This window comes from Mobiluncus holmesii ATCC 35242 (assembly GCF_000185445.1).
Classification (GTDB): Bacteria; Actinomycetota; Actinomycetes; order Actinomycetales; family Actinomycetaceae; genus Mobiluncus; species Mobiluncus curtisii.
Map to the genome: position 1 here is coordinate 115,344 of NZ_GL622346.1, position 196,323 is coordinate 311,666.

The 196,323-nt window shown below is 53.6% G+C and carries 171 protein-coding genes and 1 CRISPR repeat array (1 of these 172 cut by a window edge); of the genes, 137 read left to right on the forward strand and 34 right to left on the reverse strand.

What is annotated here, in order from left to right; translation table 11 throughout:
* From HMPREF0576_RS00500 to HMPREF0576_RS00515, 4 genes are all read right to left on the reverse strand, one after another.
* A protein-coding gene (locus HMPREF0576_RS00500; RefSeq protein WP_004010298.1) for an ABC transporter ATP-binding protein crosses the window boundary here: on the reverse strand, positions 1-509 show its 5' portion. The gene continues 196 nt to the left of window position 1, outside the view; only the first 509 of its 705 coding nucleotides appear in the window; its start codon is at positions 507-509; the stop codon falls past the left edge of the window.
* A complete protein-coding gene (locus HMPREF0576_RS00505; protein WP_004010299.1) occupies positions 502-2,352 on the reverse strand; it encodes a branched-chain amino acid ABC transporter ATP-binding protein/permease in 1,851 nt (616 codons plus the stop codon). Before HMPREF0576_RS00505 ends, HMPREF0576_RS00500 begins: the two co-directional genes overlap by 8 nt.
* 3 nt (positions 2,353-2,355) lie before the next feature.
* A complete protein-coding gene (locus HMPREF0576_RS00510) occupies positions 2,356-3,240 on the reverse strand; it encodes a branched-chain amino acid ABC transporter permease (RefSeq protein WP_004008378.1) in 885 nt (294 codons plus the stop codon).
* A 94-nt stretch (positions 3,241-3,334) separates the two neighbouring features.
* Entirely contained in the window at positions 3,335-4,525 is a 1,191-nt protein-coding gene (locus HMPREF0576_RS00515; protein ID WP_004010300.1) for an ABC transporter substrate-binding protein, read from the reverse strand.
* Positions 4,526-4,866: 341 nt separating this feature from the next.
* Between HMPREF0576_RS00515 and rho the strand changes: the two genes are divergently transcribed.
* The 9 genes from rho (at position 4,867) to HMPREF0576_RS00560 (ending at position 16,123) form a co-directional block, all read left to right on the forward strand.
* Positions 4,867-6,636 (forward strand): transcription termination factor Rho, encoded by a 1,770-nt coding sequence (gene rho / locus HMPREF0576_RS00520; RefSeq protein ID WP_004010301.1) that lies wholly within the window; start codon positions 4,867-4,869, stop codon positions 6,634-6,636.
* A gap of 224 nt (positions 6,637-6,860) precedes the next feature.
* Positions 6,861-8,255, forward strand: a complete 1,395-nt coding sequence (locus tag HMPREF0576_RS00525; RefSeq protein ID WP_245527280.1) for a C40 family peptidase — start codon at positions 6,861-6,863, stop codon at positions 8,253-8,255.
* 14 nt (positions 8,256-8,269) lie between these two features.
* Positions 8,270-9,517 carry a tRNA lysidine(34) synthetase TilS gene (gene tilS / locus HMPREF0576_RS00530; RefSeq protein ID WP_004010303.1) on the forward strand — a complete coding sequence of 416 codons (1,248 nt, stop codon included), beginning with the start codon at positions 8,270-8,272 and terminating at the stop codon, positions 9,515-9,517.
* Between the two features lie 103 nt (positions 9,518-9,620).
* Positions 9,621-10,175: a hypoxanthine phosphoribosyltransferase gene (gene hpt, locus HMPREF0576_RS00535; protein ID WP_004008373.1), complete on the forward strand. Its 555-nt coding sequence runs from the start codon at positions 9,621-9,623 to the stop codon at positions 10,173-10,175.
* A 339-nt stretch (positions 10,176-10,514) separates the two neighbouring features.
* On the forward strand, positions 10,515-12,794 hold the full coding sequence (ftsH, locus tag HMPREF0576_RS00540; protein ID WP_004010304.1) for an ATP-dependent zinc metalloprotease FtsH: 2,280 nt from the start codon (positions 10,515-10,517) through the stop codon (positions 12,792-12,794).
* Positions 12,791-13,366, forward strand: a complete 576-nt coding sequence (gene folE / locus HMPREF0576_RS00545) for a GTP cyclohydrolase I FolE (protein WP_004008371.1) — start codon at positions 12,791-12,793, stop codon at positions 13,364-13,366. The genes ftsH and folE overlap by 4 nt, the downstream gene beginning before the upstream one ends.
* A 70-nt stretch (positions 13,367-13,436) precedes the next feature.
* On the forward strand, positions 13,437-14,327 hold the full coding sequence (folP, locus tag HMPREF0576_RS00550) for a dihydropteroate synthase (RefSeq protein ID WP_004008370.1): 891 nt from the start codon (positions 13,437-13,439) through the stop codon (positions 14,325-14,327).
* Positions 14,328-14,342: 15 nt separating this feature from the next.
* Positions 14,343-15,641, forward strand: coding sequence for a 2-amino-4-hydroxy-6-hydroxymethyldihydropteridine diphosphokinase (folK, locus tag HMPREF0576_RS00555; protein WP_004010305.1), 1,299 nt, complete (start codon positions 14,343-14,345; stop codon positions 15,639-15,641).
* Complete coding sequence (locus tag HMPREF0576_RS00560; RefSeq protein ID WP_004008368.1) at positions 15,641-16,123, forward strand: DUF3180 domain-containing protein; 483 nt, start codon at positions 15,641-15,643, stop codon at positions 16,121-16,123. Before folK ends, HMPREF0576_RS00560 begins: the two co-directional genes overlap by 1 nt.
* A gap of 38 nt (positions 16,124-16,161) precedes the next feature.
* Here the strand turns inward: HMPREF0576_RS00560 and HMPREF0576_RS00565 are convergent, their stop codons facing one another.
* Positions 16,162-16,671, reverse strand: a complete 510-nt coding sequence (locus HMPREF0576_RS00565; RefSeq protein ID WP_004010064.1) for a hypothetical protein — start codon at positions 16,669-16,671, stop codon at positions 16,162-16,164.
* A gap of 84 nt (positions 16,672-16,755) precedes the next feature.
* On the opposite strand from HMPREF0576_RS00565, the gene HMPREF0576_RS00570 reads away from it, so the two are divergent.
* Entirely contained in the window at positions 16,756-17,568 is an 813-nt protein-coding gene (locus HMPREF0576_RS00570; RefSeq protein WP_236589528.1) for a hypothetical protein, read from the forward strand.
* Between the two features lie 4 nt (positions 17,569-17,572).
* Positions 17,573-18,646: a DNA integrity scanning diadenylate cyclase DisA gene (disA, locus tag HMPREF0576_RS00575; RefSeq protein ID WP_004008365.1), complete on the forward strand. Its 1,074-nt coding sequence runs from the start codon at positions 17,573-17,575 to the stop codon at positions 18,644-18,646.
* Positions 18,647-18,679: 33 nt separating this feature from the next.
* Here the strand turns inward: disA and HMPREF0576_RS00580 are convergent, their stop codons facing one another.
* Positions 18,680-19,675, reverse strand: a complete 996-nt coding sequence (locus tag HMPREF0576_RS00580; RefSeq protein ID WP_004008364.1) for a CPBP family intramembrane glutamic endopeptidase — start codon at positions 19,673-19,675, stop codon at positions 18,680-18,682.
* A gap of 290 nt (positions 19,676-19,965) precedes the next feature.
* Here HMPREF0576_RS00580 and rpsL point away from each other — a divergent pair, with 290 nt between their 5' ends.
* The 21 genes from rpsL to HMPREF0576_RS00685 all read left to right on the forward strand — a co-directional run bounded on the left by rpsL (position 19,966) and on the right by HMPREF0576_RS00685 (position 38,277).
* Positions 19,966-20,340, forward strand: coding sequence for a 30S ribosomal protein S12 (rpsL, locus tag HMPREF0576_RS00585; RefSeq protein WP_004008363.1), 375 nt, complete (start codon positions 19,966-19,968; stop codon positions 20,338-20,340).
* Between the two features lie 2 nt (positions 20,341-20,342).
* On the forward strand, positions 20,343-20,813 hold the full coding sequence (rpsG, locus tag HMPREF0576_RS00590) for a 30S ribosomal protein S7 (RefSeq protein ID WP_004008362.1): 471 nt from the start codon (positions 20,343-20,345) through the stop codon (positions 20,811-20,813).
* 99 nt (positions 20,814-20,912) lie between these two features.
* On the forward strand, positions 20,913-23,045 hold the full coding sequence (fusA, locus tag HMPREF0576_RS00595) for an elongation factor G (RefSeq protein ID WP_036324454.1): 2,133 nt from the start codon (positions 20,913-20,915) through the stop codon (positions 23,043-23,045).
* Positions 23,046-23,254: 209 nt separating this feature from the next.
* A complete protein-coding gene (gene tuf, locus HMPREF0576_RS00600; protein ID WP_004008360.1) occupies positions 23,255-24,451 on the forward strand; it encodes an elongation factor Tu in 1,197 nt (398 codons plus the stop codon).
* A 179-nt stretch (positions 24,452-24,630) separates the two neighbouring features.
* On the forward strand, positions 24,631-26,238 hold the full coding sequence (locus HMPREF0576_RS00605) for an aldehyde dehydrogenase family protein (protein ID WP_004010307.1): 1,608 nt from the start codon (positions 24,631-24,633) through the stop codon (positions 26,236-26,238).
* Between the two features lie 91 nt (positions 26,239-26,329).
* Complete coding sequence (locus tag HMPREF0576_RS00610; protein ID WP_004010308.1) at positions 26,330-27,955, forward strand: aldehyde dehydrogenase family protein; 1,626 nt, start codon at positions 26,330-26,332, stop codon at positions 27,953-27,955.
* Positions 27,956-28,079: 124 nt separating this feature from the next.
* Entirely contained in the window at positions 28,080-29,063 is a 984-nt protein-coding gene (locus HMPREF0576_RS00615; protein WP_004010309.1) for an ABC transporter substrate-binding protein, read from the forward strand.
* A gap of 184 nt (positions 29,064-29,247) precedes the next feature.
* Complete coding sequence (locus HMPREF0576_RS00620; RefSeq protein WP_004010310.1) at positions 29,248-30,237, forward strand: ABC transporter permease; 990 nt, start codon at positions 29,248-29,250, stop codon at positions 30,235-30,237.
* 3 nt (positions 30,238-30,240) lie between these two features.
* The gene (locus tag HMPREF0576_RS00625; RefSeq protein ID WP_004010311.1) at positions 30,241-31,032 is read left to right on the forward strand and encodes an ABC transporter ATP-binding protein; all 792 of its coding nucleotides are present in this window, start codon (positions 30,241-30,243) and stop codon (positions 31,030-31,032) included.
* Positions 31,033-31,399: 367 nt separating this feature from the next.
* Positions 31,400-31,708 carry a 30S ribosomal protein S10 gene (gene rpsJ, locus HMPREF0576_RS00630; protein ID WP_004008351.1) on the forward strand — a complete coding sequence of 103 codons (309 nt, stop codon included), beginning with the start codon at positions 31,400-31,402 and terminating at the stop codon, positions 31,706-31,708.
* 11 nt (positions 31,709-31,719) lie between these two features.
* Positions 31,720-32,376 carry a 50S ribosomal protein L3 gene (gene rplC, locus HMPREF0576_RS00635; protein ID WP_004010051.1) on the forward strand — a complete coding sequence of 219 codons (657 nt, stop codon included), beginning with the start codon at positions 31,720-31,722 and terminating at the stop codon, positions 32,374-32,376.
* 2 nt (positions 32,377-32,378) lie between these two features.
* Positions 32,379-33,023 carry a 50S ribosomal protein L4 gene (gene rplD / locus HMPREF0576_RS00640; protein ID WP_004010312.1) on the forward strand — a complete coding sequence of 215 codons (645 nt, stop codon included), beginning with the start codon at positions 32,379-32,381 and terminating at the stop codon, positions 33,021-33,023.
* Positions 33,020-33,322, forward strand: coding sequence for a 50S ribosomal protein L23 (gene rplW, locus HMPREF0576_RS00645; RefSeq protein WP_004010049.1), 303 nt, complete (start codon positions 33,020-33,022; stop codon positions 33,320-33,322). The genes rplD and rplW overlap by 4 nt, the downstream gene beginning before the upstream one ends.
* Positions 33,323-33,334: 12 nt before the next feature.
* The gene (rplB, locus tag HMPREF0576_RS00650; RefSeq protein ID WP_004010048.1) at positions 33,335-34,171 is read left to right on the forward strand and encodes a 50S ribosomal protein L2; all 837 of its coding nucleotides are present in this window, start codon (positions 33,335-33,337) and stop codon (positions 34,169-34,171) included.
* Positions 34,172-34,186: 15 nt separating this feature from the next.
* Positions 34,187-34,465, forward strand: coding sequence for a 30S ribosomal protein S19 (gene rpsS / locus HMPREF0576_RS00655; RefSeq protein WP_004008346.1), 279 nt, complete (start codon positions 34,187-34,189; stop codon positions 34,463-34,465).
* A gap of 19 nt (positions 34,466-34,484) precedes the next feature.
* Positions 34,485-35,177: a 50S ribosomal protein L22 gene (rplV, locus tag HMPREF0576_RS00660; protein ID WP_036324089.1), complete on the forward strand. Its 693-nt coding sequence runs from the start codon at positions 34,485-34,487 to the stop codon at positions 35,175-35,177.
* A 3-nt stretch (positions 35,178-35,180) separates the two neighbouring features.
* On the forward strand, positions 35,181-36,002 hold the full coding sequence (gene rpsC / locus HMPREF0576_RS00665; protein ID WP_004008344.1) for a 30S ribosomal protein S3: 822 nt from the start codon (positions 35,181-35,183) through the stop codon (positions 36,000-36,002).
* A gap of 3 nt (positions 36,003-36,005) precedes the next feature.
* Positions 36,006-36,422, forward strand: coding sequence for a 50S ribosomal protein L16 (rplP, locus tag HMPREF0576_RS00670; RefSeq protein ID WP_004008343.1), 417 nt, complete (start codon positions 36,006-36,008; stop codon positions 36,420-36,422).
* Positions 36,419-36,661 (forward strand): 50S ribosomal protein L29, encoded by a 243-nt coding sequence (gene rpmC, locus HMPREF0576_RS00675; RefSeq protein ID WP_004008342.1) that lies wholly within the window; start codon positions 36,419-36,421, stop codon positions 36,659-36,661. Before rplP ends, rpmC begins: the two co-directional genes overlap by 4 nt.
* A 3-nt stretch (positions 36,662-36,664) precedes the next feature.
* Positions 36,665-36,949 (forward strand): 30S ribosomal protein S17, encoded by a 285-nt coding sequence (gene rpsQ, locus HMPREF0576_RS00680; RefSeq protein WP_004008341.1) that lies wholly within the window; start codon positions 36,665-36,667, stop codon positions 36,947-36,949.
* Positions 36,950-37,131: 182 nt separating this feature from the next.
* Positions 37,132-38,277 carry a MalY/PatB family protein gene (locus HMPREF0576_RS00685; RefSeq protein WP_245527282.1) on the forward strand — a complete coding sequence of 382 codons (1,146 nt, stop codon included), beginning with the start codon at positions 37,132-37,134 and terminating at the stop codon, positions 38,275-38,277.
* Between the two features lie 146 nt (positions 38,278-38,423).
* Here the strand turns inward: HMPREF0576_RS00685 and HMPREF0576_RS00690 are convergent, their stop codons facing one another.
* Complete coding sequence (locus tag HMPREF0576_RS00690; protein WP_245527283.1) at positions 38,424-38,870, reverse strand: hypothetical protein; 447 nt, start codon at positions 38,868-38,870, stop codon at positions 38,424-38,426.
* A gap of 300 nt (positions 38,871-39,170) precedes the next feature.
* Here HMPREF0576_RS00690 and HMPREF0576_RS00695 point away from each other — a divergent pair, with 300 nt between their 5' ends.
* Positions 39,171-40,313: a prolyl oligopeptidase family serine peptidase gene (locus tag HMPREF0576_RS00695; protein ID WP_004010044.1), complete on the forward strand. Its 1,143-nt coding sequence runs from the start codon at positions 39,171-39,173 to the stop codon at positions 40,311-40,313.
* Between the two features lie 13 nt (positions 40,314-40,326).
* On the opposite strand, the gene HMPREF0576_RS00700 is transcribed toward HMPREF0576_RS00695, so the two are convergent.
* Complete coding sequence (locus tag HMPREF0576_RS00700) at positions 40,327-41,088, reverse strand: methyltransferase domain-containing protein (protein ID WP_004010043.1); 762 nt, start codon at positions 41,086-41,088, stop codon at positions 40,327-40,329.
* Positions 41,089-41,189: 101 nt separating this feature from the next.
* On the opposite strand from HMPREF0576_RS00700, the gene HMPREF0576_RS00705 reads away from it, so the two are divergent.
* The 6 genes from HMPREF0576_RS00705 to HMPREF0576_RS00730 all read left to right on the forward strand — a co-directional run bounded on the left by HMPREF0576_RS00705 (position 41,190) and on the right by HMPREF0576_RS00730 (position 50,175).
* The gene (locus HMPREF0576_RS00705; protein ID WP_004008338.1) at positions 41,190-42,932 is read left to right on the forward strand and encodes an ABC transporter ATP-binding protein/permease; all 1,743 of its coding nucleotides are present in this window, start codon (positions 41,190-41,192) and stop codon (positions 42,930-42,932) included.
* Positions 42,929-44,761: an ABC transporter ATP-binding protein gene (locus HMPREF0576_RS00710; RefSeq protein ID WP_036324102.1), complete on the forward strand. Its 1,833-nt coding sequence runs from the start codon at positions 42,929-42,931 to the stop codon at positions 44,759-44,761. Before HMPREF0576_RS00705 ends, HMPREF0576_RS00710 begins: the two co-directional genes overlap by 4 nt.
* Positions 44,762-44,938: 177 nt before the next feature.
* Positions 44,939-47,113: a YcaO-like family protein gene (locus tag HMPREF0576_RS00715; RefSeq protein WP_004010317.1), complete on the forward strand. Its 2,175-nt coding sequence runs from the start codon at positions 44,939-44,941 to the stop codon at positions 47,111-47,113.
* A 236-nt stretch (positions 47,114-47,349) separates the two neighbouring features.
* Positions 47,350-48,363 (forward strand): FecCD family ABC transporter permease, encoded by a 1,014-nt coding sequence (locus HMPREF0576_RS00720; protein ID WP_004010318.1) that lies wholly within the window; start codon positions 47,350-47,352, stop codon positions 48,361-48,363.
* A 19-nt stretch (positions 48,364-48,382) separates the two neighbouring features.
* Complete coding sequence (locus tag HMPREF0576_RS00725) at positions 48,383-49,402, forward strand: ABC transporter substrate-binding protein (protein ID WP_245527284.1); 1,020 nt, start codon at positions 48,383-48,385, stop codon at positions 49,400-49,402.
* Entirely contained in the window at positions 49,399-50,175 is a 777-nt protein-coding gene (locus HMPREF0576_RS00730; RefSeq protein ID WP_004010320.1) for an ABC transporter ATP-binding protein, read from the forward strand. The genes HMPREF0576_RS00725 and HMPREF0576_RS00730 overlap by 4 nt, the downstream gene beginning before the upstream one ends.
* A gap of 138 nt (positions 50,176-50,313) precedes the next feature.
* Here HMPREF0576_RS00730 and HMPREF0576_RS00735 read toward each other — a convergent pair whose 3' ends face one another.
* Entirely contained in the window at positions 50,314-50,802 is a 489-nt protein-coding gene (locus HMPREF0576_RS00735; RefSeq protein WP_036324104.1) for a beta-class carbonic anhydrase, read from the reverse strand.
* A 235-nt stretch (positions 50,803-51,037) separates the two neighbouring features.
* Here HMPREF0576_RS00735 and rplN point away from each other — a divergent pair, with 235 nt between their 5' ends.
* From rplN to truA, 22 genes are all read left to right on the forward strand, one after another.
* Positions 51,038-51,406, forward strand: coding sequence for a 50S ribosomal protein L14 (gene rplN / locus HMPREF0576_RS00740; protein ID WP_004008332.1), 369 nt, complete (start codon positions 51,038-51,040; stop codon positions 51,404-51,406).
* Positions 51,406-51,780 carry a 50S ribosomal protein L24 gene (rplX, locus tag HMPREF0576_RS00745; protein ID WP_004008331.1) on the forward strand — a complete coding sequence of 125 codons (375 nt, stop codon included), beginning with the start codon at positions 51,406-51,408 and terminating at the stop codon, positions 51,778-51,780. Before rplN ends, rplX begins: the two co-directional genes overlap by 1 nt.
* The gene (gene rplE, locus HMPREF0576_RS00750) at positions 51,780-52,340 is read left to right on the forward strand and encodes a 50S ribosomal protein L5 (RefSeq protein WP_004008330.1); all 561 of its coding nucleotides are present in this window, start codon (positions 51,780-51,782) and stop codon (positions 52,338-52,340) included. Before rplX ends, rplE begins: the two co-directional genes overlap by 1 nt.
* A 2-nt stretch (positions 52,341-52,342) precedes the next feature.
* On the forward strand, positions 52,343-52,528 hold the full coding sequence (locus HMPREF0576_RS00755; RefSeq protein ID WP_004008329.1) for a type Z 30S ribosomal protein S14: 186 nt from the start codon (positions 52,343-52,345) through the stop codon (positions 52,526-52,528).
* 54 nt (positions 52,529-52,582) lie between these two features.
* Positions 52,583-52,981 (forward strand): 30S ribosomal protein S8, encoded by a 399-nt coding sequence (gene rpsH, locus HMPREF0576_RS00760; RefSeq protein ID WP_004008328.1) that lies wholly within the window; start codon positions 52,583-52,585, stop codon positions 52,979-52,981.
* A gap of 12 nt (positions 52,982-52,993) precedes the next feature.
* Complete coding sequence (rplF, locus tag HMPREF0576_RS00765; protein WP_004008327.1) at positions 52,994-53,527, forward strand: 50S ribosomal protein L6; 534 nt, start codon at positions 52,994-52,996, stop codon at positions 53,525-53,527.
* Between the two features lie 2 nt (positions 53,528-53,529).
* Positions 53,530-53,901 (forward strand): 50S ribosomal protein L18, encoded by a 372-nt coding sequence (rplR, locus tag HMPREF0576_RS00770; protein WP_004010322.1) that lies wholly within the window; start codon positions 53,530-53,532, stop codon positions 53,899-53,901.
* A gap of 14 nt (positions 53,902-53,915) precedes the next feature.
* Positions 53,916-54,656, forward strand: coding sequence for a 30S ribosomal protein S5 (rpsE, locus tag HMPREF0576_RS00775; protein ID WP_004008325.1), 741 nt, complete (start codon positions 53,916-53,918; stop codon positions 54,654-54,656).
* Positions 54,656-54,841: a 50S ribosomal protein L30 gene (rpmD, locus tag HMPREF0576_RS00780; protein WP_004008324.1), complete on the forward strand. Its 186-nt coding sequence runs from the start codon at positions 54,656-54,658 to the stop codon at positions 54,839-54,841. Before rpsE ends, rpmD begins: the two co-directional genes overlap by 1 nt.
* A complete protein-coding gene (rplO, locus tag HMPREF0576_RS00785) occupies positions 54,841-55,383 on the forward strand; it encodes a 50S ribosomal protein L15 (RefSeq protein ID WP_004008323.1) in 543 nt (180 codons plus the stop codon). The genes rpmD and rplO overlap by 1 nt, the downstream gene beginning before the upstream one ends.
* 120 nt (positions 55,384-55,503) lie before the next feature.
* On the forward strand, positions 55,504-56,799 hold the full coding sequence (secY, locus tag HMPREF0576_RS00790) for a preprotein translocase subunit SecY (protein WP_004008322.1): 1,296 nt from the start codon (positions 55,504-55,506) through the stop codon (positions 56,797-56,799).
* Positions 56,796-57,377, forward strand: coding sequence for an adenylate kinase (locus HMPREF0576_RS00795; protein ID WP_004010324.1), 582 nt, complete (start codon positions 56,796-56,798; stop codon positions 57,375-57,377). The genes secY and HMPREF0576_RS00795 overlap by 4 nt, the downstream gene beginning before the upstream one ends.
* A 4-nt stretch (positions 57,378-57,381) precedes the next feature.
* Complete coding sequence (gene map / locus HMPREF0576_RS00800; protein WP_004008320.1) at positions 57,382-58,251, forward strand: type I methionyl aminopeptidase; 870 nt, start codon at positions 57,382-57,384, stop codon at positions 58,249-58,251.
* A 167-nt stretch (positions 58,252-58,418) separates the two neighbouring features.
* Positions 58,419-60,746, forward strand: coding sequence for a hypothetical protein (locus tag HMPREF0576_RS09425; protein WP_245527285.1), 2,328 nt, complete (start codon positions 58,419-58,421; stop codon positions 60,744-60,746).
* A 65-nt stretch (positions 60,747-60,811) separates the two neighbouring features.
* Positions 60,812-61,480 (forward strand): S26 family signal peptidase, encoded by a 669-nt coding sequence (locus HMPREF0576_RS00810; protein ID WP_004010326.1) that lies wholly within the window; start codon positions 60,812-60,814, stop codon positions 61,478-61,480.
* Between the two features lie 190 nt (positions 61,481-61,670).
* On the forward strand, positions 61,671-61,892 hold the full coding sequence (gene infA, locus HMPREF0576_RS00815; RefSeq protein ID WP_036324108.1) for a translation initiation factor IF-1: 222 nt from the start codon (positions 61,671-61,673) through the stop codon (positions 61,890-61,892).
* A gap of 23 nt (positions 61,893-61,915) precedes the next feature.
* Positions 61,916-62,029, forward strand: a complete 114-nt coding sequence (gene rpmJ / locus HMPREF0576_RS00820; protein ID WP_004008316.1) for a 50S ribosomal protein L36 — start codon at positions 61,916-61,918, stop codon at positions 62,027-62,029.
* A 183-nt stretch (positions 62,030-62,212) separates the two neighbouring features.
* Positions 62,213-62,587, forward strand: a complete 375-nt coding sequence (rpsM, locus tag HMPREF0576_RS00825; protein WP_004008315.1) for a 30S ribosomal protein S13 — start codon at positions 62,213-62,215, stop codon at positions 62,585-62,587.
* A gap of 12 nt (positions 62,588-62,599) precedes the next feature.
* A complete protein-coding gene (rpsK, locus tag HMPREF0576_RS00830) occupies positions 62,600-62,995 on the forward strand; it encodes a 30S ribosomal protein S11 (protein WP_004008314.1) in 396 nt (131 codons plus the stop codon).
* 168 nt (positions 62,996-63,163) lie between these two features.
* The gene (locus HMPREF0576_RS00835; protein ID WP_036324112.1) at positions 63,164-64,150 is read left to right on the forward strand and encodes a DNA-directed RNA polymerase subunit alpha; all 987 of its coding nucleotides are present in this window, start codon (positions 63,164-63,166) and stop codon (positions 64,148-64,150) included.
* Between the two features lie 34 nt (positions 64,151-64,184).
* Positions 64,185-64,718 (forward strand): 50S ribosomal protein L17, encoded by a 534-nt coding sequence (gene rplQ, locus HMPREF0576_RS00840; RefSeq protein ID WP_004008311.1) that lies wholly within the window; start codon positions 64,185-64,187, stop codon positions 64,716-64,718.
* 186 nt (positions 64,719-64,904) lie between these two features.
* Positions 64,905-65,798 carry a tRNA pseudouridine(38-40) synthase TruA gene (truA, locus tag HMPREF0576_RS00845; protein WP_004010327.1) on the forward strand — a complete coding sequence of 298 codons (894 nt, stop codon included), beginning with the start codon at positions 64,905-64,907 and terminating at the stop codon, positions 65,796-65,798.
* A gap of 42 nt (positions 65,799-65,840) precedes the next feature.
* Here truA and HMPREF0576_RS00850 read toward each other — a convergent pair whose 3' ends face one another.
* Positions 65,841-66,464, reverse strand: coding sequence for a GtrA family protein (locus HMPREF0576_RS00850; RefSeq protein ID WP_004010328.1), 624 nt, complete (start codon positions 66,462-66,464; stop codon positions 65,841-65,843).
* 15 nt (positions 66,465-66,479) lie between these two features.
* Positions 66,480-68,087 (reverse strand): xylulokinase, encoded by a 1,608-nt coding sequence (locus HMPREF0576_RS00855; RefSeq protein ID WP_004010329.1) that lies wholly within the window; start codon positions 68,085-68,087, stop codon positions 66,480-66,482.
* A gap of 69 nt (positions 68,088-68,156) precedes the next feature.
* Here HMPREF0576_RS00855 and HMPREF0576_RS00860 point away from each other — a divergent pair, with 69 nt between their 5' ends.
* The 10 genes from HMPREF0576_RS00860 to HMPREF0576_RS00910 all read left to right on the forward strand — a co-directional run bounded on the left by HMPREF0576_RS00860 (position 68,157) and on the right by HMPREF0576_RS00910 (position 80,366).
* Entirely contained in the window at positions 68,157-69,629 is a 1,473-nt protein-coding gene (locus tag HMPREF0576_RS00860; RefSeq protein ID WP_004010330.1) for an aspartate aminotransferase family protein, read from the forward strand.
* Positions 69,630-69,671: 42 nt separating this feature from the next.
* Positions 69,672-70,679, forward strand: a complete 1,008-nt coding sequence (locus HMPREF0576_RS00865) for a class II aldolase/adducin family protein (RefSeq protein WP_004010331.1) — start codon at positions 69,672-69,674, stop codon at positions 70,677-70,679.
* Between the two features lie 574 nt (positions 70,680-71,253).
* A complete protein-coding gene (locus HMPREF0576_RS00870; RefSeq protein WP_004008303.1) occupies positions 71,254-73,356 on the forward strand; it encodes a pyruvate formate lyase family protein in 2,103 nt (700 codons plus the stop codon).
* Between the two features lie 46 nt (positions 73,357-73,402).
* Positions 73,403-73,654 carry an autonomous glycyl radical cofactor GrcA2 gene (gene grcA2, locus HMPREF0576_RS09605; RefSeq protein ID WP_004008302.1) on the forward strand — a complete coding sequence of 84 codons (252 nt, stop codon included), beginning with the start codon at positions 73,403-73,405 and terminating at the stop codon, positions 73,652-73,654.
* Between the two features lie 10 nt (positions 73,655-73,664).
* A complete protein-coding gene (pflA, locus tag HMPREF0576_RS00880; protein ID WP_004010332.1) occupies positions 73,665-74,573 on the forward strand; it encodes a pyruvate formate-lyase-activating protein in 909 nt (302 codons plus the stop codon).
* Positions 74,574-74,971: 398 nt separating this feature from the next.
* Positions 74,972-75,415, forward strand: coding sequence for a 50S ribosomal protein L13 (gene rplM, locus HMPREF0576_RS00890; RefSeq protein WP_036324458.1), 444 nt, complete (start codon positions 74,972-74,974; stop codon positions 75,413-75,415).
* A gap of 29 nt (positions 75,416-75,444) precedes the next feature.
* Positions 75,445-75,939 carry a 30S ribosomal protein S9 gene (rpsI, locus tag HMPREF0576_RS00895; RefSeq protein WP_004008298.1) on the forward strand — a complete coding sequence of 165 codons (495 nt, stop codon included), beginning with the start codon at positions 75,445-75,447 and terminating at the stop codon, positions 75,937-75,939.
* A gap of 146 nt (positions 75,940-76,085) precedes the next feature.
* Positions 76,086-77,573 carry a phosphoglucosamine mutase gene (gene glmM, locus HMPREF0576_RS00900; RefSeq protein WP_004010333.1) on the forward strand — a complete coding sequence of 496 codons (1,488 nt, stop codon included), beginning with the start codon at positions 76,086-76,088 and terminating at the stop codon, positions 77,571-77,573.
* Positions 77,574-77,597: 24 nt separating this feature from the next.
* Complete coding sequence (gene glmS, locus HMPREF0576_RS00905; protein ID WP_004008296.1) at positions 77,598-79,607, forward strand: glutamine--fructose-6-phosphate transaminase (isomerizing); 2,010 nt, start codon at positions 77,598-77,600, stop codon at positions 79,605-79,607.
* 15 nt (positions 79,608-79,622) lie between these two features.
* Complete coding sequence (locus HMPREF0576_RS00910) at positions 79,623-80,366, forward strand: DedA family protein (RefSeq protein ID WP_004008295.1); 744 nt, start codon at positions 79,623-79,625, stop codon at positions 80,364-80,366.
* Positions 80,367-80,397: 31 nt separating this feature from the next.
* Here the strand turns inward: HMPREF0576_RS00910 and coaA are convergent, their stop codons facing one another.
* Together coaA and HMPREF0576_RS00920 are read right to left on the reverse strand one after the other, a co-directional pair.
* A complete protein-coding gene (coaA, locus tag HMPREF0576_RS00915) occupies positions 80,398-81,492 on the reverse strand; it encodes a type I pantothenate kinase (protein ID WP_004008294.1) in 1,095 nt (364 codons plus the stop codon).
* Positions 81,489-82,610: a hypothetical protein gene (locus HMPREF0576_RS00920; protein WP_004010334.1), complete on the reverse strand. Its 1,122-nt coding sequence runs from the start codon at positions 82,608-82,610 to the stop codon at positions 81,489-81,491. The genes coaA and HMPREF0576_RS00920 overlap by 4 nt, the downstream gene beginning before the upstream one ends.
* A gap of 180 nt (positions 82,611-82,790) precedes the next feature.
* On the opposite strand from HMPREF0576_RS00920, the gene HMPREF0576_RS00925 reads away from it, so the two are divergent.
* From HMPREF0576_RS00925 to HMPREF0576_RS01005, 17 genes are all read left to right on the forward strand, one after another.
* Positions 82,791-84,320 (forward strand): bifunctional ADP-dependent NAD(P)H-hydrate dehydratase/NAD(P)H-hydrate epimerase, encoded by a 1,530-nt coding sequence (locus tag HMPREF0576_RS00925; RefSeq protein ID WP_245527286.1) that lies wholly within the window; start codon positions 82,791-82,793, stop codon positions 84,318-84,320.
* A gap of 66 nt (positions 84,321-84,386) precedes the next feature.
* Positions 84,387-85,715 carry an alanine racemase gene (gene alr, locus HMPREF0576_RS00930; protein WP_004010336.1) on the forward strand — a complete coding sequence of 443 codons (1,329 nt, stop codon included), beginning with the start codon at positions 84,387-84,389 and terminating at the stop codon, positions 85,713-85,715.
* 46 nt (positions 85,716-85,761) lie between these two features.
* Positions 85,762-86,373 carry a tRNA (adenosine(37)-N6)-threonylcarbamoyltransferase complex ATPase subunit type 1 TsaE gene (gene tsaE, locus HMPREF0576_RS00935; RefSeq protein WP_004008290.1) on the forward strand — a complete coding sequence of 204 codons (612 nt, stop codon included), beginning with the start codon at positions 85,762-85,764 and terminating at the stop codon, positions 86,371-86,373.
* Between the two features lie 19 nt (positions 86,374-86,392).
* Positions 86,393-87,523: a hypothetical protein gene (locus tag HMPREF0576_RS00940; protein WP_004010337.1), complete on the forward strand. Its 1,131-nt coding sequence runs from the start codon at positions 86,393-86,395 to the stop codon at positions 87,521-87,523.
* 10 nt (positions 87,524-87,533) lie between these two features.
* On the forward strand, positions 87,534-88,259 hold the full coding sequence (tsaB, locus tag HMPREF0576_RS00945; RefSeq protein ID WP_036324119.1) for a tRNA (adenosine(37)-N6)-threonylcarbamoyltransferase complex dimerization subunit type 1 TsaB: 726 nt from the start codon (positions 87,534-87,536) through the stop codon (positions 88,257-88,259).
* 25 nt (positions 88,260-88,284) lie between these two features.
* Positions 88,285-88,797, forward strand: coding sequence for a GNAT family N-acetyltransferase (locus HMPREF0576_RS00950; RefSeq protein WP_004010339.1), 513 nt, complete (start codon positions 88,285-88,287; stop codon positions 88,795-88,797).
* A gap of 188 nt (positions 88,798-88,985) precedes the next feature.
* Positions 88,986-89,768 (forward strand): succinate dehydrogenase cytochrome b subunit, encoded by a 783-nt coding sequence (locus HMPREF0576_RS00955; protein ID WP_004010006.1) that lies wholly within the window; start codon positions 88,986-88,988, stop codon positions 89,766-89,768.
* A gap of 18 nt (positions 89,769-89,786) precedes the next feature.
* A complete protein-coding gene (locus HMPREF0576_RS00960; protein ID WP_004010340.1) occupies positions 89,787-91,760 on the forward strand; it encodes a fumarate reductase/succinate dehydrogenase flavoprotein subunit in 1,974 nt (657 codons plus the stop codon).
* The gene (locus tag HMPREF0576_RS00965; protein WP_004010004.1) at positions 91,757-92,506 is read left to right on the forward strand and encodes a succinate dehydrogenase/fumarate reductase iron-sulfur subunit; all 750 of its coding nucleotides are present in this window, start codon (positions 91,757-91,759) and stop codon (positions 92,504-92,506) included. The genes HMPREF0576_RS00960 and HMPREF0576_RS00965 overlap by 4 nt, the downstream gene beginning before the upstream one ends.
* Before the next feature lie 370 nt (positions 92,507-92,876).
* Positions 92,877-94,004: a serine/threonine protein kinase gene (locus tag HMPREF0576_RS00970; protein ID WP_004010003.1), complete on the forward strand. Its 1,128-nt coding sequence runs from the start codon at positions 92,877-92,879 to the stop codon at positions 94,002-94,004.
* A 213-nt stretch (positions 94,005-94,217) separates the two neighbouring features.
* Complete coding sequence (locus HMPREF0576_RS00975; protein WP_245527287.1) at positions 94,218-95,282, forward strand: DMT family transporter; 1,065 nt, start codon at positions 94,218-94,220, stop codon at positions 95,280-95,282.
* A gap of 70 nt (positions 95,283-95,352) precedes the next feature.
* The gene (locus HMPREF0576_RS00980) at positions 95,353-96,639 is read left to right on the forward strand and encodes an MFS transporter (protein WP_236589541.1); all 1,287 of its coding nucleotides are present in this window, start codon (positions 95,353-95,355) and stop codon (positions 96,637-96,639) included.
* A gap of 118 nt (positions 96,640-96,757) precedes the next feature.
* Complete coding sequence (arc, locus tag HMPREF0576_RS00985) at positions 96,758-98,290, forward strand: proteasome ATPase (RefSeq protein WP_004010343.1); 1,533 nt, start codon at positions 96,758-96,760, stop codon at positions 98,288-98,290.
* 35 nt (positions 98,291-98,325) lie between these two features.
* Positions 98,326-100,152 carry a proteasome accessory factor PafA2 family protein gene (locus HMPREF0576_RS00990; protein ID WP_004010344.1) on the forward strand — a complete coding sequence of 609 codons (1,827 nt, stop codon included), beginning with the start codon at positions 98,326-98,328 and terminating at the stop codon, positions 100,150-100,152.
* Between the two features lies 1 nt (position 100,153).
* Positions 100,154-100,339, forward strand: coding sequence for a ubiquitin-like protein Pup (locus tag HMPREF0576_RS00995; RefSeq protein ID WP_004008278.1), 186 nt, complete (start codon positions 100,154-100,156; stop codon positions 100,337-100,339).
* Positions 100,336-101,694 (forward strand): proteasome accessory factor PafA2 family protein, encoded by a 1,359-nt coding sequence (locus HMPREF0576_RS01000; RefSeq protein ID WP_004010345.1) that lies wholly within the window; start codon positions 100,336-100,338, stop codon positions 101,692-101,694. Before HMPREF0576_RS00995 ends, HMPREF0576_RS01000 begins: the two co-directional genes overlap by 4 nt.
* 64 nt (positions 101,695-101,758) lie before the next feature.
* Positions 101,759-102,385 (forward strand): TetR/AcrR family transcriptional regulator, encoded by a 627-nt coding sequence (locus HMPREF0576_RS01005; protein ID WP_081456823.1) that lies wholly within the window; start codon positions 101,759-101,761, stop codon positions 102,383-102,385.
* Here the strand turns inward: HMPREF0576_RS01005 and amrB are convergent.
* Positions 102,352-103,818 carry an AmmeMemoRadiSam system protein B gene (gene amrB, locus HMPREF0576_RS01010; RefSeq protein WP_004010347.1) on the reverse strand — a complete coding sequence of 489 codons (1,467 nt, stop codon included), beginning with the start codon at positions 103,816-103,818 and terminating at the stop codon, positions 102,352-102,354. The genes HMPREF0576_RS01005 and amrB overlap by 34 nt on opposite strands.
* Before the next feature lie 221 nt (positions 103,819-104,039).
* Here amrB and HMPREF0576_RS01015 point away from each other — a divergent pair, with 221 nt between their 5' ends.
* From HMPREF0576_RS01015 to HMPREF0576_RS01025, 3 genes are all read left to right on the forward strand, one after another.
* Complete coding sequence (locus HMPREF0576_RS01015) at positions 104,040-106,370, forward strand: 6-phosphofructokinase (protein ID WP_004010349.1); 2,331 nt, start codon at positions 104,040-104,042, stop codon at positions 106,368-106,370.
* A gap of 101 nt (positions 106,371-106,471) precedes the next feature.
* Complete coding sequence (pgi, locus tag HMPREF0576_RS01020) at positions 106,472-108,145, forward strand: glucose-6-phosphate isomerase (protein ID WP_004010350.1); 1,674 nt, start codon at positions 106,472-106,474, stop codon at positions 108,143-108,145.
* A 124-nt stretch (positions 108,146-108,269) separates the two neighbouring features.
* Positions 108,270-109,256: a malate dehydrogenase gene (locus tag HMPREF0576_RS01025; RefSeq protein ID WP_004008272.1), complete on the forward strand. Its 987-nt coding sequence runs from the start codon at positions 108,270-108,272 to the stop codon at positions 109,254-109,256.
* 103 nt (positions 109,257-109,359) lie between these two features.
* On the opposite strand, the gene HMPREF0576_RS01030 is transcribed toward HMPREF0576_RS01025, so the two are convergent.
* Positions 109,360-110,946, reverse strand: a complete 1,587-nt coding sequence (locus HMPREF0576_RS01030) for an alpha-amylase family glycosyl hydrolase (RefSeq protein ID WP_036324124.1) — start codon at positions 110,944-110,946, stop codon at positions 109,360-109,362.
* A gap of 311 nt (positions 110,947-111,257) precedes the next feature.
* On the opposite strand from HMPREF0576_RS01030, the gene HMPREF0576_RS01035 reads away from it, so the two are divergent.
* The 7 genes from HMPREF0576_RS01035 (at position 111,258) to HMPREF0576_RS01065 (ending at position 119,295) form a co-directional block, all read left to right on the forward strand.
* Entirely contained in the window at positions 111,258-112,508 is a 1,251-nt protein-coding gene (locus HMPREF0576_RS01035; RefSeq protein ID WP_245527288.1) for an extracellular solute-binding protein, read from the forward strand.
* A 112-nt stretch (positions 112,509-112,620) separates the two neighbouring features.
* Positions 112,621-114,024: a carbohydrate ABC transporter permease gene (locus HMPREF0576_RS01040; protein WP_004010354.1), complete on the forward strand. Its 1,404-nt coding sequence runs from the start codon at positions 112,621-112,623 to the stop codon at positions 114,022-114,024.
* A complete protein-coding gene (locus tag HMPREF0576_RS01045; RefSeq protein ID WP_004008268.1) occupies positions 114,021-114,941 on the forward strand; it encodes a sugar ABC transporter permease in 921 nt (306 codons plus the stop codon). The genes HMPREF0576_RS01040 and HMPREF0576_RS01045 overlap by 4 nt, the downstream gene beginning before the upstream one ends.
* Positions 114,942-115,715, forward strand: a complete 774-nt coding sequence (locus HMPREF0576_RS01050) for a TraX family protein (protein WP_004010355.1) — start codon at positions 114,942-114,944, stop codon at positions 115,713-115,715.
* Between the two features lie 225 nt (positions 115,716-115,940).
* Entirely contained in the window at positions 115,941-117,230 is a 1,290-nt protein-coding gene (locus HMPREF0576_RS01055; RefSeq protein ID WP_004008265.1) for an ABC transporter substrate-binding protein, read from the forward strand.
* Between the two features lie 185 nt (positions 117,231-117,415).
* Positions 117,416-118,387 (forward strand): carbohydrate ABC transporter permease, encoded by a 972-nt coding sequence (locus HMPREF0576_RS01060; protein WP_004010357.1) that lies wholly within the window; start codon positions 117,416-117,418, stop codon positions 118,385-118,387.
* On the forward strand, positions 118,384-119,295 hold the full coding sequence (locus HMPREF0576_RS01065; RefSeq protein WP_004010358.1) for a carbohydrate ABC transporter permease: 912 nt from the start codon (positions 118,384-118,386) through the stop codon (positions 119,293-119,295). Before HMPREF0576_RS01060 ends, HMPREF0576_RS01065 begins: the two co-directional genes overlap by 4 nt.
* A gap of 421 nt (positions 119,296-119,716) precedes the next feature.
* Here HMPREF0576_RS01065 and HMPREF0576_RS01070 read toward each other — a convergent pair whose 3' ends face one another.
* On the reverse strand, positions 119,717-120,895 hold the full coding sequence (locus HMPREF0576_RS01070; protein ID WP_245527289.1) for an ROK family transcriptional regulator: 1,179 nt from the start codon (positions 120,893-120,895) through the stop codon (positions 119,717-119,719).
* 168 nt (positions 120,896-121,063) lie between these two features.
* On the opposite strand from HMPREF0576_RS01070, the gene HMPREF0576_RS01075 reads away from it, so the two are divergent.
* The 4 genes from HMPREF0576_RS01075 to HMPREF0576_RS01090 are packed head-to-tail and all read left to right on the forward strand — an operon-like array spanning position 121,064 to position 126,558.
* Positions 121,064-123,217, forward strand: coding sequence for an alpha-galactosidase (locus HMPREF0576_RS01075; RefSeq protein WP_004010360.1), 2,154 nt, complete (start codon positions 121,064-121,066; stop codon positions 123,215-123,217).
* Between the two features lie 23 nt (positions 123,218-123,240).
* A complete protein-coding gene (locus HMPREF0576_RS01080; protein ID WP_004008248.1) occupies positions 123,241-124,179 on the forward strand; it encodes a carbohydrate ABC transporter permease in 939 nt (312 codons plus the stop codon).
* Positions 124,169-125,149 (forward strand): carbohydrate ABC transporter permease, encoded by a 981-nt coding sequence (locus HMPREF0576_RS01085; RefSeq protein WP_004010361.1) that lies wholly within the window; start codon positions 124,169-124,171, stop codon positions 125,147-125,149. Before HMPREF0576_RS01080 ends, HMPREF0576_RS01085 begins: the two co-directional genes overlap by 11 nt.
* A gap of 8 nt (positions 125,150-125,157) precedes the next feature.
* The gene (locus tag HMPREF0576_RS01090; protein ID WP_245527291.1) at positions 125,158-126,558 is read left to right on the forward strand and encodes an ABC transporter substrate-binding protein; all 1,401 of its coding nucleotides are present in this window, start codon (positions 125,158-125,160) and stop codon (positions 126,556-126,558) included.
* Positions 126,559-126,724: 166 nt separating this feature from the next.
* Here HMPREF0576_RS01090 and HMPREF0576_RS01095 read toward each other — a convergent pair whose 3' ends face one another.
* On the reverse strand, positions 126,725-128,536 hold the full coding sequence (locus HMPREF0576_RS01095; protein ID WP_004010363.1) for a glycoside hydrolase family 2 protein: 1,812 nt from the start codon (positions 128,534-128,536) through the stop codon (positions 126,725-126,727).
* A 223-nt stretch (positions 128,537-128,759) separates the two neighbouring features.
* Between HMPREF0576_RS01095 and HMPREF0576_RS01100 the strand changes: the two genes are divergently transcribed.
* Positions 128,760-129,272 (forward strand): methyltransferase family protein, encoded by a 513-nt coding sequence (locus HMPREF0576_RS01100; RefSeq protein WP_245527292.1) that lies wholly within the window; start codon positions 128,760-128,762, stop codon positions 129,270-129,272.
* A 190-nt stretch (positions 129,273-129,462) separates the two neighbouring features.
* Here HMPREF0576_RS01100 and HMPREF0576_RS01105 read toward each other — a convergent pair whose 3' ends face one another.
* The 6 genes from HMPREF0576_RS01105 to HMPREF0576_RS01130 are packed head-to-tail and all read right to left on the reverse strand — an operon-like array spanning position 129,463 to position 135,099.
* Positions 129,463-130,149, reverse strand: a complete 687-nt coding sequence (locus HMPREF0576_RS01105; protein ID WP_004008243.1) for a VOC family protein — start codon at positions 130,147-130,149, stop codon at positions 129,463-129,465.
* A 34-nt stretch (positions 130,150-130,183) separates the two neighbouring features.
* Complete coding sequence (locus HMPREF0576_RS01110; RefSeq protein ID WP_004010365.1) at positions 130,184-131,113, reverse strand: hypothetical protein; 930 nt, start codon at positions 131,111-131,113, stop codon at positions 130,184-130,186.
* An 11-nt stretch (positions 131,114-131,124) separates the two neighbouring features.
* Positions 131,125-132,135 carry a transketolase family protein gene (locus HMPREF0576_RS01115; RefSeq protein WP_004008241.1) on the reverse strand — a complete coding sequence of 337 codons (1,011 nt, stop codon included), beginning with the start codon at positions 132,133-132,135 and terminating at the stop codon, positions 131,125-131,127.
* Positions 132,136-132,137: 2 nt separating this feature from the next.
* Positions 132,138-133,001 (reverse strand): transketolase, encoded by an 864-nt coding sequence (locus tag HMPREF0576_RS01120; protein WP_004008240.1) that lies wholly within the window; start codon positions 132,999-133,001, stop codon positions 132,138-132,140.
* 14 nt (positions 133,002-133,015) lie between these two features.
* Positions 133,016-134,299 (reverse strand): aminotransferase class III-fold pyridoxal phosphate-dependent enzyme, encoded by a 1,284-nt coding sequence (locus HMPREF0576_RS01125; protein ID WP_004010366.1) that lies wholly within the window; start codon positions 134,297-134,299, stop codon positions 133,016-133,018.
* Between the two features lie 29 nt (positions 134,300-134,328).
* Positions 134,329-135,099: a hypothetical protein gene (locus tag HMPREF0576_RS01130; RefSeq protein ID WP_004010367.1), complete on the reverse strand. Its 771-nt coding sequence runs from the start codon at positions 135,097-135,099 to the stop codon at positions 134,329-134,331.
* 256 nt (positions 135,100-135,355) lie between these two features.
* Between HMPREF0576_RS01130 and HMPREF0576_RS01135 the strand changes: the two genes are divergently transcribed.
* From HMPREF0576_RS01135 to dnaG, 4 genes are read left to right on the forward strand one after another with little or no spacing between them, the layout of a single operon-like run.
* Positions 135,356-136,741, forward strand: a complete 1,386-nt coding sequence (locus tag HMPREF0576_RS01135) for a glycine--tRNA ligase (protein ID WP_004008237.1) — start codon at positions 135,356-135,358, stop codon at positions 136,739-136,741.
* A 48-nt stretch (positions 136,742-136,789) separates the two neighbouring features.
* A complete protein-coding gene (gene dusB, locus HMPREF0576_RS01140; protein WP_004008236.1) occupies positions 136,790-138,106 on the forward strand; it encodes a tRNA dihydrouridine synthase DusB in 1,317 nt (438 codons plus the stop codon).
* Positions 138,103-139,404, forward strand: coding sequence for a deoxyguanosinetriphosphate triphosphohydrolase (locus tag HMPREF0576_RS01145; RefSeq protein ID WP_004008235.1), 1,302 nt, complete (start codon positions 138,103-138,105; stop codon positions 139,402-139,404). The genes dusB and HMPREF0576_RS01145 overlap by 4 nt, the downstream gene beginning before the upstream one ends.
* A 26-nt stretch (positions 139,405-139,430) precedes the next feature.
* The gene (gene dnaG / locus HMPREF0576_RS01150) at positions 139,431-141,509 is read left to right on the forward strand and encodes a DNA primase (RefSeq protein WP_004010368.1); all 2,079 of its coding nucleotides are present in this window, start codon (positions 139,431-139,433) and stop codon (positions 141,507-141,509) included.
* A 105-nt stretch (positions 141,510-141,614) separates the two neighbouring features.
* Here dnaG and HMPREF0576_RS01155 read toward each other — a convergent pair whose 3' ends face one another.
* On the reverse strand, positions 141,615-142,427 hold the full coding sequence (locus tag HMPREF0576_RS01155; RefSeq protein ID WP_004010369.1) for a type I 3-dehydroquinate dehydratase: 813 nt from the start codon (positions 142,425-142,427) through the stop codon (positions 141,615-141,617).
* 194 nt (positions 142,428-142,621) lie between these two features.
* Here HMPREF0576_RS01155 and HMPREF0576_RS01160 point away from each other — a divergent pair, with 194 nt between their 5' ends.
* From HMPREF0576_RS01160 to HMPREF0576_RS01175, 4 genes are all read left to right on the forward strand, one after another.
* Positions 142,622-144,289, forward strand: a complete 1,668-nt coding sequence (locus HMPREF0576_RS01160; RefSeq protein ID WP_004010370.1) for a fumarate hydratase — start codon at positions 142,622-142,624, stop codon at positions 144,287-144,289.
* 179 nt (positions 144,290-144,468) lie between these two features.
* A complete protein-coding gene (locus HMPREF0576_RS01165; RefSeq protein WP_245527293.1) occupies positions 144,469-145,707 on the forward strand; it encodes an NAD(P) transhydrogenase subunit alpha in 1,239 nt (412 codons plus the stop codon).
* 155 nt (positions 145,708-145,862) lie between these two features.
* A complete protein-coding gene (locus HMPREF0576_RS01170; RefSeq protein WP_004008230.1) occupies positions 145,863-146,189 on the forward strand; it encodes an NAD(P) transhydrogenase subunit alpha part 2 in 327 nt (108 codons plus the stop codon).
* A gap of 2 nt (positions 146,190-146,191) precedes the next feature.
* Positions 146,192-147,730, forward strand: coding sequence for an NAD(P)(+) transhydrogenase (Re/Si-specific) subunit beta (locus HMPREF0576_RS01175; protein WP_231294254.1), 1,539 nt, complete (start codon positions 146,192-146,194; stop codon positions 147,728-147,730).
* 87 nt (positions 147,731-147,817) lie between these two features.
* Here HMPREF0576_RS01175 and HMPREF0576_RS01180 read toward each other — a convergent pair whose 3' ends face one another.
* The 4 genes from HMPREF0576_RS01180 to pta form a co-directional block, all read right to left on the reverse strand.
* Positions 147,818-149,815: an MFS transporter gene (locus HMPREF0576_RS01180; protein WP_004010372.1), complete on the reverse strand. Its 1,998-nt coding sequence runs from the start codon at positions 149,813-149,815 to the stop codon at positions 147,818-147,820.
* Positions 149,816-149,905: 90 nt separating this feature from the next.
* On the reverse strand, positions 149,906-150,415 hold the full coding sequence (locus tag HMPREF0576_RS01185; protein WP_004010373.1) for a MarR family winged helix-turn-helix transcriptional regulator: 510 nt from the start codon (positions 150,413-150,415) through the stop codon (positions 149,906-149,908).
* A gap of 129 nt (positions 150,416-150,544) precedes the next feature.
* Positions 150,545-151,732 carry an acetate/propionate family kinase gene (locus HMPREF0576_RS01190; protein ID WP_004009955.1) on the reverse strand — a complete coding sequence of 396 codons (1,188 nt, stop codon included), beginning with the start codon at positions 151,730-151,732 and terminating at the stop codon, positions 150,545-150,547.
* 58 nt (positions 151,733-151,790) lie between these two features.
* Positions 151,791-152,780 (reverse strand): phosphate acetyltransferase, encoded by a 990-nt coding sequence (pta, locus tag HMPREF0576_RS01195; RefSeq protein ID WP_245527294.1) that lies wholly within the window; start codon positions 152,778-152,780, stop codon positions 151,791-151,793.
* A 203-nt stretch (positions 152,781-152,983) separates the two neighbouring features.
* Between pta and gnpA the strand changes: the two genes are divergently transcribed.
* The 5 genes from gnpA (at position 152,984) to HMPREF0576_RS01220 (ending at position 160,344) form a co-directional block, all read left to right on the forward strand.
* The gene (gnpA, locus tag HMPREF0576_RS01200; protein ID WP_004010375.1) at positions 152,984-155,236 is read left to right on the forward strand and encodes a 1,3-beta-galactosyl-N-acetylhexosamine phosphorylase; all 2,253 of its coding nucleotides are present in this window, start codon (positions 152,984-152,986) and stop codon (positions 155,234-155,236) included.
* A gap of 104 nt (positions 155,237-155,340) precedes the next feature.
* Positions 155,341-156,657 carry an ABC transporter substrate-binding protein gene (locus HMPREF0576_RS01205; protein ID WP_004008223.1) on the forward strand — a complete coding sequence of 439 codons (1,317 nt, stop codon included), beginning with the start codon at positions 155,341-155,343 and terminating at the stop codon, positions 156,655-156,657.
* 116 nt (positions 156,658-156,773) lie between these two features.
* Positions 156,774-157,793 carry a carbohydrate ABC transporter permease gene (locus HMPREF0576_RS01210; protein ID WP_004009952.1) on the forward strand — a complete coding sequence of 340 codons (1,020 nt, stop codon included), beginning with the start codon at positions 156,774-156,776 and terminating at the stop codon, positions 157,791-157,793.
* Positions 157,786-158,754, forward strand: coding sequence for a carbohydrate ABC transporter permease (locus tag HMPREF0576_RS01215; RefSeq protein ID WP_004009951.1), 969 nt, complete (start codon positions 157,786-157,788; stop codon positions 158,752-158,754). The genes HMPREF0576_RS01210 and HMPREF0576_RS01215 overlap by 8 nt, the downstream gene beginning before the upstream one ends.
* 72 nt (positions 158,755-158,826) lie before the next feature.
* Complete coding sequence (locus tag HMPREF0576_RS01220; RefSeq protein ID WP_004010376.1) at positions 158,827-160,344, forward strand: family 20 glycosylhydrolase; 1,518 nt, start codon at positions 158,827-158,829, stop codon at positions 160,342-160,344.
* Between the two features lie 29 nt (positions 160,345-160,373).
* Here the strand turns inward: HMPREF0576_RS01220 and HMPREF0576_RS01225 are convergent, their stop codons facing one another.
* Complete coding sequence (locus HMPREF0576_RS01225; protein WP_004009949.1) at positions 160,374-161,126, reverse strand: GntR family transcriptional regulator; 753 nt, start codon at positions 161,124-161,126, stop codon at positions 160,374-160,376.
* A gap of 176 nt (positions 161,127-161,302) precedes the next feature.
* On the opposite strand from HMPREF0576_RS01225, the gene guaA reads away from it, so the two are divergent.
* Positions 161,303-162,889 (forward strand): glutamine-hydrolyzing GMP synthase, encoded by a 1,587-nt coding sequence (gene guaA / locus HMPREF0576_RS01230; RefSeq protein ID WP_004010377.1) that lies wholly within the window; start codon positions 161,303-161,305, stop codon positions 162,887-162,889.
* A 177-nt stretch (positions 162,890-163,066) separates the two neighbouring features.
* Here the strand turns inward: guaA and HMPREF0576_RS01235 are convergent, their stop codons facing one another.
* Positions 163,067-163,624 carry a helix-turn-helix domain-containing protein gene (locus tag HMPREF0576_RS01235; protein WP_004010378.1) on the reverse strand — a complete coding sequence of 186 codons (558 nt, stop codon included), beginning with the start codon at positions 163,622-163,624 and terminating at the stop codon, positions 163,067-163,069.
* A gap of 157 nt (positions 163,625-163,781) precedes the next feature.
* Here HMPREF0576_RS01235 and HMPREF0576_RS01240 point away from each other — a divergent pair, with 157 nt between their 5' ends.
* The 9 genes from HMPREF0576_RS01240 (at position 163,782) to HMPREF0576_RS01280 (ending at position 173,396) form a co-directional block, all read left to right on the forward strand.
* Positions 163,782-163,979, forward strand: a complete 198-nt coding sequence (locus HMPREF0576_RS01240) for a hypothetical protein (protein WP_425357316.1) — start codon at positions 163,782-163,784, stop codon at positions 163,977-163,979.
* A gap of 13 nt (positions 163,980-163,992) precedes the next feature.
* Positions 163,993-165,069, forward strand: a complete 1,077-nt coding sequence (locus HMPREF0576_RS01245; protein WP_004010380.1) for a site-specific integrase — start codon at positions 163,993-163,995, stop codon at positions 165,067-165,069.
* 3 nt (positions 165,070-165,072) lie between these two features.
* Positions 165,073-165,393: a plasmid mobilization protein gene (locus HMPREF0576_RS01250; RefSeq protein WP_004010381.1), complete on the forward strand. Its 321-nt coding sequence runs from the start codon at positions 165,073-165,075 to the stop codon at positions 165,391-165,393.
* A 3-nt stretch (positions 165,394-165,396) separates the two neighbouring features.
* The gene (locus HMPREF0576_RS01255) at positions 165,397-166,551 is read left to right on the forward strand and encodes a helicase RepA family protein (protein ID WP_004010382.1); all 1,155 of its coding nucleotides are present in this window, start codon (positions 165,397-165,399) and stop codon (positions 166,549-166,551) included.
* A gap of 446 nt (positions 166,552-166,997) precedes the next feature.
* A complete protein-coding gene (locus HMPREF0576_RS01260; protein ID WP_228275371.1) occupies positions 166,998-168,185 on the forward strand; it encodes a plasmid recombination protein in 1,188 nt (395 codons plus the stop codon).
* A 372-nt stretch (positions 168,186-168,557) separates the two neighbouring features.
* The gene (tet(W), locus tag HMPREF0576_RS01265) at positions 168,558-170,477 is read left to right on the forward strand and encodes a tetracycline resistance ribosomal protection protein Tet(W) (RefSeq protein WP_004010384.1); all 1,920 of its coding nucleotides are present in this window, start codon (positions 168,558-168,560) and stop codon (positions 170,475-170,477) included.
* A gap of 50 nt (positions 170,478-170,527) precedes the next feature.
* Positions 170,528-171,295, forward strand: coding sequence for a class I SAM-dependent methyltransferase (locus HMPREF0576_RS01270; protein ID WP_004010385.1), 768 nt, complete (start codon positions 170,528-170,530; stop codon positions 171,293-171,295).
* 569 nt (positions 171,296-171,864) lie between these two features.
* A complete protein-coding gene (locus tag HMPREF0576_RS01275) occupies positions 171,865-172,512 on the forward strand; it encodes a type IV toxin-antitoxin system AbiEi family antitoxin domain-containing protein (RefSeq protein ID WP_004010386.1) in 648 nt (215 codons plus the stop codon).
* On the forward strand, positions 172,509-173,396 hold the full coding sequence (locus HMPREF0576_RS01280) for a nucleotidyl transferase AbiEii/AbiGii toxin family protein (RefSeq protein WP_004010388.1): 888 nt from the start codon (positions 172,509-172,511) through the stop codon (positions 173,394-173,396). The genes HMPREF0576_RS01275 and HMPREF0576_RS01280 overlap by 4 nt, the downstream gene beginning before the upstream one ends.
* A gap of 62 nt (positions 173,397-173,458) precedes the next feature.
* Here HMPREF0576_RS01280 and HMPREF0576_RS01285 read toward each other — a convergent pair whose 3' ends face one another.
* Positions 173,459-174,823 (reverse strand): hypothetical protein, encoded by a 1,365-nt coding sequence (locus HMPREF0576_RS01285; RefSeq protein ID WP_004009942.1) that lies wholly within the window; start codon positions 174,821-174,823, stop codon positions 173,459-173,461.
* Positions 174,824-175,145: 322 nt separating this feature from the next.
* Between HMPREF0576_RS01285 and HMPREF0576_RS01290 the strand changes: the two genes are divergently transcribed.
* The 8 genes from HMPREF0576_RS01290 to HMPREF0576_RS01325 all read left to right on the forward strand — a co-directional run bounded on the left by HMPREF0576_RS01290 (position 175,146) and on the right by HMPREF0576_RS01325 (position 186,508).
* Positions 175,146-176,033: a patatin-like phospholipase family protein gene (locus HMPREF0576_RS01290; protein ID WP_004009941.1), complete on the forward strand. Its 888-nt coding sequence runs from the start codon at positions 175,146-175,148 to the stop codon at positions 176,031-176,033.
* A gap of 58 nt (positions 176,034-176,091) precedes the next feature.
* On the forward strand, positions 176,092-178,920 hold the full coding sequence (locus HMPREF0576_RS01295; RefSeq protein WP_004010389.1) for a YhgE/Pip domain-containing protein: 2,829 nt from the start codon (positions 176,092-176,094) through the stop codon (positions 178,918-178,920).
* A complete protein-coding gene (locus HMPREF0576_RS01300; RefSeq protein WP_004010390.1) occupies positions 178,917-181,319 on the forward strand; it encodes a YhgE/Pip domain-containing protein in 2,403 nt (800 codons plus the stop codon). The genes HMPREF0576_RS01295 and HMPREF0576_RS01300 overlap by 4 nt, the downstream gene beginning before the upstream one ends.
* 196 nt (positions 181,320-181,515) lie before the next feature.
* The gene (locus tag HMPREF0576_RS01305; RefSeq protein ID WP_004010392.1) at positions 181,516-183,186 is read left to right on the forward strand and encodes an FAD-binding oxidoreductase; all 1,671 of its coding nucleotides are present in this window, start codon (positions 181,516-181,518) and stop codon (positions 183,184-183,186) included.
* Positions 183,187-183,188: 2 nt separating this feature from the next.
* Positions 183,189-184,112, forward strand: a complete 924-nt coding sequence (locus tag HMPREF0576_RS01310; protein WP_004010393.1) for a diacylglycerol kinase family protein — start codon at positions 183,189-183,191, stop codon at positions 184,110-184,112.
* Complete coding sequence (locus HMPREF0576_RS01315) at positions 184,109-184,723, forward strand: TetR/AcrR family transcriptional regulator (protein ID WP_004010394.1); 615 nt, start codon at positions 184,109-184,111, stop codon at positions 184,721-184,723. Before HMPREF0576_RS01310 ends, HMPREF0576_RS01315 begins: the two co-directional genes overlap by 4 nt.
* Positions 184,720-186,294 (forward strand): glycerol-3-phosphate dehydrogenase/oxidase, encoded by a 1,575-nt coding sequence (locus tag HMPREF0576_RS01320; RefSeq protein WP_004010395.1) that lies wholly within the window; start codon positions 184,720-184,722, stop codon positions 186,292-186,294. Before HMPREF0576_RS01315 ends, HMPREF0576_RS01320 begins: the two co-directional genes overlap by 4 nt.
* Complete coding sequence (locus HMPREF0576_RS01325) at positions 186,281-186,508, forward strand: LysR family transcriptional regulator (RefSeq protein ID WP_236585920.1); 228 nt, start codon at positions 186,281-186,283, stop codon at positions 186,506-186,508. Before HMPREF0576_RS01320 ends, HMPREF0576_RS01325 begins: the two co-directional genes overlap by 14 nt.
* Before the next feature lie 195 nt (positions 186,509-186,703).
* On the opposite strand, the gene HMPREF0576_RS01330 is transcribed toward HMPREF0576_RS01325, so the two are convergent.
* The 3 genes from HMPREF0576_RS01330 to HMPREF0576_RS01345 form a co-directional block, all read right to left on the reverse strand.
* Positions 186,704-187,777: a bile acid:sodium symporter family protein gene (locus HMPREF0576_RS01330; RefSeq protein WP_004010396.1), complete on the reverse strand. Its 1,074-nt coding sequence runs from the start codon at positions 187,775-187,777 to the stop codon at positions 186,704-186,706.
* Positions 187,778-187,964: 187 nt separating this feature from the next.
* Positions 187,965-189,395, reverse strand: a complete 1,431-nt coding sequence (locus HMPREF0576_RS01335) for a hypothetical protein (RefSeq protein ID WP_004010397.1) — start codon at positions 189,393-189,395, stop codon at positions 187,965-187,967.
* A 395-nt stretch (positions 189,396-189,790) separates the two neighbouring features.
* A complete protein-coding gene (locus HMPREF0576_RS01345; protein WP_004010399.1) occupies positions 189,791-190,723 on the reverse strand; it encodes an alpha/beta fold hydrolase in 933 nt (310 codons plus the stop codon).
* A gap of 362 nt (positions 190,724-191,085) precedes the next feature.
* Here HMPREF0576_RS01345 and cas9 point away from each other — a divergent pair, with 362 nt between their 5' ends.
* From cas9 to cas2, 3 genes are read left to right on the forward strand one after another with little or no spacing between them, the layout of a single operon-like run.
* A complete protein-coding gene (gene cas9, locus HMPREF0576_RS01350; RefSeq protein ID WP_004010401.1) occupies positions 191,086-194,457 on the forward strand; it encodes a type II CRISPR RNA-guided endonuclease Cas9 in 3,372 nt (1,123 codons plus the stop codon).
* A gap of 47 nt (positions 194,458-194,504) precedes the next feature.
* The gene (gene cas1, locus HMPREF0576_RS01355) at positions 194,505-195,374 is read left to right on the forward strand and encodes a type II CRISPR-associated endonuclease Cas1 (RefSeq protein ID WP_245527295.1); all 870 of its coding nucleotides are present in this window, start codon (positions 194,505-194,507) and stop codon (positions 195,372-195,374) included.
* Between the two features lie 27 nt (positions 195,375-195,401).
* Positions 195,402-195,698, forward strand: coding sequence for a CRISPR-associated endonuclease Cas2 (cas2, locus tag HMPREF0576_RS01360; protein WP_004010403.1), 297 nt, complete (start codon positions 195,402-195,404; stop codon positions 195,696-195,698).
* Between the two features lie 51 nt (positions 195,699-195,749).
* Positions 195,750-196,296: a CRISPR direct-repeat array (repeat unit 36 nt; unit sequence TAAGTATATCAAGGATTATGTGAACTGATTCCCAGC).
* Positions 196,297-196,323: the final 27 nt, after the last annotated feature.

A 196,323-nucleotide genomic window follows, 5' to 3' on the forward strand; every position in this document is an offset into this window, starting at 1 on the left:
ACAAACAGTGGAGCCAAGCCCATCGACGGCTCGTCCAACAGTAGGACGCGTGGTTTTGCCATCAGACCGCGCCCCATGGCGAGCATCTGCTGTTCGCCCCCGCTAAGCGTCCCCGCTAGCTGATTTTTCCGGTTAGCCAAGACCGGGAAACGGTCAAACACCATTTTTAAATCCGCGGCGGTACCGCTCCGGTCTTTGCGCATGTAGGCACCCAAATCAAGGTTTTCCATCACGGTCATGGTGGGGAACACCCGGCGACCTTCCGGAACGTGTACCAGACCGTGGCGTACCCGCGAGCGTGGGGAGGACTTGGTAATTTCCTCGCAGTCTAGCCACATCGAGCCTTCTAAAGGGCGTTCCAGACCGGAGGCGGTTCGTAACGTGGTGGTTTTGCCGGCTCCGTTAGCGCCAATCAGGGTGACGATTTCGCCTTCTTCCACGCGCAGGGAAATACCTTTCAGAGCTTGGATGCCACCGAAAGAAACTTTGAGGTCTTTAATCTCAAACATTTTCTACCTCCTGCCCCAGATAGGCTTCGATAACCTTCGGATTGTTACGAACTTCCTGTGGTGTACCCGAAGCGATGACCACGCCGTGATCGAGTACATAGAGACGCTCGCAGATGGTCATCACCAGTGACATATCGTGCTCAATGAGCAGGATGGTGAGGTGATAGCGCTGGCGCAATTTTGCAATCAACGCCGTGAGCTGGGCAGTCTCAGCTGGATTCATCCCCGCCGCCGGTTCGTCCAACAACAGCAGTTGTGGGTTAGTCGCCAGGGCACGAGCAATCTCGAGGTGACGCTGTTCCCCGTAGGAGAGGTTTCGAGCATGCTCACCAGCTTTTTCAGCGAGGTTCATCATTTCTAGCAGCTGCAGAGAGTCTTTGTGGACGCGTTGGCGCGACCGTGACCAGGACGGCAAATGTAAAAAGGACGCCAGGAGGGAATATTTTTCGCGCTGTTCCATAGCGAAAACCACGTTGTCCAGCACCGTCAGGTCCTTGAACAAGCGGATGTTTTGGAAGGTACGGGCGATGCCGCAGCGAGAAATCACAAAGGGCTTTTGACCGGCGATAGAGATCTCCCCACCCTTCGGGTCAGGGCGGAAAGTAACAGTGCCCGACGAGGGGGGATAAACTCCGGTCAGCAGGTTGAATACGGTGGTCTTGCCTGCCCCGTTGGGTCCAATCAGTCCAATTAGTTCTCCGGGCTGCAGATACATGTCAACGTCCGTGAGCGCAGCGAGACCGCCGAAGTGTCGCGTCAAACGGTGCACGTCCAAGATGGCATGAGCGCGTTGCGACGATTCTTCCTTCTCTTCCGAATTGGGCTCTAGGTGGGGTGTTTCTTTCTTCGCAGCAGAAGGGGCGGGCAGGGCGTTGCTACGTTTCGGTTCGCCCTCACCGGTAGGCTTACGCAACAACCGACCAAAAACCTTAAAGTTCAGTTCCTTGGTGCCCAACAGTCCTTGCGGGCGGAACACCATGAGGATGACCAAAACCAAGGCGTAGAGAATCATCCGAATCTCCGGGAAGGGCTGGAGCAGGGTGGAGACTACCGCCAGCAAGATTGCCGCAATTATCGAGCCGGTCAGTGAGCCCAAGCCACCCAAGACCACTATCACAAGGATGTTTATAGACATCATGAAGTTGAACAAATCCGGCTTGACAAAGAAAAAGTTCCCGATGTACAAACCGCCGCCGACAGCTCCAAAGAAGGAACCAACCACGAAAGCCAAGGTCTTAATTCTTGTAGAGTAAACCCCGATGGATTCAGCAGCAATTTCATCCTCGCGGATTGCGATACAGGAGTGCCCGTGACGGGAGTCTAGGAAGTTACGAATCAACACGATAGTTCCGGCAGTGAGGATAAAGAGAATGTTCCAGTCCGTGAACTGCAGCTGAATGAACAGCCCGGCAGCCCCTCCGGAAAACTCCAGATTTAGCAGCAGCACACGAATGATTTCCGCCATACCCAGAGTGGCGATAGCCAAGTAGTCGCCCTTTAAACGCAGTGTTGGCAGACCAATGAGGAAACCGATACTGGCGGCAAAGATTCCGCCGACGAACAATCCCCAGAAGAAACCGCCGTAGGTGGGAATTGCGGTGACAATGAGCCCGGTGGAATAGGCTCCCACCGCCATGAATCCCGCATGTCCCAGAGAGAATTGCCCGGTGAACCCGGTGACCAGGTTCAACGACACCGCCAGGATAATGTTCACGCAGATGGTGACCATAGTGTTAAAGATGTAAGAGTCGATGACTCCCACCGTGATGAGGGCGTAACCCAACCCCCAGAGGACCGCGAGTATGATGGCTTGCGCAATGATACTTTTTATTCCTGGTTTCATGGCTTAGACCTTCTCCTGTACGTTCTTGCCGAGGATGCCGGCGGGTTTAAAGATGAGCACGATGATCAGCACCAGGAACACCGCGGCGTCACGGAAGGTGGACAGCCCCAGAGAATTCACGATTGTCTCTAATAAGCCGACCAAGTAGCCGCCAACTAACGCGCCTGGAATCAACCCGATGCCACCTAACACAGCTGCCACAAAGGCTTTCAAGCCCGGCATAATGCCCATTAGCGGGGTGATGGAAGTGTAATACAGCCCCCACAGCACCCCGGCGGCACCAGCCAAAGCGGAACCGAGAGCAAAAGTGAAGGAAATCGTGTTATCGACGCTGATACCCATGAGTTTGGCGGCGTCTTGATCCTGACTGACCGCGCGCATGGCTTTCCCAATGCGAGTTTTCTTAATGATGAACTGCAGGACAACCATCAAAATCACGGAAACCACCACGATGATGATTTGAATCATGGACAGGTTCACCCCACCGAAGTGGTAGCTAGCTCCGAGCCAACCGGTTTGGGCGGGATAGGCGCGCGCCTCGGCTCCGACAAAGTACATGGTTACGTACTCAATCAACAGAGACATACCAATGGCGGTAATCAGTACGGCAATCCGGGTCGAGTGGCGCAGCGGCTTGTATGCCAGACGCTCAATCAGCATCCCCAAGATTGCGCAGATAATCATTGCTGCCAGCAGGGATGTGAACGGGTCGAGGTGCAGCAGGACCATTCCCGCGAAACCGGCGTACGCCCCGACCATCAGGACGTCGCCGTGGGCGAAGTTAATGAGCTGAATGATGCCGTAGACCATGGTGTATCCCAATGCGATAAGCGCATAGATACTCCCCAGCGACAGGCCGTTAATCAGCTGTTGCAGTATCAAATCCATGAGGAACGTTCTTTCTTAAGGTCCGCTGGGCGAGAGCCCCAAATCCGGTGAGGAGTCGGGCAAACAGGGCACCTCGCCCGGCGGACATACCCGACTACTTCAGGGCGTAGGCCTCAGCGGAGTCCTGGACACCGTCCTTTAGGGAAACCACAACCGCCGTCTTAATCGGGTCATGGGTCTGGGGATCCATGTCGAAAGAACCGGTCACTCCAGCGAAGCCTTTGGCATGAGCCATCGCTTCGGCAACAGCTGGACCGTTCAGCTCTTTTGCTTCACCAATCGCCTGGGCCACGAAGTAAGCCGTGTCGTAGCCCAAGGCGTTGAATGAGGAAGGTTCCTCGCCGAACTTATCCTGGTAGGTCTTGATAAAGTCCTGGAGTTTAGTGTTGGAAGTATCTAGCGCTGAGTAGTGCGAAGTAAAGAAGACGTTGTTCAATGCCGAGGCGCCTGCCAGTTCCAGTAGGGTAGGGGAATCAAAGCCGTCGCCTCCCAGAATCTTGGCGTTGATACCCAGTTCGCGTGCCTGCTTGATGATGAGTCCGACTTCCTGGTAGTAGCCGGGGATATAGAGCACATCGAAATTCTTGCCCTTGATGTTGGTCAAGGTCGCCTTGAAATCGGTGTCGCCGGCCACGTAGCCTTCTTCGGCGACGACGGAACCACCAGATTTGGTGAAGTTTTCCTGAAAGTTCTTTGCCAGGCCTTTTGCATAGTCTGAAGAGGTGTCCCCCATGATGACTGCGGTCTTGGCGCCTAACTTTTCGGCGGCATATTTTGCCATCACACCGCCCTGATAGGAATCGGAGAAACAGGTGCGGAACGCGAATTCTTGGAGTTTGCCGCCGGTGACGGTCACATCATCCGCGGTGGCAGAACCGGAAATTACCGGAACTTTATTTTGGTTACCGGCGGGGATGACCGCTTTGAAAGAACCGGAGGTTGCCGGACCAATCATGGTCAGGACCTTGTCCTGGCTCATCAGTTTGGTGGCCAAAGTGGTGGCTTCGGCTGGCTCTGACTTGGAATCGTATTTCACGATTTCAATCTTTTTGCCTTTGACGCCGCCCTTGGCGTTGATTTCAGCAAACGCCAGTTCGATGCCGTCCACATTTTGTTTACCGTAGGTGGCGACTGCGCCGGAAAGTTCGTAGTTAACACCGATTTTTATCGTGTCACCAGTAGCGGCGTTGCCCCCTGCCACGGGTCCAGAGCTGGGTGAGGTGCAGGCCGTCATGCCGGTCAAGGTGAGTGCTGAAATTGCAGCAGCCGCAATTATGCGTTTCATCAGAATGCCTTTCTTTGAAAAATGAAATCTTTCGGGTGAGATAGAGAATCCAAATCCGCAAAGCATTGAATGTTAAAATAAAACACAAAGCGGCGGAAACTACATCCCTAGTGCCCCGGAATTGCGTTGCTGCGGTAGCTTCCGATACTCGATAGACCATTGTGTGGTCCGGGTGATGACGGGGTCACGCTGACGAGGTTGATACTCGTTTTGTTGAAACCTTAGCGTGGAGGTATGATTTTATCAACACGGCTCAGCCGCGGGTCCGTAGAAATCTTCCGGACCAACCCCGATTCGTATTCTTGAGTCGGTCTGCTTGCGAACCTTCGTAATTTGGAACGTTGCGCGAGTTTTTACCCATTACCTTTGAGATAAGGATACTTGTGAACGACAATCAACTGGCTGCTATGAAGCTTTCGGAACTGCGCGAACTGGCAAAGTCGCTAGAAATCAAAGGCATTTCGCAGGCTCGGAAACCGCAACTCATTGAAGCGATTATTGAAAAACAGCAATCTGGAGGTTCTGCCGGTACCTCCGCACTTGCAGAGACTGCCGCGCCGGAACAGACTCGTGTCGCTGAACATGACGGTGAGAAAGATGCTGCCATCTCCGCGAGCCAGGCACGTGCGGCGCGTCGTCATCGTCGGGCTTCTGCTCCGGCAGGAGAACCCGCCGTGGATGAAGCTCCTGAAAAAGCTGCCACTCTTGACGTAAAGGCTGCGTTGGAACGTGATTTGGGAGCCACTCCCACGCGTCAACGCCGTAACCACGATGATGTCGATTCAGTCACCGAAAACAATCCTCAACTAGAGGCGGTAGCTCAGGGAGCTAGCGTGCGCCGTGAACAAACTCAAGAAGAGCGCAGCGAACACTATGATCGTCGTAATCGCAACGATCGTCGTGGTCGGAACCGTAACCGCAATCGCGGGCGCGATCGGGATGACAACGACAATACCAACAGCAGCGACGAGATTAGCCCTGAAGAATTGCTGCCCATTGCCGGTATCTTGGAAGTGAAAGAGAATCACGCCTTCGTGCGAACCTCCGGGTATCTGCCCGGTCCCAACGATGTTTACGTGACTTTGGGACAGGTGCGCCGGTGGGGGCTGCGTTCTGGCGACGCGATAGTGGGAGCCGTGCGCAAGCCTCGTGAAGGTGAAGAACGTCGCGTCAAGCACAACGCTTTGGTGCACCTGGAGTCCATTAACGGTCAGAGTCTCGAGGAAGCCTCGCAACGAATCGAGTTTTCCAAGCTCACCCCGCTGTATCCCGATGAGCAGTTACGTTTGGAAACGTCTTCGAAGGTGCTGGCTCCGCGGATTATTGACTTGATGGCTCCTATCGGGAAGGGTCAGCGCGGTTTGATTGTGTCCCCGCCAAAAGCTGGCAAGACCATCATCTTGCAACAGATTGCTAACGCGATTTCCATCAACAACCCTGAAGTTCACATCATGGTGGTCCTGGTGGACGAACGTCCGGAGGAAGTTACCGATATGCAACGCACGGTCAAGGGCGAGGTGATTGCCTCGACTTTCGACCGTCCGGCTTCGGAGCACACCACCGTGGCAGAGCTCGCCATTGAGCGGGCTAAGCGCCTGGTGGAGTTGGGTGGCGATGTCGTGGTATTGCTGGATTCCATCACCCGTTTGGGGCGTGCTTATAACCTTGCCGCACCGGCTTCGGGTCGGATTCTCTCCGGCGGTGTGGACGCGTCGGCGCTGTATCCGCCCAAGCGTTTCTTTGGGGCTGCCCGCAATGTTGAAAACGGCGGTTCCTTGACGATTATTGCTACAGCCTTGGTCGAAACCGGCTCCAAGATGGACGAAGTTATCTTTGAGGAATTCAAAGGTACCGGCAATATGGAGCTGCGTTTGTCTCGTGAACTGGCTGAAAAGCGTCTGTATCCGGCAGTGGATGTCAATGCTTCGGGCACTCGTCACGAAGAGGTGCTGTTCACGAAGGAGGAGCTGAGCGTGCTGTGGCGGTTGCGTCGTGTGCTGGCGTCTCTGGAACTGGAACAGGCCGCGGGAGTGGTACTCCAGAAGCTGAAGGATACCCAGAACAATGCCGAGTTCCTGATGGCAGTCGCCAAGACGACTCCCACGGAATAATTCTTTTATTTTTCACAAGGTTCCCCTCTTGCGTTTGTGCGGGAGGGGAACCTTTTTTGGTTGGGTAGTTGATAAAAGTAGCGATAATTGTGCGTACAAATGTTACTAAAGTGAATCCTGAGATTATTGTAAAATTCAGTGAATTTTGTTTAGAATAGTTAAATCTGATGTAAACTGCCGATGGATGTGGCTAGGGTTAAAGAAGCTGTTAAGGGAGGCAGACTTTGAGTAACGCAGACCATTTTGGACCATGGCGGCGTCGCTTGGCGGTAGTAAGTGTAGCTGCGGCTATGACTCTGGGGATGGGAACAATTCCCCTGGCGGTGGGAGCCCCTAGCGCCAAATCTGACCGTATCGCCCAACTGGAAAGCGCTATCGCCCGCAACCGTGTGAAAGTCGATGCAGCCCAGTTACACTATGCCCAAACGGCAGAGGATTTCGCCGAGGCTACGGATGCGCTGAATGCTGCTACTTCCGAGGCAAGCGAAAGCGCGAAAAAAGCCCAGGCAGCAAAACGAGACGCCGATGCAGCGAAAGCGAAATTGGGTCGTCTTGCCGTGGCGATGTATCGCCAAAACGGCAATGGATTGTCGGATTTTGCAGCGATTACTGAATCAGATGCCTTCCGTAAAGCCGCTTTGAAAGAAGCTGCCACTGACGCTTTAGGCAATCAGGCGGACAGCCAAACTCAGGGATTGATGGCGCTGCAAAATGTCGCCGAGGTCTTGCGTGACAAGGCCGATCGCGCTGCCAAAGCCAAGAAAGACGCCGCTGTTAGCTTGGCTACTACCGAGAAAACTGCCCGTAACCAGGCCCAAGATGCTCTGGATGACCTCAAGAAACTGGAAACCCAACGGGAAAAAATCATCGTGGAGCTCGCGCGGGAACGCGACGTGACGATCGCGGAAGAAAAAGCCCGTCAGGAAAAAGTCGAGCAGGAACGCCAAGCTGCCTTAGCGGCCGCGGCGCAGCGCAAACGTCAAGAACAAGAAGCCTTGGCAGCGCAGCAAGCTGCCGCCCGAGCAGCTCAACAAGCAGCCGAGCAAAAAGCCCGTGAACAGGCAGCGAAAGCGGAAGCTGACCGCCAGGCGCGGCAGCGCGCGGCTGCGCCGGCAGCGCCGGCAGCTCCGGCAACGCAACCTTCAAATCCGGCACCACCACCTGTTGCGGCTCCTCCGCAGCCAGCGCCACCGTCTCCTGCCGCCGCTCCGGCTCCGCGGGTCGTGAGCCCTCCCAGCCGGGCTGCCAGCGGAGGATACGGACCTGCCCTGTTGGAATGGGCCAAAACCAAGACTGGTCTACCTTACGTTTGGGGTGGAACCGGACCGAATGGTTATGACTGCTCTGGACTGGTCTATGCGGGAATGAGAGAACTGGGCAAAGGTGTGCAACGTTCCGCAGCGGCCCAATACAACGCCTACGCCAATGTACCCTTTAGTCAGAAACAGCCGGGAGATTTGGTGTTCTGGTCCAATAACGGGGCCGGCAGCGGGGTCTACCACGTAGCGATTTACTCTGGTGGCAATACCATCCTGATGGCGCCCAAGCCCGGTAGCTCCGTGGGCACTTTCAACTTCTATAATCAAAACAGGATTATGCCTTTCGTGGCGCGTCTCTAATATAGAATGCGCCCATGAGTTCTCTGCCCCCCTTTGTTAGCCCTGAGGGTGCCGAAACACGCCTGTGGGAGCGCGATGCCGGGGGAGCCTTGGGGGAAATCCAGCTCGCGGTGCGCCGGATGCTGCAATCACTAGGTTCCCCGGACGATACTCTGCTGTGCCTGGCGCTTTCGGGTGGTCCTGATTCGCTGAGTTTAGCGGCGGCGCTGGTTCGCGTCGCCCTGCATCACCCGCTTCCGTGGGACGTGAGTTGCTTCACGGTAGATCACGGCTGGCGACCAGAATCCGCCGCAGAATCGCAAGCTGCCGTCCAATGTGCCCACGAACTGGGGTTTACTGCGGCGACGGTATTGAGGGGAGAAGGTCGCGGGGGCGCCAATGGGCCGGAGGGTGAAGCGCGCCTCCTCCGCTGGGGATTGTTGGCGCAGGCAGCTATTTCTCACGCCAAAACCCAGGGTAAGGCGCGTGCGGTTATCCTCACCGGGCATACCCTTGATGACCAGGCAGAAACCGTCTTGTTGCGTATGGCACGAGGCTCTTCGCTACGTTCGATTTCAGCTATGAGGGAGTTTGAGTCCTTGGATTGCCAAACCGGCTTGCCCTTGCGCTTCGCCTGGGGAGAGGAAGATTCCGGTGCTGATGCCGTGGTGGACTTGAGTTTAGCGCGTCCGTTGCTGGGAATCCGACGAGTTGTCACCCACGCCGCTTGTGAACAGGCTGGGCTCGTAGCCGTCAACGATCCCAGCAACCGCATGGAAGGTCCCGTGAAAACCGCAGCTGACCAGCCGCTACCTCGTGCTGCCATTCGTGAACAGGTCATGCCCGCGCTCGCCTCCGCGCTAGGACAAGACCCCGCTCCCGCACTGGCACGACTAGCTGGTCAGGCTGCCGCGGACGACACCATACTGGAAGCGCTCGCGGGAGAAGTCTTTTGGGAAGTGCTTATTGATGAGTCCGGTGATCGGGACCGGGAGGACAGCGTGAAACTGAACCTGAAAGCGATTGAAGACTACAAGTATCACAACCTAATCCGTTATTCTGCCCCCGTCCTGCGGCGCGTGGTGCGTAAAGCAAGTTTACTAGCAGGGGCGAGGGTGGATTCCCTCACTGCAGCCCACCTGCGTGGCGTAGTGAATCTGATTCGTGACTGGCATGGACAAGGTCCGCTGACCCTGCCTGGAATTACGGTGACCCGGCGGGGAAACTTCCTGGAATTTAGTGCCAGCCAGAATCGCTCCGACTCAAAACACCAACCAGAGTGAGCTAAATTCTGACGCATTTAGGCATTGCGGAGGGAAGGTCTAAAATGGACGCAGTCCAGTGGAACACTTTTAGAATGGACCTGCGATTTGAGGGAGGCATGTGATGGACGCTGCAGACATGGGCGCAGACATGGAACGGGTCTTATTGACCGAGGAACAAATACAAAACAGGCTCACCCAAATGGCGGCGGTCATTGACAAAGACTACGAGGGTCACGAAATCCTGCTGGTGGGCGTGCTGCGTGGGGCGGTCATGGTGATGGCGGACTTGGCGCGGAAACTGCACTCTCCCATTCAAATGGACTGGATGGCGGTGTCTTCCTATGGCTCCGGGACGAAATCTTCCGGAGTGGTACGGATTTTGAAAGATTTGGACACGGACATCAAAGACCGCCACGTCCTGATTGTCGAGGACATTATTGATTCCGGTCTCACTCTGTCTTGGCTGGAGGCAAACCTGCGCACTCGCGGGTGTGCCTCTCTGAATATCGCGACGTTACTGCGTAAACCCGATGCTGCCAAAGCGGTGGTTAACCCGCGCTACGTTGGCTTCGACATTCCCAATGAATTCGTGGTTGGATACGGTCTGGATTATGCCGAGCACTATCGCAACTTGCCGTTTATCGGGCTGCTAGCGCCTCACGTTTACGAAAAGTAACGTTGCGGATACTCTGGTAATCGCCTAGTCAGTATTTACGACAATCCAGAATTGATGTGCTTCGTGTCTGCTCCCGGAACGGCGCGGGTCGGGGCTGCAGAGCTATCCAGAGTCTCTCGGTTCGGAGAGATTAGTTATCTTTACGTGTATTTCTTTGGTTTTTTAAGAAAGTAAGTTCTCCTTTTGAGCCGGTTCCTATCACGTCTGCGAGGTAAGAACCAAACGCGATAGCGACTTTCAGGCGCCTCCCCTTTGGCTGGTATAAAACTGCGGAAATGTAACCATTTTTGAGCTGTTTGGTAGGCTTAAGGGGTAGTACCGGATAACGGAAAAGTGAACATGGACAAGATAAATAAAACTCAAAAGAAAAAACAAATCTCCGGCGGCATTGCGGTCTTTGTAGTCATTGCCATCATCGTGGCTTTCATGATTTTTTCTGCCCAAGGCGGCCCCACTCGCATTACTACTGACGAAGGCTTGACGCTGCTGCGGGGTAACACAGTCGAGAAAGTCGTCATTAACGATGGCACTCAGACCGTCAGTATGGAGTTGACCAAGTCCTACCAACGTCCGCGGGTTTACCTGCCGAAAGACGGTCCTTTCGGGTTGAAACCGAATGCTGACGCGGGCAAAAAAGTCTCTTTTTCTTATGTTCGCCCCCAAGCCGAGACCGTTGCGAACGCGGTAGCCGACGCAAAACCAAAGAAGGGCTTCGATTCTATCTATCCGGTGTCCTCCTGGTGGGAGTCCATGCTCACCTTGATGGTGCCGATGATTATCCTCTTCGTGGTGTTTTTCTGGTTTGTCTCACGTATGGGTGGAGGTATGGGTCCCCTCGGAATGGGGCGAGCCAAGCCTCGAACGTTCAACAAAGAAGACAAAACGAAAGTGACTTTTGCCGATGTGGCGGGGGTCAATGAAGCTGTAGAGGAATTGCAAGAAATCAAAGAGTTCCTGGCGGAGCCGGAAAAGTTTCACAAGCTGGGGGCGAAAATTCCCAAGGGAGTGCTGCTCTATGGTCCTCCCGGTACCGGTAAAACCCTGTTGGCGCGAGCTGTTGCGGGCGAAGCCGGGGTGCCGTTCTTTTCTATGAGCGGTTCAGAATTCGTCGAGATGTTCGTAGGTATGGGTGCCTCGCGGGTGCGAGACTTGTTCGAGCAAGCACGGGCAGCCGCTCCAGCCATCATTTTTGTTGACGAGATTGATGCGGTAGGGCGTCACCGCGGTACCGGTTTGGGCGGGGGGCACGATGAACGTGAACAGACCTTGAACCAACTGCTGGTAGAGATGGACGGATTTGATGAACGCACTAATGTCATCATGATTGCCGCCACAAACCGTGCTGACGTGCTCGATCCGGCGTTGCTGCGACCCGGTCGTTTTGACCGTCAAGTGGCAGTTGAAGCGCCAGATTTAAAGGGTCGCGAAGCGATTTTGGCGGTTCACGCCAAGAACAAGCCCTTGGACCCCGAGACGGACATAAAATCACTGGCTAAACGTTCCCCCGGATTTACCGGCGCGGATTTGGCCAATGTGTTGAATGAAGCGGCTTTGCTGGCGGCACGTCACAGTCGGGAAACCATCACAGCTCAGGATCTTGATGAGGCGGTGGATCGGGTCATTGCCGGACCCCAGAAGCATTCCCGAATCATGAACGACCACGACAAACTGGTCACTGCTTATCACGAGGGTGGTCACGCCTTGTGCGCCGCGGCTTCCAACTATTCCGACCCCGTGACGAAAGTGACGATTCTGCCGCGCGGACATGCCTTGGGCTACACCATGGTTATGCCCACCGAGGATCGCTATTCCGAGACCCGTAATCAGCTGTTGGACCAACTGGTTTACGCTATGGGCGGGCGAGTCGTGGAGGAAATCGTGTTCCAAGATCCCTCTACCGGGGCGTCTAACGACATTGAAAATGCCACCGCTATCGCCCGCAAGATGGTGACCCGCTGGGGCTTGTCGGCTGGTCTGGGAGCGGTTCGTTACGGCAGCTCTCACGACGAACCTTTTGTGGGCATGGATTACGGTAAAGCGCAAGAGTATTCCGATTCCACTGCCCATGCTATCGACGCGGAAGTACAGGATTTGATGGAAGCTGCCACGCGAGAAGCCTGGTCCATCATTACTGAAAACCGTGACATTTTGGATACGCTGGCACGCCGGTTGCTGGAGGAAGAAACTCTGGACGAAAAAGCCCTGGACGTCATCTTTAAAGATGTTAAGAAGGCACCGCGTCGTAAAGTCTGGCAGTCTTACGAAGGATTGACTGCTAATGACCGGGGACCCATTGAAATTCCAGAAGCTGTGAGGATTCGTAACGCCAAAGCCAACGACGAGTCCGGAGAAGGCTTCGCTTTGGACGGTGCCGACCGTCCCCTGGCGGATTCCGGTATCGGGGGGACCGTGCCTTTTGAGCAGGGAGAAGTGAACACTGCAGATAGCCCGACAGCCTCGGAACCAAACACCACGACCCCGGCTGATTTGGGTCTGCCGGTTCCTCCCGTGAGGAATGAACAAGAAGTGCGTATTCTTGATGACACCGACCCGCTGCCCTCGGTCGAAAAGAGTGGGGAACCTTTGCCGACATCACCCAGTGAGGAAGAAAAACAATGAACGCGAGCTACAACCCTGATGGGGTGACCCAGGCTGTACGGGATTTGTTGGTAGCAGTAGGAGAGGACCCCGACCGGGAGGGTTTACGTGACACGCCGGAGCGGATGGCTCGCTCTTTTGCGGAGATGCTGCAGGGATACCGAGAGGATCCTAAAAAGCATTTAGAGCGAATGTTCCCGGTGGAGCATAATGACCTGGTCTTGGTCAAAGACATACCCTTTAACTCCATGTGTGAACATCACCTGTTGCCGTTCGTTGGTCTGGCGCATGTGGGTTATATTCCGCAGGGGAAACGAGTTACTGGGTTGTCCAAGTTGGCACGGCTGGTAGACGGTTACGCCCATCGGTTGCAGGTGCAAGAACGTCTGACTCAACAGATTGCCGATGCGTTATGGGATGTGCTGCAGCCGCAGGGAGTCATTGTGGTGCTGCAGGCTGAACACATGTGCATGACAATTCGCGGAGTGAAAAAGCCGGGAGCGCGCACCACGACATCCGCGGTTCGCGGGGTGATGGAACAATCCAGCACGACGCGGGCTGAGGCGATGAGTCTGATTTTGTCCGCAGACTAGCGCACTGTGGATTATTGGTTCGGGATTTCCCGAAGCTGTTTTAAATTACAAAACTAAGGAGTAATCGGTGATGACCGTTCCCATGGATACACATCCTGAGCCATCGGTATCGTCTCTGCCAGACTATCTGTGCCCGCCACGCACGTTGGTAATGGGGATTTTGAACGTAACCCCGAATTCCTTTTCTGATGGGGGAAAATGGTTTGATTCAAGCCAGGCAGTAGCGCATGGTTTGGAAATGGTGGCACAGGGAGCTGACCTGATTGATGTGGGGGGTGAATCCACCGCGCCCGGTCGCAAACCGGTGGAGGTTGAAGAAGAAATCGCCCGTGTCCTGCCGGTGATTTCGAAACTGTCAGAAGCGGGGGTGACTGTTTCCGTGGATACTCTGCATGCGGAAACTGCCCAGGCGGCCGCGGCGGCGGGAGCCAGCATCATTAACGATGTTTCGGGTGGCATCGTGGATGACACCATGTTTGCCACCATTGCCACGTTGCAGTCACGTTACCCGCAGCTGAGCTACATTTGCCAGCATTGGCGGGGCAGTCCTGAGGTAGCTAACCAGTTGGCAGTTTATGACAATGTTGCTGCGGAAACCTGGCGCGAGGTGGAGTCGCGCCTGGAGCTAATGCGCCACAGCGATATTGATATGCGGCGAGTCATCATTGATCCCGGTCTGGGGTTTTCCAAAGTTGGCGAACAGGATTGGGAAGTCCTGGCTAACCTCGAGGTGTTTTTACATCGGGGCTACCCGGTGCTTCTCGGACCATCGCGGAAACGATATTTGGCTGACTTGGAAACAGTCGCGAGTGACCGGCATGCCCGTGACGATGCCACCGCGGCAGTTTCTATGTTTTGTGCGCTGCACAAGGTTTGGGCAGTGCGGGTACACAACGTTGCCCCGGTGGCAGTAGCTGTCCAGGCGGCAGCTCGCCTGGACGCCCACCGCCATTCTTGTTGAGAGGCAGTTTTGAAAATGACTTTGCATAATGCTTCCAATTCGGATTTTTCCCAGGAAATCCGTGGACGTCAGGTTGACGTGCTTGACTCATTAGACGGGCTCGATTCCATTACCTTGCGCGGAATTTTCGCGCGGGGTATCCATGGAGTTTTGGAATCTGAGCATCACGCTCCGCAGGATTTTTCAGTCGACCTCACCTTGTGGTTTGATTCCCGTAGGGCTGCCAGCTCGGATGACGTCGCCGACACCGTTGACTACTCGGTCGTGGCAGAAAAGATTGTCGCGGTCATTGAGGGGAAAAGTGCCGCTCTGATTGAACGTCTGGCTACGCACATCGCCTTGTCTGTATTGGAGGACTCGCGCATTGCAGCAGTCCAAGTCACCTTGCATAAGCCACACGCGTGTCTCAACGTGCAATTTGAAGATGTGGCGATACGTATTTTGCGGACTCGGTCAGATTTTGAAGCACACCAGGCTGATTTTCCGGTCAATCTGACCCAGCGTCCGGATCAGATTCGCCCCGCAGTTTTAGCTTTGGGCGCGAACTTGGGCAATCCGCTGGCAACCCTGCGAGAGGTCGTGGCAGCCTTGCAGTCTGCCCCAGAGTTTGAGCGCGTGGAAGTCTCACCCCTGGCACGGACTCGTCCGGTGTTGCAACCCGGTGCTGCCCCGCAACCGGATTATTACAACGCAGTGGTGCGAGTATGGTCGCGGTTGTCTGCCGTAGAGCTGTTAAAGCTAGCGCATCATCTTGAGGATAGCCACGGGAGAGAACGCCCTTATCATTGGGCAGCACGCACTTTGGATGTTGACGTGATTGACGTGGAAGGGGTCGTTTCGGCAGATTCTCGTTTGGTCTTGCCCCACCCGCGAGCCGCCACGCGGGCGTTTGTCCTGGTGCCTTGGTCGCAGCTGGACCCGCAGGCAACTTTGGAAGGTCGCACTGTCGCCAAACTTGCAGCGTGGGCACAAGACGTCGACGGTATCGTGAACCTGTGGGCAGACTGGCTGGAAACCAATCTAGATACGGAATCGGCAAAACCTGCGTCAAACCTTTCTGCTGCTGGTTCTTCGAGTACCCCCGAAGTTTCTCCGCGGAGCGATTCTCCGGTAAGGGACCGTGACAGTTTTGGTCTGCCGTCTTGGCAAGCCGCCTTGCCCCAGACTGAAGCCCGGCCTCGCGTGGTCGACAATGACACTGAAATCGACATTATCCGTCAACAATCAGTCGCTCCTGCCGCGAGTTCTCTTTCCTCCGCATCGCCCGCGGTTCCGGTACCGGAGTGGAAACGGGTCAGGAGACGGCGGCACTGATGAGTCACACGAGACCCGTCGTCCTGGTGCTCCTGACAGTGGTGGTGGGAGCCCTAAGCGCCACGTTGCTGAACTTCCTGTACAACCAAGGCGCCTCGCTGCCGCGTGATGGGGTGGAGTTTGGCTTAGTGGTCCTGATTATTTCTCTCTTGAGCGCGTGGTTGGCAGCGCAGGTGCAGCGCCTCAAGAAGCGCCAGTCGACATGGATGAGTGCGGTGGGGGCTGCTCGGGTGGCGGCGTTGTCTCTCGCTCTGTCGCACACTGGTGCCATATTCTTGGGCTATTTTGGGGCGCAGACTCTTTTCATACTGGTAAACCTGGGAAATGATGCCTTAGCGGATATGTTATGGAAAAAGATAGTGGCGGTCATTGGTGCGGTACTGATGACCATCACGGGGCTGGTAGTAGAAAAAATCTGCACCATTGACCCGAAGGATCCGAAATCTCAGTCCTCGCCTGGGGCAACTCCGGAAGCTGCTTGAGATTCCGGGGCAGAGGTTTCTCGAACCGGCGCTGGGAATCAGTTCGTTTGTGCGTCGTCAATCAGATAGCCCGCTGCAAACAGCAAGGAAATGGGGATAGCTTGGCGAGTATGAGCCAATTTCACCCCGGACAGACGGCGGCGCTCACCCCGGCGGAACAACCAGAATTCAAACCAAATACTGCATCCCAGCAAGACCGTCCCGAAAGCTCCCAGAAGCATCAGTACGCGCCAATCCAGATTTTTCGGATCAAATTTCACATTGTCGCTGGTCATTTCCCAGGCCTCTTGATCGGGGCTCTCCGATGCGATGTCGTCTCGTACCGCGGTGACAGTATCCCGTGCTACCAAAGCGGTCAAAGCCGTTAGGGCGGGAATAATGCCTAATCGTACCCATGCTCGTGGTTTCTTCTCCGTGAAAAAATCAGGGGAGGCATACCAGGCAAAAGTCAGCAGGGAGCCGATACCGGTGATGGCGAGTTGGTGGGGGGTAACAATCTTGTGGCGGGTACCCCTGACAGAGGACTCGTGCCTTGTTGACGCGCTCATGAAAACTCCTTTGTTTTGACAAAATTCTAACAACTAACGGCGTGGACTTTCGGGTTTTGCGTCTCTAAGCCGTAACTTAGGAGCATGACTGGCACCGGGACAGATGAGAATCGCACAGCGCGACAACCGCGCACAACGGTGTCCCGAAACGGCAGAAACTCAGGAACTGTCCCAACACGTCAGACACCAGCGCAGGCCGCCGCTAAAAAAGCAAAAAAACGCGGGACATCGCGTCCTCCGAAGTACACTAAAGCCCAAATTCAGCGCAATCGTTTGATTGCCCTGGCGATTGTCATTCTGGCAATAGTGGGAATGGTGGTTGCGATTCGTGAAGTCGCTGCCGCATTTACCCGGTGGCAAGCGACGCAGGCCGCAGAGGCTAAGGCTTATCAAATGCGGATGGAAGAACGCACTTTTCCCGCGCCACAACCCTGCGCGGACAAATCCTTGGGAATCACCCTGACCCATCCCAGCGCGGTGCTTACCGTCGGAGCTGGAGATCAAGCCGAAATGGTCGTGCACAATACCGGTAAAACTGCCTGTACCGTGGTGATCGACCCCACTAAAGTGGGGATGCAGATTATTTCTGGCAACCAAATCGTCTTTAATTCGACCAGTTGCCAGCCTGCCGATGCCCCCCGCAAGCAACTGTTACTGGATCGCGGCATGACCTGGAAACAGACCCTGAAATGGGACGGTAAGATGCAAAATGCAGATTGCTCGCCCGCTAGCGACGCGGCAGCTGCCGGTACATACCGCCTCAATGCGGTGTGGAACGGAGCCGTTACCGGGACAGAAACGGTCTTTGCCATCCAAGATCCACCCCCTGCTCCCAGCTCAGCGCCGGAAAGCGCGCCGGAAACCAGTCACGAAAACACCACGAAAACAGTAGGATGAGATTATGAACGATGCGCAGAGATTCCGGGAAGTAATCACCATGCTGGCTCCTGGTACCGAGCTGCGCGACGGTCTGGATCGAGTCATCCGGGCACATGCTGGCGCCCTGGTAGTTCTGGGCTATGAAGACCACATCAAGCGAATCTGTTCAGACGGTTTTGAGTTCGATATTGATTTCTCGGCTACCCGGCTGCGGGAACTGTGCAAAATGGACGGTGCTGTCATCATCGATCCGAACAAATGGCGGATTCGTCGGGCTAACGTCCAACTGCTCCCTGACCCCTCCATCCCCACCACAGAATCCGGAATGCGCCACCGCACCGCGCATCGTGTCGCGGTGCAGAGCGGCAACCCGGTCATTGCCGTATCGCATTCTCTGCGGGCAATTTCGCTATATCTGGGCAATAAGCGCTATGTGCTGGAAGACCCGGAGACCCTGCTGACCCGCGCCTCTCTGGCGATTGATACCTTGGAAAAGTACCGGATTCGATTGAACGAAGTTTCAGACTCGCTGACCACCATGGAAATCGACGACATGGTCACCGCCCGTGACGTGGCACTGGTGGTGCAGCGTCAAGAAATGGTACGCCGAGTCGGGCATGAAGTCTCCGATATGCTCATTCAGCTAGGTGAGCACGGTCGTTTGCTGAAAATGCAGCAAGCTGAACTGATGCGTGGCTTTGCAGTGAACCGTTCCCTATTGATTCGTGACTACATGCCCGATGAATACTCAGAGGAAAAGATTGTCAATCGTCTGGGCGAACTGGATGATGCAGAATTGTTGGATTTGAGCCTGGTCGCCCGCATCATCGGAGTGAACGGGATGGGTTCAGAGATCTTAGAGATTCCTTTGAGTGCCCGCGGTTTGCGGATGCTGGCGCGGATTCCACGTCTCCCTGCTCATATTGTCGAGGCGATTACTCGCCGCTGGGGGACTTTGTCCGAGCTGCTGGAGGTTTCCACCGAGGAGCTGATGGAAATCGAAGGCGTGGGACCGGGGCGTGCCCAAATCATCCATGACAGTCTGGAACAGGTCGTCGAGAACTCTGCTCTGGAGCGTATCTCGTCACACAGTTAGGGGTTTAGTGGGGTTGCCGCATAAGTGTGGAGCTTAGGCTTCCGGTTGGACTGACGGGGTAGTTTGATTGTGTGACGGTGTCCCGGCGGAGTCTGCAGGGTGACGGCGCATTCGCAGCACGATTAGCGTTGTCGCGACCAAGCAAACGATGGCGGTTAAGAAAGACCCCTCCATTCCGACACTGCCGCCGGTAATCCACTCGGGACCGACAAAAGTGCCTTGCAACAGACCACGTTGTTCCCCGGTGCCTGATACGACTGATCCCCAAAAAGACCCCTGCACCGCGTTCCATCCAAAGTGCAGTCCGATGGGGAACCATAAGCGTCGTTTCCACAGGTAGGCGGCCCCCAGTAGCGGTCCACCACTGAGCGCTAAGGCAACTACGCCCATTCCCGTCATGCCGGGATTCATCAGGTGGAGTCCACCGAACACCACGGTGGACATGACCAGCGCCCACACCGGTCCCCACGCCCGATCAAACAGGCGCACCATCACCCCGCGGAACAGCAGTTCCTCCCACACGCAGGACACTAGACCCATAGCTATGCCCAGTCCCACGCCGGGTTCGACACTGACCTTTACCAACTGCCAGTGCCCGCTGACCCACAGCAGCAGCATCGGGAGACTCACCAGCCCTGCCCCTACGGCGATTCCCGCTAGGGTTTCGGGCAGGGCAAACTTGGCAGCCAGCTCTGACACGGGACGTTTCGCTAGTTGACCAACCAAAAAACGATAGACAGCAATCTCTGCAACACACAGAATCAGACCGCAAATCCCCAGGGCTACAGGGGTGTCAAAGACTTCCCGAGGAGAGCTGCCGGCGTGTGTACCAGCGCGGTAGATATGCAGTGTTAAACCCGTGACCAGCAAGTAGACCCCAATCAGAGCCAGGGGCAATAAAGTTGCCTGCATCCATACGCCTTTTTCTCCGGTGAGGCGTTCCGTGGCGGCGCTTGCAGCCAGAAGGGGACTCTTCGCGCCGGGTTCTAAAGGTTCGGGAAGTTCGGGTTTTGGCTGGTTGTCGCTCATGGGTTCATTTTAGTGCAGCCAGATTTTGCCCGCGTGTTGACTGGTTTTGTTGCAGTCAAGCTGTTTTGGTAAGATTTCTCTTTGGTGTCTGTTTTTAGCCACCCAGAGTCGTGCGAAGAAACTCGTGCGAACAGCGGGCTCGCTCCGTTCGAGCTCCGGACGCAACCTGAAATGCCGTTCTTGAATCAAGGACCCAAAGGAAGGCGGACCGGCCCCCGGACGGTACAGCTATGTCCGCGGGGCGGCTATAAAGCCTTAGATTCCAAACATATTCAAGAAACGGAGTTACTGTGCCTACTATTGAACAACTTGTCCACCAAGGACGTACCAGCAAGCGCACGAAGTCCAAGACCCCGGCCTTGGCAGGCTCTCCGCAGCGTCGTGGTGTGTGCACTCGTGTGTACACCACCACCCCGAAGAAGCCGAATTCGGCTCTGCGTAAGGTCGCACGTGTGCGTCTTTCTTCCGGCATCGAGGTCAGCGCCTACATTCCCGGCGTTGGTCACAACCTTCAGGAACACTCCATCGTGCTGGTGCGCGGTGGTCGTGTGAAGGACCTCCCCGGTGTGCGCTACCACATCGTGCGTGGCGCTCTCGACACTCAGGGTGTGCGCGACCGCAAACAGGGTCGCTCCAAGTACGGTGCGAAGAAGGAGAAGAAGTAAGAATGCCTCGTAAAGGACCGGCGCCTAAGCGCCCACTCATTGCTGACCCGGTGTACAACTCTCCGCTGGTCACTCAGCTCGTCAATCGCGTCCTGCTGGACGGGAAAAAGTCTGTGGCTCAGAACATCGTCTACGGTGCGCTGCAAGGCGTGGCTCACAAGACCGAGCAGGACCCCATCGTGGTGCTTAAGCGCGCGATGGAAAACATCCGTCCGCATCTGGAGGTCCGTTCCCGTCGTGTCGGTGGGGCGACGTACCAGGTTCCGGTGGAAGTTAAAGCTTCTCGTGCGACCACTCTGGCGCTGCGTTGGTTGGTGGATTTCTCCCGTCAGCGTCGCGAAAAGACCATGACTGAACGTCTCATGAACGAAATCTTGGATGCCTCCAACGGCTTGGGTGCCGCGGTGAAGCGCCGTGAGGACGTTCACAAGATGGCTGAAGCTAACCGCGCCTTTGCCCACTACCGCTGGTAGTCGCCGGGCAGTCGCTAACCGTAAGTTCCGGTTGCAAGTCAGCACCGAGGGACTTTTGGAATTACAAGAAACAACAAACACTAACGAAGGGACATGCCCGTGGCACTTGACGTGCTAACTGACCTTAAGAAGGTCCGCAACATTGGCATCATGGCACACATTGATGCCGGTAAGACGACCACGACGGAACGCATCCTGTTCTACACCGGAATTAACTACAAAATCGGTGAAACTCACGATGGCGCTTCGACTATGGACTGGATGGAACAGGAACAAGAGCGCGGTATCACCATTACCTCCGCGGCTACCACCTGTTTCTGGAACAAACATCAAATCAACATCATCGACACTCCCGGACACGTGGACTTCACCGTTGAGGTGGAACGTTCCCTGCGTGTTCTGGACGGCGCGGTAGCAGTGTTCGACGGTAAGGAAGGCGTGGAGCCGCAGTCCGAAACCGTGTGGCGCCAAGCTGACAAGTACAACGTGCCGCGTATCTGCTTCATCAACAAGATGGACAAGCTGGGCGCTGACTTTGATTTCTCGGTTCAGACCATCATTGACCGCTTGGGCGCTCGCCCGGTCGTGATGACTTTCCCGATGGGTGCCGAATCCGACTTTGTCGGTGTAGTCGACGTTTTGCGTCAGCAAGCCGTGTACTTCCCCGAGAAAGACGCTGATGGCAACGATACCAAGGGCGCCATTGTCGAATACAAAGACATTCCCGCAGAATACCAGGAAAAGGCCGCAAAGTATCTCGAAACCGCTACCGAAGAGGCTGCTGAAGCCAGCGATGAGCTGATGGAAACCTACCTTGAGAACGGTGAGCTGAGCGTTGACCAAATCAAGCAGGGAATCCGGGCGCGTACCATCCGTTCCGAAATTTACCCGGTCTACGGTGGCTCCGCTTTCAAGAACAAGGGCGTGCAGCCTTGCTTGGACGGGGTTATCGACTATCTGCCCTGCCCGTTGGACGTCGAGGAGGTTCGTGGTTTCCGTCCCGGTCACGAAGAGGACGGCGAAACCGAATCCCGCAAGCCTGACGAGAATGAGCCTTTTGCCGCCCTGGCTTTCAAGGTGGCGGTGCACCCGTTCTATGGCAAACTGACCTACGTGCGTGTTTACTCTGGTAAAGCCGAACAGGGCACCCAGATTTACAACTCCACTAAGGGCAAGAAAGAGCGTGTGGGCAAGCTGTTCCAGATGCACTCCAACCACGAGAATCCGGTGGAAGTTGCACACGCTGGTCACATCTACGCCTTTATCGGTCTGAAGGAAACCACCACCGGTGACACCCTGTGTGCCATTGATAAGCCGATTGTGCTGGAATCCATGACCTTCCCCGACCCCGTGATTCACGTGGCAGTGGAGCCGAAGTCAAAGGCTGACCAGGAAAAGATGGGTACTGCTATCCAGAAACTGGCAGAAGAAGATCCGACCTTCACCGTGCGTTTGGACGAGGAAACCGGTCAGACCGTTATTGGCGGTATGGGTGAGTTGCACTTGGACATCATCGTGGACCGGATGAAGCGCGAGTTTAAAGTCGAAGCTAACGTGGGCAAGCCCATGGTGGCTTACCGCGAGACCATCAAGAAGAAGGTCGAGAAGGTCGAATACACCCACAAGAAACAGACCGGTGGTTCCGGTCAGTTCGCTAAGGTGCTGGTGACATTCGAGCCGCTGAGCGAAGAAGAACGTGCCGAAGGCAAGACTTATGCCTTTGAAGACAAGGTCACCGGGGGTCGTGTTCCACGCGAATACATTCCTTCCGTTGACGCAGGCATCCAGGAAGCTATGGAATCCGGCGTGCTGGCTGGATACCCGATGGTGGACGTGAAGGCAACGCTGGAAGACGGCGCTTACCACGAAGTTGACTCGTCGGAAATGGCTTTCAAGATTGCCGGCAACATGGTGTTCAAGGAAGGCGCCAAGAAGGCGAACCCCGTCATCTTGGAACCCATCATGGATGTGGAAGTTCGCACCCCCGAGGAATACATGGGCGACGTCATCGGCGACCTGAATTCCCGCCGCGGCAACATTGCTTCCATGAACGACGGCCAGGGCGTGAAGGTTATTCGCGCCAAGGTGCCGCTGTCAGAAATGTTTGGTTACATCGGTGACCTGCGTTCCAAGACGCAGGGACGCGCGGTGTTCACCATGCAGTTCGATTCCTACGCCGAGGTTCCGCGTTCGGTTTCCGAAGAAATCATCGCCAATAACCGCGGTGCATAAGGGTTATTTTCCCTTTTCAGAGTGTCCCCGGAACGTTCGCCGGGTACGTCTCGACAAGAGCCGGGGACACTCTTGGGAAAACTCACAATATCCGCAAGAAGAAGAAATCAAGAAAAACTCAGGTAGGAAAATCCGTAAGATAGTGGTAATCTGACATCTGCTTATTTATTACGGAGCAAAACTACCTAAATCCAGGAGGAAAGAAAGAAGTGGCACAAGGCACTTATACTCATGACAAGCCGCACGTTAACGTCGGCACCATTGGTCACGTTGACCACGGCAAGACTACTCTGACTGCAGCTATCACCAAGGTGTTGGCTGATAAGTATCCGGATTTGCCCGCAAACAAGTTCACCCCCTTCGATCAGGTGGATAACGCTCCCGAGGAACGTCAGCGCGGCATCACCATCAACGTTTCTCACGTTGAATACGAAACCCCCAACCGTCACTACGCTCACGTGGACGCCCCCGGTCACGCCGACTACATCAAGAACATGATTACCGGCGCGGCGCAGATGGACGGCGCTATCCTCGTGGTGGCTGCTACTGACGGTCCGATGGCTCAGACCAAGGAACACATCCTGTTGGCTAAGCAGGTTGGCGTGCCCTCCATCCTGGTCGCTCTGAACAAGTGCGATTCTTCCGATGTGGACGAAGACATGCTCGAAATCGTCGAGGACGAAATCCGCGATGACCTGGAGAAGCAGGGCTTCGATCGTGACTGCCCGATTATCCACGTTTCCGCTCTGAAGGCCCTGGAAGGCGACCCCGAGTGGACCAAGAAGATTGAAGAGCTCATGGAAGCGGTCGATACCTACATTCCTGAGCCTGTTCGTGACCTCGACAAGCCGTTCTTGATGCCTATCGAAGACGTCTTCACCATTACTGGTCGCGGTACCGTAGTGACCGGTCGTGTGGAACGCGGCAAGCTACCGTTGAACGCCGAAGTGGAAATCGTAGGTATTCGTCCTACGCAAAAGACCACCGTTACCGGTATCGAAATGTTCCACAAGTCCATGGACGAAGCCTACGCCGGCGAGAACTGTGGTCTGTTGCTGCGTGGCACCAAGCGTGAGGACGTTGAGCGCGGTCAGGTTGTCTGCATTCCTGGCTCCGTGACCCCGCACACCAAGTTCGAGGGCAAGGTCTACATCTTGAAGAAGGACGAAGGTGGACGTCACAAGTCGTTCTACGACGGCTACCGCCCGCAGTTCTTCTTCCGCACCACCGACGTGACCGGTGTTATTCACCTGCCCGAAGGCACCGAAATGGTTATGCCTGGCGACACCACCGAAATTAGCGTTGAGCTGATTCAGCCTATCGCTATGGAGGAAGGTCTCGGCTTCGCTATTCGTGAAGGCGGTCGTACCGTTGGTTCCGGTAAGGTGACCAAGATTATTGCGTAATTACCTACGGTAGATTACACAGCGATGGGCAGGAAACGTAGTTTCCTGCCCATCCTGCTATTAACTTAAAGAATCCGTCAAAGCCCATAATAGCTTCCCACCTTAGCTATAATTGGTGGAGCTGTTTTTTGTAACTTTCCATCGACAGGCAGAGAGGGGTCGCGGTGCGTTCTGGTGTCTTGGACGACAGATTCTTTGCTACCTTGGCAGAATTTTTGTCCTGGATGCACGGCCCCCGCAAAGACGTGGTCGATGTGGAATCGGGACGACTGCTGACTAGGGTAGCTACGGCTTCTCCCGAAGATGCCCAAGAATCGCTGATGACAGTGCAGGCTGCCCAGGTGGTCTGGACGGAGATGGGGCCCTTTGGACGTGCCAAGGTCTTAGCTCGCTTTTCCCAGTTAGTGTGGAAGTTTCAAAATGAAATGGTCGCCCTGTCGCAAATGCTCAGCGGCAAATCATTGATTGACTCCCATGAGGAATTTCTAGATGTTTTGTCCACTGCGCGAAATATTAAATATAGCAGCCGCCGTTTAGGTAAACGGCGAGCTGGTAGGGGAGTGCTGCCAGGTTCGCGGTGGCGGGTCTACCAGCGGCCCTTGGGCACCGTGGGAATTTTTACGTCACCAGAGTGGTCGCTTTCTTCAGTTAACGATGTCCTCCAGGCGATTGCGGCAGGCAATGCTGTAGTCAATTTTGTGACTCCCCAAGCCGCTTTGGGTGCCGTATTGATGCACGCCATGCTGGTGGATGCAGGGATGCCTTATGGCTTGTGGAAAATCATTCCGGATACGACTTCCAAAGCAGGTCGTTCGGTAATTCCCGGTTTGGATATGGTGTCAGTTTTAGGCTCAGAAAAACTGGGACGCAGGATTTCACGAGTTTGTCAGGAATACAAGGTTCCTTTCAAAGGTTTCCTCCAAGTGCACAATGTCGGGGTGATTAGCGAAGACTGTCGTTTTGATCATGCGGTTCGGGCAATGGCACGTGCCGGTTTCCAATTCGCAGGGCAGTCCGTGAACGGAGCCGAAATCATCTGGGTACAGGAGTCTATTTTTGATTACTTTAAACTAGCTTTGAAAGATTTTGTGTCTGACCAGGTCACCATTGGTTCTCTGGATTCCGCTGACACTACTATGGGACCGATGTTGACCCCTCAGCGGATACAGAGAATGCAAGAGCTGGTGGACGATGCGGTCCAGCGAGGAGCCGAGCTGGTGCTCGGGGGCTATGCTGCCCCGGAATTGGGACCGTCTTTCTTTGAACCGACCATCCTCTCCAGAGTGCCACAAGATGCCGCGCTTTTTGAGAGCGAAGTGCACGGACCGATCATCTATCTGCAACCTTTCCAGGATCTCGCGGAAGTATCACGTTACTTAGGGACTTCACGACACAGTTACTGTACCTATCTGTTTACCGAATCCGAGTCTACGATGCGTGATTTTGTCCACGCGGTTGACGGCGCGGCGGTAGTCATTAACGATTCCTACATGAGTCTGTACTCGACATGGAACGCTCCGATTCAAGGTATCAAGAACACCGGTTCTGGAATCCGTCATGGGGCGGAGTCAATTTTGCAGTATTCCCGCGTGCAATCCGTGACCAGACAAGAAGGTCATCCCTGGATCTCAAACGACCTACAGCCCGGTAACAGGATGGAACGATGGAGCTTTTTCTCCAGTCGCGCCGCGGTGATTGCTTCGATTCTGTTCACCGACACAGCGATTGCCTATGCCTGGCGCAATATGTGGCACCACATTAAGAATCGAATTCACGGTCCAGTTTAGAACCGCTTTTGTCTCATCGTGCCCCGCATAGCAACGATTTGGGGACTAGCTCGACAAACGAGGCAGTAGACTACAACAGAAAGGAGGAGACATGGAATACCCCAAGGGCATTAATGACAAGTTCGTACAAGCCCTGCTGGATGCTGGGCGTAGTGAGAGTGGCGCTGAGACCCCGGTTTACAACGTCCAGACGTGGGAACCATTTGGAACTATCCATTGCTCCACCTTTTCCGAAGGGGAACAATCTGTACTCCGGGCTCATGCCGTGAGTGATCAGTGGTCACAAGAGGGGTTTTACGCGCGTTCGCGTATCCTATATCGTTTTTTGAAACAGGTGGTGCGTCATTACGGACCAATTATCGGTCTCAATCAGCTGTTGAGTGGCAAATCCTGGCTGGATGCCTCCGCGGAATATTTCTACATGATTACCCAGGTGCGAGGCATTAAACGAAATCTCAAGTATCTGTGGAAACCGCGTCGAGGTGCGGGTACTGTCCCCCGGTCCACCTACCGGGTTTGGTACAGGCCGGTAGGAGTAGTGGGGATGTTCACTTCTGCAGACAATCCAACCTCGATGGTCTGCGACATCCTGAATCCTCTCATGGCAGGTAACGCGGTTGTCAACTTTGTGACCCCCCAGGCAGCTCTGGGATCTCTGCTGATGAAAGCAATGTTGGTGGATGCCGGTATGCCCGAAGACGCGTGGCGTGTCGTGGTCTCGGATTCTTCACAGTTTGGGATGAAGTTCATCCCGGCTCTGGACTACGTTGCAGCTATCGGATCGAACCGGATGTGTCAACAGATTTCGATGGAGTGTGCGCGCCATTCGGTCCCTGTATCGTGCTTTGGCGGGATTAAGAATATTGCGTTGGTGATGGATGACGCGAAACTGTGGGATGCGGCGAAAGCCTGTGCCCGTTCGGCTTTCCTCAATGCCGGACAATCTATAAATTCTGTCGAGATTATTTTCGTACATGAATCAGTGCGAGAACCCTTCGAACAGATGATGCTCCAATACACCCAGGAACAGATTCGAGTGGGTCGATTCACGGACCGATACGCCACTATGGGCTCCCTGATGTATCCCAGTCGGGTTAAGAAATGCGAGAAAGTGGTGAAACTTGCTCTCGATAACGGTGCTCGGGTGCTGATGGGGTCTCACCCGCGTCCGGAGATTAGCCCGACTTTCTTTGAACCGACCATACTGTCGAATTTGCCTTACGATTTGGACCTCTTAGAGACGGAAGTGTACGGTCCCTTGGTGGCGCTGTTGCCATTTGAGGACATCACAGGTGTGGTTCGTTTGGTGACGGGGTCCCGGGTGATTGACTCTGCCTCTGTCTTTACCCGTGATATCGATTTCGTGCGGAACCTGATTAACAATGCTGAGTTTGCCACGGTTAGCGTCAATGACACGTATTTCTCGATGGATATGTCGTGGAGGGCACCGATTCAGGGTAAAGGCGAAAGTGGGCAGGGGATACGTCACGGTCTGGAAGCGATTTTGCAGTACACCCAGGTTTTTTCAGCTACGCGTTTAAAGAGCATCTCTTGGGTGCCCAAGGATTGGCGTTCTGGAAACTGGACTGAACGCCTGACTTTCTGGTTTATGGGTTTCTATTCTTGGCTGTCGCGTAACGTGACTGACACAGTGGTCGCAGACGGAATCAGGGCTATCCTCCGGTGGATTCGTGATCGGTTTGTCGGTCCGGTGTAATTTTCCGTATTTAGACCAGGTGCTGTCCATCGCATCTCCGTTCGCTATATGAGACAAGTTGTTTTCAAAACATGAATGGCGTTATGGTGAGTTTCAATATTCACCCAAACGAAGGATTTTCCTGATGCGTAGAATAATTGCCTCAATATTTGTCGGTGTAGCCGCGTTGGCGCTGGCGAGTTGTTCGTCTTCAGACGGTGCCAAGGGAGGTGCTGCCGGTAGTGATGGCGGATACAAGGTCGCCATAGCCCAGTACGCCAGTTTCCCGCCCTTGGACGAGGCAGTAGCCGGGTTTAAGGACGCGGTGCAACAGGCGGGACTGGATGTTTCCTATGACGTTTCTAACGCGCAAGGGGATCAGACCAACGTAAACTCCATTGCTTCCAAGTATGCCTCCGGCGATTACGATTTGGTGTTCGCTATTGCCACGCCTATGGCTCAGTCCATTGCTCAGAACGTGGTCGATGTTCCGGTGCTGTTTACCGCGGTGACAGACCCGGTGACAGCGGAGCTGGTCAAGTCTAACGAAGCGCCGGGTTACAACGTGACCGGCACTACGGATATGAATCCGGTGGCTCAACAGATTGACTTGGTCAAACAGGTGATTCCGGATGCTCACAAGATTGGCGTTATCTATTCCTCAGGAGAGGTAAACTCCCAAGTGCAAGTCAAAATGGCGAAAGCTGAAGCCAAGAAACAAGGGCTGGAAGTGGTGGAAAAAACCATCACCAACACTGCTGAAGTCCAACAGGCTGCGCAAACCCTCACCGGGGTAGACGCCATTTATATTCCTACCGATAATACTGTGATAGCTGCTTTGGATTCCGTGCTGCAAGTGGCAGAGGAAAAAGGCATTCTCACGGTGACGGGGGATACCAGCTCAGTTGAAAACGGGGCAGCTTTGACCCTGGGTCTGGATTACCGGGAACTGGGTCACCAGACCGGGGAAATGGCAGTAAAAATTCTGAAAGGTGAGGCCCAGCCGAAAACTATGCCGGTAGAGTCTCAAAAGAAACCACAGCTGGTGGTGAACCCCGAGGCTGCCAAAAAACAGGGACACCCTCTTTCTGACGAACTGTTGGCTAAAGCCGATAAAACTATCAAGTAACCAATATCTATAGACAAAAGCCCATCCAGCTAGAAAGCGGGGTGGGCTTTTGCGGCGTTGAAAGACGCGGTATGCTGAGGCGCTATTTTGGCTGGAGTGTCAGCCTCGTGTTTAATGAGTGGATAAGCGACCCCGAAAACGTAACCGGGGAACCTTTTGAATACATGTAAGGATTTGAGAAAACATGATTGGTGCGGTGGAACTCGGCCTGATTTATGGGCTGATGGCCTTGGGGGTGTACCTCACATTTAGAATCCTCGATTTCGCCGATTTGACGATTGACTCGAGTTTTACCACCGGAGCGGCTGCCTGTGCGGTAGTCATTCTGGGCGGGGGTAGCCCCTGGCTGGGAACTTTGGCAGGATTCGCGGTGGGACTCATCGCTGGGTTTATTACCGGTTTGCTGAACACGGCGGGGAAAATTCATCCGCTCCTGGCAGGGATTTTGACCCAGATTGGTTTGTATTCAGTGAACCTGCGTATTATGGGCAAATCCAACCTGCCGTTCCGACGTGAAGAATCACTGTTTACACCACTGCGCGAGGCGAATCTGGTGGGGACGTGGGTCAGCGTGGCGATTTTGCTGGCGGTCTTGCTGGTAGCCTGCGGGATAGTCGTGTGGTTCCTGTCCACCAATCTGGGGTTGGCTTTGCGTGCCACCGGCGATAACGAAGAAATGGCGCGTGCCCAAGGGGCGAACACAGATTTGGCTAAACTGGTCGGCTTGGCGCTGTCCAACGGCTTGGTGGCACTGTCCGGTTCCCTCATCGCCCAATATCAAGGCTTTGCGGATATTTCTATGGGTATCGGACTGATTATTGCCGGTCTAGCGTCAGTTATCATCGGCACCGCGCTCATCCCCACCGGACGTATTTGGATGGCAGTGTTGGCAGTGGTGGGCGGTTCGGTAGTGTATCGCGTCATTATTCAAGCTGCCTTGATGATTCCGGGATTCAACCCCAACGATATGAAACTGTTGAGCGCAGTCATCGTGGTGGTGTTCCTCATTGCCCCGCGGTGGAAGGGGTTTCTCTCATGGCAAAAGAACCATCCCATTGCGGAGTTCTCCGGGGTGCAGCCCTGGGATACAGCGGATGCAGAGGAACTTGACTCCGGCGATACCCGCCCGGCGGATAAACATGTTACCAAACGGACGCGACGGAAAGGACTGTGAGCCATGCTAGAACTTTCACATATTTCCAAGGCGTTTTTCCGTCACACTGTTAACGAAAAAATTGCCCTGCGTGACATCTCCCTGCAGTTGGATGAAGGCGACTTCGTGACCATCATCGGTTCTAACGGGGCGGGCAAATCGACCTTGCTGAACATCGTCTCGGGGCGCTACCGTCCGGACTTGGGACAGATACATATTGACGGCAACGATGTGACGCGCAAACCTGACTACAAAGTGGCGCGTTACGTGGGTCGCGTGTTCCAGGACCCGATGGCGGGAACCTGCCCGCACCTGACTATTGAAGAGAACTTGGCAATTGCCTGGGCACGCACGCATGGGCACGGGCTGGGACTGGGAGTAACTCCGGCACGCAAAGCACAGTTCCGCGAAGAGCTCAAGGTGCTGGAGCAAGGGTTGGAAAATCGCCTAACAGCCCGCGTAGGCTTGCTCTCTGGCGGGCAGCGTCAAGCACTGTCCTTGGTGATGGCAGTGTTCACTCAACCGAAGATTTTGCTGCTCGATGAACACACGGCGGCTTTAGATCCGGCGCGTGCCGAGCTGATTACCCGCTTGACCCAGGAGCTGGTGGCGCGCCACGGGCTGACCACCCTGATGGTGACCCACAATATGGAACAAGCTCTGCACCTGGGCAACCGCCTCATCATGATGCACGAGGGCGAAATCATTATGGAACTGAGCGGGAAAGACAAGGAAAACGCGACTGTGGACGACCTACTGTCCCAGTTCGCCAAGTTCAAAGGCGCGGCGCTATCTGACCGCACTATGCTGTCCTAGTCTTTGCCCCGAGTTTGCCGTTTACATAAGCTGTCACACTTATCTCCTGGAGCAGCGGCATCTCGGATTAGGTTTGTAGCAGAATTTAAAAGTTAGAAGCAACCTAAACCGTGCGGCATTTTTCGCGAACAGATTTCTGCAGTGGAGCTTGAACAACCGCAGAATTTGCATCAGACCGCGGTTTTAGCGTAGGCTTTATCCTCGGCGCATCTTGAGGCGGGTTCACGCCTCCCAGTGCGCACTTGCCTGGCAAAAGTCAGGTGAAATGGAAATCCAACGGTGCAAGATTTCTGCGTTGTTGCGTTTAGAAATGCGACACACCCGAAAGCGTGTACCGGTGAAGAACCAGTTAGAGAGAGGTTAGCCCATGGCGGGACAAAAAATCCGCATTCGGCTGAAGTCTTATGACCATGAGGTCATTGACTCCTCGGCAAAGAAAATTGTCGAGACGGTAACCAGTGCTGGCGCTACCGTAGTCGGACCTGTGCCCCTGCCGACCGAAAAGAACGTTTACGTTGTGATTCGGTCGCCGCACAAATACAAAGACAGCCGGGAGCAATTTGAAGTTCGCACCCACAAGCGTCTGATTGACATTATTGATCCCACGCCTTCCGCAGTTGATTCGCTGATGCGTTTGGAACTGCCGGCAGACGTGAACATCGAGATTAAGCTGTAAGGAGGACCACGATGACTAACGACACCATGGCCTCTGTAAAGGCATTGCTGGGGCGTAAGCTCGGCATGACCCAGGTCTGGGATGAAGACGGCAAGTTGATTCCCGTGACGGTGGTTCAGGTCGAAAAGAACGTCGTCACCCAGATTCGTACCAATGAAACCGACGGCTACGACGCTGTCCAGCTGGGCTTCGGCAAGATGGACGAACGCAAGGTCACCAAGCCGATGGCGGGTCACTTCGCCAAGGCCGGCGTGGAACCGCGCCGCCATCTCGCAGAAATCCGCACCGGTGACGCCAGCTCCTACGAGCTTGGTCAGGAACTCGGCGCGGAAGTATTCGAAGCGGGAACGCTGGTGGATGTTTCGGGAAACACCAAGGGCAAAGGCTTTGCCGGCGTGATGAAGCGTCACGGTTTCCAGGGCGTATCTGCTTCTCACGGTGCGCACCGTAACCACCGCAAGCCCGGCTCTATCGGTGCTTGTGCCACCCCCGGTCGCGTGTTCAAAGGTCTGAACATGGCTGGTCGCATGGGCGGTAACCGTCGCACCATCATGAACTTGAAGGTTCAGGCTGTGGACGCGGAAAAGGGCTTGGTCGTTTTGACCGGCGCGATTCCCGGCCCTAAAGGCGGCATCGTCATGATCCGCTCTGCTGTGAAGGGAGCCTAACAATGACTGAAAACCGCAGCGTAGACATTTTTGATGGTGTCGGCAAGAAAACCGGCACTGTCGAGCTGCCCGGAGAGGTTTTCGACCTCGACTTTAACAACCCCTTGGTACACCAGGTCGTAAACGCCCAGTTGGCGGCGGCTCGTCAGGGGACCCACGCCACCAAGACTCGTGGTGACGTTTCTGGCGGTGGCAAGAAGCCGTGGCGTCAAAAGGGCACCGGTCGGGCGCGTCAGGGCTCGATTCGCGCCCCGCAATTTACCGGTGGCGGCACCGTCCACGGTCCGCAGCCCCGTGACTACTCTCAGAACACCCCGAAAAAGATGAAAGCCGCCGCTTTGCGTCAGGCTTTATCCGATCGGGCTCGTGCTGGGCGTATCCACGTGCTGAGCGATTTCGGCGTCAAGGAAACCCCCTCCACCAAGGCTGCGAAGGCAGCTTTGCAGGGGGTAGTCGATAGTCGTCGCGCCCTGATTGTGTTGACCCCGGAAGTTGATGACGTCGTGGCATTGAGCGTGAATAACCTCAGTGAGCACCACGCACTGTTTGTCGGCGAGCTGAACACTTACGATGTGTTGGCTAACGACGATGTGGTGTTCTCGGCTACGGCGTTGGACTCCTTCCTCGGGAAAGGAGAAAACAAGTGAGCCTGGAAAAGTCTAAGAACCCGCACGACGTGATTATTAAACCCGTCGTCAGCGAAAAAGCCTACAACTTGATTGACCACGGTCAGTACACCTTCGTGGTGGCTCCCAACGCAAACAAGGTTGAAATCAAGCTGGCTATCGAAGAAATCTTTAAGGTAAAGGTTGCTTCTGTCAACACCCAGAACCGTGAGGGCAAGCGCGTGCGCACCCGTACTGGCTGGGGCAAGCGTAACGACACCAAGCGCGCCATCGTCACCCTCAAAGAGGGCTCGATTGACGTCTTTGGGATGCAGGCCTAAGGGGGATAACTCATGGGAATTCGTAAGTACAAGCCAACTACTCCGGGACGTCGCGGTTCTTCCGTGTCAGATTTCGCGGAAATCACACGCGATCATCCGGAAAAGTCCCTGGTTCGTCCGCTGCACAAGACCGGTGGGCGCAACAATAAAGGTCGGGTTACCTCTCGTCGTCGCGGTGGTGGTCACAAGCGCCAGTACCGTCTGATTGACTTCCGTCGTCACGACAAGGACGGTATTCCCGCCAAGGTGGCTCATATTGAATACGATCCGAACCGTTCGGCGCGCATCGCTCTGTTGCACTACGCCGATGGTGAGAAGCGTTACATCTTGGCTCCGTCCAAGTTGAAGCAGGGCGATGCTATTGAACAGGGACCCACCGCGGATATCAAGCCTGGCAACAATCTGCCGCTTAAGAACATTCCGCTGGGTACCACGATTCATGCGGTAGAGATGCGTCCGGGCGGCGGCGCCAAGATTGCCCGTTCCGCCGGCGTTTCTGTTCAGCTGGTCGCTAAAGAGGGTCGTTTTGCGCAGTTGCGGATGCCGTCTGGAGAAATCCGCAACGTGGATGCCCGTTGCCGCGCCACTATTGGTGAAGTCGGCAACTCCGATCATTCCAACATCGACTTGGGCAAGGCTGGTCGCTCCCGTTGGCTGGGACGCCGTCCGAAGGTCCGCGGTGTCGTAATGAACCCGGTTGATCACCCTCATGGTGGTGGCGAAGGTCGTACTTCCGGTGGTCGTCATCCGGTGAGCCCCTGGGGTAAGCCTGAGGGTCGTACTCGTAGCAAGAAGAAGGCGTCGAATCAGTACATTGTCCGTCGCCGTAAGACTGGCAAGAATCGCTGATAGGGGAGTTTGTTTATGCCACGCAGTTTGAAGAAAGGCCCCTTTGTTGATGCACACCTCCAAAAGAAGGTGGACGCACAAAACGAGGCCAACACGAAGAACGTCATTAAGACTTGGTCGCGTCGTTCGATGATTACCCCAGATTTTCTGGGTCACACCATCGCGGTGCACGACGGTCGCAAGCACGTGCCGGTGTTCATCACTGAGTCCATGGTCGGTCACAAGTTGGGCGAATTCGCTCCGACTCGTACTTTCCGTGGTCATGACAAGGATGACAAGAAAGGTCGCCGCTAAAGCGGGGGAGGGAAAGAACATGAAAGCAATTGCTCATACCCGCTATGTGCGCGTGACTCCGCAAAAGGCTCGTCGCATCATGAATGAAGTGCGCGGAATGGAAGCCGACAAGGCACTAGACCTGCTGAAGTTTGCTCCGCAAAAACCTGCCTTGCCGATTCGCAAGACCTTGGTTTCCGCCTTGGCTAATGCCGAACAAGCAGCCCGCAACGCCGGTACGTCTTTTAACTCTGATGAGATGTACATCGTCGAGGCCTACGTCAACGACGGTCCTACGATGAAGCGTTTTCGGGCACGGGCGCAAGGTCGCGGGGCGCGTATCTTGAAGCGTACTTCTCACCTCACCATCGTGGTGGGAGATGCCGAGGACAAGAAGGAACTTGCTGCTCCTTACTTGCCGTCCCAGCGTCGCCCGGAAGCTGATCGGATTTCAGCGTCTGCCGCAAAAAAGGCTGCCGCGGAAGCTGTCACGAAAAAGGCATCCAAGCCGGTAGAGACGCCGGAAGAATCGACGTCTAAGACCGATAGCGCTGCCAAGAAGGCTCCTGCTAAGAAGTCCGCCGCGACGAAGTCCACGACTAAGTCGAGCACGTCGAAGGCGGCGACTACCAAGTCTGCCAAAGCCAAGTCGAGCAGCAGCAAGTCCACGGCTACCAAGAGCGCAACGGCGAAAAAGCCCGCTGCAAAAAGCACTGAGAAGGGAGCGGAGTAAATAATGGGTCAGAAAGTACATCCCACTGGTTTCCGTCTGGGCGTAACCGCGGAACACCGTTCCCGTTGGTTTGCCGACTCCACCAAGTCCGGTCAGCGTTACCGTGACTTCGTGAAAGAAGACGTCGAGATTCGCCGTCTGATGCAAGACAAGCTGGAACGCGCTGGTATTTCTAAGGTCGAAATCGAACGGACTCGCGATCGTGTGTCTGTCGATTTGTACACGGCTCGTCCTGGTATCGTTATCGGACGCCGTGGCGCAGAAGCGGATCGCTTGCGCGCTCAGCTGGAAAAGCTGACTGGTAAACAGGTCCAGTTGAACATCCGCGAGGTGAAGAACCCCGACCTGGATGCACAGCTGGTCGCACAGTCTATTGCGGAACAGCTCAGCGCTCGTGTGTCTTTCCGTCGCGCTATGCGTAAAGGAATGCAGTCCGCGCAGCGCGGGGGTGCCAAGGGTATTCGTGTGCAGTGCTCCGGGCGCTTGGGCGGTGCTGAAATGTCCCGTTCCGAGTTCTACCGGGAAGGTCGCGTCCCTCTGCATACCCTGCGTGCCAACATCGATTACGGCTTCTACGAAGCCCGTACCACTTTTGGGCGTATCGGTGTAAAGGTCTGGATCTACAAGGGCGACATGACCGAAACGGAATGGAACCGGATGCAGGCTGAACAGGCTGGTCGCACCGGTCGCCGTAACGACCGTCACGCCGGAAACCGTCGTCCTCGCGCCGACCGTCCTGCTGACAACGCGCCCAGCGAAAACGTAAATGAAACCCCCGAAGCCGCGACCGTCGCCGCCGGGGCAACCACAGAAACGGAGGCATAAGCAATGCTGATTCCTCGTCGTACTAAGTGGCGTCGCCAGCACCGTCCGGGTCGCCGTGGCTACGCTAAGGGTGGCACCGAGATTGCTTTCGGCGATTTTGGTATTCAAGCCCTGGAGAGTGCCTATCTGACTAACCGTCAGATTGAAGCGGCTCGTATTGCCGTGACTCGTCACGTCAAGCGTGGTGGCAAGATTTGGATTAACATTTTCCCGGATCGTCCGCTTACCAAGAAACCTGCCGAAACTCGTATGGGTTCAGGTAAAGGTTCCCCAGAATGGTGGGTCGCTCCGGTGAAGCCCGGTCGAGTACTGTTCGAAATCGCCGGTGTAAGTGAGGAACTGGCCCGCGAAGCACTGTCTCGCGCCCAGCACAAACTGCCCATCAAGACCCGTTTTGTATCCCGAGAGGGTGGTGAATGAACATGATAGGTTCCAAAGGACTGGCTCCTAACGATTTGGATGCCATGGACAACGAGCAGCTCGCGATGAAGCTGAAGGACGCGAAGCAGGAGCTTTTCAACTTGCGCTTTGCCCAAGCTACCGGTCAGCTCGAAGACCACGGTCGCATCAAAGCGGTTCGCCGCGATGTCGCCCGCATCTACACCATTTACCGCGAGCGGGAACTCGGCATTCGTACCGAGCCCAGCGTTAAGGAGTAATCAATGGCAGACGAAACTATGACCACCGAAACGACCGAACGCAATCACCGTAAGGTGCGCCGCGGCTACGTCGTGTCCGATCGTATGGAAAAGACCATCGTGGTTCAGCTCGAAGACCGCGTGAAGCACCCGCTTTACGGCAAGGTCATGCGTAAGACCAAGAAGGTTACGGTTCATGATGAGCAAAATCTCGCCGGTATTGGCGATTTGGTCGTCATCATGGAAACGCGCCCGCTGTCCAAAACTAAGCATTGGCGCCTCGTGGAGATTGCCGAAAAGGCTAAGTAATTCTCCACAACTAAAACTCGGTTGAGGTCTTTAATGAGACCTTTCAATCTGGATAAAGGACGCGGCCCGGATACATTATGTGTCTGGGCTGCGTCCTTATTTACGCCGCAGTGGTCTGCCTAGGAGTTGAGATTGTGATGCAAGTCATCGTCTCGCAGGTCTCGTCCGCTTAGAATAAAGACGTGATAGCATTACCGTCTTTAACTGATTTGAAAAATTCGCGCAGCCTGAAATGGAGCGCCCATCCTGGAGCCTTAGGGATGTGGGTCGCGGAAATGGACTTTGGGATTGCCCCAGGAGTTCGAGCAACTTTGCAGTCTGCCCTAGATGACACGGTTACCGGTTATCCTCCGGTAGGTCTTTCTCAGCAGGTTGGTCAGGCATTGCGCGAGTTCTATGCGGATGAGTTTGGCTGGACTATTCAGCCCGATGCGGTCGGCGTGGCAGCCGATGTTTTGTCAGTGCTGCAAGCCGTGGTGAGCATCCTTCCTCCCCAGGCTCCGGTAGTCGTGCCTACCCCGGCATACATGCCATTTTTGACTTTGCCCCAGGATCAGGGTCACGAAGTCATCCAAGTTGCGTCTCTCTATGATGCGGCTACAGGTAAATACCAGCTGAATTTGGAGGGTATATCGCAGGCTTTCGCTACGGCGGAAAGCGGCGGGCTGCTGGTCCTGTGCAATCCGTGGAATCCCGTGGGGAAATGTGTCAACGCTGACGAAATGTCCGGGTTATGCACTATCTTGGAACAAAATCCCCACGTTTTAGTGTTCTCAGATGAGATTCATTCTCCGCTGGTCTTGGACGGGAAGCTTCATCCTTTTGCCAATTATTCCGATTTGGCAGCCTCCCGAACTGTGACTGCATCCGCCGCCTCAAAAGGGTGGAACATCCCTGGTTTGCACTGCGCACAATGGATCATTCCTGATGAATCGCTGCGGAAACGTTTACGTACCCCACTGCAGGTCTTTGCCTCGGGCGCGACCCCGTGGGGAATGCTGGCTACGATTAGCGCTTTCCGTGACTGTCGCAATTGGCTGGGGGAAGTCAAGGCTCAGATTGTTGAGAATCGGGAACTTGTCCGCAACTGGCTGACCAATCACGGCGAGCACTTCCGGGTGTTTCTCCCGGAGGCAACTTATCTGTCCTGGTGGGAAACCGATGGAATTCTCGGAGATTGTCCCGCCCGGACTCTGCAGGAGCGCGGTCTAATTGTTAACGACGGTGCGGATTTGGGTACGGGCTTTGAAAAAGCTTTCCGTTTGAACCTGGCGACTACCCCCGAAGTGCTGCACGCTGCTTTGAACCTTATCGGAGCGCGTGGTTAGACCAGGCGGAGCCAGTTCAGGTGAGTTCATTGTCACGATACGATACTGGCTGCATTAATATCGCGGAGGAAGGCTTTAAAAACTCTTGGTGGACCTCACCCGCGGGTAAGGTCCACCAAGAGGATTAGTTATGAAATTGGGCAGTTTTAGATTGCACTGAAGAGGGGCATTAGTCCCGCGCTCATATCGCTCATATCGTTCGTATCGTTAGCCATTTGCATGAACGCCATCCCTCCTACGATTATCATGGACATTGAGATAGCAAAGCTAACGATTCCTATAATTGTGAGCACCATCGCGACAAGTGTCCACACTTTTAGTCTAGAGGTTGGCTCCATATTCTGTTCTAACATCTCTTTTTTCGCCTTGCTGCCCAGATACCAAGCGATAGGCGAAGTAACCCAAAAGAATATGCCGATAATAGCCAGTACCATTACGGTCTGTTCCTGGGGATGCTCATAAGGGCGGGCGAATTGACCGGGCATGGGTTGACCCGGCATCTGCTGGCCCATCGGTTGACCCATCGGCTGACTGGGTTGAAAACCGGGAACCTGACTGGGATTGCCTGGTGGGGACTGATAAGGATTGGACATACTTCCTCCTACAAAATAAGTAAAAATACCAGGTCAAATTTATCAGGAACGGTTCGCAGAGCGCTACCGTTTAGGGGATGGCTTTTTAAGCTTTTGAGTCTGGCTGCAGTGGGGATACTGAACGTGAGAATTTATTCTGTTAGCATCTTCGTATGAACCAGCTGCAGAAGGCAAATGGGGGAGTTTAATCTGATAATGTGAAGTTGTTTTGTGAATTAACACGTAGTACCCCAGTCGCACCAGATTAGAGTGAACGGTACCAGGGATTTCTATGGTACATATTCCATTCGGAGGAAACAGATGGATACCGACTCTGAAAAAGTAGAAATAGATATAGCCGATGGAGGAGTAGTTGCGACTTTTGGCGACAAAACTGTATTTTTGTTACCCCCGACAGATACTGCTGTTGTTCGTAATATTCAGCTTGTAAAAGATTATTTAGTAGTGGTTCGTTGGGAGAGACTTGCAACCGTTTTGTACACCTTCTCTACGGTAGATTGGTCTAAGGCTCCAAGCATCACCCGTTTTATGCCAGCCCGTCCACTGGTAGTAAGGATATCTACCGACGGGCTCAGCATGACTATTGAAGATCCTGTAACAGAACCTAACAACTTTGATATCGACTTTGAGAACATGCCAGATGAGATAACCATACCCAGTCCTTTGCACATTGTCGAAATCCCCACGCCATCTGGCGGACTGTATATTCAGATTGCTACTCCGAGGGATTTGATCCCCAGCAGTACTGAACGATTTGGACAGATACTTGTGACCGCGTATGCGGGATTTGGAATTTGTTTACCGATGGGTTTCAACCAGCATGTGCGTTCGTGGCTGGATGCATCTGGTTCGTGGGCTCAAGTATTTGCTCGAGGAGGTGGAGAACTCGGACACAGGTGGCACCTTTCAGGTACTGGACCAGGTTCGCTGGCAGGCGCAGAAGATATCCTCTCCGCAGTTGAAATTCTGCGGTCAAAAACTATTTGTAACAAGGTGCTATGCTACGGCTTTTCACATGGGGGAACCCAGCTTCTTCGTGCTTTCCTACTCCGTCCTGAGTATTTCACTCGTCTTGTCTTCTGGTCTCCTGTAGTTGAGACGTGTGAGCCTCGCAATACATGGCCGGAACCTTGGTATCTGGAGTATGGCAATCCAAAGGACCCCGCGCAAAGAGAAGCTATGAGATTAGCATGTCCAACACATATGCTTCGCCATATGCATGACGAAATGTCGCACTCACTAGCTAAACATAGTGTTTTGTTTCTCTCGAGCGCTGATGACGACCGGGTATCCCCAAATCAAATTGCTAATTTTAGTTTGGAGCTTTCACACTTTGCCGATGTTAAATTTCAGCAGGCTAAATTAGCTGGTCATGCTGGGCTAAATGGCAATGAAGAAGCTACCGCTCAGCATTGCCTGCTCTGGAAGTTCCTGTGTGGTTGATTCATAGCCATAACTATTTTTTCTGGAAGATATGAATGCACATAGGACTGTCTTCTTTAGCTGGAGTTGCATCCCAGTCTTGCCATATTTCCACTAATTTTAGACCGGAATTTTGCCCGAACTGAATCAGTTGCGAGCGTTCATTCCAGCGCAAGGCTGCAGTATAAACGTCAGGTGCCTGCTGATCCTTCAGAAAAACGAAGGCTTGGGTGAATATCTTTTTATCAGGATAATAAACCTCGCACGACAACGTAACTTCTCCCGGAATTATTCGCATAATGTGTACGCGTTGACCGGATAGGGTGTAGCCTGCCGGGTTCATGCACTCTATGACCAAGAAACCGCCGGGCTTCAAATGCTCTGACGCCCTGTTAAAGAATTCTTGCTGTTTCTCGACTGAGAGCATGGTTTGAATCTCTAAAGCAAGGTTAAAAACCAAATCGAAAGTTTTTCCTAGCTGAACTTCAGCAGGGTCACCCAGATGCTTGACAACGTCACTGCCCGTGTCTTGTTCCTCAAGTTTGGCTAGCATTGCTTCGTGTCTCTCAATGACCTCCACACTCGAGCATTTTCCTACTAGCGGCAAGACGTGGCGTCCGGTGCCGACTGCTGTTCCTAGAATGTCTCCTCCGCCGGACAACCTCAACAGTTGCGCGATTGCAGATTTTGTTTCAGGTCGATATCCAAACTTTTCATGCCATCTATCAGCCCAACGTTGACTGTTGGCGTATTCATTTAGTTCATTGAAATCGACTCGATAATCTAGCATTTTCATCTCTCCCAAGATTTATCCCCGAACACTTTCCGGTTATGTTAGGCTAACCTAAGTAATGTTGTTAAGCCAAGTGCGTGCGACAACAGAGATGAGGGAGATGTATGCCTAACGGTGAGATTCTCAAATTGGGACGTGCAGGATGGATTCCTATGTGTGCCGCGTCTCTTTTCGGGTTACTTCACTCAGCAGTGACTCTTAGCCTTGCCTGGGTTATGTCAAGAATTTTTGCCACCCTTTATTCTGGTGAGTATTCACATCTGGTCGTGTTGCTGGGTGTTCTTGCAGTACTGCTACTGGTGCGCCCTGCGATTGCGCTGGGCAAGGAACTTCTTGTAAGTTTGATTGGCAAGACCGTCAAAATAGATGTCAGGCTCAAGCTGCTCCAACACTTGAATAACATTGGACCTTTTGGCTTATCATCCAAGCGCACTGGAGAAGCTGAAGCATTAGTCACGGACGGTGTTGAACTTCTCGAAGATTACTATGGCAGGTATATTCCCCAAATCGCTGTCACTGTGGTGACAGCGATTACAGTGCTCATTTTGCTGTTTCAGCTGGATTCACTTGTGGCATTCATCGGTGCAATTGTGGTAGTCCTGACACCGACTCTTCCAAAAGCGTGGAACAAGGTGCTTACCCGCCGGGGATACCGACATTGGGAACAATATTCCCAGATGAATGCGGAAGTAGTTGATGCCATGCAGGGCATGACGACGCTGCAACTTTTTAACGGGGTCGAAGAACGGCGTGAAAAAATCGTTTTCACCAGTCAGCAGCTTTTGTCAACAACTCTTTCGCAGATGCGTATCTCGCTGCTTGAGTCAGCGCTGTCGTCTTGGGTTGTGTATGGCGGTCCGGTGATGGTTCTCGCGCTCGGTGTCCGCCAAGCAGCACAAGGAAACATAGCTGTAGACTCTCTGTTCTGGTGCATGTTCTTAGGCGTAGAACTATTCCGTCCTTTCCAAGATCTCAGCGTCAATTGGCATGCCGGCTACCATGGCTATTCAACGGCGCAGAAGGCGCTTAGCTTACTAAAGGCTCCGACTCCTGATGACTCCAGTCTGCCCCAAGAGCACCGACCGCGCACTACAGAAATCCAATTTAATGACGTTTCCTATCGGTACTCTTCAGCGCTACAAGACGCAGTCAGCGACATTAACTTGGAAATACCGGAAGGCGAAACCCTCGGACTAGTAGGGCAATCTGGTTGTGGAAAATCCACAATGCTTGGTCTGTTGCTACGCTTTGGCGATCCCAACAGGGGGAACATTCGCATAGGAGGAGTTGATTTACGAGCACTTTCACGTGACGATAGGTGCTCTTTGATTACGCTTGTGCCACAAGAGCCTGTAATTTTTGATGGCACCATCGCAGACAATTTACGTGCCTGCGCGCCGAATGCCCCGGATGAGCTTCTTAAATCCTTGTGTCTGTCGCTAGGTTTGGAAGATATCGCCCCAATAGACACTTTGCTGGACTTCAGAGTGGATGAGCGTGGTAGCGGTGTTTCTGGTGGCCAGCGCCAACGGGTGGCAATTGCTCGTGCTTTGCTTAGAGAAACGCCTATTTTGTTGCTGGATGAAGCAACCTCGGCTCTCGATGCAGAGACAGAACGATTGACTTGGCGTGCCATTGATAATCATCGCAATAAATTAGCCTCTAAAGGTCGCTCGTTGACGATTATCTCGTCTGCTCATCGTTTGGAATCAGTTCGCGCTGCAGACAGAATCGTAGTTCTTTCTGCGGGAAAAATTGTGGAAATCGGTAATCATGACAGTCTCATGCACCAAGGAGGCACTTACGCAATGTTGGTTGCTACGTCCGAAGAATTGGTGCAATCATGAAACAAATCTTGTATAGAGACGCATTCGGACCAATTCTTCGACTGCTGCCAGGGCTATCACGTTACAAAAAACATGAAGCGCTTATTTTTGTTATGTTATTAATTCATCGCATTTGCGTTACGGCAATCAACGTTATGAGTGCTGCATTAGTGTCGCGCATTCTAATACTTAGAGAAGTCGATCAGCTGGCTTGCTGGATGTTGATTTCATTGGGGTTGCTGGTTCTCTCCGTGGGACTGAGTTGGTGGCTCGATATGTGGTTTGCTCATGTCTATAGCTACAAAATCATCGCAGATCTTCGCGTCGATTTGTTTGATGCAATCAACCGTATTAGTCCCGCAGGGCTACGTCACAGAAAAACTGGCGACGTTGCCGCCGCGGCTATGTCAGATGTAGAAATTACCGAGTGGTTCTATGCTCACACTGTGATTGATTTTCTGGCTACACATGTGGCTAATTTAATCTTTACCATTGCAATGATTATTCTCGTGGGACCGTCAGGTCTTATCTTGCTGGTTGTTACTACTTTGATTTTGCTGGTTCCGATTCTCACTTTAACATTGCAGACCAAGCAAGGAGACAACATTCGGCGTAGTCTTGCAAATCAAAAAGGGCGCTGCTTGGAGATGATTCAAGGTTCTCGCGAAATCATGAGTCTCGGTCTGGCTAATCTCCAGTTAGATGCTATTCGTGACTCTACTTTGGAAGTCCAACGTCATAAGCGCAGTTACTTGATTCGGTCTGGTATAGAAATCGCGGTATCCCAGCTAATGATTTCTGCTGCCACTATTGGTACCTTGGCATGGCTGCTGGGGTTGATGCATTCTGGGAAAGTTAACCTCGCCTCTATCCCTCCAGCCATGATGCTGCTAAGTGCGTCGTGTATTGCTGCTCTCAGCATCTCTTCGATGCTCCGCAAACTCGGCGAAGTTTCTGGGGCAACCAGCCGATATTTTGAGCTAATTGATAAACCTCGACAGGTCCATGATCATGGGAATACGGCAGAATTTACTGACGGCTTGCTGAGTTTGGAATTTAGAGATGTATGCTTTCAATACGATCAAGCTAGGGTAATAAATGATTTCAGCTTGCTCATTCCCGCAGGCTCGTCAGTGGCGCTGGTAGGGCGCACGGGTGCCGGAAAATCTACATTAGCTGCGTTGGTCGTTCGGTTATATGAACCACAATCCGGAGAAATTTATATTGACGGCAAGAGAATAGATTCAATTCCTCTGAAGCAGCTGAGACAGCTGGTAACGCTTGTTCCGCAGCACCCCTACATTTTCAGAGGTACTATTCGCGACAATTTGCTCATGGCTAAACCCAGCGCTTCTGAGGATGAACTATGGCAATCGCTTAAAATTGCCCAAATTATGGACACTATACGGAATCTGCCCAAACAATTAGACACTGTAATTGGAGAACGAGGCGCAACGCTTTCAGGGGGTCAGCGTCAACGCCTCAGTCTAGCTCAGGCGTTCCTGCGTAACTCGTCTATTGTTATTTTTGATGAATCTGTATCCAATCTTGATCCGAAACTCGAGCAAGAACTAATTGAGGCAAGCAGATTTATCTATGAAGGGCGCACCACGATAACCATAGCCCATCGTCTTTCCACGATTAAATCAGCTGACTGCGTGGCTTTTCTCCATGAAGGTAAGTTAGCTGCTTTTGGTCCCCATAGTGAATTAATTCAGCATTGTGAACCATATCGAGAGTTTGTAGCGCCTACTTCTGCGCTAACTGATTACTTGGCTTCTAGCCGAGACTCCAACAGATATATACGTGAGGAGGTGAAAAATGACGGATGTAGTAATCAAGAAGGTTGAAGAAGATGCGTCACAGCGTTTAGTTGCGCCGTGCTGCCACTCTACTTCAACGAATCAGGTTAAGTAATCTGAAAAAGTGATTACCCGGAAGGACGGGAGAGCTTCTACATACGTGCGTTTTGCGTGAAGCTCTCCCGATCTTTCCTTTCAGCTAAATCATAAGTCGAGGTTTAACTAATGGTACTAAACTTATTGAACGATTTGGGACTTTCCAAGGAGACCACTTTTGAGTTGCGTGAGTTACCTCACAACAGTACGTTGCTTACTGATGCGGTTTCTGATAACTATGTAATCGAATCGCCGATACTGCAAGTGCTTTCTTTTTACCACAATTGGTCAACTGGAGACGGGATTGTTCCGCCAGCATTATTGAAGCTCTTCGATAGTTCCCAACGCCTTTACCAATCTTTGAGTAGCAAGTATGGATTGCTCAACTTATCTAGCCTAGAGGTCGATGAGGGAGGAGTGCCACGTGAATCAAATTATCTGTTGGCTGGTAATTCGACACTCGTAAAGGTTCTGTTAAGCACCATAGATAGATCTGATGTTGCAGCATATGCTGGATCTGATGATGAGGTGATTAATGCTGCTTTCTACGTAGACGCGGTGCCAATTAGATTTGAGCCTCAGATGGATAATCTAGCTTTTGGACATTTTGAGCAAATTGCGCGCAATTACCGAATTCAATGGTGTCCCGTGTTCCTCCGGCAGAATACATTGTGGATTGGACCCGTATTATCGTCGTCTGTGGGACCTTCGTGGGATGATTTAGTGCGTCGCCGGGTTGCCGCCCATTTTAGCGAACCAATCGCTCGCGCTTTAGGGCAACCCTCTCTGAATGGGTCGATCATACTGTTGAGTCCTGATGCTATTACTAAGGCTTTTAATCTTTTGCCACAGTTAACACCAGGTGACATGCTGGAAATCGGTTTGGACGCTTCTGTTAAGGAGCACACAGTATTAGCTTGGTCCGCAAAATTAGACCCTAAACGCACTTGCATTACTCCAAAGCAGCTCATCTCAAATGAATGTGGAGTTATTCGTAGAATTCGTAAAATCTCTCACCGACCGGATTTGCCATCTCAAATGATTACGTACCAAGCCGATATGTCATTCACGCAACGCGTCACGGGCTGGAATTGTGCTTATACCTGCGAAGGTTCATCTTTCGGTGATGAGAACAAAGCTTACTTTGCCGCTATAGGTGAAGCTTGCGAACGGTATGCTGGAAATACTTTAGATACTTTGCCCGTAAAACATGGTTCCTACAATGAATTATGCGTGCAAGGATTTCAGGTACTCGAACCAAATTCCATCGTGCTATTCAGCGAGGAGCAATACAGTCGAAGCGATTTCCCATTTACTCCCTTTACAAGAGATTTGCGTCTCGGTTGGGTGCCTGGAAGTTACTTAGACACCCGCGATACGGTGATGATTCCCGCCGCACTAACTTACTCAAATTGGTATTCGTACCCCAACGGTGGAGAGCCTCCGTTACTAAAATGTCCGTTTGCCGGCATTGCGGCAGGTGAATGCCTTGAGAGCGCGATTCTTAGTGCCATAGAAGAGGTGATAGAACGGCATGCAACTATGACCTGGTGGCTTACAGGTGTAACCCTTCCACTTCTAGAGATGCCACCACAAGTTCTTGAACAGCTTGGTGAAATTCCAGATTATCAGGAACTGTTCCTCACCCGTCTACAAAATATATTCGATTTTCCAGTTGTATGTGCCACTGTGGTTAATCATAAACAACAAACTATAAATATGGGATTTGCCGCACGCGTCAACGAAACAGATGCTGCGCTGAAAGCACTGTTGGAAGCTTTTAGTCTCCAGGAGGGTAGTATTGATTTGCTCAATCCCGAAGGCTCGCATTGGAATGCCATTAAAGAAGGACTTCTACCTAGAAGCGGACTGCGACGCTACCGCCATGATCGGAAGTATTCGACAGAGTATAAAACAGACTTCTCCGACTGTACGGACCTTATGTCGCAGCAGCAATATTATCTAGATCCCAGCGTACACGATAGTATTTTGCGCATTATCAAATCGCATGAATCTGTACCGCTTGATACAGACCCCCGTCATACTCGCAGCATTGGAAGTTATATAAAGCTTCTCGCAAAACGAGGTTTTCGTCCGATTGTTGCTGACCTCACCCCGCCTGATATAGCGCAGACCGGAATGAAAGTTGTGCGGGTAATCGTCCCCGGTACAGTGATGAATTCTCCCGCAGCATTTCCACACTTGGGCAACGATGTCGTACGGCGTAATGCTGTTCAGCTGCGATGGCTGGCCGCTGGGGAGACTAAGGTTCATTGGAATTTACGTCCACTACCCCATGCCTAAATTCATCGATTATCTTGCTAATTGATGTCATCGTAGGGCGAAACGCACTTGGTGGCTAGCGAAGTCCCAAATCCTGCGACACCTCGGAGCTCTAACTATCCACAGTAGAAACAGCCGTAGGTTCGAAGATCTCGAGGAGCTGCAGATGGCAAGTGGATTCGGGCAATTGTTCAAGTAGGTGTCGGCATGGTAGTCTACACCCTAAGGGTAGGCTAACCTAACAGAAAGTTAAGTCATTGAATAGGCGTGCGAGAATTTGGACTGCGACTCTGGGAGCTCTGACTATTGTTTCTGTCGTTCTTGCCATAGGGGTAGGTCCGGCTTCTGTTAGCCCCGCGGCTACTCTCGACGTTATATTGTGTAAGCTCTCGGGAAACTATGCGGGTGTTCCTCAACGCGACCTGGTTATTGTCTGGGATATACGAGCACCACGGGTAGTTCTGGCTGGCTTGGTGGGGATGGGGCTCTCGATTTCTGGAGCTGTAATCCAATCAGTGGTTAGAAATATCCTGGCTGATCCGTACTTGCTCGGAATTGCCTCTGGGGCATCAACCGGGGCTGCAACTGTAATGGTGTTTGGGGCAGTTGGAATATTCGGGTTAACTCTGGGAGCCTTTGCTGGGGCGCTCATTTCAATTTGCGCTGTCTTTCTTTTAACTACCGTAGGTGGCGTTCTGACCGCGGAGAGGGTTGTGTTCGCTGGCATAGCCGTAGGTCTATTCATGAGTGCGCTAACAAATTTAGTGGTATTTTTCTACGGTTCGCAGGCTTCAGCTCACGCGGTAATGTTCTGGATGCTAGGTTCATTGGCCTTAGCGAGTTGGAATCAGTTACCTATACCTGCTGTCATCACGTTGCTTACTATTGCTATATGCGTTTCGCAAGGTCCACGTCTTGATGCAATTTCACTGAGCGATGATACAGCCAGAGCATTGGGATTCAATCCACAAACCTTGCGATACGTAACGATAACGGTGATAGCGGGATGCGTTGCATCGTTGGTAGCAATCTCTGGAGCTATTGGATTCGTAGGGTTAGTCGTTCCGCATATCGCGCGGCATCTTGTCGGTGCTACTAGTCGCAGTGTAGTTCCCACCGCAGGAACCCTGGGGGCGCTTCTTCTTATATGGGCTGACGCCGTAGGCCGGGTCGTATTTGCACCTCGAGAATTACCGATAGGCGTAATTACAGCATTGGCAGGTACGCCATTACTCATGCTTTTAATCAGGAAACAGTACAAATTCTCATAGACATACAGAAAGGAAAACAATGAGATATAAAACACTAGGAGCACTGGTTGGTGCTATTACGCTGCTCGCTTCGCTAAGTGCCTGTGGAGATGCAAGCAAATCTGAGTCTTCAGCATCAGGGGAAAATAATCAGAGTACCAATTCAGTTTCTTACCCCTTAGAGGTTGATTCATGTGGCAGGAAAGTAACAATTGAAAAAGAGCCCACGAAAGTAATGTCCATCGGGGTAGCTTCTGGAATATTTGCTGCGAAAGTTGCCAAGAAAGGTCAGTTCGTCCTGCGGTCAGGAGAGCTGGGCGAAAAAAATCCGTTAGCAGACGAGTACGGCGCTGAACTGTGGGATGAAGCTAGCCCTTCAACAGAGGGCATTATCGAAAAGGGTGTTGATTTAGTTATCGGTGACTTGTACGGTAAAGCCGATCCCGATAAGCTTGCTGCGGCGGGAATTCAGATGTACATACCGAGCGTATTATGTCAGCACGCCAAAGAAGAAAATCCGGATTTGGTTAAAGGTGATGTTTCACCAGTAAAGCTAACGGATGTTGAAAACGATATTCAGGAACTTGGTAAAATATTAAATAACCCTGATGCGTCAGAAAAAGCAGTTCATGAATTCGACAGCAAGTATAAAGAAGCTAAAAATACCATCAAAGATAGTGGTAAGTCAGCCACATTCTTGTTCTATTTCTCTGAGCAGTACCCGGTGATGTCTGTAGGCGAAGGTGGTATTGAGGGCGCGATTATGAGGGAATTAGGTTTAAAGAACATTTTCTCTGACCATAAAGAAGCCTACTTGGAAGAAGTTAGTTGGGAGGCTGTTCTGCAGGCTAATCCCGACGTGATAATTATAAAGTACGGCAGAACAGGCTCAACCTTTGAACAGGACAAAGCACGACTTCTCAAAGAGCCGGGAGCTGATACCTTAACTGCAGTCAAGAATGACAATATTATCGGCATTGCGAATCGTGAAACTTGGCCCTCGCCTGAAATCGCTACAGGAATGCTTGAACTAGCCAAGAATATTAATAAAATCAAGTGAACACCTACGATTGCAGGAATATAACCTTCTCGTACCAAGGGACCGTTAGCGGTAAACCGCTGCTTGACGATTTATCGCTAACGGTCCCTACGGGGATTACGCTTGGAATTATCGGACCAAACGGTTCAGGTAAATCGACTCTCATAAAGTGTTTGTATAAGTCGATTATCCCACAGAAAGGTATTATAAATTTTAACGGTACGGATTTAAATCAAATCAGTACCAGACAACTATCGAAGCTCCTTTCAGTGGTGGTACAGTCGGAGACGGCAGCTCTTCCTCTAACCGTTAGAGAATATGTTGAATTAGGGAGAGCTACGTACCACAATGCGTTTGAGGGCTATTCATCTCAAGATGCTGAAATCACCAATTCAAGCATGGAAATGCTGGGTCTTTGCGAATTGGCAGATGTTCCAATAACTAGAGTTTCTGGAGGAGAACATCAACGTGCCAAGTTAGCGAGAGCGCTCTGTCAATCTACCTCGGTTATGCTACTTGACGAGCCGACCAATCATCTGGACATATATTTCCAGCATCAAATTCTAAAAATCGTCAAGAAGCGCAATCTTTCAGCAATAGTAGTTCTGCACGATTTAAACCTAGCTGCGATTTATTGTGAATTAATTGCAGTATTGAATAAAGGCAAAATTGTTGCCCTGGGCAAACCAGAAGATGTACTCATTCCGGAAATCCTTGAAGACGTGTACCGTGTAAAGGTGCAACGCATAGATACCAAACACGGGGTACAGCTTCTGTTATTACCAATGAACTAATATGCTGTATGAAACTGTTTATGAACTAAAAATCGGATTTCTGTTTAGCGAGTAGTTTTGGTGTTGACTAGGTCTTGCAGGTGTAGTCTCCGAAAGGCGGGCATCGTCTTCGGAGCTACCGGCTGCGCCTGTCGTGATTCAACACGCTTGGGTGACTTGTCCGGTCTCTACGTCGTACATAAACCCGCCGACTTCGGCAAACCCCTTAATCAGGGCGTGATTGCGTAGCGTCTCTACGTCATCGCGCAAATGTTGAGCTTGGTTTGGGTCAGCCCCGAACACCAAATCCCCAACGGGTTGACCTGCATGTGCGACTACATCGCGTTGAAATCCTGCCTCGTCAATGGAAGCCATGGTGCAACGGGTATGCTCTAGCAGCATAATTCGATCCACATTAAGTTTATGGACTGCGGCGATGGTTCCCGCCAAGGTATTGGGACTCAAAAATCCGCCAGGAGTGCGCAGAACTTTGGCTTGACCGACTTTGAGCCCGAAAATCTCAAGAGGATCAAGTCGGGAATCCATACAAGTCACAATCAGTAGTCCATGCGGGGGAGCTCCGGGAAGCCCACGGTAGGGAAAATTTTTCGCGAATAGAGCATTAGCCTGCAGCAAATCATCAAACACATTTTTAGCTTAGCGTTTTTTGCCGTGAGGTGGATGTCAGTTCGGCTGTAGTTTGCTACTCCAGTCGATAAATACTAGACTTGGAGGGTTGCTTTTGGCTGAGACCTCTCACAAATGTGTCTGTGTCAGCCAGGGGTTTCAATTCCGCCTGTTCGAGGTGGGATTTTTGTGCCCTCGCAACGCAAGATAGGTTCGGCAAGGCTCTATTGAGAACCGGCCAGACGAAGGAGAAAAGATGATTCAGCAGGAGTCGCGACTGAAGGTCGCCGACAACACGGGGGCTAAGGAAATCCTTTGCATTCGTGTAATGGGCGGCTCGAAGCGACGCTACGCCGGCATCGGCGACACCATTGTCGCGACCGTCAAGGATGCTATCCCTGGCGGTAACGTGAAAAAGGGTGAAGTCGTCAAGGCTGTCGTAGTCCGCACTAAAAAGGAAACCCGCCGCAAGGACGGTTCCTACATTCGTTTCGACGAGAACGCCGCTGTCATCCTCAAGAACGATGAGGAGCCGCGCGGCACCCGTATCTTCGGGCCCGTCGGGCGTGAACTTCGTGAAAAGAAGTTCATGCGCATTATTTCACTCGCCCCGGAGGTGATCTGATGGCAGCAAAGTTGAAGGTTGGCGACGAAGTCGTGGTCATTACTGGTCGCGACAAAGGAAAGCACGGCCGGATTCTGCAAATTGACCGGAAACGTGAACGTGTAGTGGTCGAGGGCGTCATGATGATGAAGCACCACAACAAGGCGGGACGGACTCAGCAGGGTCCGACTGGTGGCATCGAGACAAAAGAAGCCTCCATTCACATTTCCAATGTGATGTACTACGAACCCGCGGCTGCCAAAGCCAAGCTCGGCAACACGACCAAGAAGATTGCGGGTACCCGTGTGGGTATGCGTGAAGAGGTCGTAGAGCGCGACGGTAAAGAAAAGACCGTCCGCATTCGCGTGTCCAAAGCTACCGGGAAGGATCTGTAATGGCAGAGGAAAATTACACCCCGCGGCTGAAGACCAAGTACCGCGAAGAAATTAAGGGTCAGCTGCTCAAGGAATTCCAGCACCAGAACGTTAACCAGGTTGGCGGCTTGGAAAAGATTGTCGTGAACATGGGTGTGGGTGCTGCTGCGCACGACCACAAGCTCATGGAAGGCGCTATCTCTGACCTGTCAATCATTACCGGTCAGAAGCCCGTGGTTGACAAGGCTCGCAAGTCCATCGCTCAGTTCAAGTTGCGTGAAGGTTCCCCGATTGGGGCACACGTTACACTGCGCGGTGACCGCATGTGGGAGTTCCTCGATCGTTTGCTTTCCACGGCTTTGCCGCGTATCCGCGACTTCCGTGGTTTGAGCTCCAAGCAGTTCGACGGTCACGGAAACTACACTTTCGGCTTGACCGAGCAATCTGTGTTCCATGAGATTGACCAGGACTCCATCGACCATGTACGGGGGATGGACATCACGGTCGTAACCACCGCTGCTACTGATGACGAAGGCCGAGCACTGCTGAAGTACCTCGGTTTCCCGTTCAAGGAGGATTAAGAATGGCAAAGACCGCTTTGAAGAACAAGGCAGCGCGCAAACCCAAGTTTGCGGTGCGTGCCTACACTCGGTGCCAGCGCTGTGGTCGCCCACATTCGGTGTATCGCAAGTTTGGCTTGTGCCGTATCTGCCTGCGTGAGATGGCCCATAATGGCGAGCTCCCCGGCGTTAAGAAGTCTTCCTGGTAAACACATTAAGGGGCAGGTCGATTACGAAACCGCCTCAGAAAGGGCCCAAGCCCAATGACAATGACTGATCCTATAGCAGACATGTTGACACGTCTGCGCAACGCCAGCTCGGCGTACCACGAGTCGGTATCTATGCCGTACTCGAAGATGAAGGCCGCTATCGCGAACATTCTTCAGACTGAGGGTTACATCAAAGACTACGAGGTCGAGGAAGCGCGAGTCGGCAAAACTTTGACGCTCAACTTAAAGTATGGCGCCAAACGTGAACGCGCGATTTCCGGAGTGAAACGCGTCTCTAAGCCCGGTTTGCGGGTGTATGCAAAATCCACCAAACTGCCGAAGGTCCTGGGCGGTCTGGGCGTAGCGATTATTTCGTCCTCGTCCGGTATGCTCACTGACCGCGAGGCAGCCGACAAGGGTGTAGGCGGAGAAGTTATCGCCTACATCTGGTAAAAGGAGGCTGACATGTCGCGTATCGGTAAGATTCCGGTGGAGATTCCCGCCGGTGTGGAAGTAAATATCAATGGACAAGACGTTTCCGTCAAGGGTCCCAAGGGTACCTTGGCTCTGTCCGTGGCGAATCCGATTTCCGTGCAGGTTGACGGTTCGACCGTGGTCGTGACCCGTCCTAATGACGAACGTGAGTCTCGTTCACTGCACGGCTTGACCCGTACCCTCATTGCCAACATGGTAGAGGGTGTCACCAAGGGATACGCCAAGGTTCTGGAGATTCAGGGCACTGGTTACCGTGTCAATCAAAAGGGCGCTGGACTGGAGTTCCAACTCGGATTTTCGCACCCCGTCAATGTGGAACCCCCGGAGGGCATCACGTTCAAGGTCGAAGGTAACCGGGTTACCGTCGAGGGTATCTCGAAGGAACTGGTCGGCGAAGTCGCCTCGAATCTGCGCAAGATTCGTCCCCCGGAGCCTTACAAGGGCAAGGGCGTACGCTATCTTGGTGAAAATGTTCGCCGCAAGGTCGGAAAGGCAGGTAAGTAATCATGGCTTATTCTGTAAAGGGTAAAGGCAAGAGGCTGTCGCGTATGCGTCGCCATCAGCGGGTTCGTAAAAATATGTTCGGATCTGCGGAAAAGCCGCGTTTGGTCGTAACCCGTTCTAACCGACACATGGTCGCTCAGCTTGTCAATGACTACGAGCACAAGACTATCGTGAGCGCTTCTACGATGGAAGATGCCTTGCGTAGTGCTCAGGACAACAAGGTCGCCAAGGCGACCGAGGTCGGCAAGTTGATTGCACAGCGCGCCAAAGCCGCTGGGATTACTCAGTGTGTGTTTGACCGCGGTGGAAATATGTATCACGGTCGCGTTGCGGCTGTGGCTGAAGGTGCCCGCGAGGGCGGACTGAGTCTGTAAGGGAAGTTGAGAAAATGGCTGAACAAGAACAGCAGATTACAGGCGAGACCGCAGACTCTGCGGACCAGACCACGAACCTTGGCGCTAACGACGCCCAGGACCGTGGCGGTCGCCGCGAGCGCCGCGGAAATCGCCGTGAACGCGATGACCGCCGTGACAATCGTCGTGGCGGCAACGCTGATGACAAATACATCGAACGTGTGGTAACCATCAACCGCGTGTCCAAAGTGGTAAAGGGCGGTCGTAACATGTCCTTCTGCGCTCTGGTCGTGGTTGGCGACGGTGAAGGTACCGTCGGTGTTGGTTACGGTAAGGCAAAGGAAGTTCCGGCAGCGATTGCTAAGGGCGTGGAAGAGGCGAAGAAGTCCATGTTCCATGTTCCGATGATTCGCCACACTATCGTGCACGAAGTCCTCGGTGAGGACGCTGCGGGCGTAGTGTTGCTGAAGCCGGCTTCTCCCGGTACCGGTGTAATCGCTGGTGGTCCGGTGCGTGCGGTTATGGAATGCGCCGGAATTCGTGACGTTTTGTCTAAGTCTCTGGGCTCTGACAATGCGTTGAACATCGTGCGCGGTGCCGTGGCTGCCTTGAAGCAACTCGAGCAGCCCGAGGCTGTCGCGGCTCGTCGTGGTTTGCCGCTGGAGCGTGTTGCTCCTGCCGGTATGCTGCGGGCTCGCGCCGAAGGCGAAGCTCAAGTGCGCGCCGAAGCGGTTAAAGCCGAGGCTGAATTGGCTGCCGAAGGAGTGAGTGCGTAATGGCTAAGAACCTGAAAATCACTCAGGTGAAGTCCACGATTGGTTCCTCGCGAGATCAGCGGGCGACTGTGGCAACCCTGGGATTAAAGAAAATTCGTCAGTCTGTGGTGCGACCCGATAATCCTGCCGTGCGCGGTCAGATTCAAAAGGTGCGCCACCTAGTAAGTGTGGAGGAGGTCGACTGATGAGCGAGAGCGAAAAAGAAGAGACCGCAGCGGAAAAGTCTGCAGCAAAGAAAGCTCCGGCCGCTGCTAAAAAGGCAGCTGCTAGCGATAACGTTCAGGTGACTTACCTGCACCATTTGCGTCCCGCGCCGGGCTCTAATAAAGCCAAGACTCGCGTCGGTCGCGGTGAAGGCTCTAAAGGTAAGACTTCGGGTCGCGGCACCAAGGGTACCAAGGCACGTTACCAAGTGCCTCTGGGCTTTGAAGGTGGTCAGATGCCGATGCATATGCGCTTGCCTAAGCTGCGCGGCTTTAAGAACCCTTTCCATGTCGAGTATCAGGTAGTGAACCTGGATCGCCTGTCTGAAGTGTTCCCTGAGGGGGGCGCTCTGACGGTTGACGACCTGGTTGACAAGGGTCTGGTCCGCAAGAATTGCCTGGTTAAAGTGCTGGGAACCGGTGAAGCGACAGCCAAGTTTGACTTGACTGTAGATGCCTGGTCCAGTTCCGCTAAGGCAAAGGTCGAGGCACAAGGCGGGTCTTTGACCGCACGCGTTCGCTAAGGATTACGGCGGGGTACAACATCGTACCCCGCCGTTTCCACCATTTCTCTTGTATCGGTATCATGTTTAGCTAGGAAGTGAGCTGCGCTCACGGACTTGCCGAAATTCTTTGGAGGACATTTGTTTACCGCTTTTATTCAGGCTTTCAAAACGCCTGATCTTCGTAACAAGCTGTTGTTCACCTTCTTTATCATGGCTCTGTTCCGCTGGGGTTCGTTTATTCCCCTGCCGGGTGTTGATTACGCCACGTTAAAGTCGGTCATCTCTGATGTTCAGAACAATGGGTCGCTGCTCGACTTGGTGAACATGTTCTCCGGTGGCGCTTTGTTGCAGCTGTCCGTTTTTGCCTTGGGTATCATGCCTTACATTACGGCGTCGATTATCATCCAGCTGTTGCGCGTAGTCATTCCTCGTTTTGAGGATTTGCACAAGGAAGGTCAGACCGGTCAAGCAAAGCTGACCCAGTACACGCGGTACTTGACTATCGCTCTGGGCGTCCTGCAGTCGACTTCCATCATCACCGCTGCTCGCACCGGCACGCTGTTTGGGCGAGCTTCAAATCAAAAGATTATCCCCTCGGATTCCGCCTGGATTTTCATCCTCCAAATTTTAGTGATGACGGCGGCTACCGGCTTGATTATGTGGATGGGTGAGCTGATTACCGAAAAAGGTGTCGGCAATGGTATGTCGATTCTGATTTTCACCTCTATCATCGCTAACTTGCCGCGAAAGCTGTTCGCCATCGCTGGTGGTAATGGCGGTATTCAAAAGTTCTTGGCAATCGTTACTCTGATTCTGCTGGTGACGCTGGCTGTGGTTTATGTGGAACAGGCAATGCGTCGCATCCCGGTACAGTATGCCAAGCGCATGGTGGGGCGCCGGATGTACGGCGGCACCACCACTTACATTCCGCTGAAGATTAACATGTCTGGCGTTATCCCGGTCATCTTTGCGTCCTCGATTCTGTCCCTGCCAATGATGCTGGCACAGTTCGGTGACCAAAATGCCAAATGGATTCAGTGGATTAGCATGAACTTCCGTTCCAGCTCTTGGTTCTACCTGGTTATTTATGGCTTGCTGACGTTTGCGTTCGCGTTCTTTTATACTTCGATTACTTTCAACCCTGAGGAAGTCGCGGACAACATGAAGAAGTACGGCGGTTTCGTACCCGGTCTGCGCGCAGGTCGTCCTACGGCTGATTATCTGCACTATGTGATGACTCGTATCACTACGGCAGGTGCAGTCTACTTGACTATTGTGGCTCTGGTCCCGCAGATTGCGATGGTTGCCATGAACGTGCCCCAATTGCCCTTCGGTGGTACTACAATTCTGATTATTGTCGGCGTTGGTCTACAAACGGTGAAAGACATTAACGCCCAACTTCATCAGCATCACTACGAAGGATTCATGGCATGACGACAAATTTGGTGATTATGGGCCCTCCCGGCGCGGGTAAAGGGACCCACGCCAAAGAGATTGCGACACATTTTCATATCCCCTGGATTTCTACCGGCGATATTTTCCGTAAGCATAAGGCGGAAAAGACCGAGCTAGGCAAACTTATTGAGTCTTATATTGACAAAGGTGAGTTTGTCCCCGATTCGGTTACAGACCGGATTGTCTGTGAGCGTATCAGCCAGTCTGATGCTACAGCCGGATTTCTGCTCGATGGCTATCCTCGTTCCATTCCCCAGGCGAAAGTCCTCAAGGCTGTCCTGGCTGAAGCTAATGAGCGGGTAGATGCGGCGATTTATCTGGATGTTAGCGCTGCCGAGGTAAAACAACGTTTGCTGAAGCGTGCTGAAATTGAGGGTCGTACTGATGACACACCCGAGGTCATTGACCACCGTCTCGAGGTGTTTTTCGAAGCTACACAGCCCCTGCTGGACTTTTATGAGCAGGAAGGCGTGCTGCGCAAGGTCGATGGGGAAGGCACCATTGCTGAGATTGCCCAACGCTTGCTCACCGTGATGGAAGAAATCGAAAGGAACTAGCTCGGTGTCAGTCCAAGACCGGCGCATTGAGATTAAGTCCACTAATCAAATCCTCAAAATGCGTCGCGCCGGAATGGTGGTAGTCGCGATTCACCAGGCTCTGCGCGAGGCTTGTGAGCCGGGTATCACTACCGGGGAGCTGGATCAGATTAGCGCTGCCGTCATCAAGCGCATGGGCGCGAAGTCGAACTTTTTGGGTTACGGTGGCTTTCCCGCTACCGTGTGTATCTCGATTAACGAAGAGGTAGTTCACGGGATTCCGGGGAATCGGGTGCTGCAATTTGGCGACTTGGTGAGTTTTGACTGCGGTGCCTACATCACAGATGACGCTTCGCGCCAATGGCACGGAGATGCTGCCTTTTCGATGATTTGTGGCGGTGAAACGCATGCTCGCCCAGATGATTTGCAGCTGCTTTCCACGACCGAACGTGCGTTGTGGTCAGCCATAGCCGCCTTGGCGAACGCGAAATATCTGGGTGAGATTGGCGATGCCGTTGAGAAAGTTGTGGCAGAAGATACGCTCCGTTACGGCTGGGAGCCAGGCATTGTGGAGGAGTACGTGGGACACGGTATCGGCACCGCCATGCACCAGGCTCCCGATGTGTTGAACTATTCCACACGCTCTCGGGGACCAAAGATTAAACCCGGTATGGTGTTGGCTATCGAGCCTATGTTGACCCGAGGAGGTTCTGTCACCAAGGAACTGTCCGATGGCTGGACGGCGGTCACCGTCGACGGGTCTAGGGCTGCTCACTTTGAACATACGGTGGCAGTTTTACCCGGTGGGGTTTGGGTTTTGACGGCTCCAGATGGAGGACGAGCCGGACTGGCTCCCTTTGGGCTTTCTCCGCGAGCGATAGCACCTCGAGGTTGAAGTTTTCCCAAGTTTTGCTAGGTAAGCCTCTAATTCCCGTGATTTTGAGCGAAAATCCGCTTTTATTGGCAAGTTTTGTCGTTTGATTTAGGTTTCACTGGGGGTGCCTAATATAGAATAATTAGAGCTGTGCCGTCCGGCACTGTGAATGGCAAGGAGAATACAACGTGGCTGAAAGCAGCAACCCCGCAATCCCCTCTCGTTTCAACATGGGAGTTCAGAGGTTTTCCCGGTTTGTGCCCGAAGATGATGGGTATCGTCCCCCGACGTTGACGGCTCAAGGTCGTGAGGACGTGGAGCGCTTGCGAGCGAAAGTACGCAAACATAATCCCGGCTACATCTATACGAACGGGGTTTCTTTGCCGTCCCAGCTGCCTAGCGTGCCGGAATTGTTGGACGAACTCGCCAGCCACGTGCGTTCTGCCCGCAGCGACCATGGAATTCCAAATACGCCCTTGCCCGAGGTTGAAACCTCCGAACTTGCCAAGGCAGGTTTTGACTGGAAGGCTATCGCGGATTGCGCTATCGAGGCTCTCGAAACGGGTTCACGCCGACCGCTGCCACTGGCTAACGATCCGTCCGCAGCAGAGATTCCCGGTCTGAATATCATTGCGGCAGCGCGGGCAGCGTCCCCTACAACTCCAGCTTCGCAGCCACCTGCTGAGCCCGAATCGGAGACTTTACCCACAGAAACTTCTGCCAGCGAATCTGACCAGCAGTCTAGCGAGGCACCCGAACCGGAATCATCCACAACTCCGACAGATACTCCAGCAGACGTGACCGAACCTTCGATTCCCGAAGACGAGACACCGGTAGCGCCTGCCCCGCAGACAACGGTGGCTGAGACCCCGATGCCAGAAGAATCCGTACCTTCGCCCGAAGAATCGGTGGCTGGCGTGGAACCTGCCCCGGAAACGGCTCAGCCTACGCTTGACCACGAGTCGCCCGTTACCGAGGTCCCGGTCGTCGAACAGGCTGCACCCAGCTCTGTTCCAAAGCCTGCAGAAGTTGCCGTCAGCGACGCTGAAGCGGTTGAGGTAACTGAGGAATCGTCTGCACAGAACCCCGATGTACAGAGTCCCGAGGATGCTGTGGAACATCCGTCCGCGGAACTTACAGAGGAACAGCCTGTTGAGGTGGTGCCCGAGGAGCTTCCCGTTGCAGAAACAGAAACTGAAATCGCGGACGAGACTCTCTCCGCAGAGCTTTCTGCCGCAGAAGACCTGGTCAGTGAACGTGTCTACGACGATAACGTGCTCGAAGCGGAAGGAAATGACGATGAACGCTTCGTAGGTGACGTGGAAGGTGAGATGGCACATTGGGTCGTCAATCCTGAAGAACCTGAAGAAGTCTCGATGGCAGCGGAGGAACCAGCCACAACGACAGATGAAACCGTGACTACTGATGAAGTTGTGGCGACAGAAGAGCCATCCGCAACCGACCTTGTGACCAATTCTGAGCAAACCGCAGCGTCCCCAGATTCGCAAGTTGCTGAGGAACTACCTCCCGCCGCACTGCTGGAAGAAACGGAAATTAATGAGCCACTGTTGGAGACAGAACTGACTCAGCAGGATGCCGTCTCCACCGCGCCTGTGGCGGAAGAGGAACTTGAGGTTGCCGAAGAACCTCCCGCTGCAGAGGCAGAACAGCCTGCTGCCGCGGAAACTGATTCCACCGTGGAACCCTCCGAGGAACTCTCTGCGGAACTTCCCGAGGGACTTCCAGAAGAACTTTCCGAGATGGCGGCTCCAATCACCGAGACGGAAGATGCCTTCGTAGAGACTGACGTTGACTTGGGGGATTTAGATTTTGGTGATTTGGATGATTTAGCCTCCGAGATTGAGCCGGTTGACATGCAGACTATGCCAGAATCCGGTCATCCCGAACAGGTTGAGGAATCTGTTGCTGATGGGCCGGCGGATACCGCTGAATCAGAGGAAGAACTCCCAACTGAACAGCTTGAAGATACCGAAGCCTCCGCAGAAACGGCTTTGCCTGGCAGCGAGGCCATTGGGATGGAGGAGCCTGCGGCAGACTTTGCCTCAGATCCAGAGTTGGTAGACCAGGATGAAATTGACCTGGGGGATTTTGCTGATACAGACTCCGAAGTTCCGACAGAGCTGCCCGTTGCTTCCTCAGATGAGCTGACTGAGAGCGATGTCGCTGAGGGATATGCAGAAACTGCGGTTGACGCTGCGGACCAGCCTTACTGGGGGGAAAACGCCGAGGAAATGCTGACCCAAGTCGATCAAACCGAGCCGGTTTATTCCGAAGAACAGGTACCTTTCGATATTCCTCAGGTGCAGGGCGACATTCCCGAAGCGATGCAAGAGGGATACCCCGAATGGGACCCGGCCGCTGACGCTGAAGAAATGCCCGGAGCCGATGAAGAATTGTTTGCGGCAGAGTACGAAGCGGGAGAATACGAGACACAGCCCGTCAAACAAGGGTTCTTTTCGAGACTTTTTTCCAAGAAGTCAAAGAACGCCGGTTGAAGGACCATACGCAGAAGCTAATAACAGGTAAAATACCAGTACGCTCAGGGAGGTGAGCCCAGTATATGACCATGCAGTCTAACCGCATTGTTTCGCTGCTAAACAAGCAGTCGCAGCACCCTCTGCGCAATGCAATTATTTTCATGATTGGCTGGGTCATCCTCATCTTGGTGGGCGTGGTCTTTATCGTGACCACAGTGATTCCGCGGACTCAAGGTTATGTCGCCACCGTGGTTCCCGACGACTCTATGAGTCCGACGTTATCCCGGTCAGATTTGCTGCTGTTCCAAAAGATACGCCAGGAGGGCGCGCAAAAGCTCAACCCCAATGACATCATCGCTTACCAGCCCACCGAAGCGGTGAAATATAAGATTGCGCGAATCAGCGAAGTCATGGGGACCGGTAAAGACATGCAGTTTGGGGTGAAGTTTGATAATCCTCAGGCGGAATCTAGTGATGGAACTGTGACACTGGATATGGTGCGGGGGACGTTGCGTTACAAGGTGCCATTCTGCGGTACCGTAACCCCGTTGCTTCCACCTCCGGCGGTTTCATACATGCTGATTTTTGTCGCCCAGTTGCTGCTGATTTATGCCGGATGGCAAATCGGTACGTCTATGATTAATGCCCGCGACCCGCAGCGTCAGGCACGCGCAGCGCGACTGCGGACTGCCGCCCTAGCCGGGAACTTGGAGACCACACGCCAGCGGTTGCGCCGACAAAGTCTTAAGTAGCCTGCCCCAGAGGCGTCCACGGTTTCTCCGCGCGCGGCAATGTCCTGCCGTTACGGAGAGACTTTCAAATTTGGTGTTCTTTGAATAAAAGGTTTAGAATCAACTTTTGGACTGTCTGATGGCAGGAATACCTGTCTGAGGATAGAGTCTGATGATCCAAAAGACATTTTGCGGAGGATTGGTTAGCCCTATGGGGAAAAAAGACGGAGTCATCGAGGTTGAAGGTACGGTAGTTGAGGCCTTGCCCAACGCGATGTTCCGGGTGCAACTGGCCAACGAACACGTGGTTTTGGCGCATATTTCAGGAAAAATGCGCCAGCATTACATCCGTATCCTGCCTGAGGATCGCGTGGTAGTCGAGTTGAGTCCTTACGACCTCACTCGAGGCCGTATCGTGTATCGCTACAAGTAAAATGGCCTAACTCGGAGGAAAAAATGAAGGTTAACCCCAGCGTTAAGCCCATCTGTGATAAGTGCAAGGTAATTCGCCGGCACGGTCGCGTGATGGTGATTTGCGAAAACCCGCGTCACAAGCAGCGTCAGGGCTAAGTCCCGACGCGTTGCTCTCGACGCATGACCCGATTTGGGTCAAGCACCCGCCAGCGGCTGGTCGTGTACCTGTTGTTTCAGGTGTAACGAGCGCCGTAACCCTCGGTATCAGGGGCCGAGGCTACGCTACTGAAAGCGTGGAAGGTCGGGTGACGGCCTCTGACAAGAATACAGGAGAAATACATGGCACGCCTGGTAGGTGTGGATTTGCCGCGCGAGAAGCGCATGGAAATCGCTTTAACATATATTTACGGGATTGGACGTACCCGTGCGACGGAAACCTTGGCAGCGACCGGTGTGAGTCCGGATACGCGAGTCAAGGATCTTACCGAAGACGAATTGATTGCCCTGCGCGATTTCATTCAGGCCAACTACAAGGTCGAGGGTGATTTGCGTCGTGAAGTTGCTGCCGACATTCGCCGCAAGATTGAAATCAACTGCTATCAAGGGCGTCGTCACCGCGCGGGCTTGCCGGTTCACGGTCAGCGCACCAAGACTAATGCGCGTTCTCGCAAGGGACCCAAGCGCACCGTTGCTGGTAAGAAGAAAGCGAAGTAAGGGGGATAAATCATGGCAGGTAAGTCTCAAGCCACTAAGTCGCGCCGTAAGGAACGTCGGAACGTTACCGAGGGCAACGCTTATATCAAGTCCACGTTCAACAACACCATCGTGTCTATTACAGATCCGTCCGGTGCCGTTCTCGCTTGGTCGTCTTCCGGTCAGGTCGGTTTCAAGGGTTCGCGTAAGTCGACGCCGTTCGCAGCCCAGCTGGCTGCCGAAGCCGCGGCTCGTCGCGCACAGGAATTCGGTCTGAAGAAGGTGGACGTGTTTGTTAAGGGTCCGGGTTCCGGTCGCGAAACTGCGATTCGTACCCTGACTGCTACCGGTCTGGAAGTTGGTTCCATCCAGGATGTAACTCCGCAGGCTCACAACGGCTGCCGCCCTCCGAAGCGTCGCCGCGTCTGATTGCGCTTGTGTCCGACCCGGTTGAGCCGTTGGCGGTCCTCACCAGGAACGTACGACGGCTGACCGGGATTCGGCAAATAAACTTTCAACCCAAAATACTCAAATCCCCTCGCCAAGGATTTGGAGCCTGAACCGGTGTGGTGGCGGATGCCGGAAAGGAAATCAACAGTGCTTATTCAAGCGCAACCGAAGCTGACTGAAGAAGTTATTAATGACCAGCGCTCTCGTTTCACGATTGAGCCCTTGGAACCAGGTTTCGGGTACACTCTGGGTAATTCCCTGCGTCGCACCCTGCTGTCCTCGATTCCTGGCTCGGCAGTGACCTCCATCAAGATTGAGGGAGCTCTGCATGAATTCACGACCCTGCCGGGCGTGAAAGAGGACGTGACCCAGATTGTTTTGAACATCAAGGAAATCGTCTTGTCTTCGGATAACGATGAGCCCGTGGTGATGTACCTGCGCAAGACTGGGGAAGGCGAGGTCACCGTGGGTGACATTATGCCTCCCGCGGGCGTGGTGATTCACAACCCGGAGCATCACATTGCCACTTTGAACAAAGACGGCAAGTTGGAAATCGAGCTGACAGTGGAACGCGGTCGCGGATACGTCTCTGCGTCTCAGAACAAAGACCCAGAAGCGGAGATTTCTCGCATTCCAGTGGACTCTATCTATTCCCCGGTGCTGAAAGTTTCCTACCGAGTGGAGGCCACTCGTGTGGAACAGCGTACCGACTTCGATCGTTTGGTTGTTGACGTGGAAACCAAGAAAGCCATCCTGCCACGTGACGCGATGGCTTCCGCGGGTAAGACCCTCGTAGAGCTGTTCGGGCTGGCTCGTGACTTGAACCACGATGCCGAAGGTATCGAATTGGGACCGTCCGGTAACGACGCAGCTCTCGCTGAAGATTTGGCTATGTCGGTGGAGGACCTGGATCTGACCTCCCGCGCGTTGAACTGCCTGACTCGTGAAGGCATCAATACCGTAGGGGACCTGGTGGCTCGTTCTCAGGCAGACTTGCTGGATATTCGCAACTTTGGTCAAAAATCCATTGACGAGATCAAGGAAAAACTGGCTGGAATGGGAATGTCTTTGAAAGACACCCCGATGCCTGCTGTCGAAGGCGCAGACATTCCCCAGTTCAGTGATGAAAACTAACTTTTGAGACACGATATAAGGAGAATTAAGAATCATGCCTAAGCCCACGAAAGGCCCCCGTTTGGGTGGCAGCCCGTCTCATGAGCGGATTATGCTCGCGAACCTGGCTTGCGCCCTGTTTGAGAATGAATCTGTAACCACCACCGAAGCACGCGCTAAGCGCCTGCAGCCGCTGGCTGAGAAGCTCATCACCAAGGCTCGCCGCGGTGATTTGCACGCTCGTCGCCAGGTGCTGGCCAAGCTGCGTAACAAGGCTGTAGTCGCCAAGTTGTTCGAGGAAATCGCTCCCGCCATCGATAAAGAGCGCGAAGGTGGCTGCACTCGCATCGTAAAGATGGGATATCGCAAGGGCGACAATGCACCTCTGGCGGAAATCTCTCTGGTGCTTGAAGGCGTCGAAAAGAAGAAGAAGGCTAAGCCGGCTGCGCCGAAGAAGGACGCTGCCAAGCCGGAGGTAACTGAGGCGGAATCCGATACGAAGGAAGCCGCTGCGGACGCGCCCGCAGCTCCTGCCGAGGAACCGGCAGAAGCCAAGACTGAGGAAACTCCGGAAGAAAAGGCTGAGTAAGCCAACTCAAATTTCTGGGAGGGTCGGGTTCATTTGAACCCGACCCTCCGGTTTTTTGAGCGCTGCACCATAAATTCGCCACTGCACCAGCAGGACGGATATTATTTCCAGCAGCCCGAGTATGGATGCGGTGCGTCCGCAGGACACCGTCACCCGTTCAGTGCAGAGGGGCTCAGGAGGGGAGTAATGCGCATACGCCTGGATATTCGCTATGACGGGACGCCGTTTCACGGGTGGGCCGCCCAACCCGGATTACCTACGGTGCAAGGCGCTTTGGAGTCTGCTTTGACAGTGATTTACCGTCAAACAGTTGAGCTTACGGTGGCGGGACGTACCGATGCTGGGGTTCACGCTAGCGGACAAGTTGCTCATTTCACCGTGCCCGAGGTGGGGGACCGCATCGTTTCCCCCGACACTTTAGCGCCTCGGCTGGGGGCGGTATTACGAGCGGTGCTGAGTGGGAATCTGGCTAGCCCGCTCCCTGATTCACCTGCCGCCTACCCTCCGAACGCCATAGATGCCTTGGTGGTCACCGCAGCCACGGTGGTACCCGAGACCTTCGACGCGAGGTTTTCCGCTCTGGCGCGCCATTATGTGTACCGTATCGTGGATGATTTGGCAGCGCGTAACCCGTTATCCCGTAACTACTGTTGGTGGTATCCCACCCAGTTGGACGCAGCTGCCATGAACACAAGCGCCGCGGTGCTGTTGGGGGAACACGACTTCGCTGCCTTTTGTAAACCCCGCGAGGGCGCCACCACAATTCGAACCCTGCAACAGCTAGAAACCCTGCGCACGGCACCGGGAATGATGGAGATCCGGGTGCGTGCCGATGCCTTTTGCCACTCTATGGTGCGTTCCTTGGTCGGTGCGCTGACTGAAGTGGGGCGCGCTAAACGTGACACAGCCTGGCTGGCAGACGCGCTTGCCGCCAAGGCACGTATCCCAGAGATTCCCGTTGCCCCTGCCTTGGGACTGACACTGACTCAGGTTGACTATCCACAAACCGAGACGGAACTGCTGACTCGCCAACAAACCACGAGAGCCCGGCGAGACTGCGGGTGCCCAGAACGCCGTTGAACAGCCCTTTCCCCAGCGCAGGATATAACGGTTGCTACTGGTTCACTCCGCTGCTGTAGCGCTATGCTGCTGGCTCATTTCAGCCTGCTTGATTGCCAGAGCATTCGTATTTTCTGAACCCCGAAACACCACAAACTTCCACCAGGCGAACTCACCAACAAAGTTCAGCAACAAACTTATGCCCTTCAACAGCCAGTCTGCCCAACCCAAATCAGAGAGAACCTGTCCACCCCAGGACGTTAGGGGGATAAAGAACACATAGAACAAGGCGACCTTGAGCATTGCGATTGGAACGTTATTTGCTGACTTGAACGTGAAGTGGCGGTTTACCGTGAAGTTATAGATTACCGACAGAGCGATAGAAACCGATTGAGACATCCAGAACGGGAACCATCCCGTCAGAGAGTGAATCCACGCCATCAAGGCAAAGCTGGCGACCTCAACGCCGGCGGCGGTGATGGACAGCAAGGTAAACTTGATAGCTTGAATCAGGGCGGCTTTGCCCTTGGAAGCCTGGCCGACAACTACCGCGTCGGGGTTGGGCGAGTCAAGAGCCGGGGCTGAATCGTCAGCACGAGAGGGGTTGGATTCCGAAGGTGTAGCGGGGGAATTACCGGGCTGTTCGGGTTGCGGCTCCGGCGAGGTGGGAGAATCCGTCTGTGTCATGGTGGTAACCCTTCGTTATTGCGGTCGGTTGTGATTGTTGAGCAGATTGAAGGCTTTGCGGTTAGCTCGGTACAAACCTTTGAATACTTCGTATTGCCGGTCATAGACAGCGCGATTTTCCCGGTTAGGCACGTACCGGTGCTGAACTTTCACGAGTCTCTGAGTGGCATGAACCAGGTTGTCGACTTCTTTTGCCCCTACCAGGGCGACCAGGGCAGCACCGACCGACCCCACGTTTTGCGGGTCCTGTACCGTCTCTACCGCTCGCCCCAGCACATCAGCCAGAATTTGGGAAGTGACCGGCGAGAGGGCTCCGCCACCGACGAAACGGACCGTGTCGGAGGTGTGAATTTTTTTACCTTCAGTTTCTAAAAACCAGCGCAGATGGAAACACACGCCTTCGATGACGGAACGCAGCATTTCGGTCTTGCCGGTCTCCAGGGAGATGTTGAAAAACATGGCACGGGCATTCGCGTCCTCAAATGGGCAGCGGTTTCCGTGTAGCCACGGGGCGAAAATCACCCCACCGCTGCCCGCGGGGGACCTCTCGATGACCTCCGAGAGGTACTCGTAAAGGGAGGTGTATTTTGTCTCCATGTCCGCAGCTTGATCCCTATGAGACAGATAGACATTTATCTCATCTTCTGCCAAATGCTTGCGGACCCATTCGAAGCATTTTCCAGCCGTTTCCAATTCGGCGAAATAGTTGTACTTGCCAGGATCGGCACCATCGACGGTGGCAATCATGGAGTTGACATCCACCACGCGCTTAGCGGTGACGGTAGAAACCCATCCCGAGGTTCCCCAGTAAATATGGGTGTCACTGACCGCGCAAGCTCCAGCACCTACCCCAATGAGTGACGCATCCCCACCGCCAGCATAAACCGTAGCAGTTTGTGGCAGTCCGAGCTCTTGTGCAACTTCCGGAAGTAACGTCCCGACCGCGGTCGCAGACGTGACGATAGGCGCCAAATGTCGCGGATTCACCCCGAAAGATTGAGCTAACCGCGATGCCCACGCGGGACGGCTGGCGCGCACGTCTAAGAGTAACGTGGCAAACGCCGAGTCTACGGACATGACGAAACGCCCCGTCAGACGGGCAATGAGGTATTCCTTGACGTCAAGCCACTTGTGGACTTTGGCATAAATCTCCGGTTCGTTGTCACGTACCCACAGGTACTTCCACATTGGGTCCTTGACGGAAGCGGAAACCGCGGAGGTCCGGTACAGGCTGGTCAATAACTTTTTCGCGTTCATTCCCGCAATTTTCACGCCGGTTTCCAGCCCGCGGCGCTTTTGCTCGGCAGCGCGCTGGTCCATGTAGCTCATTGCCGGACGCAGGTGGTGCCCCGATTCATCTACCAGGACCAAAGCCTGCATCTGGGAGCAAAAACTGATAGCTTGCACTGCTGACATTTCTCGCGGATTTTCCCGCGTGAGCTCACGAGTGGTCTCTACGATGGCGTCCCACCACTGGTCCGGGTCTTGCTCCGCGCCTCCATTAGGGAAAATTGTCAGGTCATAGGTGCCCAACCGAGAATTCACCAGATTTAGCTCTGACCCCGCACGATACAGACAAGTCTTTACTCCTGACGTTCCGACATCGTAAGCAAGTATTAACATACTAAATTCTTTCGTTCAAGAGTTGTAAGATTGGGGGCAATGATTTCGGCTCGGTGAGGAGAAAATCAAATGCGGATCAACCAACCCAGCACTCGCGCCATTAACAAGCAACTGGATGACCTTATCAAAAAACCAATTTACTCCATTAGTGCCGGAGCTTTGCGCGATTACGAGCGTGATTACTTTGAAGCCAAGTGCTCAGGTTCGAAATCTATGATTGAAGCCGCCAAGGACCGCATTCCCGGTGGCGTACAGCACAATCTGGCGTTTAACCATCCTTTCCCCCTGGTCATCACGAAAGCTAGTGGACACGAACTGACGGACATCGACGGCAACGTGTACTTCGATTTTCTACAGGCAGGCGGTCCGACCGTGCTGGGCTCTAACCCTCCCGAAGTCCGTGAGGAAGTCATTAAACTTTTGCACGATGGGGGACCGTCTACCGGGCTGTTCCACGAATACGAATACAAGCTGGCAGACCTCATTGCCTCGCGCGTGCCGACAGTAGATATGTTCCGAATGCTGGGTTCGGGCACGGAGGCATGCATGGCAGCAATCCGGGTCGCCCGCCTCGCGACTAAAAAGAAGCACGTCCTCAAGATGGGCGGAGCCTATCATGGCTGGTCTGACCAGCTGGGCTACGGCATCCGGATTCCCGGATCCAAGTTCACCCAAGCCCACGGGGTGCCTTGGACCATGTTCCGTTACGTAGACGAATTCATGCCTGGCGATTTGGGTGACCTGGAACGCAAACTGCGCCTGAAGAAGCTCCACGGCGGTACGGCCGCGGTCATGATTGAACCTATCGGACCGGAGTCGGGAACGTGGCCAATCGATCAGGCTTTCCTGAAAGGGGTGGAACGGCTGTGCCGTCGTTACGGGGCGCTGCTGATTTTTGACGAGGTTGTTACTGCTTTCCGGATTTCTGACCGCGGGGCTTCGGGTCTGTTTGGGATTGACTCTGATTTGACGGTATTTGGCAAGGTCATCGCCGGAGGGTATCCCGGCGCCGGCGGTTTAGGGGGCAAAAAGGAATACATGAAGTACCTCGCGGCGGGAATCCAGACCGGAGACAAGGTTAAGAAAGCATTGATTGGGGGCACGATGGCAGCGACCCCGATTAGCTGCGTGGCGGGATACCACACGATTAAGCGCATCGTTGAGACCAATGCTTGTGAATATGCCGGAGAGATGGGCAACCGCTTGACTGATGGTCTGCAAGCCCTGGTTAAGAAATACAATCTGCCGTTCGTATGCTGGAACGAAGGCAGCGTATGCCACTTAGAGACGGTTGGAACCATGCATTTCTCCATCGATTGGAGCAAACCGTGGACCATCCCGCACGTGTTGAGTGAAACCTCGAAACGTAAGAAAGAAATGGAATACATGGGAGCGGCTTATACTGCTGAAGGGCTGATTACTTTGGCAGGTTCGCGCCTATACACTTCCGCGGCTTATACCCCGGAGCTAATTGACGAGGCGCTAAACCGTTTCGAGCGGGTGTTTCAAAAGGTTGAGATGAAGCCGGTAACTAAGAAATAGCCAGTCGCAGGTCGTCGCAGTGGCGAGGAAAGGACTATAAAAATGACCGGGAATGCTGGGCGAGACGATGAAACCGGAAATGCGATCATAGACACCGCGCGTGTCTTGTTGCGGGAAGGGCTAGTGGCTCGGACTTGGGGAAATTTGTCTCAACGCAGCGGTCATGACCGGTATCTGATTACGCCATCAGGGCGAGATTACGAGACAATGACTCCAGATCACCTGGTAGAGGTGGATTTTGAGGGCAAGTGGTCCGGGGAGTTGAAACCGAGCGGTGAACGCGGACTGCACACGGAAATCTATCGAGAGCTGCCCCAGGTGCAGTTCATCATCCACACCCACCAGCCTTATGCCTCGGCTCTGAGCGTGGGTGGCGAGCCGGTAGAAATCCCAACTGAGCTGGCAGAACGCATCGGTTCAGAGACTTTGCCGATTGCGGATTACGGGTTGCCCTCCACGGGGAAACTGCATAAGTCCGTGTTGACCACGCTACGTGACACCGCTGCCAGGGCTATCTTGATGCAGGGGCATGGGGCGGTGTTGTTCGGTCGGGACGCGGATGAATTGGTGGATTTGGCGCAGGCTGTGGAATCCGCCTGCCAGATTCAGTTTGAGCTCATGACCGGGTGGAGCAGGGCGGACGAGACCGTGCGAGTGCGTCGATTTGAACGTGACGGTATTGGATTGCCGCCTCAGGTTATTCATATTTTTATGCGCCGCGATGACGCCGGGGCAGTGGTCGCCACGGACGATCAGCTGTTCTTGAAGTTCCGCGAGACCGGATTGAAGGCATACCTGGACGATTTCAGTCAGCTGGTGGGCTTGAAAGTCGGCAAAACATTTGGCAAGAACATGATTTACGGGCGCAAGGCGACGTATTTCCTGGGCGCGGACCTTGACGAGGCGGAGGCAGTGTTCTCGGTCGCGCAGAAGAATGCGTTGGCAGCTTTGGTGGCAGAGACAACGGGCGCAAAGCCCATCCGCATGATGGATGGGACGATTATGCGCGGGGTTTATAAGCTGAAGTACTCCAAGCTCAAGGATAAGTAACGCTTGCCCTGCAACAGACCCCGCCGGTCAGCACCAGCTGATTCAGCGGGGTCTTTTTCTTTCAAAAGTCCCCTCTGGTCGCGTAACCAGGCGGGGATTGTAGCCGAGGGAACCTATTGAAACCACTCCAACATTCATGCCAACAATTTATTTACCCGCTCGCATTGATATGAGGCACCACGGAGCGTTTGTCCCCACACTTGAGCCTACACAGTACGCTTCACTCCCGCTTTTTTCCCAAAAAACATAGCGAACCGAAGATAATTACGTTCCGACCGGCGCCCAGCACCATTTCCAAAAAGTGTCAAAAGTGGCGAGAAAGCCATGAATTCTATCAGTAACCCCTTTCTTTAATGCTGTTAGTAAGGGCTAAAGAGCAGTGTCCTTAGTGGGCTTTTTGTCACCTGACCTGCAAAGTCTTACCTTACGATTCGGAGGGAGGTATGGGGGCAGAGCAGTTGAAAAGCTCCATTACCACAAGATACAATATACGTCGTTTACCTGGGACGAATTGTCTGACAGGTTGTAAAAACCAAGAATCAGTAAAGTAAAGGCAAAAGGAGTGCTGTTGTCGATGTCGCAAATACCTACTGCAACTGAGAATAAAGCAGAGAAACCGCCAGCCTGGGAAGGATTTGTTCCCGGCAACTGGTGCGAGGAAATCGACGTTCGCGATTTTATCCAGAAAAATTACACCCCCTATGAAGGAGATGACTCCTTCTTGGCTGAGCCCACGGAAAAAATTAAACGTCTGTGGAACCACCTGGATCAAAACTACTTGTCAGTGGAACGTAAACAGCGTGTTTACGATGTTGACTTAGATACTCCCGCCGATGTCGACGCCTTTGGTCCGGGCTACATCAGTGACGACGATGACGTAATCGTCGGCTTACAGACCGATGTTCCGCTGAAACGAGCCATGATGCCAAACGGTGGCTGGCGCATGGTGGAAACTGCCATCAAAGAAGCCGGTAAAGAAGCGAATCCTGAAATCAAGCGTATTTTTACCCACTATCGAAAGACCCACAATGACGCGGTTTTCGATATTTACACCCCCAGGATTCGGGCGGCGCGTTCCAGCCACATTATCACCGGACTCCCCGATGCGTACGGACGCGGACGCATCATCGGAGACTATCGCCGGGTTGCCTTGTACGGTGTGGATAAACTCATCGAAGAAAAACTCAAAGCCAAAGACAGAGTAGTCAATGAACCCTTCTCTGAACACTGGGCACGTTACCGTGAAGAACACGCTGAACAAATCAAAGCCCTTGACAAGCTTAAGACCATGGCACAGTCATATGGATTCGACATTTCCGGTCCGGCTAAAACCGCCAAAGAAGCCGTCCAATGGACTTATTTCGGCTATCTCGCCTCCGTCAAATCACAAGACGGGGCAGCTATGTCTATCGGACGCCTCTCCGGGTTTTTTGACATCTATTTTGAACGAGATTTCAAAAAAGGCATCCTCACCGAACCAGAAGCCCAGGAAATCATCGATGCCCTGGTAATGAAACTACGCATTGTACGTTTCCTGCGCACCAAAGCCTATGACGAAATTTTCTCCGGCGATCCCTACTGGGCAACTTGGTCAGATGCCGGTTTCGGGGAGGACGGTCGTACCCTGGTCACCAAGACCTCCTTCCGGTTGCTTCAAACCCTGGTCAACCTGGGACCAGCGCCGGAACCGAACATCACGGTCTTCTGGAACGAAAACCTGCCGGAAGGGTACAAGAAATTCTGCGCTAAAATTTCCATCGAAACTTCCTCTATTCAATACGAGGCAGACAAGCAAATTCGTGACCACTGGGGAGACGATGCTGCCATCGCGTGCTGTGTATCTCCCATGCGTATTGGCAAACAGATGCAATTTTTCGGAGCGCGCGTGAATGCGGCCAAGGCATTGCTTTATGCCATTAACGGAGGTCGCGACGAAATGACCGGTAAGCTAGTGGCTCCCGGATATGAAAGTATCTCGGGCGATGAAGCGCTTGACTTTGACGATGTCTGGGTCAAATACGAGGCAATGCTTGATTGGGTAATCGAAACCTATGTAGAAGCATTGAACATTATCCACTACTGCCACGACCGTTACGCTTATGAGGCTATCGAAATGGCTTTGCATGATTCTGACATTGTGCGCACCATGGGTTGTGGGATTGCGGGACTGTCCATCGTTGCCGACTCACTCGCAGCCATTAAGTATGCTAAAGTTTATCCGGTTCGGGATGAGACTGGTCTAATCGTTGATTACCGCACCGAAGGGGACTTCCCAACTTATGGCAACGATGATGACCGTGCTGACGATATTGCCGCTACTGTGGTTCACACCATTATGAGCAAGATTAAAGCCATTCCCATGTACCGCGGAGCGATTGCCACTCAATCGGTATTAACCATCACTTCCAATGTGGTTTACGGCAAGTTCACCGGTTCATTCCCCTCAGGTCACATGAAGGGGACTCCATTTGCCCCTGGCGCTAACCCGGAAAATGGTGTCGACACTCACGGAATGCTGGCATCCATGCTTTCTGTGGGCAAACTGGACTACGACGACGCCCTGGACGGTATCTCGCTGACCAACACGATTGTTCCCTCTTCATTGGGACGTAACCTTGACGAACAAGTCACCAGCCTGGTCGGCATTATGGATGCCGGATTTGTCCGCAAAGGCTAATCTTTAACTCTAAAACTGATAACTAATAACTGAAGGGAAAAGAATTATGGCAGTTAAAACTTTCGATGAGCGACTCAAAGACATGAAAGCAAATCGTTGCGCCAGCGGAGGTGTGAAAGGTCTGTACCACGCGAATATTAACGTGCTAAACCGGGACACCTTGGAAGACGCCATGGAACACCCGGAAAAATACCCCCAATTGACCGTGCGAGTTTCCGGGTATGCCGTGAATTTCGTGCGTTTGACGCATGAACAGCAGCTAGACATTATTTCTCGTACGTTCCACAACAAGAAATAGTCTGGCAGCAGTGAACCTCACTTTAGAACGGGTTCGGGTCGATACCATCTTTGGAACCGAAGGTTCCACCGGGGAGTATCGACCCGAACCCTCTGAAATCGAAGTTCCACGGGTTCGTGGTAAGGGGCTGGACGGTATTGCTACCGCCCCGGAGATGGATCGGAGCACACATTTAAAGCTGGTTAACGCCGGAGAACTAGGCTCGGTGCATTCTTGGGAATTGGTAACCGCAGTGGACGGTCCGGGCACTAGGCTGACAATTTTTCTGGCCGGCTGTCCTCTGCGCTGTGTGTACTGCCACAATCCTGATACTTGGCAAATGCGCGAAGGCACTCCGATTTTAGCCAAAGACCTGTTGGACAAGATTGTTCGATACAAGGCGGTTTATAAAGCTACTGGCGGCGGGGTCACCTTTTCCGGAGGGGAACCAATGATGCAGCCACGATTTCTAAAAAAACTGCTGCGCGATACCAAAGCCGAGGGCATTCACACCAATATTGATACTTCTGGATCTTTAGGATTCAGCTTTAGCGACCAAGAACTTGAACTGTTGGATTTAGTGATGCTGGACGTAAAATCCGGCAATCCCGACACCTATCAAAAAGTCACCGGCAGACCTCTGCAACCCACTATTGACTTTGGGAATCGTTTGGCTCAAGCGGGGATTCCCGCCTGGATTCGTTTCGTAGCGGTTCCGGGCTGGACCGATGACGCGGACAACGTGAAACGCGTGGCTGATATTGTGGCTAGCTGGAGTAACGTGGAACGGCTGGAAGTGCTGCCGTTCCACCAAATGGGTCGGGACAAGTGGGAAGAACTGAATCTAGACTACAAACTAGAGACGGTCCAACCTCCCGACGAAAAATCCATCGAACAGATACGGTCGATTTTTCGTGCCCGGGGAATAACCGTCTATTAGAGTGTCCACCGCTAGATTGGAAAATCGGGATTCTAATCCCAGCTGAGGTAGGGGAGCATTGCCCGCTCCCATGACGTTTATCCCCGGTTTTTTGAACCCAAACTTGAGCCTAAGCAGGCTAGAAGCTAGGCAGACTGGGCAGTTGATGAACTGAATTGACGCTTTACTATGTCGTTCGGCGAGTGGGCGTGTCATACGAACGATTTATTTTCGCGCTCAAAATACGTGAATTACGCCGTGATTTTGACCCAGGCGCGCGGAATCGTTAAGATTAAACGGTTGTATGCCCTTGAGTTGGTGACTATTCCCACTCATACCGCTGTCATCCCAGGGCACACGCAAACTTTCATCATCACAAAAGTGATGAGACCGACGATTAAGAATTGAAGGCTAAAGAAGTGCGTACTTATTCACCCAAGGCTGGTGACGTTGACGCGAAGTGGCATGTAGTTGATGCCGACGGCATCGTACTGGGACGTCTGGCTTCCCAGGTGGCTACCTTGCTGCGCGGCAAGCATAAGCCGACCTTCGCTCCCAACTTTGATAACGGAGACTATGTCATCGTTATCAACGCGGAAAAGGTCGTGTTGACCGGCAACAAATGGACTGAAAAGACTGCCTACCACCACTCGGGTTTTCCCGGTGGCTTGAAGGCAACCTCTTACCAGGAACTGCGGGACAAGCAACCCGAAAAAATTATCGAAAAGGCAGTTAAGGGAATGATGCCCCGTAACCGTCTCTCGAAACAGCAATTGACGAAGCTGAAGGTTTACGCCGGACCGGAACATCCGCACGCCGGCCAGAACCCGGAAGTTTTTGAACTCACGCAAATCGCGCAATAAACGCGGTTCGCAAAACCTCAAGGAGTATCGTGGCGAAGACCACTGCAGAAATCGAAGAGCTGGAGGAAGTCCCCAGCGAATACACCACCGAGACTCCGACGGCTCAGGATGAACCGGGTCGTGGGAATTCTCGCATCGACAAGGGCACGGGGTTAGGGCGTCGCAAAGAAGCCGTAGCCCGTGTGCGTTTGGTTCCGGGTAACGGCAATTGGACTATCAACGGTCGCAGCCTGGAAGATTACTTCCCGAACAAGTTGCACCAGCAATTGGTGATGGCACCTTTCGTGCTGTTGGACTTGCAGGGTCGTTTCGACGTCAAGGCTCGTATTGATGGCGGCGGCATTTCCGGTCAAGCTGGTGCGCTGCGCCTCGGCGTGTCCCGCGCTCTGAACGAAATCGATCGTGACGCCAACCGTCCCGCGCTTAAGAAAGCCGGTTTCCTGACCCGCGACGCTCGCGCCGTGGAGCGCAAGAAGGCTGGTCTTAAGAAGGCTCGCAAGGCACCACAGTACTCGAAGCGCTAAAAACAATCGAGACTTATGCTGGTGGGGTTCTCCGGTGAGGACCCCACCAGTTTTTTGCCCGCGGCATTTCCTAACTTCCCACAAAAGGTTGATAATCCGCTAATTTTAGGACTTTGAGTTATTTCCTATTTGCTAACCGTGGAATAATGGTGAGGTTAGAACACGAGAAAGGCAAAACTATGTCGCAAAGACTTTTCGGTACTGACGGGGTTCGCGGGCTGGCCAATGAAGACATCACCGCGGAACTGGCTCTGAACTTAGGGGTAGCAGCGGCTCGCCTGGTGGTAGAAGAAAAGATTATGGCCACCGGTCAGATGCCCATCGTGAAAGACTTGTTGAAAGAGCAACGTGAGTCGGCTATGGCGGAATCCCGCACGGGGATTAAACGACCCCGCCTGATTCCGGAAGAACCTGCCAAGCCACGCGCGATTATCGGTCGCGATACGCGAGTCTCGGGACAATTCTTGGATCATGCCCTGGCGGCGGGACTGTCCAGCGCCGGGATGGATGTCACTCGGGTCGGCGTCATCCCCACTCCGGGCGTGGCATATCTCACGGAATCGCAGGACATTGAACTTGGTGTGGTCATCAGCGCGTCGCACAACCCGATGCAAGACAACGGTATCAAGTTCTTTGCCCGTGGCGGCTATAAACTCCCTGACGAGATGGAGGACCGAGTCCAAGCCATGCTGGGACAGAATTGGGAACGACCCCTCGGATCCGGGGTCGGCGATGTGGTAGCTAACGGCAAAGCTGCTGACGATGCCTACGTCAATCACCTGGTCGATACGGTTCCGGTATCTTTGCATGGGTTGAAAATCGTGGTGGATTGCGCCAACGGGGCAGCTTCGGAGATCGGTCCGCGGGCGCTGCGAGAAGCCGGTGCGGACGTCATCGTGATTAACGCCTCTCCTGACGGGCGCAACATCAACCTGAATTGCGGTTCAACTCATCCCAAGCAGCTGCAATCCATGGTGGTAGCCGCTGGGGCGGACTTCGGGGTGGCGTTCGATGGGGACGCTGACCGTTGCCTAGCAGTGGATGGTGTCGGCAACCTGGTTGATGGTGATCAAATCATGGGGATGTTGGCTTTGGATTTGCACCGGTCAGGAATGCTGACTCATGACACTCTGGTGCTGACCGTGATGAGTAATCTCGGGCTGCGTTTAGCGATGCAACAGGTGGGAATTAAGACCCCCACTACCGCGGTAGGGGATCGTTACGTGCTGGAAGAAATGCGCGCTCACGGCTATATTTTGGGTGGCGAACAGTCCGGTCATGTGATCAATGCCCGCTACGCTACGACCGGTGATGGTATTCTCACCGCTCTGCAAATCGCAGCAACGGTGGCTACTCACCAAGCTCCGCTGACCGAGCTTGTGTCGCCCATCCAAAAGCTGCCCCAAACCCTGATTAATGTTCCCGGAGTGGACAAGACTCGTGTGAATGACCCACGGTTGGCTGAGGACATCGCACAGTCAGAAGCCCGCCTCGGGGATACCGGTCGGGTTCTGTTGCGTTCATCCGGTACAGAGCCCCTGGTGCGGGTGATGGTAGAAGCCGCGACTCAGGAACAGGCTGACGCAGAGGCCCAAACACTCGCCAACCGGGTGCAGGAACTATTAGCGCTGTAATTTGCGCCGCGAAAGCGAGGAAATGTGTGTGGAATTGTCGGTGCCGTCGGAAGTGAGAGCACCAAGGTAGCTGAGGAAACGGTCCTGGAAGGGCTGTCTCGTCTGGAATATCGTGGCTATGATTCAGCCGGAATCGCGGTGGTCGACGCAACCAGCGCGAGCCCCGAAATTACGGTCGAAAAGGAAGTCGGAAAACTCTCTGAACTGCGTAAGACTTTAGAGAAGCGTCCCTTGCCCAACGCGACCACCGCAATCGGGCATACCCGCTGGGCGACCCACGGGGGCGTCACTCGTGAAAACGCCCACCCCCACCTGTCTTATGACGGAAAATTGGCGTTGATACACAACGGCATTATCGAAAATGCGGAACCTTACCGCGCTCATCTGGAGACCCTGGGCATCAAATGCGTCAGCGAAACCGACACCGAGGTGGTCGCTCACCTGCTGGAACGTGCCTACCTGGCCGAACCGGGCGGGAACGCCGAAAATGCTGGGGAACAGCCGATTGCTCCCGGTACTATCCCGCTGTGTAATCTCGACCCCAACCTGGGTTGTGCGGCAGCAGCAACTCGGTTAGCGCGGGCAATGCTAAAGGTCACCAGGGATTTGGAAGGTTCGTTTACCCTGTTGGTAGAACATGCGGATGCGCCGGGGGTCATTGTGGCAGCACGTCGGTCCTCTCCGCTGGTGCTCGGGTTGTCACAAGGGATGAACTTCCTCGGTTCTGATGTGTTGGCTTTCGCTGCCCGTACGAAACAAGCCTTGGAAATTGGTCAGGATGAAGTCGTGGTCGTGGCTCCCGCCGGAGTACTGGTCATGGACCAGCAGGGGAGTGAGATTCTGCACACCCAAGGTCTGGACGTTATCGCTCAGGATCCCGCCCAGCGCAAACGGGCTTATGAAGTCGATTTCGCGACCGACCGAGTCACCAAAGAAGGCTTCGATACCTTTATGGAAAAGGAAATCCGGGAACAGCCACGGGCGGTGGGTGACACCGTCGCGGGACGCCTGGATGCTGCCGAGGCACTGACCTTGGATGAGCTGCGGATTGAATCCGAAGTGTTTCGTTCCATCACCTCGGTGATTATTGTGGCGTGCGGCACCGCCTCCTATGCCGGTCAGGTGGCGCGCTACGCTATCGAGCACTGGTGTCGGATTCCGTGCGAGGTGGAGCTGGCACACGAGTTTCGCTATCGGGACCCGGTGGTGAGCCGGCGCACCCTGGTGGTGGCGATTTCTCAGTCCGGGGAAACCATGGACACGATTATGGCAATTCGTCATGCCCGCGAACAGGGGGCACGAGTCTTGGCAATTGTGAACACGCCTGGCTCTACGATTTCTCGCGAAGCCGATGCGGTATTGCTGACTCATGCCGGACCCGAAATCGCAGTGGCCTCTACCAAGGCGTTTACCGCCCAGATTGCGGCATGTTACCTGTTAGGTCTGTACCTGGCTCAGGTACGCGGCAACAAGTATGCTGATGAAATCGAAGATTACCTGGAAAAGCTCGGTCAGATGCCGGCACGGATGCAGACCGTTTTGGATCGTTACGCCAGCTCGCTGGACTTGGGCGCGAACCTTGACGACATTAAGTCAGTCATCTTCCTGGGGCGTCACGTCGGATTCCCCGTGGCGCTGGAAGGGGCACTCAAACTGAAAGAGATTGCCTATCTGCACGCTGAAGGTTTCGCGGCAGGGGAACTGAAGCACGGTCCTATTGCCCTGGTAGAGTCTGGGCAGCCGGTCGTCATTATTGTTCCTACCCCGCGGCGACCCGAGTTACATCGTAAAGTTGTGTCCAATATCGAAGAAGTCCGAGCACGCGGGGCCGTGACCTTGGTTGTGGCAGAGGACGGGGACGATTCCGTCAACGAGTTTGCGGACGTAGTGTGGCGGGTGCCACCCACGCCCACGTTGATGCGTCCCCTGGTCGATGTGATTCCGTTGCAGCTGTTAGCTTTGCGGATGGCGGCGCATCTGGGATATGACGTGGATCAGCCGCGTAACCTGGCTAAATCAGTCACGGTGGAATAGGGGCGCGCGGGTAACATGCTGACCCCAGCGCTTCCGAACGTGACTCTCATCCCGGTCCTGCTGCTCACCGCGGGCGGGAACGGTGGTTGGATGCCGATTTCGCAAACTATCACGGAATGGATTCACAGCTTTGCCGGTTCCCCACTGGCTTTGTTGTTTCTATCGGGTCTGTGCTTTACGGACGCTTTCTTCCCGCCGGTGCCCGCCGAATCAATCGTCATCGGATTAACTTCGTGGTATTTCGCTGCCCCCGGCAATGTGGTTCCCCTGCCCGGCATATTTTTCTGTGCCGTCATCGGAGCGACCTTGGGTGATTCTTTCGCTTTCTTCCTGGGCACTCGCATCCACGTGCAGCGCATCAAATCGTGGCGAGAGGGGAAGGGCGAACGGGCTTTCGCGCGAACCACGAAACTTTTGCACAAGCGCGGTACGTCCTTCATATTTGCGGCACGTTTCGTCCCCGGTGGGCGAGTAGCGGTCAACATGTGTGCCGGGGCGACTGGTTTTCCCTACAGTCGATTCTTGCGCACCGACCTGGCTGCCGTAATCTGCTGGGTGGCGTACGGAATGTGCATAGGTTTTACGTCCGGGAGCATCCTGGGGCCGGTCAATCCGTTGTTAGCGACGGTGGTGGGGATGACCGGAGGAGTAATCCTCAGTCTGCTGCTGGATCGTTTAGTCGACTGGCTGCAACGACGGTTTCAGTGGGGGCATCTGGACTCGACACCAGAATCGGGTGATAGCACTCCGGCTGAATGAATGGATTGACGGGGTCGGTTGAGGGCAGGTCCTAAATCTTGCGCAGGTGCAGACGGTGTACGCGGTGGTCGGTATCTTTCTCCAGGATGAGGGTGGCACGAGAACGGGTCGGAGCCACGTTTTCCTGCAGATTTTTCAGGTTGACTTCCCGCCAAATCTGGCGAGCATGAGAGTCTGCCTGCGCGTCGGTCCAGGTGGCAATCTCTCGGAAGAAAGAGTCGGGTTGTTTGAAAGCAGTGGCGCGCAACTGGTGGAAACGCGACAGATACCACTGTTCAATATCTGCGGGGCGTGCGTGCAGATAGATAGAAAAATCAAAGAAATCCGATACTGTTAGGGAATTATTACCCCCGTCGGCAATCAGAGGCGGGGCCAACACATTCAACCCCTCCAGGATGAGGACATCCGGGGCGCAAACCAGCTGGGACTTACCCGGCACAATATCGTAAGTGACGTGCGAATATACCGGGGCTGCCACTTCTGGTGCCCCGGATTTCACTGCTGCCAGAAAACGCAACAGACCACGCCGGTCATAAGATTCAGGAAAGCCTTTGCGGTTCATAATCCCGCGTGCTACCAGCTCCGCATTGGGGTACAAAAAACCGTCCGTAGTGACCAAATCGACCCGTGGAGTGCCCGGCCAGCGGCTCATCAACTCGCGCAACAGCCGTGCCAGAGAGGACTTTCCCACCGCCACCGAACCTGCCACTCCAATCACAAAGGGAGTGTGCTGGACCGCGGATTCACCTAAAAAATCAGCGCGTCGGGAACGAATCTTGATAGTTCCGGCGGCATAAATCTGTAGCAGGGCGGTCAAAGGGCGATAAATCGCGTCAACCTCAGCCAAATCGATAGGGTCGCCCAAAGCGCGCAAACGCTCCACATCAGCCTGCGCCAAGGGTAGAGGGGTCTGATCCGAGAGAGCCGACCACTGTTCCCTTGTGAACATAACAAAAGGTGAGGCGGTTTCCTCCAGCCCCGAGGGTGCCTGATGTGGACGAGCTGCCATAATCTCGCGCATCGCCGAACCGTATTGATAATCGCGCAGCCTTTCTTGAGTGCCGCGCGGATCCGTCAGGAAATCCTCCATCAACTCGGTGGTGGGAGCGCCGAAATTATCCCTCATGACTTTTTGACCACCGACCCCAAGCACAGGCTGCCGTCCTTGTCACGGAAGAAATAGGCGGAAGGTTCTTCCAACTGCGAGTGTGCTGCGCGGATATACATGGGGTAGGTGTTTTTCACCGTGTAAAGGTGGATGGACTCGGAACGTAGCTCCTGCAAAGTCTTAAACGTGTCATCGTCGAGGAGTCCCCGTTCGGTGTAATGCAGTTTTTGGGCAGCCTCCGGGGTGTATTTCGTGATACCCGGTGGAGGGCTCCACTTTTCGCACAAGGTCGGATAGTTTTCCTCCGCGTCCGCACCGTTGAACGGGTAGCTAGAACGCGCCATAATCCTCGCTATCAGGTAAGACACGTCCTCGGGAGTGACCGAATCCATCTTGCCGTCATAAATCGCCGTCGGGCAGGAATATCGATCCGCTAACTCGCTCCAGCTGGCGCGCACCTCCACGTTAGAGTCGCTCCAAGACACCCCGTCATCGGTAGCTTTCGGAGTCTGCGACAAGGCGTGCAACAGGACCTTTTGAGCGGGCGGAGTCGTGTAGCGGTCGGTAAACACTTCCGGGGTAATCAGCCAACAGCTGCGCTGCATAGCGCCAAAATTTCCGGTCTGTAAGTCCTTAAAGAAAGCCTGCATTCCGGTGAACTGGACCGGGTCGCCCGACTCAATGGATTCTTTCTTCAAGCTGGTTTCCGCAGAACGAGTGGGAGTCGGCATCCGCCGTGCAGTCTGGCTGGGGCTGGGGCGCGTCGAAACCTCGGAAACATTGCTGAAAGATTCAGGGTACGTGAGGTCTTGCAGACCTTCGAGGTTGAGTGACGCCGGGGGTGGCTCGGGAGTATCTTCGGGAGCCGACTTCGCGGGAGTCATCTTAAGAGTGGAGTTGGTGCGGAAGTTAGAGCCGGTGACTTCCACCAAAAGCGGGGACGATAGTTTTGTGGTGGACCGAGAGTGATTCGATTCAGAGGGGGTCTGATTCGGCATGGCGGCGATTTGTGGTGCAACTATGAATAGCGTCACCAACACCAGTAAAATGCCTGCTGCAGCCAGCAGGAACAACCCTGCCACCAGGCGTTTTGGAGTGGAAAGAAGCCACAGTTGCAGGCTGTCCTTTTTTGACATGGCTACCTTTCGTGAACACAGTGACCCCGCTGCATAGTCATCGGGATTTCCTAGCTTTAAGATTACCCAGTTTTCCTGTCGGTTGAAAACCGCAAGCGCCTCTAAGTTTCTGACTCGGTGCCGATTTTCGTCTAGGCTGAAATCGTGATTTGGGGATATGCGCCGGATTTGATTGCACAAATGGAAAAACCTCTGGTTGCGCAAGCTGACTGTGAGCAGGGCGCGGATGCGCTGATGCGGCGAGCTGCCTACGCGCTGGCCCACCATACGCACCGGACCCTGTCTGGAGACTACGCGGACGTCACCGTAACGCCGGCTCCGCGAGGACGGAGACGTGTCCTGGTTTTGGTCGGGGCAGGCAATAACGGCGGCGATGGCTTGTATGGAGCAGCATATCTGCGACGGCGCGGGTATCCGGTGGTGGTCTTGCCGACCTCGAACCATATTCACGAACGTGGTGCGGCCGCGGCTCGGCAAGCTGGGGTAGAGTTTTGGCCCCGTGTGTTACCCGAGACGGTTGCGGCGACTCTAGACCTGGTACAGGCATGGAAACCCGTTGCCATTATCGACGCGATTATCGGTATCGGAGCTCTGCCACCGCTGCGCGAGCCGGCGTTATCCCTGGTCCGGGGCATAAGGGAGTGGCGCAGCCGATTGCCGGACGGGGCAGGACCTCTGGTGGTGGCGTGCGATCATCCCTCCGGTCTGGATCTGTACCAGGGCGCTGAGTCGGGGGCAGAACCGGGATTGCTGCCAGCCGACCTGACCGTGACGATGGGGGCGGCAAAAACCGGGATGCTGGTCGGTCCCGGTGCGCTTACGGTAGGTAGCCTGCAAATTCAAGGTATTGGGCTGCCCGAGCCGGTGATGCAGCCCAGCGTTGGTTTGGTAGAACGCGCTGACGTTCGCGATTTGTGGCCTTGTCCGGATTTTGCTGATCACAAGTATTCCCGCGGAGTTTTGGGTGTAATGGCAGGGTCATCGCGCTATCCTGGAGCGGGTGTCTTGGTCACCAGTGCCGCCTTGAATGCGGGGGAGTCTTTCTTGCGTTACCTGGGCGAACCTGCGGTGCAACCAGTGGTGTTACAGGCATGTCCAGAAGTCGTACTGGGAGAAGGTCGGTGCCAAGCCCGCATTATTGGTCCCGGTTTGGTGGCAGGTTCACCGCAGCATCGCGAACAAATGCTTGACGCTTGGCGCCGTCGTAATCCCGGAGAATTGGTGATTCTCGATGCCGGCGCGCTGGGACTTATCGGAACAGAAATCCAACCGGATGCGAACTGCCTGTTGACCCCCCACGCTGGGGAAGCGGCTGCCCTGGCTGCCCAGCTTGGTCGGGAAACTACCCGAGAGACTATCGAGAGCAATCCTTATGCCTGGGCATCGCACCTCGCCGCGGACACGCACGCCACCGTCCTTTTGAAAGGACCCACCACCACTATCGCCAATCCGGGGGGAACGGTCTATTCCTTGACTCACGGCACCCGAGATTTGGCGACGGCTGGTTCAGGGGATGTCCTGGCAGGAATTTTGGGTTATGTTTTCGCCGCGGCAACTGCCCGTGCCGAAGCTCGCGGAGAAAGTTTGGATGTGGGAAAAATGGCGGCAGTGGGAGCCTGGCTACATGCCGAAGCGGGTCGTTTAGCTGCCCCCACCCCTCGCGCTACCGCAATCGTGAAGGCAATTCCCCAGGCTTTAGCGGGGCTATAAACTATCTCGGTGTAGCTAAACGTGACAAACTAAGAAGTGCGAAAACAATTTTTGTAAAGGAAGATTATGACCAACGTGGATGTTTCCCAGTGGCCGGTGCGCGCCGTGGTAAATCTGAGTGCATACCAGGAAAATCTTGCCCAAATGCGGCGTTTTGCCCCGCACAGTCAACAAATGGCAATCGTCAAAGCTAATGCTTACGGACACGGTATTGAGCGGATGGCTCTGGCTGCGCTCGGTGCCGGCACGGAATGGTTGGGCGTGGCTAAGGCTAGTGAGGCTTTTCGGCTGCGCAAATACCTCGATAAGCACGGGGTGCCGCGTGACCATCTGGTCGACACTCCCACTTCCGCGATGATGCGTTCGCGCCTATATCAAACCGCAGCGATGGGTCTGCCTTCAGCTACCCGCCCCCGCATTCTGACCTGGTTGTATGCCCCGCATACGGATTTGCTACCGGTGGTGAAATCAGAAATCGACATCTCTGTTTCCACTTTGGATCAGCTCGACCAGGTGTCGCGAGCGTGTGATGCGGCAGGAAAACGTGCGCGGTTACACCTGAAAGTCGATACCGGACTGTGTCGCGCGGGAGCCACGGATGAAGATTTCCCGGTGCTGTGCAAGTTGGCGCGGGCACGAGAACGCGCCGGGCTCGTTGAAGTTAGTGCGGTCTGGTCGCATTTGGCGCGCGCGGATGAAGACACCGCTGCCGCTGAGGCTTTCACCAAGTCGCAATTGAAGGCTTTTGATGAGGCTTGGGAGGTCGCCCAAGAGGCGGGTTTGCGCCCCCAGCTGCGTCACATCGCCGCCACTGCCGGGATTATTTGGTATCCCGAGAGTCACTATGACCTGGTCAGGGTGGGGATTTCGGGATACGGTTTGAGCCCGAATCCTGAAATCGCGTCATCGTGGCAGCTGGGGGTGCGTCCGGTGATGCGACTGGAAACGAACGTGGTTCAGGTGAAAAGGGTTGAAAAGGGCGCCGCAGTTTCCTACGGCGGGGAATGGGTGGCGCCGGGACCGCGCTGGTTAGGGCTGTTGCCGGTCGGATATGCCGATGGTTTGCACCGCCTGGCAAAGAATCGCGGCGAAACCTGGATTAGAGGTCGGCGCGCCCCGATTGTGGGACGGATTCCTATGGATCAAATCGTGGTTGACCTGGGTCCGGCGGTGGACGATACGGGGACTTCCGTGCCGTGTCCGGTTGAACCCGGCGAGTTGGCGATTATTTTTGGCGACCCGAAGGATCGCCTGCTGGGGGGAATTCCGGGAGTTCCCACGCTTCCAACTGCCGATGACTGGGCGAAATGGACGGATACCATCAACTATGAAGTCATTACCAGCATTTCCCCCAATGTGCCGCGGGTTTATGTTAAAGACGAACCGGAGCGCTGAATACAGAGAGCTGACGCCGGGGCTGTTGAATTACTGAGGAGGAACGATGAGTCACGAGGGAAACCTGTTGCTGGAAGTCGAAACGAGGTCCGCAGCTGACACCCGTCTGTTGGGGCAAGCGCTGGCACCATTTCTGCAAGCTGGCGATTTGGTGATTCTGGAAGGGGATTTAGGAGCTGGAAAAACCACTTTGACCCAAGGTCTTGGTGTGGGATTGCAGGTCAACCAGCGGGTCACCTCCCCGACCTTCATCCTGGCTCGCAATCACACCAAGTCCCCCGACGCGCCGGGACCGAACTTGGTTCACGTGGATGCCTATCGTTTAGCCGGTAGCGACGATGTAGAAACTCTGGATTTGGAATCGGCACTTGAAACCGCGGTGGTGGTGGTGGAATGGGGGACCGGTAAGGTGGAGGACTTGAGTGCGCACACTCTGAAACTCTCCCTGAGCCGTCCTGAAACCGCCGAAGGTCCCATTACGGGAACCATCGTGGATTTGCCCGAAGATACGACTTGTCGAGTTGTTTTTCACGGTCTGGAGGGAACTTGGGACCTGTCAGGTTTGGTGCAAAAGTGGGAGGCTCTGCGAGCACAGGAAAACGCGAGTCTCGAACCAGGTGCGTCCGCTGAAGTTTGCCATGCTGAGGTGGAATCGTAAAAAGCCTGATAGGAATTCTATGCTAAGCGTTCTTCCGGTGCGTCGCGGGCATAAGTCCGTACTGGTCGGGATCATCGTGTTGCTGAGCGCGGTGGTGATGAGTTTTGCTGCGCCAGGTACCGGGCAGGCAGTAGCTGATACCGCGCCCAGGTTTTCGGTCGGTAGTGCAACTGTGAGGGCAACTCCGGACGGTGAGATTCTGGAGGGGCTGGCGTCGCGGGACTTTCGGAGCGACCTCCCTGATGATGTCCGGGTTTGGTTTAACAGCAAGGCCGCTACTCTAGGGCAATCCTTGCGGGGATACCTCCCGGATAACGCGAAAGTTTCTCCAAATGCTCAGATTGAAGTGGGAATTCCGACCCAAGTGGCGACCTGGTCTGCTCGATTGCTGCGGGGCACCTACAATTCGGAAAGCGCGGTAACCCCGATTGATATGTGGGTCGCCCCGGTGAGCATCGAGAACCGCGAACTTGGGGTGGTGGTCTATACGGAGGAAGAAAAAGACCTGTATCCCTTGCGGCTACCATCACGCGCTGACGCTTTGGCTCCCAAAACCACTGCCGGGGTTCCGGAACCGACATTGAGTTCACGTGAAAATAATCCGCAGGTTATGAGCGGGGTTGTTTTGGAACCAAAAAATTCTCATCTTCCTGTCCGGCTTGACGAGCCGGGTGCCAGCTATGCGCTGCCTGAGTTGGCGCATGAACTATTGACCACAGCGCCGGATGCTGCTCATCACAATCGTCCTGTGTATGACCCAATCATTCACGGTTGGTTCATGTTAGATGAGGAACGTTTGTTGCCGATTTCTAACGCAGCGCGTGCCCGCGTGGTCGGTGCCGTGACTTTGGCGCAGGTCCAAGAAGCCGTGCAATCTTGGTGGGGGACTGTCAACCCCACTCCCACGCCAACAACGGAAGCCTTGCCGACCAGCAGTAATACTCTGGTGTGGGTGGTAGTCTTGGCGGTCGCCATTGTGGGTATCGCATTGTTGGTGGTGTGGTTGACTTTTCGGTGGCAATCCCGCACCGAGGAGTCGGCAGAGGTGCTCTCTCTGCCGGATCCGGAACTGATTTTGGTGCCGATGTCTCCACCTACTTCCGCCGTCCCGACTTTAGCTGTGAATGGTTCTGCGGGAGAAGCGCATTAGGATTGTCTCTGTGAGTTACCTGTTTATCGATACCTGTGCCGGGGCGGGGGTTGCCCTGGTGAATCCCGAAGACCCCAGCGAGACGCTGGTGAAAGTTAATCCTGATGGAAAAGCTCAGGTAGAAGCCCTTTCATCGCTGGTTGCTGACGTAGTCCAGGAGGGGGGCAGACCGGAAAAAATTGTGGTTTCGCGCGGACCTGCTCCGTTTACCGGGTTGCGGGTCGGTCTGGTTACAGCTCGTACCTTGGGCTTTGCTTGGGACGTCCCGGTCTTGGGGGTGGATGAGCTTTTGCTGCAGGCTCAGGCAGCCGCTGGCGTGCTGTCCGGCGCTGATTGCCCCTCTCGGGCACGGGGGGAGACTCCACGCTGGATAGTTTCCCTAATGGATGCCCGCCGACACGAAGTCTATGCTGGGCTGTTCAGACCGAATCCGGCGGGCGGACCGGTGTCGCAATGCGGGACCGACTGGGTTGGTTCGGCGGGACTTCTCAAGGATATTGCCCAAGGGTGGGACCGTGACTTTACGGGGTTTGCTGACGGGGGAGTGTTCTTGGTCGGCAACGCTGCCACCCAAATCACGGGGCAGACCGTAGACGTAAGGTTTGCAGACCTGGCTCGAGCGGCAACCTCCCTTGTGAATGGGGCAGCAGGGGATACCGAAGCCCCACAGGAACTGGCTTTGCAGAGCACCGAGCCGCAGTACCTGCGCCGCCCGGACATTCAACAAAAGTCATAGCCGAAGCCAAAATCACTGGTGAGACATGCTTCGTGACGGGGTAATTGCAGATGCAGTATGCCTGGAGGGAGCCGAACAGGAGTGCTTCGGGGCTGACGCCTGGGAACGGGAGGCGGTGGCGTCCCTGCTGGTGCATCCGGATGTCAGTGTTAGGTTGAGTTTTAGCGAGTCTGGGGATTTGGCAGCGTGGGCGGTGTGGGGTCTGGGAGAGATGAGCGTTCCGCTACGGGACCTCCCTCCTGCTGACCGCAATCAGGCGATTCCAACTGAAGCTCGTGGAGACAGATTGATACGAGTCTTATCATTGGCGACCCGCCCGAATTGGCAACGAAAAGGCTACGCTACGCAGCTGTTAACAGATGGTTTGCGCCGGGGGCGAGACCGGGGATACGTCGGAGCGGTGTTAGAGGTTCGATCCGGCAACAAGGCAGCTCAGAGTCTCTATACAAGTCAAGGATTCCAGGTGCGAGCGCAGTTGCCGTTCTGGTTTCAAAACCCGGCAGAGAACGGTCTCATCATGGTGAAAATGTTTTTCTAAACTCAAATGTTTCGAAAAAATTTTATCCCCGTTGCTTACGTGCTGACATGCGCAACTGGATAAATAGGGACTTTCGACCTGAGCGTACAGGTAAATTTGCAGTTCAAGACCATTTTAAGGGTTGTAAAACGAAACTTTTGACCTGATTCAGCCAAGCCGCCCTCAGAAAATCTTATAGGCTCGACATCGTGGCCAATACAACATTAACTACAGATAACAAAGCAATCAAGACCACCGTTATCATCAAACAAGCCATGGCGATTACTGGCGCGTTTTTTGTGGGGTTCGTGATTTTGCATGCCTACGGGAATCTCAAAGTGTTCTTCGGGGCGACCGTGTATAACGATTATGCGCTGCATTTGCGCACATTTCTCATGCCCATACTGCCCTATGAAGGGTTGCTGTGGATTCTCCGGGGCTTGCTGGTAGTTTGCGCCCTGGTGCACGTTATTTCCGCTATTGTCCTGTGGCGTCGCGCCAGACTCGCGCGCGGTTCTCGCTACATGGTTAAAAAGTCGTTGGCGACTGCTTACGCGGGACGCACCGTCAGATGGGGTGGCATCATCCTGTTACTGTTCTTAATTTTTCATTTGGCGCACTTCACCATGAAGTTTGCCAAGGTTGGCGACGCGGCAGCCTACGCATCGCACCAGGTATTCCTGGATCCGATGGGAAATGTCGTTGATGCTGCCGGACCGGGGATTATCTCCGTGATGGAAGGCAATCCCTACGCCATGATGTACACAACCTTCTCGAATTGGTGGATGGTGTTGGTTTACGCCATCGCGGTAGGCGCGCTGTGCTTGCACATCGCTCACGGCGTTTGGTCCGCGTTGCAATCTATGGGCTGGTTGCGTCGCAACACCCAGTACACGGTTCAGATTATTTCAGGCTTGATTGGTCTGCTGGTGTTCGCAATGTTCCTGGCTCCGCCGGTGGCTATTCTCGCCGGAATGCCGATGCTGGCGTGAGGAAGGTAAGGAAAGACAATGACTGAACTGATTGACGGTTACTACACCGAAGGCGATAAAATCGCCGATACTCGGGCACCGATGGACGTTCCTATCTCCGAGCGCTGGTCCACCCGCAAGTTCCGTGGCGGTCTGGTGAACCCCACAAACCGGCGTAAGCTGCACATTATTGTGGTCGGTACTGGTCTGGCAGGCGGCGCCGCAGCTGCTTCCTTGGGTGAACTTGGCTACCACGTGGACGCATTTTTCTATCAAGATTCGGCGCGACGGGCTCACTCGATTGCCGCTCAGGGCGGTATCAACGCTGCTAAGGGCTATCGCAACGACAACGACTCGGTCTTTCGACTGTTCTATGATACGGTAAAGGGCGGTGACTATCGTAGCCGGGAAAATAACGTTTACCGTTTGGCGGAAGTCTCTGCCGACATCATTGACCAATGTGTCGCCCAGGGTGTGCCTTTCGCTCGCGAATACGGCGGCTTGCTTGACAACCGTTCTTTCGGTGGCGTGCAGGTCGCGCGGACGTTCTATGCGCGTGGCCAGACCGGTCAGCAGCTGCTGATTGGCGCCTACCAGGCATTGAGCCGCCAGGTTAAAGCCGGCACGGTCATCGCGCACGAACGTCACGAAATGATGGACCTCATCATCAAGGACGGTAAAGCCCGCGGCATCGTGACCCGTGACATGACCAACGGACAGGTCGAGACGTGGATTGCTGACGCGGTGGTGCTGGCCAGCGGCGGCTATGGCAACGTGTTCTTCCTGTCTACCAACGCGATGGGTTGCAACGTTTCTGCCGCGTGGATGGCATATAAACATGGCGCTTACATGGCAAACCCGTGCTACACCCAAATCCACCCGACTTGCATCCCACAGCATGGCAACTTCCAGTCCAAGCTGACGCTGATGAGTGAGTCACTGCGTAACGATGGACGTATCTGGGTGCCAAAGAAAGCGGAGGATTGTTCCAAGGATCCTCGTGAAATCCCCGAGGAAGATCGTGACTATTACCTGGAACGTATCTACCCCTCCTTCGGAAACCTGGTGCCTCGCGACATTGCGTCTCGGCAAGCCAAAAACATGTGTGATGAAGGTCGTGGTGTCGGACCCAAGATTAACGGGGTAGCTCGCGGTGTCTATTTGGACTTCAGCGAGGCCATCGAGCGCATGGGGCGGGATAAGGTTTCGGAAAAGTACGGAAACCTTTTCGACATGTACCAGCGTATTACCGGAGACAATCCTTACGAAGTACCGATGCGTATCTACCCCGCAGTGCACTACACGATGGGTGGCTTGTGGGTCGATTACGACCTGATGAGCAACATCGAAGGTCTGTACGTGGCTGGGGAAGCGAACTTCTCGGATCACGGCGCGAACCGTTTGGGCGCCTCTGCTTTGATGCAAGGTTTGTCTGACGGTTACTTCGTGTTGCCGGCGACGATTTCGGACTACCTGTCTCACGGCGCGATGCCGAAGTTGAACCAGGATGACCCGGTCGTTCAGGAAGCTCGGGAGCATGTCACCAGCAAGGTAGAACGGTTGATGTCCATTCAAGGCACCCAGTCGGTTGATTCTTTCCATAAGCGTTTGGGTCAAATTATGTGGGAAAAGTGTGGCATGGAACGTACCGATGCGGGCTTGCGTGAAGCTATTACCGAGATTCGCGAGCTGCGCGAGGAGTTCTGGAAGGACCTGCGCATCCCTGGACGTGCCGACGAGCTAAACCAGTCCTTAGAAAAGGCCTGCCGCCTGGCAGACTTCCTGGAACTCGGTGAGCTCATGTGTATTGATGCCCTGCACCGCAAGGAATCCTGTGGTGGTCACTTCCGCGCTGAATCTCAAACGGAGGAAGGCGAAGCGCTGCGTCACGATGACGAGTTCCTTTATGTGGCGGCTTGGGAATACGGCGGGTCTGATGAGGCTGCGCCTATCCTGCACAAAGAGGACCTCATTTACAAAGATATTCAGCTGAAGCAACGGAGTTACAAGTGAACATTACATTACGAGTTTGGCGTCAAAAGGGTCCGTCCGACAAGGGCGCGCTCCATGAGTATCATCTCACTGACATATCCGAGGATGCTTCCTTCTTGGAAATGCTGGATATTCTCAACGAGCAGCTGTTCGCTCAAGGTGAGGAACCGGTGGCTTTCGATTCGGACTGCCGCGAAGGCATCTGCGGGATGTGCGGTATTGTCATCAACGGCGTGCCTCACGGTCCGCACAAGAACCGCACCACGACTTGCCAGCTGCACATGCGTACCTTCAAGGATGGCGACACGATTACGGTAGAGCCTTACCGCTCGCGGGCTTTCCCGATTCTGCGCGACTTGGTGGTGAGCCGTGCCGCGCTGGATCGCATCATCCAAGCCGGCGGTTATATCTCGGTCAATACGGGTTCTGCCCCTGAAGCTCACTCGGTGCCGGTGCCGAAGCCCGATGCGGATCGAGCATTTGAAGCTGCGGTCTGTATCGGCTGTGGCTCGTGTGTGGCGGCTTGCCCGAATGGCTCGGCTATGCTGTTCACTTCCGCCAAGGTCACTCATCTGGGGTTGCTCCCGCAAGGCAAGGTGGAGAATTACGAGCGTGTGGTGGCGATGTTGAACCAGCACGATGCAGAAGGCTTCGGCGCTTGCCAGAATATCGGCGAGTGTGCGGCGGCGTGTCCGAAGCAGATTCCCTTGGATTGCATTAGTTTCTTGAACCGTCAGCTGGGCAAGGCCTTCTTAAAAGGCAGATAAAACCAGCGCGGTGAAGTAATCGAGAAATGTGGCGCCCCGGATTCTGGGGCGCCACATTTGGCTTAGAATCGCGTTTTCACGGGCAAATTAAGCAATTAGGATTTTTTTAAAAATATCTCTGTACATTCTGAGTGAAAGACTGTACACTTGTACCATCAGGTGATGGAGAGATGCCTTGGCACCGCTACAGAGCCCCTCATTGGGTTCCAATGGGGATAAATACCAAAGTTGGCAATCCAACTTTGCATTTCGTGAATTTTGCACGGAATGAACGCCGGGAGCAAGCCGAAGATGGTCAACTTCCAGCGAAATATTGAACAACAACAAAGCAGATGCGCGAGGCAGCGCATCGTAGCAAAAGGAGACAGATATGGCGAAAATCGTTAGTTCTTGGAACGATTTTGATCCTTTGAAGCGCGTGATTGTCGGTCGTGCCGACAACTCCATGATTCCCCCGGAGGAACCGGCGACCTCCGAGAAGGTTCCTGTCGATTCCGAGATGCGCGGTATGTGGGGTATGCGCCCGCTCGAGACCGTGGAAAAGGCTAATGCTCAGCTCGACAACTTGGCAAAGATTCTGGAAGATCACGGCGTTATCGTTGACCGTCCCACCCCGTTGCAGTGGAACCAGGCCATCGGCACTCCGGATTTCCGCAACGACTCCATGATGACCTGCATGCCTCCTCGCGACATCTTGCTCACCATTGGTAACGAAATCATGTCGGCTGCGAACTCCTTCCGTTGCCGCTACTTCGAGTACTTGGCTTACTGGCCCTTGATGAACCAGTACTTCGAGGAAGATCCTGAGTTCAAGTGGACCCAGGCTCCTCGTCCTCGTTTGACTGACAAGTCCTACAAGCACAACTACTACGATGAGAAGATTACGCTGGAGGAGCGCTTGGAGCGCACCGCCGCTAAAGACTTCGTGACCACCGAAGTTGAGCCCTTGTGGGATGCTGCTGACGTGATGCGTCTGGGCAAGGACCTGTTCATTCAGCATGGTTTGACCACCAACCGCAAGGCTATGGAATGGTTCAAGCGCTACTACCCCGAATTGCGCGTTCACGCCGTGAACTTCCCCGGCGACCCCTACCCGATTCACATTGACGCGACCTTCGTGCCGCTGCGTCCGGGTCTCATCATCAACAACCCGCACCGTCGTCTGCCCGAAGAACAGCGCAAGATCTTCGAAGCGAACGATTGGCAGATTGTGGATGCGGCTCAGCCGTCTCACACCACCCCGCCGCCTCTGTGCTACTCCTCCGTGTGGTTGTCCATGAACTGCTTGGTTCTGGATCACAAGACGGTTATCGTCGAGGCTTCCGAGACCAACCAGCTCGAGCAGATGGACAAGCTGGGCATGAACGTGATTCCGGTTGCGTTCCGCGACGCTTACCCGTTCGGCGGCGGTCTGCACTGCTCCACCGCGGACGTTTACCGCGAGGGCACCTGCGAGGATTACTTCCCGAACCAGGTTGCTGATCCGACTCTCGTCTAACTCGAGTTAGATTCAATCTAGAATTAACACGATGACAGTTCATGTTGGGGCTGCGGAAAGATTTTTCGCAGCCCCAATGTGATATAAGCGTGAAGTAGCGCTGATTATTCTTTTCTACTAAATCCACATATTGTGAGCTCCTCAAAGAAGAGGAGGACGAGTTGATAATTCGCAAAGGTCGTGATGACAATGAGCACTGAAAATAACTATGTAATGAACACAAAATTGGGTGTCATTACCATGCTGATTTCCGCAACAGGCATGGGGTTGGTACCACTGTTTAGCCGGTGGGCTACGCGTACAGATATGTTTGACGGAACTAAAGGCTTAAACGCCGGGAACAGTGTCGGTGCCCTCATGGCAGCCGGCCGTATGACTATGGGCATTATCTTTTTCGTGTGCATAGTCCTGTTAACAAAAAAGGTTCAAGTCTGGAAAGAACTAAAAGTTTCCCCTGCCATCATCATGGGTGGCGTGATGATTGGTCTGTCCTTGGGCTGCTATGTAACCTCGACTTTGCTGACCACTGTGGCTAACGCCGTGCTGCTCATCTATATCGGACCGGTCGTCTGTATTGTGTTGGCTCGGATATTCCGTAAAGAGCCCATGGGCGTGGTTCAATACGTTTGTCTAGTGGCGGTGTTCACCGGTATGTTGTTCGGTAACCAGCTGATTGGCTTTGGTGACAAAGGATTCTTCGTCGATTTCAACTTGGCAGCCTCCACTCCTGAATTTCCGCTTGCTGGTTTGGGCAACATTTTTGGTTTCTTGTCTGGTATTTTCTATGGCGCATCGATGTTCTTTAATGGCTACCGCAAAGATGCAGACACAGCGGCCCGCGGTGTGTGGAACTTCATTGCTGCCACGGTAGCGTCCGGTAGCTTGGCGCTGATACTGCACCTCGTCGGCACTATCGGTCACGTTCCCGGTTGGGCGCTCGACCTCCATTTGACCCCCTTTAACTGGATAGGAACGGTTCTGCTGTGGATTATCTGCGGACCTATCGCATTAGGGTTCCTTTTGGTGGCAGGACGAAACCTGCCGGCTGCAGATTACGGCATTATTGCCTACTGGGAAGTGCCTGTGGCTTTGTTCATTGGTTTGCTGATATTTGGCGAAGCCCTGACTATTAACACGGTTCTAGGCTTTATACTGGTAGTAGGAGGAGGAATGTACCCGAGCATCAGTATGCTGCGCCAGAGCCGAAAGAACCGCAAACAGAGTCGTTTATCGGGCGCGGATCAACCAACAGAGGTTGTGGACACGACCGTATCCTGACCTTGGGATTCGGATTTAATCCAATAACCAGTTCGGGATTGATATGTCAGATATTAACCAAACCGAAAAAATGGAAACAGACGATACGATAGTACGTCGAGTACTATCGTCATCGTTCCTGGGAAACTTTGCGGAATGGATGGATTACGGTTCCTATTCGTATCTTGCTACTGTAATCGCTGTAGTATTCTTTCCAGATGGGGATGCTAGCGTCAAACTCCTAGCGACTTACGCTGTTTTTGCGCTCTCCTTCTTGGCACGCCCCATAGGGGCATTCTTCTGGGGTTACATGGGTGATAAGAAGGGGCGCAAGTGGTCCCTGACGGCTTCAATCTTGGTGATGACGGGTTCTACCAGTCTCATCGGTTTGATTCCAAGCTACGCAACCATTGGGATAGCCGCTCCACTACTGCTGCTGTTGTTGCGGCTTACCCAAGGGTTCTCCGCATCTGGTGAGTACGCCGGAGCGGCCATCTTTATCGCAGAATATGCACCGGTTAATCGTCGAGGCTTCTATTGTTCCATGGTTCCGGCATCTACTGCTGTCGGACTCATGTGCGGTTCATTCCTGGCAACGATTCTCACGTTGACCATGTCGGACTCGATGATGCAGTCAATAGGGTGGCGAATACCGTTCTTGCTGGCTTTCCCACTCGGGGTAGTGGTACTGACTCTCCGGCTCCGCCTGGAGGACTCCGAGGTGTATTTGCGGATGCTTGATAATCTCAAGGAATCCGGCAAAAAGATGTCTTCACCGCTGCGGCTGCTGTTCACTAAGCACCTGAAGGAAACTCTGATTTGTTTCGGGGTTTCATCCCTCAATGCCATCGGCTTCTACATGGTGTTCACGTACCTGCCGGTCTACATTGAAACTGAAGTGAAGCTCGGCACAGTTGAAAGTAATATCATCACCAACATCACGTTGATTGCCTACGTGTTGATGATATTTTCATCAGGAAAGCTATCGGACAAATTTGGACGAAAGAAACTGATGATTGCGGCATCGGTATCTTTCATACTGCTTACCGTGCCGGCTTTCCATATTCTCAATACAGGTCAAGCTGTTGTTATTCTGATTATTGAGCTGATTTTGGCATATTGCCTCACGCTTAATGACGGAACTCTCTCATCCTTCCTTTCGGAGACTCTCCCTACGGAAGTGAGATACAGCGGTTTTGCCATTTCGTTCAACCTGGCTAACACGATTTTCGGCGGCACGGTTGGTTTCATCTCCACCCTGCTGATAAAAACCACCGGAAATTCTATCTCGCCAGCATACTATATGTGTGTTATCGCAATCTTCGCTCTCATCTGTATGATTTTCGCCAAGGAATACAAGGATAAAGAACTGAAGTGACGCGTAACATTATTTCGGCTTTGTCCCATCATCAACTCGATGATGGGACAAAGCCGAAATTTTTTTGGGACACAGCGGATGTCTCGCCATTGCTCTCTGATTCAGCTAGGAGGTAATCATGTCGAGTAGCCATGCTTCGAGCAACCCTGGCGGTCAGACCAGTGAGCCACAGCGCTTGGAAAACCAGAACACCTTGCTGGCTTCTGCGCTGACGCAGGCTCAAGGTGAGCTGAAGAACCTGCGGAAAGAGATTCAGCGGTTACAAGAACCGCCTCTCACTCACGGAACTGTCGTTAAACTCGTCGATTCTGCCCAGCGACTCGTGGATGTTTCCGTCATGGGACGGCGCTTTCGCGTCACTCTGGGCAACACGATTACTTGGGGGAGACTCCAACTCGGAGACACCATTCTGTTGAACGACAAAATGGTCGGCATCGGAAGAGAAACTGCTGCCGACACCGGAGTGAGCGCAGTCGTCCTCGAACACGTGGACAAAGACCGCATCCTGGTTACGGTCAATAACGATAGTGTTCGTTTGCTGCGACTGAGCGACCAGCTCCGTGGCACGAGGATTCGTCCCGGCGACACCCTGTTAGTGGATCTCCAATCGGGATTTGCTCAAGAATATCTGGCACGCCCCGAGATTGAGGGACTGGAACTTGACGACGATCCAGGTGTGAACTGGAATCAAATTGGCGGATTGGAATCCGTCTTGACACTCATTCGGGAGACTATCGAACTGCCGATGACCCACCCCGAGCTTTACGAAAGCTATCAGCTGCGTCCGCCCAAGGGCATTTTGCTTTACGGTCCACCGGGCGTCGGGAAAACCATGATTGCTAAAGCAATCGCCACCTCTCTGAGCGAGATGCTGGGCAAAAAAGCCCACTTCCTCAACATTAAGGGTCCGGAGCTGCTTGATAAATACGTGGGGGAAACCGAGCGCCGAGTCCGTGCCGTGTTTTCCCGGGCGCGGGACAAATCCGCAAACGGGGTTCCGGTTATAGTGTTCTTTGATGAGATGGAGGCTCTGTTCCGGACTCGTGGCACAGGCGTCTCAAGTGACGTCGAGACGACTGTCGTTCCGCAACTTCTCGCCGAGATTGACGGGGTGGAAGAGCTGCGCAATGTGGTGATAATTGGCGCTTCCAACCGTGAAGACCTCATTGATCCGGCAATTGTTCGCCCCGGACGGCTGGATATGCATATTCGCATCCCGCGCCCCAATAAAGAAGCTTGCGCCGAAATTCTCGGAAAATATCTGCGCGAAGATTTGCCATATGCATTCGGAGCTCAGCCTGCTGCCCTGCGGGATGAGGTCATCGACAGAGTCTTTACTCGCGATGACACCACTGCCATCCTGCGAGTGACACGCAGATCCGGTAAGGAAGAGACCTGGTATCTCTCTGATTTAGTCTCCGGAGCAATGTTGGCTTCGATAGTTGAAAAAGCTAAGGCACGGGCGGTTCAACAAGCACTTCGGGGCGAGTCGGGGATTCGCCTCGAACACCTGGTGGCGGCAATACGGGATGAAACTGCAGCTCACCAAGACCTGCCGGGAGTTTCAGACCCCGAAGAATGGGCCCGGATTGTGGGGCGTTCGAAACGGTTAGACCCCATTGTAGACATCACCCCGATTCAACAGGACTAAGAGCACTGCGGGAGACCGCACAAAGGAGGAGACACATGCTGAGTGTAAAACGCATCATGTCGATAGAAACTGAATATGCCTTGAGCGATTTTCCCGGCAGTGAAGCACCGGCAGCTGCTGAGACCCAAGCGGCAGAGCAAGCCGAAGTTTTGGCACAACGTTTGTTGCGTTCTTGGGCACTGGAAGAAGCGAAAACACCGGGAGTGCCGGTGACTAATCACGTACCCGACCCGGCAGGTGCTGCTGTCTCATGGCGGATGCTACCCGGAGCCGGTACCCGTTTCGACTATTCAGGAGAACATCCGGAACTCGATGCCGAAGGCAAAGAACACCGGAACTTACCTCCTGAAGCAAGGACGAACGAGGAACTCGGTGCCGTCCTGACCGGTGTGAAAACGCGCTGGATTACGAAAGTCGATGCGTTTGGTCAACACTACTACCGCGGCAATTCCACTATTGCACCCAACGGAGCGAGGCTTTACGTCGACCACGGTCACCCCGAGTATTCTGCCCCGGAATGTCTCGGACCTCTCCAAACCGCGCTTTACGACCGCGCTGGAGATGAGATTATGGTTCGTGCCGCTCAGGCCCTACGTGACAATACTTCCCCTGACGAGGCCGGGGCGAGGGCTTTAATCTTAAAAAACAACGCCGATGCGCACGGTTCGGCTTGGGGCGCACACGAAAATTACCTGGTAGAACGCAGCGTGGAGTGGCAACTGCTGGTCGACCTCTTTATGCCGTTCTTGGTGTCTCGCCCGATTTTTTGCGGCACGGGACGTCTCGGGCTGGGGCAAAACAGCGAAACCGCGGGATTCCAGATTTTCCAACGTGCGGATTTCATCGAAACCGAAGTTTCCCTCATGACGACACGGGAACGTCCTATCGTCAATACCCGTGATGAACCCCACGCGACCCGCCGGTATCGGAGGTTCCACGTCATCACCGCGGATTCCTCGATGTTCCCCTATTCCACGGCGTTACGCACCGGGACTGCCGCGCTGCTGTTGAGCCTGGCAGAAAACTTCCCCGAACAGGCTCGTGAACTCGCCGACAGATGGGCGCTAGCGGATTCAGTGGCGGCAATCAAGGCTTTTTCACGCGATGTTACGTTGCAACAAACTTGTCCTCTGAAGGCAGGGGGAGCTGCCACCGCGTTAGAAATTCAGCAAGAATATCTGGAGTTCATTCGTGAAGTTGGGTTCGAGGCAGGCACAGGAGGATACCAGCAGGCAGACAGCGAAACCAAGTGGGTTATCGAGAACTGGGAACGGGTCTTGAAATCTCTCAAGGCAGGCTGGCATGAAGCCACTGCCCTCGTGGAGTGGTGTGCGAAACTCGCGCTCTTGGACCGTAAGCGGAATCAACTCGATTGCGGCTGGGACGACCCCAGATTAGCCTTGTTGAATCTGAGATTTTCTATGGTCGATGAGGGCATGTCTCTGGCTCGTGCTCTGGAAAAAGGCGGCTTCGAGTCTCTGTTTGCCCTTGATGAGATTCAGCAGGCATCTCGGGAAGCCCCGGCAGAAACCCGTGCTGGAGGTCGCGCTGAGCTGCTCCGGCGGTTCCCTGACCAGCTCTGGGCGGCTTCTTGGATGGCGATTTTGGTTGACATCGGGAAACCACAGTTGGTGCGGGTGCAATTCCCCGATCCGCACCATCCCACCCGCCATGAAGTCCAGAAAGCCGTGGAAATGTGCGAAGCCAAGCTGGGCTCCGAAAGCGAGAATCGGGAGAAACTCGTTACGGAAGTCCTGCAAGCACTGGGGGTAGAATTGCCCGCGGATTTGAAATATTACTCTTGGGACGAGGGCTACTACGCCAGCGAAAGTTTTAAAGAACAATTTGAGAAAGGGAAATGAGATGGCGAAACAGATTCAAGAGAGCCACTCCACCAGCGAGAACGAATCGGTCGAAGAAGTCGAACTGGCTCCTCAGAATAAAATCTCAGAAGACAAACTAGACGCGTTAATCGAAGACATCGAAGATGTCTTAAACGTCAACGCCTTGAGCTTTGTCCAAAACTTCAAACAGCAGGGCGGACAATGACACGTCTCGGAAGGGTCTGTGGACTCGAAACTGAATATGGCGTTACCAGCGTCTATGTTTCTGATGACTCCAACACAGAGGAATCGCCCCTCGGTGTAGAAGAAGCAGTGAGAGAGATTTTTGCCAGTACGGAACGATCTGTGCGGGTTCCTCACGGGTTTCTCTCCAACGGGGCGAGGCTCTATGTCGATATTGGAGAGCACCCCGAATATGCCGGTCCCGAATGCCTTGATCTCGAAGACGTCGTGGCTCAAGACCTGGCGGGTGACGCGATTATCCAAGATTTAGTCGATATTGCCAATAATAATTTGCGGAATCGCGGTATCCGGATTCACGTCTTAAAAACGAATGCCGACTCTTGGGGAAACAGCTTTGGCTGCCACGAAAACTATCAATATGGGGCGCACACCCCGATTTCTCTGCCGGCTTTCGTGTCATTCCTGGCGGCTCGACAGATTCTGTGCGGAAGTGGCTGCATAGACGAGGAAGGGAAATACTGCTTTAGCGCGCGAGCGCAATACATTACCGAGGCGACTTCGGCTGACCCTACGCATCACAAGGCTTTCATCAACACGAAAGAGGAACCGCACGCGGATGCTTCCCGCTGGCGTCGTTTGCATGTGACCTGCGTGGATTCAGCCATGCTGCCGGTGACGGTTGCCCTGCGAGCTTTTTTGGCGGATCGATTTTTGAGCCTTTTGGAGAGCGGAAAAGAGGAGGAATTTATCGTCCTCGACGATCCCGTGACAGCGGTGAAAACCTGGAATTACGACCCAAATGTGCGGATGTCGGCACACCGTGGGGACAGCGCAGTCGAGGTGAGCTGCCCAGACCTTTTGCGAGAAAGCATAGAGTTATTACCGGAGGAAGACGACGAATTCGGTTTGCGGGATGTGGCTACCCGTGGCTTAGCAGCCCTGAGTGAAGGCGATTTCGCGGCTCTGAGCAGTGAGCTTGATTGGTCACTGAAATATCAGTTACTTTCCCACGTGTCCGCTGACGAGATGAATTTTGGTGGGGTCAGAGCCCGGCGCGCCGATTTAGTATTCCACGATTTATCGAGGCAATACGGGCTGCGTGAGAAACTCTTGAAATCGGGAAATGTGAAGTTACTGGTAAATGAGAGTAGCATTAACCGCGCTAAGACAATTCCTCCTGCCAATACGCGCGCATTTTTGCGTGGAAAGGTGGTAGAAGCTTGTGACCTAGCAGGTAGGACAGCGTCGATTGGATGGTCTCACGTCCGGTTGGACGACCCGCCCAGCCCGCAGATTGACCTGCTGAATCCGCTGGAGACTGAATCTGCGGAGGTCTCGCAATTGCTTGAAAGAATTGAAAAATTGGGACGAAAATAGACCGACCTGACTAAACGACCGGAAAATTTATTTCACTAGCAGACTAGGGGAGGACATCGAGCGCTTGAGTACTGTCAACGATTCTAAAAAACCAGATACCAGGACCAGAATCTTGAAAGCAGCTTCGCAGATGCTGCGCCAGTCCTCTCCTAGCGCACTGACCTATCGCGCTCTGGGGAAACAAGCCGGATTGCCCCATTCCACTATTGAATATCATTTCCCCACGCGCGATGACTTGTTGATGGAAGCAGCGAGCCTGAACGTGGAGGTCTGGGTGAATCGGGCGCGCAAAATCCGTGACGACGCGGTGCAGCTCTCCTCAGCAGAATTGCGTGACAAGTTGCCTGAGGTTTTAGTAGCCGCGGTACTTCCGCAGACTACTGACACTCAGTACATCCGTACCTACTTTCTGCACGCACTAGTTTTGGCTGAGCATCAGGTAATTGTGGAAAAGAATCGCGAGGGACGTGCTCGGTTTGATGAATATGTCGCGGATATTTTAAAAGCCGCCGACTGTTCATGTTCGCCTAATGTCGTAATCTCTACTATCGACGGTTTGGCTGTTGAAGTGGTCTCTGAGGGGGGCGTGTTTCCGAAAGATGTTGTGGAAAAGCTCCGCTGTTTCTTGTGTTCCTGTCCCGCGCTGTCCGCGTGCCTTCAAGCCTTGGCTTCGCCCCAGGCTTGCACCTGATAAGTCTCGAGCTTGATTTCCGGTCCGAATTCTGCGCCACCCAGTCCGGCTTTATACATTAGCTGCGAGATAAAGTCATGCACATCGGGTAGCTCGCTCCAGACTTGGGGCAGGAAAGTCGCCCGGTGAAAATCGCGACGCAAAATGACCCCGTCTATACCGGGACGCAGCCGGGACAAGTAAGATTCATTGCTTTCCCCTTCGAAACGTTCAAGCGGCTTGGGCTCGGTGAGGACAGAAACCTCAATCTGAATCTGGTCGAGTTCCGAGGCCTGCAAAGGCGGAAAACGCGGGTCTTCAAAAGCGGCAGCCAGAGTATTTGCGGCGATGTCCTCTCCGAGCATTCGGTGCGGGGCGAGTGAACCAATGCATCCGCGCAGTTGCCCGTGATTTGTCAGGGTTACGAACGAGGCGCCAATGGAGCGCAACAGCAGCTGCAACGCGCGATCTGACGCGCTAACTTTACTGATGGCGTTGATTGAACCAATCTGATTATCGTCCTGGAAAGCGTCGGTCAAAATCTCGCGGGCTATCTGGGGCAGCAATGCGCCGTAATGATCCGGAATTCCGGATTCTTCCTCCGGTGGGTTGTATTTCCAAAAAGCCACGGAGGAATAGCCAACGACCCGTGATTTATCCCCGGCGGTGTCTCCTGAATTGGCATTCATCAACAGTTGGGGATGCCACTGCACCCGACGTGCCAAACGAATCAGCCCGGACCAGGCGTAAGCCCCGCAGGCTTGGCGCGGGTCGAGGGGGTACTCCAACGACATGACTTGAGACAAAGTTGCGGTATCGAGCTTGCGTGCCTCATCGTAGGCCAGGTAGTGGGACAAATCCGAGGATACGATAATCAAGGTATCGTCAGGATTTTCCCCCGGAATCGAAAGTAGCGTTTGTAAACTGTCACAAACATCTTCGGGGGTGCAATCTCCAACTGCCAAGGGGACGATGGCAAAATCTATGTCTCGGAAAACGGTCTGCAGGAAAGGCAACTGAACTTCCAAGGCATGTTCATCCACGTGGGAGGGTTCGAAAAACTTCGCGACGGAACTATGTTCCACCAGGTATTGCTGGGCGACTTGATCCACCGGAACTTCCCCCAAGGGAGTGGCAAAAGCAGTAGCTTCGCTCAGCGCGATACCGTGACATCCAACACGGTGAGTGGGACCGGCGATGATGACGCGTCGGGGACGTAAAGTTGAGACGAGCTGGAACCCGACCGCGGCGATGAGACCGGAATAGATGTATCCGGCATGAGGAACCTGTACCCCCATTAGCTGACGGAGAGGTCTGCCTTGTGAGTCTCGCGAAACATCGTTGGTGATGAGGGCAGTGGCTTTTTTCAGCAGTTCGTCTACCGTTCTTTGCAGCTCACCAGGATCCTGGGGGTAAAAAGATCCTGCTACTGCCGGCTTACGTACGAAACTCATGATTCCATTATTCCCAAAAATAGCAGGCGAGGGGGCAAAACTCGCCCCTTTTTTATCGGTCGAGTAAAAACGGGGACTCCAACCAGGCAGGGGCTAATTATTGTAGGTTGTTTTTTAGCTTAAGGGCGGGAAAGTTCACGTTTAACACCCAAAAGGGTGAATAATTCGAGAGAATAAAACCGGGTCGGGCTACCGGCACAGAACCGAGGGGAGAAATACAGATGGGCGGGTCCGCAAAGACGACAAAAACTGGAAAATCTGGCGCGAAACCGAAATTGACGCAGTCGGGTCAGGAAAAACGCATCGGCATTCTCACTTCGGGAGGGGACGCACAGGGCATGAACGCAGCGGTACGTTCCGCGGTGCGTTCCGCCATAGTTTTGGGAGCCAAGCCGTTCGCGATACGCGAAGGCTGGATGGGTGCAGTCCAAGGTGGCGCCTGCATTCACGAACTGAGTTGGGGGGATGTCTCCAATACGATTTCCAAGGGCGGTACCATCATCGGTACGGCTCGTTGCCCGGAGTTCCGGGACTGGGAAGGGCGGCTGAAAGCCTGCGAAAACCTGGTTAAAAACGGCATTGACCGGCTCGTTTCTATCGGCGGTGACGGGTCGTTGCGGGGGACGGAGGAACTGCGCCAAGACTGGCCCAAGCTCTTGGCACAGTTGGTAGAGGAAAAACGTCTCAGCCCTGAGGAAGCCAAAGCTCACTCGTCCTTGCGAATTGTCGGCTTAGTCGGGTCTATTGACAATGACATGGCGGGCACAGATATGACTATCGGCACTGATTCTGCCTTGAACCGAATCTTGGCAGCGCTGGATCAACTCTCGTCCACTGCCGCTTCGCATCAACGCACCTTCGTGGTGGAAGTCATGGGACGAAACTGCGGTTATTTAGCTTTGATGAGCGCTGTAGCGGGTGGTTCTGACTATGTCTTGTTTCCCGAAAATCCTCCGGCTCCCGGCTGGGAGGAAGACATGTGTACGGTACTCAGCGAAGGTCGCAAGCACGGGCGGCGCGACTCCATCGTGGTCGTGGCGGAAGGGGCAAAAGACCGGGATGGTCAGCCCATCACTGCGCACTATGTTGCTGAGGCCATAGAGCAGCGCACTGGAGAGTCCGCGCGAGTTACCATTTTGGGACACATTCAGCGGGGCGGGACGCCCTCGGTTTACGACCGGTGGATGCCCACCCTGCTGGGGTACGCTGCGGTACAGGACGTCATCGAGGCACAACCGGGAGATCCTGCCAAAGTCATGGGGGTGCGTTACAACCGAATTGCCCGACTCGACCTGACTCAGACCGTGGCGGCGACCTCAAATGTTCACGAACTGATTAAGTCCGGAGAATACGACCAAGCTATCGCCTCACGGGGGACTTCCTTTACCGATATGGTAGAGATTTTCCGGGTTCTGTCCACCCCGCCCTCACTGCTGAAACCTCTGCCTCGCAAGGCGAAAAAAGTTGCGGTGATGCACGTTGGTGGCTTGGCTCCGGGGATGAACATGGCGGCTCGAGCCGCAGTTCGATTCGGACTGCAGCGCGGCTTGGAAGTCTTAGGGATAGAGGGTTCCTGGCAGGGACTCATCGACGGCAAAGTCCACAAACTGCGGTGGAAAGATGTAGAGGGCTGGGACTTCCGAGGCGGAGCCGAGCTGGGAACCAAACGGGAAGTGCCCACGGTAGAACAGTTCTATGCTATCGGTCGCTCGATTGAAAACCACCATATTGATGCGCTGGTGCTGATCGGGGGATATAACGCGTACCTGTCTGCCCAAGCCATCAGCGAGGAACTGAAACATTATCCAGCTCTACAAATACCTATGGTCATCGTCCCGGCCTCCATTGATAACAACCTTCCGGGAGCCGAAATTTCTATCGGGGCTGACACCGCGCTAAACAACGCAGTATGGTCCATGGATTTGATGAAAGAATCAGCAGCCGCTTCAAAGCGTTGTTTCATCACTGAAACTATGGGTCGCCACTGTGGCTATCTGGCCCTGATGAGTGGCATTGCTGCCGGGGCAGAGCGGGTTTACCTGGAAGAAGAAAACATCAGCCTAGAGACGCTGGGCAAACACGCCACTGAAATGCGTGAAGCTTTTGCAAAAGGTCGTCGCCTCGCCCTGGTGGTTCGCAACGAACTGGCTGGGGGACATTATGACCTGAAGTTTATGGCCAACGTGTTCAAGCAGGAATCCCTGGGACACTTCGACGTTCGTATAGATTCGGTGGGGTATCTGCAGCAAGGCGGGGCGCCCTCGCCTTTTGACCGGCTTCTCGCGGTACGTCTGATGTGGGAGACTATGCGTCACATTGATGTTGCCCTAGATTCTGGACAGTGCGCCATTGAATATATCGGCGAAGAAAATGGTCAGATGTCATACCACGACATTTCTCAAATGGAGAAACAAGTCAATCCAGAGAAACGTCGCCCTATCAATCAATGGTGGATGGGGTTGCGACCGCTGATTGAAGTGATGGCCAGTTCGAATCCGCCAATCAAAGACTTCCCCCTGCCGGTCATCGACATGAGCGGACCGAGGTCGTAACTTTAGTGTTTTGCACAGAATCGCAACACAAACCGTAAAAACAGGAACATAACCCCCGGGGAACAACCCCAGGCAGACTATTGAACAGAAGGGAAACCTTAATGGAAACGAAAGACCCGACCACTCTGGCAGCATGGAAAGACCTCACCACGATGGCTGCGGGATTCCACCTGGATTTGCGGAAAGCCTTTGCCGCAGACCCCGCCAGGGCAGAGAACCTGTCTTTTGCGGCGGCAGATTTGCACGTGGACTTGTCAAAGAACCTGATTACCGGGGCAGTTTTTGAAAAGCTTTTAGAGCTTTCTGCCCAAGCCGGGGTGCGTGACTTGAGCGAAGCCATGTTTAATGGTGAACACATCAATAACACGGAAAACCGGGCTGTGCTGCACACCGCGTTGCGGGCTCCCGCGGGGACTCAGTTGATGGTAGCCGGCAAGGATGTCATCGCTGAAGTACACGAGGTCTTGAGCCGGATTTATGATTTTGCTGACTCGGTGCGTGACGGGTCTTGGGTCGGGGTTAGCTCCAAACGCATCCAGACCGTAGTTAATATTGGTATCGGCGGGTCTGATTTGGGTCCGTACATGGCTTATGAGGCGTTGCGACCTTTTGTGAAGCCCGGTCTGGAATGCCGTTTTGTGTCCAACATTGACCCCACGGACATTATGGAAAAAATCCGCGACCTGGATCCGGAGACGACCCTGTTCATCATCGCTTCCAAGACCTTTACCACCTTGGAAACCATCACCAACGCGAAAGCCGCCCGCACCTGGCTGCTGCGTGGTCTGCAGGAACGCGGTGTTATTGATGAAACTGATGCCGCCGCAAAAGACGCCATCTCCAAGCATTTCGTGGCGGTGTCCACCGCTCTGGAAAAGGTCGCAGACTTTGGTATTGACCCCCGCAATGCTTTTGGTTTTTGGAACTGGGTGGGGGGACGTTATTCCGTGGATTCCGCGGTGGGAACGTCGCTTGCGGTAGCTATCGGCCGGGAAGGATTCGAAGAATTTTTGGCTGGTTTCCGTGCTATCGATGAGCATTTCCGCAACACCCCGCCAGCGTCGAACGTGCCGTTGCTGATGGGCTTGCTTAACGTGTGGTACTCCAACTTCCTGCATGCCCAAACTCATGCGGTGTTGCCGTATTCCCAATATCTGCACCGTTTCCCCGCCTATCTGCAGCAGCTCACGATGGAATCCAACGGGAAACGGGTGCGTCGAGATGGCACTCTGGTCAGCTACGATACCGGCGAAGTGTTCTGGGGAGAACCCGGCACGAACGGTCAGCACGCCTTTTATCAGCTGATCCACCAGGGAACTCGGCTGATTCCGGTGGACTTTATTGCGTTTGCCCGTCCGACTTGGGATCTCACTGACAGCGAGACGGGGAAACGTCAGCACGAGCTGTTCTTGGGTAATTTCTTTGCCCAGAGTGCGGCGTTGGCTTTTGGGAAGACTCCCGACGAGGTGCGGGCGGAAGGTACACCGGAAGAATTGGTAGCGCACCGAACTTTCCCCGGAGACCGTCCGTCTACTTCCATCATGGCACCTGCCCTCACTCCGAAAGTGCTGGGGGAGCTTATCGCCCTGTACGAGATGATTACGCTGGTTCAAGGCGCAGTCTGGGGTATTGACTCTTTCGACCAGTGGGGCGTGGAACTGGGCAAAGCGATGGCGATTAATCTGGGACCAGCCATTAGCGGGGATGCCGAGGCATTGGCACAGGCGGATGCGTCGACCCGAGAGCTGCTGGAATACTATTTCGCACACAAGTAAGCCGGTGAAATTCTGCTTTTTTTCAAGGGCTTTGGTTTACCCTCAGCGTGGCTTTTTGCGCTAAAGTAATGAATGCTGACGCTCAGAGTGGAAGCGTTTAACACAATGCAAAGGAGTTAAATCAATGGCTAAAAGTCCTGTAAATGTTACCGTCACCGGTGCTGCTGGCAATATTGGGTACTCGCTGGTATTCCGTATCGCCTCCGGTGAAATGCTTGGTCCGGATCAGCCGGTTCGAATCAAAATGTTGGAAATCACTCCGGCTTTGAAGGCTGCCGAGGGCACTGCCATGGAACTGAATGACTGCGCTTTCCCTCTGTTGGATGGTATCGATATTACCGATGACCCGAATGTGGCGTTCTCAGGCTGCAACTTTGGTCTGTTGGTAGGTTCGATGCCGCGTAAGCAGGGCATGGAACGCGCAGATTTGATTAGCGCCAACGGCGGTATTTTTGGTCCGCAAGGTAAAGCCATCAACGATAACGCCGCTGATGACGTACGTATTTTGGTGGTGGGTAACCCGGCGAACACCAACGCGGTCATTGCTGCGGCCTCCGCTCCGGATGTTCCCGCTTCTCGCTTTAACGCCATGATGCGCCTGGATCACAACCGCGCTCTGAGCCAGCTGGCAGAAAAGCTCAACGTGCCGGTGTCCAGTGTCAAAAAGATGATTGTCTGGGGCAACCACTCAGCTGACCAGTACCCGGATATTTCTTTCTGTGAGGTTGACGGCAAGCCGGCATGTGGCTTGGTTGACGAAGCTTGGCTGGATGATTATTTCGTCCCGACCGTGGCAAAGCGCGGAGCTGCCATTATTGAGGCCCGGGGCAAGTCCTCCGCGGCTTCAGCGGCTGCTGCGGCAATCGATCACATGCATTCTTGGGCTTGCGGTACCCCCGCGGGCGACTGGGTCACCGCCGCCATTCCTTCAGCTGGTCAGTACGGCGTTCCCGAGGGTCTTTCCTACGGTTTCCCCGTGACCTCCGACGGCAAGGAATGGAAGGTTGTGGAAGGTCTGGAAATTTCAGAAAAGACTCAGTCCAAGATTAAGTTCAATGCGGACAAAGCGGCTGCGGAAATCGACACCGTAAAGTCCCTGGGCATTATGTAAATCTCCGATAAAACTTCTCGGTGTGGGAGCCAGAATCTGGCTCCCACACCGATTTAACACCATTGCGGATGCGGTTAGCCTGCCATCCGGGGGCAGGATTGCTTTACAAAATCGCGAAACTCTGGGGTCCCATCCGTAGCGTGGTTCCCGTCACCTGGGCGGAGCCGATACTGAAACGCACCGAACGCTCTTGTGACAAATCGTATTCCGCGTCAGTGTGTGCGGGATTGACCGCCACAATCAGGCTTTGCGCGGCATTTTCCCGTTTGAAAACGAACAGACGTTGATTTGGTTCCGCAGAGAGTACGTCGAAGCCACTGTCGGCTGCCAAAGCCGGGAGTTCTCGTTTGCATTCCAGTACGCGCGTCACCGTGTGCCACAAAGAATCCGGCTGGGCGCGCTGTGCCGCCACGGTGGGAGCATCCGCGCTAGCATCGACCGGCAGATAGAGATCCGTTGCTGGAGCAGTGGAAAATCCCAGGTTGTCAGTACTATCCCACTGCATCGGGGTGCGGGCTCCGGTACGCACGTAACCGCCCTCTTTGGTGGGGAGCAGCTGGTGACGCAAACCAATTTCGTCTCCGTAATAAATAAATGGCACTCCCGGCAGGGTCAGTATTGTCGCCCACGCCAGACTGAGTTCGCGTTCGCTCAGCCGAGGCGCAGCCCGCCAGGTGTCATGATTGCAGGTGATGAGGCTAAAAAATGCTTCGGCTTTCTCAGAGTCACGCAGTTGTGGCTCGTACTGCTCCAAGAAACCACAGATGTCGGTGGGGGCGTCCGCGTTGAAGTAGCTCAGGTCGTTTTCCCGCACATACGGGGTGTTCGTGTTGCGCAGCAAGATGTTGTAGCCGTTCGGGTGATTGTCCCATCGCCAATCTAGATAAAAGTCCATGTCAAACCCGGCTTGCACCGCTTCGTGGGGCACCCCCCATTCGGCGACAAACGCGGCTTCGGGGAATTCGGGGCGAATCTGGTCAAACATGTAATGCCAGGTCTTGATGGTGTACGGCTTACCCTCGTCATCATGTTTCACCAGGGAGTTTGCCATGTCTACCCGGAACCCATCGGCGCCGGCAGAGAGCCAGAAGCGCATGACGTCCACCATCGCGTCACAGGTCTTCCGGGCAGCTTCACCTAAAGCCTCGTCTTGCCAGGGATACTTCGGGTGCGCCCAACCGTAGTTCAGCGCAGGCTGGCATTTGAAGAAATTGAGGATATATGTCCCATCGCGTTCAGTTTCTCCACCGATAAAGGGATAGCCGTCGCCTCCTGCAATCCAGGAGTCGGTCCACACATAGCGATCCGAGAACTCGTTGGGCTCGGGACGGGAGCTGGATTGGAACCAGGCGTGTTCCTCGGAGGTGTGCCCCGGTACCAAATCCAGCAACACGTGAATCCCCCTGGCGTGCGCTTGCTCGAACAAACGTACCAAATCCTCGTTAGTGCCGTAGCGGGGAGCCACCAACTTGTAGTCACGCACGTCGTAGCCCGCGTCCTTGAAAGGTGAATCGAACAGGGGATTGAGCCACAGCGCGTTAATTCCTAGCTCTTGGAGGTAGTCCAAGCGGGAGATGATGCCGGGAACATCCCCGATGCCATCTCCGTTAGAGTCCTGAAAACTCTGGGGATAAATCTCATAGAAAACCGCGTTATTCAGCCATTTGGGACGGGGGTATGAGGTGCTCACAAAAATCCTTTCCTTGGGATGCGGTAATAGATAGGTCACAAAGACCTCAAAATATCTTACAGAACGCTCTCGTGGTTGGGGTGAATCTGGCGCACCAAAGATGATGTAAACACCCTGTAAATTAGTGACCTGGTGACGGGGAAAAAATATTAAAAAAATATTGAGATTTCCCCAAAGCCGCAGGGAAGAAAATGCTAGCATCTAGATTAATGTTTGCTTCGAAAAGCGGAGGGTATTTTGCCCGTCATTTTGCGGAGCTTTCCGAGCCGGGGAGAAATCCTCCTCGCCTGTCGAAAGGAAAATTAATGTCCATGACGTGGAAGAAAGCTTTTGGTCTGATTGCCGCCTCTGCGGTAGCCCTGTCCATGAGTGCCTGTGGCGGTAGTGCCGGCGGGAACAGCGCTAGCGGTAAGACTGAAGATGTGTCGCTGTCTGTGTGGGCTCCCCAAGAGGATCAAGCGGACGGTAACAGCTGGCTGGCAAAGATGGAGGAATCCTTCGAGAAAGCTCATCCGGAATACAAGATTACCTGGAAGAATGACGTCGTCTCTGAGGGCGATGCCAAGACTAAGGTAGAAACCGATCCGACCGCTGCCGCTGATGTTTACATGTTCGCCAATGATCAGCTGGGCGGTCTGCTCGACGCTGAGGCTATCGGTGAGTTGGGTGAGAACGAAGCCAAGCAGGTTAAGGAACAAAACGAAGCCTCCATGGTGGACTCAGTCACCGGCACTGATGGCAAGATTTACGGTGTTCCTTTTACTTCAAACACCTGGTTCATGTACTACAACTCAAAGAAGTTCTCAGCTGATGATGTGAAGTCTTTGGACACGATGCTCGAGAAAGGCAAGGTGTCCTTCCCGCTCGACAACTCTTGGTTCATCCAGTCTTTCTACACCAAGGGTGCAGGACTGACGTTCTTTGGTGATAAGGGCAACGATGCCGCCAAGGGTATCACCTTTGCTGACGGTGATGCCGCCGCTACCGCGGTGACGAAGTATCTGGTTGGCTTGGCCAATAACCCGAACTTTATGGATGATGCAGAAGGCTCCGGTCTGGGCGCGCTGAAGGCTGGCGACACCGATGTGGTGTTCTCCGGGACTTGGGACGCCGCCAGTGTGAAGGAGGCCTTGGGTGATGGTTACGCAGCCGCCAAGCTGCCGACCTACAAGCTGGACGGCAAAGATGTCCAGATGGAGGCTTTTGCTGGCTCCAAGGCTGTGGCTTACAACCCGCACGCCAAGAACGCCAAGGCTGCCGCTCAGTTCGCAGCATTCCTGGGCTCCACTGAAGCTCAAAAGGCTCACTACGAGATGCGTGGTATTGTCCCGACGGACAAGTCTCTGTCGGACTCCATTACGGATGATGACTTTGCCGCCAAGGCTCAGCTGGAAGTTATTTCCGAGGCTTCCATCCTGCAGCCGACCATTTCTGCGATGGGCTCTTGGTGGGATCCGGCCAAGGCTTTCGGCAAGGGTATCCTGAACAAGGAAATCACCGAGGCTACTGCGGAAGCTCAAACCCAGAAGTGGTCTGAGCAGTTGGCCAAGATGGTTGGCTAAATAACTACATCTCGAAGCTGTCGGGCCACTGGAAAGAGGCGCTTTCTTCCAGTGGCCCCGCAGCCCGGTCGGGGCTTTTACTGTCGACCTTTTCATTGAGAGGGAAACCTAAATGGACGCAACGCAAACGTCAAACCGCGAGGCAAGGTTACGTAAGAAACTTGGAAAAGACTACGTTTCGCCCTCGCCCTATAGCTTAAAAGTTGCCTTCCGGGAAGGCGACGCAATCACCAAAGCGTCCGCCCTCATCTTCGGACTGGGTAACCTGACGCACCGCCAAATTGTGAAGGGCGTGATTTTCTTACTCCTAGAGATAGCGTTCTTTGCCTTCCTGTTTACTAACGGTTTAGGATTCCTCGCGAAACTTCCCGGACTTGGTGACCAGGAACAAGGTAAAGTGCTGGTCAACGGCTATTGGGAGTACAGCGCCGGGGATAACTCGGTCATTATCCTGCTCTACGGTGTAGCCACGATACTCATTATTCTGGCGTTTATCGGCGTGTGGAATCTCTCGGTCCGCTCGGCATACAAGGCCCAAGTACTGACCGCAAAATCCGGTCGGGCGCCCTCAATACGTGAAGACATCGCGGACTTACTGGACAATCGTTCCCATGTCGGCTTCTTGTTCCTGCCGACTCTGGGTATCCTCACTTTCAGCGTTCTGCCGTTGATATTCATGATTTCCATGGCTTTCACCAGCTACGACCATAAGCATCTGGTGCTCTTTGACTGGGTTGGATTGAAAAATTTTGGGGCGATTTTTGCAAACTCTTCCGGAGACGTGAACCTGCGAATCTTTAGCTCCGTGCTGATTTGGACCCTGATATGGGCGATTTTCGCGACCTTCTTAAATTTCTTCCTGGGCATGTTTATGGCTATGCTCATCAACCGCAAGACCACTCGCTTTAAGAATTTTTGGCGAGCGTGTTTCTCTATGTCCATCGCGGTGCCGCAGTTCGTGTCCCTGCTGGTCATCAACCTGATGCTGCAGCCCCAGGGTGCCATTAACCGGCTGCTGCTGGACTGGGGATGGATTGACCAAGCGTTGCCCTTCTTCACAGATGCCACCTGGGCACGTGTCACGGTCATCGTGGTGAACCTCTGGGTCGGTATTCCCTTCACGATTATGCAGATTACGGGCATTTTGCAAAACATTCCCGCCGACCAATATGAAGCTGCCAGGATTGACGGCGCTAACTCATGGGTGATTTTCCGCAAGATTACCATGCCCTACATCATCTTCGTGCTCACCCCCTACCTGATTACGACTTTCACGGGTAACGTCAATAACTTCAACGTTATCTACCTGCTTTCGCGGGGCGCGCCCGTGCCAGTCGGGGATTCTGCCGGCAAAACCGACCTTTTGATTACCTGGCTGTACAAACTCACAGTTGATAAGAACGACTACAACCTCGGTGCGGTCATCGGTATCATGACCTTCATCGTACTAGCGGCGGTGTCGCTGATTACCTACCGGAGATCCGGTTCCTTTAAGAATGAGGAGGCCTTCCGATGAACACATCCGCTCCAAGCACAGCAGTTGAGGTCACCCCTCGTGCCGGGTCCAAGACTTCTATCATGGGCAGTCTCAGCAAACGCCGCATGGTTGGGGACATCGTGGTGCACACGTTCCTGGCTATTATGGCAGTCATTTGGATGCTGCCGATTGTGTGGGTAGTTGCGGAGTCTTTTAACAAGGATCCCGCCCCTTACACCAAGACGTTCTTTCCCAAAGAATTCTCGCTGGATAACTACATTAAGATTTTCACGGATCGTTCCGTCATGGACTTTCCCCGGATGTATCTGAACACCTTTATCATTGCCTGCTTCACCTGCGTGATTTCCGTGTTCTTCGTGCTGATGGTGGCTTACGTCATGAGCCGGATGCGGTTCCGTCTGCGTCGCACTTTCATGAGTGTGGTGCTAATCCTGGGTATGTTCCCCGGCATTATGGCTGTTTCCGCGATTTACTTCATCTTAAAGGCGGTGGGATTGACCGGTGGTGGGATGACAATTCTCGCTTTGATTCTGGTGTATTCCGCTGGTTCCGGCGCGGGATTCTATGTCATGAAAGGGTACATGGATACCATCCCGAACTCTTTGGACGAAGCGGCGATTCTGGACGGCTGCACTCGCTCACAAGTATTTTGGAAGATTATCCTGCCTATCTGTAAACCCATGATTGTCTACCAGGCCATTGTGAGCTTCTTGGGACCGTGGTTGGACTTCGTGATGGCGAAAGTCATCGCCCGCACCCAATCTGACTACACCGTGGCATTGGGCTTGTGGCTGATGCTGGAAAAGGAATACATCCATACCTGGTTTGCGCGTTTCGCAGCGGGGGCAGTGCTGGTTTCGGTGCCGATTGCCATCCTGTTCATCGTCATGCAGCGCTTCTATCAGGAGTCCATGTCCGGTTCGGTGAAGGGCTAGATGGCGTCGTCTACCAGCGGTGTGCCGGAAACAGGACCGGGGCGGTTGCGTGGTCTGAGCAACTTTCGTCTCAAGGTCATCGCCGGAGTCTTTCTGTCCTTCCAGGTGGCGTCCACTACGGTGATTCCGTATTTTTTCGGAACGGATTTGAAAAATAACTTCGGGGCGCTCACCGCGGTGGTGCTCAGCGAAGTGGTTTCGTGGTGTGCCGTGCCGATTTATGCGTGGCTTCTCGCGGAGGGGTTCACGTGGACCGCTAACCGCTGGCACTATTTGTGGCGCTTGGTGATTCTGGCTCTGGTCTGTGAAGTTCCCTACGACCTGGTGACTTTCCACCGACCCGTGGATTGGGCTTCGCAGAACCCGGTGTTCGGTCTGGCTCTGGCGTTGCTGGTGCTGATTCTCATCGATTTCATTCGCCGCCGGTGGTCGGGTGCACAAGCCTGGATGGGCGCGTTGGCGGTGGCTGGTGCCGGAGCGCTCTGGGCGTTGCTGTTGCATTTGGGAACTCGTCAAGGTGTCATCAATATTGGATGCTTGCTGATTGGCTTCGCGCTGATTTTCTATCTGTTGAGGTTGCGGGAAAACACCATGATGATGACGGCTGGCTTGCTGGGGGCTGTGAGCCTGGTGACACCGGCGATTGGAGTGGCTTTTCTGCACTACCGTAATGAGACCTTGGGCTACCGAAATAGCAATACTCGATGGTTTTGCTACGCGGTCTATCCGCTGCTGCTCATGCTCGGGGCAGCTTGGGGGACTCTGCTGGTTTAGGTCGGTGTGGATTGCTGGCTAGCCATGACTGGTCGGGAGACAGGCTTTGACCTGACAAACATTTCTCAAATCCCGGTGCTGATGAGTCCTGACAGGAAAAACGTAATGTTCCAGCTCTTTTTCATTAAGACCCGCAGGAATGTATGAGAGAATGTTAATTGTCCCTGACGGGTAATGACGCCCTCCGGGAAATAATGACAATGAAGTTAACTGATTGGAGTTTCAATGCGAAAGCTCATTGCGGCTGCGGGCGCGCTGGCGCTCGGCCTAACTATGACAGCCTGCTCTCAGGCCTCTGACGCCGGCAAAGACGGTGGCGACGCTGCCGGCAGTGCCTCTCAAGTTGGAGTGGTGACCTGGTGGGAGCAAGGCTCTGAGAAAGAGGGCTTCGATGCCTTGAAGAAAGTCTTTGCGGAACAGCACCCCGATGTGGAACTGGTTAAGCAGTCCGAGTCCGGTGGTGGCGGCTCCAATGCAAAGCAGAAGTTGGCTGCTGATTTGGCGGCAAAGAATCCGCCAGACACCTACCAGGCACACGCTGGCGCCGAGCTATCCTCGGATATTGCCGCTGGGTACCTTGAGGATGTGTCTGCTCTCTACGATGAGTTCAAGCTGCGCGATGCTTTCCCGGCTGACCTGATTGATTTGCTCACCGTGGACGGCAAGATTTACTCCATCCCCTCCAACATTCACCGCGCTAACGTAGTGTGGGCCAATGTTGAGGTCATGCAAAAGGCTGGCTTGGATCCCAAGGCTCCGCCGAAAGACATCAAGGGCTGGATTGCCGATATGGAGAAGCTTAAGGCCGCCGGTGTGAAGTACCCGATTACCGTCGGCGCCACCTGGACCCAGCTGGAACTGCTCGAAACCGTGCTGATTTCGGACTTGGGTACCGATGCTTACAACGGCTTGATGAATGGCAAGACTGACTGGAAGGGTGCGGAAGTCAAGGCTGCCCTGGAGGACTACGCCAAGATTCTGACCTACGCTGATCCGTCCCTGCTCTCAGAGGACTGGGAGCCTGCTATGAAACCGGTCATTGAAGGTAAATCTGCCTACAACGTGATGGGCGACTGGGCGCCGCCGGCTTGGGAGAACGCCAAGATGACCTGGGGCAAGGACTACGTGACCTTCCCCGTTCCGGGTAATGAAGGCGTCTTCGACTTCCTGGCTGACTCCTTCACCCTGCCGGTAGGTGCGAAGCATCCCGACGGTACGAAGGCGTGGCTGAACACCATTTCCTCCAAGGAAGGTCAGATTGCCTTCAACTCGGTCAAGGGTTCCATCCCGGCTCGTTCCGACCTGACCGACGATGAACTGTCTAAGTTCTCGGACTACCAGCGTTCCGCGATGGAATCCTTCGGTAAGGACACCATCGTTTCCTCTATCGCTCACGGTGCGGCCCTGCCTCTGGCAGCCACCGAAAAGATGAAGAGCGCTCTGGGCAAGTTCAACTCCAGCAAGGATGTTGCGGCCCTCCAGAGTGAGCTGGCTGCTGCGGCTGCTGCAAAGTAGTCCGTAAACAGGCAAATGTCTCTACGCCGGCGGGTTTTCATAACCGTAAAAACCCGCCGGCGTAAGACTGAACTGGGGAGCACCCACCGACCTTGTGCAGTCGGTAGAGGCGAGTGAAGAACCTTGCGCACACCGAGGTGAACCCCGCAAATTTCAATCACATCGACCACTAATTAGGGGACAAAATGTCAGGCAACGTCGCCGTTAAGACACCTGAAAAGGCTCGAACACCACAGAAGCGTCAACGGACGCGCAGTTCAAACGGTATTAAGCAGTGGGGACCCGGACTGTTACTGGTGTCACCATCTATCATCCTCGTGGCAGTTTTTGTCTACGGCTTGTTGGGCTCTAACTTGTTCACATCCCTGCAAGATAACCACTCTGCACCACAAGTCTCGGGAGTGCAGCCGGTTAACTTTGTGGGGTTTGCAAACTTCGTGGCGTTATTTGCGGACAAGGATTTTCAACACTCCCTGATTAACCTGTTGATGTTCACGGTAATGTTCCTGGTGGGTACGTTATTCTTCGGTTTCATCTGGGCTTGGCTGTTGGATAAACCGATTAAAGGGGAGGGAATCTTCCGTTCCGTATTCCTGTTCCCGATGGCGGTATCGTTCATCGCCTCCGGCGTGGTGTGGCGCTGGATGCTGAACTCCGCGCAAGGTGAGAACGCTTCCGGTTTGAACCGTTTGCTCCAGATGATTGGTCTGGGTGGGCTGCAAAACGACTGGATTTCGAACCCCACCTTTGGGGTGCTGGCGGTGGGGATTCCCGCCGCGTGGCAGCTCTCGGGCTATGTCATGGCCCTGTTCTTGGCAGGATTCCGGGGAATTCCTGATGACCTGAGGGAAGCCGGGCGCGTGGACGGTGCTAATGAATGGCAACTATACCGCTACATTATATTTCCGCAGCTCGCACCCGTAGCGCTCAGCGCCGTCATTATCATCGGGCATATGTCACTGAAATCTTTTGACTTGATTATGGCAGTGGCGGATCAGACCTTCTATCAGACCAAGGTCCCTGCCATTGATATGTATAACTTCATGACTGTTTCTGATTACTCGAACGCGGCCGCGGTCGGCACGGTGCTGTTGGTGATTGTGGCGCTACTGGTCGTGCCCTACTTGATTCACGATGCGAAGGAGTCCAGCCGATGAGTTCCGCCACTGTAATCGACGCGGGTGCTGCCGCGATTACGACAAAAAAGGTCAACGTTAACGGTTCGGTAGGAAAGAAACGAGGCGGGGTGAATGTCGGCAAAGTTATTCGCTACGTGCTTTTGATTTTCTTCCTCGCCATGGTCCTCATGCCGGTGTACGTGCTGTTGATTACATCTTTCAAAGGGGCGGGGGAGGCCGACCCTTCCCGGACTTGGTATCTGCCTGCGGAATGGAACACCGATAACTGGGCGCGAGCCTGGGACCAGTTGCAGGGCGGGCTGTTGCGCTCCCTGATGCTGGTGATTCCGTCCTCGATTATTTCGGCAATGCTCGGTTCCGCTAACGGTTTCGTCCTGTCGCGCTGGCGTTTCCCCGGAGCGAACGTGGTGTTCACCCTGATTTTGTTCGGCATGTTCATCCCCTACCAAGCCGTGATGATTCCCATGATGCGCATGGTGGTGGCGTCCCAGATTGGTTTCGGGATTCACACCCTGATTTTGATGCACATCATCTATGGCATCCCGATTACAACCCTGATTTTCCGTAACTATTACGAGAGCGTCCCGCGAGACCTCATCGAGGCTGCGCGTATCGACGGGGCAGGAATGCTGCGCACGTACTTTAACGTGGTGCTGCCGATTTCCATTCCGTCTTTCGTAGTGGTGCTGATTTGGCAGTTTACTTCCGCGTGGAACGACTTCCTGTTTGCCCTGTTCTTTGGCGGCGGTTCCCAGCGCGGTCCGGTCACGCTGTCCTTGAATGAGTTGGCGCACGGTTCGATTATGGCTGACTACGGCGGTTCCATGGCGGGCGCCCTGATTGCCTCCGTCCCGACGCTCCTGGTCTACATCGCGCTGGGCAAGTACTTCGTCGGCGGCATGATGGCTGGTTCCGTGAAGGGGTAATCCGGGCTGTACACTGGTTAAATACCCAGTGAACCAGCTGTTCGCTAAGCGTGGTCCCCGCACTCGCGGGGATAATCCCAATGTTGCCAAACGGACTTCTGTTTGGTGCTGCAGCCGAAGACCTTGCCAGCTTGCGCCAACGAGTTGTGGCAAAACTCCAAACCCTGTTTAACCGCTTTTACGTGCTGTAAAGTTCGTTGCAATTTACGCGGGCACGGTATTAGCCACAGTTTCTATCGTGTGCAGACCAGGCTCCGAAGTATCCAGAGATGATTAAATTTTCCGGCAGAACCGTCATCCTTACAGCTCGCATACGCGGGAGAAAAATCAGCACACTTTACCTACCGAAACCAACAATGGGTGGTGCTAGCTGCAATTGGACGGAATCATTGTGCCCAGAAGCGGGGTTGCTCTGCGTGTATCACCATTTCGTGCTGCCGGTCGTGCGGATTAGCCATTTTACAATCGCCGCTACTGCGGCACCCTGTGCCCAGCGGTCGAAGCTACCTGAGCGCCGATGAACTCTGATCCGGGGATCGTTAGGGCGACCATATGATTTCAAATGTTTGTCAAAGTTATCAGCCCATCGTGATTCCAGGAGGCACACGCCCTCTCCGTCTAAAACTACGTCAAGTACTAACGCCGCTGAGGCTACCGTTTGCACATAAATAGCTAGATTCTCAGTGAATTCTATAATTGCGCGGCGGCATGATTTATCGCCATAATCTGCCAGATTGATGAGTTCTTCAGCGGAAGTGGGGGCAGAATCGCTGTTGGTGATTGCTCTACCGGCCTGTGCGCGCGATAAAACTGCTGGCAAAGTTAAAGCGCCATTAGCACAACCCACGTGCCCGTATTGGCAGACCCCGTGAGCTCCTGCCAAAGGGATGTGAGAAGTGGTTCCCAGTCCGCTGAGAGGAGAACGCACCGCTCTTAAATTGTGTACCATGCCGTTCCCGATGCCAGCCCCAATAGTGGCAACCACAAAGTCTTCACATTTGCGACCGAGTCCGAACCATTGCTCTAACATGGTCAAGCCGGTGACATCGTTAACGAACTCAATATCCGGGTGTGACGATGAATTTATTTCGTGGGTTATGCTATGTAAATCAACGTTTTGCCAGCCTAAAAACCGATTTTCTTTAATCCTAGAGGAATCTATTTTTCCCCCTAAGGAAATCCCAATTCCCTCCAACTGGGAATCATCTTGATTTCCGATTTGTCTACGAATGACAGCGCAGAGCTGGTGTAAGCAATCTTCGGGGGCGTGGCTTTCTACCGGCACTGCTTCCCGCGACAAAATCCGTGCGTTGGCGTCCGTACGCACACAATGAATCATCGTTCCCGTCAGATTAACCCCGATGAAAGCATGTTGATCTGGGGGCACCGCTAATAGTTGGGTGGGGCGCCCCATGCCGGTTTTTGAGACTCCAGAACGCACTTCGGTAATCATCCCGCTCTTCATCAACGGACGTACTAAACGCGTCAGCGTAGCGGGAGATAGTTCTAGGTCTCGGGCGGTGTCGGCACGAGAAAGGGGACCGTGCGCCAGAATGTGGGCAGCAGTAGCTAGTGACGAGTCGTCAAAAAGTCGCGTCATAGTTTCCTTTTCCCTCTGGGTAGCAGCGGTCTTTACACTGAACCGGAACAAAATATGTGGAAAGTGCTTCAAAACTCCTTGTTCCCAGTTTACATATGCGCTACTATCTTTAGTAGTGAAAATATGTCGGCGCGAGGTGGCGGCGGCTAAAAATCCTGGGAGGGTTCAATGGCGAATTTTTCACGTTTAATTCATTTACGCAATGGGGGAACATCGCTCTGTTTACGCATTACAGAACGGGGAGTTCCTCAGGTTATTTATTGGGGAACCGATCTCGGGTATCTCAGTTCGGCGCAGTGTGAAGAAATCTCAAAGTCGCAGTATTCTGCGGTGGTCTCGGGAACTTCAGATATTCCGCCGCTCTTTTCTTTAGTTCCGCAACAAAGTGAGGGGTGGATTGGAACTCCTGGTCTGATTGGATCTCGGCAGTCAGGGGCACTCTTTTCTGCTTTCATTCCGATTGATGTCCAAACCGATGGTCAGGGAACCAATGGAGCGCCCTCGGAAGTAACGGTAACTCTCTATGACGAAGAAGCCGATATTAATTTAACCATTGCGGTAGAAGTCACCCCCTCTGGGGTCATCCGCGGGCAAGCGAAAGTGATTAATACCGGAGCTGACGGCTACGAGGTTCAATCGCTACTGCTGGGGCTGCCCACTCCGGCAAGTGAAACCTATGTATTGGACCAAACGGGGCACCATCTGCGAGAACGTGATATTCAAAAGCATGAGTTCACTATTGGCTCCCACCAGCGAGAAATTAATGTTGCTCGCGGACATACTATTTCCAGCATTCATGGCACCTGCCAGCCGAATACCTCTTGGCAGGACGGACTCGTTCACTATGTGCATGTGGCGTGGTCGGGCAATACTCGCACTATCGCAGAAAAAGACACGCAGGGTTATCAGGGCATATTGGCGGGAGAATTGCTGTTCCCTGGCGAGGTGGTACTCAAACGTGGTGAAGAGTACTGCTCACCCTGGATTGTGGGAACCTGGGGACACGGTCTCGATGAGGCAGCAGCTCGGATGCATAGTTTTGTTCGCAGTCGGACTGCCCATCCTGCTACCGAACGCCCCGTTACTCTCAACGCTTGGGAAGCGGTCTACTTTGACCAGTCCTTGCCGCGTTTGCTGAAATTGGTAGATTTGGCAGCCGAAGCCGGGGCAGAACGTTTTGTACTCGATGACGGATGGTTCTCGGGACGCCGTGACGATACCTCAAGTTTGGGGGATTGGACTGTGTCCGCAGAAGTGTGGCCTGACGGTCTTTCTCCGCTGGCTGACGCGGTCCACAGTAAAGGGATGCAATTCGGCTTGTGGTTTGAACCCGAAATGGTGAATCCTAACTCCCAAGTGGCGCGCGAACATCCAGATTGGATGCTTTCTCCACGTACCCACCGTCCGCAAGAAGCGCGCTATCAGCAGGTCATGGACCTGACCAATCCCAAAGCCTTTGAGCATGTTAAGGGGCAAATGCTGGAAGTATTGGATTCAACGCAGATTGAATATATTAAGTGGGACTTCAATCGTGACCTCTACGAAGCGGTTTCTCCCACTACCGGTTGTCCGGTGTACCATCAGCAAACACTAGCGACCTATCGCTTACTGCGAGATATTAAAGAAGCCCATCCGCATCTCGAAATTGAGTCTTGTGCAGGAGGGGGAGGACGCATCGATTTAGGGATAATGGAATATGCGGTGCGAATTTGGGGATCTGACTGTACAGATCCGATTGAGCGTAAGCAGATAGAAGCGGGTACCTGTTTGCTGCTTCCCCCAGAGCTAATTGGCTCCCACGTGGCTTCCCCCGTGTCGCACCAGACCGGTCGAACCTTAAATTTGTCGTTGCGCGCATCTAACGCATTGTTCTCTCACATGGGAATTGAATGGGACTTGACAACGGCTAGTGCGTCAGAGCTTAAAGAACTCGCCAGCTGGGTAGCGCTTCACAAGGAGCTGCGCCCAATGTTGCACTCCGGACGAGTCGTTCATCTAGATCACCCTGACCGGGGATATTGGGTGCATGGGGTAGTATCCGTTGATCAAACGCGTGCAGTCTATGCGGTGACCCGTTTACATAGCTCTCCCCAACGCCCTTCGCCGGCACTATGCCTGCCGGGTCTGGAAGCCACAACTACTTATCGAGTACGTGAAATGCTCCCACAAGGTGTCGAATCAGAAATCGGTAACGGACAGGGTTCCGTCCCTTGGTGGGGAACAGGCTTAGAGCTGCCGGGGAGTGTCCTTGAACACTCTGGAATTCGTTTCCCGGATTTAAATCCCCTGCAAACAGTGTTATTAGAAGTATCTGCTAGATAATCCATTTTTTATCCAATTTTTTCATGTTAAGAAAGGAGACCAGGATGGAAACATCCTCAGATGTTGTTTCGACGAGGAAACAACGTCCCGTGATTATTTCACGTCAAGCGCGATACGCGTTGATATTTCTGATTCCTGCCGGAATTGGTTTATTTTTCTTTTACCTTTTACCCGCAGTGCGTGGATTCTATTTTTCATTCACGGACTATGCGGTGCTAACCCCGGCCAGGTGGACAGGGCTGGCAAACTATCAGCGTCTGATTTTTGATCCTCTGTTTTGGAATGCCGTAAAAGTGACGGTTTACTATGTGGTGCTAAACATCGGTTTCCAAACCATTATTGCTATTGGGCTGGCAGTGTTGCTACAGAGATTGACAAATTCAACGCTAATTCGAGGGATGGCTTTGCTTCCCTATTTCATAGCGAACGTAGTGGTAGCTTTGGTTTGGTACTTCATGATGGACTACCAAATCGGTATTGTCAATGAAATGCTTAACTGGATTGGTCTCGACCGAGTGGCTTTCTTTGGAGAATCTGCCTGGGCGATTCCCACGGTTGCTTTTGTGAACGTGTGGCGCCACATGGGTTACACGGCACTGCTGATTTTTGCGGGTTTGCAAACCATCAATCGAACGGTGTGGGAGGCTGCTGATATTGATGGAGCTGGAGAGATACGCAAATTCTTCTCCATCACTTTGCCTCTATTGCGACCGGTGCTAGCAATGGTCATGGTCGTTACCATCACCGGATCATTCCAAATCTTCGATACTGTTGCGATTACCACCAAAGGTGGTCCGATTAATGCTACTCGCGTCATTTATTACTACATTTGGGATTTGGCATTTGGGCAACTTGACTTTGGATACGCCTCTGCTATTGCCATGGTGCTGTTCGTTCTGTTATTTGGAATCTCACTCATTCAGCTGCGGCTGATGCGTGCCGGCGAATCAGATGAACTGTGAGGAACTAAAAATGACTACCACAACTTTGAAAACTGCTACCAAACAAACGGATAAACACCCCCATATGGGGCACACCGGAAAAATTGGCTCAAAGAAACATCATGGGCTGGGATTTTATTGCGCCTGGGGCTGCTTGATTATTCTGTTGATTATTACGGTGTTCCCCTTCCTTTGGATGTTGCGATCTTCTCTCATGACCAACACTGAACTGTTGGCACATCCTGGAACTATCTGGCCAAAGAATCCGACTTTTGATGCCTATCGGCGAGTATTCGGTATGACCACTCCGGAAGAATCTCTGGCCCAGGGGGGAGCTGGTGCCTCTATAAACTTCTGGTTATATCTGCGTAACTCTTGCATAGTGGCCTCTACAGTAATGGTGGGACAAACCTTGTTCTCAGCTATGGCGGCCTATGCTTTTTCACGATTAAGGTGGAGAGGTCGGGAAGTAGTATTCGCGATTTTCCTGTCAGCGTTGATGGTTCCGGCAATTTTTACTGCTATCCCGAACTTTGTCTTGATTAAACAGCTGGGACTGCTAAATACTTTTGCCGGCATTGTGCTTCCCACTTTCTTTATGACCCCTTTCTCTATATTCTTCCTCCGGCAATTTTTCCTGGGAATCCCGCGAGAGATTGACGAGGCTGCCATGATTGATGGGGCAGGTCCCTTCAAGGTGTTCTTCCGGGTTATCTGCCCTATGACTTCTGCCCCGATTATCACTCTAGCGGTTCTTACCTTTATCAATGCTTGGAACGATTACATGTGGCCTCTGCTAGTGGGACAATCTGATCGGGTCCGGGTATTGACGGTTGCCCTGGGAATTTTCCGGGCGCAAAAGCCTCAAGGTTCACCAGACTGGACCGCACTGATGGCGGCGGCTCTGGTATCCGCGCTTCCCATTATCATTTTGTTCACCATCCTCGGAAAGCGGATTGTGAGCTCTGTTGGATTCTCAGGAATTAAGTGAGGCTCGACATGAAAAATTCTGTGATTGCTGTATCCGGGCGACGGTTTATGGTCGCAGCTCTTGCCGTTGTACTGGCTGGCATCTTAACGGTCGGATTAACTTCGTGTAGCTCTCAAGTCAGCGGTAAACTAGGGCAAACCACCCTGCGGTATTGGCTGTGGGATTCCGGGCAACTCCCCGGATACCGGCAATGCGCGGCGGATTTTGAAAAAGAAAATCCCGATGTGCATATCCAAATTGAACAGTTCGGATGGGACGATTATTGGACGCAAATTACCGCCTCGATGGTGGCTGAAAATGCGCCCGATGTATTTACTGACCATACTTCTCAGTTCGGTAAGTACTCTGCTTTGGGACAGCTTCTAGATATCGACCCTTACGTTAAGCGGGATAACTACGACTTGAGTCATTATGCGGCAGGTCTGGTCGATCAGTGGAAATCAGCAGATGGAAAACATCGATATGGTCTTCCCAAAGACTGGGACACCGAGGCTATTTTCTACAACGAAGACATGGTTAAGGCAGCTGGTTACACCAAAGACGATTTATGGAAACTCGAGTGGAATCCTCAGGACGGAGGCAGTTTTGAGAAGTTTTTGGCTCGTCTGACCGTTGACGTGAATGGTGTTCACGGCGATGAACCTGGCTTTGATAAGAAACATGTGAAAGTTTATGGAACCGGTTACAACGACACTGGTGGCGGTCTCGGTCAGATTCAATGGTCACCTTATGCCCTGTCCAATGGAGAATGGAGATGGACCGAGAAAAACCCTTGGGGAATGCACTTTAACTACGATGATCCGAAATTCCAAGAAACTATCGGATGGTGGATTTCCTTAATCAAGAAAGGCTATATGCCGCCGTTGTCAGTTGCTACTTCAGGAGTGGGGACAGTAGAGTCATTGGGGTCGGGATCATACGCGACCTTGTTAGAAGGTTCCTGGAATATTTCTACCATTGATAACGCAACTGATTTACCGATTCAAGTCGCTCCGACCCCGATTGGACCTGATGGACATCGCGCTTCAGTTACTAATGGTCTGGCAGATTCAATTTGGGTGGGAACTAAGCATCCTCAAGAATCTTGGCGCTGGGTTAAATATCTGGGGTCAGCAAAATGCCAGGATGTGATTGCTGAGCAGGGGACCGTATTCCCCGCCATTACTACGTCGACCGATAAGGCAATTAAAACTTTCGAAGATATGGGATATGACGCTCGCGCCTTCTCAGTTCATCTGGAAGACAAAACTACCGTCCCCTCGCTGGTGGTTGATCGTTGGGCACAGGTCGATGCCCTCATGAAACCGGCAATGGCCAGTGTGATGTCGTTTGAAAGCGAACCATCAAGCCTGACAGAAGCGAACCGACGGGTTAATGCGTTGATGAGCGCAAATCGGGGGAAGCGTTAGGTGATGTAAAAGGAAGATTTCATTTTTGGGCGCCCCTATCGCTGTTGCGGTAGGGGCGCCCGACTCTTACCTGCTGCCTGACCGACTCAATTTGCTCATAATCTGTTAGGTCTTGTAGGGTTTCGCAGTTTGCTTGGTAATCGTTGAGACGCTTAGGTTGCGCGAGTTAGGTTAAATTCTGACTAGGTAAATCGTTAATCGCGTTAATCTGTCGGAGTTCCTTTAAATCGAATTTAGGTGTTCGTTCGTAGGTCAGCAGTCCGTTGACCTCTTGCTCGACATCCGTGAGCTGGGTGTAACAGAATCCTTGCACGTATTGCGAAGAACGTAAGGTTGAAATTAGGCGACTATAAGTGGCTAAAAATTCTGCCGCTGAAGATACACCGAGGTAACTCCAATCTGAATTCTGATTGTTGGCAAATCCGATACCTCCGCATTCAGTAATCAAGATGGGCTCTCCGCGGTAGCCAAACCCCGCAGCATACACGGGATGACCGCTGACAAATTGGGACACTAACGCTTCCTTGGAAGTTAAAGTTTCACAAAACTGGGTGAATTCGGAATCGTCTGCATTCTTACCTAGCTTGTAATTGTGGATGGCGCAGATATCGGTGATTGTTTGATCCCAGCCATCGTTGGAACTTACCAGACGAGTGTCGTCTAGTGACCGCAAGAGGTGGTACAGGGCTTGTGCCCAATGTTGCTGTCGCTGGTTCGAATGAATTTGTGGGACTCCCCAGCTTTCATTCAAAGGCACCCATGCCACGATACACGGATGATTACGGTCGCGTTGATAAACAGCTTTCCAAGAATCAAAAATGGCTATTTGCGACTCTGTGGTGAATAGCGGGGTAGAAGAACATTCTTCCCAGACTAGAAACCCGAGTTGGTCTGCCCAATAGAGAAAACGGGGATCTTCAAGTTTTTGATGCTTGCGGCAACCGTTGAATCCCATCTCTTTCGCAAGCGAAATATCCAGTCGGTAGTCATCATCGGTAGGTGCGGTGAGTAGGCTTCGTGGCCAATAGCCTTGGTCAAGAACTAGCTTTTGATAGTAGGGGTTATTATTTAAATAAATAATTCCATTCTCGGTATGGATTTTTCTCATTCCAAAATAGCTGCTGACGGAATCTAGCTCGAGAGTAATATCCGATAAGGTTAGCTCTACTGTAAATAGATTGGGGTATTCTGGACTCCATACGTATTCATCGGCACCATGAAATCCGGTACGAAAAATATCTGACCCGAAAATATCCACAGAAAACTTCAGCGTGGGGTCGACACATTTGATTTGTGTCTCGACCAATAATTTATCTTGGTAATGAATCTGTACTTTTAGCCAGGTATTTGGGGAGATGGTTTTCGTATGCACTGTGAACTCAACGGATCCGCTGTCCAGGTCTGGCTTAATGGCTAAAGACTCAATGCGTTGTTCGTTGACGACTTCCGTCCAAACTGTTTGCCAGATTCCACTGCTCCGCGTGTACCAGATTCCTTTGGGTTTGGATTCCCAGAACTGTTTCCCGCGCGGTATTTCTTGGTTAGTCAGCGGGTCATAAACGCGTAAACAAAGGTTTTGAGTGGTTCCTTCGGTAAGGAAAGGTGTGATGTCGACGGAAAACGGAGTTTCACCGCCGGTGTGCTCTTTTACCATTTGCCCGTTTAAAAAAACTTGTGTTTGATAATCAACTGCCCCAAAATGCAGTAATAAATGCTGTTGCGGGGTTAAACTTGGAGCATTAAAGTTGCGTTTGTACCAGATAATGTCATGTTGCTCCCGAGTATTAATACCACTCAGCTCACACTCGTACACAAAGGGAACATTAATCTGCATAGGGAAAGGAGAGTCTGGCATATACCAACGCTCCCGCAGACCCTTATCGTCATCGTCAAAGCGGAAGTCCCATGCCCCATTCAGATTCTGCCAATTTTCTCTCTCGAATTGGGGGCGAGGATACTCGCTGCGCAAATAGTTCATAAGATTCTCCCTGGGCTGGATTTAGTCGGTATTCTTACTGCTTATATATAGTTGTTGGCAGCAGTTAATTATATTTGGTTTTAAACTGTAAATTTTTTGCAGCTTTATTTTACCGGGTTTATTGGGTGATCGGTGTGAGTCACGGGATTTTTATTTGTCTGCCTGGTTTCTGACCTGCTGTTACAAATTCATTTGTCGGGCTGAGGTATGCAAAAATGGATGCGTGAGTAAGGCATCCCTCTCCCACCTGCCCGTGCTTGGGGTAGGACCATTCTACGTTTCTGGTATTTTCATCGTCACGATCTCCGCAACCATTTTCAGATATCTGGGATGGCTGAGAATCGGGACGATTGATAACTCATGGATTCGAATCCTTTTGATTCTGGTAGGCATTGCCCTGATGGTGGAGTCTGTAATCGTGTGGTGTTTAGCCGTGTTCGGTTCACGCATGGTAGAAAGCGTCAAAACCGGTCAATTGATGACCGCTGGAATTTACGCGTGGGTGCGCCATCCTGTCTACACAGCTTTCTTCCTGCTCAACACCGGTTTTCTGATTTTGCAAGCAAACTGGTGGTTGATGGTCTTACCGTTTGGTTATTGGCTGGCGTTAAGTATTTTGCTGAAATACACCGAAGAACTCTGGTTGCAGGAGAAATTCGGTGCTCAGTACGCCAGGTACGCAGCTCGCGTAAATCGTGTATTCCCCTGGCCACCCCGTGGACCCGAAACCATCTGAAGGCGAGTTTTCACCCACTTCAGCAGGGCAGGGTAGGTGACATTGGTCTTCTCGATGATATATGGGAGAAGTTTTTCGGGAACCATTGTCGCGACCGAGCCTCAAACCCGTGCCTTTGTCAGATAAAAACCGTGTGGGCTAAGGAAAACCCCAGCCCACACGGTTGAATTTTAGTCACAGAGCGCGGCGTTCAAACCTTGCGGTAGAACCCCTTGAGTGCGGTGTGCTTCATCACGGTACCAATGAGCACGCCGAGGCGCCCCAAACCGAGACGAGCCGCGTGGAGATCGATGAGCTCGACGAGGTTCCCGTCCGGGTCGCGGAAGAATGCCCAATCAGCACCGGAAGAATGCACCGGTTCATTCATGAACTCCGCGCCTTCCCGACGCAGGCGGTTCACCCAACCGGGCACGTTGGAGACATGGAAGGCGATGTGGGAGTATCCGGGTCGATTCCAAGTCTCGCGTTCGTCCGTCACCACGGGCGGATCGAACTCGAACAATTCCAGGATGTTGCCGGAACGGGAACACATGAAGCCCAGGCGAACTCGCTTAATGCCCTCCACGTGATACAACCGCTCGACAGGCTTCAAATCATCGCCAGTGATTTCCAGATAGTTCATCAGTTTCAGCCCGAACACCCGGTCATACCATTGGACGGCGCGCTCGAAGTTCGCCACGGTGACGCCAACATGACCCAGACCCCAGTTGATACCGATGCTGTTCATTTTGTTGCGACATTCCCGCTGCTTGCGTTCCAGGAATTCTTCCTTGCCCAGCTTTTTCAGCTCTAGTGCGTTGTCCACAGCCAGCTTTACGCCGTAACCCAGCAGCACCAACGCGCCGAGTTTGGTCGCTTTCCGGCAGGTTGTCTTCATAAAACGTCGCTTGCAACTGACTGTTTTGGCTGCTTTACTTCGCATAGTCACCCACCGCCATCATCAGCGCGCCGAGTTCGGCACCGTATTCGGGCGAACCTTCCATCGACATGCGACCCGATGCCTGGGCATCCAGAAGGTCATCTGTCTGCAGTAAGGTCCCTAATGCAGAGGTTACCGAGTCGAAGCGCATCGTAAAGAACGCGGCGCTGCGCGTGTATTCCCCGCGAAATGCCTTTGACTTCCCGGCTTTGATGCGGATGTATGCACCCAGTTCGGGATGTCCATCCACGACATAGGCGTAAACGCGATCCGGCGAAGGATCCGTCCACGCATGCACACCGGGGTGCCCCGCCTTATTCAGCTGGCTCATGCCGGTGGTCAGCAGGTAGAACATGCACTTCGTCAGCAGTTTCCGGTCATCCTCAATCTTGGGTGCCGCCGTTGCGCCCAGCAGACTGGACATCGCCAACAGAGCCTTCACGGTAGCGACCAAAAGTCCTGGATTGCTCAGCCCTCCGCGAATCTTGGGCAGGTTCACCTTTCCTTTAAAGAAGTCGTTGAGCTTCTCGGGGGAAGGGAACTCGATTTCCACGTTCGGCAGCGGGTGTGCGCCCAGCTTCGGCGTAATGCTCGCACCGTGAATAATCAGGTGCGTGGCGTAACGTTCCGGACGTCCGTCTATCGACGTGCCCGCCGGGGTCAGACAAGAAATCTGGACCACGCCTTCCTTGCCTTTAAAGGCTGCCGCCAACTCCGGCTTTTCGGCGACAATTGGTTTCAACAGCGGAATGACCGCGTTGAGAAACACCACGTTGGCGTACCGAACTTCGTCGTCAATGCTGGGATTGGGCCCCATCGAGAACGGCTTGGCTTTCGTTTTCTTTTCACAAGATTCTCCGCACGCCTTGTCGCTCTGAGCTGCCTGAGGCGGGGCGGAGCTTTGTTTCGTTTCTTTAGTCATGGCGCTCTACCTTAGAACTCGTCTTCCCAGTCGTCGTCCTCCTCGAAGTCCATATGCATGACTTCACGAGCGGCGACCACACAACCGTTTTCGTCCCAGCCGTAGTGGGAGTACAGGTCCTCAGGCTGACCGATGACCGAGAATTCGTCAGGGATACCGAGCTTCTTTAACACGAAGCCCTTGCGGGTGGTAGCGCCAACATCAGCGACCGCGGTTCCCAGACCGTTGATGATGTTGTGATCCTCAACGGTGATGATACGCCGAGTTTCGGTAATCGCCTTGGCGATGGCATCTTCATCAATCGGCTTCAGGGTGTGAATGTCCAGCACGCGCACGCTCAGACCGTCCTCTTTGGCGAGGATGTCAGCAGCTTGCAGGGCGCGCCACACGCCAGATCCGGTCGCGATAAACGTGAGGTCCGTGCCTTCTCGCAAAGTATTTGCCTTGCCAAACTCGAAAGTAGGAATCTCGTCACGGTAGACAATCTGGTCAAATCCGCGGTTCAGACGGATATAGACCGGACCCTGGTGCTCATAAGCAGCCTGTACGCAGTACGCAGCCTCCAGACCATCAGCCGGACACATGACCACCAGGTTCGCGAAACTACGCAGAATAGCGATGTCTTCGGTGACATGGTGGGTCGTACCGGCAGCCCCGAAAGACAATCCTGAGTGCGTACCAATAATCTTTACATTGAGATTCTGGTAGCAGATGTCGGTGCGGATTTGTTCGCAAGCGCGCAGGGCTGCGAACGCCCCGAACGTAGACACGAACGGTAGCAGCCCCGCTTTTGCCAACCCGGCAGCGATACCGAACATATTTTGTTCCGCGATACCTACGTTATAGAAACGCTCGGGGAACTCTTTGGCAAACACGGAAATCTTGGTGGATTTTGCCAAGTCTGCCGAAAGCCCCACGATGGTGGAGTCTTCTTTGCCCAGTTGCACCAAAGTCTGACCGTATACCTCCGCGGTGGTCAGATTAACCGCGTCAATCGAAGTGTAAGTTAATCCTCCAGCCATGTTTAGGCTCCCTTCACTAGCTCGAGTCGTTTCTGCAGGTGTCGCTTGAGAGATTCGACCGCCTTGGCATACTTTTCGTCATCAACAGCGCCGTAGTGCCAGGTGTAGTCGCCTTCCATGTAGTCGATGCCTTCGCCCTTCACCGTGTCCATCAGCAGCATGGTGGGCTTACCCTTGATAGTGCGCGCCCGATCAAAAGCGTCGACCAAATCGGGTATCGAGTTACCTTTGACCTCAATGACTTCCCAGTTGAAAGCGCGCCATTTGTCCGCGAAAGGCTCCAGACCCATGACATCGGCAGTCATGCCGTCAATCATGGCGTGGTTGACATCTACGATGCCTACCAGGTTGTCTACCTTAAACTGACCGGCGCTCATAGCGGCCTCCCAGATGGAGCCCTCGTTGCATTCACCGTCTCCCATCAGGCAATAAGTACGCCATTCTTTGCCAAGCTGACGTGCCCCGAGTGCCATGCCCACAGCCAGAGACAGACCGTGACCCAGCGAACCTGTAGAAACTTCCAGACCGGGAACCTTGCCCGCATCCAAGTGAATGCCCAGGTGCGAGAGGATATGCGAATAGGTCGGCAGCCAATCCTTGGGGAAACACCCCAAGTCGGCGAGGACCGGTCCCATCCCCACACCGATGTGCCCCTTGGAGAGCACGAAACGGTCGCGATCAGGGTCGTCCATCTTGTCGGCGCTGAAGTTCATCTCGTGATGATACAGAACCGTCAGTACATCCATGGAGCTCATGGCACCGCCAATGTGACCGCCACCTGCCCAATTCACCGTATCGAGGGTGAGCAGACGCAGCCGATTAGCGGTTTCTTCGAGTTCCTTGTGTTCTTTAGCCGATAAAGCCATCTTTCCTCCTTTGCTTAGGCTTGAGCCAGAATCTCACGTGACTTGTTTTTCACTACGCCCATCGCTTCGTCAGCCACGTCTGCGATGAAGTCGATGTCCTTGTCGGTGAGAGCCGTGTTCGTGAAGTGGTTGTGGTGGTTCGTCATGAACACGCCACGCTTCACGCATTCACCCACGAAGGCCTGGTGCAGCAGCAGGTTGGGGTCTGCTTTGTCTTCGAGACCTCTGATTTGGTGGAAGAACAGGGCAGGTTCGCCACTGAAGCGGTAATCAAAGCCGTGATGCTTGGCAATCTCGGTCAGGCGCTCAATGATTTTCACGCCGTGGTCGTGGCAAATCTTTGGCGCATCGATTTCACGCATCTTGGTGATACAGGCGATAGCCGCTGCCATCGGCGGGGCACTCATCCAGTATGAACCGGTACACATCACGGAGGCGGCAGCGTCCTTGAGGGACTCGATACCGGTCACTGCCGAGATATTGTGTCCGTTGGCGATAGCCTTGCAGAAGCACTCCAAATCGGCTTTGAAATCGTAGTGGTAGTCGGAACCCTTCATATCCAGGCGCCACCCGCAGCGCACATCGTCAACGATGAGCACGATGCCTTCGCGATCGCAGATAGAACGAATCTTGTTCCAGTAGCCAGCCGGTGGCAAGATGCTGTCCTCAAAGACCGGATGGTGGTACGGGGTGGCGATAAAGGCGGCAATCTCGCCCTTGTATTCAGCCGCGAGACGTTCCACCGCGGCGGTGTCGCCCCAATCCACCAGCAGTTTGTCCTCGACTTCTTTCTTGCCTACGCCGGGGGCGCCCCAGCCTTGGGTCCATCCAATCACGCCGTGGTAGCCGCCATTGACAGCGATGAACTTATCCCGTCCGGTGGCGGCGCGCGCCACCATCAGGGCGTAGTTTGTGGCGTCTCCACCGTTCTTGGCAAAGAACGCCCAGTCTGCCATATCTACTGTGTCCACCATCAGTTCTGCCAGATCGACCATGAGAGTGCCGGGCTGCACTGCACAGTTTAGAATCTTTGCCTGTTCCGCAGCGGCCTTGTCCACGTCGGGGTCGTTGTAGCCCAGAACCATCGGACCGTAAGCGCACATCAGGTCAACGTATTTGTTGCCGTCCACATCCCAGAAGTAGGCACCTTGTGCTTTCGAGGCGAATAGGGGGTAAGCGCTGATAGGCATGAAACAGCCTTCCGCCGGTCCCAAGTGCCCGTAGACGCCACCGGGAATGACCTCAACTGCGCGCTCGTACCATTCGTGGCTCTTGGTGTGTTCGTAAGTTTTCATCATTTTGTATAGTCCTTCCTCACGCGCGTTTTCTAGCTCAAGTAGAACGGCACCATGCCGAGGATCTTGTTCATGTTGTCCAACAGGGGAACATATCCGCCCAACTTAATCAGCTCACGACCGATAGCGGGATAGGACGCGAGCTCGCCGCGCAGGACCTGACCGGTGGTATCCAAATCAGAAAAGACCATAAAGGCGTGACGTCCGTTGGGGCCTGCGGCCTTGGGCGCATCGCCGTCGACGATGCGCGCGTGATGGTCATTGATAACCATGGTCAAAGCGGGACCGTTGGCAATCTTTAGTCCGATGGTGCCGTCGCGCATTCCTTTGGCGACCTGGATACCCTTGGGGTCCTGGTTGGCAATCTCCGCCATCGCATAGACCGCGACGTGCAGGGTCAGCAGGGAGTTGATTCTGGCGAACTCGGGGTCCTGCAGCAGTTGGGGGGTCGGCCGCAAGTAATAGGAAAGCCGGTCCGTAATCTCGGTGAACGTACCTGTTAGATACTTCAGTTTGGTGAAGCCCTTGAGTGGTACCGGAATCCCTTTGCCGTCGAACATTTTGTTGACCATGCTCGGCACGGGGAAACCCAAGCTGATATCAGCCGGTCCGCCACCGGTGAAGAACTCAATTTTGCCGTCGCCCAGTTTGAGCCGGACTGAACCGACGTTCGCTGCCTTGAATTGTAAGGTCAGCGGGACATGTTCCAAGAGCTGTTTCGACTTGGGATCGAGCTCTGGGAGCTTCTCGAGTGTACGCAAAACTGCCCTAAGATTGACGGCAGCCATAGCAGTTTGATTCATAAACCCACCTCGTCGTGTGTTTTGTGTTTACTTGGCAAATGCAATTATAGTGTGGAACCTGTTATTTGTGCAGCGGTTTTCCCGAGTGTTTTTCGTTATTTAACCCAAACTGCTCCCTTATTTTTGATACCGGGAGGTCCGGCGGAGATACCGAATTCGTTCCCGGAGAGTTGCCGGCTAAAATGGGCGCGTACCCTCCCGCTGGAAACATGAGGAAACGTGGGATTACGAAAAGCAACACCAATAAGGAGCACAAGTGGCATCAACGATGGATTCAGTAATATCTTTGGCGAAACGCCGCGGTTTTGTTTACCCCTGTGGTGACATTTATGGCGGGACGCGCGCGGCGTGGGATTACGGTCCCCTTGGTGTGGAGCTAAAGGAAAACATCAAAAAGGCCTGGTGGAACTATATGGTACGTTCCCGCGAAGATGTGGTGGGTCTGGACTCCTCGGTGATTTTGCCCCCGAAAGTGTGGGACGCTTCCGGTCACCTCAAGGCTTTTACTGATCCCCTCATTGAATGTCTCAGCTGTCACAAGCGTCTGCGTGAGGACGACTTGCAAGAAGAGTACGCCGAGAAACACGGCGTTGAGAACCCAGACGATGTCAGTATGGATGACGTCCCCTGCCCGAACTGTGGCGTAAAAGGTAAATGGACGGAGCCTCGGGCGTTCTCGGGACTGCTTAAGACCTATCTGGGACCGGTGGACGACGAATCTGGTTTGCACTTCCTACGCCCGGAAACGGCTCAGGGCATCTTTATCAACTTTGCCAATGTGATGACGACTGCCCGCAAGCGTCCACCCTTCGGTATCGGTCAGATTGGTAAGTCTTTCCGCAACGAAATCACTCCGGGCAACTTTATCTTCCGCACTCGTGAGTTTGAACAAATGGAGCTGGAGTTCTTTGTGGAACCCGGTACCGACGAAGAATGGCATCAATACTGGATTGATCACCGCTTTGAGTGGTACACCGACCTGGGTATTAAGCCGGAAAACCTGCGGTTGTATGAGCACCCGAAAGAGAAGCTCTCGCACTATTCCAAGCGTACGGTAGACATCGAGTACGCCTTCGGCTTTGAAAACTCCAAGTGGGGTGAGCTGGAGGGTATCGCCAACCGTACTGACTATGACCTGGGCGTACATATGAAGGCTAGTGGTCAGAAACTTGATTATTATGACCAGGCCAACGATAAGCGTTGGGTTCCCTACGTTATTGAGCCTTCTGCCGGTCTGACCCGCTCCCTGATGGCTTTCCTAATCGAGGCCTACACCGAGGACGAAGCCCCGAACACCAAGGGTGGGGTAGACAAACGGACCGTGCTGCGTCTCGATCCGCGCTTGAGCCCGGTGAAAGTGGCGGTGCTGCCGCTGTCGCGTAAGGACGAACTGCCCGAAATCGCCCACAATATCGCTGCTGAGCTGCGTAAGCACTGGAATGTGGAATATGACGATGCGGGTGCGGTGGGGCGCCGCTACCGTCGCCAAGACGAAATTGGTACGCCCTACTGCGTCACGGTGGATTTTGATTCTCTGGAGGACCAAGCCGTGACGGTGCGTGAACGAGACACCATGACCCAGGAACGCATTGGGCGGGATAATCTGCTCGCGTATCTGCGTGATCGTCTGCCGACTTGCTAGTGTTGCGGCGAGTCTCTTCCACGACAGAAATACCGGTCGGAGGCGTTTTTGGCTCCACAGTATCCACAGTGTAAATATCCGCCCCTGCGAATTGGTGGGGTGGAGTTTGTGACCCCCATTGCGCTAGCGCCAATGGCAGGGGTGACGAATGCACCGTTTCGTGATTTATGCGCGGCATTTTCCCGCCAAGGTTTGCCGTCTGAGTCTGATAGCTCGCTTCGTCGTGACGGCGAAACGGGGGCGTTTCGCAGCGTTGAGGGCATGTTCGTCAACGAAATGATTACCGCGAAAGCGCTCATGATGAACTCGACTCGCTCGTGGGTCATGGCGCAATCCGGTCCGGGGCAAACTGTTCGAGTGCTGCAGCTTTACGGAGTAGTGGGAGCTGATTTGGCCTGGGCGGCTCGTGAACTAATTGCTCGGGACCTGGTGGATGTCATTGATTTGAATTTTGGTTGCCCGGTCCCCAAGGTCACCCGCAAGGGTGGGGGAGCCGCTCTGCCGTGGAAGACCGCGTATTTTGGCGACCTCATCGGTCAGGTGGTTCAGGCGGCGCAGGAGTCATCGCAGGCAGCCCGACGCGAGGTCGAGGTGCCGGTAACCGTAAAAATCCGGGTCGGAATTGACGAAAGTCATGAAACAATGTTGGACGCGGGACGGGCAGCACAGGACGCGGGAGCAGCCGCGCTCACGCTGCACGCCCGCACCACGAATCAGTATTATTCCGGGCACTCTGATTGGTCGCGGATAGGTCAGCTGGTCAACACGCTGGATATTCCGGTGTTGGGCAACGGCGACGTGTTTTCTGCCTCAGACGCACTGGAAATGTTTGCGCAAACGGGGTGCGCAGGTATCGAGATTGGTCGGGCTGTGCAAGGTCGTCCCTGGATTTTTCGTGAAATCACGGCAGCTCTGTGGGGTCAGCCGATTCCCGCGGGTCCGACTTTGGGGGAAATCGTCGAGGTCATTCGCGCTCACGCCTGTGGCTTAGTGGAACATTTCGGTAATGAAAAAGCGGCGCTGCGGGATATGCGTAAACATGTGGGATGGTACCTGCGAGGTTTCCACCTGGGCGGGGATACTCGCGCGGAACTCACTCGCGTCGAGACGTTGGATGACCTGGAGAGACGTCTGTACGACCTTTTGCAAACGCTCGACCCCAACACCCCTTACCCCGAGGCGGCGCAGGGGAAACACGGACGTTCGCGCGCTCAGCGTCATGTCAAACTACCCGAAGGCTGGCTCGACACCCGCGAAATCGACGCGGCGGCGACCAAAGCCCTGCACCTGGCAGCAGACGATTTCGATGACCCTTACGCCAAATCAGAAGCGGAACCGTACCCAGCGGTTAGGCTTGATAAGTGAGTGAAATTGGAGCATATCCCCGGGAGGTACACGAACGTTTTGTTACGGAGACCCACAAGCGGGGTAACCGCACGGACTTTGAGCGTGATCGGGCGCGAATCTTGCATTCCTCGGCGCTGCGCCGCCTGGGTGAAAAAACTCAGGTTTTGGGACCGATTGCCAATGATTTTTCACGGACGCGCCTGACACATTCCCTAGAAGTTGCCCAGGTAGGGCGCGAACTCGGTAAGGGACTGGGCTGTGACCCGGACGTGGTCGATGCCGCTTGCCTGGCGCACGACTTGGGGCATCCACCTTTTGGGCATTCCGGAGAACGGGTGCTCAATGACTTGGCTAAAGATATTGGCGGGTTTGAAGGCAATGCTCAGACGTTGCGCTTGGTTACCCGCCTAGAGCCGAAAGTTATCGGTTCACAAGGGCAGTGGGTGGGGTTGAACCTGACTCGTGCCACTCTCGATGCCATCGCGAAATATCCCTGGCTGCGGGGGGAGGGACCGCACGGTGCGGATTCCCCCAAGTTTGGGGTCTATGCCGAAGACCGGGAGGTCTTTCAATGGCTGCGGCTTGGCGCTCCCGATAATCATCGCTGTATAGAGGCTCAAGTAATGGACCTCGCTGATGATATTGGTTACTCAGTCCATGATGTCGAGGATGCTGTTGCCCTAGGATCAGCCAACTTGGGTGATTTGGAAAATGAAGAAACCTTTGTTGACGTGGTTGACATAACGAGGCGTTGGTACGCGGGGTCGTTCGGTCCGGGCAAGTTCAGCGCAGACGACTTAGCGGCAGCTCATGAAAGGCTGCGGCAAATGCCTTTCTGGCTCACCGAGCCAGTGTCGGATTACCGTTCCCAAGCCACTCTGAAAGATATGACGTCACAGCTCATCGGGCGCTTTGCGCTAGCCTGTCATGACGCTACCCGCCAACGATACGGAGACCGTCCCCTGGTGCGTTACGACGCGGACGTAATCGTGCCTCCTGAAACTCAAGCAGAAATACTCCTGTTGAAAGGCATTGCCGTGTACTATGTCATGGCTCCGCGCGAAACGACTCATGACCACCTCAGTCAGAAACAAATTCTCTCCGACCTGGTGTGGGCACTATTGGAACAGGAAGCTACGGGGCAGCGTGTCTTGCAAGAGCCTTACCGCGCCGAGTGGCTGCGCGCGGAAGAACATCATTTGGGTCGAGATGCGGGTCGTCTCCGGGCGGTAATAGACCAGGTAGCGAGCTTGACTGACCTGTCGGCAGGCGCTTGGCATGCGCGTTTGGTGGGGATGATTACGCAACCTGTCTGACCTAAAACTTAGGCTAGTATGATTGCATGGTTTCCAAGTTCGACCCCGAGGACCTGCAAAAGGTCCGTGATATTCCCATAGAGTCGGTGGTCAGCGACTATGTGAGCCTGCAGCGCAAAGGCAGTTCACTGCTGGGCTTGTGCCCATTCCATGACGAAAAAACGGCGTCTTTTAGTGTCACGCCGGTACGAAACATGTGGCATTGTTTCGGCTGCTCTCAAGGTGGGGACACCATTGATTTTGTGCAGCTCATCGAAGGGTTGACGTTTCCCGAAGCTGTCGAATTTTTAGCCGCGAGAGCCGGCATCACGATGCATTACGTGGAAGGCGCGGCTATTACGAAAGAGCGCGTGGAGCCGGGAACTCGGCAGCGGTTGCTGGAATGCAATCGGGTCGCCCAGGATTTTTTTGTGTCTCAACTCGTGTCTCCGGAGGCACAGCGAGCGCGGGATTTCGTCGAGGGACGAGCTTTCACGTCCCAGGATGCCGCCCATTTTGGGATGGGCTACGCGCCGCCGGGCTGGAACAACCTCACCGATTACTTACGTTCGAAAGGCTTTACTGACCAGGAAATTGTGACGGTCGGTCTTGGCAAACCGGGACAGCGCGGGATTTATGACGTGTTTCGCGACCGCGTCATGTGGCCTATCAAAGATGTAACCGGGGCAGTTTTAGGCTTTGGCGGACGGCGTTTGGATGATTCAGATCCGCAAGTCCCGAAATACATCAATACCCCAGAATCCCCGATTTATCACAAATCTTCCGTGCTCTACGGACTGGATTTGGCGCGACCGAACATCGGGAAAGAGCGGCGCTGTGTCATCGTCGAGGGCTATACCGACGTGATGGCGGCGCATTTGTCCGGAATCACCACCGCGGTCGCGACCTGCGGTACGGCATTTACGGACGAACATGCCAAACAGATTCGTCGGTTTATCGGGACTTCTGCGGATAGCGCTTCGTCTTTGAAACTCCCGGGAGGTCTGCCCCCGCGCGGCGGTGAGGTCATCTTCACTTTTGACGGTGACGCTGCCGGACAAGCCGCAGCCCTCAAAGCTTTCCGTACTGACCAGGACTTTGCCTCTCAGGCTTTTGTGGCGGTGGCTGACGATGGCTTAGATCCCTGTGATTTACGGATGCAGCGCGGACCGGGAGCCGTACGGGACCTGATTGAGGGTCGCAAACCACTGTTCGATTTCGTGTTGAAAACCATCATCTCGAAATACGACTTAGATAGCCCCGCGGCTCGCATCGAGGCTATGCGTGCCACCGCTCCGGTGCTGGCAGAAATTCGTGACAAGGCATTGCGAACTGAATATGTGAAACAGGTCAGCGGTTGGCTGGGGGTTAACGTCAGAGACACTTGGTACACAGTGAATGAAGTGTGGCGAAGAATCCGCTCCCAACAGCGCGCCAGCAGCGCTAACAGTTCTCAGCCAGGGGGACTCGGGGGACCCGGCAATGCCGCGGGTGGTTCTGAAAAAAGCGCCAACCTGGGAAATCTGACCGGGTCAGACGCGTCCAGCAGCCCACAGGTGATTCCGCAAACTCGGCTGGACCCGGCGGTAAACACTGACCCGGTGTGGCGAGTCGAACGTGACGTGCTGATAGCAGCTTTACAGTTTCCGGGTTTCGCAGCCCAGACCGCTTTCGACACCCTGGATCCGCAGAGCTTCACCCAACCCACATTGCGAGCCATTTTTGAAGTCATCGCGGCGGTGGGCGGTGCGGGGGAATATCGACGTCTCGCGGAGGTCGCGCAAGCAGCGGGAGAACCCCATCCGGGAAACGTGGCTCTAAACCGGTGGGCGGCGGCAGTGAAAGCCCAGGCTGGATCCGTTTTAGTGGGAGCGTTGACAAACCTGGCGACTCGTCCGGCTCCTCTCTATGAAGCGAATCAGTCCGCGGAAGAAACTCGCATCGCGGCGGAATCTTGGGTGCAAAACGCCGTAGAATCCATGGAACGCAAGGGTCTGAACGCTCAAATTGCCAGTCTGAAAGCTCAGTTGCGACGTCTCGATTCCAACTCCCCGGAAAAGGCGGAAGTATTTGGCAAACTCATCAATCTGGAAAATCGGATGCGCGAACTGAACCCCGAATTCTGAACTGTTATGTCTCTGTACGGTCGGGTTAGAAAAATTTGCGCCTTCACATAACGTTTCGCCACGAGCCGAAATATCTCAAGGTTAGGGAAAAATCTGGGAGACAACCTAAAAACCCGACGCCGGATAGCGCAGTTCCAGCTGTGCCAACGGCAGTTGTCCCGGTGCGGACTGTGGACCTCCTACGGTGACGAAAGTACCCCAGTTACCCAGTTGCGGACCTGCTAGGCGAGTAGGCTGACCTAACGCGCCCATCCCAATCAAAATCGTGGGTCGGTGAGTGAGTAGGAAAGTGGTCTTCCCGCCCTTTTGAAGGTTTGCTAGCTGTTGTGGGGTTTGCGGCGAAAAAGCTGCTTTAGACACATCTGCTCCCAAATTGAGTTGATAAATGAGCAGGTCGCTGACTTCTTTTTCGCTGTTCGGGGAAGGCTCCCAACAGTGACGGGACAAAATAACGCCCGTACCGTTGGCGTGTACGTTGCGCAACAAACCGGTCAAACGTTTCTCATTGTCCTCTTGTACGTGGGGATTCTCGGCCGCGGCGGCGGCTTGTTCCGCGGTCATGCCTAGGTAGGGATAGTTTGACTCGACATCCACCCAGTCAGCGCACCTCGTGGCTTGTGCCACGAGGCTTTCATAGACTTCCGCAGTAATCGAGACGTGCCCGCCTTCGGTCCGGAAAGTCGCTAAAATCGGGCGTTTTACCTGTTCGCGAGCTTGCCGCAAGAGATTTTCGATTTCGGCAAAGTCACGTTTCGTACCTTGAAAAGATCCACGGGACAGCCACACCCCATCCAGACGAATCTCGACCAGTTCGACTCGTGGATGCATATCGCGGATGAGCCGGTCATAGCCCAGCATCCCCGGATTCACCGAGGTAATAAACGTGGGGCGACGCCAATCCGCAAATAAATCAGACATGATTCTACTTTAGCCTTTCGCTACGCTGCTCGAAGGGCGGGAACGTTTTTTCTTTAGTCAGACTTGCGAAAATCAAAACATATCACAACGGTCTGCAGACCCGGAATTCTCCGGTTTAAAGCCTTATAAAAAAGTCGCTGTAGCCGGGGCGTTAGAATCAAATCGCACAAAAGCACCAGAGCAAGGGGGCAACAGTGACCGATTTTTTCTATGCTGACATCTTGCCGCACGGCGAAGACACCTACACCTACCGCAAGCTGACATCCGAGGGGGTTAGTGAAGTTGAGGGGCCGGATGGCACTAAGTTTTTGAAAGTTGCACCCGAGGCGCTGACCCTCCTGTCTGAGACAGCTTTCCACGACATTTCCCACTACCTGCGCACCGCTCATCTGCAACAGCTGCGCAAGATTCTCGATGACCCGGAGGCGTCGGGAAACGATAAGTTCGTAGCGATGGATCTGCTGCGCAATGCCAACATCGCGGCAGCGGGGGTCCTGCCCATGTGCCAGGACACGGGTACCGCCATCATCAAGGGAGAACGCGGTCAACACGTGCTGACACCCGGTCCGGATGAAGAAGCGCTGTCTCGCGGGGTTTACAACGCCTACACGAAACTGAACCTGCGCTATTCCCAAAACAGCCCGCTGTCCATGTACGAGGAAAAGAACACCGGGTGCAACCTCCCGGCGCAGGTGGAGTTATATGCTGAGACCGCCCCAGGACACGAAGCGGAGTACCGTTTCCTGTTCATGGCCAAAGGTGGCGGCTCTGCCAACAAGTCCTACCTCTACCAGATGACCAAGGCGATTCTTGACCCCGAACATATGATGCAGTTCCTGGAGGAAAAGATTCGTTCCCTCGGCACCGCAGCTTGCCCGCCCTATCACTTGGCAATCGTCATTGGTGGCACTTCCGCGGAATACACGCTCAAGACCGCGAAGTACGCTTCGGCGCACTACCTGGACGGCTTGCCCACTCACGGCGGCGAACAGGCACAAGGTTTCCGCGACCTCGAGATGGAGGAACAAGTCCTGGATATGACCCGCCACATGGGTATCGGTGCTCAGTTCGGCGGCAAGTACTTCTGCCATGACGTGCGGGTGGTGCGTCTGCCGCGTCACGGTGCCTCCCTGCCGGTAGCAATCGCAGTCTCTTGCTCGGCGGACCGGCAGTGCGTGGCAAAGATTAACAAGGATGGAGTGTTCATCGAAGCTCTGGATACTGATCCGGGACGCTTTATGCCCGACCCCACAGCCGCGGAACTCGGCGGGGACGAAGCGGTGAAGATTGACTTGAACCGTCCGATGAAGGACGTCCTCGCCGAACTCACCAAATACCCCATCAAGACTCGGCTTTCCCTGACTGGAACTCTCATTGTGGCTCGTGACATCGCCCACGCGAAACTCCGCGATCGTCTGGAAAAGGAAGGGGGCTTGCCTCAGTACTTCAAAGACCACCCGGTATATTACGCAGGACCGGCGAAAACTCCCGAGGGAATGCCCTCCGGATCGTTCGGTCCGACCACGGCTTCACGTATGGATCCCTACGTGGACTTGTTCCAAGCTCACGGTGGCTCGATGATTATGCTGGCCAAGGGCAATCGTGGTCAGGTCGTCACCGATGCTTGTCGCAAACACGGTGGTTTTTACCTTGGTTCTATCGGCGGTCCCGCCGCGGAGCTGGCAGCTCATTCCATTAAGAAGGTCGAGGTGTTGGAATACCCCGAGCTGGGGATGGAGGCCGTGTGGAAGATTGACGTCGAGGATTTCCCGGCTTTCATCGTAGTGGACGATAAGGGCAACAATTTTTTTGAGGGCTTGGACAAGGTCGTGCTCACCTTAAAGGTGCCGCCAAAGAAGTAGTCATTAGAGATTTGTTTCCGGGCGGGCATCTCGAAGGGAGTTCTCTTCGAGATGCCCGCGCCCTATAGCTGTTGGTGGAATTGGTTTACGGAACAGACTGGTGCTGAACAATACACCCAACACCTGAATGCGCCTCGCAAGAAAATCCGGGGCTAAATACACTGATAAAAACAACTTCCATGCGGTACGCTTTGTATCGTCCAACTCATGAACCCATGAGCTGTGTGTACAACGAGGTATTCGCGGAGGGCTTTAAGATGATTATTGGTGTACCCAAGGAAATTATGAACGGTGAAGACCGTGTGGCTGCCACCCCCGAAACAGTGGCGGATATGGTCGGCAAAGGCTTAACCGTTTTGGTCGAAACAGGTGCCGGGGAAGGGTCCTTCTTCCATGACCCGGAGTATGTCTCAGCAGGCGCGGAGATGGTTAGTGACCCGGAGGAAATCTACCAGCGAGCAGACCTGATTTTGAAAGTTAAGGAACCGCTGTTTAACGAGGCTAAAGGGCGTTCCGAAGTCTCGATGATGCATAAAGGTCAATACTTGATTACCTTTATTCACCCGGCGGCTCCACCCAATCACGAGATGGTCAAGGAGATGGCGGCGCAGGGTGTCATTTCGCTGACTTTGGATGGTGTGCCGCGTATTTCTCGGGCGCAAAACTTGGACGCTCTGACCTCGATGAGTACCTGCGCCGGGTACAAAGGTATCCTGTTGGCGGCGAACTATCAGCCGTCCTTCATGCCCCTGATTCACAGTGCTATCGGGCGGATTGATCCGCTGAAGGTGCTGGTCGTCGGGGTAGGCGTGGGCGGTTTGCAAGCCCTGGCTACCGCGAAGCGTTTAGGTGCGGTGGTGTACGCGGCGGATATTCGCCCGATGGCATCCGAACAGGCCACTTCTCTGGGCGCCAAGCCGGTTGAACTCGGGGTGGATTCTGAGAAGGCTATCGGTGAAGGCGGCTATGCCCAGGCTCTGCCGGAAGATGAACTGGTCAAGGAGCGTGCCGCTCTGGCTCAGGTCATTCCGGATATGGACATTATCTTCGCGTCGGCGCTGGTGCCGGGTCATTTAGCACCACGGCTGATTACCGAGGACATGGTGAAAACTATGAAGCCCGGTTCAGTTATCGTGGATATTTCTATTGACCAAGGCGGTAACTGTGAAATTACGCCTCCGGGAAAGGTGGAAGTCAAGCACCATGTCACCCTGGTGGGGATTAAGAACATCCCCGGTATGCTGCCGAAGAGCTCGACTTTCATGTTTGCCAAGAACATTGCCAACTTCGTGGACTTCCTGGTGAAGGACGGTCAAATCGTCCTGGATCGTAGCGATGAAATTATTGCCAAGACTCTCACGACTATCGACGGCGAAATTGTTCACGTCGGCGCCCGCGAGGCGATGGGGCTGGCATAGCCTGACTCGAGATCGTACCGATTAGGGCGACCGACCGGTCCACGGTGAGGTCGCCCTAATCGGTACCACGGGATGTGATGACAGATTCGTCCCGCCACCACCGTTGGGTCAAATTCAATACATTCCTGACAAAACCGTAACTCAAGGAGAAACCGATGACTCCATTCCAAGGTGTGTTATTGGTCGTACTGGTGGTGTTTACCCTGGTCGGCTATAAAATCATCAGTCAAGTTCCCAGTCTGTTACACACCCCGCTGATGAGCGGGATGAATGCTTTTTCTGGGGTAACCGTGCTGGGCTGTCTCAGTGCAGCCGCATTAGCGGTGAGTCTGGGATCAAAAGCGCTGGGCTTGCTGGCAGTCGCACTGGCGATGGTGAACATTGTCGGCGGGTTTGGGGTTACTGACCGGATGCTGCGGATGTTCGACAAGAAACCCAAGTCCGTTGCTGATGGAGGCGCTCAGTCGGGAGAGGGTGAGTGACTATGAATAACGCTTTGACTCTGGTGGGAGCACCAGCCCCGAACAGCCTGCTCTACTATGCCGTCTCGGCAGTGCTGGTGATACTGGTGCTGGTGGGATTAAACATGCTGTCGAGAGTGCAGACGGCAGTGCGCGGTAATCTTTTGGGCGCTTTGGCAATGGCTTTGGCTATCGTGGCGACACTGTGGAACTTCGGGATTCTCAGCGCTGTTGAGCTCTATGCCGCGATGCTGGTCGGATCGCTATTCGGGGTCATTATCTGGCGTAAAACTCAGATGATTCGGATGCCACAAACCGTGGCTCTGCTCAATGGTTTGGGCGGTCTGGCCTCGATGCTTGCCGGGGCGCTGGCCCTAACCGGACATGCGGATAACAATGCTTTTGCTCAGTTCACTGCCGGTTTGGCGGTTGCTATCGGTGGTGCGACCTTCTTTGGTTCCCTCATTGCGGCAGGCAAACTGCACCAAATCCTGAATCAGCGCCCGAAAGTGCTCCCCGCGCACTTCGTGTGGGTGGGTCTGAGCTTGGTTGTTAGCCTGGGTGCCGCTCTAGCTTACGTTTTTCCACCGTTCGGCAGTCCGGGTGGGGCACAAACCGTGTTGCTCATCGTCCAGATTGTGGCTGCCAATCTGTTTGGTTACCTGCTGGCGGTGCGGGTGGGCGGAGCCGATATGCCCATCACGATTTCCCTGTTGAACTCCCTGTCCGGGGTGGCAGGAGCCATCGCCGGCTTGGCGATTTCTGACCTGCTGCTGGTGGCCATCGGGGCTATTGTGGGAGCTTCTGGCTTGCTGCTGACCCAAATCATGTGCCGGGCGATGAACCGCCACCTCATGGATATTTTGTTGGGCAAGACTTCCGTAAGCGCTGCTGCCGCAATGCCAACTGAAACTGAATCGGAAAAACCAGACGACTCGGCTTGTGCAGGCGAGGCTGACACCAGCGAAACCACACCTGGGGACCGACCGACACTCGCAGCGCCTGTCGCGGATCCGGAAACTACGTTTGCTGACTGGGTAGAAAATGCTCAGCGCGTCATCCTGGTGCCCGGCTACGGAATGGCCCTGTCTCAAGCTCAAGCCCAGGTCAAACGCCTGTTGGACTATCTGGAAAAGGCCGGAAAGACCGTGGACTTCGCGATTCATCCAGTGGCGGGGCGGATGCCCGGACATATGAACGTGCTGCTGGCTGAGGTCGATGTGGATTACGAAAAGCTGCGGGAGATGAAAGACATCAACGATGATTTCGCGAGTGCGGATTTGACCGTGGTCATCGGGGCTAACGACGTGATGAACCCGGCGGCAAACACCGCTGAAGGCACTCCAATCTACGGGATGCCTGTGCTGAATGTAGGGGATTGCGCTCACGTGGCCATCTTTAACTTCGACTTGAAACCGGGCTATGCCGGAGTGGAAAATCCGTTGTATGCTCGGGCAGAAACCGAACCGGAACGAGTGCTGATTTTCCCAGGAGACGCCAAAGAAACCTTGGCAGCACGACTGGACACAATTGGGGCGCCGCCGGCGATTGAGCTGTATTAGTCCCTGACTTTCAGACTGATTTGGCGAAAATTACGGGACAAAAACCGGGCGCACCGTACATTCGGGGCGCCCGGCTGGTTTGTAGCCCTAGATTGAGTTCTCCGACGCGGATTGTGCGGTCTTCATAATGTGCGCGTCGAGAGTTTCCTTGGAGGGAACCCCAAAAAGCAACAGCACCCCGAACAGCGACACGAGGGTATAGAACCAGAACAAGCGGATAAATCCCCGATTGAGCTCCAGTTGGAACGTCGATTCGATAGTGTCTGCGTGAGCGTCGATGTCCTGGAGATAATCCTGGCGAGCTTGTTCTAAAGCTGGTGGGACGAACCCCAGCTGTTTCTTCATGGCGTTGCTTTGGCTGGCGAACGTGTAATTCGCCAGCTCCTTGGAACGCGACACAATGTTGGTGACGTCCGCGCTCTGGAGGCGATTGAGCAACTTATCAGGCACGTTGGACATGGAAAAATTGGGGTCGATTTTGTTTTGAGGGGGGACAGAGGATTGCGTTTCACCGCGGGGGTTACCGGTTGGCGTTTGGTTCCTGCCGGAGTCTTGCCCTGCTGAGGTGGGCATTTGCCCCTGACCCGATTGATTGCCGACCCCCGGCATTCCATCAGGAGCCGCTGCCATAGTGCTGGACAGGGCAGACATATCCGGCTTCGGCAGGACATCCATAACCTTTTCGGACAGGCCACCCATAGCGGTGGCGAGCAGACCCACCATGATAGCTGGGGCGAGAGTGGTAGCCAGCGATCGTGTTAAGGACAGCGTCGCCTGACCGGTATTCGCGTCACGGCTGGGAACCAGGTGCAAAATCAGGTAGGTCAGGGGAGCTCCCATCAAGAACCCCAGTCCGAAGCCCATCACAAAGATGGATACGCTGGTTGACAGGAAACCGGGATACGGGGAAGTCCAGAAGATTAGCAACAGACCTGAGATGGCGGAAATCAGCATCCCTAGTCCCAGCACAAAGCGAGGACCGAGTTTATCGGTGAGTCGTCCGGAAATCGGTGCCGCGATACCGGAGGCAACCCCGATGATAATCGTGGGGTAGCCGCCATCACCCGTAGGCAGGCGCATGGAGTTCTCGGCGAACTGAGGGATGAACATCACGGTCATCATGAGGGCGCCTGCCACCATCCCGAGCAGCAAAGTCACCCCGACCGGAATGCTCGCGAAATAATCAAAGTTGATTAAAGGATCATGGACACGATGCTCGGTAACCCAGAACACCACCCCCGCAATCGCGAAAATCAGCAGGGAAACCCGGACATTGGAATCCTGGAAAGAGTAACCGAGGTCGGTGAAATCCAGGTGCTGAAACATCCACAACAGGGCAGTGATAGCAACGACGATTAAGACGGTGCCCGGAATATCCAAGTGGCGACCTGCTTCGGCGCGCTCGCGGTCCAAGAACATTGCTCCCAGAACTACCACTGCCAGGGCAATTGGCACGTTAATGTAAAAAATCCACTGCCAGTTATCGGTGCCAGCGATGTCCATGATGAGAGAGCCTGCAGAGCCGCCAATGACTGAAGCCACGCCGTAAACCATGCCGACCAGCCCCAGAGCCATACCGCGCTTTGCGGGAGGAGCGATGACCCCAGCAGCGGCGGTAGCGACGGGCATCATGCCACCGCCACCCACGGCTTGCACCACGCGGGAGGCTAGCAGCAAACCGAAAGATTGAAAGTCTTGGGCGAGTCCACACCCTAGTGAACCAATCCCGAACAGGGCGATAGCCAGCACATATACCGGTTTGCGCCCTAACACGTCTGCCAGTTTACCGATGACGGGGATAGCAATGGCATACGCCAGGGTGTAAATCGTAAAGACCCAGACGCCAGCCTGGTCATCGACTCCTAAACTGTTTTGGATGACGGTACGCGCCGGATTCACAATGCCCATATCCAAAGCACCCATGAAAATTCCTGCCAGGTACAGCGCCAGAATCAATCCCCAATGATTCGGCACAGTGTGTTCCAGTGAAGCTAAACCTGTGGGGTTTTCGTGGTCATTTTGCGTTCCTGCCTCACTGTGTGCCGGGGCAGCTGCGGGTTCATCAATGGTAGTAATCACGGTCATGTGATTAAGTATATTGATAGTTAAGAAACTTAATCAAATTAATAGAAAGCTCTCGCGGAACTGTGGGGAAAGGCAGGTTTTCCTCAGAGGTTACTGGTTTTTGTGGGGTTTAGGAGAAGACTTCGTGTGGTGGGACTCGCCAATCTGGTCGGTGAATTCTGACAGCATCTCCGTGAACTGTTTGATTTCCTGGTTAGAACGGTCGGCGAACACGCCATTCAGGTCCACATTTACGGAACCGACAAAGTTGTGACCCAGCTTGTCTCCAGATTCCGCAATCCGCAGCACTGCCCGGCGGCGATCTTCTGGATCTGTTTGCCTGCTGATGTATCCCAGATTGACCAAACGATCCACCAGATAGCTGGCGGCAGCGCGAGTAATGTGCAACCCATCGGCGAGTTCCGAGGGCGAGAGGGGGTTTCCGGCAATCTCGGAACGCCAAATCATCAGCAGACCATCGCCATCCTTACCGTGCATTCCTAAGTCGGCTGAGATATTGGCAATCAAATTGTTAGCGGAGAACACCAGGCGGTGAAACTCGTAAACCAACTGTTCACTCAGCGCCGAGCGCTCCTTATCGACTTTAGCAACCTCACTCATGATGTTAAGTATATTGACAGTTAAGTGATTTTAACTAAACTGGGCAGTTTTCCGCGGCTGCCAGATCCCGAGTCGATGTCAGGTTTTCTAAAACAGAATGAACCCCGGCATATCCAGGGCTCACTCCATTTAAATCAAGCGAACCACCTGACGTGCGATGGCGAGCTCCTCGTTGGTGGGTACCACCAGCACCAGCACTTTTGAGTCATCGGTAGAGATGCGCCAAATTGCCTTGGAACGGTCACGGTTTTCGTTGCGTTCGCGGTCAATCTTGACCCCGATGAACTCGAGTTTTTCACACAAGCGCCGCCGGATGCGGTCATCGTTTTCACCAATGCCGGCGGTGAAAGTCAGCACGTCCAAGCCGCCTAACTCAAAAGTGTAGGCACCGATGTACTTCAACAAGCGCTGCTGATAGGTCTGCAAAGCCAGCAGGGCATCGGAATCGCCCTCATCACGGCGTTTCCAGACATCGCGCATATCATTATCGCCGCACATACCTTTCATACCGGATTGCTTGTTAAACAGGGTGTCGACTTCATCCACGCTCATTCCTTTGCGCAGCAGGTGGAACACCACAGCGGGGTCAATATCGCCGGTACGGCTGCCCATGACCAGACCCTCCAGTGGCGTCAAACCCATAGAAGTGTCCATGGGCAGGCGCCCCAGTTCTGCGCAAGCGGACGCACCATTTCCCAGATGCAGGGTGATTTGTTTGACTGTGTCGTCGCCCAGGTAGTCACAGACTTTGTTGGCTACAAATTCATGGGAGGTACCGTGAGCGCCATAGCGACGGATACGGTAGTCATGCGCCACCTGCTTGTTGAGGGCGTAGCTGCGGGATTTTTCAGGCAGACCGGCAAAGTATGCGGTATCAAAAACAGCTACGTGGGGCAGGTCGGACCACAGTTCCATAGCGGTGTCGATGCCGATGAGGTGGGCGGGATTGTGCAAAGGCGCCAAGTCGCACAGTTCCTCAATCTTGGCGCGGACATCATCGTTCACGATAGCCGGTCCTTTGAAATGCCAGCCACCTTGTACGATACGGTGACCAAAACCGGATAAATCTACGTGTTGCAAGTCAGGCCCGTGGGATGCGAACATCTCGATAATCTGGGTCAAGGCTTCCTTGTGACTCGGAAGGGGCAGTGCCGCGCTGAACTTGCTGGCATGGACTTCGTGGGTAACTTCCCCTCGATCGGTGCCGATGCGTTCCGCTTGACCTTTGGCCAGCACGTCACCGCTGACGGGTTCGATTAGCTGGTACTTCAGGGAGGACGAGCCGGAGTTAATCACAAAAATGGTTTGGTGGCGCATAATGATTGTTCCTTTTTCTCTTCACAAGGGCGTTCGTGGGGTTTCTTCCCGCGGGAGCCTAACCTTGGGCTTGGATAGCAGTAATGACGATGGTGTTGCTGATGTCATCCACGGTGGCTCCGCGTGACAAGTCGTTGACCGGGGCGTTTAGTCCTTGCAAGATAGGTCCCACCGCCAGCGCGCCACTGGTGCGCTGCACTGCTTTGTAGGTGATGTTTCCGGAGTTCAAATCGGGGAAGATAAACGTGTTTGCTTGTCCGGCAACGGGGGAGTGCGGAGCTTTCTGGGCAGCCACGGACCCGACTACTGCGGCATCAAACTGGAGCGGACCGTCGATGGACAACTCGGGGGCTACCGCACGGGCTTTTGCCGTCGCCTCCCGGACCAGGTCAACCAGCGGACCTGAACCGGAGTCAAGCGTGGAATAGGACAGCATGGCAACTTTCGGTTCCAAGCCAAACTGGGCCGCAGTCTTTGCGGAAACCACCGCAATGTCTGCCAGCTGGGCGGCATCCGGTGAAATCGTCACTGCACAATCTGCATATAGGTCAAAATGATCGTCAAAAACCATGAGGAACGCCCCCGAAACCAGTTTCACGCCGGGCTGGGTCTTAATGAGTTGCAGCGCGGGACGAATGGTGTGGGCGGTAGTGTGAGCCGCTCCTGAAACCATGCCATCGGCATCCCCGCAGACAATCATCATGGTGCCAAAGAAAGAAACATCTTTTAGAGTCTCCCGCGCAGTGGCTTCGTCCATACCCTTATGCGAGCGCAGTTCCACCAGCTTGGCGGTGTATCGTGCCAGCTTTTCGTCATCGTGGAGACTAACTATTTCAGCCGCGTCCAGGTCTAGGTGCAGTCGTTTGGCAGATTGTGCGATTTGTTCCGTTTCTCCTAGGAACACAATGTCCGCGGCGCCGGTTTGCAAGACTCGAGCGCCAGCTTGCAGCACGCGATCATCGTCTGATTCCGGTAACACGATGCGTTTTCGACTGCCCGCAGCTTTTTTAGTCAAGCCGTTGAGGAATAAGGTTTTGAAGTCGCTCACGTCCAGCTCCAATTCTTTAGTCAGGGTTTGGAAACCACCGGTGGGATTAGACTAAGTCTAGAGATAATCCTACTAACGTTTTCCCAGACAGATTTAAATCCGGTATTGGTAATCCGTTGAAAACCTGACCGGTTTGCGGTCTTGGGGTGTAGCCTTAGTAAAAATTTTGCTCAGCGGGATGACAATTTCAGAAAGGAATCCGTATGTCCGGTCGCGTTACTCTGCCCATTGAAAATGGAATGGACGATGAAATCCGTCAGATAGCCAGGCTTTGGGGGGCTGATGCGGTACGCAACTCGGACGGAACCAAGTTGCCCCCCATCACTTCTGAATTGGGGGCGAAAGTATATGAAACCTATTTCGTGGGGCGCGGAGATAATGATTGGGCTGCTGCTCATCCCCAGGACAGGCCACAAATTTTCCTGATGAGTCAGCGTTGCCCGGCCCTGGGTGAGGAACCGCTGCGTATCTCTGTCATGGACGGTTACCTGGATAAACAGGTCGAGCCGGATATTCAAGCTGACCTCCAGCGCTACTGGCAAGTAATCGATCGCACCACCGGGGAAACCCTCCCTTCTGAAAAGTGGAGTCTGACAGGAAAGGGAGCGGACACCCAGGTGTGTATCGCAAAGCCCGCAGCAGGTCACGTCTATACGGTAGATTTCCTAGCTTGGCAAAACTGGGATCCGGTGCAAATGTATAACTACATCACGAATCACTGGGAAGACGATCCGCAGCGGATACGCGAGCAACCTTATGACATCCGTAATCCCGAAACTTGGGAATATGCCCAAGCCCACATGGACAAATGGCTAAAGGACCATCCGCACGTGGACGTGGTGAGATTTACGACCTTTTTCTATCAATTCACATTGGTATTTAACAATCGAGAAAAAGAAAAAATGGTCGACTGGTTTGGCTATCTCGGTTCCGTAACAAAGTTAGCGCTGGCTGAATTTGAATCTAAATATGGGTATGCGCTGACTCCGGAGGATTTCGTTGATGAGGGTTACTATAACTCGCCTTTCCGGCTTCCTCGCTTGCCATTCCTCAATTGGATGGAGTTTTTAGGTGAATTCGTCACGGAGCGGGCGCGCATTATGGTGGACAAAGCTCACCAGTCTGGTAAAGAAGCCATGATGTTTCTGGGCGATCACTGGATTGGAACCGAACCCTACGGGGATGAATTCCCTTCCATAGGTTTGGACGCCGTCGTTGGCTCGGTGGGGTCAGCGGCGACATGTCGGATGATTTCTGATATTCCGGGGGTGAAATACCACGAGGGGCGTTTCCTGCCGTATTTTTTCCCGGATGTGTTTTTCGAGGGAGCCGACCCGGTGCCCGAGCTAGAGGCGCGTTGGTCCCAAGCTCGTCGCGCGATTGTGCGTAATCCTTTGGATCGCATGGGATACGGTGGCTACCTGTCCCTGCCCGTGAAATTCCCTAAGTTTGTCCAGAGAGTCTCAGAAATCACCGATGAATTCCGTTCTCTCCACGAGGTCAGCGGGGGTGCGAGACCGGCAGTGTCCACGATTAAAGTGGCGGTATTAAATGCTTGGGGAAAAAAGCGCTCCTGGATGACGTCGATGGTGGCTCATGCCAAGCCGTATTTCCAAACTTATGCCTACGAAGGTGTGCTGGAATCACTGGCAGGACTGCCGTTCACGGTGAGTTTTATTAACTTTGATGATGTGTCGCGCGGAGCCCTCGCGGATGTTGATGTGCTCATCAATGCCGGTCAGGCAAACACAGCATTTTCTGGGGGAGATTACTGGGCTAAACCTGATATTTCGGCGCGAATTCGTGAGTTTGTAGCTGGTGGCGGCGGTTTTATCGGAGTCGGTCAGCCCAGTGCCTGTTTCGTTGAGGGGAGTGGAGCGTTCTTCCAGTTGAGCGACGTTTTGGGGGTGGATCAGGAAGTTGGTTGGACGCTGTCTACGGACAGGTACGTTAACGTAGCCGAAAGTCACTTTATTATCGAGGGATTTGACGCCCTGGAACAACGCAGTCGGGGTAGGGGATTAAAGGAGATTAACGTCCTTGAAGTGGAGTCGCAGCTCCAGCCCGGACGGGAACAAGCGCTGCTCGATATTGGTCCCGGAGTGGGGAGCATCATTCCTACCGGTGGTCAGGTATTGCAATTTATCGACGGTTCGGTTGACTTGAGTGTTCACGAATATGGCAAAGGTCGGTCGGTTTACTTTGCGGGGCTCCCCTACAACAGTGTGAACTCACGGTTATTGCATCGTGCAATTTATTGGGCAGGTCACGCGGAGGAACGCCTTACGGAGAACTATTTTGCGGATCGACCAGAGGTAGAGGTGGCTTTCTACCCGGAGGCTCACAAGGCTTTTGTCTATAACAACTCTGACACTGCACAGAGTGTCAATGTGAGAGGACCGAAGCCTTTCCAAGTAACTTTAGGGGCACGAGAATCCCGTTGGGAAACTGTCTGAAATAATTTAGAAAACCCTCCCCAAGGTGGAAAAAACTGTGGTTGTATTTAACGTGTGGTTTCCTTAAACCATGCTCATAAATAACCGAGGAAGGTAGATTAAACATGCAATTAACGTCTAAACTGCGTTTTGCTGCGATTTTTGCGGGCGTTGGGGCACTAGCTTTGACCGGCCTGACTGCGTGCTCTGATGGAGGCAAGGGGGGCGATACGGGTGCTTCCGGTAAGCCGGTGACGATTAAATACCTGCACCGTTTGCCTGACGGGGAAGGCATGACCAAAGTCGACGAGGTAGTCGCGCAATGGAATAAAGATAACCCGGATATTCAGGTCGAAGCTGTTAAATTCGATGGTAAAGCTCAAGAGCTGATTAAGAAACTTGAGACTGACGTGAAAGCAGGCACGGCGCCGTGTCTGGCACAGGTCGGTTATGCAGATTTAGCTGAAGTTTATGTGAAACAGCTGGTAGAGGATGTTTCCGGAGAAATCGATAAGTACCGCGATAAATTTGCCGCTGGTCCGCTGGATTCCATGAGTATTGATGGAAAGTATTTTGGACTGCCTCAGGACACCGGTCCGCTGGTGTACTACTACAACAAGGCAGCCTTTGATGAACTAGGTTTGACTGTCCCCACTACCGCCGACGAGTTCGTGGAGACTGCCAAGAAAGCTGCTGAAAAGGGCAAGTTCATTGTGGACTTCCAGACCGATGAGGCCGGTAATATGCTTCCGGCGCTGAGCGCCGCTGCCGGCGATCAGTGGTTCAAGGTCGACGGTGATGCGTGGAAGATTGATACTGCTGGAGCTGGCTCCTCGAAGGTGGCTGACTTCTGGCAGAAACTCCTTGACGCGAAAGCGACGGCTACCGTGCAGCGTTGGGATGAAGAATCCTGGAAGGCAGCTTTGAACAACAACCTGATTGGCACCATCGGAGCGGCTTGGGAAGCTCCGCTGCTGGCAGGCGACATGGCTGGCACTCCGAACGAAGGCAAGTGGGCAGTAGCTCAACTTCCGAAATTTGGGGATGAGGCTGCGTCCGGTCCTGACGGTGGTTCCGGTGTGGCTGTGGTCAAGGGATGCGCTGCCCCAGCAGAAGCTATGAAGTTCAACGCTTGGTTCAACACGCAGATTGATGCTCTGGTTTCTCAAGGTCTGGTAGTCGCCGCCAAGGGCACCATGACTACCCCCGAAAAGGTTTCCGCATTCTACGGAGGTCAGGATGTGTTCGCAGAGCTGGCCAAAGCTAACAGTGCGATGAAACCCTTCACCTACATTCCGGGTTGGTCGGCAGTACAGGCAAACGCTGAAGTTGCTGCTAAGGCTGCGGATGGTTCCGGTAAAGTGGCTGATATCTTCAGCTGGAACGCGGATACCGCCAAGTCTACGTTGAGCAATCTGAATTTGAAGGTTTCTGAAAAGTAGCGTGTTTTGTTCCCAACGGAACAAAAGCGAAAATTTTGAGTCATGGGTGTTCACTGAGCAGTTAGTTTCAGCGAACACCCATGACTCTGTTCGAACCAAATTGATGGGGAACCAGAATGGAAAAACAAGTTGAGGAAACAACATCAGCACCGCTGACGAGACCGGAAAAACAATCGTCTCTGTCTAGAGAGTCTCGGAGTGCGGGGAATACACGGCGAAAGACATCACCGCAGGCTAAAATCCAAATTCGTGCGGGTTGGGCTTTTTTAGCTCCTTTTGTAATTTTATTTGTTCTGGTATTCCTGGTTCCCATTCTGGTATCGATATACTCCAGTTTTTTTCAGCTCAAGACTACCGGTGGGGGTGCGTACGGTGGGGGCGAGTCTGCTAACACATTTGTAGGACTGCAAAACTATCAGTACGTCATCACCTCTCATGATTTTTGGATGGGAATTGGTCGCGTCATCCTCTATACGTGTCTGCAAGTTCCAGTAATGATTATTGCTGCCTTGGTTCTGGCGCTGGTGCTGGATTCATTCTTAGTGAGACATGCGACGATATATCGATTAGGTTATTTTCTGCCTTTTGCCATCCCCGGTGTCGTGGCGGCAATGATATGGCTCTACCTGTATAACACGGAGGTTTCTCCCCTGGTGAAGGGCTTAGCGGCAATAGGGATTAACGTCAATTTTCTGAGCCGGAACGTCGTGTTAGCTTCTATGGCAAACATGACGACCTGGACCTATACCGGATATAACATGCTGATTTTTTTGGCAGCGCTCCAGGCAATCCCGCAGGAACTCTCTGAAGCGGCGCGTATTGATGGCGCCAGCGGGCTGCAAATTATGACTCGAATAAAGATGCCTCTGCTGCGACCAGCGGCGCTGTTGGCGGTCTTGCTCTCTATCGTGGGTACTATACAGCTATTCAACGAGCCAACAGTCATCAGCTCGACCCAAACTTGGATGGGTAAAGCCTATACGCCCATGATGATGGCATATAACACCACTATGGGAACTTTAACTCCCAGCGGAGATGGACCTGGCTCTGCGGTGGCGATTGTCATGGCGCTCATTGCCGGTGTGTTGGCAGTGGGATACTTCTTTGTCGATCGAAAGGTGGGCGGAAATGATTAAGAATCGTAATTCTAAACTTTCACATATGGTGACTGAGCATTCTCCGCAAGGCTTCGACTACATTCCGTCTCGAGAAGGAATGCCGCCTCGGGCTATTGCTCCCTCCATGATTTCCCGCGGAATTACCGCCTTTATGCTGATTCTGGTACTCCTTTATTTCATATTCCCGGTCTATTGGGTCATCATCTCAGCCACAAAAACTAACGCAGAGTTGGCTAACACGTTTGGATTGTGGTTTGCGACGCATGGTGAGGACACTGAGAGTAAAAGTCTCATCGAGGCGATTGGTGTCAATTACGACAAGTTAATGAGCTGGACTCGAGGCAATTTCTGGCGCTGGGTAGTGAACTCTTTGCTTTATTCCACAGCCTCAGCCGCAATCGGAACTCTGATTTCTGTTATGGCGGGGTATTCCTTGGCTAAGTTCACTTTCCCCGGAAAGAACTTGTCTACGGGTATCATCATGGCGGGATTGTTAATGCCTGCCGCGCTTTTGACGGTTCCGATGTATATCGTCTTTTTACATCTGGGGATTTCTAACACAATGGCATCCATTATCGTGCCGTGCTGTGTGTCCCCGTTCGGAGTTTTCCTGGGACGAGTTTACGCGCAAACTTCGGTTCCCACCGAACTAATCGAAGCTGCACGTATTGATGGTGCTTCGGAAGCGCGCATTTTCTTTACCATAGTATTGCGCATCCTTGCCCCCGCTATGGTCACGATTTTCTTGTTCATCTTTGTGGCTTGCTGGAACAACTTTCTGCTGCCTTTGATGATGATTTCGACCGATACTCTGAAACCGGTCACTTTAGGGCTGTACGGCATGATGAGTTACTTTAACCCAGAAAAAGGCGCCGTTATGATGGGTGCTCTGTTCGGGGTAATCCCGCTGATTATCCTGTTCTTAGGTCTGCAAAAGTACTGGCAATCCGGGCTAGCTGCCGGTTCGGTCAAAGGTTGATTTTCGTTCCTTACCTACCGCGGTGACTACTATCTAAGGTTCAGAACTTTCACAAGAGGTGGCGAGAACAACATGACTTTTGCTTTCCCGGAGCGTGGCGTAACTTTGTGTGCTTCACAAGTTGGTATTTCGATAGAATTTATTGAGGCTCTGCTGGAGCGGATGCACGAACTCGAACTAAACACGCTAATTTGGGAGCTGAAACTGAAATCACCGCGTTGGGAACGCGCGAATACCTGGCATTATTACACATCATCGCAAGTATCGCAGATATTAGCGTTAGCGCAACGCCTCGGGATTGAAGTTATTCCCGAGGTGAATGCGCCCGGGCATATGGGAATTTGGCTAGAAAACTATCCGCAATATGCCCTGCGGCGACCCGATGGAAGTGTAGACCCGGAGGGTAGATTAGATATTACCAATCCGCAAGCAATTGAGTTCTATCTCCGGATAGTCGCTGAATACCTGCGTATTTTCCCCAGTCGTTGGTGGCATATGGGCGCAGATGAATACATGATTCACGATTCCTTCGCTAACTATCCGTACCTCGCGGAATACGCCCACCAGACCTTCGGACCCGATGCTAGTGAATACGATGTTTTTAACTCTTTTGTTAATCAAGTTAACCAGTTTGTAAAAGGGCAGGGCAGGCGTTTACGAACCTGGAACGATGGAGTACACGAAACTTCCGTGGTGCATCTAGATACCGATATTTTGATTGAATACTGGAAAGACGAAGGTCTGCGGATCGCAGATTTTAGACAGCGGGGACACGAGGTCATTAATAACAGCGAGGTTCTATATTGGTCCAGATCTCATCCCCCGTATCGAGTCGACGCCCCCGCCCTGTGGGAAAGCAACTGGGATGCCCGCACTTTTATCGGCAATCAATACCTCTCCGACCCACCACGGGACGGTGCAGGCAGGCAGCGAGGCTTGCGAGTTTCAATCTGGCCTGATGAATCCTATCGGCAAACCGAGCATGAGGTTTGGGAAGCCATTCAAGATTCCTTGATGCTGGTCGCGGAGCTGGGTAAAGACGGCACCAAATGCAATCATGATTGGCGCGCCGTCCGGATGAGTTATCCACCTGTGCCCACAATCGCGAACAGTACCGTGTCTCCCGGTCTGTATGAGATACCTGGACTGGACGCGGTAGGAAAGGGGCCCTGGCGAGTCCAGCACACGCCAGACGGATATTGCACCCTCGCGGATACAGCTTGCGGAAAGAACTTGACCTTGAAAGACGGGCAAAAGCATTTGGGTGTGGTTACCCAAGCCGGGGCGCGACCGTCGCTGGAGCCCCCAGCTGACATGTCCGTGAGTTGGCCTGCAGGATGGGATGAAGCTGAAAGCCGAAACACTCAAAAATGGATAATCAGCGCTGCAATTTTCACAGATAACCCAAACCTATCCCAGACTGATGAAGTTTTTTGCATAAAACCTGCCCTAACCGGTCAAATCCTAACCCACACTTGTGAAGGCGTGGCACAGTGGCCCTTCGACAGCCTACAGGGCGAGGGCACGTTCACCCTCCGTAAAGTAACGCTCTCGACAGTCGATAAAAAACCCAGCTCTGACATCATTTGATGCCAGAGCGAAGAAGGGGTTCGAAGAATCTAGTGTGCGAAGAGTGTGTTCTTCAGGGCAAAGCGGTCTGCCCGGAACAGATATTCGCCATAGGCGGCAATCTTTCCGGATTCGTCATAAGAGACATTTTGGATGCTCAGCACCGTGGAACTCGCAGGAATCCTCAGGAGCTGAGCCTCTGGACCACTGGCCTTACGGGCAGACACCGCTTGACGAGCCATTGTCACGACAACGCCACGCTCGGCTAGGGCACTTTCAAATGAATCACGTTCTAAGGCGGTGGCAGCCGGAGCAATAGAGGAACGAATCATGTCAAACATGAGTCCCGCGGGCTGCCGATCAATCATGCGCAGGCGACGGATAGTGGTTACGTTGGTGCCTGGAGCCACCTCCAGTTTCGCACTGACTTCCTGGTTAGCTGGGGAGGCGCCGTAAGACAAAACTTCCGTAGACGGCTTGTGCCCGTCCGCCTTCATCTGGTCAAAGATGGTGGAGAGGGCATTGGGGCGATGCACTCGGGTCGGAGCTACCTGAGTGCCGACACCACGGCGACGCACCAGCAGTCCATGGTCACCCAGCTGCTGGAGGGCTCGACGAGCAGTAGGGCGAGAGACATTGAGGCGTCGTGCCATGGAAAGCTCATCTTCCAAGCGCGTACCGGGGGTAAGCTGACCAGAAAGAATCAATTCTTCAATCGGCTGAGCTATCTGATGGTAGAGCGGAACTGGGGAGTTGCGATCCAGTCGAACGTCAGCTTCGAAGTAAGTTGGTACCTGACTCATGGCGGGTCTCCTTTCCCTTATGTCATTGGTCTATCCTTTGACCCTACATATTATTGTATCGACAATTAATGCCTATACATTAGCGAAAACCGTTGAAATATCAACGAAATATCCCTGAATAAAGTCTGGGAAATTCGGAGTCAATTTATAGCGAAGAAATGTTTTAGGATTAACCCATGGCTGAAAACTTGCAACACGGTAAACCCGTAGGACCTGTCTTAGTTGTCGACTTTGGTGCGCAATATGCCCAACTTATTGCGCGCCGAGTTCGCGAGGCGAAAGTTTACTCGGAAATTGTGGGACATAACCTGACCGCCCGGGAAATATTGGATAAACAGCCTTCAGCCATCATTCTCTCAGGTGGACCGTCCTCTGTTTATGCTCCGGGGGCTCCGACCTTTGACCCGGCAGTTTTTCAGGCAAATGTGCCGGTACTGGGCATTTGCTACGGGTTTCAGGTCATGGCACAAGCCCTGGGGGGCACTGTTAGCCCTACCGGAACTTCCGAGTACGGTCGAACCAACTTGGAAGTGACCCCGGACAGCCGGCTGCTGGAAGGAACCCCTTCTGAACAGGTGGTTTGGATGAGTCATGGGGATGCGGTTTCGGCTGCTCCCAGCGATTTTCAAGTTACCGCAGCGACGGATGATACAAAGGTAGCAGCCTTTGAGAATCCTGAACGAGGGCTGTATGGAGTGCAGTGGCATCCCGAAGTTCGTCACAGCGCCTACGGTCAACGGCTCCTGGAGCATTTTTTGCATGACATAGTCGGGCTGGATCCTGTGTGGACGCCACAATCTATCATCGACACACAGGTGGAGGAGATTCGCCAGCGCGTGGGCGATGCCCAGGTTATCTGCGGATTGTCTGGCGGGGTGGATTCTTCCGTGGCGGCTGCCCTGGTTCATAAGGCCATTGGCGACCAGCTGACCTGCATTTTCGTTGACCACGGTTTGCTGCGTGCGGGGGAGCGTGAGCAGGTGGAGCGGGACTATGCCGCCAACATGGGGATTCGCGTGAAATACGTAGACGAGTCCGCCCGCTTCTTGGGGGCACTGGCGGGAGTGAGCGAGCCAGAAAAGAAACGCAAGATTATCGGACGCGAGTTTATCCGGTCTTTTGAAGCGGCTCAGCGCGAGGTCGTGGCTGAGGTTGGCGCCAGTGGTGGGGAAGTGAAGTTCCTGGTCCAAGGCACTTTGTATCCTGACGTGGTGGAATCGGGCGGAGGCAGTGGCACGGCTAATATCAAGTCGCATCACAATGTGGGCGGATTGCCCGAGGATTTGAAGTTCGAGCTCATCGAGCCGCTGCGCAAACTGTTTAAAGACGAAGTCCGCGAGTTGGGGCGCCAGTTGGGCCTGCCCGATGTCATCGTGAATCGCCAGCCCTTCCCCGGTCCGGGCCTGGCCATTCGTATTATCGGAGAGGTCAACGAGGAACGCCTGCGGATTTTGCGGGCGGCGGACTTGATTGTGCGCAAGGAGCTGAGCGCGGCCGGGCTGGACACGGAGATTTGGCAGTGTCCCGTGGTTTTGCTCGCCGACGTGCGTTCGGTGGGGGTGCAGGGTGACGGGCGCACCTACGGACACCCGATTGTGTTGCGTCCGGTTTCCTCAGAAGACGCGATGACCGCGGACTGGTCGCGTTTGGATTGGGACTTGGTGGCGCGGATTTCTAACCTAATCACCAACCAAGTTCCCGAAATTAACCGCGTGGTGCTGGACTGCACGTCCAAGCCGCCGGGGACCATCGAGTGGGAATGACGCTCGAAACGGCGAAAACCCGCATGAATACAGGCTTTTTTGCCCGTCCATACTGCTCTTGATACTGGATTGATACTATTTGTGTCCGCCCGGTATTCTCAAGAGAAAAATCCCAAAAGGACAAGCAAAACCGCCCTGCTGAACGACAAATTCAGCAGGGCGGTTTTTTTGCTTGTCTTATTTATTTTTCCGCCAAGGGATATAATATTCGCTTTCCAGGCCATCGTCGCAGGTATGGGGCCAGTTGAGTTTCCATTCAAAATACTCTTCCCTGGTGATCTCCCCGGCGTGTAACTCCTGCTGACGAAAAAGCCATTCCCGCATGAACTCGTCCACAAGGCCATACTGGAAGTACATACCCACGGGAGGGTGTGCGGGCCAGTCATCGCTATCATTGTACCGTACAGCGGTATCATCAGCGGCCCCTGCTCTGCCCGGATTGCGGACAAGTTGGAACAGGCGGATAGCGCCAGGGCTGTCCTCGTCCAGCCAGAAGAATGTCCGCATGAAGTCCTCGGCAGAGCCGGGGGCGATGGTGTAGAAGTTCTGGCGGTCTACCCGCAGCGCCTCGGCCATCTTGTCCAGCAGTTCCCGTTTCGGAACACGGTAATTCGTCTCATACTGGGCGATCCGGTTGTCCGCTCCCTTTTCCTCAAAGCCGATAGCAAGCCCCAATTCCTTTTGTGTCATGCCTCGAAAGGTGCGGATTTTCTTTATCTTGTCTCCGACTGTCATAATATCCCACCGCCTTTGCCAATAGTATAGCGCAAAAAAGCGAAAGATGCAAGATAATCTTTAACAAAAATGCGAAATAAATTCTTGACATTAACACTTATGTTAATGTATAATGAAGATGGTGACATTAACATATTTGCGAAACTAAAATAAGGAGGTGCTGACCATGGAAAAGGAGCTGTTTGTGAGAGCAGAGGAGGTCGCCAGGGAGCTGGGCATTTCCAAGCCCTACGCCTACAAGCTGGTGCGGGAGATGAACGAGGAGCTGAAGAAAAAAGGCTTTCTCACCATTCCCGGACGGGTAAGCAGGCGCTACTTCGAGGAAAAATTCTATGGGCTGCGGGACAGACAATAAGGAGGGAACCACAATGCCGGCATACAAAGACAAGGCAAAGGGCACATGGTATGCGTCCTTTTACTACGAGGACTGGACGGGCAAGAAAGTAAAGAAAATGAAACGGGGCTTTCCCACCAAGCGGGAGGCTCTGGAGTGGGAGCGGACATTCCTGCAACAACAGACCGCCGACCTGGAAATGACCTTTGAAAACTTCGTGGCTGTCTATGTGGCGGACATGAAAGGCCGTATCAAGGAAAACACCTGGGGGACGAAAGAGCATATCCTCTACAAGAAGTTGGTGCCGTACTTCGGCAAGCGGAAGATGTGCGACATTCACTCCAAGGAGGTCATCGCCTGGCAGAATGAAATGCTGGGTTACCGGGACAAGAACGGCAAGCCCTACTCTCCGGTGTACTTAAAAACGCTGCACAATCAGTTGAGCGCCGTGTTCAACCATGCGGTACGGCACTACAATCTAAAGGTCAATCCCGCTGCCCAGGCGGGCAATATGGGAAAGCCAAAGGGACGGGAAATGCTGTTCTGGACAAAGGCGGAGTATCTGAAATTCGCCGAGGCCATGATGGACAAGCCCCTTTCCTATTACGCCTTTGAAATGCTCTACTGGTGCGGCGTCCGGGAGGGGGAGCTGCTGGCCCTCACTCCTGGCGACTTCGACTTTGAGAAACAGACCGTCACCATCTCCAAGTCCTACCAGCGGATTAAGGGCAAGGATGTGATTACCGACCCCAAGACCCCTAAGAGCAACCGGGTCATTCAAATGCCCGCTTTCCTCTGTGAAGAAATGCGAGACTATATCAAGAGCCTGTATGGGGTGAAGCCCACCGACCGCATTTTCACGGTGACAAAATCCTACCTCCACCGGGAGATGGACAGGGGTGCGAAAGAGGCCGGGGTAAAGCGGATCAGAATACACGACCTGAGGCACTCCCACATTTCGCTGCTCATTGACATGGGCTTTACGGCCCTGGCAATCGCTGACCGGGTGGGACATGAAAGCATTGATATTACCTACCGCTACGCCCACCTGTTCCCCACCCGGCAGGCGGAGATGGCGGACAAACTGGACATGGAGCGAAAGGGGGCCTAAATCATGTCAGTGAAAAATCTTGACCGACACAACCGCTGGAGAAACAAAACTGTGGCTTTCCGGGTGTCCCCGGATGAGGACAGGGAAATTGAAACCGCTGTGCGGCTCTCCGGCCTTACCAAACAGGACTACATCACCCGACGGCTGCTGTGCCGGGATGTGGTGGTACAGGGCAACCCCAGGGTGTATAAGGCCCTGCGGAACGAGCTGGCCGCCGTTCTGGAAGAACTGGAGCGTATCGAGGCCGGGAATGGCGTGGATGGGGAGTTGCTGGACACCATCCGGCTGATCGCCGCCATCATGGACGGCATGAGGGAGGATTGATAGATGGATAGATTGCAAGAGAAAACGACTGCCCCATATCCGCCTGTTGGCGCAGACGGGGGACAGTCGCTCTCACAAAAACCTAACCAAAGTATAGCAGAGGGCGTGACAGAACACAAGCCCCCGGAAAGAGATTTGGAGGAAATCCTGCGGCAGATAAGCCGGGTCAATGACCCGGCCTATCTGCCTACCGTGTCTATGAATGACCTCTACGAACAGGTGTACCCCGGCAGACCTCCTGTGGTAGACGGTCTGCTCTATGCGGGGACATATCTCTTTGTGGGCGCTCCCAAGGTGGGCAAGTCCTTTCTCATGGCCCAGCTTGCCTATCATGTGAGTATGGGCCTTTCCCTGTGGGGGTATGAGGTGCGCCAGGGGACAGTCCTCTATCTGGCCCTGGAGGACAACCACCGTCGCTTACAGGAGCGGTTGTACCGGATGTTTGGAGTAGAGAGTACCGGAAACCTGTTCTTTGCCATCGGAGATAAGCAGCTCGGCGGTGGCCTGGAGGAGCAGCTAAAGGGCTTTGTCCGGGAACACACGGACACCCGGCTTATTATCATCGACACCCTGCAAAAAATCCGGGAGGCCGGGGCAGAGAAGTACAGCTATGCCAACGACTATGAGGTAATCACCAAACTGAAACGGTTTGCCGATATAAGCGGGGTTTGCCTCCTGGTTGTACATCACACCCGCAAGCAGCAGGCCGATGATAAGTTTGATATGATCTCCGGCACCAACGGCTTATTGGGTGCGGCAGACGGGGCCTTTCTGCTCCAAAAGGAGCGGCGGGCAGACAACGCCGCCACCCTGGACATTTCTGGGCGGGATCAGCAAGACCAGCGCCTCTACCTCAAGCGGGACGAGGAACGGCTTGTGTGGGAGCTGGAGCGGCGGGAAACGGAGCTGCGGCAGGAGCCGCCTGACCCGGTGTTGGAGGCTGTTGCCGCCCTGGTAACGGCGGAACGGCCAGAGTGGAGAGGGACGGCCACGGAACTTGTCGCCGCCCTGGGGCTGGATATGAAACCCAATGCCCTGGCTATGCGGCTGAATGTCCGGGCGTGGCGGCTGTCCTATGAGTACCACATCCACTATGAAAGCGCCCGAACCCATGCCGGGCGGAGTATCAAGCTCACGTTGGAGGAACCCCAGGCGTGACGACCGTGACAGCTGTGACAGCTTTTCGGAGTGCGGAGGCGGTGTGTAAAACATCGTCACGGTCGTCACGGCTGTCACGGGGAGCGGGGGCGAAAGTCAAGGGGGGCATACCTGCGGGTGGAGATTGCCGCAAGTCAATACAACCCGTACCCCTTGACTTTCGGCCCACGGAAAACACTTGCCGGGCGGTGGAAAGGCCCCTGGCCTTTCCACCCTGCCCAACGGCGAGTGACAAAGTTTAGGCGGGGTGCAGGGTGCCCTTTTCAAAGGGCGGCCCTGCTGGGGGAGGCAACCGCAGTTGCCGGGGGCAAAGCCCCCACACCACCCCGTAGGGCGCAAATGCGCTTTTGATGGCCGTCAGGCTGTCAAAAGTGCTTTTGCGTTACTTTCGCAGAAAGTAACAAAGGCTCGCCGCTTGCGCGGCGGAAAAGGGAGGAGGGATTGATTTGAAAAGGACAATCAGCGCCATGGTGGGCCAAGGATCGGTGAACCATAACAGTAGAAAATTCCACGCCAAGAACACTGACCCGGAACGCTCCCACTTGAATATAACCTACTGCCAGGAGAATATCAAGGCGGTGTACCATGAACTCTTTGACGAGGCTCTGGAACGGTACAACGCTAAACAAACCAGGGCCGACAGAAGGATAGAGGATTACTATGAGAAGATCCGCTCCGGCAAGCAGGAAAAGCCGTTCCATGAAATCATCCTGCAAGTGGGCAATCGAGATGATATGAGCGCCGACAGCGAGGAGGGACAGCTTGCGGCAGCGGTTTTGGACGAGTACATGAAGGGCTTTCAAGAGCGCAACCCCCAACTCCGGGTGTTCTCTGCCCACCTCCACATGGACGAGGCTACGCCCCATCTGCACATTGACTTTGTACCATTCACCACCGGGAGCAAGCGAGGGCTGGACACGAGGGTATCTTTGAAACAGGCGTTAGCGGCCCAGGGTTTCCAGGGCGGCACCAGAGGGGACACAGAGTGGAGCCAGTGGGTGCGCTCGGAAAAGGAGCAGCTTTCCCTGGTCATGGAGCGCCACGGGATTGAGTGGGAGGACAAAGGCACCCACGACAAGCACTTGTCTGTGCTGGACTACAAGAAAGAGCAGCGGGCAAAGGAGATCGCCGTTCTGGAGACGGTCAAGGCGGAGAAAGAAAACCAGGTGGAGAGCCAGGAACGGCGGCTCAAAGAACTTGCCCCGGCGGTGAAAAATATGGAGCGGTTGGCAGCGGATTTCTCCGCCAATCCGGAGGAGATTTTGCCGGAGCCGGGAACGCTGGAAACAGGCCGGGCCTACCGAGAGAAAAAGGCAAAGCCCCTGCTGGCCCAAATCGTCAAGGTGCTGCGCTCCCTGTATCTGGCCTATGTGGAGCTGCGGGGGAAATTTGAGCGTCTGCAAGGGGACTATGGCCGGGTGAGGGAGAGCAACATCCGCCTGTCTGATCGATTGCAGGAGGTCAAGTTGGAAAACAAGGCCATGCGGCAAGTCTCCGCTGACTATGAGCGGGTCAAAAGGGCCTTTGGCCCAGAACAAGTGGACAGAATATTAGAGGCAGCTTACCAGCAGGAACATGCCGAAAAGGAACGGAAACGGGCCGCAAAGTCAAAAATTCGGATAGACGCACGATAATCACCAAAACCGGAGGGTATTCCAGTGAATACCCTCCGATTTTATTTGTGGAATCGGTAAAATGATTTCTTGTTTTTTAGAGCGTACTATGATATACTGCTATTATCCTGATTTGAGGAGTCTATCAAATATGCGGCAAGGTATTCTTAAATAAAATTTGATAATGGGCGCAAAAATGATTGCCCCTTGCAGGGGCTTGGTTTTTGTACCCAATTTTAAGAATACTTTTGCCTTTTTAGTAAATATCGTGACGGACCGCGGCTTATGTAAGTCGTGTATGTTTCTGTGTGTCCGAAGTCATGATCCCCAGCGGTAAAAGTATTAGCCGCTGGGGATTTTTGCGCCCATTCGGGCCTTGTATGGAGGATAGACATGAACATTATCAATATCGGGATTCTTGCCCATGTAGACGCTGGAAAGACGACCTTGACGGAGAGTCTGCTATATGCCAGTGGAGCCATTTCAGAACCAGGGAGCGTCGAAAAAGGGACAACGAGGACGGACACCTTGTTTTTGGAGCGGCAGCGTGGGATTACCATTCAAGCGGCAGTCACTTCCTTCCAGTGGCACAGATGTAAAGTTAACATTGTGGATACGCCCGGCCACATGGATTTTTTGGCGGAGGTGTACCGCTCTTTGGCTGTTTTAGATGGGGCCATCTTGGTGATCTCCGCGAAAGATGGCGTGCAGGCCCAGACCCGTATTCTGTTCCATGCCCTGCGGAAAATGAACATTCCCACCGTTATCTTTATCAACAAGATCGACCAGGCTGGCGTTGATTTGCAGAGCGTGGTTCAGTCTGTTCGGGATAAGCTCTCCGCCGATATTATCATCAAGCAGACGGTGTCGCTGTCCCCGGAAATAGTCCTGGAGGAAAATACCGACATAGAAGCATGGGATGCGGTCATCGAAAATAACGATGCATTATTGGAAAAGTATATCGCAGGAGAACCAATCAGCCAGGAAAAACTTGCGCGGGAGGAACAGCGGCGGGTTCAAGAAGCCTCCCTGTTTCCGGTCTATCATGGCAGCGCCAAAAAGGGCCTTGGCATTCAACCGTTGATGGATGCGGTGACAGGACTGTTCCAACCGATTGGGGAACAGGGGAGCGCCACCCTATGCGGCAGCGTTTTCAAGGTTGAGTACACCGATTGCGGCCAGCGGCGTGTCTATCTGCGGCTATACAGCGGAACGCTGCGCCTGCGGGATACGGTGGCCCTGGCCGGGAGAGAAAAGCTGAAAATCACAGAGATGCGTATTCCATCCAAAGGGGAAATTGTTCGGACAGACACCGCTTATCCGGGCGAAATTGTTATCCTTCCCAGCGACAGCGTGAGGTTAAACGATGTATTAGGGGATCAAACCCGGCTCCCTCGTAAAAGGTGGCGCGAGGCCCCCCTCCCCATGCTGCGGACGACGATTGCGCCGAAAACGGCAGCGCAAAGAGAACGGCTGCTGGACGCTCTTACGCAACTTGCGGATACTGACCCGCTTTTGCGCTGCGAAGTGGATTCCATCACCCATGAGATCATTCTTTCTTTTTTGGGCCGGGTGCAGTTGGAGGTCGTTTCCGCTTTGCTGTCGGAAAAATACAAGATTGAAACAGTGGTAAAGGAACCCACCGTCATTTATATGGAGCGGCCGCTCAAAGCAGCCAGCCACACCATCCATATCGAGGTGCCGCCCAACCCGTTTTGGGCATCTATCGGACTGTCTGTTACACCACTCCCGCTTGGCTCCGGCGTACAATACGAGAGCCGGGTTTCGCTGGGATACTTGAACCAGAGTTTTCAAAACGCTGTCAGGGATGGTATCCGTTACGGGCTGGAGCAGGGCTTGTTCGGCTGGAACGTAACGGACTGTAAGATTTGCTTTGAATACGGGCTTTATTACAGTCCAGTCAGCACGCCGGCGGACTTCCGCTCATTGGCCCCGATTGTATTGGAACAGGCATTGAAGGAATCGGGGACGCAGCTGCTGGAACCTTATCTCTCCTTCACCCTCTATGCGCCCCAGGAATACCTTTCCAGGGCTTATCATAATGCACCGAAATACTGTGCCACCATCGAAACGGCCCAGGTAAAAAAGGATGAAGTTGTCTTTACTGGCGAGATTCCCGCCCGCTGTATACAGGCATACCGTACTGATCTGGCCTTTTACACCAACGGGCAGAGCGTATGCCTTACAGAGCTAAAAGGGTATCAGGCCGCTGTCGGCCAGCCGGTCATCCAGCCCCGCCGTCCAAACAACCGCCTGGACAAGGTGCGCCATATGTTTCAGAAGGTAATGTAAAGATACATAATCGTCAAGACGGCAACAATCAGAAGTTATGGAGGGTAACAATGGAATATCGTAAGGAAGATTTAATGGAAGCAAAAAAGCAAATTTTGGGAGTGGGAGAGAACATGGGAACAGAGGAAAGTAAAAAAATCTGGGAGGAGAACGCACAATTTTGGGATAATGCAATGGGTGACGAATCTAATGAATTTCACAGAGAGGTAGTGCGTCCCAAAGTAACGGAACTTCTATCTCCTAATCCTGCGGATTATATTTTGGATATTGCGTGTGGCAATGGAAATTATTCTTCGTATCTTGCACAAAGAGGCGCTTCGGTTGTCGCTTTTGATTACAGCAAAAAAATGATAGAATTGGCTAAAAGACGGCAATCACAATATGCAAAACAAATTGAATTTTGTGTGGCGGATGCGACCAATAGAAAAAGTATATTAGAATTAAAAAGAAATCGAGCCTTTACGAAAGCAGTTTCTAATATGGCAATTATGGATATTACGGATATTGAACCACTTCTTATGGCTGTTTATGAACTGTTGCAGGAAAGCGGAATTTTTGTCTTTGCAACGCAACACCCTTGTTTTGTCACGTTGACTGAAAAATATATGACACCGCACAGTTACTATGATATAGCGATTGAAGGGCAACCGAAAGAGCAGATTTATTATCATCGTTCCATACAAGATATTTTTAACCTTTGTTTTAGAGCTGGATTTGTCATTGATGGATTTTATGAAGAATGTTTCAAAACCAACAAAGAAATTCCTATGGTAATGATAGTAAGGCTTAAGAAGGTAAAACGTGATACCTTACAATAAATTCAAGTTTGTCGGGTAAATAGCAAAGCCAGCCGAGCCAGCGGGCGGTCAAGATGAACGGGCTTCGCCCACCGTTGACAGCCCCGCCCGGTTTCGCAGTTAGGCAGTCAAGGAGCGACAGCAAGGAGTGCTGCCGCCCCGCACTATTATTCAGAGAGGGGGAATTTCCATGACAGACCAGAAAGCCTATCAAGAATATATCCAGCGCAGGTACAACGCCTCTTGCAAGGCTGTTATCCGCTGTGCCTGACAGCGTCCGTCCGTGCCGGAATTATGTAGAGCTCCACATAATTCTGTTGTATTTCCCAGCCTTTTGTGATACTATTTTGATACTAATAAACTTTACAGCCGAAAATAGCAGGTGGAATATTAACATATTTGCGAAAGTTTTTCCTGCGAAATCACCTCAAATACACCCTACTATATCTGAATTTGCCGAGTGGGAATAGGTCCATCCAGCGTATTCTGATTACACCTAGTAGCAATTAGTCGCATCCTTTGGACAGCATCGCAAAAGCTTTTATTTTTGATGTGGTTGCACATGTCGGCTAAAAGCGTACAATTGCAACGTGATCTATTCGAATCACATAGCAGCCCTCAACGAGCTTTCCGCCTCGGAGGGCGTCTTCACCACGGCCCAAGCCGCACGGCTCGGAATCACGCGCAATGCCCTGTCCCAAGCCGTGACCTCCGGCCGAGCCGAGCGAATAGCGCACGGCGCATACCGGCTTGCCGGATCACAAGGCGATTTCACAGACGAGCTAGCGGCTGTCTGGAAGCTGACCAATCCAGCCGCATTCACCCACGAGCGCATAGAGGTCGGCGCCTGGGACGGAATCGCCATCGGCGGTTCGACTGCGGCATGTCTGCAGAACCTCGGCGACTTTTATCTGTCACCGTATCGCATTTACGCACCGCGTAGAATTAACTCCCGCATGAAATCAGCGAGTTTCGCCATCAGAAGAGTCGACCCGGACGACGTGAGCTGGATCAAGGGGCTGCCTGTGACGCGACCCGAGAGAACGCTCGTCGACCTTTGCCTGGACAACGAAGAATGGTCTTTGGTGGAAGACTCCTTCAACTCCGCGGGCAATCTCGACTACGACCGCCTGGTGAAGATAATCGCCGACCAGTCGGAGAGGAAGAGCGTGCAGGAATCGCTATCGGTGATTCGCGGACTCATGGAACGGCACCTCGAAAAGGAGTGCGCCAGATGAGATACCAGACTCCAGCGGCACTCGAGATGGCTGCAAAGGCGGCAACCAGACAATCGGCGCTCGACACGGGTCGAGCCATGACCGGGTTCTATTTCCACAGGCTCCTTTGCCGTATTTTCAGCGACCCGCATCACGCTTTCGTGCTTAAAGGCGGTCAGAGTATGCTCGCCAGAACCGTGGACGCGCGTGCGACGAAGGATATCGATCTGCTCTGCAAGGAGCGTTCTCTGGAGCGTGCCCTCGAAGAGCTGAAGAGGCTTGCCTCTGCGGACCTTGGCGATTACATGCGGTTCACGTTTGCATCCGCTGACCCGATAAAGGTTGAGGACAAATATCGGAGCGGATTGCGCGTTGTTTTCCAGCCCATGCTCGGCGCGAAGAGCCTGCAGCCCATTGCCATCGACCTCGTTGTCGATGAGGTTCCCATAGAACGTGCGGAGCTCATCACCCCTGCGGACAGGATTGAGGTCGAAGGGCTGCCGGTATGCGACTATCTGGTCTATCCCGTCGAGAGCGCGTTGGCGGATAAGCTCTGTGCACTGGTTGAAAGGCACGACAGGAGAGCCTCCTCCCGTGTGAAGGATCTTGTTGATATTGCAATCTACGCGGTGACATGCTCCATAGAAGGAGAAAAGCTGCGGGAGCGTGTGCTGCAGGAAGGCGCCGTGCGCGGCATCGCCCTGCCTGAGACGTTCTGCATCCCAGATGAATGGGGCGCGCCTCATGAGCGGCAGTACGAAAGGCTGTGCTCCCAGACCGGCCTGCCCCATTCGCTTCGGAGCATTGAAGCGGCAGTCGAACTCGCAAGCAGACTCTTCAATCCTGTGCATGTCGGTTTTGCAGATGGTATGACCTGGAATCCGGTAACGTGCGAATGGGAGTAAAACCGATTTTTTATAGAACAAGGAAGACGCCCGCCCCGCCGCGTCTATGGGCGGGCATCTGATTATTCGTCCGCGTTCTGGTTTTCAGAAGCTTCGGATTCGCCCGTTTTAAGTTCCGTTTTATCAGCGCGTGTCTTCAAGAAGTAGACGCCATCGCCATCGATGAGCATGGCATCTGCCTCGTTGTAGATGAAGTTCATGCGTGCCAGTTCGTTTTCACGCTCTTCGCCTATAAGGGCAATCGGGTCGGCAACACCAGCGGCCTGGCGATAGCAGTCCTTATTGATGGCTGCCTGCTTCTGAGCTTCCTTACGCATGGCAACCGGGGTGATACGCGGTGCATTATGGGTGACAAAATGCCCAAGGTCGAATAACACGTTCTGGTGCTCGTAGTCGTCTTTCTCCGCATCTGGCACGGCAAGCAGACCCCCGCGGACGTTATTGATCCGTTCGGTGAGAAGGGTCTGCGCGTTGTCGCGCACCTCAGCGTAGTCAGTGAGGCACCGTTCTACCTTTTCACGTTCCCGTGCTATCCTCGCTGCACTGAAATCTTCGTCGTATTGCATGGATGCCTGTTCGGCAGCCAAGAAGAGGCGAAATGCCGCTAGGGCATCACGCTCCCTGCCTTGGAACTCGTTGAGCTTGGCTCGTACCTCGTCATCCTTCATTCGTTTCGGGCTCTCTATGTGCGCACCGAACTCCCTCATCGCTTTCACCTGGAACTTCCAAGCCTTGAGGGTTTCAACGCAGATTCCTTCTATGGTGTTGAGTACGGCCTGCTTCTTCTCTGGGTTTGTCGAGATTTCCTCGTACTGGGAGATATATTCGAAAAGCCTCTCGAAGCGCGCCTCGATGTCAGCCTCGCGCTCGAGTCTCATCTCCTGTTGAATTGCCGCGATACCGGACTTGATGCTTTCGAGCTGCTTGCTTATCTCCGTCATGTATGCTTGCCCGACGACAATCGCCGCCCCCTGCAGGGCCAGGTTGGCGACGGTGACGGGTGAAAGCTTTGCCTGTCGGATGGCGGCTTGGGGCTGGAACTTGCCATCCTTGAGGATGCCGAGCTGTTTCCACTCTTCCCAGCCGGGGGTCTTTCGATTGAGCAGGTCGTTCCAACCCGCTCCCTTGGGAAAGCGCACGATTGCGTGGTCCCATTGGGCCATAGCGTCTGCCGATTTTGCCGCCATAGGTATGAGGGCGTCTGCGAATGCAGCCCCACCAATCGCCTTGGCGTCAAGCTTGACGTGGTCATACAGAGCAAGGTCGACACCGTCGTTGTCGATGGTGGGCACGATTTCCGTGTTTTCCGTCGGGATAATGATGTCGCCTTCGTGGTCTTCTTCCGGTTCGGAGTCTCCGTTGTCCTTGCCGAAGAATGGGAATTTCATAGCTGTGCCCGTCTGTCGCAATAAAAGCTGTTTGTGCATAAACTGCGGACAATATTTTAACGCTTAGGTTTATTAAACATGAACGAAACGGCGCTACGTAGGTAATATGCAGCGAATCCGAATGCCCGCATATCTTGCTAATGGTTGACTGCCGCACTGTAGGTATGCAGCCATGTAGTCACCGCGTACTACATGGTGACTGAACGGTTTTAGAGATAGGAGAGTGGAGAAATCCCCAGCTCACCTAACCTGCTGACTACGCGGAAACGGGCTCTGTAACGATTAAGTGGGAATAAACGTGTGACTCTCCCGATGCGGATTACCAGGTCAAGCCCTACGATGGGTTCAGAGGTGACTTGAAATGCAACGGTTTGAAAACAATGTCTTTGACACGGCTTTGCTGTTTGAAGGCGGGGCTATGAGGGGCAGCTACAGCGGGGGAGCAGTAAACGCCCTGTTGGAGGCCGAAGTTTACGTGGATTACGTGGCAGGGATTTCTGCGGGGGCAACCTGCCTGGTGAATTATCTGGCTCGGTTGCCGCAACGCTCCCGGCGCTGTTTTGTTGATGTTTCTACCGATCCTGCTTTTGGCGGCTGGAAGACCGCCATTAAAGGTAAAGGGATTTTTGATACCCATCACATGTACTACGACATGACTGAACCAGGGGGAATGCTGGAACTGGATTATGAACGGTTTGCGGCTAACCCAGCGCTGTGGCGTGTAGGGGTGTACAACGCGAAGCGTGGCGAAAATGTCTATTTCTGTGCAGACCAGGTGGACACGGAGCAAAAGCTGACCCATGTGTGCAAGGCTTCGGGATCCATGCCGATTGCTACCCCGGTCACCTACATCGCCGGGGAGGCTTGCATGGACGGTGCTATAGGTCCCAGCGGTGGGATTCCTCTAGATGTGGCGCAGGCAGATGGTTACGAAAAGTTTCTGGTCATCCTGACACGACCGCGGGATTATGTTAAGGAAAACCGTCTGCCCGATTGGATTTATCGGTCTTTGCTGGCGCGTTATCCACGGGCGGCCCAGGCCTTGGTAGACCGTCCCGCGAATTACAACCGGACTCGGGCGGAGCTGGAGTGCCTGGAGGCTGAGGGCAAGGCCTACGTCTTTTATCCCGAACATATGGGGGTGGCGAATTTCGAAGATGATCCCGCCAAACTGGAGGAAAATTTTGTGGCCGGATACGAACAGATGCAGCGTGAACTCCCAAAGGTCAAAGAGTTCTTAGGGCTGTAAAGCCGCGTGGTAGACCGCGTGAACTGCCAGAATTCCAACACACGGTTATGATTGGGGAGTGAAAGATAGCTGGCGGGTGTTCACCCGTGACGTGAAGCGGATTATTGCGGTTCCGCGGTCCCTGATTATCATCATCGGCATCTTAGTCACCCCAGCCCTCTACACTTGGCTGAATATTGCGGCTTTTTGGAACCCCTATACGGCAACGGAAAACCTTCCTATAGCGGTGGTGAATAACGATGCGGGGGCGGCATCTGCACTGACTGGTCAGCTCAATGTTGGCGACCTCATAGTCAATCAGCTCTCGGAGAATGAACAGCTCGGATGGCAGTTCACGGACCAGGACACGGCCAACCACAAGATCAGAGCCGGGGAAGTCTATGCGACTTTCGTTATCCCCAAGACCTTTAGTAAAGATTTGGTCGATATTTTCAGCGGTCAACGCCACCAGCCGACCATCGAATACTATGTGAATGAAAAGAAAGGTGCTATTGCGCCAAAAATTACCGATGTCGGAGCAAATGAACTTGATATTCAAATCACGTCTACTTTCCGAGGCCAGGTTGGCGAAGCCATTGCACAGTCTTTGCGCGATGGTGGGTTAGAGATTGACGCAAATGTTGTCGGTGCTCAGGGTAGTGCTTTAGATGCCTTAAGCGGTATCAACCGGGATTTAGCTGATGCGCAAGTCGCCTTGGATTCAGCCAGTACGTCTCTGAAGGGTTCCTTAGAGACTATGAAAAAAGTCCGGGCTGCGCTGGCTGCAGCTGACCCCGCATTGGCTGATGTTTCTGCGGCTTTGGGCAACTCCCAAGACATTTTAGGAACGATCGTCTCCGATGCTTCCGAATTCGCGGTCACGGCGGGGCAAGCCAGCATTAACGCCCAAAAAGCGCTCAATGAGTCCTCGGCGGCCGCGGGTTCGGCGGTATCGAATGCGACGAGTAAACTCACCGAAATGAACTCGCAGCTGCAATCCGGTATTCAGCGGGCGAATGCTTCGACAGCGAAAATGCGCGAGCAGATTGCGGTTTTGCAAGGTTACCCGCAGACACAAAAGCTCGCTGCGAAGTTGAATTCCCAGCTGAGCGACATGCAGAATCTGCTCGCTAAGGTCGGGAAAACCGGATCAGATGCGGCAAATGCCAGCGAGGATTTGCAGGCGCTAATGAAAGCCTTTGATCAGGCTCAGACCGATGTGCAAAGAGTTACCACTGGTCTGCGTGAACAGTCCAATCAGGCAGCATCCACATTAAATGCCCGGGTGACGCAGCTGTCGGCACAGCTGGGAGCCATCAAATCCGCGGTGGGTGTTGCGCGAATTTCCCTTACGGAAATTTCTGCGTTGGCCCACGGAGTTGATGACCAGATTGTGAACATGCAAAACGTGCTTGACCAGGTGCAGGGCAACCTGAATGGGCTGGCCAGTACGACTCGCGTGGCGCAAATCGATGTGGCGACTCTGGCCACTGCGCTGCGGACCGGAACCTTGGAAAAAGTCATTGGTTTGGACCCGACCAATATCGGACGCTACCTGACTTCACCGGTGGAATTCGACCAACAAACGCTCTTCCCCATCAACTCTTATGGTTCGGGAATGGCGGCCATGTTCATCAATCTTTCCCTGTGGATTGGTGCGCTTATCCTGGTCATTATTTTCCGGGTGGAAGTCGATAAAGAGGGCTTTGGCTGGTTGAGCTTGCGCTCGGCTTATCTGGGACGATTTATGCTCTCTGGTGTGCTGTCTATAGGACAGGGGTTGATTGTCAGCGTGGGCAGTTTACTAATGGGAGTTCAAGCGGTCAATGCTCCCGCTTTTATTGCTACATCCATGCTGATTGGGCCGTGTTATTTGGCAATTATCTATGCTTTAGCGGCCGCTCTCAGTCACGTTGGTCGAGCCCTGGCAATCTTACTGGTGGTGTTGCAGATTCCCGGCGCCTCGGGCATCTATCCGATTGAGCTCATGCCCGGATTCTTCCGCCAGCTTTCCCCAATGCTCCCGTTTTCCTATGGCATCAACGCGATGCGAGAAACTATCGGCGGGTTCTATGAGGGGCGTTTCTGGCATGTTATGGCGGTTTTATTGATTATGAGCGTCACGGTGTTCCTGTTGGGGTTTGTGGGGAGGCGTCGCTTGGGTTACTTCACCCAGCTGTTCTATGACGATTTGGCTCGCACTGAACTGGTCGTGAATGAAAACGTGCAGCTGCAAAGCCCTGGTTATCGGTTGAGTAACATCATTGCGCTGCTGGGCAACCGGAAAGAATTTTCCACCTGTATCAGTCGACGTCAAGAAAATTTCAATGCTCGTTATCCCGCTTTGATTAATGGACTGAGCAGCGTGGGGATTCTAGGACTGGTTGTGCTGGGGTTGATTTCCCGGCTCACCTCCGCCAGTAAGCCAGCGCTTCTGGGCATAGTAGCGATTTGGGGACTGGTCATTATTGGGTCGCTGGTTAACGTGGTCGCGCTAAAGAGCTCAATAGAACGGGCCGAAAGGCTGTCGCATCTGACGGAAGATGAGCTTTTCGAGAGCCTCGCCCGCCAGCGAGATGCAAATGCTACCAAAACCACTACTCGGTCGGAGAGCCTGAACAGCGGACATAACTCGAGCCGCGGTGAACGCCACCTGATTACCGCGTCGGAGCAGGAAGACGACGCGGTGGAATCCGTTCTGGGGACCGCCGTCGGAACATTGGATGAAATCGGAGGCGAAAGCGCGGGGAACAACCCCGAGGAAACTCAGAACGAAACCGTGGACCAATCTGCTGATGAAATCCCGGACGAATCCCAGGATTTAGCCCGGAACGACGCAGCGGATCAAAGTACCGAGAAGCCGACGGGCGAAACCGATGCCTCAGTAACCGGGGAGGCAGCACGATGAACAAAGTACTTTTTATCATTCGTGACGACTTCCGCCAGATTCGCAGCAGCGTCATGGTTCGGATTTTCATGGTTCTGTTGATTACCGTGCCCTTGTTCTTCACCTGGTTCAACGTACTGGCGACCTGGGATCCTTTCTCGAATTCGGGACGTTTGCAGATTGCCGTGGCCAGCACCGATGAGGGTTACACCAGCAAGCTCCTGAACGTCAAAGTTAATGTGGGGGATACGGTACTCAAGGAACTGGCCGTGAATGACCGGTTCGACTGGGTTCTGACCAGCAAAGATCAGGCTTTGGAAGGTGCCCGCTCAGGGGAGTATTACGCGGCAATTGTGTTGCCGGAGGATTTTTCTCAGTCCATGTTCACGTTCTATGCCGGCGGGGCCGCCCCGGCGGATATCACGCTGTACACCAACGAAAAGAAGAACCCACTGTCCGCCAATCTCACTACGCAAGGCGCTCAGGGTGTCACCGCGCAAATTAATACGACTTTTTCGCGAACCTTGGCCGAAGTCGCCGTGGGTATTGCCGAGGACGTGTCCTCCTACTTGGGCACTGCCGACACTCAGGCGGCCTTGAATCGGCTGAGCAACCGCCTCGAATCCCTCTGTGCACAACTGAATTCCGGGGCGAATACAGTCAGTTCTCTGTCTACCGTGATAGGTTCGGCGGTGCCCCTGGCCACAGGGGCTAAGCAGCTGGCTGCGGGGGTGCAGGACTCTTTCGATGAGGCTGTTGGAGACACAGTTGGTTCCGGGGTCAATAGTACCGGGGGGACGGATAATCCCTTCGCGGTTGTTTCCTCTGGGCTCGATGATGCTGTGAGCCTGGCCGCAGGCAATATTTCCAACCTGCAAAATCAGTTTGACAACTTGCTGGATTCGACCAATAGCACCACCCAAAGCACCGCTGCTGCAATCGAAGAGCTGCAGACCTTGTTGAATAAACAAATCAGTGGATTCCAAAAGACTCGGGACGTAATCGAGCAGTCACTGGGCTCGGATGGGGCGGATTTGCTGGGGAAGGATCCGACTGTAGACCGGTTCCTGGCCGAGATGGACGCGGCGATTGCTCGCCAACAAAGCCTGTCGAAGCAACTGGGCACTATCGCTGCTGACCTGCACCGGGGGGTGCCTCTCGATTCTGACCTGAGAGAGTCGGCTCGCCATGCCATAGCGGAAGCGCAACAGGCTATTGACACGGCCCGTTCCAACTACGAGAACAACTTGCAGCCAAAGATTGAAAGCCTGCGCGAAAACCTGGATTCTGCCGGCAAGAATGAGGAAGTTTTCCGTTCATACCTAGAGGCGATGCAAACCGACCTGTCGGAAAGTTCAGGCGGGATGATGGCGAGTATGCGCCGCTCCCAAAAGACCCTGGTCGATACCGCGCAAAAGATGCGTGACGGGGCTAGCCGCCTAGACCGGGCTCGTGAACAGATAACGTCCACTCGGGGGGAAGTGGACTTGGACCAAATCGCAACGACGTTGGGGGCTGACCCCAAAAGCTTTGCCCGCCTGATTTCTTCCCCCGTAGCAGTACAACGCAATGCTGTGTTCCCAGTCGCCACTTTCGGGGTGGGCATGGCTCCGCTTTTCACCGTCATAGCCCTGTGGGTTGGGGCGCTCCTGGCGGGGGTATTCCTGCGCACTGACGTTTCTCCGAATGTGGGCCAACGCTACCTGGACAGCGTTGCAGCCCGGAAACATCCGGATACAGCCGCTAGCGCGGATACGGACGCTGCGGAATCGTCTCGGTCAGTTGAACCAGGCACGAAACCTGGCGAAACAGCACCGACTCCAGCTGTGAAATCAGCCGTGAAAGCCGCAGTAAAAAAGCCTGTCTTCACCGGGGCTCAGGAGTACCTGGGACGTTACTTCCTATTCTGGGTAATTGGGATGGCTCAATCCACACTGCTGATGATTGGGCTGATTGTGTTCGTGGAGATTGAACCGGCGCATCCCTTCCTGCTGATTTTGGCGGGATGGATCATTTCCACCGTCTTTACCAATATTGTTTATACGCTGGTCGTGGCGCTTTCCAATGCAGGCAAAGCCTTAGCCGTGGTGTTGCTGGTGTTACAGATTTCTGCCGCTGGCGGCGCCTATCCGCTGGAACTGCTACCGCAGTGGTTCCAAAACATCAGTCCCTGGCTGCCGGCCACGTATGCGATTAACCTGATGCGTTCAGCTATCGCCGGGATTTATGCGGGGGACTTTGCTTATAACTTGGTGATAATCCTGGTGTTCCTGATTCCGAACTTGGTGCTCGGGCTGGTTTTGCGGCATACGATTGCCGGGCGTATTCACGATATGACCAAAGCCATTGAAAAACGAAGGTCATGTAGTCGGGGGCTATCCTTACGGGGACCAATTGGCATTGTCTCGTTTGTAAATTAACCATCAAAATGCCAAAAGGGCAGAAAACCACAACACAACCCGGACTACCACAAATAATTCGAGAAATCCTAGGCAAACTCGGTCACTAAAGTTGCACGAGTAGGGTTCAGCGGCGACCAAAGGTACGGAGTCGCGACTCGCCAAAATCTATCGCTTATCACCTTTACGGAATGTGTAAAGGTGATAAGCTGAGGTTATGAGCAACGTCGCTGATTCTTTCGATTCTTTTAATTCTAATTTGGACTCGACGAATTCCGAGTGTTTGGTTCCCCTGCCCCCGATGGAGCACAACCTGTGGGGAACACCAGATGAATCCAAAGAGCTGTCTGTCTCGGTGCAAAAACTGCTGCACAAACTGCTGGGAGTAGGGGAGCTGACGCTGCATCGTCGCACCACAGCACAGACGGAACTGTCCCCAATCCGTCTGGGCGATGCTGACCTTGCAGCACTTGGGGAAATCGTAGGACCCGGCTACGTCACCACCGACAAAGAGCAACGCATCCGTCGCGCCCGCGGCAAGTCCTACCCTGACCTGGTCGATTGGCGGATGAACCGGGTGATTGAAGCTCCCGACGCGGTTGTCGCGCCGGGAACAGAAACGGAAGTCTGGGAGGTCCTCAAGTTCTGCAGCCGCGAAAAGATTGCGGTGGTTCCTTTCGGAGGGGGATCCTCTGTCGTAGGTGGTCTCAGTCCCAAGAAAGGCGGGATGCGGGCAGTCATCAGCATTGACCTGCGCCGCTTTGACCAGCTTGAGGACGTGGATCCGGTGTCTTGTGAAGCGACCTTCGGGGCGGGGCTCTCCGGACCGCACGCCGAGTTGCTGCTGGGCGAGTATGGTTTGCAGATTGGTCACTATCCGCAGTCTTTTCCTTATGCCTCCCTGGGTGGATTCGCGGCGACGCGGTCGTCGGGACAAAGCTCCGCTGGATATGGGCGTTTTGACGAGATGGTGCGTTCGCTGACCGTGGTGACCCCCAAGGGCATTATGGAAGTCGGATGGAAAGCGCCTATGTCAGCCGCCGGCCCCGATTTGCGTCACGTATTTTTAGGTTCCGAGGGTAGTTTCGGGATTATCACTAAACTGCGGTTACAGGTGCACAAGATTCCGCAGACTAAACGTTACGAGGCTTTTCGATTCCCAGATTTTGCAGCCGGCGCCGCTGCGGTGCGCGCTGTAGTACAGGAAGGCTGCGGTCCAACGGTGATACGCCTCTCTGACGAGATTGAATCCTCACTGAACCTGTCCAATACCGACTCGATGGGTTCCGCTGCGACCAGCAAAGTCGGATGCTTGTGCTTGACCATGTTTGAGGGTAGCGAAAATCACACCAAGTCCCGCCATGAAGAAACGCGGGCAGTGCTGCTGGCGCACGGGGGCACGTCGTTGGGCGAAATGCCGGTGCGGGAATGGGAACAGGGACGTTTTGGGGCTCCGGTACTGCGTGACGGATTGATTGACAACGGAGCTATCTGCGAAACCCTGGAGACCGCTACTGACTGGTCAAACACCACCAGGCTTAAGACCGCCGTGACAGAAGCCCTAACTACGGAGCTTGCTAAAACCGGCACGATTTCGGTGGTTATGTGCCACATCAGTCACGTCTATGCGGGAGGCTGTTCCCTTTACTTCACGGTGGTGGCGGCGCAAAAGGGCGATGACCCCCAAGCTCAGTGGTGGCCCGTGAAACACGCGGCATCCCAGGCAATTATTGATGCGGGAGGGACAACTACACACCACCACGGGGTAGGCACGGATCACCGTCCGTTCCTGAAAGGCGAAATCGGCACACCCGCAGTGGAGCTTATCCGTGCGATTAAACACGAACTTGATCCGGTAGGGATACTGAACCCAGAGAAGCTGGTGTAGTGATGGAAAAAACGTTTGATCGTCACGAGATTCGGCATATTGCCCTGCTGGTGAATCCGGCTGCGGGTAAAGGGAAAAGCAGTGCCGCAGCAAAACTCGCCCACAGCGCTTTTGCGGAGGCGGGAGTGAAAGTAACGGTGTTGGCGGGAGCCTCCCCCCAGGAGTCCGATGAACTGATTCGGCGCAGCATTGACGATAGGTCTCTGGATGCCCTGGTGGTGTGTGGGGGAGATGGTCTGGTCAGCCTGGCTTTGCAAGCGCAGGCGAAAACCGCTGTGCCGTTGGGAATAATCCCAGCTGGAACTGGAAACGATCATGCTCGGGAGTATCGTATTCCGCTCGATCCCCGGCACGCCGTCAAGGTCATTACTTCCGGTTACGCCACCCGCACGGACCTCGGTCTGATGCGCGATGAGGAAGGGCGGGAGAAGTATTTCGGGACCATTGCCTGCATGGGGTTTGATTCATTGTCATCGGCTCGTGCCAACACGATTTCTTTTCCGCGGGGAGCTACACGCTACGTTGTGGCAGCTTTGATTGAATGGGTACGGTTTCGCCCGCACAATACCCGCATTTATGTCGATGGGCAGGAGGTCTGTTCCGGTCCAATCACCACCTGCGTACTGGGGAATACCAAGTCATACGGGGGAGGTCTGAAGGTGTGCCCCCATGCCAATCCTCGAGACGGACTGTTGGAACTTTCCATTTTGGGAGACCTGACGAAACTGGGAATGTTGCGCCATGCGGGTGTCTATAGTAACGGCACCTGGTGGAGATTACCCCAAGCACAGACCGCTCGTGGCAAGGTAATGCGCATCGAGATGCCCGCAGTCACCGCTTATGCGGACGGAGACGCCTACTTTGATTCTGCCATCGAGTGCACAGCCGTTCCCCACGCCGGATACTACCTGGTGCCACGCTCATGAAGACGCCAGGTTTCAGCTCCAAATCCCCGCAGCGGGAACACACGCCGGATGAAATGGCTATCGACCAGGCTATTGAAAAGGCTGCTCGAGATAGCCTCATCCGCAATGGGTTTTCGCGCACCACCATCGCTCAGGTCGCCCGCGAAGCTGGGGTATCGCGCCCCACCGTGTATGCCCGCTATCACAATGTGACGCAGCTCGCTGCTGACACCCTGACACGAGAATTACTGCCATTGGCGCAGCGGCTGCAAACGGTACCACAGACGGTGGAAGATTTGGTGAAAATCCTGGTACAAGCCGCTCATGATTTGCAGCAAAATGAGCTGCTCGCTGCCATGATTGAGCGCGATCCGCAACTGTTGCAAACCTATCAATTCCAACGCTTAGGTCGGGTACAAACCCGATTTATCGATTTGCTGGCACAGATTTTGGAACAGATGTCCCGTAACACTGAGTTGCGCGATGAAGACCCGCGTGTACTCGCTGCGATTGTGGTGGTGTCAGTGCAGACCGCCGCCGTACAACAAAATATTTTCCGAGCTGTGAGAGACGACGCTGACGTGTGGACCAAACAGCTAGAAGTACTGCTAAAGGAGTATTTGTTACCATGAAATTTTCTGCTGCTCTCAATGCGTCAAGGCGTCGCAACGACCTTGACGAGGTGATGAATGCGAACGAACCGGTGGATTTGGTGATAATCGGGGGAGGAATCACCGGGGTAGGTACGGCTTTGGACGCGGTGACCCGCGGGCTTAACACGGTACTAATTGAGAAACATGATTTGGGATTCGGGACGTCGCGCTGGTCGTCCAAGCTGGCACATGGTGGTTTGCGATACCTGGCCAAGATGGATCTTCAGATTGCGCACAATTCGGCGGTGGAACGAGGAATCTTGATGACCCGTACGGCGCCACACCTGATTCACTCTTTGCCGCAAGTGACGGCCTTGGGGGCGGATACGAATTTATTTCAGAAGTCCGCGATGCGGCTTGGTTTCATCGCCGGGGATTTGCTGCGGATTTCGGCAGGGACTTCGAATCGAGTCTTGCCCCACTCACACTACGCGTCACCTAAACAGACATTGTCGCTGTGTCCTGCGGTTTCACGAGACAGATTGCGCGGCGCTTGGGTTAACTACGATGGTCAAATGGTGGATGATGCCCGTATTGTTTCTGCCATCGCGCGGACCGCTGCCGGTTACGGAGCGAAAATTCTGACCCGCGTGGAGGCGTTGCGGATGGCTGCTCACGAGGTACAGGTCCGCGACACGGTACGTTGTCAGACGGGGGTCATTCCCGCTAGAGCGGTCATTAATGCGACGGGCGTGTGGGCTGCCGGACTGGATACGGATATTCATATCCGTCCTTCTCGCGGCACGCATTTGATTTTCAGTGCCGAACGTCTGGGGAATCCTAGAGGTTCCCTCACGGTACCGTTGCCGGGGTCAATCTCTCGCTATCTGTTCATTTTGCCGGCGCCGCACCATCGGGTGTACTTGGGATTGACGGATGAAGATAATCCCGGTCCGATTCCTGACGTGCCTGAGACTCCGGATGCGGATATCGATTTTCTGCTGCGTAACATCAACCTCGCTCTTGAACAGCCCTTGAGTCGCGATGATGTAATCGGGACGTTTACCGGGCTAAGACCCCTTATTGATAACGGTGAGGGAGGGGCAACGGCAGATGTATCGCGTAAGCACGCCCTGATTCGTTCCTGTGAAGGCGCGTTTTCTGTAGTGGGCGGGAAATACACGGAGTACCGCCTGATGGCTGAGCAGTGCTTGGATCGAGTGCTGGCTGCAAGCGGGATTCGCGCCGGAGCTTGCCGTACCAGGGACTTGCCGATAATCGGGGCGCATCGTCACCCGGACTTCCGGGGAGTTTCGCGCGATGCCCTGGTGGGTTTACCCAAGCCTCTGGTGCGCCGGTTTGGGAGGGAAGCGCCGCTGGTGGCTCAGACAGAGATTGCCCGACCTTTGGAATACTTGGATGGCACCGATGTGACGCGTGCCGAGGTAGCCTTTGCGTTGACTCACGAGGGAGCTATGAATGTTGCGGATATTTTGCAGCGTCGTACCAGGTTGGGACTGGTGAAAGACGATGCCTCTCGGGTGGATGCGGAAGTCCAGGAGATTATTGCCGAAATAGCCGAAAAGGGGAATTACGATGTCATTGCCTAAATGGATGCTTATGTTGATAGCAAAGGTACAGGCTCGTCATCCCCTGGTGGTGGCTCGGGTGATACACCGGTTGACCGCAAAGAAGCATCATAATGTCCCAAATGTTCCTGCCGCTGCGCCGCAGCTTCCCAGTAAGGGCACGGCGCATCTGACTTTGACCCGCACCGATGGGGTGCTGGCAGCTAATCGCGCCGCAAGAATCCCCGGTGCTTGAGGGATACTCGCCTTCGCCCGGGAAAAGGCTCTCAGCTGTGCAGTCGGGCATGAGTTGATATCTCACCGACCTCATCGGTGAACGGTGGGGAGAGGACGTCACAAGGGTCTGGCGAGTGGGCTTAACAGTCAGATAGGGTCGTTCGGGGGTGAACGACCCTATCTGAATCCAGAATTTTGTTTATATGGTTGTTGCTCAGCCCACACTTACGGGCGCGGTCGTAACCTCTTTCTCAGGTTGTGGGGATTTATTCGTTGATGTCTCGGCATTGCGAGCGGCTTCGCGTTCAGCCATGCGACGGTAAATGACCGAGAGCAATGCCCCAGACAGGTTGTGCCAGATGGAAAAGATAGCGCCGGGCAGGGCAGCTTCGGGAGTCATCGCAAAGTGGGTCTTTGCCAGAGTGGCAGCCATGCCAGAGTTTTGCATTCCGACTTCAATCGAGACCGTGCGTGACACCCGGTTATCCGCCCGCAGCAACTTCGAGAAGCCGTATCCCACGCCGTAACCCAGCATGTTATGCAGGATGACCGCGACCAAAACCAGCAGCCCGGTTGCCTTGATGGCGTCTACGGAGGCGCTGACCACACCTGCTAAAACCGCGGAAATACCCAGGGTAGAGATCCAGGGGAGAGCCGGCAGGATTCGGTTGATGAACTTGGGGAAAGCCAGTCGTAGCACCAAGCCAGCCACAACGGGAACCAGCACCATCTTCACGATGCTCACCGCCATCGCCCCGGCATCCAACGGCATATATTTACCAGCCAGCCACTGCGTCAGCAGCGGGGTCATCACGGGAGCGAGCAGTGTAGAAATCGCGGTCATGGTGACGGAAAGAGCTACGTCAGCTTTCGCGAGGTAAGAGATCACGTTCGACGAGGTGCCACCGGGGGCGCATCCGACCAGGATCACACCTACAGCTACGGCATCGGGGAGACGTAGCACAGTAACGATTAATACCGCTAGTGCGGGCATGATGACGTATTGGGCGACAACACCCAGCAGGATGGGCCACGGTCTGGTGAATACCAAACGAAAATCCGGCAACGTTAGGGTCAGACCCATTCCGAACATAATGACACCCAAAAGAATCGCGACGTGCGGAGTAAGCATCCCAGCTGTAGCGGGGGAAAAGAATCCCCACAGGGCTGCCGCAATAATCAGAACTGGGAAAATCGTCACGGCCTTTAGGGCGCTGCGATCTTCGGGGGTAAGCGCTTTTGGCGCTACGGATTGGTTATCAGTTCGAGTATTAGTTTGAGTAGTCATGCTCCGACTATAGTCGTTTTGTCCATATAGCGGATAGCTGTATCAATATATGAGATAAAGATGGCGTTACCAAACCAAAGACGAGGTTTGAATTTGATTAAAATAGCATTTGTCGGTCGGTCAATGATTGATGATGCTCGCTACGACGCGGTATGCCGGTGGGTGTGGGTGTACCTAATAGGTTCCTCTAATGGTTATGGAGTTTCCGTAGTGCCGAGTCAACGAGTTTCATTTTTGTGGGTTCTGACTGCACCATCCAAGGTAAATATTTGTTGGTAATTAGAGCCATCTGTTCATTAAGCGTGAGTGAATTGGAGAAGTTGGGCCGAGGAATGCCGGTGCTAGATTCATCATCGAGATACCATCGGAGTTGATTGAGTAAATGTACTCCTTTGACGGTTCCTATATTGCCAAGTTTAAAGCCGTGGAAGTTATGAGTCGCTAATGCTTTAGCAAAAGCATCTACTTTGAGAAATGCTTTATCGTTACCGATAGACTCTGCATCTGCATACATTACACCCAACAGAGCTTTTTGATTTGAAGACAATGAATTTGCAATTGTATCGATGCGAGATACGTATTTTGTAAAGGTGTCTGCACCTTGCGTGAGAGTAGTTTTACCCAAGGTGTTCGCTGCATCTTCGATTTGTAGACCGAGGCTTGGACCTTCTTCGGGATCAAGACCGGTATATTTGTTATATACACTGGCGGAGGCGTCAAAACGACCTAGAATACGTTTTAACGCATCTGAAAAACCGTCTAAATGAGAAGTATCTTCGAGGCGTGCTGCGGCGATTTGGTAATCATGTTGCCAAACTTTAATATCCAAGCGTGTAGCCCAGCGCCAATCGGATGAAGCATATTTAGCGGCAAGTACATCATTGTGAGGACGGTTCTTACGTTCGTTTGCTTCGTTAATCCTGAGATTATCTTGCTGCATTTGTTTGGATGAAACTGTGCGGGCGAACACTTCTAGCTTGTGAAAAAAAGACGATCCGGTTAAGTCTGCAGCAGTGAGATATTGACCATGATAATCAGAGCGTTGGTTGTTTTCAGTGGGGATGTTCCCCTTTGAATCGCTGAGAGCCTGAGTAAAGAAGCTGATGATATCGGTTTTGATGCCGTGAGCCTCTGAATCGCGCAGAAATAGTCCTTCGCTACCTTTATATCCGGAAATCCAATCCATAGCCACCAAGCTGGCGTCACTAGACGCCGCCTTGGTGGCGACGTTGTTGATGAGACCGACACAATCGTCGGCGTAGCTAGAAATGCGTTCCCTAAATTCAGAGTCGAGAGCTTCTAACAATTTATGTTCGTTAGCTTTATAGGCCTCATTTGCTGAGCAGGCTTTAAGTATTAAATCCCGGCGATGATTGTAATCTGTGACAAGTTCAGTTAGTGAGTCCTTTGAACGGTGTAGAATAGTATCAATTTTAGATAGATTACTAAAAGCGTCAGCGATAAAGTGCGCTTCGCTGTTAATATCTATAACGTCTCCCAGAATAGCCCGTAAACGAGAATTGCTTAGATTCGACTCTGAAGTAGAATCGATTCTGGTGTGAGAAATCTGCTGGGTGTATATCGACGGATTGTTGGATCCAATAAATATTTCGCTCACGTTTATAACTCCTCGTATTTTCCATTGTTGTTTAGCAAAACTATGGAGTTTTGGGTGGAGGTTACATTTTTCGCTGTTGTGGCGGTGGTGAGCCCTGTCTCACCCTTGAAACCATCTGCAAAAGTGCTGGATGTGCCCAGTGAACACCCTAGGATAAACGCTGCGACCAGGGTAATTAGGCGACGCGGAACGTTAAACATTTGAAATATCCCTTCTGGTTCGCACCAGTAATATAATACCTATTTTACGGCGGGTTATTTCAAGTGTAAATACACTATTTTCGGCGTGTAATGTCGTGAGTGCTCAGAGTAACCTATGCCTACATATCTTTAATCGTTGGTTTAACCAATCTGGACGCTTAGCCACCAGATGATTAATTTTTTTCCTAAATGCAGTTAGGCTGCGACTATATCGTCGAAGAAGTCGATGATGCCCCAGGCCACTTTGTCTTTGATGTCCGTGTAGTTGTGAATTTCGTGGCGATATCCGAAATAGAGCTGCGCCTGGGTCTGGTGTCCCGTATCCTCCAGCCAGTTCACGACCTCCATGAACCCGGTACCGAACATGCCGATGGGATCCTCAGAGCCGGCAATCAGGTAAACAGGCAGGTCCTGGGGGACCGCCTCGGCCCACTGCGGACCTTCGACCTGTTTCAGCATCTGGGCGAAATCGAGCATGGAACGGTTCGACGTCGGCTTGGTGAAGGCATCAAAAGGGTCCTCGGCGTGATCCTTTTGCACGTAAGGGTCCTCACAAATCCACTCGTTGCCAATCTTTACGCCCTCGGGAATGCGCGCAAAAGAGAATCCGAAGAACTGCTGGATGATTCCGGGATCGCTGTTTTCACCCTCGCCAGCCGCCACCAGCTCTTGCAGCCGTGCTATCACCGCGTCCGTTTCGGGGAAACGCCCCGTCACGCCGCACAGGGTGATTCCCGCGAGTTCGTTGCCATATTTCACCATGTAGTCTCGTCCAATCATCGAGCCCATAGAGTGACCGAAAAAGAACAGTGGCAGGTTTGGGTATTTTTCTTTCACAAGCACGGACAGGCGGTGCTCGTCCTCCATCATCGTGTGTGGGCCCTTGTCGCCCCAGTCGCCCCAACGGTCGTTCTCGACAGCGGTTTTACCGTGGCCAACGTGGTCGTCAGCTGCCACGATGTAGCCTGCCTCCAACAGATTGACGATGAGGTGCAGATAGCGGCGGGAATGCTCGCCGAAACCGTGAACAAGTTGGACGATACCTTTCGGCTTCGCCGCCGGAACGTAAATCCAGCCGTAAACAGTATCTCGTTCGTTAAAAGAGGGGAAAGTAATTTCGTGCAGCATTGCGCGTCCTTTCGTGGGGTAACGTATCGGGTGGACGCTCCTATCCTCACACATTTTCGGTCGATTTATACCGGGTTTGCGGGCATTCGATACTTCGGTGCAGACAATCTTTGCCGAAACCTAACGTGACGTAGCCGGGTCACTTGAATCACCATGAGTAGTATTTAGAAACCTCTAATTACCTGCGGTAATGCGCCAAATGCTACTTAAGTACTATTTTTCCAAAATTAGTATTTGCTGCGAGGGAAGCCAGTTCCACGCACGTCGGCGGAGTGTTCAAGTTGATTTTGTAAATTGCGTGATGACAGCTCTTTGGAAGTGGTGTAAAATTGAGCATGAACTGATTCTCAGTAAGGGACACCATGTTTGTGTACCTGAATTCTCCGCGGGGCTTCGGTCCCGCAACTTTTTTAACCGATTTACCCCATTTCTGTATCATTTTTGGTAATAATGATTTCATGGACAATCGCAAATATCATGTGGGCATAGATGTTGGAACTAACTCGGTGGGTTTTGCTGCCGTGGAGGTAGGCGATTCGGGTTCTCCTATCAGGTTTCTGAACACTATGGTTGTTATTCACGATTCTGGTGTCGATCCCGAACAAAAAAAGTACGCCATCACTCGTCTCGCTTCCGCGGGAACAGCAAGGCGCACGCGACGACTATATCGAACGCGTAGACAAAGATTACGCGAGTTGGATGATTTCATTTCCAACGAACTTGGTTATCCCCTGGTGAATCTGGAAAACTTTGCAGACCCCTACGAGCCTTGGAAAGTTCGTGCTGACCTCGCTACGATAAAACTTCCTGCCGATGAACTTCCCGAAGCGATGTCTATTGCACTCCGGCATATGGCACGTCACCGGGGCTGGCGCAGTCCTTACCAAAGAGTGGAAGCTCTCCACCTACACGCAGAAATATCAGAAGAATTTTCCGCCCTTAAAAAGCGGGTCATGGAGAAAACCGGAGATGTCTTCAGCGATGACGCGACACCAGCTGAAGTTTTGGTGGACTTGATGGGCAGGCAAAAGATTCGCGGTGCTGATGGAATGCTCTCTGGAAAGCTGCGTCAGAGCGACAATGCCAATGAGCTGCGCAAAATTGCTTCCGTTCAGGGGATTGACGATGAAACCCTGAATCGCATTATTGATAGAGTCTTTTTCAGTAGGTCACCAAAAGGTAAGGCATCGGAGCGCGTTGGGATGGATGCGTTACCGGGACAAGGCTCAAAGCCTCGCGCTTTAAAAGCCATGCCGTCTTTTCAAAAGTTCCGCATAGTCTCGGTCATCTGCAACCTGCGTATAAAGGATTCTGGAGATGATAATCGCCCCCTATCTATGGAGGAAAAAGAACAACTTATTGGTTATCTCATGTCCAGTACTACTGATGACCATGTCACTTGGACAGATGTTGCCGAATTGCTTCACGTTAAGCGTTCTAATCTTCAGGGAACAGCAAAGGAAGGTCCCGATGGTGAGCGTCCTTACACTCGTCCTCCGGTCAATTCGGCGTGGAGCAAAATCAAGGATTCAAAAATAAAGAGCCTGGTTGCCTTGTGGAAAACTGGAGATGTAGATGTGCAATCTGCAATCGTAGAGGCCTTATCCAACGCTTCTGTTTTGGAGGACGCACGTCCGGGAGCAGACATAGTGGTTGCCTATTTGGAGTCTTTGGATGACAAAGAGCTCGAAAGCCTGGATAAAGTCGGACTTCCTGCAGGAAGGGCATCGTATTCGGAAGATTCTCTCGAGCGCCTTACCGAGAGAATGTTGCAAGATGATTGTGATTTGTTTGAAGCCCGTAAGCGTGAGTTCGGTGTATCCGATGATTGGAAACCGCCTGCTGACCCCATTTATGCCCCGGTGGGCAATCCAGGAGTCGATCGTGTACTAAAAATTGTTAATCGTTTGTTGATGGCTGCGGAGCGAGAATGGGGGGCTCCAACGCAAATCAACATAGAACATGTGCGTTCGGGCTTTAGTTCGGAACTTATGCAACGGGAGTTTGAGCGGGAGAATGAGAGGCGCAGGGCTCAAAATGAGGAAGCTGTCAAAGCAATCCTTACTGAGAAAGGCGGAAATTCTCATGTCTCAAAGTATGATATAATCCGCTATTACGCCGTGAAACGGCAGAATTGTCAATGCCTGTATTGTGGCACACCCATAACTTTTAGTGACTGTGAACTTGACCATATTGTCCCTCGAAAAGGTGTCGGCTCAACGAACTCTCGAGTCAACTTGGCGGCAGCATGCCGTAGTTGTAACCGGGATAAATCTAATCTGCCTTTTGCTGTTTGGGCAGGCAAGACCAGTAATTTTGATGTGAGCATCGACGGCGCAGTTTCACGTGTGAAACAATGGCAACGCTCGCAAAATGAAGGTGCCCGAGAATTTCGGGCGTTCCAAAACGAGGTTATTTCACGACTTTTGAAAACAACCGAGGACCCCGAGATAGACTCTCGTTCTCTGGAGTCCGTCGCCTGGATGGCTCGCGAGCTGCATCATAGGGTTGAATATTATTTTCAATCTAAAGGCGCACAAACGCAGGTATCCGTTTATCGTGGCGCCGTCACCGCCCAGGCGCGTAAGTCTTCTGGTTTGGAAGACAAGGTGAAGATGATTGGCGGCGGTGGTAAGACACGCCTTGATAGACGTCATCATGCGATGGATGCTGCCACCATTGCACTCATGACGCCTGGGATTTCAACCACTTTGTCTGAAAAGAACAATCTGCGTGATGCTCAAAAATTTACCGGTCAATCCGAGACTTGGAAAGACTACTGTGGGCGTACAGAGACGGCTCGTGAGCATTTTGCTGTTTGGAAGTCGAATATGGAGCGTCTCACAGATTTGTTCAATGACAAGCTCGAAAATGACGCTATTCCAGTCGTGCAGCCGCTGCGCCTTAGGCTTTCCGACAGTAAGGCTCACGATGACGGGATTGGTAAACTTGACTCAAAGAAACTCGGTAGCGTCTGGAGCTTGGCGGATATAGACAGAGCTGCCACGCCACAGATTTGGACTGCCCTTACCAGGTGTGATGATTTTGATCCCACTAAGGGTTTACCTGAGAATGCCAATCGGGTTATCAGAGCTCAGGGAGTGAAGTACGAAAGCGAAGACAACATTCCTGTATTCCCCTCAAATGTTGCGGCTATTGCCGTTCGTGACGGGTATGCGGAGATTGGTAGCACCATCCATCATGCCCGGATTTATAGGATTGATGACGGTAAAAAGATTTTTTACAGCATGATACGCGTATTCGCTGTTGATTTGCTAAAACACCAGGCTGAGGATTTGTTTACAGTCAAATTGCCTCCTAGCGCTATATCTATACGTACCTGCGAAGATTCTCTGCGGAGGGCACTCTCTAATGGTACAGCGGAGTACCTGGGCTGGCTTGTGCCGGGCGACGAAATAATAGTTGATACGTCTGATAAGGCTTTTCATACCGGACAAATTGGAGATTTGCTCAGGAATTTCCCTGTCAATTCGTTTAGACTCACGGGTTTCCCATCTAATTCAAGATTAAGACTAAAACCTGTTTTGTTGGCCGGGGAGGGATTGCGTGATGATGCCGAAGACTCTATCAAAAAAATTCTGTCAGGTCAGGGTTGGCGGCCAGCAATAAATGTACTGTTTTCCAAGGGCAAACCGCGCATTGTGCGGCGAAACTCTCTCGGAATCGAACGCCCCAGTTCCAATAACGGATTGCCGTTCTCATGGGAAGCATAGAGATAGAGAAGTGGCAGATTCTTGATTTCACCGGATTTCGAGGCTCTGTGAGTTCTATCCAAGGCGCCTTGGTAGTCAAGCCTGAGGAGGGCGAGGAACGACGTGTCCCGATTTCAGACGTGGCAGTGGTTCTGTTTGGTGTAGATACGCGGTTCTCTGCGGGATCAGTGCATCGCATCCTGAAAAATGACACTGCCGTAATATTTTGTGACTGGAAAGGTGTTCCCTATGGACACGCCTATCCATGGGGTGATCATACCCGAGTTGGTGCCCGTCAAATTGCCCAAGCAAACGCCAGTAGTCCTGCTCGGAAGTCTGTGTGGGCGCGTCTGATTAAATCTAAAGTTCTGGGCCAGGCTGAGGTACTTGAATTTTTTGGGCGACCTAACGGGAAAAGGCTTAAGGAACTGGTCAAAGATATCCGTTCCGGTGACCCCTCAAATATTGAGGGTCAAGCTGCACGCATTTATTGGGAAAGTCTATGGGATGACCAGGATTTTCGCCGTATACCGGGTGGAGGGGACGATAACTTTACTATAAATGCCATGCTGGATTATGGCTACACAATTCTACGTGGTCACGCTATGCGAGCTGTAGCGGCATCGGGTTTGATTTCTTCGCTGGGTGTAGCTCACCATGGACGCTCAAACCCCTGGAATTTGGCAGACGATTTCATCGAGCCCTTTAGACCTGCCATTGATTATTCTGTTTATTTGCTGGTGTCTGAATGCGTTGATGAAGGGTGCGAAATTAGGAAAAGATTGGTTAACGCCGCCGGTGACGTTTTCACAGCCACCCGAAAGTCGATTCCAGCCGAGATGACCCTGCTAGCTCAACATTATGGGCAGTTAATTGAGGGCGACATTGGGAAGTTCGGGGTTCCATCTTGGAAGCCGCCCAGTAAGTTGGGGCTCTAAGCAATGCCGGGAGAACCAGTGTGGTGCATGGTGATGTTCGACCTACCAACCAAAACCAAGAAGCAGCGGCGTGCATATACAGGTTTCCGGCGCTATCTGCTAGATAATGGGTTTTCGCAGGTGCAGTTCAGCGTTTATTCCTGGTACTCTCCCGCTGGTCACTTAAGCGTCAGACTTTTGAAAGGTATTAAAGCCCATTTACCTCCAGGTGGAGAGGTCAGAATCTACCATCTAACAGATCATCAGTGGGCAACTGCGTTGAGATTTTCCAACGCTAAGGAGGTAAAACAAGAAGAAGCGCCCACGCAACTGATGCTTTTTTAGGTCGCTAAATCTCAGTATTTCCTTGATATATCAGGGAAAAATGCCCTCTACTAAGTATATCAAGGATTATGTGAACTGATTCCCAGCATGGACGCTAATGGCCTATCTGCGCGAATAAGTATATCAAGGATTATGTGAACTGATTCCCAGCCATCTTGTGATGACAATCTTCCAGCGCCTAAGTATATCAAGGATTATGTGAACTGATTCCCAGCTTAGGGCGGCGATTTCGGAAACCAGCCTTAAGTATATCAAGGATTATGTGAACTGATTCCCAGCGGGTGTTGCGTAGCCAGACCTTTGTAGGTAAGTATATCAAGGATTATGTGAACTGATTCCCAGCGCGTGGTACGGGACGTAAAACGGCTAAGTAAGTATATCAAGGATTATGTGAACTGATTCCCAGCGGGGAAAGTCGAATACCTGGGCAGGGACTAAGTATATCAAGGATTATGTGAACTGATTCCCAGCCCATCCCGCATTCACAGGTGTGGATTATAAGTATATCAAGGATTATGTGAACTGATTCCCAGCCGAGGAGGCGGCTAAGCGCGAGGCTGAGTAAGTATATCAAGGATTATGTGAACTGATTCCCAGCTAGAGACGATACTAACACCCACTATGT

What these genes read in the sequence shown, in the direction of transcription:
- HMPREF0576_RS00505 (WP_004010299.1), bottom strand. Translation starts at nt 2,352, where the DNA reads ATGAAACCAGGAATAAAAAGTATCATTGCGCAAGCCATCATACTCGCG.
- HMPREF0576_RS00510 (WP_004008378.1), bottom strand. Translation starts at nt 3,240, where the DNA reads ATGGATTTGATACTGCAACAGCTGATTAACGGCCTGTCGCTGGGGAGT.
- HMPREF0576_RS00515 (WP_004010300.1), bottom strand. Translation starts at nt 4,525, where the DNA reads ATGAAACGCATAATTGCGGCTGCTGCAATTTCAGCACTCACCTTGACC.
- tilS (WP_004010303.1), top strand. Translation starts at nt 8,270, where the DNA reads ATGAGTTCTCTGCCCCCCTTTGTTAGCCCTGAGGGTGCCGAAACACGC.
- hpt (WP_004008373.1), top strand. Translation starts at nt 9,621, where the DNA reads ATGGACGCTGCAGACATGGGCGCAGACATGGAACGGGTCTTATTGACC.
- ftsH (WP_004010304.1), top strand. Translation starts at nt 10,515, where the DNA reads ATGGACAAGATAAATAAAACTCAAAAGAAAAAACAAATCTCCGGCGGC.
- folE (WP_004008371.1), top strand. Translation starts at nt 12,791, where the DNA reads ATGAACGCGAGCTACAACCCTGATGGGGTGACCCAGGCTGTACGGGAT.
- folP (WP_004008370.1), top strand. Translation starts at nt 13,437, where the DNA reads ATGACCGTTCCCATGGATACACATCCTGAGCCATCGGTATCGTCTCTG.
- folK (WP_004010305.1), top strand. Translation starts at nt 14,343, where the DNA reads ATGACTTTGCATAATGCTTCCAATTCGGATTTTTCCCAGGAAATCCGT.
- HMPREF0576_RS00560 (WP_004008368.1), top strand. Translation starts at nt 15,641, where the DNA reads ATGAGTCACACGAGACCCGTCGTCCTGGTGCTCCTGACAGTGGTGGTG.
- HMPREF0576_RS00565 (WP_004010064.1), bottom strand. Translation starts at nt 16,671, where the DNA reads ATGAGCGCGTCAACAAGGCACGAGTCCTCTGTCAGGGGTACCCGCCAC.
- HMPREF0576_RS00570 (WP_236589528.1), top strand. Translation starts at nt 16,756, where the DNA reads ATGACTGGCACCGGGACAGATGAGAATCGCACAGCGCGACAACCGCGC.
- disA (WP_004008365.1), top strand. Translation starts at nt 17,573, where the DNA reads ATGAACGATGCGCAGAGATTCCGGGAAGTAATCACCATGCTGGCTCCT.
- HMPREF0576_RS00580 (WP_004008364.1), bottom strand. Translation starts at nt 19,675, where the DNA reads ATGAGCGACAACCAGCCAAAACCCGAACTTCCCGAACCTTTAGAACCC.
- rpsG (WP_004008362.1), top strand. Translation starts at nt 20,343, where the DNA reads ATGCCTCGTAAAGGACCGGCGCCTAAGCGCCCACTCATTGCTGACCCG.
- HMPREF0576_RS00610 (WP_004010308.1), top strand. Translation starts at nt 26,330, where the DNA reads ATGGAATACCCCAAGGGCATTAATGACAAGTTCGTACAAGCCCTGCTG.
- HMPREF0576_RS00615 (WP_004010309.1), top strand. Translation starts at nt 28,080, where the DNA reads ATGCGTAGAATAATTGCCTCAATATTTGTCGGTGTAGCCGCGTTGGCG.
- HMPREF0576_RS00620 (WP_004010310.1), top strand. Translation starts at nt 29,248, where the DNA reads ATGATTGGTGCGGTGGAACTCGGCCTGATTTATGGGCTGATGGCCTTG.
- HMPREF0576_RS00625 (WP_004010311.1), top strand. Translation starts at nt 30,241, where the DNA reads ATGCTAGAACTTTCACATATTTCCAAGGCGTTTTTCCGTCACACTGTT.
- rpsJ (WP_004008351.1), top strand. Translation starts at nt 31,400, where the DNA reads ATGGCGGGACAAAAAATCCGCATTCGGCTGAAGTCTTATGACCATGAG.
- rplC (WP_004010051.1), top strand. Translation starts at nt 31,720, where the DNA reads ATGACTAACGACACCATGGCCTCTGTAAAGGCATTGCTGGGGCGTAAG.
- rplD (WP_004010312.1), top strand. Translation starts at nt 32,379, where the DNA reads ATGACTGAAAACCGCAGCGTAGACATTTTTGATGGTGTCGGCAAGAAA.
- rplB (WP_004010048.1), top strand. Translation starts at nt 33,335, where the DNA reads ATGGGAATTCGTAAGTACAAGCCAACTACTCCGGGACGTCGCGGTTCT.
- rpsS (WP_004008346.1), top strand. Translation starts at nt 34,187, where the DNA reads ATGCCACGCAGTTTGAAGAAAGGCCCCTTTGTTGATGCACACCTCCAA.
- rplV (WP_036324089.1), top strand. Translation starts at nt 34,485, where the DNA reads ATGAAAGCAATTGCTCATACCCGCTATGTGCGCGTGACTCCGCAAAAG.
- rpsC (WP_004008344.1), top strand. Translation starts at nt 35,181, where the DNA reads ATGGGTCAGAAAGTACATCCCACTGGTTTCCGTCTGGGCGTAACCGCG.
- rplP (WP_004008343.1), top strand. Translation starts at nt 36,006, where the DNA reads ATGCTGATTCCTCGTCGTACTAAGTGGCGTCGCCAGCACCGTCCGGGT.
- rpmC (WP_004008342.1), top strand. Translation starts at nt 36,419, where the DNA reads ATGAACATGATAGGTTCCAAAGGACTGGCTCCTAACGATTTGGATGCC.
- rpsQ (WP_004008341.1), top strand. Translation starts at nt 36,665, where the DNA reads ATGGCAGACGAAACTATGACCACCGAAACGACCGAACGCAATCACCGT.
- HMPREF0576_RS00690 (WP_245527283.1), bottom strand. Translation starts at nt 38,870, where the DNA reads ATGTCCAATCCTTATCAGTCCCCACCAGGCAATCCCAGTCAGGTTCCC.
- HMPREF0576_RS00695 (WP_004010044.1), top strand. Translation starts at nt 39,171, where the DNA reads ATGGATACCGACTCTGAAAAAGTAGAAATAGATATAGCCGATGGAGGA.
- HMPREF0576_RS00700 (WP_004010043.1), bottom strand. Translation starts at nt 41,088, where the DNA reads ATGAAAATGCTAGATTATCGAGTCGATTTCAATGAACTAAATGAATAC.
- HMPREF0576_RS00705 (WP_004008338.1), top strand. Translation starts at nt 41,190, where the DNA reads ATGCCTAACGGTGAGATTCTCAAATTGGGACGTGCAGGATGGATTCCT.
- HMPREF0576_RS00710 (WP_036324102.1), top strand. Translation starts at nt 42,929, where the DNA reads ATGAAACAAATCTTGTATAGAGACGCATTCGGACCAATTCTTCGACTG.
- HMPREF0576_RS00715 (WP_004010317.1), top strand. Translation starts at nt 44,939, where the DNA reads ATGGTACTAAACTTATTGAACGATTTGGGACTTTCCAAGGAGACCACT.
- HMPREF0576_RS00725 (WP_245527284.1), top strand. Translation starts at nt 48,383, where the DNA reads ATGAGATATAAAACACTAGGAGCACTGGTTGGTGCTATTACGCTGCTC.
- rplN (WP_004008332.1), top strand. Translation starts at nt 51,038, where the DNA reads ATGATTCAGCAGGAGTCGCGACTGAAGGTCGCCGACAACACGGGGGCT.
- rplX (WP_004008331.1), top strand. Translation starts at nt 51,406, where the DNA reads ATGGCAGCAAAGTTGAAGGTTGGCGACGAAGTCGTGGTCATTACTGGT.
- rplE (WP_004008330.1), top strand. Translation starts at nt 51,780, where the DNA reads ATGGCAGAGGAAAATTACACCCCGCGGCTGAAGACCAAGTACCGCGAA.
- HMPREF0576_RS00755 (WP_004008329.1), top strand. Translation starts at nt 52,343, where the DNA reads ATGGCAAAGACCGCTTTGAAGAACAAGGCAGCGCGCAAACCCAAGTTT.
- rpsH (WP_004008328.1), top strand. Translation starts at nt 52,583, where the DNA reads ATGACAATGACTGATCCTATAGCAGACATGTTGACACGTCTGCGCAAC.
- rplF (WP_004008327.1), top strand. Translation starts at nt 52,994, where the DNA reads ATGTCGCGTATCGGTAAGATTCCGGTGGAGATTCCCGCCGGTGTGGAA.
- rplR (WP_004010322.1), top strand. Translation starts at nt 53,530, where the DNA reads ATGGCTTATTCTGTAAAGGGTAAAGGCAAGAGGCTGTCGCGTATGCGT.
- rpsE (WP_004008325.1), top strand. Translation starts at nt 53,916, where the DNA reads ATGGCTGAACAAGAACAGCAGATTACAGGCGAGACCGCAGACTCTGCG.
- rpmD (WP_004008324.1), top strand. Translation starts at nt 54,656, where the DNA reads ATGGCTAAGAACCTGAAAATCACTCAGGTGAAGTCCACGATTGGTTCC.
- rplO (WP_004008323.1), top strand. Translation starts at nt 54,841, where the DNA reads ATGAGCGAGAGCGAAAAAGAAGAGACCGCAGCGGAAAAGTCTGCAGCA.
- HMPREF0576_RS00795 (WP_004010324.1), top strand. Translation starts at nt 56,796, where the DNA reads ATGACGACAAATTTGGTGATTATGGGCCCTCCCGGCGCGGGTAAAGGG.
- HMPREF0576_RS00810 (WP_004010326.1), top strand. Translation starts at nt 60,812, where the DNA reads ATGACCATGCAGTCTAACCGCATTGTTTCGCTGCTAAACAAGCAGTCG.
- infA (WP_036324108.1), top strand. Translation starts at nt 61,671, where the DNA reads ATGGGGAAAAAAGACGGAGTCATCGAGGTTGAAGGTACGGTAGTTGAG.
- rpmJ (WP_004008316.1), top strand. Translation starts at nt 61,916, where the DNA reads ATGAAGGTTAACCCCAGCGTTAAGCCCATCTGTGATAAGTGCAAGGTA.
- rpsM (WP_004008315.1), top strand. Translation starts at nt 62,213, where the DNA reads ATGGCACGCCTGGTAGGTGTGGATTTGCCGCGCGAGAAGCGCATGGAA.
- rpsK (WP_004008314.1), top strand. Translation starts at nt 62,600, where the DNA reads ATGGCAGGTAAGTCTCAAGCCACTAAGTCGCGCCGTAAGGAACGTCGG.
- rplQ (WP_004008311.1), top strand. Translation starts at nt 64,185, where the DNA reads ATGCCTAAGCCCACGAAAGGCCCCCGTTTGGGTGGCAGCCCGTCTCAT.
- truA (WP_004010327.1), top strand. Translation starts at nt 64,905, where the DNA reads ATGCGCATACGCCTGGATATTCGCTATGACGGGACGCCGTTTCACGGG.
- HMPREF0576_RS00850 (WP_004010328.1), bottom strand. Translation starts at nt 66,464, where the DNA reads ATGACACAGACGGATTCTCCCACCTCGCCGGAGCCGCAACCCGAACAG.
- HMPREF0576_RS00855 (WP_004010329.1), bottom strand. Translation starts at nt 68,087, where the DNA reads ATGTTAATACTTGCTTACGATGTCGGAACGTCAGGAGTAAAGACTTGT.
- HMPREF0576_RS00860 (WP_004010330.1), top strand. Translation starts at nt 68,157, where the DNA reads ATGCGGATCAACCAACCCAGCACTCGCGCCATTAACAAGCAACTGGAT.
- HMPREF0576_RS00865 (WP_004010331.1), top strand. Translation starts at nt 69,672, where the DNA reads ATGACCGGGAATGCTGGGCGAGACGATGAAACCGGAAATGCGATCATA.
- HMPREF0576_RS00870 (WP_004008303.1), top strand. Translation starts at nt 71,254, where the DNA reads ATGTCGCAAATACCTACTGCAACTGAGAATAAAGCAGAGAAACCGCCA.
- grcA2 (WP_004008302.1), top strand. Translation starts at nt 73,403, where the DNA reads ATGGCAGTTAAAACTTTCGATGAGCGACTCAAAGACATGAAAGCAAAT.
- glmM (WP_004010333.1), top strand. Translation starts at nt 76,086, where the DNA reads ATGGTGAGGTTAGAACACGAGAAAGGCAAAACTATGTCGCAAAGACTT.
- HMPREF0576_RS00910 (WP_004008295.1), top strand. Translation starts at nt 79,623, where the DNA reads ATGCTGACCCCAGCGCTTCCGAACGTGACTCTCATCCCGGTCCTGCTG.
- coaA (WP_004008294.1), bottom strand. Translation starts at nt 81,492, where the DNA reads ATGAGGGATAATTTCGGCGCTCCCACCACCGAGTTGATGGAGGATTTC.
- HMPREF0576_RS00920 (WP_004010334.1), bottom strand. Translation starts at nt 82,610, where the DNA reads ATGTCAAAAAAGGACAGCCTGCAACTGTGGCTTCTTTCCACTCCAAAA.
- HMPREF0576_RS00925 (WP_245527286.1), top strand. Translation starts at nt 82,791, where the DNA reads ATGGAAAAACCTCTGGTTGCGCAAGCTGACTGTGAGCAGGGCGCGGAT.
- alr (WP_004010336.1), top strand. Translation starts at nt 84,387, where the DNA reads ATGACCAACGTGGATGTTTCCCAGTGGCCGGTGCGCGCCGTGGTAAAT.
- tsaE (WP_004008290.1), top strand. Translation starts at nt 85,762, where the DNA reads ATGAGTCACGAGGGAAACCTGTTGCTGGAAGTCGAAACGAGGTCCGCA.
- HMPREF0576_RS00940 (WP_004010337.1), top strand. Translation starts at nt 86,393, where the DNA reads ATGCTAAGCGTTCTTCCGGTGCGTCGCGGGCATAAGTCCGTACTGGTC.
- HMPREF0576_RS00950 (WP_004010339.1), top strand. Translation starts at nt 88,285, where the DNA reads ATGCTTCGTGACGGGGTAATTGCAGATGCAGTATGCCTGGAGGGAGCC.
- HMPREF0576_RS00960 (WP_004010340.1), top strand. Translation starts at nt 89,787, where the DNA reads ATGACTGAACTGATTGACGGTTACTACACCGAAGGCGATAAAATCGCC.
- HMPREF0576_RS00970 (WP_004010003.1), top strand. Translation starts at nt 92,877, where the DNA reads ATGGCGAAAATCGTTAGTTCTTGGAACGATTTTGATCCTTTGAAGCGC.
- HMPREF0576_RS00975 (WP_245527287.1), top strand. Translation starts at nt 94,218, where the DNA reads ATGAACACAAAATTGGGTGTCATTACCATGCTGATTTCCGCAACAGGC.
- HMPREF0576_RS00980 (WP_236589541.1), top strand. Translation starts at nt 95,353, where the DNA reads ATGGAAACAGACGATACGATAGTACGTCGAGTACTATCGTCATCGTTC.
- arc (WP_004010343.1), top strand. Translation starts at nt 96,758, where the DNA reads ATGTCGAGTAGCCATGCTTCGAGCAACCCTGGCGGTCAGACCAGTGAG.
- HMPREF0576_RS00990 (WP_004010344.1), top strand. Translation starts at nt 98,326, where the DNA reads ATGCTGAGTGTAAAACGCATCATGTCGATAGAAACTGAATATGCCTTG.
- HMPREF0576_RS00995 (WP_004008278.1), top strand. Translation starts at nt 100,154, where the DNA reads ATGGCGAAACAGATTCAAGAGAGCCACTCCACCAGCGAGAACGAATCG.
- HMPREF0576_RS01000 (WP_004010345.1), top strand. Translation starts at nt 100,336, where the DNA reads ATGACACGTCTCGGAAGGGTCTGTGGACTCGAAACTGAATATGGCGTT.
- amrB (WP_004010347.1), bottom strand. Translation starts at nt 103,818, where the DNA reads ATGAGTTTCGTACGTAAGCCGGCAGTAGCAGGATCTTTTTACCCCCAG.
- HMPREF0576_RS01015 (WP_004010349.1), top strand. Translation starts at nt 104,040, where the DNA reads ATGGGCGGGTCCGCAAAGACGACAAAAACTGGAAAATCTGGCGCGAAA.
- pgi (WP_004010350.1), top strand. Translation starts at nt 106,472, where the DNA reads ATGGAAACGAAAGACCCGACCACTCTGGCAGCATGGAAAGACCTCACC.
- HMPREF0576_RS01025 (WP_004008272.1), top strand. Translation starts at nt 108,270, where the DNA reads ATGGCTAAAAGTCCTGTAAATGTTACCGTCACCGGTGCTGCTGGCAAT.
- HMPREF0576_RS01035 (WP_245527288.1), top strand. Translation starts at nt 111,258, where the DNA reads ATGACGTGGAAGAAAGCTTTTGGTCTGATTGCCGCCTCTGCGGTAGCC.
- HMPREF0576_RS01040 (WP_004010354.1), top strand. Translation starts at nt 112,621, where the DNA reads ATGGACGCAACGCAAACGTCAAACCGCGAGGCAAGGTTACGTAAGAAA.
- HMPREF0576_RS01045 (WP_004008268.1), top strand. Translation starts at nt 114,021, where the DNA reads ATGAACACATCCGCTCCAAGCACAGCAGTTGAGGTCACCCCTCGTGCC.
- HMPREF0576_RS01050 (WP_004010355.1), top strand. Translation starts at nt 114,942, where the DNA reads ATGGCGTCGTCTACCAGCGGTGTGCCGGAAACAGGACCGGGGCGGTTG.
- HMPREF0576_RS01055 (WP_004008265.1), top strand. Translation starts at nt 115,941, where the DNA reads ATGCGAAAGCTCATTGCGGCTGCGGGCGCGCTGGCGCTCGGCCTAACT.
- HMPREF0576_RS01060 (WP_004010357.1), top strand. Translation starts at nt 117,416, where the DNA reads ATGTCAGGCAACGTCGCCGTTAAGACACCTGAAAAGGCTCGAACACCA.
- HMPREF0576_RS01065 (WP_004010358.1), top strand. Translation starts at nt 118,384, where the DNA reads ATGAGTTCCGCCACTGTAATCGACGCGGGTGCTGCCGCGATTACGACA.
- HMPREF0576_RS01070 (WP_245527289.1), bottom strand. Translation starts at nt 120,895, where the DNA reads ATGACGCGACTTTTTGACGACTCGTCACTAGCTACTGCTGCCCACATT.
- HMPREF0576_RS01075 (WP_004010360.1), top strand. Translation starts at nt 121,064, where the DNA reads ATGGCGAATTTTTCACGTTTAATTCATTTACGCAATGGGGGAACATCG.
- HMPREF0576_RS01080 (WP_004008248.1), top strand. Translation starts at nt 123,241, where the DNA reads ATGTTAAGAAAGGAGACCAGGATGGAAACATCCTCAGATGTTGTTTCG.
- HMPREF0576_RS01085 (WP_004010361.1), top strand. Translation starts at nt 124,169, where the DNA reads ATGAACTGTGAGGAACTAAAAATGACTACCACAACTTTGAAAACTGCT.
- HMPREF0576_RS01090 (WP_245527291.1), top strand. Translation starts at nt 125,158, where the DNA reads ATGAAAAATTCTGTGATTGCTGTATCCGGGCGACGGTTTATGGTCGCA.
- HMPREF0576_RS01095 (WP_004010363.1), bottom strand. Translation starts at nt 128,536, where the DNA reads ATGAACTATTTGCGCAGCGAGTATCCTCGCCCCCAATTCGAGAGAGAA.
- HMPREF0576_RS01105 (WP_004008243.1), bottom strand. Translation starts at nt 130,149, where the DNA reads ATGAAGACAACCTGCCGGAAAGCGACCAAACTCGGCGCGTTGGTGCTG.
- HMPREF0576_RS01110 (WP_004010365.1), bottom strand. Translation starts at nt 131,113, where the DNA reads ATGACTAAAGAAACGAAACAAAGCTCCGCCCCGCCTCAGGCAGCTCAG.
- HMPREF0576_RS01115 (WP_004008241.1), bottom strand. Translation starts at nt 132,135, where the DNA reads ATGGCTGGAGGATTAACTTACACTTCGATTGACGCGGTTAATCTGACC.
- HMPREF0576_RS01120 (WP_004008240.1), bottom strand. Translation starts at nt 133,001, where the DNA reads ATGGCTTTATCGGCTAAAGAACACAAGGAACTCGAAGAAACCGCTAAT.
- HMPREF0576_RS01125 (WP_004010366.1), bottom strand. Translation starts at nt 134,299, where the DNA reads ATGATGAAAACTTACGAACACACCAAGAGCCACGAATGGTACGAGCGC.
- HMPREF0576_RS01130 (WP_004010367.1), bottom strand. Translation starts at nt 135,099, where the DNA reads ATGAATCAAACTGCTATGGCTGCCGTCAATCTTAGGGCAGTTTTGCGT.
- dnaG (WP_004010368.1), top strand. Translation starts at nt 139,431, where the DNA reads ATGGTTTCCAAGTTCGACCCCGAGGACCTGCAAAAGGTCCGTGATATT.
- HMPREF0576_RS01155 (WP_004010369.1), bottom strand. Translation starts at nt 142,427, where the DNA reads ATGTCTGATTTATTTGCGGATTGGCGTCGCCCCACGTTTATTACCTCG.
- HMPREF0576_RS01165 (WP_245527293.1), top strand. Translation starts at nt 144,469, where the DNA reads ATGCGGTACGCTTTGTATCGTCCAACTCATGAACCCATGAGCTGTGTG.
- HMPREF0576_RS01170 (WP_004008230.1), top strand. Translation starts at nt 145,863, where the DNA reads ATGACTCCATTCCAAGGTGTGTTATTGGTCGTACTGGTGGTGTTTACC.
- HMPREF0576_RS01175 (WP_231294254.1), top strand. Translation starts at nt 146,192, where the DNA reads ATGAATAACGCTTTGACTCTGGTGGGAGCACCAGCCCCGAACAGCCTG.
- HMPREF0576_RS01180 (WP_004010372.1), bottom strand. Translation starts at nt 149,815, where the DNA reads ATGACCGTGATTACTACCATTGATGAACCCGCAGCTGCCCCGGCACAC.
- HMPREF0576_RS01185 (WP_004010373.1), bottom strand. Translation starts at nt 150,415, where the DNA reads ATGAGTGAGGTTGCTAAAGTCGATAAGGAGCGCTCGGCGCTGAGTGAA.
- HMPREF0576_RS01190 (WP_004009955.1), bottom strand. Translation starts at nt 151,732, where the DNA reads ATGCGCCACCAAACCATTTTTGTGATTAACTCCGGCTCGTCCTCCCTG.
- gnpA (WP_004010375.1), top strand. Translation starts at nt 152,984, where the DNA reads ATGTCCGGTCGCGTTACTCTGCCCATTGAAAATGGAATGGACGATGAA.
- HMPREF0576_RS01205 (WP_004008223.1), top strand. Translation starts at nt 155,341, where the DNA reads ATGCAATTAACGTCTAAACTGCGTTTTGCTGCGATTTTTGCGGGCGTT.
- HMPREF0576_RS01210 (WP_004009952.1), top strand. Translation starts at nt 156,774, where the DNA reads ATGGAAAAACAAGTTGAGGAAACAACATCAGCACCGCTGACGAGACCG.
- HMPREF0576_RS01215 (WP_004009951.1), top strand. Translation starts at nt 157,786, where the DNA reads ATGATTAAGAATCGTAATTCTAAACTTTCACATATGGTGACTGAGCAT.
- HMPREF0576_RS01220 (WP_004010376.1), top strand. Translation starts at nt 158,827, where the DNA reads ATGACTTTTGCTTTCCCGGAGCGTGGCGTAACTTTGTGTGCTTCACAA.
- HMPREF0576_RS01225 (WP_004009949.1), bottom strand. Translation starts at nt 161,126, where the DNA reads ATGAGTCAGGTACCAACTTACTTCGAAGCTGACGTTCGACTGGATCGC.
- guaA (WP_004010377.1), top strand. Translation starts at nt 161,303, where the DNA reads ATGGCTGAAAACTTGCAACACGGTAAACCCGTAGGACCTGTCTTAGTT.
- HMPREF0576_RS01235 (WP_004010378.1), bottom strand. Translation starts at nt 163,624, where the DNA reads ATGACAGTCGGAGACAAGATAAAGAAAATCCGCACCTTTCGAGGCATG.
- HMPREF0576_RS01245 (WP_004010380.1), top strand. Translation starts at nt 163,993, where the DNA reads ATGCCGGCATACAAAGACAAGGCAAAGGGCACATGGTATGCGTCCTTT.
- HMPREF0576_RS01250 (WP_004010381.1), top strand. Translation starts at nt 165,073, where the DNA reads ATGTCAGTGAAAAATCTTGACCGACACAACCGCTGGAGAAACAAAACT.
- HMPREF0576_RS01255 (WP_004010382.1), top strand. Translation starts at nt 165,397, where the DNA reads ATGGATAGATTGCAAGAGAAAACGACTGCCCCATATCCGCCTGTTGGC.
- HMPREF0576_RS01270 (WP_004010385.1), top strand. Translation starts at nt 170,528, where the DNA reads ATGGAATATCGTAAGGAAGATTTAATGGAAGCAAAAAAGCAAATTTTG.
- HMPREF0576_RS01280 (WP_004010388.1), top strand. Translation starts at nt 172,509, where the DNA reads ATGAGATACCAGACTCCAGCGGCACTCGAGATGGCTGCAAAGGCGGCA.
- HMPREF0576_RS01285 (WP_004009942.1), bottom strand. Translation starts at nt 174,823, where the DNA reads ATGCACAAACAGCTTTTATTGCGACAGACGGGCACAGCTATGAAATTC.
- HMPREF0576_RS01290 (WP_004009941.1), top strand. Translation starts at nt 175,146, where the DNA reads ATGCAACGGTTTGAAAACAATGTCTTTGACACGGCTTTGCTGTTTGAA.
- HMPREF0576_RS01300 (WP_004010390.1), top strand. Translation starts at nt 178,917, where the DNA reads ATGAACAAAGTACTTTTTATCATTCGTGACGACTTCCGCCAGATTCGC.
- HMPREF0576_RS01305 (WP_004010392.1), top strand. Translation starts at nt 181,516, where the DNA reads ATGAGCAACGTCGCTGATTCTTTCGATTCTTTTAATTCTAATTTGGAC.
- HMPREF0576_RS01310 (WP_004010393.1), top strand. Translation starts at nt 183,189, where the DNA reads ATGGAAAAAACGTTTGATCGTCACGAGATTCGGCATATTGCCCTGCTG.
- HMPREF0576_RS01315 (WP_004010394.1), top strand. Translation starts at nt 184,109, where the DNA reads ATGAAGACGCCAGGTTTCAGCTCCAAATCCCCGCAGCGGGAACACACG.
- HMPREF0576_RS01320 (WP_004010395.1), top strand. Translation starts at nt 184,720, where the DNA reads ATGAAATTTTCTGCTGCTCTCAATGCGTCAAGGCGTCGCAACGACCTT.
- HMPREF0576_RS01325 (WP_236585920.1), top strand. Translation starts at nt 186,281, where the DNA reads ATGTCATTGCCTAAATGGATGCTTATGTTGATAGCAAAGGTACAGGCT.
- HMPREF0576_RS01330 (WP_004010396.1), bottom strand. Translation starts at nt 187,777, where the DNA reads ATGACTACTCAAACTAATACTCGAACTGATAACCAATCCGTAGCGCCA.
- HMPREF0576_RS01345 (WP_004010399.1), bottom strand. Translation starts at nt 190,723, where the DNA reads ATGCTGCACGAAATTACTTTCCCCTCTTTTAACGAACGAGATACTGTT.
- cas9 (WP_004010401.1), top strand. Translation starts at nt 191,086, where the DNA reads ATGTTTGTGTACCTGAATTCTCCGCGGGGCTTCGGTCCCGCAACTTTT.
- cas2 (WP_004010403.1), top strand. Translation starts at nt 195,402, where the DNA reads ATGGTGATGTTCGACCTACCAACCAAAACCAAGAAGCAGCGGCGTGCA.